The sequence below is a fragment of the Mycobacterium sp. 94-17 genome, from assembly GCF_035617725.1.
GTDB lineage: Bacteria > Actinomycetota > Actinomycetes > Mycobacteriales > Mycobacteriaceae > Mycobacterium.
Genome location: NZ_JAPIYN010000002.1, coordinates 57,672 through 284,337, shown reverse-complemented (window position 1 = coordinate 284,337; position 226,666 = coordinate 57,672). Strand labels below are relative to the sequence as shown.

Genomic DNA, 226,666 nt, shown 5'->3' with positions numbered 1-226,666 from the left:
ACCCCGGCGATGTTGGCCGCCGTCCAGTCCGCGCTCAGCCCGGCGAAGTCGTGCAGGAACCGGCTGAGCACCTGCTGCCCGTGCGGGGTGTGCATCACCTCCGGGTGGTACTGCACGCCGGCCAGGCGTCGCTGCCGATTCTCGAAGCCGGCCACCGAAGCCCCGGAGCTGCTGGCCACCACCTCGAACCCGTCCGGTGCGGCCGTGACGGCGTCGCCATGGCTCATCCAGACCGGCTGCGTACTCGGCAATCCCGAATGCAGTTCGCCGCCAAGGACTTTCAGCTCGGTGCGGCCGTATTCGCTGGTGCCGGTGTGCGCGACTGTGCCGCCCAGGGCCTGCGCCATGGCCTGAAACCCGTAACAGATGCCGAACACCGGGACGCCGAGATCGAACAGCGCCGGATCGAGCTGGGGGGCGCCGTCGGCGTACACACTGGACGGCCCGCCGGAGAGCACCAGCGCCAGCGGGTCGCGGGCCTTGATCTCCTCGATCGTGGCCGTGTGCGGGACGACCTCGGAGAACACCCGCGCCTCCCGGACCCGGCGGGCGATCAGCTGCGCGTACTGCGCGCCGAAGTCCACGACGAGCACCGGCCGGGCCGGCGCTCCGGACGCCTCGGATATCTCGATGTCAGGGCTATCGGTGGGTTCGGCCACGCCCGAAAGTCTAGTGGTCGCCGGTGTCACCGCCGCCTCGGAGGCCTACAGCGAAAACGCGGTGCGCAGCGCGTCGACGGCAGCCGCGCCGCCGCTGAACTCGATTCGCTCCAGCGCCGCGTTGCGCTCGCCGTCGTCCGTCCCGAGCCGGGCGGTGACAAGATCCGCCGCACTGGCGGTGACAGTCACCGACGGTTCGCCGCGGGGGCCGGCCAGGTGTCCCTGTGTCACCGCGAATTCGAAACGGCGACCGTCGATCTCGATACGGCACGTCGCCTCCAACCCGGCCGCCCTCCCCGACTTGAAACCCAGCAGGATGCCGGCCAGGAAGCCGTTGAGCGGTGATACCTGCGCGTCGCCGATCGGGTCCAGATGGTCCACCCCGAACCACGCGATGCTCTGCAGGATCGGCAGCACGCGCCGCCAACCGAGGTCACTGAGCGTGTAGACGGTTCGGCCGATCGGGGCCGGCAGGTCGGTGCGGTCGACGATCCCGGCGTCCTGCAGCTCCTTGAGCCGCTCGGCCAGCAGATTCGTTGCGATACCGGGTAGCGCGGCACGCAGGTCGCTGTAGCGGCGCACGCCGCCAACCAGCTCCCGCACGATCAGCAGGGTCCACCGCTCGCCCAGGACATCGAGCCCGCGGGCAATCGGGCAGTTCTGGTTGTAGTTCCTGCGGGGCGCCACCACCCCACCCTACCTCGCGATAGACATTTTTTTCAACCTAATACTTGATTTGTTTGTCTGATGGATTTACTGTTTTGTCCATGCGTACCGACCCGGCATTCCGGAATCACCCCATCGCTGCGCTCGCCGTCATCTGCCTCGGTGTCTTCGTCATCAGCGTCGACGCCACCATCGTCAACGTGGCGCTGCCCACCCTGTCCCGCGAACTCGGCGCCGACACCCCACAGCTGCAATGGATCGTCGACGCCTACACCCTGGTCATGTCGGGCCTGCTGCTGTCGGCGGGCAGCCTGTCCGACCACTACGGCAGGCGGGGCTGGCTGAATTCCGGTCTCGCGCTGTTCGCGCTGACTTCAGGAATTGCGGCACAAGCGAATTCCGCCGACCAGCTCATCGGTGCGCGCGCCGCCATGGGCGTGGGCGCAGCGGTGATATTCCCGACCACCCTGGGACTGATCACTAACATCTTCACCGACCCGGTGCCGCGCGCCAAGGCAATAGGGTTGTGGGCGGCCATGGTTGGCGTCGGGGTGGCCGTGGGACCGATCAGCGGTGGCTGGCTTCTCGAGCACTTCTGGTGGGGGTCGATCTTCATGGTGAACATTCCGATCGCGGCCCTGGCCATCATCGGGGGCACCGCATTCGTTCCCACTTCGCGTGACCCGGCCGCGCCCCGCGTCGACGTCGGCGGCCTGCTGCTGTCCGCGGCCGGAATCACCACGCTGGTCTACACGGTCATCGAAGCGCCCGATTGGGGATGGACCGACATCCGCACCACAGCCGGGTTTGTCTCGGCCGCAACCACTCTCGCGGTGTTCGCCTGGTGGGAGCGGCGCAGCAGTCATCCGATGCTGGACGTCTCGGTGTTCATCAACCGCCGATTCTCCGGTGGCAGCCTGGCGGTGACGGCGGGGTTCCTGGCGCTCTTCGGCTTCATCTTCGTCATCACCCAATACTTCCAATTCATCAAGAACTACACCGCCTTTGAGAGCGGCGTGCGGTTGCTGCCGGTCGCCGCCTCGATCGCATTGGCCAGCATCGCCGGCCCGTGGCTGGTGCAAAGGGCCGGCACCACCGTCGTCGTCGCGGCCGGCCTCGCCGTGTTCGCCGCCGGCCTGGCCTGGGCGTCCACGGCGGACGCCGCCACGCCGTACAGCCAGATCGCCATGCAGATGTTGCTGCTGGGCGGCGGGCTCGGCCTGACGGTTTCGCCGGCCACCGAGGCCATCATGGGATCGCTGTCCGCCGACAAGGCCGGCGTGGGCTCGGCCGTCAACGACACGACACGCGAACTGGGCGGCACCCTCGGCGTCGCCATCGCCGGCAGCATCTTCGCATCGGTGTACTCCGGGCGCCTCGGCGCCACGTCCGCGCTGGCGGGATTGCCCGCCGATGCGATGCGTCACTCAATGGCCTTGGCGCACGGCGTGATAGCGAAACTCCCCACGCAACGAGCCGGCTACGTCCGGGGCATCGTCGACCGCGCCTTCCTGGACGGCATGCAGGTGAGCTCGCTGGTGTGCGCGGGCATCGCGCTGGGCGCCGCGATCGTCGTCGGCTGGTTTCTGCCGGCCAGGGAACCCGCGCGTCAACAGGAAAGGACACTCCGATGAGCACCACACCACAAGGCAGCACCTATGTGCTGGGTCATGCAGACGCGGAAGTGCAGCGGCTGCTCCTGCAGGGACGGCTGTACGACCACTACACCGAGCACGCGCTGCGGCTGGCCGGGCTGCGACCGGGCATGCGGGTGCTCGATATCGGGTCAGGGCCGGGGGATGTGTCGTTTGTCGCCGCGCGGCTGGTCGGTCCAACGGGAACCGTTCTCGGTGTCGACGCCGCACCCGCGATGGTCAAGCTCGCCCGCCGCCGAGCCGCCGAAAAGGGCTTGTCCACAGTGCGTTTCACACAGGCCGTGATTGACACGATCGCGCTCGACGAACCGGTGGACGCGGTGGTCGGCCGGCTGATCCTGATGCATTTGCCGGACCCGGCGGCAACGCTGCGGCACCTCAGCTCGTTCGTGCGCCACGGCGGCGTTGTCGCGTTCTCCGAGAACGACATCACGGCGACGCGCAGCATCCCGAACCTACCGTTGTTCAGCCAGGTCACCGCGAGGATCGTGCGAGCGTTCGAGACGTTGGGGCTCAGCGCCGCGTTCGGAAACACCCTGCATGCCGTCTTCGCCGAAGCGGGACTAGGCGCCCCGCGCCTCACCCAGGGCACGCCGATCGGCACCGCCGATAACACAGACCTGTTGGCCTATGCCGCCGAAGTCTGGCGACTGGTGTCCCCCGTCGCCGAACAACACGGCTTCGCCATCGAGGAGTTGGCCGACATCGACGGCTTCGTGGAACGATTCCGTCAGGAGGCGCGCGAGGCCGATGCCCTCATCGCGATGCCGCCGATGATCACCGCATGGGCGAAGGTGTGGAAATGCCAACAAAACGCGTCTGTATAGCGACGCACGCCGCGTATTGACCGATGGCGGGCGGCTTGCACTGTGGGACATCACCTTTTGGTGATTCAGCGCGCGCCGGGCTTTCCACTGCCACAAGCCGACACACTCGACGGTGGCGATCCGGTGGTCCCCGATGATTTGTGGGCTCTCGTCACCGCCGGAACGGCCTCACCGACCAGGAGCGCGCTCATGCAGGCGGTGCAGGCCCGGCCGCTCTGCCTGCACGCGTTCGTCACCGACTCTGGCCGCAAGGCCGAAAACCTCACCCGGGCGTCGGCGGACGGGAGGCTTCGCGCGATCCAGGGCGTCGCGGTGGCAATCGGCGGGTGGGCACTTGGCCACAGACATAGCCGCGTGGTGGAGTGGGTATCGGTTAAACCAGCCCCCACACCAGGAAGCGAGGACCGCCGGTGAGTTCAGCGCTGGGTCTGCCCGAGAAAGTGCGTGCCTGCCTGTTCGACCTCGACGGTGTGCTGACCGATACCGCCAGTGTGCACACCAAAGCCTGGAAAACCATGTTCGACGCCTACCTGTCGGACCGGGCCAAGCGCACCGGCGACGAGTTCGTGCCTTTCGACGCGGCCACCGACTACCGCGAATACGTGGACGGCAAGAAGCGCGAGGACGGCGTCCGGTCGTTCCTGGAAAGCCGCGACATCCACCTGCCCGACGGCAGCCCCGACGACCCCGACGACGCCGAGACGATCTACGGCCTGGGGAACCGCAAGAACGAGATGTTCCAGAAGGTCTTGAAGCAGGACGGCGTCAAGGTGTTCGACGGATCGCGGCGTTACCTCGAGGCGGTGACGGACGCCGGGCTGGCGATCGCGGTGGTGTCCTCGAGCGCCAACACCCGCGACGTCCTCGAGATCACCGGCCTGGACCGGTTCGTGCAGCAGCGGGTGGACGGCATCACCCTGCGCGACGAACACATCGCAGGCAAGCCGGCCCCCGACTCGTATCTGCGCGGGGCGCAGCTACTCGACGTCCCCGCCGACGCGGCCGCCGTGTTCGAGGACGCCCTGTCCGGGGTGGCGGCCGGGCGGGCCGGTAACTTCGGGTTCGTGGTGGGTGTCGACCGGGTGGGCCAGGCCGAGGACTTACGCAGCAACGGCGCCGACGTGGTGGTCACCGACCTCGCCGAGTTGCTGCAGTCATGATCACCGACGAATCGTTCCCCGTAGAGCCCTGGCACGTGCGCGAGACCGAGCTCGACCTCAATCTGCTGGCGCAGTCCGAATCGCTGTTCACCCTGTCCAACGGGCACATCGGGCTGCGCGGCAACCTCGACGAGGGTGAGCCGTATGGCCTGCCGGGCACCTACCTGAACTCCTTCTACGAGATCCGCCCGCTGCCCTACGCCGAGGCCGGTTACGGCTACCCCGAAGCCGGCCAGACGCTCGTCGACGTCACCAACGGCAAGATCATCCGATTGCTGGTCGAGGACGAGCCGTTCGACGTCCGCTACGGCGAATTGCTTTCTCACGAGCGGGATTTGGATCTGCGCGCCGGAACGCTGACCCGGGCGGCGCACTGGCGCTCGCCCGCGGGCAAAGAGGTCAAGGTGGTCTCCACCCGGCTGGTGTCGTTGGCTCAGCGTGGCCTCGCCGCCATCGAATACTGCGTGGAAGCGGTCGAGGAGTTCGTCCGGGTGACGGTGCAGTCCGAGCTGGTCACCAACGAGGACCAGCCGCAGACTTCCGGTGACCCGCGGGTGGCGGCCATCCTGGAGAACCCCCTCGAAGAGATCGATCACGAAAACACCGATACCGGTGCGGTTCTCATGCACCGGACGCGCAGCAGCGCGCTGATGATGGCCGCGGGCATGGATCACGAGGTCGACGTTCCGGGGCGCGTCGAGGTCAGCACCGACGCGCGCGCCGATCTGGCGCGGACCACGATCATCTGCGGTCTGCGCCAGGGACAGAAGCTGCGCATCGTCAAATACATCGCGTACGGCTGGTCGAGCATGCGTTCGCGTCCCGCGCTGCGCGATCAAGTGGCCGCAGCGCTGCACAGCGGCCGCTACACCGGCTGGGAGGGACTGCTGGATTCGCAGCGGGCCTATCTCGACGAATTCTGGGACTGCGCCGACGTCGAGGTCGAGGGCGACTCCGAGTCCCAGCAGGCCGTGCGGTTCGGGCTCTTCCACCTGCTGCAGGCCAGCGCCCGCGCCGAACGCCGCGCGATCGCCGCCAAGGGGCTGACCGGGACCGGCTATGACGGCCACGCCTTCTGGGATACCGAGGGGTACGTGCTGCCGGTGCTCACCTACACCGCGCCGCACACCGTCGCCGACGCGCTGCGCTGGCGCGCCTCCACCCTGGATCTGGCCAAGGAGCGCGCGGCCGAGCTGGGCCTGGAGGGCGCCTCGTTCCCGTGGCGGACCATCCGAGGGCAGGAGTGTTCGGCGTACTGGCCGGCCGGCACGGCGGCCTGGCACATCAACGCCGACATCGCGATGGCCTTCGAGCGGTACCGCATCGTCACCGGCGACAGCGATCTGGAGGCCGAGTGCGGCCTGCAGGTGCAGGTCGAGACCGCCCGGCTCTGGATGTCGCTCGGCCATCACGACCGGCACGGCGTCTGGCACCTCGACGGCGTCACCGGGCCCGACGAGTACACGGCGATCGTGCGCGACAACGTCTTCACCAACCTGATGGCCGCGAATAATCTGCGCGTCGCCGTCGACGCCTGCAACCGCCACCCCGGGGTGGCCAAGATGCTGGGAGTCACCACCGAGGAGACTGCGTCCTGGCGCGACGCGGCCCAGGCCGCCAACATTCCGTACGACTCCGGTCTGGGGGTCCATCAGCAATGCGAGGGGTTCACCACCTTCGCCGAATGGGACTTCGAACGCAACACCACCTACCCGCTGCTGCTGCACGAGGCCTACGTGCGGCTGTACCCTGCGCAGGTGATCAAGCAGGCCGACCTGGTGCTGGCGATGCACTGGCAGAGCCACGCGTTCACGCCCGAGCAGAAGGCCCGCAACGTCGACTATTACGAGCCGCGGATGGTGCGCGACTCGTCGCTGTCGGCCTGCACCCAGGCAGTGATGTGCGCCGAGGTGCGGCATTTGGACCTCGCGCACGACTACGCCTACGAGGCGGCCCTCATCGACCTGCGGGACCTGCACCACAACACCCGCGACGGTCTGCACATGGCCTCGCTCGCGGGAGCCTGGACCGCCCTGGTGTCCGGGTTCGGCGGCCTTCGCGACGACGAGGGCGTCCTGTCTCTGGATCCCCAACTGCCCGACGGCATTTCGCGGCTTCGGTTCCGGCTGCGGTGGCGAGATTTCCGGGTCACCGTCGACGTCAACCACTCCGACGTCACCTATACGCTGCGCGACGGTCCCGGCGGGGAGCTGACGATCCGGCACTCCGGCGAAGAGCTGGAGCTGAGCACCGAATCCGCGACGACGGTCCCGGTATGTGCCCGCGAGGCGTTGCTGCCGCCGCCGCACCAGCCGCCCGGCCGCGAGCCGATGCACCGTCGGGCGCTGTCCCGGGATCAGTGAGTGTCGCCCGGCGGCAGAATCCGCCGCACCTCGGCGCCGACGGCCTGGCGTATGTCGGCCTCCGTCAGGTCTTCGATCCCGGTGGCCGAGCGCAGGATTGGCGCGAACAGCCGCCAACCGAATTGCAGCGCAAGGGCATTGGCGACCGCAAGCCGGGCCTTGGCCTCGTCCTCGGAGCGCGGTAGTACGTCGTCGAGCAGCGCCGCGATGTTGGGGAAACGTTTCTGTAGCTGGCCCGCCGGATAGCCGTCCAGGACGGTGCGGGCCATCACCCGCATCTGCCGGTCCATGAAACTCTCCAGCACGGCCTCGGGCGCGTCGTCGTTCAGCAGGGCGCTCAGGGTGGCGCCCAGGTGATCGAGCACGGCGCCGACAAGTTGCTCCTTGGTGCCGAAGTGGCGGAACACCAACCCGTGGTTGACGTTGCAGCGCGCGGCGATGTCGCGGATGGACGTCGCGGCCGGCCCGCGCTCGGCGAACAGGTCGGTGGCGGCCTCCAGGATGGCCGCGGCCACTTCCGCGCGCCCGGTGGGCATTTTCCCGCGGCGGCCGGTTGCGGGACTTGTAGTCACATGACTACACTACCAAATGTAGTCAGCTGACTACACCGGTTTTTGAGCCAAAGGAAACGACAATGACAGGTCAGATAACCGTCACCAAGCTGGGCAGCCGCATCGGCGCCCGGGTGGACGGCGTTCGCCTCGGCGGCGACCTCGACCCGGACGCGGTCGAGGAGATCCACCGGGCGCTGTTGGCCCACAAGGTGATCTTCTTCCGCCACCAGCACCACCTCGACGACGAGCAGCAGCTCGCGTTCGCCGGGCTGCTGGGCACACCCATCGGCCATCCGGCAGCCGGCGCCCTGGCCGACAGGCACGTCCCGGTGATCACCCCGATCGACTCGGAGTACGGCAAGGCGAACCGCTGGCACACCGACGTGACGTTCGCCGCCAACTATCCGGCGGCCTCGATCCTGCGCGCGGTCACGCTGCCGCCCTACGGCGGCTCGACCCTGTGGGCGTCGACAGTGGCCGCCTACCAGCACCTGCCCGAGCCACTCAAATGCCTGGTGGAAAACCTCTGGGCGCTACACACCAACCGCCACGACTACGTGGGCACCGAAGCGGCGATGAACGACGCCCAGCGGTCGTTCCGGCAGGCGTTCGAGAAGCCGGACTTCCGCACCGAGCATCCCGTGGTGCGGGTGCACCCGGAGACCGGTGAACGCGCCTTGCTGGCCGGCGATTTCGTGCGCGGCTTCGTCGGGCTGGACAGCCACGAGTCCGGCGCCCTGCTGGAACTGCTGCAGCAGCGAATCACCGTGCCGGAAAACACGATTAGCTGGAACTGGACGCACGGCGACGTCGCCATGTGGGACAACCGCGCGACCCAGCACCGCGCCATCGACGACTACGACGACCAGCCCCGGCTGATGCACCGCGTCACGCTGATGGGCGATGTGCCGGTCAACGTGCACGGCGAACGCAGCCGGGTGGTCAGCGGCGCACCGCTACAAGCCGTCGCCTCCTAGCCGGCATCGGCGGTCGAACGGACCGGAGTGGCCGGCGACCAGCGCAGCGCGCCCGGCGCCGCGGCCGGGACGACGGGCGCGTTGGGCGCGATCGGCTCCAGGCGGCGATACGGCTCGCCCTGCGGCGGGCGCTGGTCGGTTTCGCCGTTGTTCGGCCACAGCGACGCGGCCCGCTCGGCCTGGGCGGTGATCGACAGCGACGGGTTGACGCCCAGGTTGGCCGAGATGGCCGCGCCGTCCACCACGAGCAGCGTCGGGTAGCCGTAGACCCGGTGATACGGGTCGATCACCCCGTGGCCGGCGTTGTCGCCGATCACCGCGCCGCCGAGGAAGTGCGCGGTCAGCGGGATGTTCAACAGCTCTCCCCAGGTGCCCCCGGCCACCCCGTCGATCTTGGCGGCGATGCGGCGGGTGACCTCGTTGCCCACCGGAATCCAGCTCGGGTTGGGCTCGCCGTGGCCCTGCTTGCTGGTGTACCAGCGGATGCCCAGCTTGCCGCGCTTGGTATAGGTGGTGATCGAGTTGTCCAGATGCTGCATCACCAGCGCGATCATGGTCCGCTCGCTCCACTGCCGCGGATTGAGCAGCCTCATCATGCTGCGGGGATCCTCGCGGGCGGTCTCGAGCAACTGCTTCCAGCGGGGCACGTCGGTGCCCTCGGGGCCGGGACCGTCGGTCATCAGCGTCTGCAGCAGCCCCATCGCGTTGGAGCCCTTGCCGTAGCGGACCGGCTCGATGTGGGTGTCGGGCGTCGGGTGGATCGACGACGTGATCGCCACGCCGTGGGTGAGGTCCAGATCCGGCGACACGTCGAGTCGCCCGGCGCCGACGATGGACTCGGAGTTGGTGCGGGTCAGCATGCCGAGGCGGTTGGACAGCCGGGGCAGCCGGCCCTCGTCGCGCATCTTGAACAGCAGATGCTGGGTTCCCCAGGTTCCCGCGGCCAGCACCACATGCTTGGCGGTGTAGGTGCGTCGGTCGCGGCGCAGCCAACTGCCGGTCCGCACGGTGCGCACCTCCCACAACCCGTCGGGGCGCTGCTCGAAGCGCTTCACCGTCGTCATCGGAATCACTTGTGCGCCAGATGATTCCGCGAGCGCAAGATAGTTCTTCAGCAAGGTGTTCTTGGCGCCGTAGCGGCAGCCGGTCATGCAGGCGCCGCACTCCAGGCAGCCGGTGCGTTCCGGCCCGACGCCGCCGAAGAACGGGTCCGGCACGGTCTTGCCCGGGGCCTTGGCGCCGTCGGGACCGAAGAAAACCCCGACCGGCGTCGGCACGAACGTGTCGCCGCAGCCCATCTCGTCGGCGACCTGTTTGACGATCCGGTCGGCGTCGGTGAACGTCGGGTTCTCCACCACGCCCAGCATCCGCCGCGCCTGGTCGTAGTGCGGCATCAGCTCATCGCGCCAGTCGGTGATGTGCGACCACTGCTGGTCTTTGAAGAACGGTTCCGGCGGCACGTACAGGGTGTTGGCGTAGTTCAGCGAGCCGCCGCCCACCCCGGCGCCGGCCAGGATCAACACGTTCTTCAGCGGGTGGATGCGCTGGATCCCGTAGCAGCCCAGCCTCGGTGCCCACAGAAACTTCCGCAGATCCCAGGACGTCTCGGCGAATTCCTCGTCCGAGTACCGGCGTCCGGCCTCCAGGACGCCGACGCGGTAACCCTTTTCCGTCAGCCGCAACGCGCTGACGCTGCCCCCGAAACCCGAACCGATGATCAGCACGTCGTAATCCGGCTTCATCGCACCAGTATGGCCTTACCGGCGGGTAACAAGCCAGCAGCGACCTTCGGATACGCCGTCGCCCGGCTGGCCGGGCGGTCGGCGTCCAACGCCCGCCTGCCGGGCACTCGCCGATGACGGACTCAGCTGCCGACGGTCAGGCCGACCTTCTGGAATTCCTTGAGATCGCAGTAGCCGGCCTTTGCCATCGACCGGCGCAGCCCACCGACCAGGTTGAGGCTGCCGAACGGGTCGTCGGACGGACCGCCCAGCACCTGGTGCAGCGGCGGGCGCTCGCCGACGGCGATCTGCAGCAGCGCCCCGCGCGGCAGCGACGGGTGCGCCGCGGCGGCCGGCCAGAACCATCCCTCCCCCAGCGCCTCGGCGGCCTCGGCCAGCGGCGTGCCCAGCACCACCGCGTCCGCGCCGCACGCGATCGCCTTGGCCAGTTCGCCGGAGGTGTGGATGTCGCCGTCGGCCAGCACGTGCACGTAGCGGCCGCCGGTCTCGTCGAGGTATTCGCGGCGGGCGGCGGCGGCGTCGGCGATCGCGGTGGCCATCGGCACGCTGATGCCCAGCACCTCGTCGCTGGTGGTCACGCCCCTGGTGGCGCCGTAGCCGACGATGACGCCGGCGGCGCCCGTGCGCATCAGGTGCAGCGCGGTGCGGTGGTCTTGCACCCCGCCGGCGACCACCGGGACGTCCAGCTCGGAGATGAAGGTCTTGAGGTTGAGGGGTTCGCCGTCGCTGGCGACCCGCTCGGCCGACACGATGGTGCCCTGGATGACCAGCAGGTCGATGCCCGCCTGCACCAGCACCGGCGTCAGCGCCTGGGCGTTCTGCGGACTGACCCGCACCGCGGTGGTGACCCCGGCATCGCGGATCCGGGCGATCGCCGAGCCCAGCAGGTCCGGGTTGAGCGGCGCGGCGTGGAACTCCTGCAGCAACCGGATCGCCGCCGAGGGCTCCGGCTCCTTGCTGGCGGCCTCGACCAGCTGCGCGATCTTGGCCTCGACGTCGGCGTGCCGCCCGATCAGCCCCTCGCCGTTGAGCACGCCCAGACCGCCGAGCCTGCCCAGCTCGATCGCGAACTCCGGCGACACCAGCGCGTCCGTCGGGTGCGCCAGCACCGGGATCTCGAACCGGTACGCGTCCAACTGCCAGGCGGTCGACACGTCCTGCGAGGAGCGGGTGCGGCGCGAGGCCACGATGCTGACTTCGCTCAGTTCATAGCTGCGACGGGCGACGCGGCCCATCCCGATCTCGACCATCTGGGCCTCAGCGTGCGTAGTAGTTGGGGGCTTCGACCGTCATGGCGACGTCGTGCGGGTGGCTTTCCCGCAGGCCCGCCGCGGTGATCCGGACGAACTGCGCCTGTTGCAGCGCCTCGATGCTCGGCGAGCCGGTGTAGCCCATCGCCGCGCGCAGGCCGCCAGTCAGCTGGTGAATGACCGAGGACAGCGGGCCGCGGAACGGCACCCGGCCCTCGATGCCCTCCGGCACCAGCTTGTCTTCGGACAGCGCGTCGTCGGCGAAGTAGCGGTCCTTGGAGTACGACTTACCGCCGCCCGAACCCCGGCCGGCCATGGCGCCCAGCGACCCCATGCCCCGGTAGCTCTTGAACTGCTTGCCGTTGACGAAGATCAGCTCGCCGGGGGCCTCGGCGGTGCCGGCCAGCAGCGAGCCCAGCATGGCCGTCGACGCGCCGGCGGCCAGCGCCTTGGCGATGTCACCGGAGTACTGCAGCCCGCCGTCGGCGATCACCGGCACGCCGGCGGGCCCGCAGGCCGCGACCGCCTCCAGGATCGCCGTGATCTGCGGTGCGCCCACCCCGGCCACCACCCGGGTGGTGCAGATGGAGCCCGGGCCCACGCCGACCTTCACCGCGTCGGCGCCGGCGGCGACCAGGGCCGAGGCCGCCGTGCGGGTGGCGACGTTGCCGCCGATCACCTCGACCTTCTCGCCCACCTCGGCCTTGAGCTTGCCGACCATGTCGAGCACCAGCCGGTTGTGCGCGTGCGCGGTGTCCACGATCAGCACGTCGACCCCGGCGTCGACCAGCATCATCGCGCGCACCCATGCGTCGCCGCCGACGCCGACGGCGGCGCCGACCAGCAGCCTGCCGTCACTGTCCTTGGTGGCCAGCGGGTGTTGTTCGGTCTTGACGAAGTCCTTGACGGTGATCAGCCCGGTCAGCCGGCCGTGGCCGTCGACGATCGGCAGCTTCTCGATCTTGTGGCGGCGCAACAGGCCCAGCGCCGCGTCGGCGGACACGCCCTCCTGCGCGGTGATCAGCGGGGCCTTGGTCATCACCTCGGCGACCGTCTTGGTCTGGTCCACCTCGAACCGCATATCGCGGTTGGTGATGATGCCGACCAGTGCGCCCGACTCGTCGACCACCGGCAGCCCGGAGATGCGGAACCGCCCGCACATCGCGTCGACCTGGGCCAGGGTGTTGTCCGGCCGACAGGTGACCGGGTCGGTGACCATGCCGGCTTCGGAGCGTTTCACCATCTCGACCTGGCCGGCCTGTTCGGCGACGGGCAGGTTGCGGTGCAGCACACCCATGCCGCCGGCCCGGGCCATCGCGATGGCCATCCGCGACTCGGTGACGGTGTCCATCGCCGAACTCACCAGCGGCACCTTGAGCCTGATCTTCTTGGTGAGCTGGCTGGAGGTGTCGGCGGTGGCCGGAACCACGTCGGAGGCCGCGGGCAGCAGCAGCACATCGTCGAACGTCAGCCCGAGCATGGCGATCTTGTGCGGGTTGTCGCCTCCGGTGGGCACCGGGTCATCGACCAGGCCACCGACCCGCACGTAGGCACTGCCGACGAGGTCAGAGCTGTCTTCCAGGTGGGACGTGCCACGGGTCATCAGTGGGGCCCTCCATACGATGCGGCGTGAGAGACCCATCCTATCGGCTCGCTTTCGCCCGACGGCGATGCGCGCCGTGCCGGCGCGGGGAGAAACCGGGTGATGACGCCCGTGCGCCCCGCGCGGCACGGAAACGGCGGGTGGTTGCCTGCTGGCGTTATCCCGGGCGGGCTGCGTAGGCTAGGGGCGTGCGCGACCACCTCCCACCGGGTTTGCCGCCCGACCCCTTCGCCGACGACCCCTGTGATCCGTCGGCGGCACTGGAAGCCGTCGAGCCGGGCCAGCCGCTGGACCAGCAAGAGCGGATGGCCGTCGAGGCCGACCTCGCCGATCTGGCCGTGTACGAAGCGCTCTTGGCACACAAGGGTATTCGCGGACTCGTGGTGTGTTGCGACGAATGCCAGCAGGACCACTACCACGACTGGGACATGCTGCGCGCCAACCTGCTACAGCTGTTGATCGACGGCAGCGTCCGTCCGCACGAGCCGGCCTACGATCCCGAGCCGGACGCCTACGTCACGTGGGATTATTGCCGCGGCTACGCCGACGCGTCGCTCAACGAGGCGACGTCAGACGCCGACGGTTTTCACCGCAGGCACTGACCTGTCACTGATCCGGAGCTAACGGCGCCACCGGGGGTGGCGTCTTGCCGTGGTGGTGATGCTTGCCCACCGATGGACTCGGCGGGCTGAGCGGCGCGGGCGGTACGGGGGGCGCCGCCGGGGCCGGGGCGATCGAGGCGGCGGGCGGTGCGACAGGGGCGGGCGGTGCCGCCGGAATCGGGGTCGCCGGTGCGGGCGGAGCCGCCGGGGGCGTTGCGACCGGCAGCGTGGCGTTCGGGTCGCGCGCATCGACCTTGGCGTTCAACAGTTTCAGCTGGTTCATCAGGTCTTGTTTGCTGGCCGGATCGTCGACCGATTGCACCAGGCTGCTCACCTCGGTCAGCTGACTCTTGGCCTGGTCCCACTGACCCCGGTCGATCGACTCCTGGACCTTGGCCAGGTCGGCTTTGGCGGCCAGCATCTCCTGACTGCCGTGCACCTGGGGCTCGTCGAAGAACATCGCGTGCAGCCCGTACAGGCTGGCGCCGGGCTGGGCCTCGACCACCATGGCGCCGAAGCCGCTGAGCACGATCAGCGTGGCGGCGACCGACCCGACGACGGCCAGGCCGCGATGGCCCCGGCGGCGCTCGGCCAAACCGGTGCGCAGCGCGTGGACCGCCTCTTCGGGCGTCACCAGCGCGCTGGCCGGCGGCCACCTCAGGTTGTCGCGCCAATCCTCGAGCAGGGTGGTCAGTACCCCGAAGTCGGGGTCGTCGGGGTCGTCGACGTCCACCGGCCTGCGCCGGGCGAGCGCATCGAGCAGCAGGTCGGTGCGGGCGAATTCGTCCAGGGGTTCAGGCACAGTCACCTGCCGCGATCATCTCGGACTTGAGCCGCGACAGTGCGCGGTGCTGGGCGACTCGGACGGCCCCGGTGGTACTGCCGACGGCGGCGGCGGTCTCCTCGGCGGACAGCCCGACGACAACGCGCAGGATCAGGATCTCGCGCTGCTTGGCGGGCAGGATCTCGAGCAGTTCGCTCATCCGGCTCACCGACTCGGCTTCGATCGCACGCTGTTCGGGCCCGGCGTCGTTCGACCACCGCTCGGGAAGCGTGTCGGTGGGATAGGCGAGATCGCGTCCGGCAGCCCGGTGCGCATCGGCGACCTTGTGGGCAGCGATGCCGTACAGGAAGGCCAGGAATGGGCGCCCGCGGTCGCGATAACGCGGCAGCGCCGTGATAGTCGCCAAGCACACCTCCTGTGCCACGTCATCCGCTGACAGGCCACCCCGATCGACGGTGCCGACACGCGCCCGGCAATATCGCACGACGATCGGACGAATGGTCTCCAGCACCTCCCGCAGTGCGTTGTGGTCTCCGGTCACGGCCTTGGCGACCACGGCGTCGAGACGTTCCCCTGCTGGAATTGTCATCGACGGTGATATCTCCAACGTTACGAAGCGGACACATCGCGGGCCAGCCGGGCTAACTGACGAATTGACGATAACGGGCGGAGGGCCGTTTCAGGCGGAACGCCACGTCCCACCGGCGCGCCGCACCTGGCCTGCGCAGACATCTCGGATTTCGTGCAGCTGATGTGGCCGCAACGTGACACTTCCGATATCGATCAGCAAGCAAGCCAGCGCCCAACGAAGTGGCAGCAGCCCCAACCGGCCGGTGGTCTGCAGCGCGGCGTCGGCGACCGTGCGGGCGCGCCCGAGATCGCCCGCACAACACAGCGCCGCGGCCAGCACCACATCGCTTTTGATCCGGTGCCGCGGCGACCCGACGGCCATCGCCGCCGCTAACTCGACCCCTTCGCCGGCATGGCGGACGGCGGCGGCGCCGTCGCCGCGGGCCATCGCGAGCTCGGCGGCGACCCACCGGCGGCGCACCGGCAGCCGGTCGGGCACCGCGTCCGGATCGCGCGTCGCCAGCAGCGGGTCGGCGCGCGCCAGCAGCGTCGCCGCGGCCGCGAAGCGCCCGACGCCCAGCGCGTCGGCCGCCAGCCCGATGAGGGCGTCGGCGCCTGCCTCGGGATCGCCCGCGGCCAGCGCGACGGCCCGCCCGTCCCATCCCCGCGCCACCGTGTGCCAACCGAGTTGGCGGAGGAACGACGCCCGCGTGCTCATGCCCAGCGACGCCAGCCGGCCGGACGGCGCGCCGCCCCGCAGCACCGCGAGATCGCGGAATGCCGCACCGTAGCGCCCCTGTCCCCCGGCCGCGACGGCGCGCAGCCAGAGGTGTTCCGGCGTGCTCGCCGAGGGCAACGGCCAGCTGCCGGGCCGGTCGCCGAAGGCGGCGTCGGCCAACTGCCGACCAATCAAGGAAGTGTGACGAGTTTCAATCACAATGATGTAGTAAACACTTTGTGGTCTTCATGTTACCGAACCGTTAAACACTATAGCCCATGGATAATTTCGCCTCCCCCCTTCCCTGCCCGCTGAGCTGGGAATTTCGGTTTCGGACAACTGCCTGGTAGCACGGCATCGGTTTCTCATTATCAATCGAGATGAACGCGAAGTTAATTCTGCTCCAATGGGTACATACTTTGCCGGGCTAACTGGCTATTGACGGAAATTCAGCGCCACCCCTAACGTCTACGCATGACGGGTAGTCATCGGTGACCCCACCCCGCTTAATTTAAGTTGCACCCAATCGCTTTCACGAACCCGAACCCGAACTCGAGCGGGCGGTGCGGAGAGGGAAGGAACCAATGCCACAGCCGGAGCAGCTACCTGGACCCAACGCCGACATCTGGAACTGGCAACTGCAGGGCCTGTGCCGCGGCGTCGATTCCTCGATGTTCTTTCACCCGGACGGCGAGCGCGGCCGCGCCCGCATGCAACGCGAGCAACGCGCCAAGGAAATGTGCCGGCAGTGCCCGGTGATCCAGGAGTGCCGCTCGCACGCCCTGGAAGTCGGTGAGCCCTACGGAGTTTGGGGCGGCCTGTCGGAGTCGGAGCGCGAGCTGTTGCTCAAGGGCGACATCGGCCGCGGGCGTACCATCCGCCGCTCGGCTTAGGTCTCGCGCCGCTCAGTCGTCGTCCGCGAGGACCGCGGTGGCCTGAATCTCGACGCGCATCTGCGGTCCCGCCAACGCGGCGGCGCCGATGCACGTCCACAACGGTGCGTGCTCGCCCATGCGCCGGCGGAACTGTTCGACCATGGTGTCCAGGTGTTCGCGCCCGATGTGGCCGTCCGGGTCCGGCAGGTGGTACGAGTGCACGTGCACGACGTCGCGCCAGGAGGCCCCGGCAGTCGCCAACGTCCGTTCGACGTTGTCGAAGGCCTGAATGATCTCGTCGCGAATCGACTCCGGATAGCGCCAGTGTTCGTCCCAGCCCCCTTGACCGGCGGTCTCCACCCGGTCCCCGTACCGGACCACCTGTGAATAGTGGAACTCCCGCAACTGGCGATCCCCATAACCGGGAGTGACGGCGAATTTCGGCGTGCCCATGGGTGCGATCTTCGTCGCCGACCTCGTCGCGGGCACCCCGAAAAGGGGAATATCAACTTGTTGGTGTCCCTCTCGCTGTCCATCGTGGCGGGCGTCGGCATCGTCATCGCCGGGCTCTGACGACGACCGACGTTTCAGACGGTGTGCACGTCCGGGGTGCGGACATGCTCGGGGCGGAAGCCGCGCCCGACGAAAATCGGCGGAATCGCTTGCAGTGGGCCGAAACCCACGATCCTCGGCATGTGGATCGGCGACAGGTCACCGCTCAAATACGGCGCGATCGCCTTGTCCTGCAGCAGCACCTGGAATGCCTGGATGATCCGTGTGGGCAGCTCCCGCCGACGCTGCACCTTGGCCAGGTCGGCGTCGCTCGGCCGGCCCTCGCGCAGCGGGCCGCACAGGATGTTGGCCGCGGCCACCGCGTCGGCAACGGCAAGGTTGATGCCGACCCCGCCGGCCGGCGACATGGCATGTGCGGCATCGCCGATGCATAGCAGGCCGGGCCGCCACCACGTTTGCAGTCGATCAACCCGGACATCGAGCTCGCTGGTGTCGTCCCACGAGTTCAGGTCATCGACGTGCTCACGCAGCCGCGGTTGCGCCGCGACGATCCGGTCTTTGAACTCCCGCAGTGACCCGCCCCGGGGATTTGATCCCTTCGGCATCAGGTAGGCGACCTGCCAATAGTCGCCGCGGTAGATCATGGCCATCATCAAGCCTTTACGCAGCACCCCGAACAGTTCCCGCGGGTCGCCGGGGCGCCATTTCAGCCGGAACCACAGCACGTCCATCGGGGAGTGCGACGCGGCGGTCTGCAGCCCCGCCGCAGCGCGCACCGCAGACTTGCGCCCGTCCGCGGCTATCACCAGCTCGGCCCGCACCTCCAGGTCTGGCGTGCGCACCCCGGCCACCCGATCGCCGTCGAAGACCAGGTCGGTGACCTCCGCGTTGCGGACCAAGGTGAATTCCGGGTAGGCAGAAGCCTTTTCGGCGAGGAAGTCGAGGAAGTCCCACTGCGGCATCATCGCGATGTACGGCTGCCGGAAGCCGAGCAGCTTGAGCACACTGAAGTTGCCGAGGGTGCGAATCGAGCCGTCGGTGTCGAAGGCCACGTGGTCGATCTTGGTGTGCGGCAGTCGCAGGAACTCGTCGATGAGCCCCAGTTCGTCCATGATCCGCAGGGTGGTCGGGTGCACGGTGTCGCCCCGGAAATCGCGCAGGAAGTCGTTGTGCTTTTCCAGGACAACGACCCGAATCCCGGCACGGGCGAGCAGGAGGGCGTGCACCATTCCGGCAGGACCGCCGCCGGCAACGCACACCTGGGTCTCCATCACCTGCGGCATCGTCGGAACTCCTCACGCATTGTGGAATACAATTGCAGCATACATAAGGTAACGTATCACGAATCGGAAGGAGGCGGAATGGCCCGCCAGCTGTCGACGCCTCAGGTGGTCGAGGCCGCACTACGTGCCGCGAAGAAGTTGGGCAGGGACGTCGCCGACGTTCCGGTCGCAATGATCGCCACCGAGGCCGGCATCTCGCGCAGCACCCTGCTGCGGCGGTTCGGCGGTTCGCGCAGCGCCCTGAACGACGCCGTGCGCGCCGCCGGAGTCGACCCCGGCGGCCTGCCCCCCGTCCACACCCGGGCCATCGCCGCGGCCGCGACATTGATCAGCGAATCCGGTCTTGCCGCAGCAACATTGGAAGCCGTGGCGATCCGCGCGGGCTGCTCGGTCTATAGCCTCCACGCGGCGTTCGGCGGGCGCGACGAGCTGATGCGGGCCGTCTTCGAGCAGCACAGCCCCATCATCGACATCGAGGAATACCTTGCGCGTGCCGGCGGCGACCTGACGGAAATGGTGCGGGGTTTCTACCGAACCGTGGCGGACGCACTGGGCCGCGAACCACGTGTTGCCCCAGCGATTTTCGCCGAGGGCTTCGCACGGCCAACCAGCCCGGCGGTGCAATCCCTGGCAGCCTACGGCCCCCCGCGCCTGCTCGCGGTGCTCGGCCGCTGGTTCGACGCCGAAATCGGTGCCGGGCACATCCGCGACCTGCCCCTGCCACTGCTGGCCCAGCAACTGTTGGGCCCCATCATGATCCACGCCCTCACCCGGCCGGTACTGCCGGGTGTCCGCGGGTGGTCGATGCCCGATATCGACACCGCCTGCGACGTGTTCGCCGAGGCGTTCGTGCGCGCGGTGGCGCCATGAGTCAGGCGAAGCGATGCGCACGCCGATGCACAGATGCGATCCATGCCGCCATAGGAGCACCCCCGGCCGACGGACCGGGGGTGCTTTGTGTACCGCTCGCTCAGTGGTGGTGATGACCGTGGCCGTGGCCGTGGTCCTCCTCGTCGGCGGGCTTGTCCACCACCGCAGTCTCGGTAGTGCTAGATGTACCACGCAACGTGGATGGGGCCGACTTCCCTGTGGCCGGATCGTTGGACGCCGGGCTATGTCCGCCGTCGGTGTGCGTTGGGTCGTTGACCAGTCCTAACCGCCGGCGGACGACCTGTCGGGCCAGGCCAAGGACTGCAGGGTCGTCGTGCAGTACGAACCTGGCGTCGGCGGCCAGGAGCGACGCGTGCAGTTCGAATGCGAGCCGTTCGGGGTCCTCGGAGATTGGAAGTTCGTGCTGCTCAACCGCGGTGACCGCAATATCTCGCAGCATCGCCACGAATTCGTCCTGGAAGGCGGCGATCCGTTCCTTGACGGGACCTGGGCGGGTGCCCATCTCCAGCGCCGTGGCAGCGAAGAAGCAGCCGCCAGGAAAGACGCGGCGCTGCAGGTAGTCGAAGAACGCTTCGCACAACGCTGCCAGCTGGGCTAGGCCTGGGTAGGCACCCATCGCGGGCTGTATGACTTCCGCGTCGAGGATGCGCTCCGCTTCCTCCACGGTGGCCAACTGGAGCTCCTGTTTGCTACCGAAGTGGGCGTACAGGCCGCTCTTGCTAATGCCGGTCGCGGCGGCCAGGTTCCCTATAGAAAGGCCCTCCAGGCCGTCGACGGTGGCCAGCGAGGCGGCGGTGCGCAGGATCGCGCTGCGGGTTCGTTCGCCGTCGGCACGCGGCTGTCGTCGTACACGGTTGTGCTGAATCATTTCGGCCGCCATGTTTGACAAGATAGCACGATCGGTCGTACTCTTCCAGATAGCACGACCGATCGTGCTAATTTATTTAAAGGAGTTCATCATGCACGCAGCCACCACCCTCAATGGCCTCGACGTCGACCAGCTCTCCGGAACTATGGACGCCGTCACCGCCAACCCCGCGTTAGCACGGTTTCAATTCCGTGCTCGTCACGAGTGGATCGACGGAAGCTACAGCCGGACGACGATCAAGGACTTTTACGGCGTCGGCCAAGAAGACGCCTCCCGCACAACGTCGTTCACTGTGGATTCCGACGAGCCGCCGGTCCTGCTCGGTGAAAACAGGGCGCCCAACGCCAGCGAGTATGTCCTCCACGCCCTTGCGGCCTGTCTTACCGGCACGATCGTTTTCCACGCCGCCGCTCGCGGTATAGCACTGAAGGGTCTAGAAGCCACCATCCAAGGGGACCTGGACGCACAGGGCGTCCTCGGGCTCAACGACAGTGTGCGCCCTGGGTACGAGCAGATCAGAGTCACGATCAAGGTCACCGGCGACTTCGATGACAATCAGCTCGCCGAGCTCGCCAGCCTCACCCGCTACTCGCCCGTTCGCGACTTGGTCAGCAACCCGGTCCCTGTCGCCATCGATCTAGCCCGGGCCTGAGTGACCCGCACGATGTCCGCTCCGAGGACTGGAGATCCCACTCGACCAGAAGGCATCCCAGACGCGATCTACTTGTGCGTCAACTCGCCGGCGATCGGGCGCGGACTCGGTCGACGCGGCCAGCGCGTCGGCCGGCTTCAGCGATACTGGAACAACAAACGAAGCACCCCCGGCCCAACAGGACCCGGGGTGCTTCGTGACAACAAGCTAGTGCGCGTGGCCGTGGTGGTGCCCGGCGTGCTCGTCGGCCTCAGCCGGTTTGTCCACCACAGCTGTCTCGGTGGTCAGCACCATCCGGGCCACCGACGCGGCGTTGAGCACCGCCGAGCGGGTGACCTTGACCGGGTCGATGACGCCGTCGGCGATCAAGTCGCCGTAGGTCAGCTTGTCCGCGTTCAGCCCGTGCCCCTTGGGCAGCTCGGTCACCTTGTGCACCGCGACCGCGCCGTCGAGACCGGCGTTGGTGGCGATCCAGTACAGCGGCGCGGCCAACGCCTCGGAGAAGACGCCGACGCCCAGTGCCTGATCGCCGGCCAGGGACTTGCGGAGCTTTTCCAGCGCCTTGCGGGTCTGCAGCAGCGCCGAGCCGCCGCCCGCGACGATGCCCTCCTCCACAGCCGCCTTGGCGGCCGCGACCGCATCCTCGACGCTCTCCTTGCGTTCCTTGAGCGCGGTCTCGGTGGCCGCCCCCACCTGGATCACGGCCACGCCGCCGGCCAGCTTGGCCAGCCGCTCCTGCAGCTTCTCCCGGTCCCACTCGGAGTCGCTCGCCTCGATCTCGGCGCGCAGCTGCTTGATGCGGTTGGCCACCGCATCCTTGGCGCCGCCGCCGTCGACGATCACGGTGTCGTCCTTGCTGACCACCACGCGGCGCGCCGAGCCCAGCACCTCCGTGCCGACCTCACGCAGCAGCAGGCCCGCGTCGGGGTTGATCACCTGGCCACCGGTCACCACAGCCAGATCCTCCAGGAACGCCTTGCGGCGGTCGCCGAAGAACGGCGCCTTGACCGCGACGGCCTTGAGCGTCTTGCGGATGGAGTTGACGACCAGGGTCGCCAGCGCCTCGCCCTCGATGTCCTCGGCGATGATCAGCAGCGGCTTACCCGATTCGGCGACCTTTTCCAGCATGGGCAGCAGGTCGGGCAGCGAGCTGATCTTGTCCTGGTGCAACAGGATCACCGGCTCGTCGAGCACGGCCTGCTGGGAGTCGAAGTCGGTCACGAAATACGCCGACAGGAAGCCCTTGTCGAAACCGACGCCCTCGGTGAATTCGAGCTCGGTGCTCAGCGTCGAGGATTCTTCGACACTCACGACGCCGTCGGTGCCGACCTTGGTCATCGCCTCGCCGACCAGCTCGCCGAGCAGCTGGTCGCGTGACGACACCGTCGCCACCTGCGCGATGGCGTCCTTGCCGGAGACCGGGGTGGCCGCCTTCAGCAGCGCCTCGGACACCGCGTCGGCGGCCTTGCTGATTCCCACGCCCAGTTCGATGGGGTTGGCGCCGGCCGCGACCAGCCGCAGGCCGCCCTTGACCAGCGCCTGCGCCAGCACGGTCGCGGTGGTGGTGCCGTCGCCCGCGACGTCGTTGGTCTTGGTCGCCACCGACTTCACCAGCTGGGCGCCCAGGTTCTCGAACGGGTCTTCCAGGTCGATCTCACGCGCGACGGTCACGCCGTCGTTGGTGACGGCCGGGCCGCCGAATGCCTTGGCCAGCACCACGTGCCGGCCGCGCGGCCCGAGCGTCACCCGCACCGCGTCGGCGAGCGTGTTCACGCCCGCCTCGATGGCGCGGCGCGCGGTCTCGTCGTACTCAATGATCTTGCTCATCAGGCTCCTTGTGTGAATGGCGGCGACCCGCTTCGCCCGGCTTACGCCGCGCTTGCGATCGCCACTGGCCCCAAACGCATGCCGCCCCGGAAATCACCCGCGCAGCACGCGGGGATCGCCGGGGCGGAACACGGTACTTACTTGGAGACGACAGCCAGCACGTCGCGTGCCGACAGGATCAGGTACTCCTCGCCGCCGTACTTGATCTCGGTGCCGCCGTACTTGCTGTAGATGACGGTGTCGCCTTCCGAGACGTCCAGCGGGATGCGCTTCGCGCCGTCTTCGTCCCACCGGCCGGGGCCGACTGCGACGACGGTGCCTTCCTGCGGCTTCTCCTTGGCGGTGTCAGGAATGACCAGACCAGACGCGGTCGTGGTCTCGGCCTCGTTGGCCTGCACGAGAATCTTGTCCTCGAGTGGCTTGATCTTCACCTTCGCCACGATTGGAGCCCTCCACTAGTTTGATCGGGCCGGGGCGTTTGCCCCGGGCTGTGTTGGTAGCGGATCCGGGTGTCCCGGACCGGAGTTGACGGCAGGCACGGGTCGATCCCGAACCTTCCGAGTTATCAGGTTTCGGCATCCGTCCGTGCCTTTGCGCCGTCGTCGCGGGTGCCGACACAGGGCTTGGCCGATTGCCACCTAGCACTCTATACACGAGAGTGCTAGCACTCAAGGGCACCCCGCTGCTTCCTTCCGGCGGATACGCCGTGCGGCGCGCCGCGCGGCCGATTTCGCCGGTTTATGGATAATGCACACTATGTACGTCGGCATCTTTCGGGTGAACGGCGCGCGGCGATGGACCGCTGTCGTGGCGGCCGCATCCGCGGCGTTGATCGGATTGAGCGGAATCGCGCACGCCGACCCCGGCGGCCAGATGTTCGGAGACCCGCAAACCGCCGCGACCTACTGGCGCTACCAGCACCAGGAGGACTGCGGGCTGATGGCCGTCGCCGACGTCGTCGGCCAGCTCACCGGTCGAGAGCCCAGCCAACTCGGCATCGAGTTGCGCGGCATCTTCACTCCGAGCGAGTCGCACGGCGGAGACGTCTACTTCTTCGACGGCACGTCGCCGCAGGACATGGTCATGCTGCTGCAGCATTACGGCGTCCAGTCCGACATCACCACCGGCAACGCCATGCAGGGGATCGAGGGCTATTTGAGCGGCGGCCACAAGGTCATCGCCGCGCTGAACGCCGAGACCATCTGGAACTATCCCGCCGGTCAGGGTCAGCGCACGAATGCCGACCACGCCGTCGTCGTCACCGGGGTCGACACCGCGGCCGACATCGTGCATCTCAACGACAGCGGGACCCCGAACGGCCGTGACGAGCAGATCCCGATGAACACCTTCACCCAGGCCTGGTCGACCAGTAACAACCTGTTGATCGTCACCCGGCAGACCGGCTACGGCACCGTCCAGTGGGTGCCCCACCTCTGAGCCGTCACGGCAGCCGCCCCTTCACCACCGGCAGCCCCGGATCGCTCGGCACATCCAGCGGCGACGGCGCAGCACCGGCGGCGACCAGGTGCGCGGCGAAGCACGCGATCATCGCCCCGTTGTCGGTGCAGAGCCGGGGCCTGGGGACCCGCAGCGTCAGCCCCGCCTGCGCGGTGCGTTGCTCGGCCAGCTCGCGCAGCCGCGAATTCGCGGCGACCCCGCCCGCGATCAGCAATGCCGAGACTCCGAGGTCGGTGGCCGCGCGCACCGCCTTGCGGGTCAGCACGTCGGCGACGGCCTCCTGGAATCCGGCGGCGACATCGGCGTTCACCGCGTCCGGGTTGCTTTCCAGATAGCGCGCGACGGCCGTCTTGAGCCCGGAGAAGCTGAACGCATACGGGTCGTCGCGCGGCCCGGTCATGCCTCGCGGGAAGGCGATCGCGTCGCGATCACCGGTGCGGGCCAGCTCGTCGAGGACCCTGCCGCCCGGGTAACCCAGCCCCAGCAGGCGCGCCACCTTGTCGTAGGCCTCGCCGGCGGCGTCGTCGACGGTGCTGCCCAGCTCGACGATCGGGTCGCCGAGCGAACGCACACGCAACAGGTGGGTATGGCCGCCGGAGACCAGCAGTGCCACACACTCGGGCAGCGGCCCGTGCTCGTAGACGTCGGCGGCCAGATGCCCGCCCAGGTGGTTCACCGCGTAGAAGGGCACGCCCCAGGCAGCCGAATACGCTTTGGCGGCAGCGACTCCCACCAGCAGGGCGCCGGCCAGCCCGGGCCCGATGGTGGCCGCGACGATGTCGGGCCTGGCCAGGCCCGCGGTCGACAGCGCGCGGCGCATGGCGGGACCCAGCGCCTCCAGGTGCGCGCGGGAGGCGATCTCGGGCACCACACCGCCGAACCGCACGTGCTCGTCGACGCTCGACGCCACCTCGTCGGCCAGCAGCTGTACGGTGCCGTCGGCATCCAGCCGCGCGATGCCGACTCCCGTTTCGTCGCAAGAGGTTTCGATCGCGAGGATGTTAGTCATCTGCGCCACTCCTGCGCATCGTGTAGGCGTCGGCGCCGCTGACGCGGTAGTAGCGGCGGCGCAGGCCGATCTGCTCGAACCCCACGCTGGTGTACAGCCCGATGGCCGCCTCGTTGTCGGTGCGGACCTCGAGGTAGACGGCCCCGTCGTCGGCGAAGGCGAGCAGCTCGTCGAGCAGGCGACGGCCGATCCCCCGGCCCTGATACGCGGGATCCACGCCGATGGTGTGCACCTCGTACTCGTAGGGCGGGGTGCGGCCCAGTCGCGAGATGCCGGCGTAACCGACGAGCGTCTCACCGACCCGCGCGCCCACGTAATGATTGTGGGCACTGGCCAATTCGCGGTGGAAGGCGTCCGCAGGCCACGGGTCGTCGCCGTCGAAGAGCTGCGCCTCCAGCTCCGCGCAGCGTCGCGCGTCGGCGCGGGTCAGTCCACCGACGGTGACGGCCCCGCTGTGGGCGGTCATTGGCGTGCCGCCAGCGGTTTGGCGTCGGGCCGGCGCAGATACACGGCCACCAGCGGCTCGGGATCGACGGACCAATCCTGAACCGCCGCAACCAATCCCGCCGGCGTCGGGCAGGTCGGCCCGCACACCGGCAGCCCGAACAGGTTCGCGTGTTCGGGTGAGCCGGCGACCGCCGCGGCGGCGCCCGGGTCGACGTCGGCCGCGGTGTTGACGGCGGGTCCGTGGGTGCGTACGCCGTCGCGGTAGCGGGCCCAGTACACCTCGCGCCTGCGGGCGTCGGTGACCACCAGCGTCTCCCCCGCGGTTCGCACGCCGATGGCGTCCAGGCTGCACACGCCGCGCACCGGGATGCCCAGCGCGTGCCCGTAGGCGGCGGCGGTGGCCATACCGGCCCGCAGACCGGTGAAAGGGCCCGGGCCACAGCCCACCACGACGGTGGCCAAGTCGGCCATCGTCAGTCCCGCATCATCTAGGGCCGCAACGATATTCGGGGTGAGACGTTCGGCGTGGGCCCGGGCGTCGACGGTGACCCGCTCGGCGAGCACACACAGGTCTTCGCGACGCACGATGCCCGCCGTCACCGCGGGCGTCGCCGTATCCAGCGCGAGGACGATCACGAGCGCACCCACTCCCAGGTCGCGATCCGGACGTCGGAGTGGCTGACGCGTTCCAGCCGGATGTCCAGGTGCCGCTCGGCGAGGCGTTCCACCAAGCCCTCGCCCCACTCCACCACCACCACCGCGTCCTGCAGATCGGTGTCCAGGTCGAGCGAATCGATCTCGCCCGCGAGGTCAACTCCGCCGGCGTCCAACAGTCGGTAGACGTCGACGTGGATCATCGCCGGGCTGCCGGACCGGCACGCCGGATGCACCCGCGCCAACACGTACGACGGCGAGGTGACCGGCCCGTCGACGTCCATCGCTGCGGCAATACCCTTGGCCAGCACGGTCTTTCCCGCGCCCAGCGGGCCGGAGAGCACCACCACGTCGCCCGCCCGCAGGTGTTGGCCGAGCCGCGACCCCAGCGCCATGGTGTCCTCGGGGCGCTCCAGCGTCGCGGTGCCGCTGTACATCTCAGCCATGGCGCCGCAACCGTTCTCGCATCCGTCGCATCCACAGCGCCGACCTGCCCGGGGTGGCCCGCCTGACCAGCCGGACCAGCCCGCCGTTGATGGCGTCGGGCTTGTCCAGCAGCGCCAGGTGGCTGGCCCCGGCGACGATGACCAGCTCGGACTGCGGCAGGCTGGCGGCCATCTTGCGCGAATACTCGTCCGGGGTGAGCAGGTCGTGGTCGCCGCATGCGATCAGGACCGGGATGCGCAGCAACGTCCACAGCCCGGCGGTCTCGTCATGTGTTTCCAGCGCATCCAGGAAGCCCACCATGGTGGGGATCGGGGTGCTGTTCATCATTCGCTGGGAGAACGCGTCCAGGGTCCGGCTGACCTGCAGGTCGCTGTAGGACGCCGCCCGCAGCACCGGACCGATCAGCGATCGGGACACGTTGCGGCCGCGATGCATCAGCTTGGGCGCCGACCGCGCGGCCACCCGAACCGCTTCCAGCGCAGGGTTTTTCAATATCTCGCCCAGTGGTGATCTCGAAACACCCTCGGCCGCCGAGGAAATCAGAGCGGCGCCCACGATGCGGCGCCCGTACTGCTCCGGGAACTGGCGGGCATGCGAGAGCACCGTCATGCCGCCCATCGAGTGGCCCACCAGCACGATCATTCCCCGCGGCGCCGCCACGTTCAGTATGGTTTGCAGGTCCCGGCCGAGCTGGGTCAGCGTGTAGGTCTCGGGGTCCGCCTCGCCGGATCTGCCGTGGCCGCGCTGGTCGTAGAAGACCATCCGCACGCCAGGACCCAACTGGTCGGGCAACCGCGTGCGCTGAAAATGAAAGGCGCCCATTTGCAGACAGAATCCGTGGACGAACACCAGCGTCAGCCGCGCGTCGGCCGGACCGGCCTCGCGGAGCGCCAGCGGTATCCCGTCGGGTGTCGTCACCACCTTGCTGGCGTCGTCCTCGAGCCTGTTGAAATCCTCATCGGCGTAGGGGTCTTCGACCGTGGCGCGCTGGGTCATCGACCGGCGGGCCGAGGCTCCGATGATGGTGGCGACGGCGGTCACTCCCGCCCCTCCCGCAAGCCACGCCCTGCTCTTGCGGCGCCTGCGGAGTTTATCGGGACTCAACGGCTCGCGCCTCGCGGTAGGTCCTGGTGATTCGCCCGCGCGGGCTGGTCACCACTTCGTAATGGATGGTGCCGAGCAGATCGGCCCAATCCTGCGCCGTGGGTTCACCATTGGCGCCGGGGCCGAACAGGATCGCCTCGTCGCCTTCGGTCACGTCGGTGCGTCCCGGGCCGAGGTCGACGACGAACTGGTCCATGCAGATCCGCCCGACGCTCGGTCGGCGCCTGCCGTTGATCATGACCTCTAGCCGGCCGCCCAACGACCGGAAGACGCCGTCGGCGTAGCCGACCGGAATGAGCGCGAGGTTGGTGTCGCGCTGCGCGGTCCAGGTGTGGCCATAGGACACGCTCTCCCCCGCGCGGATCGACTTCACTAGGGCCACAGTGCATTTCACCGTCATCGCCGGCACCAGACCCATGTCGCCGCGCTCGGGCATCGGGCTCAACCCGTATATCGCGATACCGGGACGCACCATGTCGAAGGCCAGGTCGGGACGGGACATCGTGGCCGATGAGTTGGACAGGTGCGCGACCTCGAAACGCACACCCTGCTCGCGCGCCTGGGCGAGCAGCTCGCCGAACCGTTGCGCCTGAAGGTTGTTCACCGGATTGGCGGGCTGGTCGGCGTACACCATGTGGGACATCAGGCCGCGCAACACGATGGCCTGCTCGGCGCCGGCCCGGCGCAGCGCGGTCAGCATCGAGGGGTACTGCGCCGGCGGTACCCCGTTGCGGTTCAGCCCGGTGTCGGCTTTGACGGTGACGGTCGCGGTCCGGCCGGTGCGGCGCGCCGCGTCCAGCAGCTCGTCGAGCTGACGCTGCGAGGACACGGCGATCTGAATGTCGGCCAGCAGCGCGGGCCCGAAGTCGATGCCCGGCGGGTGCAACCAGGCCAGCACCGGCGCGGTGATTCCGGCCGCGCGCAGCGCGAGACCCTCGTCGACGGTGGCGACGCCCAACTCGGTGGCCCCCGCGGCCAGCGCGGCGCGGGCCGCCTGCGGCGCTCCGTGTCCGTAGCCGTCGGCCTTGACCACGGCCATCACCTGCGCACCGCCGGCCCGCTCGCACAGCAGCCGCACGTTGTGCTCGATCGCGCCCAGGTCGACCAGGGCCTCGGCGAGGACGCCCGGTGTCAGGGATATCGGCGTAACGGCCACGGAAGTCGCGCTCCAGTCGTGTATGTGTCGTTTGCAGCCGCCATTGTCCCAGAACGCGTCGCGCACTCCGTTCGCTGACGGCGGCGGGGTGTGCTCGGGCGGTGGATGTCGTCGCGCGACACCGTCGCAGTGGTCACAGCGGCCACATGCGCCCCGGCTCCGGGCGCACATGCTCGTGCCCGCCTCTTCGCGACAAACAGCCGGGCGCGGGCTCGGGTGAGCGCGGGCTTGGGTGAGCAGTCGCGCGGCCAGTCGGGCGAACCCGTGCGACGAACAGCCGCAGAGTTGCCTTTGTCGCTCAGAGGCGGGCAATTAACCCACCCCTGCGCGCCGGGAACACCGTGGCCAGTGTGACGCCCGAGGCGCAATGCCACCGGTGTGGCGACAAGGCTCAGTGCGCGAAGTGCTCGGCCCTGTAGTGCCCGCCAGGCTTGACTTTGTCGAGCGACGCCAACGCGCTGCGGGCGTCGTCGTGCAGCGCCCGGGCCAGGTCGGCGGACAAGCCCTCGCGCACCACGACGCGCAGCACCGAAATGTCGGTCGCGTTGTCGGGCATGGTGTAGGCGGGCACCTGCCAGCCGTAGCCGCGCAGCTCGTGCGAGACGTCGAACTCGGTGTAACCCAGGCCGCGGGCGAGCCGGAAGCTGACCACCGGGATCGCGGTGCCGTCGGAGATCAACTCGCAATGCTCCCCGGTGCGCAGCTGCTCGCCGAGCCAGCGGGCGGTCGACGAAAGCGTCCGCATCACCTGCGTGTAGCCCTCGCGGCCCAGCCGCAGGAAGTTGTAGTACTGGCCGACGACCTGGTTGCCCGGGCGGGAGAAGTTCAGCGTGAACGTCGGCATGTCGCCGCCGAGATAGTTGACGTGGAACACCAGGTCCTCGGGCAGGTACTCCTTGCTGCGCCACACCACGAAACCGACGCCCGGGTAGGTCAGGCCGTACTTGTGCCCGCTGACGTTGATCGAGACCACGCGGGGCAGCCGGAAGTCCCACATCAGTTCGGGATGCAGAAACGGCACCACGAACCCGCCGCTGGCGGCGTCGACGTGCACCGGGACGTCCACGCCTCCGCCGGCGGCCAGCTCGTCCAGCGCCGCGCAGATTCCGGCAATGGGTTCCAGCTCACCGGTGTAGGTGGTGCCGAGTATCGCGACCACACCGATGGTGTCCTCGTCGACAGCGTCGACCACCTGCTCGGGCGTGATGACGTAGCGCCCCTCCTCCATCGGCAGGTAGCGCGGCTCTACGTCGAAATAGCGGCAGAACTTCTCCCACACCACCTGGACGTTGGAGCCCATCACCAGATTCGGGGTGCGGCCCTTCCAGTCCTTGCCGACCTTCGCACGCCACCGCCATTTCATGGCCAGCCCGCCGAGCATCACCGCCTCGCTGGACCCGATGGTGGACACGCCGCACGCGCTGGACGGGTCGTCGTCGCGCAGGCCGTCCGCGTGGAAGAGGTCGGCCACCATGCACACGCAGCGCTGCTCGATCGCCGCGGTCGCCGGGTACTCGTCCTTGTCGATCATGTTCTTGTCGAATGTCTCGGCCATCAATTGCCCGGCCTGCGGGTCCATCCAGGTGGTGACGAAGGTGGCCAGGTTCAGCCGCGAACTCCCGTCCAGCATCAGCTCGTCGTGGATGAAGCGGTAGGCGGCGTCGGGATCCATTGACTCGTCGGGCATTCGCAGGGCCGGCACCGGAGCGGTGAACAGGCGCCCGGTGTAGGCCGGGGCGATGGAATGCGCGGGCATCGAAGGGTGTTGGGGCACAACGAAATCCTTTCTGGGGTCTGCTACAGGGCGGCCAGGGCGGCCCGGATGTGCGGCACCAGGCGCGACGCCGAGGTGGGCGCCTCGCCGGGGCCCGGGTCGGCGGCCGACAACGCCGCCGCGCGCGCATGCACGAACGCCGCGGCGGCCGCCGCCTCGGCCGGCGGCAAGCCCGCCGCCAGCAACGCGCCGATCATCCCGGACAGCACGTCGCCGGAGCCGGCGGTGGCCGCCCACGACTGCCCGGCCGGATTGAGGTAGGCCGGTCCGCCCGGATCGGCGATGACCGTGACGTTGCCCTTGAGCAACACCGTGGCGCCGAACGCATCGGCCAGCCTGCGGCACGCACCCACCCGGTCATCACCGGGCGGACTACCCGCCAGCCGGGCGAATTCGCCGGCGTGCGGAGTCAAGACCGTCGGCGCGGCGCGGTTTTCCAGCAGCTCGGGGTGGGCTGCCAGGATGGTCAGCCCGTCGGCGTCCACGATCACCGGCAGGTCGGTCCCCAGCGCGAACCACAGCGCCGCGGCGCCGACATCGTCGGTGCCCAATCCGGGCCCGACGACCCAGGACTGCACCCGGCCGGCGGAGGCGGGACCGGTCGAGGCGATCACTTCGGGCCAGTGCGCGAGCACCTCGCGGTGCGCGCTGCCGGCGTAGCGCACCATGCCGGAGGTCGCCGCGACGGCGGCGCCGGTGCACAGCACGGCCGCGCCCGGATACGTCGACGACCCGGCCATCACGCCGGTGACACCCTGCGTGTACTTGTCGTCGCGGGGACCGGGTACCGGCCAGCGGGCGGCCACGTCGGCGGCGTCGAAGCCCAACACGTCGGTATCGGGCAGGTGGAGCCCGATGTCAACCAGCTTGACCCGACCGCAATCGGCCAGGGCGTGCACGGGCTTTAGCCCGCCGAAGGTGACGGTCAGCGCGGCGTGCACCGCGGGGCCGGTGATCGCCCCGGTCGTCGCGTCGATGCCGCTGGGGATGTCGACGGCGACCACCGGGATCCCGGCGTCGTCGACCGCGGCGAACACCTCGGCCGCGGCCGGTCGCAGCGCTCCGGACCCGGAGATGCCCACCACGCCGTCGATCACGAGATCCGTTGTCGGCGATACATTTTCGACAACACGACCCCCCGTCCGCCGAAAAGCCGCGAGGCCTCTGCGGTGGGCGCGCCCCGGGTTGAGCAGGATGGCGTCGACGGCCGCGCCGCGGCGACGCAGGAAGGTGGCCGCCCACAGCGCGTCACCACCGTTGTCTCCGGACCCGACGACCGCGCACACCCGGCGCCCGGCAACCCCGCCGGCGCGGGCGGTCAACTCGCCGATGACCTCGGTGGCCAGCCCGAAGGCCGCGCGCCGCATCAGCGCGCCGTCCGGCAGGCCGGCCAGCAGTGGCGCCTCGGCCTGGCGGATCGCGTCCACGGAGTAGTAGTGCCGCATCAGAGCCAGATTACGTGTCACCGTCGCGGTGTACAGCCGCGCTCGCCCGCTCGGGCATCCGGGGCGGCCGCACTATCACGAAGTGCCTTGGCGCGCAGAACTTTTCGCGACGGGCCGATGCCGGCATCAGGTCGGGGTCTCCGGAGGCACGCGATGGCGCGCCATGTCCCGCAGGCGCGCCGGACTCAGCTCGCTGCGCTTGGAGCGCGTGCGGGTCATCGGGTAGAAGCACAGGCCGATGAGGATCGAGGTGAAGTGCCCGATCGCGGTGAAGTTCAATTCGGCCCCCATCGTGATCAGGGGAAAACCGAAGATGACCAACAACACCCCGAGATAGCCCCAGCGCCAGGGACGGGCGATGTGGTAGGTCAGCACGGCCATCACGCCGACGAGGAAATAGCTGACCCCGATGTCGCGGGCGTGCACCAGTCGTTGCGGCGCGTCATGGTCCTCGATCGCGAAGTAGAGGATGCCTTCGCTGATGTAGGTGGCAAGGATGTGCGAGCTCAATCCCACAGTGAGCCAGCGCAGCTGGCCGAGCCAGTGTTCGGCCGGCGCGAGAAACAGGGTGAACAGCAGCAGGTAGGGCTCGAAGTTCTTGCCGTCGATCCACAGCAGGCTGGAGAACAGGACGTCGAGTGGGTCCCTGCCCAACTCGTGAATGTTGGTGGAACGGTGCAGCAGCACCGAGTGCAGTTCCCGGCCGGTGAGGTGGTTCTGGATGAACGTGGTGATCATCAGCACCAGCAACCAGCCGTAGGTCAGCGGCGCGCTGATGACGAAATGCCAGACCGCCAGCGTCATGCTGCGCACTCGTTGACGAACTGATGGACGCGCCACGACACCAACCTTCGCACGCGGAGCGGAATGCCGGACAACTTCGGCGGCAAACACGCCGCCGGCGATCGCCTACTTCGGCGGCGCCGGAGCCGGATCCGGCGGCGCGGGCACGGGTTTCAAATGCCGCCACCAGCAGCCGATGTAGAGAATCATCGAGACCGCCAGCGCGACGAGCACCCAGATGACGACGGTGATATCGACCCAGCTGCCAAATGGAGGCGAGCCGGGCAGCGCGTTCCGCAGCGGCACCACGGCGAACAGCATCGCCGCGTACCACGTCGTCATCGGGGGCTGAAAGGGCCGGCGGTTGCGCGCCGTTTGAATCGCCACGACCAGAGCCAGACTCGCGATGGTGATCAGCACCCCGAGGATGACGACGGCGAATGCCGCGGTGCTGAGCGAGCGCCGCACGTTCAGCCGGTAGGGACCGTCCGGCTGGGATCTGGTGGCGGACAGCCGCCACCCCGAGAGGTGATCGACGAAGGTGATCGGCACCCGGTCGGGTATCCGGTCGGTATCGGGGCCGTAGAAGATTTCGACCTCGATCGGCCCCGAGCGGTACTGATCGAAGGGCCAGCGCTCGATCTGGCCCGCGATGGTCAGCGGGACGGCCATCAGGCCGGGAAGCATGCCCTTGGTCCAGGTGTGCCGGGCGGGCATCGCGGCGGACCGCACTCGCAGGCTGAGATCGTCCTTGAGGTGGTGGGTCTTGGGGTCCACCAGGGCCGATCCGGGATTGAAGGCGAGGTTGACGGCGAGCACGCTGTTGTTGGACTGAATGTCCTCGACGTTGATGGTCGCCGACGGCTTATCGCCGTCGACGGTCGGCCTGGCCGCCTCCAGGCGCCGGCCGGTGCCGCTTTGCGCGTAGAGCGCGACCGCCGCCACGTACGCCGCGAGGATGAGGACGATCAGACCTACGACGCCGTACTTCGTGCCGGCCGATCGCATGCTGCCTCCCCTGCGGACGTCGGCCCAACCCAGCTGCCGCCAGTGCCGCCCCAGGGCAATGTAATGGATCGGCCGGGCGCCCGGCGGTGATACCGGTGAAGCGGCGCGAGCACAGCCCGCTTATTCGACCGTGACGGACTTGGCCAGGTTTCGCGGCTTGTCGACGTCGTAGCCGCGGGCCTGCGCCACCGACGCGGCGAACACCTGCAGCGGCACCGTAGACAGCAGCGGCTGCAAAAGCGTTGACACGGAAGGAATTTCGATCAAGTAGTCCGCGTACGGGCGCACGGTGTCATCGCCTTCCTCGGCGATCACGATGGTCACCGCACCGCGGGCCTGGATCTCGCGGATGTTGGACAGCAGCTTGGCGTGCAGCACCGCGGAGCCCTTGGGGGACGGCATGATGACGATCACCGGCAGGTCGTCTTCGATCAGCGCGATGGGGCCGTGCTTGAGCTCGCCGGCGGCGAACCCCTCGGCGTGCATGTACGCCAATTCCTTGAGCTTCAGCGCGCCTTCCAGCGCCACCGGATAGCCGACGTGGCGGCCCAGGAACAGCACCGTCGACGACTGGGCGAACTGATAAGCCAAGGCGGCCACGGGCTTGATCGTCGCGATGACCCGCGCGACGAGGTCCGGCATCGCTTCCAGCTCCTGGTATTCGCGCTGCACCTCGTCGGGGTACTTGGTGCCGCGGGCCTGCGCCAGCGCCAGCCCCACCAGATAGTTGGCGGTGATCTGCGCCAGGAACGTCTTGGTCGACGCCACCCCGATCTCCGGGCCGGCGCGGGTGTAGAGCACGGCGTCGCACTCGCGGGGAATCTGCGAGCCGTTGGTGTTGCAGATCGCCAAGACCTTCGCCTTCTGCTCCTTGGCGTGCCGGACCGCTTCGAGCGTGTCCGCGGTCTCGCCGGACTGCGAGATGGCCACCACCAGGGTGCTGCGGTCCAAAACCGGGTCGCGGTACCGGAATTCGCTGGCCAGTTCGACCTCGACCGGCAGCCGCGTCCAGTGCTCGATCGCGTACTTCGCCAGCAGGCCGGAGTGATACGCGGTGCCGCAGGCCACTACGAACACCTTGTCGATCTCGCGGAGCTCCTGATCGCTCAACCGCTGTTCGTCGAGGACGATGCGGCCGTCGACGAAGTGCCCCAGCAGGGTGTCGGCCACTGCGGCGGGCTGCTCGGCGATCTCCTTGAGCATGAAGTACTCGTAGCCGCCCTTTTCGGCGGCGGCCAGATCCCAGTCGATGTGAAACTCGCGGTACGCCCCGGGCCCCAGGTCGTCGTTGCCGTCGAAGTCGGTGATCCGGTAGCCGTCAGCGGTGATCACCACGGCCTGGTCCTGGCCGAGTTCGATGGCGTGGCGGGTGTGCGGGATGAAGGCGGCCACGTCGGAGCCGACGAACATCTCGCCGTCGCCGATGCCGATCACCAGCGGGGTGGAGCGGCGGGCGGCGACGATGGTCCCGGGGTCGTCGGCGCTCGCAAACACCAACGTGAAGTGGCCGTCCAGGCGGCGCAGCACCGCGAGCACCGACGCCACGAAATCGCCCGCCGTGGGACCGTGCCGGTATGCCTGCCCAACCAGATGCACCGCCACCTCCGTGTCGGTGTCGCTGGCAAACTCCACGCCCTGGCTCTCGAGCTCGTGGCGCAGGCCGGCGTAGTTCTCGATGATGCCGTTGTGGACCACGGCGATCTTGCCTGCCGCGTCACGGTGCGGGTGGGCGTTGCGGTCGGTGGGGCGTCCGTGGGTGGCCCACCGGGTGTGGCCCAGGCCGGTGGTCCCGGTCAGCGACGCGGCCGGCATCTCGGCGACCGCCGCTTCCAGGTTGGCCAGCCGGCCGGCACGACGGCTGACCGTCAGCGTGCCGGCCGGCTGGCCACTGCCGTCGACCAAAGCGATGCCCGACGAGTCGTAACCCCGGTACTCCATCCGGCGCAGCGCGGCCATGACGACCTCACAGGCGGGCTGCTGCCCGACGTAGCCGACGATTCCGCACATTCTGAACAGGGTAGTGCAGGTGAACCCCACCCCGCCCGTGCCGCACCCCCTCGCTGACGATGTCATTCACTCACTCGCCATAAACGTCGTGAATATTCTTCACCCGATGTATTCACGACGTTTTTTCCGGTGTCATGAACTGCGGTATATGTCGCCCTAGTATGCGAAACATCAGCAAATACCTCTGGGAGCCCGTCCGGTCACGGTTGTGCCACCCGACAGCGACGAAGCCGTGGTCATCGATGTACGTCACGCCTTTTGTCGGACAAACACCAGCTAAGCGGGCTACCTGGGAACGCCGCTATAGCCGAGCCGTGAATTCAATCTCCAGTCGTCGAATTACGCAACGAGTCCCTATCGAGTTGCGCAATTCCCGCCGGACCGCCCGCCGGGCGCCATGAGGAGGCAATCATGACCGTGATTCGCGACGACGATGTGATGTCCGTCTCTGTGGCGCCGGCGCCCCGGGAGACACCCCGGCAGACGCCCCGGCCGCGCCCGCAGCCGCCGGCCGGCGCGGGTAACCCCCTGACGGAGATGACCGCCCGGCTGTTATCCATCCCGTTGCACGAGATCTACGCGGCGCTGTGGCGGATGGGTGTGATGGAGGTCAGGGGCTGAAGGAACGCGCAGGGGCGGCCGCTTTCCTTGGCTTTCCTTGGCCCCCGGCGTCCGACTGGGATGCGCTAACGTCAACGCGTGGCCCGCACCCGCAAGCTCGTCGCAGCTCTCAGCCGCCGTGGTCCGCATCGAGTCTTGCGTGGTGACCTGGCCTTTGCCGGCCTACCGGGCGTGGTGTACACCCCCGAGGCGGGGCTGAATCTGCCCGGCGTGGCGTTCGGCCACGACTGGCTCGCCGGCGCGGCCCGGTATTCGAACCTGCTCGAGCATCTGGCGTCCTGGGGGATCGTGGCCGGGGCTCCCGACACCCAACGCGGGCTTGCTCCATCGGTGCTGAATTTCGCCTTCGATCTCGGCACCGCGCTGGACATCGTCTCGGGCGTGCGCCTGGGCCCCGGCAAGATCAGCGTGCATCCGGCCAAGCTGGGCGTGGCCGGTCACGGCTTCGGCGGCTCGGCGGCCGTGTTCGCCGCGGCGGGCATGCCGGCCAAACCCGCCGCGGTGGCCGCGATCTTCCCCAGCGTCACCACCCCGCCGGCCCAGCAGCCGGCCGCGACGCTGAAGGTTCCCGGGGTGATCTTCACCGCGCCTGGCGATCCGAAAACCCTGAACTCCAACGCGCTGGCGCTGGCCGACGCGTGGGACACGGCCACGCTGCGCATCGTCAGCAAGGCGCAACCCGGTGGGCTGGTGGAAGGCCGGCGGATGACCAAGGTGGTGGGGCTGGCCGGACCGCACCGGCGCACCCAACGGTCGGTTCGGGCGCTGCTGACCGGCTACCTGCTCTACACCCTGGGCGGCGATAAGGCGTATCGCGTCTTCGCAGACCCGCAAGCGCACCTGCAGGGCACGGATGCGATCGACCCCGAGGCCGAAGCGATCCCGTTGGAAGACAAGATCGTCGCGCTGCTGAAGTGAGACGGCGTGGCGGTGGGCTCCGGCCGGCGCGCCCGCGTGGTAAGTGTCTTGGATGCGAATCGGGATCGCTCTGAATTATTCGGGCGGCTTTCACGAGGCCGTCGACCGCGTGGTCGAACTCGAGAAGTCCGGCATCGAGGTGGTCGTGGTAGCCGAGGCGTATGCGTTCGACGCCATCAGCCAGCTGGGGTACCTGGCCGCCAAGACGAACACCGTCGAGTTGGCATCGGGGGTGCTGCCCATCTACATTCGCACTCCATCGCTGCTGGCGATGACGGCCGCGGGGCTGGATTACGTGTCCGACGGGCGATTCCGGCTCGGCATCGGCACGTCCGGCCCGCAGGTGATCGAAGGTTTTCACGGGGTGCCGTTCGACGCCCCGATCGGCCGCACCCGCGAGATCGTCGAGATCTGCCGCAAAGTGTGGCGCCGCGAACGCGTGCGGTACGACGGCAAGCATTACCAGCTCCCGCTGCCCGCAGACCGCGGAACGGGTTTGGGCAAGCCGCTCCAGCTGATCAATCACCCTGTGCGCGAACGTATTCCGGTCAGCATCGCCGCGCTGGGCCCCAAGAATGTGGAGCTCACCGCCGAAATCGCGGAGGGCTGGCAGCCCGTCTTCTACCTGCCGGACAAGGCCGACTCGATCTGGGGCGAGCCGCTGGCGGCCGGCGCCGCCAAGCGTGATCCCGCGCTGGGACCGCTCGATGTGATGGTGCACGCGTCGTTGGCCATCGGCGACAACGTCGACGAGCGGCTGGCCTGGGTCAAGCCGCAACTGGGCCTCTACATCGGCGGGATGGGCGCCAAAGGCCGCAATTTCTATCACAATCTGGCGACGCGGTATGGGTACGGCGAAGTCGCCGACCGGATTCAGGAGCTGTACCTGTCCGGCCGCAAACGGGAGGCCATCGACGCGGTGCCCGACGAACTGGTGCGCGGCATGTCGCTGATCGGCCCGCGCGGATATGTCGCCGAGCGGATGGCTGCCTTCGCCGAGGCCGGTGTGACCACGCTGCTGTTGAACCCGCTGGCCGGCGACGGCACCGAAGCCATCCGCCTTGTCGAGGAAGCGCTGAAGCTGCAGCCCTGACGTCACTGCCCCACCTGCGGAACCTGGTCGGCGGCGATTTCACACGGTGTTTTTCCCTCGTCGGCCGCGGGCGCCGGCGCGCTGACGGGGTCGGCGGGAGGTGCGGGCGGGCCCGGTGCCGGTGTGTCGGCCGGCGGTGGCGGCCCGGCCGGTTGGCCCTCGACGGGCTGGGCCCGGTCGGCCTGGGCGGGATCGCCGGCGGTCTGGTCGACGGCTTGGTCGTCGACGGCCGTGCCGACGGGATCTTCTGGCCGGAAAGGCTTTTCGCCGGCATCGTCGGTGTCGTCGCTGTCACTGGCGTCGTTGCCGTCACCGGCGTCGTCGAAGGCGTTCGCGGCGTCGTTTAGCGGGTCGGTACCGTCCAGCCCGTCACCCGCGGATCCGATCAGCCCGCCCACCGCTTCGACGATTCGGCCGGCCAGCCCGAGCAGGCCACCGCCGCCGCCGAGACCACCGGTCGGCGCATCCAGGGCATCGCCAAGTCCACCTCCCCAGTCCGCGGGCGGCGGGGCGCCGACCGGCTGCGGGGGCAACGGCGACGGCGGAGGCGGAGGCGGAGGCACCGAATCCGGTGCGGCACTGGCCGGATCGGGCACGGCGGCGGTCAGCGTCGGCGCGGGATCCGCCAACGGTATGGCCGCGGCGGCCACCGGCGCGGCGAGTTGCACCGGCGCGACGCCGGCCCCGAGATCACCGGGAAGTTCGAAGCACGCCGTCGGGACGGCGGTCATCTTGTCGACGACCATGGCGTAGGACGTCTCGACGCCCTCCGAGGTGGACCGCATCGCCGTCAACCAATCGGTACGAATGTCGTTGTCCACGTAAGGGATTACCTGCTGGCGCACGATGTCGGCCGCACCGTCCCGGTCCCCCGCCAGCACCGCGGCGGCGGCGGCCAGCCACGGCGGCCGCTGCGCGCAGACGCGGTCGTCGACGGCGACGGCGGTCACCGCCTTCGAATCGACCAGATACCACAGGTTGTCGCGCAGCGACTCACACCGCTGGGCCGCCGCGCGCAGCTCGGTGGCAACGGCCTCCGCAGTGTCGCAGTGCCGCTGCAGCAGCTGCACCGCGGCGTCCCCGCCCGGACCCGTCCACGCCGCGGCCAGCTCGGCTACCTGGGCGCGCTGCATCCGCAGCGCTTCACCCGCCAGCACTCCCGCCGCACGCAGCTCCGCACAGTCGCGGTCCAGCGCGCGCAGGTCCAGGCCGTCCTCGCCCGCATACCATTCGCGGACCTGCGCGGGATGCGTTGTCAGATCTGGGTTTTGGTAACCCAATGCGTGGCAGGCCCGCACATAGGTCTGGGTGCTTTCGACGGCCGCGCGGCCCTCGGCGAGGCGCGCGGCCACATCCAATCGGTCGGCCACCGGTCAGGCGATCCGCGCCGCGGCATAGAGTTCGGCGTCGGCGTAGCGCTCGGCGCTCGACCGCAGTGCGGCGCCGATCTCGGCCGACGCGCGCGACCACTGCGACACCTGGATCACCAGGCGTTCCAACTCGACACGCAGCGCGTCGCCGCGCGCGGCATGCGTCCGCCCGGCGCCGGACCCGCCGAAGGACAGCCTGGACAAGTGGTCGCTGACCGCGCGGTCGACCAAGTCGGCCGCCAGCGCGAATTGATTAGCGACCCGCTGCGTCGCCGCGACGTCGACCTGCGTGGCAGCGATGGCTACGGGGCGGGCGCCCCCAATGAATTTCATGCTTTGTCCGACGCCCCCGGGGGCCACGGGGTTCCGAGCGGACCGGGATCAGCGCGCGTCGCTGACGGCGTCGGCGACCCGGGCGGCGATCCGCGCGGCGATGTCCTTCTCGGGCGCTTCCACCATGACGCGGATCATCGGCTCGGTTCCGGAGGGGCGCAACAAGATTCGACCGGTGTCGCCCAGCTCCTCCTCGGCCTGCCCGACGGCGCTGCGCACCGCGGGCGCGCTGGCGGCGGTGTCCTTGTCGGTGACGGTGACGTTGATCAGCACCTGCGGCAGCGTCTGCATCGCCGAGGCCAGGTCGGCCAGCGACGCGCCGGTCTGCACCATGCGGGTCATCAGCCGCAGGCCGGTGACGATGCCGTCTCCGGTCGAGCCCAGCGCGGGCATCACGATGTGCCCGGACTGCTCGCCGCCCAGGCTGTAGTCGCCGGCCCGCAATTCCTCCACGACGTAGCGGTCGCCAACGCCGGTGGTGCGCACCGTGATTCCGGCCGAGCGCATGGCCAGATGCAGCCCCAGGTTGCTCATCACGGTGGTCACCAGCGTCTTGGATGCGAGCTCGTCGGCCTCGTGCATCGCGAGCGCGAGCACCACCATGATGTGGTCGCCGTCCACCAGTTTGCCGTCGGCGTCGACGGCCAGGCAGCGGTCGGCGTCGCCGTCGTGGGCCACACCCAGATCGGCGCGGTGGGCGACCACGGCCGCGCGCAGCGAATCCAGGTGCGTCGAGCCGCAGTTGTCGTTGATGTTCAGGCCGTTGGGGTCGGCGTTGATCGCGATCACGCGGGCACCGGCCGCGCGGTAGGCGCGCGGGGCCACCGTGGCGGCGGCGCCGTGGGCGCAGTCCACCACCACGGTCAGCCCGTCCAGGCGCAGCGTGCTGGCCTTGCTCAGGTGGCGCAGGTAGCGGGCGGCCGCGTCCTCGGCGTCGATGACCCGCCCGATTCCGGCGCCGACTTCACGGAGTCCGGGATCGACGGGGGCTCCGGCGACCATCGCCTCGATGTCGTTCTCGGTGCCGTCGTCGAGCTTGCGGCCGCCGGCGCCGAAGATCTTGATGCCGTTGTCGGGCATCGGGTTGTGCGAGGCGGAGATCATCACCCCGAAGTCCGCGTCGTAAGCACCGGTCAGGTAGGCCACCGCGGGGGTGGGCAGCACCCCGACACGCAGCGCGTCGACGCCCTGGCTGGTCAGCCCGGCGATCACCGCGGCCTCCAGCATCTCGCCGCTGGCCCGCGGGTCGCGGCCGATCACCGCGACCCGGCGGCCCGGTGCCGGCGCGCTCGCCAGGCGCCGCGCCGCCGCCGAACCCAGCGCGAGCGCCAGCTCGGCGGTCAACTCGCGATTGGCGACCCCACGGACACCGTCGGTGCCGAATAGTCGACCCATGCGACCAAACCTCTCACAGTTGTCGGGCTAGCACCTAACTTGCCCGTTCCTTTGTGAACGAAACCGGCCGCGTCGGGGCGCAGACACGCCGCGACCGGCCACAACTTGTGCTCCACGATGCCAAGTTGTGGCCGGATAGCGACTGGCGATCAGCGCTTGCTGTACTGAGGCGCCTTGCGGGCCTTCTTCAGGCCGTACTTCTTGCGCTCGGTGGCACGCGGGTCACGGGTGAGGAAGCCGGCCTTCTTCAGCGGCGGCCGATCCTCGGGCTGGGCCAGGATGAGCGCCCGGGCGATGCCCAGCCTCAGCGCGCCGGCCTGCCCCGAGGGGCCGCCGCCGTGCAGCAGCGCGTAGATGTCGAAGCTCTCCACCCGGTCGACGGTGACCAGCGGGGCCTTGATGAGCTGCTGGTGCACCTTGTTGGGGAAGTAGCCCTCCAGCGTGCGGCCGTTCAGGTTGAACTTGCCGGTGCCGGGCACCAGGCGCACCCGCACCACGGCCTCCTTGCGGCGCCCGACCGTCTGGATGGGCCGGTCGAACACGAAGGGCTCGGCGGGTGCGGCGGCCTCGGCGGCCTCCACCGGGGCCTCGGTCACTTCCGCGATGACCTCGATGGTCTCGGCGACTTCTGGGATTTCCGGGTTCTCCGGGGCCTCGGTCGTTTCGGTCACTGGGCCACCTGCTTGATCTCGTACGGAACGGGCTGTTGTGCGACGTGCGGGTGCGTCGGACCGGCGTAGACGTGCAGCTTGCGCGAGATCTGCCGGGCCAGCTTGTTCTTGGGCAGCATGCCGACGATCGCGTCTTCCACGACGCGGTCGGGGTGCTTGTCCATCAGCTCGCGGATGGTTCGGCTGCTCAGACCGCCGGGATACCCCGAGTGGCGGTAAGCCAGCTTCTTGTCCAGCTTCTGGCCGCTGAAGGCGACCTTGTCGGCGTTGATGACGATGACGAAGTCACCGCCGTCGACATTGGGGGTGAACGTCGGCTTGTGCTTGCCGCGCAGCAGGGTGGCCGCCGCGACGGCAAGGCGGCCAAGCACCACGTCCGTGGCGTCGATGACGTGCCACGACCTCGTGGTGTCACCCGCCTTTGGCGTGTACGTAGGCACAGCGCTTACCTTCTCTTCTCGAGGTGGATCCCGGTGTGAAACCGGGGGCCGGTCAGGCGATCGCGGCGGGGCTTGGTCTCGGCGACCGACATTGACCCGAGGCCCCGGCGTTCCGCACGCCAACGGAGCAGCTTACCGACCACCATCCCCGCAGGTCAAAATGACGGTGTGGCCCCGGCGGCTCTCCTCCGCCAGGGCCACACGGTCTCACGGCGCGGCTACCTCCGCGCGGTGGTCTCTTCGGCCGCTACCGCGCCCAGGCGCCGGCGGCCCGGCGGTCGGCGTCGGCGACCTCGTCGGCACCGGCGCGCACGGCGTTTCCGAGGGCGGCCAGCATCTCGTTGAGCGCGGTCGCCGATTGGTGCCAGGTGAGCTGCTCGGCCTGGTAGGCCGCGGCCGCTTCGCTGGTCCAGAGCTGGCGCAGCGGCGCGATGTGCGATCTCAGCTCGTCCAGCGCGGCATTGAGGCGGCCCGACGTGGCGTGGATCTCCTGACGAACGGTGTGTTCGATCTCGCCGAAGTTGTAGGAAAGCACGTGGTCCACGGGATCCTCCCTCGTCACAGGTCCCCGCCGGCGGCGGCGATCTGCTGTGCATGGTTTTCGCCGGCCTCCTGGAGGATGGCCGCGTTGTGCCGGATGGTCTCGGCGATGGTGTGCAGCGCGTGATAGAGCCGCACCGACTCCGCGTTCCAGCGATCCATCACGTCTTTGAAGCGCGCGGCGGCCGGCCCGCCCCACGCCGACGGCGGCACACCGTTCATGCGCCCGGCGAATGCCTGCAGCATCGCCCTGATCTCTTCGTTGCGGGCGTCGGTGGTGTTCGCCACCGACCGCATCATTTCGAGGTCGGTGCTCAGTGCGTTCGATGCAGCCATACCCATTACGACCCTCGCGGCGGTGCTGCGGTTCCACGAACCCTCATCCGATCGCGTGAGCGGATCGCACGGCCTGGTCGCAGGCGTCGCGGACGGCGTCTTCGTCGCCGGCCCGGCTTTGGCAGCCGATGCTGATCCGCACCGGGCCGTCCAGGAGCACCGTCCAGCGCACATGATGACCGGGGCGCACCTCGCGGTACGTCACCGCCGCCCGGCCGGCGCTGGTACCGGACGGGTTGAAGTCGACGAACACCCCGGGGGCCTCGGCGTCGATCGCGTGCTTCAGCCGCCCGGCGGCGGCGCTCAGCGTCTCGCCGGCGACCGGTGACTGGGTGATGTGCAAGGCCAGCTCGGGATCCGCCCGCGACGTCACCTGTACCCGGGCCGAGCCCGGTCCGCTGATCACCCGCTGCGCCGCCCAGGCCGACGGCACCGTCAGCGCCACCCGGCCTTCGACCAACGACGTGGTGGCCGCGGTTTCCACCGGATGCGGCGCCACCGCACCGGGCCGCCCGGTCGTCAGCGCGGCCGGCGCGGCCGCCGCGACCACGATCGCGCCCGCGACGAGCCCGCTCAGCGTCCGGCCGCTCGTCCGTCCGGTGCAGGTAGCCGCCGCGACCCGCGGTGGCTCGCCGGCCGCGGGGTGGGCCGACCGCGCGAGGCCGGCCAACCGAATGTCGTTGATTTCCAAGATGTCTGGGACGTTCTGTCCATCCGCGCGTACCGCCCCGGCAATCAGCCCGGCCAGCGCGGGCGCACCGGCGACGGCGGTGGGGCCGTCGATCAGCACAGCGTCGGGCGTCATCGCCGCGACGGCGCCTGCGACGTGGCGGGCGACGGACCGCGGTTCGGCCGTGCGCGGCACCGCCGTCACGCAGCGCCCGGTGATCGCCACCAGCCGCTCGGCGATCTCGACCACCGCCGTCGCCTCGGGCGCGGCGCTACAGGCCCGCCTCAGCAGCGACGACCGCGTCCGCGACCGGCCTGCGACGGCCGCAGCGGCCGCGCTCACCACGGCCACGCGCGGCGCCGGCCACCACGACGGATGCACGACGACCGTGCCGTCGCGGTGACCGCGGGACGCCGCTCGCAACGCGGCCTCCCACAGTGCGCCGACGGCCACCGGCCGCTCCCCCACCAACGCCACCCGGTCGTCGATCGCCTCCAGCGCCCCGCGCGCGACGTCGGCCATCTCGCCGTCGGCGACGGTGCCTGTGGCGCAACATAACCGGCGGATCGCGCCGGGGCCGGCCGCGATGACGGCGGGGTGCTCGCTCACGGTGGGCTCCACGCCACCTGGACCACTTCCCCGTCACCGGCGCGAGTGGTCAGGACACCGCGGCCCGGCGGAAACCGCACCGGCGCAACAGAACCGAACGACGCACCCGGCGCGGGACAACCGCTCATCGCCAGTGAGGCGCAACCGAGGTCGCACAGGCTTGCCAACATCGGCTCGAACATCGCGCGCTCGAAGCCGCCGCTGCGGCGGGCGACGATCAGATGCAACCCGAGATCGGCCGCGTAGGGCAAGAATTCACCGATCGGCGCCAGCGGATTGCCCGTGGGAGCGCTGACCAGGTCGTAGTCGTCGACGACGACATACAGGTCCGGTCCCGACCACCAGGAGCGACTGCGCAACTCGGCCTGGCTGGCGTCGGGCGGCGGCATCCGCACCCGCAGGGCCTCGAGCAGGTCCGGCAGCAACACGGCCAGCGCGGCCGGCGACATGGCGTAGCCGGTGAGATGTTCCGACTCGACGACACCGAGCAGCGCGCGCCGAAAATCGACGATCAACAGCCGGGCCTGCGCGGGCGTCTCGGTGCGGACGATCTCGCGGCACAACGTGCGTAGCGTCGCCGTCTTCCCGCACTCGTTGTCGCCGACAACGAGCAGATGATCACGATGTGCGAAATCAAGTGTGACGGGCTGCAATTCGCGCTCGCCCAGACCGAGCAGCACCGCTGTGCCGACCCGGCGCACCACGGCCTCGCGATCCACGCGCACGGGCAGCAGCGGAATCGGCGGAGCAACCGATTCGCCCGCGGGCACCTCGGCGTCGGGCCGGGCGATCACCATGTGCAGACCCTCGGGGGAAAGACCACGGCCCGGGCTGTCGCGTGGAACGTGCTGCGCGGCCCTGCGGTCGATCTCGGAGTCGGCCGGGTCGCCCAGCCGCAACTCGATCCGCATACCGATCTGGTCCCGCAGCGAGGGGCGCACCTGCGCCCACCGCGATGCGCACAACACCACATGCACGCCGTACGAAAGCCCTTGGGCCGCCAGCGCGGTGACGGACTCCTCCAGCTCTTCGAATTCCTGGCGCAGGCTTGCCCACCCGTCAATCACGAGAAACACGTCACCGAACGGATCGTTCGAGGTGCCGACGTCCCCGCGCCGCTGTCGGTATTGGGCGATCGACGCGATGCGCTCCTCGCGGAACATGACTTCACGGCGACGCACGACCGACTGGCATTCCGCGACTATCCGACCCGCCAGCCGCGGTTCCGCGCGCCCCGCCACCGCACCCACATGCGGCAGCGACTGCACCGCCGCCAGCGCGCCACCACCCAAGTCGAGGCAGTAGAACTGGACCTGCCGGGGACCATGCGTGGCAGCCAGGGCCGTGATCAGCGTGCGCAGCGCCGTCGACTTCCCCGATCGAGGCGCGCCGACGACCGCCAGATTCCCCGCGCCGCCAGATAAATCGACCATCAGCGGCTCCCGGCACTGGTCGAGCGGTCGGTCAACAATGCCGATGGGCACCGTCAGGCCGCCCGGCGCGCACGCGACGTCGGCCAGCACGGTGTGCAGCGCCGGCGCAGGTCCGAGCGGAGGCAGCCACACCCGGTGCGCGGGCGGTCCCTGGCCGGACAACCGGGCCAGCACGGCGCTCGCGACGGTTCGTTCGGGCGTCGCGCTCACCTCGACGGCGCGGCCGACCGCGCCCGATACCCGGGTGCCGAACGGCCGCACCGCAGGCGCCGCCACGTCGTGCGTGGCGGCGCGGGTGATGATCGGCAGCGGCGCCGAGACCGACGCGGCCTGGAAGCGAATCGGTTCGCCGCCGCCGCTGCGCAGGAAGCCGGCGCCGGGGGCACTCGGCAACAGGTACGCGTCCAGACTTCCCAGCACGGTGTGAGATTCGGCGGCGGACAGCGTTTTCAGGCACACCCGATACGACAGGTGAGCCTCCAGTCCGCGCAGCCTGCCCTCGTCGAGGCGCTGGCTGGCCAGCAGGAGGTGCATGCCCAGCGAGCGGCCGACGCGGCCGATCGCGGCGAACATGTCGGCGAAGTCGGGATGCCGGCCGATCAGTTCGGAGAATTCGTCGACGACGATGAACAGCGTGGGTAGCGGGGGCAACGCCGCGACGCCGCGCGCCCGCCCGTACGCCGCGACGCCGGCGCAACCCGCGGTCCGCAGCAGGTGTTGGCGGCGGCTCATCTCACCGGTGAGCGCGTCGCGCATCCGCGCCACCAGCGGCGCGTCGTCGGCCAGGTTGGTGATCACCGCGGCCACGTGTGGGGCATGTGCGTAGTCGAGAAAGGCTGCGCCGCCTTTGAAGTCGATGAGCAGCAGGTTGAGCGTCTCCGGCGAGTTGTGCGTCATCATACCCAGCGCGATGGTGCGCAACAGCTCTGATTTGCCCGACCCGGTCGCGCCGATGCACAGGCCATGCGGACCGATGCCACCTTCGGCCGGCTCTTTGATGTCCAGCTCGAGGGGGGCGCCCCCGGCCGTGGTTCCGATGGGCACGCGGAATCGGTCGCGGCCCGGTCGACGGCGCCACACGGCGACCGGGTCGAAGCGGTCCGGATCGGAAATCCCGCTCAGCTCCGACCAATTCGGGGCGGCGCCGCCGGCGCGGGCGGTGCGCGGATAGTGCCCGGCCAGCCGGCGCGCACATGTCAGCGCGTCGATGGGCGCCAGCCGGTCGGGGCGCCAGTCCGAGGGCGGCTGCGCGGGCGCCCGGATTGTCAGCGGTGCGCCGGGTGGGCCGGCGCCGACCCCGATCGTGGTCGCGCCGCTGATCGGATCGGCCCCCGAGGCCAGGTCGGTGATTACCACCAGTTCGGGGCCGTGCACGGCGGCAAGGGCATGGGCGGCCTGCGCCGCGCTCGGGTAGACCATCCGCACCGGGCCGGCCTCATCGATGTGCAACGGATGCTGGTTGTGCGGAAGCCATTTCAGCCAGTCCCAGTCGGCGCGATTCCGGTCGTCGACGACGGCCGCGATCAGCACCCGATCGGGTGCATGCAGTACGGCGAGTTGGCAGACGATCGCACGCAGCAGCCCGCGGGCCGCGCCCGGATCGCCGTCGATCGTCGCGAGCGTGCCCGCCCGCAGGCCGATCGTGACTGGGGCGTGGATCGTCGAATGCCGTTGCAGGAACTGCCGTAGCGCCATGTCGGTGACCGGGTCGCGCAGCTCCTCCGGCGGAAGCTGCGGCGCGACCAGGCGCCGGGTCAGGGGTCGGCTTCCCGTCCCCACCCGGGCGAGCCCGAAATCGGGGTCGGCCCGCTGCCGCTCCCACATCCGCGGACCGCCGATCAACGTCCATAGGGTGTCCGGGTCGGGATCGCGAGCGATCGCCGAACGATGCTGCGCCACAGCTATTTCAGATACGGCCACCGCCAGCCCGCGCAGATATTCGAGATAGCCGTCACGGTCGGCGTCGACCCCGCCGCGCCCGCGGGCACGACCGGTCAGCCCCGTCACCGCGGCCGACACGAGCATCGTCAGCGGGAACGCCAGGAACATCGGGCTGTGGGCCACGCCGGTCCCGGTGGTGAAGACCGCGGCCATGACGCCCATGCACAGCAGGGAAAGCCCCAGCGGCAGCAGCCGTGGCAGCATGCCCGCCGTCGATGGCGCCGGAAGGTCCGGCGGCGCCTCGACAACGATGTCCGCAGCCGGAAGCTGCGGTACCGCCGGCGCGACAGCCTGGGTCACCTCGTCCCCTTCCCGTGCGACGACGTTAAGCAGCGCCCGCAACGGCGACAAGTCACCTGTGGACAACCGGATCCCGCACCCGGCGGACCTGGCTATGTTTGCTTCCCATCCGACCGAAGGGATCACTGTTGGCCGCTTCCGATACGGCGCTGCGACGCGTCTCGGTGCACTGGGGAACCGCCGCCGTCGACCTCGCCCTGCCCGCCGGAATCCCTGTCGCCGTGCTTATTCCGTCGGTAGTCGACATCCTCGGGGTCCGGCACCCCGACAACGAGGCCTCGCTCTACCGGTTATCGCTGCCCGGCGCAGCCGGGTTGGATCCGTCGATGACACTCGCGCAGCACGGCATCGACGACGGCTCGGTCCTGCTCCTGACCCGGTGCCGAGCGCGCTTGCCCGCTCCCCGCCCTTTCGAGGTGGCGCAGGCCGTGTCGGCCACTCTCGATGCGGCGACCGGGCCGCGCAGCGGTCTGCATACGCGCGCGGTCAGACTCCTCGGGGTGGCGGCGGCGATCGTCACGGCCGTCACCGGGGCGCTCGGCATCGTGCGTAATGCGGTCAGCCTCGGCCATACCCGGGATGCCGCCGCGACCGTCGCCGCGTTGGCGGCGGCCGGCGCCGTGGCCCTCGGGCTTGCGGCCCTCGCGCACCGCACCCATCACGACCAGACCGCCGCGCTGGCGCTGAGCCTGATCGCCACGGTGTTCGCGGGGGTGGCCGGCTTCGCCGCGGTGCCCGGCGCGCCGGGCATGCCCAACGTGTTGCTGGCCGCGGTCGTGGCCGGCGTCACCGCGGTGATCGCGATGCGCGTATCAATCTGTGCTGTAACCACATTGACGGCGGTGGTGGTCTGCTTGACCATCGTCGCGGTCGCCTCGCTGGTGGATCTGGTCACCGCGGCGCCGCTGCGCGCCATCGCCTCGGCGGCGGCGCTGCTATCCGTCGGGCTGCTCGCGGTGGCGGCGCGCGCAGCGATCGCGCTGGCCGGGCTATCGCCCCGACCGGGAACGCCAGAGGTTGAGCCCGCCGAGGCGAGCACCCGAGCGGTCCGCGCCGACCGGTGGTTGACCAGCCTGCTCGCCGGGCTGTCGGCATCGGCCACGTTGGGCGCTGTCGTCGCCGTGCTCGCCGGCGCGCCACACCCGTCGTGTGTCGCGTTCGGCACGCTCACCGGCGCGCTGCTGCTGCTGCGCTCCCGCTCGACCGACACGAGACGAAAGCTGGTGTTTGCGGCGAGCGGAATCGTCGTTGCGGCAACGACCTTCGGCGTCGCGGTCACGCGCGCACCGCTGCCCGGCCCCTGGGTCGCGATGGCAACGATACTGGCGGTCGCCGTGGCGATGTGCCTGGCCTTCGCCGGCCTGCCACGTCCCGCCTCGCCGGTCCTGCGCCGGGGTGCCGGGCTGCTGGAGTTTTCGGCGCTGGCCGGGATGGTTCCGTTGACCTGCTGGATATGCGGACTCTACGCCGCGGCGCGGGGATGGCACCTTTCGTGACGAGACCCCGCGTTGCCCGCCCGGTGGCTGTGTCGGCTCTGGCACTGGTGGTCACGCTGGGAATGCCGGCGGCGCAAGCCGTCTCGCCGCCGGGCGTCGACGAGAAATGGTTGCCCAAACCCGCCCCGCCCGCGTCGCCGTGGCCGACCGCCCAACGCGAGATTTGTGCGACGATGCCGCTCGACGCGGGACCGGGCCGTAACCGGACCACCGCGCTGGGCGATTTGTCGGCCGTCTGGCAACTCAGCCGCGGCGCCGGGCAACGGGTGGCGATCATCGATACCGGGATCGCCCGACACCTTCGGCTGCCCGACGTGGTGCCCGGCGGCGACTACGTGTCCACCGGCGACGGCCTGCAGGACTGCGACGCGCACGGCACGCTGGTGGCCGGAATCATCGCGGCCACACCCGATCCCAAGGTCGACGGCTTCAGCGGGATGGCGCCCGAAGCCACGTTGATCAGCATTCGTCAGTCCAGCGCGAAGTTCGCCCCCGCCGGCGACCGCTCGCGGACCGGGGTCGGCGACGTCGACACCCTGGCGAAAGCCGTTCGGACGGCGGCCGATTCGGGAGTATCGGTGATCAACATCTCCTCGGTTGCCTGCGCACCCGCGGCGTCGGCGCTCGACGACCGCGCGCTGGGCGCGGCACTGGCCTACGCCGTCGACGTCAAGAACGCCGTCGTCGTCGCCGCAGCAGGCAATACCGGCGGCCCGGGACAGTGCCCGCCGCAGAAGACGGACGCCACCTGGCAGAACGTCACGGTCGCCGTCAGCCCGGCGTGGTACGACGACTACGTGCTGACCGTCGGATCGGTGAATGCCGCCGGCGCGCCCTCGGCATTCACCCTGGCGGGACCGTGGGTGGACGTGGCGGCGCCGGGTGAGGCGGTGCCGTCACTCGCGCCGGAGCCGGTGTCCGGCACCAGCTATGCCGCCCCGGTGGTCAGCGGGCTGGCCGCGCTGATCCGGTCCCGCTTTCCGGCGTTGACCGCCCGTCAGGTGATGCAGCGCATCGAGACGACGGCGCATCATCCGCCCGCCGGGTGGGATCCCCTCGTCGGCAACGGCACCATCGACCCGCTCGCCGCGGTCAGCAGCGGCGCCGACCCTGCGGGCAACGGCCCCGACGGTCCCGGCCCGTCGCAGGCGGCCGTGGCGATCGCCTTGTCGCCGCCTATCCCACCGCGCGACTCCCGGGCACGGGACACCGCGCTGCGCGGTGCCGCGATCTGCGTCGGCGCGCTGGCCGTCGCTCTGGCGGCCGGCGCCATCAGAGGCCGGCTACGGCGAGACCGCGTCGCGCGCGACTGATGCGTGCTGTCGACTCAGCTCGGGTCCGGCCGGCAGCAGGGTGAGAAGCGGCCACGGCGCCGGAGCCGCGTCGGCGAGACCGAGGTCGCGCGCGGCGTCGTCGTCGTGGATGGCGAACCGCACTCCGGTGTCGGTGATCAGGTACCGCGTACCTGCGCCCGCGTCGGCCCGCACATAGGCGCTCGCCCCGGGCGGCACGTAGACGGCGTCCAACGCGGGCCCGGGGCCGTCGGCCTGCGCCAGTGCCACCGGCGCCCGTCCCGGCGGAACCGGGAGCTGGCTTTCGGCCAGCAACGCGACGCCGCCCTGGCCGGATCGCGCCTCCGGCCAGCTCACACACCAGGCGCCGGCCGGCTCCGCGAGCGTGGGCGGGCGGTCGGGAAAATGCGTGACGGGCAGCTCGGCGACGACGGGAGCGGCCCGGATCGCGTCGGGCGCGACGCTGACGGGGTTGACCGTGCCCTGCGGGTTGTGCAGGCGCAGCAGGTCGGCCGCCACCTGGCCGATGCGCTGCACGCCCGTGGCCAGGACCGCGTAGTACTCGTCGCCATCGGCGCGTGTGATGCGAAGCACACTGCCGACCGGGAACCCCGGCAGTCGGGGCGCCGCGGCGCCGCGACCGTGGATGCGAGGCGGCGCGATCGGCGGCGCCTCCGGCACCGCATTCAGCAATGCCTGCGGGACGTGCAACGGCGTACGCTCCTCGAGGCGCAGCGCGCGGACGGCGGCGGCGTCGTCGAGGTCCACCATCGCCCGGTGTCCGTCGTAGAGCAGGTAGGCCGGCGACCCGGACGCCAGGGCCACCAGCATCGCCTGCCCGGCGGGCACGCGGTGCACCGCCGGCGCCTCGGAGCGGCGGCCGATGATGACCGTCGTGGTGCTGGCGCCGGAGCTAGCGCATATCGACCAACCCATATCCCCCGCAGACAGCGGCCGGCCGAGAAACTGCGGCGCGCCCGGAATGCCCAGCAGCGGGCCGCGTTTGGTGGTGCCGAGGTCGGATTCGGTGACCGGCTGCGGGTCGGCGGCCGTCGCCACGATGAGCCGGGCCGAGGCCAGGTTGAGCACCGGGTGCCAGACGTCGCCCACCCGAACGAACAGGGCCCCGGACTCGCGGCTCACCACGATCTGCTCACGATCCAGCGCCACATGGGGCCGCAGCACGGCGATCAGCGCGCAGCCGGCCACGGCGACAGCGGTGATCACGCAGCCGAACATCAGCGATGCCGAATGCGTACGCGGCCGGGCCTCCCCGCCCAGCAGGGCCCCTTCGACGCGACGCAGCAAATACCGGTACGCGCTGACGTGCAGCCACACGGGCGGCTGACGCGGCACCTGATCTCCTGACTCTGCGATGGGCTCACCGGCCACCGTAAGCCGCCATTTCGCGCCGTCTGAGCGGTTATCCACAGGTCGAGGGAGTTTCAACACATCACAATCTGGGTAAAATTGCCCGGTGAAAACTCACCGTGTACGTACCCGTCGGGCGGGCACCGCGCGGTCAGCAGGCCGGCTGATCGGCCTCAGTGCTTCTGCCCTGGTCATGGCTGCCGTCCCGCTCGCCACCCCCGTCGCGATGCCGAAGGCCTCGGCCGACGACTGCCCGGACGTCGAGGTCATCTTCGCTCGCGGAACCAACGAGCCCCCGGGCCTGGGCCGCGTCGGCGACGCCTTCGTCGACTCGCTGCGCCAGCAGACCGGGCTCAACATCCTGCCCTACGGGGTGAACTACGCCGCCAGCAAGCTGCAGCTGCACGGCGGCGACGGCGCCAACGACACCATCGATCGCGTCAAGAAGAGCGTGGAGAAGTGCCCGAATACCAAGATCGTGCTGGGCGGCTACTCACAGGGCGCGTCGGTGATGGACATCGTGGCCGGCGTCCCGATCGGCGGCGTCAGCTGGGGTAGCAAGCTGCCGCAGCAGTACGCCAACAACATCGCCGCCGTCGTGACCTTCGGTGATGTGGCGGACCGCGCCGGCGGCACACTACCCAGCCAGAGTGCGATGCTGGGCTCCAAGGCCGCCGACTACTGCAACCCCAACGACCCGATCTGCCACGCCGGACCCGGCAACGAGTGGAGCGGGCACACCGAGGGCTACGTCCCCGTCTACACCACCCAGGCGGCGCAGTTCGTCGCGCAGAAGCTGGCCGGCTACGGCCCGTCGACCACACCCGGCTACGGCCCGTCGACGCCCGGTTATGGGCCCTCGACGCCGGGATATGGGCCGCAGTCACCGGTGTACGGGCAGAATCCACCGGGGTCGGGCCCGTCGATCAATGGCGGTACCGGAACAGCGCCCGGGCCGTCGCTGCCCGGTCCCGCTACGGACTCACCGCAAGCACCTCTCGTCTAAATCGTTACCGTCGGGTTATCAACGCCCCCGTAACATCGCTGTGTGAGGCTTATCCCCCTGGGGCTGGGAATCGGAATAGGTGCGACGGCCGCGTTACTGGTTGCCCCCCAATTGGTTCCGCACGCATCGGCAGCGTGCCCCGGCGTTGAAGTGGTCTTTGCCCGGGGCACCGACGAGCCGCCCGGTGTCGGCAAGGTGGGCGGTGCCTTCGTCAGCTCGCTGCGCCAGCAGACCCGCAAAAGCGTTGGCGCGTATGGGGTCAACTACCCCGCCAACAAAGACTTCCTGGCCGCCACGAACGGCGCCAACGACGCCAGCACCCACCTTCAGCAGATGGCCGCCAACTGCCCCGCCACCAAGCTGGTATTGGGCGGGTACTCGCAGGGCGCCGCCGTCGTCGATATCGTCACGGCCGCACCGGTTTCCGGCCTGGGCTATCGCCAGCCGCTGCCGCCCGCGGTCGCGGATCACGTCGCCGCGGTCGCCCTGTTCGGCAATCCGTCCGGCCGGGCGGGCCAACTGATGAGCGCCCTGTCCCCGAACTTCGAGAGCAAGACCATCGACCTGTGTAACCCGGGCGACCCGATCTGCTCGGGCGGCATGCAGTGGAGCTCACACCTGGGCTACGTGCCCGGATTGACCAACCAGGCCGCACGATTCGCCGCGGCAAGGGTCTAGCGCGAGCGCACGTCCCGGGTGATCAGGTTTCGCGCGGCCAGCTGGCCGTCGGGCGGGTAGTCGACACCGACCAGCGTCAAGCCATGGGCGGGCGCTGCGGCAAAATCACTGGATCGTGCTGTGACGCTGAGCAATTCGCGGCAATAGTAGACGGACCGGCGATGTTCGCCGACGGCCAGCAGCGCACCGACCAGCGAGCGCACCATCGACCAACAGAACGCATCGGCGCTGACCTGCGCGGTGATCAGGTCGCCGTCGCGCGTCCACTCCAGGCGCTGCAGGTCGCGGATGGTGGTGGCGTTCTCACGATGACGGCAGAACGCGGCAAAATCGTGCAATCCCAGCAGGTCTCGCGACGCGGTGGCCATCGCATCGACGTCCAGCGGGCGCGGCCACGCGGTGACGTAGCGCGCCTGCAGCGGCTGCACACCCCAGGGTGCGGTGGAGAGCCGGTACACGTAGTGACGGCGCAGCGCCGAGAACCGGGCGTCGAAACCCGCGGGGGCGCGGGTGATATCGACGACGCGGACATCGGTGGGCAAAAACCGGCCGAGCCGGCGCAGCAGCGGCAGGAATTCGGGCTCGCCGACGTGGGGCGCCCGCGGATAGGCATTCGGCAGGGCGTCCAGTGGGACGTCGACGTGGGCAACCTGCCCGGTGGCGTGGACGCCGGCGTCGGTGCGGCCCGCCGCGCGCAGCCGCACCGGCGTGCGGAAGACCGTCGTCAGTGCCTCGTCGAGAATTCCGGCCACGGTTCGCTGGCCGGCCTGAGCGGCCCAGCCCGCAAAACCCGTTCCGTCGTAGGCGATGTCGAGCCGCAGACGGACCTGCTCACTAACTCTCGTCCGCCTCGTCTTTCGCCTCGGCGGCTTCGGCTTCGGCCCTCGCTGCCACGGCCTTGTCGGCCTTTTCCTCGGCCTCGGCCTGAGCCTGGGTCGGCTCGGCGTCGGACCCGACCTCGGCCTCGGTCCCAGTCTCGATCTCCTCGACCGTCGGGCCGACGGCCTCCTGCGGCTCGACGGCCGCCTGCGGCGCCGCCGCCGCCGCAACCGGCGCTTGGCCGGCCTCGGCACCCTTCTTGGACGCCTTCACCCGGCGGGCCCGGTCGGCCTCCGACGTCACCGTCTTCTCCCGCACCAGCTCGATCACGGCCATGGGCGCGTTGTCGCCCTTGCGCGGCTCGACCTTGATGATGCGGGTGTAGCCGCCGTTGCGGTCGGCGAAGAACGGGCCGATCTCCTCGAACAGGGCGTGCACCACGTCCTTGTCGCGGATCTTCTTCAGCACCTCCCGGCGGTTGTGCAGCGTGCCCTTCTTCGCGTGCGTGATCAGCTTTTCTGCGTACGGCCGCAACGCACGCGCCTTGGGCTCGGTCGTCTTGATCCGGCCGTGCTCGAACAGCGACGTGGCCAGGTTGGCCAGCAGGGCCTTCTGGTGCGAAGACGACCCGCCGAGGCGGGGGCCCTTGGTGGGCTTGGGCATTGCGCTATCTCCTCATCGGGGGCCGGCCCCCGTATCAGGTAGGGCCGGGACGGACCTTCGTCAGTTGTGTCCGGTTCCTCTGCGGCCGCTGCACGGCCGCATCGTCACCGGACGGCCGTTAGAGCTGTTCGGTTTCCGCGTAGTCCTGGTCGTCGTAGGACGCCTCGCTGGACCAGGTTCCGGTGGCGACGTCGTAACCCGCGACCTGCGACGGGTCGAAGCTCGGCGGGCTGTCCTTGAGCGACAGGCCCAGCTGGTGCAGCTTGACCTTCACCTCGTCGATGGACTTCTGACCGAAGTTGCGGATGTCGAGCAGGTCGGACTCGGTGCGGCTGACCAGCTCGCCGACGGTGTGCACACCCTCGCGCTTGAGGCAGTTGTAGGAGCGCACCGTCAGGTCCAGGTCGTCGATCGGCAGGGCGAACGACGCGATGTGGTCGGCCTCGGCCGGCGACGGCCCGATCTCGATGCCCTCGGCCTCGACGTTGAGTTCACGTGCCAGGCCGAACAATTCGACCAGGGTCTTGCCCGCCGACGCCAGCGCGTCACGGGGATTGATGGAGCTCTTGGTCTCGACGTCCAGGATCAGCTTGTCGAAGTCGGTGCGCTGCTCGACACGAGTGGCGTCCACCTTGTAGGTGACCTTGAGCACCGGCGAGTAGATGGAATCGACTGGGATACGGCCGATTTCGGCACCCGAGGCGCGGTTCTGCACGGCAGGCACGTAGCCACGGCCGCGCTCGACGACCAGCTCGACCTCGAGCTTGCCCTTGTCGTTCAGCGTCGCGATGTGCAGGTCGGGGTTGTGCACGGTGACACCGGCGGGCGGCACGATGTCACCGGCGGTGACCTCGCCCGGGCCCTGCTTGCGCAGGTACATGGTGACCGGCTCGTCCTCCTCGGAGGACACCACCAGGCTCTTGAGGTTCAAGATGATCGCGGTGACGTCTTCCTTGACGCCCGGCACGGTGGTGAACTCGTGCAGCACGCCGTCGATGCGGATGCTGGTGACGGCCGCGCCCGGGATCGAGGACAGCAGCGTCCGGCGCAACGAATTGCCCAGGGTGTAACCGAATCCCGGCTCCAGCGGCTCGATGACGAACTGCGAGCGGCTGTCGTTGAGGACTTCCTCCGACAACGTGGGTCGCTGAGAGATCAGCATGGTGTTTCTCTATCTCCTTCTCGGCACCCGCTATTTGATGCCGTTAAGACCTGCGCCGGGTTCAGCGCAGGGGGTCTTTACTTCGAGTAGAACTCGACGATGAGCTGCTCGGTGAGCGGCACGTCGATCTGCGCCCGGTCGGGCAGCTGGTGGACGAGGATGCGCTGACGCTCCCCCACCACCTGCAGCCAGCCCGGGATGGGGCGGTCGCCCGCCGTCTCCCGCGCGATCTGGAACGGCACGGTGTTCAGCGAGCCGTCCCGCACGTCGATGATGTCGTACTGCGACACCCGGTAGCTGGGGACGTTGACGTGCACGCCGTTGACGCTGAAGTGGCCGTGGCTGACCAGCTGACGCGCCATCCGCCGGGTGCGCGCCAGGCCGGCGCGGTACACGACGTTGTCCAGCCGGCTTTCCAGGATGCGCAACAGCTCCTCACCCGTCTTGCCGGGCTGGCGCACGGCCTCTTCGTAGTAACGACGGAACTGCTTTTCCATCACGCCGTAGGTGAAGCGGGCCTTCTGCTTCTCCTGCAGCTGCAGCAGGTATTCGCTTTCCTTGATCCGTGCCCGGCCGTGCTGGCCGGGCGGGTAGGGGCGCTTCTCGAACGCCTGGTCGCCGCCGACGAGGTCGGTGCGCAGCCGGCGCGACTTGCGGGTGACGGGTCCGGTGTAACGAGCCATGAGTATCTCCTAGACCCTTCTGCGCTTCGGGGGGCGGACGCCGTTGTGCGGCTGGGGGGTGACGTCGGAGATCGCGCCGACCTCCAGGCCGGCGGCCTGCAGCGACCGGATCGCCGTCTCGCGGCCCGAACCGGGGCCCTTCACGAACACGTCGACCTTCTTCACACCGTGCTCCTGCGCCTTGCGGGCCGCGTTCTCGGCGGCCAGCTGCGCGGCGAACGGCGTCGACTTCCGCGAGCCCTTGAACCCGACGTGTCCCGACGACGCCCAGGCGATGACGTTGCCCTGCGGGTCGGTGATCGTCACGATCGTGTTGTTGAAGGTGCTCTTGATATGGGCCGCGCCGTGCGGGACGTTCTTCTTTTCCCGGCGACGGGTCTTCTGCCCCTTCTTGGCGGCAGGGCTTGCCTTCTTGGCTGGTGGCATGACGTGGTTACCTGGCCTTCTTCTTGCCGGCGATGGTGCGCTTGGGGCCCTTGCGGGTGCGCGCGTTGGTCTTGGTCCGCTGGCCGCGTACCGGCAGGCCGCGACGGTGCCGCAGGCCCTGGTAGCAGCCGATCTCGATCTTGCGCCGGATGTCGGCCTGGATTTCGCGACGCAGGTCACCCTCGACCTTGAGGTTGCCTTCGATGTAGTCGCGCAGGTGGGTCAGCTGGTCGTCGGTCAGGTCCCGGGTGCGCAGGTCCTTGTCGATCCCCGTCGCCGCCAGGATCTCGTTGGAACGGGTCCGGCCGACGCCGAAGATGTACGTCAGCGCGATCTCCATCCGCTTGTCGCGCGGGAGATCGACGCCTACTAGTCGTGCCATAGGTGGCGTTTCCTCTTTTTTCTAGGCGGAGGTCTGATCCCAGCCCGTTCCCGATGCGAGATCGGGGCCCGGCCTCCGTCCGGGCGTGGATGAGCGGTCCATCTCTGAAGATGCCAGCCGCTCAGTGGTGCTGGAAGGTCTGCATTCAGTTGTGTACGCGGGCGGGCTGGCCGGTCGGGTCAGCCCTGCCGCTGCTTGTGGCGCGGATCGGAGCAGATCACCATGACCCGCCCATGCCGACGGATCACCCTGCACTTGTCACAGATTGGCTTGACGCTCGGGTTCACCTTCACGGCTGTTCGATCCTGTTCTATCTTCGTCGGGTTGTTGGCGATCAGGCGCGTTACTTGTACCGGTACACGATGCGACCGCGGGACAGGTCGTAGGGAGACAACTCCACCACCACCCGGTCCTCGGGCAGGATGCGGATGTAGTGCTGCCGCATCTTGCCGCTGATGTGGGCAAGCACCTTGTGACCGTTCTCCAGCTCAATGCGGAACATCGCATTGGGCAGCGGCTCGACCACCCGGCCTTCCACCTCGATGGCGCCGTCCTTCTTGGCCATAACTCGTTGCAAATCCTCGTCGTATAGTTTCGTTCTCGTCTGCGCCTCATGGACGCGACATGGCACCGACCTGGAACGTGAGCCGGTGACAGGAAATTCCTAGGGACTTGGCACACAAAAAGCCGGCGCGAGTGCCGCACCGTTGTTCCACGATACCTGGTTGTTGCGCTCCACCAAAATCGCTGTCGGCGGAATGCGGGCGGGTGCGCTCGCCCTGCCGGATGGCCACTGACGAGCGCATACTTGACGCCGATGACCCTCCCCTCTGGCCCCGCCGGCACGGCGGGGCAACAGCGCAAGCCCGTGATGTTGACCGTCGACGACGACCCCTCGGTTTCCCGGGCGGTGGCCCGCGACCTGCGTCGCCAGTACGGCGAGGAACATCGGATCGTGCGCGCGGAGTCCGGGCCCGACGCGCTGGGCACGCTCAAAGAGCTCAAGCTGCGCGGCGAGACCGTCGCGCTGCTCATCGCCGACTATCGGATGCCGCAGATGAGCGGCATCGAGTTCCTCGAGCAGGCCATGGACCTGTATCCGGCGGCGCGCCGGGTGCTGCTGACCGCCTACGCGGACACGCACGCCGCCATCGACGCGATCAACGTCGTCGACCTGGACCACTACCTGCTCAAGCCGTGGGATCCACCGCAGGAGAAGTTCTATCCCGTCATCGACGGGCTGCTGGACGCCTGGCGTGCCGCGCCCGACCACCCCATCCCGCACACCAAGGTGATCGGCCACCGCTGGTCGGCGCGGTCCTGGCAGGTCCGCGACTTCCTGGCCCGCAACGGCCTCTACTACACCTGGTTCATGGCCGACGAGCCCGCGGGCGAGCGGCTGCTCACCGCGGCGGGCGAGAACGGCCTTCGGCTGCCGGTGGTCATCACCCAGCGCGGCGACACCCTGGTCGAGCCCACCGATGCGCAGCTGGCCGGGACGCTGGGGCTGACCACCACGCCGTCGCAGGAGTTCTACGACCTGATCGTGGTCGGCGGCGGGCCCGCGGGCCTGGCCGCGGCCGTGTACGGCGCCTCCGAGGGCCTGCGCACGGTGCTCATCGAGCACATCGCCACCGGCGGGCAGGCCGGGCAGAGCTCCCGCATCGAGAACTACCTGGGCTTCCCGGACGGGGTCTCGGGTGGGCAGCTGGCCGACCGCGCCCGCCGGCAGGCGGAGAAGTTCGGTGCCGAGCTGATCACCGCCCGCAAGGCCACCGCCCTGGAGGTGAACGGATCCAAACGCACCGTGCGGTTCGCCGACGGCGGCTCGGTCGACGCGCATGCAGTCATCCTCGCCACCGGAGTCTCCTATCGCCAGCTGCAGGCCGACGGCTGCGCCGAGCTGACCGGCTGCGGCATCTACTACGGCGCGGCCATTTCGGTCGCCTCGGAGTGCGAGGACGACGAGGTCTACGTGATCGGCGGGGCGAACTCGGCCGGCCAGGCCGCCATGTACCTCTCGCGGACGGCCAAGTCGGTCACCATCGTGGTGCGCGCCGCGTCGCTCGAGGCCTCGATGTCCTACTACCTCATCCAGCAGATCGAGGCGAACCCCAAGATCACCGTGCTGACCCGCACCGAGGTGCAGCGCGCGAACGGCGACGGCCACCTGGAGCGACTGACGCTGGTCAACAACCGCACCGGCGAAACCGAGGACGTCCGCTGCGGCCGGATGTTCATCTTCATCGGCGCCGCCCCGCGCACCGACTGGCTCGACGGCGTGGTGGCCCGCGACGACCACGGCTTCATCCTGACCGGCCCGGACCTGCGCAACGTGTGCGGCTGGACGCTGGATCGGCCGCCGCACCATTTGGAGACCAGCGTGCCCGGGGTCTTCGCCACCGGCGACGTCCGGTCCACGTCGGCCAAGCGGGTCGCGGCCGCGGTCGGCGAGGGGTCGATGGCGGTCATGCTGGTCCACCGATACCTGGCCGAATCATGACCGCCGGGACACCCTGCGACCCCGACGAGCTGCGCAGCCTGTTCCTGTTCGAGGCGCTGACCGACGAGCAGCTCGCGGTGCTGTGCGGCAACGGGCACATCCAGCACTACGAACCGGGACCGATCTGCGTCGAGGGCGAGCCGGCGACCTGCTTCTACGTGCTGATCGAGGGCGAGCTGATGATGTCCAAGCTCTCCGGCGGCCAGGACATCGAAACCAACCGCACCTCGCAGCGCGGCGTGTACTGCGGGGCGTGGCGGGCGTTCACCGGTGGCAACCAGAAGAGCTACGACGCCTCGGTGCATGTGACCAGGCCGTCGCGGTTCTTCGTGATGGACGCGCCGGTGTTCGCCGAGTTCATGAAGGACCAGTTCCCCATGGCGGTGCACCTGCTCGACGGCATCGCCGTCGGCACCGACCGCACCCGGCGGATCATCGGCAACCGGGAGAAGCTGCTGGCGCTGGGCCGGTTGGCGGCCGGGCTGACGCATCAGCTGAACAATCCCGCCGCGGCGATCTCGCGCGCGTCGTCGGATCTGCGGGAGCGGGTGGCCAACATGCGGCACAAGCTGGGGATGCTCGCGGACGGGACCATCTCGCCCGAGGCGCTCAGTGCCCTGGTGCGCTTACAGGAGCGGGTCGCCGAGCAGGTCGCCAAGTCCGCGACGCAGCATCTGACCGCGCTGGAGACCTCCGACCGCGAGGACGCCGTGGGCGACTGGCTGGACGACCACGGCATCGACGGCGGCTGGGACATCGCCCCGACGCTGGTCGAGGGCGGCATCGACACCGACTGGCTGGAGCGGATCTCCGCGGTCAGCGAGGAGGTCGCGTCGGCGTCGCTGGAGCAGGCGATCCGATGGATCAGCTACACCATCGAGAGCGAGCTGCTGATGAACCAGATCGCCGAAGCGAGCAAACGGATTTCGGCTCTGGTGGCCGACGCCAAGCAGTATTCCCAACTGGATCGGGCTCCGTTCCAGGTGACCAACGTGCACGATCTGCTGCGTAGCACGCTGGTGATGTTCGCCGATCGGCTGTCCAAGGACGCGGCCAAGGGCGGCGATACACGCCCCGCCATCACCGTGATCAAGGACTTCGACCAGACATTGCCCGAAATCCCTTGCTACCCAGGCGATCTCAATCAGGTGTGGACGAACATCATCGACAACGCGATCGCCGCGATGCGCACCACCGGTGGCTCGCTGACCATCCGCACCCGCCGGGAAGGCGAGGAGCTGGCCCGCATCGAAATCTGCGACACCGGGCCGGGCATCCCCGAGGACGTGCGCGGTCACATCTTCGAGCCGTTCTTCACCACCAAACCCTTCGGCGAAGGCACCGGGCTGGGCCTGGACCTGGCCTTCAACATCGTCGTCAAGAAACATCGGGGCGACCTGCGGGTGGAGTCGGCGCCCGGCGACACCCGGTTCGTCGTGCTGTTGCCGCTGGAGCCGCCCGCCACCGACCCGGCCACCGCGGACCTCGACGACGATGAGGATTCGGCCGCCGCGGAATAGCGTTCGCGGGGCGCAGGTTGGGAACACCATGACCGATGCAGCGAGCAAGCCCGATCTCGGCCGGTTCGGATCTTTCGGACGCGGCGTCACACCCGAGCAGGCCCGCGACATCGAGGCGCTGGGCTACGGCGCCGTCTGGGTCGGTGGCTCACCACCCGCCGAGCTGGCCTGGGTCGAGCCCCTCTTGGAGGCGACGACGACGTTGCAGGTGGCCACCGGCATCGTCAACATCTGGACCGCGGCCGCCGGGCCGGTCGCCGAATCGTTTCACCGCATCGACAAGGCCTACCCGGGCCGGTTCCTGCTGGGCATCGGCGTCGGCCACCCCGAGGCGCACACCGAGTACCGCAAGCCCTACGACGCGCTGGCCGACTACCTGCGGCAGCTCGACGACTACGGCGTGCCCGCCCACCGCCGGGTGGTGGCGGCGCTGGGCCCCCGCGTCCTCAAGCTGTCCGCGGAACGCTCGGCCGGGGCGCACCCCTACCTGACCACCCCCGGGCACACAGCGCGGGCCCGCGAGCTCATCGGGCCGTCGGCCTTTCTGGCTCCCGAACACAAGGTGGTGCTGACCACCGACGCCGAGAAGGCCCGGGCGATCGGCCGCAAGGCGCTCGACATCTATTTCAACCTCGCCAACTATCGAAACAACTGGAAGCGGCTGGGTTTCACCGAGGAGGACGTCACCCGCCCGGGCAGCGACCGCCTGGTGGACGCGGTGGTGGCCTATGGCACCGTGGACCAGATCGCGGCGCGACTCACCGAGCACCTCGACGCCGGCGCCGATCACGTCCCCGTGCAGGTGTTGACCAAAAATGAAAACCTGGTCTCGGCACTGGCCGAACTGGCGGGGCCACTGGGATTGACGCAGTCCTGACACCAACTCGCCAGGGGGAACGCAGATGACCGAGGGAGTTTCACTCAAGCCCGAGCTGGGCCGGTTCGGCGTGTGGCTGCCCACGCGTTCCATCTCCCCCGAGCTTGCGGCGGGCATCGAATCGCTGGGCTACGGCGCCGCGTGGATCGGTGGATCGCCGAGCGCCGACCTGTCCTGGGCCGACGAGGCCCTGGCGCGGACCTCGTCGCTGCAGCTGGCCACCGGCATCGTCAACATCTGGACCGCACCCGCCCCGGCCGTCGCCGAGTCCTTCCAACGGATCGAATCCGGCCATCCGGGAAGGTTTTTGCTGGGCCTCGGGGTGGGCCATCCCGAGCACACCGCGCAGTACGTGAAGCCGCACGACGCCCTGGTCTCCTACCTCGACGAACTCGACGCGGCCCTGGTGCCGACGAGCCGTCGGGTGCTCGCGGCGCTGGGGCCGCGGGTGCTGACACTCGCAGCGCAGCGCAGCGCCGGGGCGCACCCGTACCTGACCACACCGGAGCACACCGCGAAGGCACGCGAATTGCTGGGCGGGGCAGTATTTTTAGCGCCCGAACACAAGGTGGTACTCACCACGCCGGACAACAAGGGGGCCGAGCAGGCCCGCGCGATCGGTCGTCAGACGGTCGACTTCTACCTCGGCCTGAGCAATTACGTGAACAACTGGTTGCGGCTGGGATTCACCGAAGCCGACGTGCGCAGGCCCGGCAGCGACAGGCTGATCGACGCGGTGGTGGCCCACGGCACCCCGGACGACGTCGCGAGCCGGCTGGCGCAGCACCTGCAGGCCGGCGCCGACCACGTGGCGATCCAGGTGCTGGGCTGCGGCGACGACAAAGCGCTGCTGGCCGCGCTCGCCGAGTTGGCCGGACCGTTGGGGCTCACCCGCGCGGGCTGACCGATCGGCTCGGTTAGGGTTTTGGGCATGCGGTTACTGGTCACCGGCGGCGCTGGATTCATCGGCGCCAACTTCGTGCACAGCACCGTCCGCGAACACCCCGAGGATTCCGTGACCGTGCTCGACGCCATGACCTATGCGGGCCGGCGCGAGTCACTGGCCGGCGTCGAGGACGCCGTCGAGCTGGTGGTCGGTGACATCACCGACGCCGGGCTGGTGTCGCGGCTGGTCGCCGAGTCCGACGCCGTGGTGCACTTCGCCGCGGAGAGTCACGTGGACAACGCCCTGGAGGGCCCCACGCCGTTCGTGCACACCAACGTCGTCGGCACCTTCACCATCCTCGAGGCGGTGCGACGTTACGGTGTACGGCTGCATCACATCTCGACCGACGAGGTCTACGGCGACCTGGAGCTCGATGACCCGCAGCGGTTCACCGAGGCGACGCCCTACAACCCGTCCAGCCCGTACTCGGCGACCAAAGCCGCCGCCGACATGCTGGTGCGCGCCTGGGTGCGCTCGTATGGGGTGCGCGCGACGATCTCGAACTGCTCCAACAATTATGGGCCGTACCAGCACGTCGAGAAGTTCATCCCGCGCCAGATCACCAATGTGCTCACCGGCCGGCGGCCCAAGCTGTACGGCGCTGGCGCCAACGTCCGCGACTGGATACACGTCGACGACCACAACAGCGCGGTCCGACGGATCCTCGACAAGGGCGAGCTCGGGCGCACCTACCTGATCGGCTCCGACGGAGAGCGTGACAACCTGACCGTGCTGCGCACGCTGCTACAGATGATGGGCCGCGATCCCGACGACTTCGACCACGTCACCGACCGTGCCGGCCACGATTTACGCTACGCCATCGACCCCTCGGCGTTGTGTGACGAACTGTGTTGGGCGCCAAAGCATACCGACTTTCAGGAGGGCCTGCGTGGGACTATCGACTGGTACCGTGCGAACGAATCGTGGTGGCGTCCGTTGAAAGACGCCGCGGAGGCCCGCTATGAAGGGCGCGGGCAGTAGCGTGCGGGTCCGCGAATTGCGCATTCCCGGCGCCTGGGAGATCACCCCCGACATTCATGGTGACTCGCGTGGCCTGTTCTTCGAGTGGATCAGCGACAGGGGATTCCGCTCCTTCGCCGGCCACACGCCGGACATCCGGCAGGCCAATTGCTCGGTGTCATCGGCCGGTGTGCTGCGCGGACTGCACTTCGCCCAGGTGCCGCCGAGTCAGGCCAAGTATGTGACCTGCGTTCGCGGTGCGGTGTTCGACGTCGTGGTCGACATCCGGGAGGGCTCGCCAACCTTCGGGCAGTGGGATTCGGTGCTGCTCGACGATTCCGATCGCCGCACGATCTACATCTCCGAAGGCCTCGGGCACGGCTTCCTTGCGCTGCAGGATAATTCGACGGTGATGTATCTGTGCTCGGCGGAATACAACCCACAGCGCGAGCACGCCATTCTCGCGACCGATCCGTCGCTGGCCATCGACTGGCCGCCGGTGAATGGCGCGGCGCCCACCTTGTCCGACCGCGACGCTGCGGCACCCAGCTTCGCAGAGGTGCGCGCCGCCGGCCTGCTGCCCACCTGGGAAGAGACGAAGGCGTTCATCGAAAAGCGCGGTCAGCCCGCGTAACCGTCAGGGCGCCTGCCCACAAAGCCACCGTGAGCACCTCGGCTCCCACGCTGACGGCCGCGTACGGTGCCGGATCCCAGCCTCTTTCGGCGAAGCCGGAAAGACCGACGGTGCGCGACAGCACGAACGCGACCAGAGAACCGGCCGCCACCGTGGCACCGGCCCAGCGCAGCCACGCGGGACCACCGACCAGGATCAGTCCTGCGATCGCGAACGAAAGGCTGGCCTGGACCATGAATGCCGCGCCGATAGTCGGAATGTGCCGATAACCATGCACATAGAGGTAGGCGTGGCCGGCGGCGGCGATGGTCAGCGACGCGGCGAAGCCGACGCGAACCAGGATGCTCGTCACACTCATTGCAGCGCAGTCTCCTTCAGGGCCAGAGCGCCCTCTCCTGGGGTGTAGCTGACCTCACGGATGCTCAGCGCGTCGCGCAGCCTGCCGGGCGACAGTGTGACGGGCTTGGGTGCGGGCCCATCACCCGGTCGCGGCAGCGGGTAAGCGGTGGTGGTACCGCTGTAGAACGTGACCTTGTCCTCCGTTTTGGAGAACAGCTGGTGGACATGGCCGTTCAGGCACGTGACTGAGGAGAAGCGGCGTAGGTAGCTCAGTGCCCGGGTGGCGTCGTCGGTGCCCCAGCCCCATTGCGGGTACATCGCGAACAACGGTATGTGACTGAATACGACGATGGGGGTATCGCTGGACAGGCGCGCGACGTCCTTCTTGACGAACTCCAACTGATCGGTACCGAGGTGGCCGAGTTTGCGCAGATTCAGCGTGTTGACCAACGCGATCAGGTGCACCCCGGCGATGTCGAGGCTGTACCAACCGTCGCCAACGGAGCCGGCGCCGAATGTGTTTCGGTACTTCTGACCCGCGTCATCGATCGAGTCGTGCTCCCCCGGCACAGTGAACACGTGTGGCGTGCTGAGGCCACTCATCATCTGCCGCACCTGGTCGAACTGCTCCGGACTGGACAAGTGGGTCAGGTCGCCGGTGTGGATGACGAAATCCGGCGTGTAACCGAGGCTGTTGACTCGATCGATTGCGCGACTGAACGTCGTGGTGACGTCCGGGTTGGCCGTCCCGGTGAAACCGAGGTGACTGTCGCTGATTTGGGCGAATCGCAGGGTCGGCGCGGCGTGTGTACGCGCGGCCGTCGCGTCGCCGGCGACATGCGAGATGACCTCGCCGCCGGCCACGGCGAACCCGACCGCCGCTCCGAACCATGCCGAGTGCCGGATGAGCTGGCGGCGGTTCATGGGCTGGCCGGCGCCCGTCATCCGGTCACCACCACGGTGCCGCGCATCATCGGGTGAATCGAGCAGACATAGTCGAAAGTCCCTACGGTGGAGAACGTGTGGCTGAACGTCGCCCCTGTCCCCATACCGGGTGAGCGGAACGAGCCGTCACCTGCGGCCACCGTATGAGGTTCTTCGTCGCGATTGGTCCACGTCACGGTGGTACCGGCGGGCACGGTCAAGGTCACCGGCGCGAACGCGAAGCCGTCGATGCTGACCTGGTCGCCGCGCACCGGAGCCGCCGGTGCGGTGACCGACATCGTGGTGGTGGGCGCGGGGGTGGTCGCCACCGGCCGCGGCTGGGAGCAACCGGTCAACAGCAACATACCCACAGCCGCCGCGAACGCCAAAAGTCTTCGTAGCATGGGGATATCCATGCCCAGAGATAGGACAGTGGGTTACATCGCTCAGGCCGGCCGCTCGGGGCGCGGTGGGGCGAATACCTCGATGACCCCGTTGACCTCGCGAACCATCAATGCGGGCAATGGCTTTGGCGATATCGGCAACTGATGGGTGAGCACCTGCCCGCTGGGTGAGAACGACGTGGTGTGGCAGGGACAGCGCAGCGTGTCATCGGGGGCGTCGAACCACAGCTTGCAGCCCTGATGCGTGCACACCCCTGACACCGCCTGGATTTGGCCGTCAACCCGGCGGACGAATCCGGTCACCGAGCCGAGGTCGAAGGCATGCATGACGCCGTCGGGCACGTCTGAGCCGGCGGCGATGCGCTGCCAGCTGCCCTCATTGGGCGTGAGTTGGCCGGCGGCAACCTCCGGAGCGCGGCCGTCGCCGGATTGACGCGCGATCAGCGCGCGATCGACGGACACCGCGGCGATTCCCGCCGTGGCGGCCGCCGACGTGCCGACGATGACCTGGCGGCGCGTGCTGCCCCGCCTCGACGCCGGTTCCGACGGCGCGCCGGACATTTGCCCGGCGATACGCCGGCGCAAATCGGTGACGAATTCCTGGCGCGGCGCATCACCACCGTCGCGAGCCGCGCGCAACTCGATGGCCGTGCGGAGCTGCGCGGCCTCGAAGTCGTCGGGTGCGAACGGCCTGGGGCGGCGCCCCCGCTGCAGATCGTCGACGTAACGTCGCAGCCCTCGCGCATTCATGGCTGCCCCCCATCGTTGACCTGTGCCGCCAGCCGCAGGGCGCGGTGCTGGAGCACTTTGGCGTTGGCCACACTGATCCCGAGTTCCGCGGCCGACTCCCTGATCGAATTGCCCCGCAGGAAGCGCGATTCCAAAATCCGGCGGTAGTGGTCCGGCAGGTGGCCAAGAACCCGGGTTACACGCTTACACCGGTCAGCGCGCCGCGAGTGCGGCCTCGGCGGCCATCAGCTGCTCGAGCTTGGTGGCGGTGGCGGAGAATGCGGATTTGGCGATGCTCAGAACTCGATCGCGCACCCGGGGGTTCGCCGAGCCCGACGGCAGCAGGTGCCCGATCAAGTGCCCGAACAGATCCAGCCGGGCCCCGGCCAACCACGACATCAGTTCCGGGTCGTCGAACCAGCGCAGCTGGTTGCTGTAGTCGGCCCGCGCCAGCCGCAACCAGTCGAGGTCGCTGTCCGGATGCGGCAGGGGCACACAGAGTTCGTTTTTGCCGGCGTCATCACAGTACGCGGCTTCGACGTGGGCGATCAGCGCAGCGCTGAAGATCTGTTGGCATCCGCGCACGCTTTGCAGCGTGATCCTCCCGGTATCGAAAATGGGTGTAGCGGGCCGCTTTTCGGCGCCGTCGGCGGTGCAGTCGATGAACAGCTCGTCGCCGCCGACGGCCACGGTGCCGCCGTCGAGGACCATCTTGTCCGCCTCGATGGCCAACAGGTGACCCAGGCGCACCACGTCGGTGATGCGGCGCAGCTGCTCGAGTTCGAGCCGGGTGATGGTCGCGCAGCGGTACATGGTGGGCCGGACCGCCGGATCCATGCGCAACAACACGCCGGCATCCTCGAGACGCGCGAACAGATCGTGCACCGAAGCCGCGTTGTCGATCGCGCGCAGTTGTGCGGTGAAGCTGGCCTTGAGCTTGTCGGCGAACAACGTGCCGGGCTGCATCGTCTCGCGGTCCAGCAGCCAGGAGTCGCGGGGCATGATCCAGGTCAGCCGATCCGGCCCGACGCCGTGGCTCAGCAGCCACAGGCAGGTGTCGATACCGGTTTTACCGGCGCCGACGACGACGTAGCGCTGATGTGCGGCGAGCCGGGGTAGGTCGTTCGGCGGCACGCACCCGATGCCGTCGGCGACCCCGTACGGTGGGCGGCGCATGGCCGGAACGGTGACCCGCATGTAGGTGGCGTCGACGACGCGGCGCGTCACGCGGACGGTGTGGTCGGCGCCGGCCAGCGTGCGAAACCGGCCTTCACCACGGTATCGGCCGCGGTATTCGCTCATCGGGAAGAAGCTGACCCGGCCTGTCGGCAGCCACTCCCGGCGCATGATGCGCTCGTAGTACGCGCAGATCTCGCCGGCGGTCGCCAATTCGTAAAGGCCCTGGTTCCAACCGACTTGGTCGATGGTGTCGCTGCCCAGCCGTGCCGAATTGACGCCGTAGAACGCTGAGGGCTGATGCAGCCGCACGAACGGGTAGGCCATGGTCCAGTGCCCACCGGGGGCGTCGTGGCGGTCCACCATCACCACGCGGGCCTCCGTTTCGGAGACCAGCGTGTCGACGAACGCCATACCCATGGCGCCCGCGCCGACTACCAGATAGTCGGCCTCGATGGTGTGCATACAGCTGTCAGGCTAGCCGCCGCCCGCCTTGCCAATGTTCGAACCGGGTTACTAGGATATGCAAGTATCCACTCAAGCCCGTCCACACACCCGAGGGCCCCATGACCACAGAGATCCCGCACTTCATCGATGGGCAGCGCACCGCCGGCCAGTCCGGCCGCAGCGCTGACGTCTTCGACCCCAGCACCGGCCGGGTTCAGGCCACGGTGCCGATGGCCGGCCAGGCCGACATCGACGCCGCGGTGGCGTCGGCAATCGAGGCCCAAAAGGGTTGGGCCGCAACCAATCCACAGCGGCGCGCTCGAGTGATGATGCGCTTCGTCGAGCTGGTCAACAAGCACAATGACGAGCTGGCCGAGCTGCTGTCGCGCGAGCACGGCAAGACGGTGGCCGACGCGAAGGGGGACATCCAGCGCGGGATCGAGGTCATCGAGTTCTGCATCGGCATCCCCCACCTGCTCAAGGGCGAATACAGCGAAGGCGCCGGACCCGGCATCGACGTCTACTCGCTGCGCCAGCCGCTGGGCGTGGTCGCCGGGATCACCCCGTTCAACTTCCCGGCGATGATCCCGCTGTGGAAGGCCGGTCCGGCGCTGGCCTGCGGCAACGCCTTTGTGCTCAAGCCCAGCGAGCGTGACCCGTCGGTGCCGGTGCGGCTGGCCGAGCTCTTTCTGGAGGCGGGTCTGCCGCCCGGGGTGTTCCAGGTGGTGCACGGCGACAAGGAAGCCGTCGACGCCATTTTGAACCACCCCGACATCGCGGCGGTCGGGTTCGTCGGCAGCTCGGATATCGCCCAGTACATCTACGCCGGGGCCGCGGCCACCGGAAAGCGCTCACAGTGCTTCGGCGGGGCCAAGAACCACATGATCGTGATGCCCGACGCCGATCTGGATCAGGCCGTCGACGCCCTGATCGGCGCCGGGTACGGCAGCGCCGGTGAGCGCTGCATGGCGATCAGCGTCGCGGTCCCCGTCGGCGACAAGACCGCCGACCGGTTGCGCGCCCGGCTCATCGAGCGGATCAACAACCTGCGCGTGGGCCACAGCCTGGACCCCAAGGCCGACTACGGCCCGCTGGTGACCGAGGCCGCCGTGGCACGGGTGCGCGACTACATCGCCCAGGGCGTGGACGCGGGAGCCGAACTGGTCATCGACGGTCGCGAACGGGCCAGCGACGACCTGACTTTCGGTGACGCCAACCTCGAAGGCGGATTCTTCATTGGGCCGACCCTGTTCGACCATGTCACCCCGGACATGTCGATCTACACCGACGAGATCTTCGGTCCCGTGCTGTGCATCGTAAGAGCCACAAACTACGAAGAAGCGCTGGCGCTTCCTTCTCAGCACGAGTACGGCAACGGCGTGGCGGTGTTCACCCGCGACGGGGATGCGGCCCGCGACTTCGTCGCCCGCGTGCAGGTCGGCATGGTCGGCGTCAACGTGCCGATTCCGGTGCCGGTGGCCTACCACACGTTCGGCGGCTGGAAGCGTTCCGGTTTCGGCGACCTCAACCAGCACGGCCCCTCGTCGATCATCTTCTACACCAAGACCAAGACGGTGACATCGCGGTGGCCGTCCGGCATCAAGGATGGCGCCGAATTCGTCATCCCCACCATGGATTAGGGTCGAGGACCCCGATGGCTTCCTTTACCCTCAACGACGACGAGCGGGTGATCACCGAGACGGCCGCCGCGTTCGCCGCCAAGCGCCTCGCCCCGCACGCCCTGGAATGGGATGCGGCCAAACATTTCCCGGTCGACGTGCTGCGCGAGTCCGCCGAACTCGGCATGGCCGCGATCTACTGCCGCGAGGATGTCGGCGGCAGCGGACTGCGCCGCCTGGACGGGGTCCGCATCTTCGAGCAGTTGGCCATCGCCGACCCCACCACAGCCGCGTTTTTGTCGATTCACAACATGTGCGCGTGGATGATCGACACCTTCGGCACCGCCGAGCAGCGCAAGGACTGGGTCCCGCGGCTGGCGTCGATGGATGTCGTCGCCAGCTACTGCCTCACCGAACCCGGTGCCGGCTCGGACGCCGGTGCACTGAGCACCCGTGCCGTCAGGCAGGGCGACGACTACGTGCTCGACGGCGTCAAGCAGTTCATCTCCGGCGCCGGCGCCTCGGACGTCTACGTGGTGATGGCAAGGACAGGCAGCGAGGGGCCGCGTGGCATATCGGCCTTCGTCATCGAAAAGGGCACTGCGGGACTGAGTTTCGGCTCGCCTGAGGAGAAGATGGGCTGGCACGCGCAACCCACCGCGCAGGTGATCCTGGAGAGCGTCCGGGTGCCGGCCGACGCGATGCTGGGCGGCGCCGATGGCGCGGGCGCCGGATTCGGCATCGCGATGAACGGGCTCAACGGCGGTCGGCTCAATATCGCCGCGTGCTCACTCGGCGGCGCCCAGGCCGCCGCGGACAAGGCCGGGGTGTACGTTCGCGATCGGCAGGCGTTCGGGTCGTCCCTGCTCGACGAGCCGACCATCCGGTTCACCCTGGCCGACATGGCCACCGGGCTCGAGACTTCGCGAATGATGTTGTGGCGGGCCGCCAATGCGTTGGACGCCGGCGACCCCGACAAGGTCGAGTTGTGCGCGATGGCCAAGCGCTACGTCACCGATACCTGCTTCGAGGTCGCCGACAAAGCCCTGCAGCTGCACGGCGGTTACGGCTACCTGCGCGAGTATGGTCTGGAGAAGATCGTGCGCGACCTGCGGGTGCATCGAATCCTGGAAGGGACCAACGAAATCATGCGGGTGGTCATCGGTCGGGCCGAAGCAGCACGGGTCCGGGCAACCGCATAGAAAGGTCTTGGAGATGACCGAGCACCTGACGGTGGCCTTCCTGGGTCTGGGCCACATGGGCGGGCCCATGGCGACGAATCTCGTTGCGGCCAAACACGCGGTGCGCGGATTCGATCCCGTGCCGGCGGCGCTGTCCGCGGCGGCCGGGGCAGGCGTCACCGGATTCGACAGCGCCACCGACGCGGTGGCCGGGTCGGACGTGGTCATCACCATGCTGCCCAACGGGGAGCTGGTCAAACGCTGCTATGCCGAGACCCTGCCCGCAGCGCGGCCCGGCACGCTGTTCATCGACAGCTCCACGATCTCGGTCAACGATGCCCGCGAGGTACATGCGCTGGCCGAATCGCACGGCGTCGCGCAGCTGGACGCGCCCGTGTCGGGTGGGGTGAAGGGTGCCGTCGCCGGGACGCTGGCGTTCATGGTGGGCGGTGACGCGGATGCCCTGCAGCGGGCGCGGCCGGTGCTGGAACCCATGGCGGGCAAGATCATTCACTGCGGTGCGGCCGGAGCCGGGCAGGCCGCGAAGGTGTGCAACAACATGGTGCTGGCGGTGCAGCAGATCGCGATCGGCGAGGCATTCATCCTCGCCGAGCGGCTCGGGTTGTCCGCCCAGTCGCTCTTCGACGTCATCACCGGGGCGACCGGAAACTGCTGGGCCGTACATACCAATTGCCCTGTACCGGGCCCGGTCCCGACATCGCCGGCCAACAACGACTTCAAGCCTGGCTTTGCCACCGCGCTGATGAACAAGGACCTGGGCCTGGCGATGGATGCGGTGTCCGCCAGCGGATCGGCGGCGCCGCTGGGTACACATGCCGCCCAGATCTACGCGGAATTCGCTGCCGGCCACGCCGACAAGGACTTCAGCGCAGTCATCGAGATGCTGCGCAGCAGCTGACCCGCGCCCGGGTCAGAAGTCACCGGCGTTGCGCCGCAACGTCTCGATGGATGATGCCAGGCTGCGCGATTCGGTGTCGGTCATCCCGATGTCGGCGAACACCTGCTTGTTGAGAGTGGCGGTGGCGTCCTCGACAGTGGAGCGGCCCAGGTCGGTGATCCGCACCAGCGTGGTGCGCCCGTCGGTGGGGTGCGGCACCCGGTGCACCAGGCCGTCGGCCTCCAGCCGTCGGATCGCGTGGGTCACGCTGGTGACGTGGACCTGCAGCCGGTCGGAGGCCTTGGTGATGGGCAGCGCCCCGGTCCGGCTGAACGCCAGCAGCCGCAGCAATTCGTACCGCGAGAAACTCAGATCGTAGGGACGCAGCGCCGTCTCGACGCGGGCCAGCAGGATCTGGTGCGCACGCATCACCGAGGTCACCGCCACCATGCCCGGCGCCACATCGCCCCACCCGGCACGTTCCCAATTGACGCGCGCCGCTGCGATCGGATCACGCTTCTCCGGTCGTGAGTCAGCCACGCCCCTTCTTACCGCACTTGGCGCCCGGGCGTGGCCTTTCCCAACGCCGACAGCACCGCCGTCGTCGATGCGCGACTGCCCACGGTGACGCGCGCGCCACCGTCCGCGTAATACCGCACGCGCGGTCCGCTGTCACCGAAAACCTCACGCCACGGCCGATACTGCCTTCCGTCGGCGGGCAGATAGATGAAATTGGCATGCGCGTCGGTCGTGTATATCCCCATCGCACTTAGGCGCATCCGCAGATAGCGCCGTTCCGCGGTGATCAACCGGATCCGTCGCAGCAGTTCGTCTTCCGCGTCATAGGACGCCGTGACGGCGACCAAGCTGGTGATCGCGATGCCGAACGGCAGCTGCTGGGACCACAGCGTCCGGGCCAGCTCGCCAGAGGCCACCGCGTAACCGATTCGCAGCCCCGCCAGACCGTAGGCCTTGGAGAAGGTCCGCACCACTACCACATTCGGAAAGCGCGCGACCAATGACGCTGCGTCCAAACGGTGCTCAGGTGTGGTGAACTCGATATAGGCCTCGTCGAGCAACACGACGGTGTCGCGCGGCACCCGGCGCAGAAACCGGAGGACAGCGCCCGTGGGCTCCAGCGTGCCGGTCGGGTTGTGTGGCCGGCATATCACCACCACGCGCGCCTGGGCGGCAGCATCGGCCAGTGCGTCGAGATCGTTGCGGCCGCAGTCGTCCAACGGGACGAGCGAGGGATTCAGGCGTGCCATTTGCGTGATGATCGGATAACCGTCGAACGTCGGCGAGGCCATCGCCACCGTGTCACCTGGCCCGGTCAGCGCCTGCAGGGCTTGCAACACAACTCCCGTCGCCCCGGCACCCAGCACCACCTGGTCGGCGGCCACACCGATATGCCCGGCGATCACGCGGCGCAACCGCTCCGGCAAGAACTCCGGGTACCGGTTCGCCGCGCAGACAGAACGAATCAGCGCCGAACGTACCGTCGGCAGCGGCGGAAATGGATTCTCGTTGAGCGACAACGCAAACGGGTCAACCGCGTTGGGCACCGCATCGCAGGTCTCGCCGGCCATCGGGCCCGGAACGGGTTGCATCACCCTCTCCCGCCCCAGCGCACCGCGGCGGCGCCGGCGAAGTCTCCGGCGTGCGCGAACGCCGCCATCATGACGACTTGCCCGGCCTTGAGCTGGCCGTCGGATACTGCGCGGTCCAGATTGATCGGAATCCCGGCACCGAAGAGGTTGCCGCACTCGTCGAAGGTGTCACGATGGCGTTCCGGTGGCAGCTCGAGCGCGTCACGCCAATTGCGTAGGAAAGCCCGGTTCGGCTGGTTGGTCACCAGCAAGTCGATATCCTTGGCGGGCAATCTGATTCGGTCGCAGACCGCCAGCGCCACCTCGGGGACCTGCCGGTTGCCGCGGGCCAGCACCTTGGTGATCTTGCTTTCGGTGAAACCGATGCTGCCCTCGCCGCGGCCCGCCTGCCACCACTTACGCGGCGGGTCGTAGGAAAGTGTCATTTCACCTGCATATTCGCCGTAGGTCCGGCACTCGACATCCAGGATGGGTGATTGTTCGCTCACCGTGACCAGGGCCACCGCGGCGCCGTCACCGGGGACCGCCGACTGCGCCTTGCGGCGAATCGTTGGCTGGTCGAAGAATTGGCCGGCCGCGTTTTGCGCGATGGCGATGAGCGCGGTGTGTCCGTCACCCGCTGCCAGCAGTTTACGGGCCACGTTGAGCGCCAACACAAATGCGGCGCAGCCGCCGTTATTCAGGTCCAGCACCCAGGACGGCCGCATGCCCAGCCGATGCGCAATGCCACCGCCTTGGCCGTAGAACGCCATGTCTGGTATCTGGGTGTGGGTGATGAGCACGTCGGCACCCTCGATGACGTCATGGCCATGTCGCTCGATCAGGCCTTGGGCCGCGCGTTCGATCATGTCGATGGAACTTTCGTCCGCGGCGACGTGATGGCGGAACTTCGGGGCCCGGAACATCACGTTGTCGCGCAGATCGTCTGATTCGGCGAATTGCGCATAGTAGTCCGCGGGGACCGGTTCGCCCGGCAGGTACGTCGCGACGTCGATCAGGCTGACGGTTGGGTTTCCCATGGTGTGCTCACCTCATCCATACCGGCGTCACCGGCAAACCGTTGCGGTGGCGGTACTCGGCGATCGCCTTGAGGTTGTTCATCTCGAGCTGATGACCCGCGCCGAACATGTCCCAGAAGTCACCGACCCATACCGGGCGCTGCGCCGGCGCCGTCTCCGGATACGGGTTGTGGTCATAGAACGGGTGGTGGCAGTTGGTCCACAACACAACCGATCCCGGCTTGTCGAGAACGCTCTGGGCGTCGACGACGCGCATCAGGTAGATCATCCACAGGTGCCTGCCCTGATCCCAGGCGCAGTGGTAATCGACGGTCCGCGCCTGCGCGTTCGCGACGGTGCGGGTGTAGATCTCGGTTTCCGACCCGAGCCGGTCGTAGGCCAGCCATAACCCGGGTTCATCCGTGGGGGTGAACCCGCGGAGACTGTACGTCCACTCCTCCAGGCTGCGGGTGTCGGCCATGTACTCGTACAACTCGTCGGGTGGGCAGTCGACGTAATCGTTGACGGTGCAGTACTGCCCGAAGACCTGATCGTGCGGGTACACCGACCGCATCATGTCCATGATGATCGGTGTGGCCTTCTCCCTGGGGCTGGTTTCGATGCGGGTGACCCCGTCGATGAGGTCGGGGATATCCTCAAGCGCTGGCAGCGACATTGCCGTTGTTCTCCTTATCAAATGAATTCTGTTCCACAGCAGTATTTTTCGAAGTAGATGTGGTGAGAAACGGCGCGAAGGGCGGGATCTCGTCAGCGGCGCACTCGACACTGACCACCGACGGGCCGTCGAGGCCGAGAGCGGTGCCCATCGCCGCGGCGAAGCCATCGACGTCGTCGACGTCGACCGATGTCAGGCTCGGGAACATCGCGGCCAGACCGGCACCAAGCCGGCTGGGGCGAAATCGGTTGTAGCTGTATAAGTCGTTGTAGAACAACTGCTCTCGGGTCACGCACATGGCGTGCGCGTTGTTGTTGAACAGCACGAACGTCACCGGTAGCCGGTACTGCAGGGCGGTGTGCACCTCCATGCCGTGCATGAAGAACGCTCCGTCGCCGGCAATCACCACGGTGCGGCCGCCGGGCCGGCCACTGTTGGCCCTCCCGAACGACATTCCGATCCCGGCGCCGAAGCTGTAGCCCATACCGCCCATCCCGAGCGCGACGACGAACCTGCCGCCGCGGCGCGCCGGAAGATAATGGATCGCCGCGGCCCCGGTGTTCCCGGCGTCCACCACGATGTCGGTCCCGTCGGGCAGCACACCGTCCAGCACCGTCATCGCGTCGCGGTACCGCAGACCCGGTCCGGAACAGGGCGGCGGCGTCATCTCGGTGGGCCGATCCGTGCCGGCGACGTGCGGACCGGTCGGGTGCGCACGGCCACGAAGCGCGTGGCTCAGCAGCCGCAGCGAACGGCGCAGGTCGTCGGAATGCACGTGCGTGCAGTCCAGATACGGCGGCGCCGCCCCAATGGAAAGCGTCCGTACCGCGGCCAGCGCGTCGTCCAGACCGCCGCGTGCGGTCACCGCGAGCCGGGTGCCGACGATCAGGCACACCGCGCCGGCGGCCAGTTCCTCGGCGACATTGCGGTGGCCCATCACACCGGTCACCCCCAGCAATGACGTCGAGCCGAGCCCCGGCGCGCCGGCGACATCCTTCGCGTCCGGCACGGTGGCGACCCCGGCGTGCAGCAGCGCCCGGAGCTCTTCGAGCTCGGCGCGGGCGTCGTCACGGGCCACCTGCTCACCGGCGATGATCGTGACCGGGCCCCGTGCATGGCGCAGTTCGTGGACGATCGGATGCGGGTTGTCGATCCGCGCCCTCACTCCATCTGCGTCGTAACCGTCATCCCCGACATCAATGTGTTTCTGCTGAATGTCCTTGGGCAGCAACAGCACCGCCGGCCCACCGCGCTGCGCCGCCGCGATGGCCCGAGGCAGTACCGAAACGATGTCGGCCGGCCGGCGCAGACGCTCGCAGAACACCGATACCGTCGAGAAGAGTGCCTTTGCGTTCAGCGATCCGTTTGCGCCACTGGTGTCCTGGAAGCTGCCCTGTCCGTCCATCGTGCTGGCGGGCTGGCCGACCAACGCCAGCACCGGAACCCGGCTCGCGAGCGACTCGCCCAAGCCTGCGACCAGGTTCAGCGCGCCCCCGCCCGAGGTCGCGGCGACCACACCCAGGCCGGCCCCGCTTCTGCTGTACCCGTCGGCCATGGTTGCCGCGGAGAACTCGTGCTTGGCCAGCACCGCGTTGATATGCGGGTGAAAATGCGCCGCGTCGTAGACGTCCTCGATGTTGGCGCCGTCCACCCCGAAGACGTGATCGACTCCGATTTCCGCTAGGCGCCCGACGATATGGTCGACCACCCGGTGACTGCCTGGCATCCGCTGACGTTCTCCTGACGCCGCAAAGGGCCCCGATTTGCTCTTGTCGCGAAGAACGAGGTGGGGGTCCGGTCGGTTCATTGCCCTCTACGAAGCCTCGATGAAGGCCTCTATGAGCCGTCGGTGAACCGTTTAGCCGTCACCATCGTGGTGCCTAGATGACCATCGAACTACGCAACGTGGTCCGCGAGTACACGGTCGGCGGTCAATCGGTGCGGGCACTCGACGAGGTCAGCCTGCAGCTGGCGCACGGGCAGTTCGTGTCGGTCGTCGGCCCCTCCGGCGCGGGTAAAAGCACGCTGCTGCACCTACTCGGCGCTCTGGATTCCCCTGATTCCGGGTCGATCACCTTCGACGGCGAAGATATCGCCCGCCTCAGCGATGAACAACAGTCGCGGTTCCGCCATCACCGGGTCGGTTTCATTTTTCAGTTCTTCAACCTGCTGCCGACGCTGTCGGCGTGGGAGAACGTGGCGATCCCCAAACTGCTTGACGGTGTCCGGCTGGGCAGGGCCAAACCGGATGCTATCCGCCTGCTGAACCGGGTCGGGCTCGGTGACCGGACTCAGCACCGGCCGGCCGAGCTGTCCGGCGGACAGATGCAGCGGGTGGCCGTGGCGCGGGCGTTGATGATGAACCCGCCGCTGATTCTCGCCGACGAGCCGACCGGAAACCTCGACTCCACGACGGGCGCGTCCGTTTTGGCGCTGCTTGCCGAGGTCGCGCACGAGGACGGTCAGGGCCGGATGGTGGTGATGGTGACCCACAACGCCGATGCCGCCGCGGCCACCGATCGGGTGATCACCCTGCAGGACGGTCGGGTCGGTTCGGACGTAGCGGCGGTTCTGAGGTGAAACCGGCCGCCGCGGCGAGCCGGTTACGGGTGTTCAGCCTGCGGGAGCTCGCCACGCATCGCCGGCGTACATTCGCGTCGATCGCCGTAATGGCGGTCTCGGCAACGTATTTGGTTGCGATATTCGCAATCTTCGGGTCGATCACCGGATCGGTCAGCCGGCTGGCCGACGGAATCGCCGGCGTCGCCGCGCTCGAGGTGTCCGGCATTACCGATGCCGGATTCCCCGACTCGATACTGGCCGAGGTGGCTGCGGTCCCAGGCGTCGCCACCGCGGCGCCGATGATCCGGACGTCGGCGTCCACACCGTCGGGACCGGTGCTGCTGCTGGGGGCCGACAAGCGCACCGCCGAATTGGGCGGCGCCCTCAAGGATGCGGTCTCGCGACCACTGGACGCGATGTCCGCGACGCCCGACGGCGTCCAGGTCGGCCCGAACGTCGGCTACACGCGAGGCCAGACGTTCCAGCTGGGCTCGGGATCGGTCACGGTCACCGAGGTGCTTGCGGGCAAACAGTATGCGAGCCTGAACGGCGGCCACTACGTTCTTGCCCCACTTGCGTTGGCGCAGAACGTTGCCGGGCGCCCCGGCCAACTCGACTCGATCCTGATCACCATGAAACCGGGCGCCAACCCGTCCGCCGTGCGCGCCGCGGTCAGCGCCACCGTCACCGGCCGCGCCGTGGTCGCGGACCCGAGTTTCCGGGCGGCCCGGGCCGGCGACGGCGTCAAGCTGATGAACTACATGGCGCTGCTGGGTGCGGCAGTCGCGCTGGTGGTCGGCGCGTTTTTGGTCTACACGACGATGACGATGGCGATCGCCGCGCGCCGGCCCGTCATCTCGATGCTGCGGGCGATAGGCGGCCGGCGCACCACGATCGTGGGCGACATGCTCGCGGAGGCGGCGGTCCTTGGTTTGATCGGTGGGACGATCGGCTCCGGCGTAGGAATTCTGGCCGGGCACATCGCAATTGGACGATTGCCTCCGGCAATGACCCAGGGGCTGGAGGCCCGCATCGAGTACTGGCTGCCCGGCTACGCGATACCACTGGCGCTGGTGGCGACGGCGCTCACCAGCGTGCTGGCGTCGGCGATGGCCGCGCGGCAGGTGTACAAGGTGTCACCGATCGAGGCGCTCGCGCCGGTCGGGGCTTCGGCGGCGGATGCCGTGCCACGCTGGCTCCGAGTTGCCGGCGGGGCGGGCGCGCTCGCGGTGTTCGCGGCGGCGATCCCGGTCTTCGTCGCCCAGCGCGGCACCGTCGCCTTTGTCGCGATGGCCGCCCTGCTGGCCGCCGAGATCGCCGTCGGATTCGCGCTCGGCGTCGCGATCGTGAAAGCCACGGCCGCGACGGCTCGCGTGTTCGGATCGTTCGGGGCGCTCGCGGCCGCGACGATCGAGCGCGCGCCGCGGCGAGTGTGGGCAACCGTGATGACCGTGCTCATCGGCGTCGTCACCACCGTCGTGATCACCGGCACGAACGCCGACATGATCCGCTCGGCCCGTGACATCTTTTCGCCGGTCGCCGACACCGATGTGTGGGTGAGCGCGGATCCGCCCGACAGCTACCCCACCGACGTTCTGCCGCAAGGCCTCAGCGACAAGGTGGCAGCGGTGCCCGGGGTGGCCCACATCGTCGAGGGCGCGTTCGCATTCGCCGTCATCGGCGGCACGCGCGTCCTGCTGGACGGGTTCTCCGCGAGCAGCCACGACGCGCTCTTCCGCGCGCTCGATGACCGGCTACGCGGCGAGGTGCTCGCCGGCCGGGGGGTGGTGCTCACGCAGAACCTGGGCACCACTCTGCACGTCCGGTCGGGTGACCGGCTGCGGCTGCAGACGCCCCGCGGCCCGCGGGAGACGAAAGTGCTCGCCTTGGTGCCGTTCTTCTCGACGGTCATCGGCACCGTCGGTATCGGCCTCGATGACATGCGGACCTGGTTCGATCGCCCGGCCGCGACAACACTTCAGATCAACGCGGCCCCGGGCGTGGATCGGCATCGCCTGTTGGCGGCGGTCCGCGGGCTGGTGTCAGCGCCGAACCATGTCTACGACGGCCGCGAGGCGCTGGCCGGGCTCGAAGCCCCGCTGCATCAGAGCATGTTCATCGCCAACGCCGTGTGGATCATCGTGGTGGCCGTCGCGGCCGTCGCGCTCCTCAACACGCTGACCCTCTCGGTGACCGAACGCCGCCGCGAACTCGGTGTGCTGCGGGCGATGGGAGCCAGCCGCCGGTTCACACTGCAGATGGTCCTGGCCGAAGCGGCCGGAATCGGCGTCGTCGGAGGTATTTTGGGGCTCGCGGTCGGTTTGACCGACCAGTGGCTGTTCAGCCTGGTCAGCGGGGACCTGATGAACTTCCGGGTCGGCTTTCACCTGAGCTCGATGGCGCTGGCCTTCACCCTCGGCGCGCTGGCGATCAGCCTGCTCGGTTCGCTGCCACCCGCACGGCGCGCTGCCCGCCTGAACATCATCGAGGCCGTCAGCGTCGAGTGAGGGTGGCGAATCCCTGCAGATGCGGCTTGCACGGGAAGGGCACCGGCGTGCGTGGGATCCGGTGCAGCGCAGTGGTATCGAATCCGGCCGCCTCGATGGCGTCCAGGGTTCGCCGGTTCGGCTCGCAACCGCCGCTCAACCACGACCACGGCTTTGCGACCAGGTCCTGAAATCGGCCCGTCGCGCCCTCGCCGCGCACATGCTCAAGGACGACCAGCCTGCCTCCGGGTACGAGCACCCGTCGGATCTCGCCGAGAGTGGCGGCCACGTCGTCGACAGAGCACAACACCAGGCCGATGTGCACCGAATCGAAACTGTTGTCCGGAAACGGAATCGACTCACCGGCCCCGTCCACGATCTCGACCGCAACGCCGCGGCGGCGAGCTGACGTCGAGGCCATGCGCCGAAACTTCGCCTCCGGCTCCACGGCCGCGACCGACGTGACCGCGGCGGGCAAGAACATCAGGTCGGTCCCCGGGCCGAGGCCGAGCATCAGCAGCCGGCCCGTCGCGTTGCCGATCGCCGCTCGACGATACCGGTGATAGAAAAGACGGTCGAAAATCGGCTGCCCGAATCGATAGACATACGGAAACAATGGATTACGACGCGTCATCTGGCCTCAGGTCCATTCGGAACGGCGGGTATCGGTCGTCCATCAAGGACACGTACACGGCCACCCGGTAACGCCAGCGTACGATGCCCATCAGCAGATCGCGCATGCCCGGTGGAATCGTTCCGGTGCACAGCAACGACACCGCGGCGATCACGCAGAGAACCTGCAACGGTGCCTCCAGCGACCAGCACAGCAGCACTTGAGGGATCGCCAGCAGCCACTTGACCAGCACGGCCTGATTCCGCAGCCGCTCCGGATAGTCGACCTCGAGATCGCCCGGGTAGTCGGGGCGGGATGCGAACGTGAAGGGCGGGTACCTGTCGGTGCTGTTCATCGGGAACCGGAAGTTCATGACCCGCCACGACCAGCGCAGCGTCCCGACATTGAAATCGAACAACGGTCGCGGATACCTTCCAGTGCACAGGATTACGACGCCTGCGGCGATCGTCGACAGTGGGTACACCAGGTAGAGTCCGATCAATATCGGGTAGTGCGGGACCGCCAGCACGCACCACTTGACCATCCAGAGCCAGCGCGAGGGCGCGTCGTAGTCGCCCCGAACTCTTACGGGGCTGTCTGTGTTGGTCACGGTCCGGCCGGGATCACCGTCGCCCCCGCAAGCTCCCGGCTGATCGCCGCGGACATCCGCCGGTGGCTCGTCCAGCGCAAAAACGTTGTCAGCGCCAAGGACTGCAACCTGTCCGGGATCAGCGCGGCCGGCCGCAACACGAACTCGCCGTGCGAGATCGGCAACGACGCCACTCTCGACACGGCCATCACCTTGCGCCGCCGGGTCTTCTCATACCAGCGCAGTGCGCTCGCGAGCTCGGAACTGCCGCAATCGCTTCCGACGTCCAGCAACGCTTTGCACAACACCATCGTGTCGAGCAGGGCCTGGTTGGTGCCCTGCGCCAGCGTGGGTGGCATGGCGTGGGCCGCATCGCCGAGCAGGGTGACCGGGCCGCGACCCGCACGCGGAATCGGGTGGCGGAAATGCGGAAACGGCGACCGGGTCAGATCGTCGTCGGTCAGCGCGGCGAGCACGCGATCGGCCAACTCGGACCAGCCGGCGAAGTTGGACCGGATCACCTCGATCGGGCATTGCGGCCGGACGAATTCCGGTGACCATGGCAGGTCGAACCACCACTGCACCTCGGAGTCGCCGGCCGGCCATACGCCGAGATTGCCGTGCCCACCGACGATCACGAATGCGACGTCCTTGTCCGGGACATCCGGAAGGCTGACCAGCCCCTGCCAGCTGGACCAACCGGTGTGCTTCGCCTCGGGAGCGCCGACGGTGTCCCGGACCATCGACCGCAGCCCGTCGGCGCCGATCAGCACATCGCCCTCGGCCGAGCTGCCATCGTCGAACTCGACCCGCACCCCGCTGGGTGTGTGGAGCACGGCGATCGCCCGGGAATCGCATCGAATGCGTTCCGTCGGAAAGCCTTCCATCAACCGTTCGAGCAGAACCCGACGCGGAACCATCCGCACGGGTGCGCCCAGCCGGTCCACCATGCCGGTCACGTCGAGGGTTCCGAGCGGGCGACCCGAAGATGTCATCGCCCGCACGGTGGACAGCAGCTGACCGGCCCCGTCCATGTCGACACCCAGCTGCCGCAGCACCGTCTCGCCGTTGGACCAGATCGTCACCGCGCCGCCGGCCGCCCTCACATCAGGCCGCCGCTCGAACACGGTGACGTGATGACCGTCCCGCAACAGCCCCCGGGCGACCGAGATGCCACCCACGCCGGCGCCCACCACCAGCACCCGAAGAGAGCGCCGGTAGCTACTCATGTTGCGCCGGATCCTTAAAGCGAGCGCTGCAGCAGCACCTGGCCGCTGTCGGCGGCGACCACCTGTACGGCGGCAATCTGGTCGACCCGGGTCGAGATGGCACCGGCGGGCGTCGCCGTGTGGCCGGGCACGGCCACCCAGGTCGCCAGCCGGGTCTGGCTGCCGTCGCGCCCCACCACGACCATCGCGAGCGTGTCGTGGTGCGCGTTCAGCGGAGCCAGGCACACACAGCGCAGGTTGATGGCTGTCCCCCAGTGCTGACTGCTGACGGCGACCGACGACGTGAGCAGGCTCGTGCTTACTTGCGCCATCGGCTCCGAGGAGGCAGTCACCTGCTGGGCCGGACCCGAGGACCATCCCTCGAGACCGACGAACACCCCGATGGCGAGCACCGCGGCGGCAGCCGTCGACGCCACCCAGGTCATCACCCGGGTGCGGCGCCGCCGCCAACGAACCTTCGCCAGCAAGGACGGCAACAATTCCGGAGACATCTCCGGGGCCGGACCGCATTCGTCGATCGCGGCCACGTCGTCACGGTCGAGCTGTGACAGCAGGGCCGGCACACCGCTGAGATCGGCGACGGCGGCCCGGCAGGCCGGACAGTGCGCCATGTGCGTCTCGAATTCGCGGCGTTCCGCGGCCGACAAAGAGCCCAACACGTATGCGGCATCCCACATTGTGTAGCGGTCTTCGGGAGGGCCGACATCGTGCACCGGCGTCCTCATTTCATCCATTTCTCTTCACCCCTCAAGCATCCGGAGTCCCTCATCGGGTAACCCCAAGTTCCTGCAGAGTGAGTCGCAACGCCCGCACGGCGTAGTGTAGTCGCGACTTCACTGTTCCCTCGGCGATACCGAGGTCTGCAGCGATTTGTGTGGTCGTCCAGCCGCGGTAGTACGACCGTTCGATCACTGCTCGGTGCTCGGCGGACAACCGGACCATCGCGTCCGCTATCAGCATCCGGTCCAGCGTCGCATTGACCTCATCCGGCGTGGACTGTTCGGGCGCACCCGACACGTCGGTTGAGCCGACGACATTGCGAAACCGCGCGCTGCGGCGGTCGTCGATGATCATGTTGCGGGCCACGGTGAACAACCACGCCCGCGCCGAGCGCTCGGTGTCGCCGACGACCTCGGGGTGCTGCCATGCCCGCAGCAACGTCTCCTGGACCACATCCTCGGCCTGGCTCGCATCGCCCGTCAGGCGCAACGCGTAGCGCCACAGCACCGCGGCGTGTTCGTCGTAGAGCGCCTTCATCAGGGCGGCTTCGGCAGCCCCTGACGCCCTCCCAGTGCCTGCCACACGAGCCACTCGATCACCTCCGACTACTGAAACGAGGCGAGTGGGCGTTTAGTTCAAGGCCCCGACGCGCGGCGCCCGGCTTAGCCGCGCTTGCGATCGGGGCGTGTTCAAGGCTAGCCCGACCGTCAGGCCAGGGTCAGAATCCGCGGCCCGGCATCGGTGACCGCGACGGTGTGCTCCCAGTGTGCCGCGCGCGACCCGTCGGTGGTGGTGACCGTCCACTGGTCGTCGAGCACCACGGTCTTGCCCGTTCCCAGCGTCAGCATGGGTTCGATGGCCAGCACCGAACCGGCGGCCAGCAGGGGGCCGCGTCCCGGCGAGCCCTCGTTGGGCAGGAACGGGTCCATGTGCATCTGGCGGCCGATGCCGTGGCCGCCGTAGCCCTGGACGATCCCGAAGGACCGCGAATGGCGGGCCTCGGCGTCGCGCGTGCCCATCTCGATGGCGTGTGACACGTCGGTCAGCCGGTTGCCGGGAACCATGGCCGCGATCCCGGCCTCCAGCGACTCCCTGGTCGCCTGCGACAGGGCCTCGTCGGCCGCGTCCAGCGTCCCGACGCCGAAGGTGACCGCGGCGTCGCCGTGCCAACCGTCGAGCACCGCGCCGCAGTCGATCGACACCAGGTCGCCGGGCGCCAGAATTTCGGCGGCCGAGGGAATCCCGTGTACCACGCGCTCGTTGACCGACGCACAGATCGACGCGGGGTATCCGTGATAGCCGAGGAACGACGGCACCGCGCCCGCGTCCCGGATCATCGATTCGGCGATCTCGTCCAGGCTCAGCGTCGACACCCCCGAAACCGCGGCCGCGCGGACCGCCTGAAGCGCGGCGGCGACCACCGCGCCCGCCGCGGCCATCGCGTCGAGTTCGCCGGCACTGCGCTGCGGCACCACCTTGCGACTCCGCAGCCGCGCCAGCGGGTTCATTGCTACTTGCCCACCGCCCGCAGCGCCCGGGCGAACACTTCGTCCATGGAGCCGACGGCGTCGACCGTCTTGAGTTGGTCGCTGTAGTAGTCCAGCAGCGGCGCGGTCTCGTCGCGGTAGATCTTCATCCGGTTCAAAATGACCTCGTCGGTGTCGTCGGCGCGGCCGCGGCCCTTCAGCCGCTGCAGCAGCTCGTCTTCGGAGACCCGGAATTCCAGCACCGCGTCGATGTCGGTGCCCCGCCGTCCCAGCATCTCGTGCAGCGCCTTGGCCTGCTCGATCGAGCGCGGGTATCCGTCCAGGATGAAGCCGTTCGCCGCGTCCGCCTCGTTCAGCCGGTCGTCGACGAGCTGGTTGGTCAGCTCGGACGGCACCAGGTCGCCGGCGTCGAGGTAGCGCTTGGCCTCCAGGCCGAGCTTGGTGCCGTTCCCGATGTTGCTCCGGAACAGCTCACCGGTGGAGATTTGCGGGATCCCGAGCTTTTCCGCGAGCTTCTGGGCCTGCGTTCCCTTGCCCGCCCCCGGCGGTCCCAGCAAAACGACTCTCACTTCAGGAACCCTTCATAGTTGCGCTGCATGAGCTGACTCTCGATCTGCTTGACCGTATCCAAGCCCACGCCGATCATGATCAACACCGCGGTACCGCCGAATGGCAGATTCTGCACCGCTCCGCTGTTGCCGATCTGCAAGAACAAGTTGGGCAGCACCGAGATCGCGCCGAGGTAGATCGAACCCGGCAGGGTGATCCGGCTCAGCACGAAACGCAGGTAGTCGGCGGTCGGCTTGCCCGGCCGGATCCCGGGAATGAAGCCGCCGAACTTCTTCATCTCGTCGGCGCGCTCGTCGGGATTGAACGTGATCGAGACGTAGAAGTATGTGAAGAAGATGATCAGGCCGAAGTAGATGCCGATATACACCGGATCGCTCGGGTCGGACAGGTAGGTGCCGACGAACTTGTCCCACCAGCTGTTGCCCACGCCGCCGGCACCGCTGCGGATCAGCTGGGTGATCAGGTGCGGGATGTAGATCAGCGAGGACGCGAAGATGACCGGGATAACGCCGGCCTGGTTGACCTTGAGCGGCAGATACGTCGAGGTTCCGCCGTACATGCGCCGGCCGACCATGCGCTTGGCGTACTGGACCGGGATGCGGCGCTGGCCCTGCTCGACGAACACCACGCCGACGATGATGACCAGCGCGGCGACCAGGACGGCCGCGAAGATCATGCCGCCGCGGCTGTCCAGGATCGTCTTGCCCTCGGCGGGAATGCGCGCCGCGATGCCCACGAAGATCAGCAGGGACATGCCGTTGCCGATGCCGCGCTCGGTGATCAGCTCACCCATCCACATCACCAGCGCCGCGCCGCTGGTCATCACCAACACGATGACGACCAGCGTGAAGATGCTCTGGTCGGCGATGATGTCCAGCGAGCAGCCCTGCAGCAGGCCGCCGTTGGCCGCCAGGGCCACGATGCTGGTGGCCTGCAGGACGGCCAGCGCGATGGCCAGATAACGGGTGTACTGCGTCATCTTGGCCTGGCCGGATTGGCCCTCCTTGCGCAGCTCCTCGAACCGCGGGATCACGACGGTGAGCAGCTGCACGATGATGCTGGCGGTGATGTAGGGCATCACGCCGACGGCGAACACCGTGAGTTTGAGCAGCGCGCCGCCCGAGAACAGGTTGATCAGCGAATAGATCTGCCCGGCCGCGCCACCGCTGGCCTCTTTGATGCACTGCTGAACGTTCGGGTAGTTGACGCCGGGCGACGGCAACGCGGCGCCGACCCGATACAAGACGACGATGCCGAGGGTGAAGAGGATCTTCCGTCTCAGGTCGACTGTCCGCAACGATGAGATGAAAGCGGAAAGCAACTCTTCCTCCTGCGCAGCCGGGTTTTCCTGCATCACGCGCCCAACACCCGCAGGCCAGGACGTACGGCCGACTTATCTATAGCGCGTCAAACCGTGTACGAGACTAACAGCTGGTCCGCCCAGGTCCGGTCAGGGCCTTTGGGTAGGCCCCGTCGCAGGCCCTCGGCGGGCCCCTGCCGGGCCCCTTCGCTCACCCTTGGAGCCGCCGCCCGGGCCCCGCCCGGATAAATACAGCAAGCCGTCGGCCGCGAGCGTAGAGTTCTGCTGAATCGTTGCATTTGCTAAGTAACTTGGGGGCAGCATGACACGCACTGACCAAGACAGCTGGGATCTGGCCTCGAGCGTCGGCGCCACGGCCACCATGGTCGCCGCCGCCCGCGCACTGGCCAGCGAAGCCGCGCACCCGATCATCGACGACCCGTTCGCCGCGCCCCTGGTGCGCGCCGTAGGTCTGGACTTCTTCCGGCGCCTGGTCGACGGCGAGGTCACCGAGTCCGAGAGCTACGAAGGCAGCGGCAAGGACCTGGGACTGGAGACCGACTCCATCGCTGTGCGCACCCGCTTCTTCGACGACTTCTTCACCGACGCCGCCCGGGACGGGGTTCGCCAGGCGGTCATCCTGGCGGCCGGCCTCGACGCCCGCGCCTACCGGCTGGACTGGCCGCCCGGGAGCGTGGTCTACGAGGTGGATCAGCCCGCCGTCATCGAGTTCAAGAGCGCCACCATGGCCCGGCTGGGCGCCGCCCCGACCGCCGAGCGGCGCACGGTCAGCGTCGACCTGCGCGACGACTGGCCGGCCGCGTTGCGCGACAACGGCTTTGACGTGACGCAGCCGACCTCGTGGAGCGCCGAGGGCCTGCTGATGTACCTGCCGCCCGACGCCCAGGACCGGCTCTTCGACAACATCACCGAGCTCAGCGCTCCCGGCAGCCGGCTGGCCACCGAGTATCACCCCAACACCGCCGGCACCGCGATGTCGCAACGCGCGCAGGAGTTCAACGACAGGTGGGCCAAGGTCGGCTGCGACATCGACCTGTCGGGACTGTTCATTGACGGTGAGCGCAGCAATGTCGCCGACTACCTCACCGGCAAGGGCTGGGAACTGAGCACCCGGCCACGCCGCGAACTGTTCGGTGATTACGGCCTGCAGTTCCACGACGACGAGGCGATGGCGCAGTTCCGCAACATCGTCACCGTCACCGCCACCCTGCGCCGGGAGGCCGCGTGACGCGCACCAACCAGGACAGCTGGGATCTCGCGTCCAGCGTGGGCGCCACCGCGACGTGGGTCGCCGCCTGTCGGGCGCTGGCCGGCCGCCAGGCCGGCGCGCTGATCGACGATCCGTTCGCCGACCCGCTGGTGCGCGCGGTGGGCGCCGAGTTCTTCATCCGGGTGCTCGACGGCGAGATCACCGACGAGACGGGCGGGCTGGACGCCGATGCGGATCCCGACGCGGAGTTCAATCTGCAACGCATGGTCAACATAATGGCCGTGCGTACCCGCTACTTCGACGACTTCTTCACCGACGCAACCGATTCCGGCATTCGCCAGGCCGTCATCCTGGCCTCCGGCCTGGACTCGCGCCCGTACCGGCTGGCCTGGCCGGCGGGCACTGTGGTGTACGAGGTCGATCAGCCCGCCGTCATCGAGTTCAAGTCGACGACGCTGGCCAAGCTGGGGGCCCGGCCCGCGGCGGAGCGGCGCACGGTGGCGGTCGACCTGCGCGATGACTGGCGTAGCGCGTTGCAGGACAAGGGTTTTGACGGGTCGCAACCCAGCGCATGGAGCGCCGAGGGCCTGTTGATGTATTTGCCGCCGGAGGCGCAGGACAGGCTCTTCGATGCCATCACCACGCTCAGCGTCCCGGGCAGCCGGCTGGCCACCGAATACCACGCCGACGGCACACCGCACCTGCTGGAGAGGCGCGCGAAGGCGATGGCCAGGCGGTGGGGGCAATTCGGCTTCGGCGTCGATGTGTCGACGCTGGTCTACCGCGGCGAGCGCACCCCGGCGGCGGAGTATCTGGCCGCCCGCGGCTGGCACGTATCGACCCGCACCCGCGCCGACATGTTCGCCGAGGCCGGTCTACCCGTCCCACCGGGGGACAGTCTGGAGTCGCTGCGGAACAGCATCGCGGTCGACGCCGTTCTGCGCTGACGCTCAGTGCGGGTTGGCCGCCGGTGCGCGCACCACCATGGGCACCGCGGGGAAGCACCACGCCATCTCCGAGCGCGACTTGCGCAGCACGGCGGTGCCGTAGCCGCGCTTGCGGTGATCGGGGTGGATCCAGATCCGGACGTCGACCTCGCCGTGGACCAGCTCGCCGAACACCATACCGACCTTCTGGCCGGAGTCGATGGCCACGAACCAGGCGGCCTCCTCGTCGTCGACCCGGGCCAGCGCGGCCTTGATCTCGTCGTCGAGGTCGCCGGCCTGCCCGCCGGAGCCGTCGCCAGACACGCCCCCCATGTCCTCGGTGCGGACGCCGAAGATGTCGCGGTCCTCGCGGGCGGAGAACGGCCGTAGTTCGAGGGTCTCTCCCGAGCTGGCCGGCCGCTCGCCGAGTGTGAAGCTGAGTTGTTTGTTCAGGTCCTCGAGTTCGTCCTGGATGATCTTGCGCGAATCCTTGGTGAGCCGGTCGAAGGACAGGCCGAACACCGCTTCGGCACCCGCGTGCGACGTGCCGAGCAAACCGACGATGGCCTCGACCGCCTCCGACTTGTTGTCGGCCTCCACGATCAGGTCGAGCACTTCGTGCCGTTGTTCAAGGGCTTTCAAGAGTGCGTCCGCGATGTCGCGGCGGGCGGCTTTGCGATCCTGGTCGGTCATTGCACCAGCCTAGAACGCCGGTGGTGGCACCGCGCTACATCTATGGTTTCCCAGCTCCAGGAAGCGCTGATAGCGATCCTCGACCGCGCCCGCCCAGGCGGGGTCGGGCTCGACGATGCACTCGGTGCGCGCCCATCGGGCGGCGTCGGCGATGGTCGTCTCCAGCCCGACCGCCATGCGCGCCAGGAAGGCCGCCCCCAGCGCGGCCCCCTCCGCCACGCCGGACACCTCGACCGGGCGGCCGGTGGCGTCGGCGATGGCCTGCAGCCACGGCCCCACCCGCGTGCCGCCGCCGGTGGCCACGATGCGCGACACCGGCGCCCCGCCGAGTTCGATGAGCCGGCGGACCACGAAACCGGACGCCTCGTAGGCCGCCCGCCGCAGCGCGGCGGCGTCGTGGGTCAGATCCAGGGCCTCGAGCACGCCCCGGCGGTCGCGATCGTGAAACGGCGTGCGCTCGCCGCGCAGATACGGCGCCCACACCGGAACACGCCCCGGCTCGGCGGCGGTCGGGTCTGCCGGTGCCACAACGCGATCCACCCAGCCCAAGAACAGCCCGCCGGCGTTGCTGGCCCCGCCGATCTGGCTCTTGCCGGCCACGGTGTGCGGGATGGTCCACAGGCCGGGCATCTGCCGCGGCTCGGAAATGGTGGTCCACACGATCAGCGTGGTGCCGCACATCACCAGCACGTCCCCGTCGCGGTCGGCGCCGGCGACCATCTGTTCGCACAGTGCGTCGATGGCGCCGGTGGCCAGCGCGGCATCGGTGCCGCGCACCTGCCCGACGACGGCGCCCATGCTCTGAACCCGCGGCATCTGGTGGACGTCCGCCCCACGCTCGGCGCAGGCGCCCGGATCCCACCCGGTCCCGTCGAACAACGGGAACGCGGTGGCGGCGGTGGCGATGTCGATCACCGCCTGACCCGACAGCGCGTGGTTGGCCACGGCAGGCGCCGACCAGTAGCCCGCGGCGCCCGGCGCCTGCCCGGCCGTCCAGCGCAAGAACTCCGCGGCCTCCCCCAGCGCGGGCAGCGGCTGCGCTTGCTGGTCGGGCGTGCGGCCCCGGCCGTCCCCGTAGAGCAGGCCCGGGGTGACGGGGGTGCCGCCCGCGTCGACGGCGGTCATCGACGGAACCATGGCCGCGACGGCCACCGCCGCGACGCCGGGCTGGTGGACCAGTTCGTCGCACGCCGCCGACGGCCCCCGCAGCCACGCCGCCGCGGCGTCGTGCTCGAGCAGATCGGGCGCGGGGACTCGCAGCTCGTGGGGGATGCGCACGCGGCCCGTCACGTTGCCGTCGGCGTCGGCGGCTATCGCCTTGACCGCGGTGCTGCCGACGTCGATGCCGATTGTGACGTCTTTGCGTGACACGGGCGTCACCGTACGCCAGCATTGGCATTCGTGACGTCCAAACCACGCGCCTTGGTCACCGCCCCGATGCGGGGGCCGGGATTCGACAAACTGCGCGAGCTGGCCGAGGTCGTGTACGACCCCTGGATCGAGCAGACCCCGCTGCGCATCTACAACCCCGGGCAGCTGGCCGAACGGATCTCCGACGAGGCCGCCGAAATCGTGGTGGTGGAAGGCGATTCGGTGGGCGGCCCTGTGTTCGAGCGAGGCGTGCGGGTGATCGCGTCCACCCGCGGCGACCCCAATAATGTCGACATCGCGGGCGCCACCGCGGCCGGCATCCCGGTGCTGAACACCCCGGCCCGCAACGCCGATGCCGTCGCCGAGATGACGGTGGCCCTGCTGCTGGCCGCCACCCGCCACGTGCTGGCCGCGGATGCGGATGTGCGCAGCGGCAACATCTTTCGCGACGGCGGCATCCCGTATCAGCGGTTCCGGGCCGCGGAGATCGCGGGGCTGACCGCCGGGCTGGTGGGCCTCGGCGCCGTCGGCCGCGCGACGCAGTGGCGGCTGTCCGGGCTGGGCATGCGGGTCATCGCGCACGACCCGTACAACCCCGGCGCCCGGCACAGCCTCGACGAGCTGCTGAGCGAGGCCGACGTGGTCTCGCTGCACGCCCCCGTCACCGCCGACACCACCGGCATGATCGGCGCGCCGGAGTTCGCGGCGATGCGCGACGGCGTGGTCTTCCTCAACACCGCACGCGCCCAGCTGCACGACACCGACGCCCTGGTCGAGGCCCTGCGCGCGGGCAAGGTCGGCGCCGCGGGGCTCGACCACTTCGTCGGCGAGTGGCTGGCGCCCGATCACCCGCTGGTGGGAATGGCAAACGTGGTGCTGACGCCGCACATCGGCGGGGCCACCTTCGACACCGAGGCCCGGCAGGCGCAGATGGTGGCCGACGACCTGGAGGCGCTGCTGGCCGGCAGGGCACCCGTTCACATCGTCAACCCGGAGGTGCTGGGACCATGAAGTTCGTCGAGAACCCGGAGATCGCGGTGCTGGACGCCGCCAAGGACATGCTGCGCCGCGGCCTGGTGGAGGGCACGGCGGGCAACATCTCGGCGCGGCGCGCCGACGGCAGCGTCGTCATCACCCCGTCGTCGGTGGACTATCGCGACATGCAGCTCGACGACCTGGTGCTCATCGACCCGGACGGCGCGGTGCTGCACGCGGCCGAGGGCCGGTCACCGTCGTCGGAGATGCAGCTGCACCTGGCCTGCTACCGCGCCTTCGACGACGTCGGCAGCGTCATCCACAGCCATCCGGTGTGGGCCACCATGTTCGCCATCGCCCACGAGTCGATCCCGGCGTGTATCGACGAGTTCGCCGTGTACTGCGGCGGCGACGTCCGGTGCACCGACTACGCGGCGTCCGGCACGCCCGACGTCGGCGCCAACGCCGTCAAGGCGCTCGAAGGCCGCGGCGCCGCGCTGATCGCCAACCACGGTCTGGTGGCGGTGGGACCGCGGCCCGACAAGGTCCTGCACATCACCGCCCTGGTCGAGCGGACCGCCCAAATTGTTTGGGGCGCAAGGGCACTCGGCGGGCCGGTGCCGATCCCCGAAGAGGTCAACCGCAACTTCGCGTCGGTCTACGGCTATCTGCGCGCCAACTCCTGACGCTGGTCGATCCCCACCTTCACCGCGCCGCTCTCGCCCTGGTTTGCGATCGCGAAGAAGGCGTCGCGCCACCGCGCCAACCCGAACGTGTGGGTGAGCATGGGGCGCAGGTCGACCCGTCCGGCGGCGGCCAGGTCGAGGTAGTGGGCGATGGCGTGCTTGCGCCGGCCGTCGACCTCCTCAACCCCGAAGGCGTTCGAGCCGACGAACGAGATCTCCTTGAAGTAGAGCGGGCTGTCCTCCCACCGCCCGGGGGCGTGAACGCCGGCCTTCACCAACGTGCCCCGCGACTTCAGGACGCGGACGCCCACTTCGAAAGTCTCGGATTTTCCGACGGTGTCGTAGACGACGTCGACGGCGCCGGGATGTGCCATGGGCAGCCCCTGCAACGGCTGGCGCAGCCGGCCACCGCCCCACCCGACGATGTCCTCGATGATGGCCGTACGCGGTTCGTGCGCGACGACTTTCGCGGCACCGAACCGGTGCGCCAGTTCGGCCTGCGCGGCGAAGCGCGCCACCACCGCGACGGCCACACCGGGGTAGAGCGCCCGCAGGATCGCGACCGCACACAGCCCCAGCGAGCCGGCTCCGTACACCAGCGCGGCGCCGGAGCGCGGTGGCGGGTGGCGGGTGATCGAATGCAACGACACCGAGAACGGGTCGGCGAACACGGCCATCTCGTCGGGAATCGAGTCCGGCACCGCGAACAGCATGCTGTCGTGCGCGGGCATCAATTCGGCGTAGCCGCCCGTCACATCGGCCGAGACCCCGGTGTGGATGCCGGGCCTGATGTCGCCGTCGGTGAAACTCCAGCACATGCTGTAATCGCCGGCTTCGCATGCGGGACAGATCGGTTCGATGCCACGCGGCCCGCAAGACAGCCACGGGTTAAGCACCACCCGCTCGCCGACCTGCAGCCCGCGCGCCCTGGGGCCCAGCGCCACCACGTCGGCAACCACCTCATGGCCCATGACTTGGGGGAACGAGCAGAACGCGGCCATGGCGTTGTCGGCGTCGCCCTCGCCGAAATCCATCAGGATCTGCTTGGAGTCCGACCCGCAGATGCCGGTCAGCCGGGGCCGGGTGATCACCCAGTCCTCGCGCGGCAGTTGCGGATCCGGCACGTCGCGCAGGGCCGTCGGGGTGCGCGCCAGGTTCTGGGTCAACGGGTTGGCGCCGTCGGCAACTTCGACGGGCTCCGGCGGCACGCCGTAGACGAGCGCCTTCATCGGGACGCCATCCCGGCCGACCCGGCGATGAACGCGTCCAGGTCGGCGTTCTTGGCGTCGATGACGGCTTTCATGTCGGGCAGGTAGTGCTCGAAGCGCGCGCTGCCCAGCGCCTCGATGATGCCGTCGGCCACCGTGTCGGCGGCGACCTTGGGCCCCCGGTAGAGCGGTTCCTCGCTGCCCGGATGGTCCCAGATCTCGGTATCGACCGGGCCCGGCTCGATCAGCTTGACCGCGATCGGCGTGTGGTGCAGATCCACGGCCATCGCCTCGCTCCATCCGCACATCGCGAATTTGCTTGCACAGTAGGCTGTTTCGTGGATGATCCCGAGCCGGCCGCCGACGCTTGACACATTGACGATCATGCCGGATCCTCGCTCCTGCATCCGCGGCAACAGCGCCAGCGTGAGGCGCATCGGGGCGAAGAAGTTGACCCGCATGACGTCCTCGGCCTCGCCCGGGTCCAGCGCGAGGACGCCGCGCCGCTTGGGCATCGCGGCGTTGTTGACCAGCACGTCGATGCCGCCCAGCGCATCCCAGGCGCGCAGCGCGAGCTCGCCCAGCGCCTGCGTGTCGGCCAGGTCGGCCACGAACATGGCCGAACCGGGCGAGGCGCGCCGACAGTCGCCCAACACGTCGGCCAGCCGATCCCGGCGGCGCGCGATCAGCCCCACCGTCGCGCCCCGGGTGGCCAGGCGCCGCGCCAGGGCCGCACCCAGTCCCGACGAGGCACCCGTGATGAGCACCCTCTTTCCCGCCGCCGCGTACGCCATCCGTCAAGGTTGCCGCGAATCGCGGGAAGCGTACAGTGGGGGAAGCTTGTTATATCGGCTAAATATTAGATCGGCTACCTCCGATTGGGGCATCACCATGACTTCCACCAGGTACGACGGCGACACCTGGGACCTGGCGTCCAGCGTCGGCGTGACCGCGACCATGGTCGCGGCCGCCCGCGCCATGGCCACCCGCGCCGAGCGCCCACTGATCAACGACCCCTTCGCCGAACCGCTGGTCAAGCTCGTCGGCGTGGACCTGCTCTCCCGGCTGGCCGGCGGCGAGCTGGACCCCGCCGAGTTGAACGACGTGCACGACGGGGCCGTGGGCCCGGGGGGATCCGCCGGGGCCATGTCGCGGATGGCCGACAACATGGCGGTCCGCACCAAATACTTCGACGAATTCTTCCTGGACGCCGCGACCGCGGGCATCACCCAGGCGGTGATCCTGGCGTCCGGGCTCGACGCCCGCCCCTACCGCTTGGCGTGGCCGGCCGGCACGGTGGTCTACGAGGTGGACCAGCCACAAGTCATCGAGTTCAAGACGCGCGCGCTGGCCGATCTGGGGGCCGCCCCCACCGCCGAGCGGCGGGTGGTGGCCGTCGATCTGCGCGACGACTGGCCCGCCGCGCTGCGCAACGCCGGCTTCGACCCGGCGCGGCCCACCGCGTGGAGCGCCGAGGGACTGCTCGGCTACCTGCCGCCGGAGGCCCAGGATCGCCTGCTGGACACCGTCACCGGGCTCAGCGCGCCGGGCAGCCGGCTGGCCACCGAGAGCGCGCCCAGCCCCCAGCCCGGCGACGAGGAGAAGATGAAGGAGCGCATGCGAACGATCTCCGAGCGCTGGCGCGCACACGGTTTCGAGCTGGACATGGCCGGGCTGGTCTACTTCGGCGAGCGCAACGAGGCGGCCGCGTACCTGGCCGACCGCGGTTGGCGACTGAACAGCGCCAGCATCGGAGAACTGTTCGCGGCCAATGGACTCGAGCCACTCGGCGACGACGACGCGCGCATGGGCGAGATGCTGTACACCAGCGGAACCCTCGAGAAAGAGGAGCTGCCATGACCGCTGACACGGGAAGGACCGAGGCCGACAGCTGGGACCTGGCGTCCAGCGTGGGAGCAACGGCCACGATGGTCGCCGCATCCCGCGCCGTGGCTTCGCAGGGGCCCAACCCGCTGCTTGACGACCAACTGGCCGATCCTCTGGTCCGCGCCGTCGGGTTGGACCCCTTCATCCGAATCCTGGACGGTGAAGTCGATTTCGCCGACGATCCGCTGCTGAACCGCAAGGCCAGGGCCGAGCAGATGACGGTGCGGACGAGGTTCTTCGACGATTTCTTCGTCACGGCCGCCAACGACGGTGTGCGCCAAGCCGTGATCCTCGCGTCCGGCCTGGACACCAGGGCCTACCGCCTGCCGTGGCCCGCGGGCACGCTGGTGTACGAGATCGACCAGCCACAGGTCATCGCATTCAAGACCAATGCGCTGGCCGATCTCGGCGCCGCTCCCACCGCCGAACGTCGAACCGTCGGCATCGACCTGCGCGATGACTGGCCGGCCGCGTTGCGCGAGAGCGGTTTCGACGCCACGCAGCCCACCGCGTGGAGCGCCGAGGGGCTGCTGCCCTACCTACCGCCCGAGGCCCAGGACCGCTTGTTCGACAACATCGCCTCGCTCAGTGCGCCGGGCAGCCGGCTGGCCACCGAACACATGCCGGACCCCAATTCCTTCACCGACGAGCGCGTACAGCGCATCACCGAGCGGTGGCGCAGGGCGGGGTTCAACCTCGATGCGGGTGAGCTGTTCTACCGGGGTGAGCGCAGCGTCGTCGTCGACTATCTGACCGGGCATGGCTGGGATGTGACGGCCCACGCCGTCAGGGAACTGTACGCACGCAACGGCTTCGAATTCCCCGAAGAAGTGGTCGAAGCGTTCGGCGACGTTAGTTATGTCGCCGCGACCCTCAAGTAAGGTTGCGACTGTGTCACGCACTCACGACGACGAGTGGGATCTGGCGTCCAGCGTCGGCGCGACCGCGACCATGGTCGCGGCCGGTCGCGCGATGGCGACCAAGGATCCCCGCGGTTTGATCGACGACCCGTACGCCGAGCCGCTGGTGCGCGCGGTCGGGGTGGAGTTCTTCACCAAGATGATGGACGGGGATCTCAATGTGGATGCGATCGAGAACGCCTCGGCGGTGCGCGTCCAGTCGATGGTCGACGGAATGGCCGTGCGCACCAACTACTTCGACGACTACTTCATCGCCGCCACAACCGGCGGGATCCGTCAGGTGGTGATTTTGGCCTCCGGGCTGGACGCGCGCGCCTACCGGCTGCCCTGGCCGGCGGGCACGATGGTCTACGAGATCGACCAGCCGCGGGTGATCGAGTTCAAGAGCTCCACCCTCGCCGATGTGGGTGCCGAGCCGACCGCGGTGCGGCGCACCATTCCGATCGACCTGCGCGCGGACTGGCCCGCGGCGCTGCGGGCGGCGGGATTCGACGCGGCGGCGCCGACGGCCTGGCTGGCCGAGGGCCTGCTGATCTATCTGCCGCCGGAGGCCCAGGACCGGCTGTTCGACAACATCACCGCGCTCAGTGCGCCGGGCAGCACCATCGCCACCGAATTCGTGCCCGGCATAGTGGATTTCGACGCGGATCGGGTACGCGAGATGTCGGGTTCATTCCGAGAGCACGGCGTCGACATCGACATGGCATCGCTGGTCTTCGCCGGCGAACGCAACCACGTGATGGACTACCTGTCCGGCATCGGATGGCACGCCGAGGGCGTGACCCGCACGGAGCTGTTCGAGCGCAACGGCATCGAGCCGCCCGCGCCGGAGCATGACGACCCGCTGGGCGAGATCGTCTTCATCAGCGCCAAGCTGACCGGCTAGAACTTGCAGGATCCCGGCCACAGCGCGCTGGTCCCGGTGTAGGACCGTTGCACGTTGTCCAGGATGCTTCCGATGGTGCTGCCCAGCAGCGCGCCCAGCGCGTCGGGCACCGACGCGGCGGCCGGTTGCGAGGAGGTCCGTGGCCGCAGCAGGTCCAGCAGCGAGCCGCCCGGGTAGTTCACGACGCGCACGTCGGCGTCTTCGTCAAGTCCGGCAAGGGATTTCGCTCGGCGCAGCGCGGTCCGGAAGCCGCCCAGCTCGTCGACCAAACCCCGCTCGCGCGCGTCGGCGCCGGTCCAGACCCGGCCCCGGGCGACGCGGTCGACGGCCTCGGTGGTCAGATTGCGGCCGTCGGCGACCCGCTTCACGAAGTCGGTGTACACCAGGTCGGCCTCGGCCTCCCGGTGGGCACGCTGCTCCGGGGTGAACGGCGTCTCCATCGACCAGGCGTCGGCATTGGCGTTGGTGCGCACGGTATCCAGGCCGACCCCCAGCCGCTCGAGCAGGTCGCGGATCACCAGCTTGCCGGTGATCACGCCGATGGAACCGGTGATGGTCGCGGGGCTGGCCACGATCAGGTCGGCGGCCGCCGCGACGTAGTAGCCGCCGGATGCGGCGACCCCACCCATCGACGCGACCAGCGGCTTACCGCGTTCGCGAGCCCTTTTCACCTCCCGCCACATCGTTTCCGATGCGGGCACCGAACCCCCGGGACTGTTGATCCGCAGCACGATCGCGGACACCGAGTCGTCCGCGGCGGCCGCCTGCAGCGCCGCGACGATGGTGTCGCTTCCCACGGTCGCGTCGCCGAACGGCAGGAACTGGGGTCCCCCACGCCCGTCGACGATCGTGCCGTCGATGTTGATGACGGCCACGGTAGGCTTGCGACGCCCCGGAACCGGGGGCACCGGCGCGCTCAGCCGGGGCCGGGCCGCACCCGCGTAGCGCGACAAGTACAGGCGCGGCGGCGCGTTCTCCTCGGAAACATCTCGCACGCCAACCAGTTCCGCCATGTGGTCATAGGCTTCGTCGCGGAACCCGACGCGGTCTATCAGGCCCGACGACAACGCGTCCTCACGCAACAGCGGGGCGCGGTCGGCCAGCGCGTCGAGCACGCCGGCGTCGAGGTTGCGCGATTGCGCCACCGCTTCCCACACCTGCTCCTGCACGCTCTCGAGCAACCGGGTGACGGCCTCGCGGTGGGCCTCGGTGAAGCCGTGCTCGGTGAAACGGTTTGCGGCCGACTTGTATTCGCCGCGCGCGACGATTTGGGCCTCGATCCCCACCTTGTCGAACGCCTCGCGCAGGAAGGTGGCGTTGCTGGCGAAGCCGATCAGTCCGACGCTTCCGGCTGGCTGCATCCACACCTCACCGAACGCCGAAGCCAGGTAGTAGGACTGCGTGCCCGGGTAGGTCTCGGCCCAGGCCAGTGACGGCTTGGCGGCGGTGAACGCGACGATGGCCTCGCGCAGTTCCTGCACCGCGGCCGCCGGCGCCGCGGGGAGTTGCACACGGGCGATCAGCCCGGCGACCCGCGGGTCCTCGGCCGCCCGGTAGATGGCTGCCACCGTGTCGCGCAGCGTCACCGGCCGGCTCGCCCCGCTGAGAATGGCCAGCGGGTCGAACCCTGACGTCTCCGGCGGCATGGAGCGCAGGTCCAGTTCCAGCAGGCAGGCGTTGGGCACGCCGTGGTGGCGGGCGGTGTCGACCCGTCCGGCCAGGGACCGGAGCTCGTCCGCCCCTTTTGACAAGCCGGGGATCGAAGGCAGGAAAGCGAACATTACTGCAGGCTACCGATCGGCGGCCGTACGGTGGTCGGGTGAGGTTCTCCATCGCGATCCCTCAGTTCGACTACGACACGTTCGACGCGGCCGGGCTGCGCGCTTTCCTGGCGCGGGCCGAGGAGCTCGGGTTCGAGGGCGGCTGGCTGCTCGAGCAGATCATCGGGCCCGCGCCTCTGCTGGCACCGTTGGAGCTGCTGGCGTATTGCGCGGCCTGCACCGAGCGGCTGCGCCTGGGCGTCGCGGTCCTGGTGACGTCGTTGCACGACCCGCTGCAGTTGGCCTCGGCCGCCACCGCCGTCGACCGGCTCAGCCACGGGCGTCTCGACCTGGGCGTCGCACCCGGGGGCGGTAGGCGCAAGTTCGCCGCCTTCGGCGTGGACAAGGACACCTTCATCGCGTATTTCACCGAGGGTCTGGAGCTGATGAAGGCGGCCTGGTCCGACGAGCCGAGGGTGACGTTTCACGGCCGATTCCGCGATGTCGACGACCTGCCCATCCAGCCCAAGCCGGTGCAGCGGCCGCATCCGCCGATCTGGTTCGGGGGCCTGGCGCCCAAGGCGCTGGCCCGCGCGGTGCGGCACGGCGACTCTTTTCTGGGCGCCGGTTCGTCGACCACCGAGGCGTTCGCCGGGGCCGTGGGCGTCGTGCGCCGCGAGCTCGACCAACAGCGGAAGGACCCCGCGACGTTCACCCTCGGCAAGCGGGTCTACCTGATGGTCGACGACGACGCCGCGCGGGCCCGGGACCGGGTGCTCGCCGGGCTCGAACGCATCTACGGGCACATGCCCGGCGTGCAGGACGTGCCGGTGGCCGGCACGCCCGGCGATGTGGTCCGCGGGCTGCGCGCGGTCATCGACGCCGGGGCGCAGATGGTGCTGCTGAATCCCGTCGGCGTCGACGCCGACGAGAACCGCGAACAGATGGAACGCCTGGCCGCAGAAGTGATTCCGCAGCTGAGTTGACTAGGACAGCTCGGTCGCCGAACCGCCCGCGGCGGTGATCTTCTCGCGGGCGCTGCCGCTGAACTTGTGCGCGGTCACCTCGACCTTGACCGTCAGCTTGCCGTCGCCGAGGACCTTGACCAGCGAGTTGCGGCGCACCGCACCTTTGGCCACCAGTTCCTCCACGCCGATCGAACCGCCCTGCGGGAAAAGCCGATTGAGGTCGCCGACGTTGACGATCTCGTATTCGGTGCGGAACCGGTTACGGAAACCCTTGAGCTTGGGCAGCCGCATGTGGATCGGCATCTGGCCACCCTCGAAGGTCGCCGGCACGTTCTTGCGTGCCTTGGTGCCCTTGGTACCGCGACCGGCGGTCTTGCCCTTGGAGCCCTCACCACGACCGACCCGGGTGCGGGCGGTCTTCGCCCCGCGGGCCGGCTTGAGGTCGTGCAGCTTGATCGTCATTTCTTGCCACCTCCGGTGCCCGTGGCCGTCGCCTCGGCCTGCTCCACCTCGACGAGGTGGCTGACCACCGCGATCAGGCCGCGGGTCTGTGGGTTGTCCTCACGGACCACCGACTGACGAATCTTTCGCAGCCCCAGGGTGCGCAGGGACTCGCGCTGCTTCCAGCGGGCCCCGATGGTGCTGCGTACCTGGGTGATCTTCAGTTGACTACTCATGGCTGCGCCCCGGAAGCCTGGGCCTCGCGGGCCGCCGCCGCGCTGGCCAGCGCGTCACTTTCGCGGCGCGCCTTGAGCATTCCGGCCGGCGCGACGTCCTCGATGGGCAGGCCGCGGCGCGCGGCCACCTCCTCGGGACGCTGCAGCAGCTTGAGCGCCGCGACGGTCGCGTGCACCACGTTGATCGCGTTGTCGCTACCCAGCGACTTGGCCAGGATGTCGTGCACGCCTGCGCATTCCAGCACCGCGCGTGCGGCGCCACCGGCGATCACACCGGTACCGGGGCTGGCCGGACGCAACAGCACCACGCCGGCGGCCGCCTCACCCTGCACCGGGTGGGTGATGGTTCCCCGGATCAGCGGTACCCGGAAGAAGCCCTTGCGGGCCTCCTCGACGCCCTTGGCGATGGCCGCGGGAACTTCCTTGGCCTTGCCGTAGCCGACACCGACCATGCCGTTGCCGTCGCCGACGATCACCAACGCGGTGAAGCTGAATCGCCGACCGCCCTTGACCACCTTGGAGACACGGTTGATCACGACAACGCGTTCCAGGTAATTGCTCTTGTCGCCGTCGCGGTCGCGGCCACCGCGACCGCCACCGTCGCGCCGACCGCGGCTGTCGCGGTCGCCGCGCGAGTCACGGCTGTCGCCGGCGCCTTGCCCGCCGACCGGCTGCTGCGCCATCATGCGGTCCTTCCAATCGTGTTCAGGCTCTTCGTCATCAGAAATGCAATCCGTTCTCGCGTGCGGCATCGGCGAGCGCCGCGATCCGTCCGCCGTAGGTGTATCCGCCGCGGTCGAAGACCACGCTGTCGATGCCGGCGGCCTTGGCACGCTCGGCGATCAGCTGGCCCACCCGCACGCTGCGGGTCTTCTTGTCGCCCTGCAGGCCGCGCACGTCGTCCTCGATCGATGACGCGGCGGCCAGCGTGGTCCCGTTCTCGTCGTTGACCAGCTGCACGTGAATGTGCCGCGCGGAGCGGTTGATCACCAGTCGCGGACGCTGGGGGGTGCCGGCGATCTTCTTGCGCAGCCGCGCGTGCCTGCGCACCCGAGAGACGCGCCGAGTCGCGGAAACGCTCTGCCCCAACGGCTTTCGCGCGGCAGTACCAGCTTGTGTTTGCGCCATGATCACTTACCTGTCTTTCCGACCTTGCGGCGGATCTGTTCACCCTCGTAGCGCACGCCCTTGCCCTTGTACGGGTCGGGGCGGCGCAGACGGCGGATGTTCGCCGAGATCTGGCCGACCTTCTGCTTGTCGATCCCGGTGATGGAGAACTTCGTCGGCGACTGGACGGCGAACGTGATGCCGTCCGGCGCCTCGATCACCACGGGGTGGCTGTAGCCCAGCGCGAACTCGAGGTTGGCACCCTTGAGCTGCACCCGATAACCGACGCCGAAGATCTCCATCTTGGTGGTGTACCCCTGCGTCACGCCGGTGACCAGGTTGGACACCAGGGTGCGCGACAGTCCGTGCAGCGAGCGGTTGCGCCGCTCGTCGTTCGGGCGGGCGACCACGATCGCGCCGTCGTCGTTGCGCGACACGGTGATCGGCTCTGCCACCGTCAGATCCAGGACGCCCTTGGGCCCCTTCACCGACACGTTCTGGCCGTCGATCGTCACGTCGACCCCGGACGGAATCGGAACCGGCTGCTTACCAATGCGAGACATAGTCTTTCGTTACCTCCCCGCCCTTACCAGACGTACGCGAGGACTTCGCCGCCCACGCCCTGTCGGGCCGCCTGGCGATCGGTCAGCAGGCCCGAGGAGGTGGAGATGATCGCCACACCCAGGCCACCGAGCACGCGCGGCAGATTGGTGGATTTCGCGTACACCCGCAGACCGGGCTTGGACACGCGGCGCAGGCCGGCGATGCTGCGCTCCCGGCTGGGCCCGTACTTGAGCTGGACGATCAGCGACTTGCCGACCCGAGCATCCTCGGTCCGGTAATCGGTGATGTAGCCCTCGCTCTTGAGGATCTGGGCGATGTTTGCCTTCAGCTTCGAGTGCGGCAACATCACCTCGTCGTGATACGCCGAATTGGCGTTGCGCAGACGTGTCAAGAAGTCCGCGATCGGGTCAGTCATCGTCATAGTTCAGTCCTACGTCCCGTCACCAGCTGCTCTTCTGCACGCCGGGCAGTTCGCCCGCGTGCGCCATCTCGCGCAGGCAGATCCGGCACAGGCCGAATTTGCGGAAGACCGCGCGGGGGCGGCCGCACTTGTTGCAACGGGTGTAGCCGCGCACCGCGAACTTCGGCTTGCGTGCGGCCTTGTTGACCAGTGCCTTCTTTGCCATGTACTCAGTTCTCCTTGAAGGGAAAGCCGAGGGCCCGCAACAGCGCTCGTCCTTCGTCGTCATTCGTCGCCGAGGTGACGACGTTGATGTCCATGCCGCGGACCCGGTCGATCTTGTCCACGTCGATCTCGTGGAACACCGACTGCTCGGCGAGCCCGAAGGTGTAGTTGCCGACACCGTCGAACTGCTTGGGCGACAGCCCGCGGAAGTCGCGGATACGGGGCAGCGCGATCGAGGTGAGGCGGTCCAGGAACTCCCACATCCGGTCCCCGCGCAGGGTGACCCGAGCACCGATCGGCATGCCCTCACGCAGTTTGAACTGCGCGATGGATTTGCGTGCGCGACGGATCTCGGGGCGTTGTCCGGTGATCAGGCCCAAGTCGTTGACCGCGCCGTTGATCAGCTTCGCGTCCCGCGCCGCATCGCCGACGCCCATGTTGACGACGACCTTGGTCACCGTCGGGATCTGCATGACGTTGCCGTAGCCGAACTGCTGCTGCAGCGAATCACGAATCTCGCTGCGGTAGCGCTCTTTCAGGCGCGGCTGAACTTTTTCTGCAGTACTCATCAGATGTCCTTGCCGTTGCGCTTGGAGATACGAACCCGCTTGCCGGTCTCCTCGTCGAGCCGGTAACCGACGCGCGCGGGCTTACCGTCCGAGTCGACGACCATCACGTTGGAGACGTGGATGGGGGCTTCCTGGGTGACGATCCCACCCGACTGCGCACCGCGCTGGTTGGTCGAAACCGCGGTGTGCTTCTTGATCCGGTTGACGCCCTCGACCAGCACCCGGTCGCGTTCCGGGTAGGCCTGCAGCACCTTGCCTTTGGCGCCCTTGTCCTTGCCGGCGATGACCAGGACGGTGTCACCCTTGCGGACCTTCATTTACAAAACCTCCGGGGCGAGCGAGATGATCTTCATGAACCGCTTCTCGCGCAGTTCGCGGCCCACCGGCCCGAAGATGCGCGTCCCGCGCGGGTCGTTGTCGGGCTTGATGATCACCGCGGCGTTCTCGTCGAACTTGATGTAGCTGCCGTCGGGACGCCGGCGCTCCTTGACCGTGCGCACCACGACGGCCTTGACGACATCCCCGCGCTTGACGTTGCCGCCGGGGATGGCGTCCTTGACGGTGGCAACGATGACATCACCGATGCCGGCGTAGCGTCGCGACGAACCGCCGAGCACGCGGATGCACAAGATCTCCTTGGCGCCGGTGTTGTCGGCGACCTTCAGCCGCGATTCCTGCTGAATCACTCGATCTCCTGACCTGGTTGCGTGTGCACGGCAGGAAAATCCACCTGGGTGAGCATTCGGTGGGCATGGCCCACCAAAAAACCTGACGTGCGCGGTCTTTGTCACCGAAGGGCACGCAGGGCCGATTCGCACCGGCCGAGGTCTGCCCAAGGCAACCCCTAGAGTCTAGGGGACGACCAGCTCAGAGCCAAATTCTGAGCGAAGGCGATCGAGACGAGGAAACGTCTTCCTCAAATGACGGCATCAAATCGCCGAAGCACTCTCCATTGCACGCCCTTGAACTGCGAAAACGTCTGCTGACCCGCCCGCCTAGAACTAGACTTCCGCAATGTTCTCGGAGACGCGCTACGCGATGAACGGGGACTTGCGCGTCGCGTACCGTGCGTCGCCCCTGGCGCTCGCGACATCGTGTTCGTCCCCAACTGGTTCTTCTGCTGCGAGGCTCTTCCCGAGCTAGCGTCCCTTCAGGGCTGGGTCGACGCAATGACATCGCTCGGTCGGCTCATCTTTCTCGACCAACCTGGCACGGGAGTATCCGATCCCGTCACCCCGGGAGCAATGCCAACCTTGGAGCAATGGTCGGACAGCATCACCGCAGTCTTGGACGATCTAGGAAGTCGCGAAGCGGTGCTCCTGGCGACCAACGCCGCGTCTGCGACAGCGGCGCTATTCGCAGCAACACATCCGTCCCGCACCGCCGCACTCGTCGTGCTCGACGGCTATGCACATCTTGTGCGCACCGATGATTTCGACCAGGAAAAATTCATCGCCTGGGTGGTCGCCACTTGGGGCACGGGGGAGTTTGAACATGCGACAAATCCGGACATGCCATGGAACGAGGAGGTCCGAGCGATGTGGGCGCGACATGATCGCCTGGCTGCCAGCCCAGGGACCGTTGATGCCATGATGCCGCTGGCGCAAATGGACGTGCGGGCACTCCTTCCGACAGTCCGCGTACCAACCCTCGTCGTCCAGCACACTGACGACCCGTTCATCACGCCCTCGATGGGAGGGTACGTCGCTGATCGCATACCGGATGCGAAATACGTTGAGCTACCAGGACGCAACATGTACCACTTCGTCGAGCCGTGGCGCGAGTCCTTCCAAGAGATAGCCTAGTTTCTGACCGGCGAGCAGGCCGAAGTTGCCGACGACCGTGTCCTGGCCACGGTGCTGTTCACCGACATTGTGGACTCGACGCGCCGGGCCGCCGCGATGGGCGACCGCGACTGGCACGCGCTGCTCGATGCGCACGACGCCATCGTGCGCGTGCAACTCAACCGCTTTCGAGGCCGCGAGGTGAACACCTCAGGCGATGGCTTCCTTGCGATGTTCGACGGCCCGCAGCGAGCGATCCGCTGCGCCATGGCGATCCGCGACGCCGTGCAGGCGCTCGGCATCGAAGTGCGCGCCGGGTTGCACACCGGCGAGTGCGAAATCCGCGGCGACGACATCGGTGGGATCGGCGTGCACATCGGCGCGCGCGTGAGCGCGCTGGCCGGGCCGAACGATGTACTGGTGTCCAGCACGCTCCGCGACTTGGTGATTGGGTCAGGACTCGAGTTCGATGAGCGCGGCGCGCACGAGCTCAAGGGCGTGCCCGGCGAGTGGCGCGTGTTCGCCATCGCCTCTGCATAAACCGTTGTCCGCCAATCAGAATGGCGGTGGATCATCGTCGCCGTCGGCCGGTGGGGCGGGACCGAAATAGGCGGCCTCACGTTCCCGACCTTTCGCTTGCCGCGCTTGGTGGTTTTGCCTGCGTTCGGTGGCGACGCGCGCGGCCCGGTTTTGGGCGCGGGTGCGCGTGCGTCGGGGCATCATGGCGGTGCGATCGCCGCAGTAGTCCTGGGGGAGGCCGGTTTCAGGGGCGGGCGGGGCACCGGTGCCGCGGCACAGGCTAGGGAACAGTAGCGCGCTCCCCGGGGTGGTGACGTAGGTGTGCTGGTCGGGCAGTGTCCAGATGACCGTGCCGTCGACTCGTTGGCGATCAGCCAAGCGGCCTGACTCCGGTAACCTTCGCGTTCCTCGGCTTACACTTCGGCAATGTTCTCCGAGACGCGCTACGCGCTGAACGGTGACTTGCGCGTCGCCTACCGCGCCTCGCCCCCTGGCCCTCGCGATATTGTGTTCGTCCCGAACTGGTTCACGTGCTGCGAGCTCCTTCCGGAGCTACCGTCCCTACAAGGGTGGGTCGAAGCGATGTCATCGCTCGGTCGATTGATCTTCTTCGATCAGCCGGGCACCGGAGCGTCCGATCCCGTCACGTTGGGTGCGCTGCCGACACTGGAGCAGTGGGCCGACAGCATCACGGCGGTGCTCGATGATCTCGGAACTCGTGAAGCTGTTCTCATCGCTATCGACGGCGCGTTGGCGACAGGGGCGTTGTTCGCGGCGACACATCCGTCCCGGACGACCGCACTAATTGTGCTGGAGGGCTACGCGAGCTTCGAGACGCGACCCGAAGGGCGCGACGAGGAAGTGGTCAATGCAATGGCTGCCATGTGGGGGACCGGGGAGTTGCAACATCTGATCAATCCAGACATGCCTTGGAACGAAGAGATTCGGGCAACCTGGGCGCGAATGGAACGGCTTGCGGCGAGTCCACGGACCCTTGCGCTCATGATGCCTCTAACGGCGGAAATGGATGTGCGGGCAGTACTTCCGACGGTCCGCGTGCCCACCCTGGTCGTTCAGCACGCCGACGACCCGACCATCCCGCCTGCGATGGGCAAGTACAACGCAGATCACATAGCGGGTGCGAAGTACGTTGAGTTGCCGGGTCGCAACATGTTTCACTTCGTTGAGCCGTGGCGCGACTCGTTTCAGGAGATTGCCGAGTTTCTCACTGGCGAGCAGGCCGACGTGGCCGATGATCGGGTTCTTGCCACGGTGCTGTTCACCGACATTGTGGACTCGACGCGCCGCGCCGCCGAGATGGGCGACCGTGACTGGCGTGCGCTGCTCGACGCGCACGACGCGGTCGTGCGCGTGCAACTCAATCGCTTTAGAGGCCGCGAGGTGAATACGTCGGGCGACGGCTTCCTCGCGATGTTCGACGGCCCGCAGCGAGCGATCCGCTGCGCCATGGCGATCCGCGATGCGGTGCAGGTCCTCGGCATTGAGGTGCGCGCCGGGTTGCACACCGGTGAGTGCGAGGTTCGCGGCGACGACATCGGTGGGATCGGCGTGCACATCGGTGCGCGGGTGAGCGCACTGGCGGGGCCTAATGATGTGCTCGTGTCAAGCACGCTGCGCGACCTGGTGATCGGGTCAGGAATCGAGTTCGAGGATCGCGGCACGCATGACCTCAAGGGTGTGCCGGGTGAGTGGCGTTTGTTCGCCGTCGCTTCCTCTTAGCGATGGCCCCTGCTGGGGTGCGTCTTCCACAAATGCCCGTGCCATCGGGAAGCTGCCGGTCGCGCCAGCCCCAGAACGCCTTCATCAGATGATGAAGACGGCACAGCGCCTTCAGGTTCGACGCGTGCGTAGCGCCGCCCTCGGCATACGGGATCGTATGGTCGAGGTCGCATTCGGTGGCCTCCCGCGAGGCATACCACTACTCGAACATGTGTTCGATTATGCCAGCGGCCTACATCAATTCAGTCGCCCTGCCGCATCCACGCGACGATGTACAAACTCATCGCCGTCACCAGTGCGATAAGTACCCACTGCACGATCGCCTGATCGATCCACGAGCCGGGCGGCGGTGCCCCCGGCAGGATGTTGCGCAGCGGAACGATCGCGAACAGGTTCGCGGCGTACCAGGTGGCGAAGGGCGGCAGGAACTTGCGTCTGCCCAGCGCCATCGGAATGGCGACCAGCAGCGCCAGGGTGGGCAGGCTGATCAGCACCAGGCAGATCCCGAGGTCGAAGATCAGCGGACCCTTGGCCCGCTTCAGCGTGATCACCACGTTGCCGTTGTCGGTCGCGCGCGAGGTGGGCAGCGCACTCGGGTCGTGCACGCGGTTGACGCTGACCTGCCACCCGTCCAGTGCGCCGGTCACTTCGACGCGGGCTGGCACCTTCCTTCGGTTGTCGCCGGCGCCCACGAAAGCGTCGGCCGCGATCGGCTCGGTCTGGTAGGAGTCGAACGGCCAGTTGCCGGGATCGCCGTGCGCCTCGATGGTGGTGCTGAGTTGGGCCGGCGCCTTGCCCTTCGGGTATTGCAGATCGCCCAGATCGCTTGTGGGGTATAGGCGCACCGCGACATCGTTCGCCAGCACGTCAAAACGGTTGTCGTACTGGTTAACTCCGGGATACGCGAGCACCTCGACGGAGAGACGATTCGCGACCGGCTTCAGCTCTTCGAGCCGCAGCTGCACGATCGTGGCGTCGCCGCCGCCTTGACTCAGGTCGAGTGGGGGCAGCGGGCCCTCTGACCGTTGCAGAAAGTGCACGCCGAAAAGCGACAGGACGTAGACGATGATGACGGCCGCGAGAATGCACACGCCGATCGCGATCCGCGGCGCCTCACGCTTCTTCTTCGTGGGCGGCACCGGAGCCGATCGGTCCGCCGGCGCGACCGGGCTCGGGGCCTCGGTGGTCATCGGCTGCCGTCGCGAGCAATCGTGTGGCGACCGTGTCGCGACGCTTGCTGGCACCGGGTCGGCACTGCTGGCGAAGTCGGGCCGGAGCAGGGTGGCACGTCGTCAGATGTTAGCGAATGACGGGGCCGGATGCGCGGCGAAATCCCCTGTCCAGAAACATAACAGGCGCCAGACGCCCACCGGACATGCCCCGTTAGACTTCACCGGTCGGCACGCCCCGCGATCGGCCGGCCTACGCGCTGCGACAGCTTTTGCTAGCCCGGTCGTGGGTCCGCCACGCAGCGAAACCCGATGTGCGTCGTCGCGGAGTCCTGTGATTGCGGCGATCGGGCCGCCGGACGGTAGCGGTGGCAGTACTCCGGCGCGCACAGGTGGCTGCCGCCCTTCAACGTCTGGTTGACGGACGGATCGGCGGGACCCGACGGGGTACAGCAGGACTTGGGCGGCTGGTCGAGCCGGTGATGCGCGGCGAACTCGGTGGCCGTCCACTCCCACACATTGCCGATCATGTCGACGAGCCCAAATGCGTTGGGAGCGAACGTGCCAACCGGCGACGTTCCCACCCAGCCGGACGCCCCGTCGTTGCGGTACGGGAAGCTGCCCTGCCACGTGTTGGCCATCAGCCGGCCATCGCTGGTGGCCTCGTCGCCCCACGAGTACGTCGTTGTCGACCCGCCCCGGGCCGCGTACTCCCACTCCGCCTCGGTGGGCAGCCGCCGCCCGGCCCAGCGCGCATAGGCAATCGCGTCCGGATACGCCACCTGCACCACTGGATGATCGCCGCGGTCCGCCACATCGCTGTCAGGCCCGAACGGGTGGCGCCAGCTCGCCCCCGGCACCCACTGCCACCACTGTCGCCAGTCGCGCAGATCGACCGGCCCTGGCGTGGGCCGGAAAACCATTGCGCCCGGGCTCAATTCGCTGGGGTTCGCCCCCGGGTACAGCGCCGGGTCGATCGGCTGCTCGGCCACCGTCACGTAACCGGTGGTGTCGACGAATTCGGCGAATTGCGCGTTGGTCACCGGATGCCGCTCCACCGCAATCCGAGCCACCGTCACAGTGTGAATCGGCGCCTCTTCGGGGTAGAAGCTAGTCGAGCCCATGCGGAAGGACCCGCCCGGGAGGTCGACCAGTTCGCTGCGCACCCCATCAGGGTATGACGGGCCCCTAGTCGGATTGTCTGTACCACGTGAGCATGTACAGAGCCATCGCCGCGACGAGCGCGATCAACACCCAGAGCACCAGGACCTGGTCGATCCACGCCCCTGGCGGTGGCGCACCCGGAAGGAAGTTACGGATAGGGATGACGGCGAACAGCATCGCGGCGAACCACGTCACGAATGGCGGCACAAATTTTCTGCGCCCCAAGGCAATTTGGATGGCCACGGCAAGAGCCAGGGCAGGCGCTTGGTGGGTCATCGGTCAACACCTCCGTGGGCATGTCGAACACTCGAGAACGGATGCTAGCGAACTCCTGGTCGTCACGGAGGTTCTTAAAGAATTGATCATGTTTAGGTGATTCTCACCCGTGGGCCCAGCGCCGCCCGGCGGCCCAGCGAAACCATTTCGGAGGCTCGGTGAAAGCACGCCCAGCCAACCGCGCAAACGTCCGAGCGTGCGCCGCTTGGCGCACCCGTTCATCCGCAGTTTGTTTGCCTGTTAAGCCAGTGGCGGTAGATGTCGGGTGTGAAGCGCAATCGTTCGGCACGGGCCACCGCCGCTTTGGCGGCCGCCGCCATGTTGGTCTCGGCATGCAGCGACGCGTCCGCGAGCCTGCCGTATACGGCCGGGGCCAAGGTCGACTGCGGCGGCAAGCAAAACCTGACGGCCAGCGGCTCGACCGCGCAAGCCAACGCGATGACCCGGTTCATCGACGCCTATGTCACGGCCTGCACCGGGCAAACCTTGAAGTACACCGCCAACGGGTCGGGCAACGGTATCGCCGACTTCCTCGCCGGCAGAACGGATTTCGCCGGATCGGACATACCGCTGTCGGGTGACCAATACGCCACCGCCAGAAATCGGTGCGGCGGTGCCGACGCCTGGAACCTGCCGGTGGTGTTCGGCCCACTGGCCATCACCTACAACCTGTCCGCCGTCGACTCCTTGGTGCTCGACGCGCCCACGCTGGCCAAGATCTTCAACGGCACCATCACGCGATGGGACGACCCGGCCCTGGCCTTGCTCAACGCCTCCATGCCGCCCGAGGACATCCACGTCATCTACCGCAGCGACGGCTCGGGCACCACCGATAACTTCCAGGCCTATCTGCAGTCCGCCTCCGGCGGAGCGTGGGGCAAGGGTGCGGGCAAGACCTTCAACGGCGGTGTGGGTAGCGGCGCCGTCGGCAACACCGGCATCGCGGCCGCCGTGAAGAGCACCGAGGGAGCGATCGGTTACAACGAGTTGTCGTTCGCGCTCCAGCAAGGGCTGTTCGCCGCCGAGATCAAGACGCCGGCCAGTCCCAGGTCGTTGCGCCCCGTCCGGATCGGCACCGACACGGTCGGCAAGACCATCAAGGGCGCCAGGATCATCGGTGCCGGCAACGATCTGGTGCTCGACCTGTCGTCGTTCTACAACCCCGCCCAGCCCGACGTCTACCCGATCGTGTTGGCGACTTACGAGATCGTCTGCTCCAAGTACCCCACATTTGACATGGCGAACGCGGTCAAGGCTTTTCTTCAGGCGGCCATCGGACCCGGTCAGGTCGAACTGGCCAGGAACGGCGACATTCCGTTGTCGCCCGACTTTCAGGCCAGGGTTTCCAGCGCCGTCGACGCGATCAGCTCGGTGGACGCCCCGAAATCCGAATGAGCGAATTCAGGTGCGGGTAGGCGTTTTTCGATCGCGTTGTCGCCACCAGCCGACCAGGAACAGCGTCAGCGCGGTGACCAGCCCGATCAACACCCACAGCACGATGGCCTGGTCGACCCACGAGCCGTACGGCGGGCTGCCCGGCAGGATGTTGCGCAGCGGGACAATCGCGAAAAGCATTGCGGCGTACCACGTGGTCAGCGGCGGCAGGAACGACGTCCTGCCCAGCGCCACGGGAATGGCGACCCACAACGCCAGGACCGGCAGCGAGATCAGGACCAGGCAGATACCGACGTCGAAGATCAGCTGCCCCTTGGCCCGGTGCAGCGTAATCACCAAGTCATCCTTGAGATCTGGGTTGTTCTCGTCGGCGTCGTGGACGCGGGTTACGGTGGCGTCCCACCCGTCCAGGCTCCCGGTTGCCTCGACCCGGGCCGCCGTCTTCTCCTTGTTGGCGCCGGACCCGGTGAACACGTCGGCGGAGATGACCCCGGTTCGGTACGTATCGAACGGCCAGTTCGCGGGATCGCCGTGCGCCTCGATGGTGGTGCTGACCTGTGCGGGCGCTTTTCCAACCGGGTATTGCAGATCACCCAGGTCGTTGTCGGGATACAGCCGCACCGCCGCGTCGCTCGTCAACACGCCGAAGTTCTTGTCGTACAACGTGTCTTTGGGGTAGACGAGCACATTCACCGTCAACCGGTTTGCGACGGTGTCCAGCTTCTCGAGTCGGACCTGCACGACGCTGTCCTCGGCCTCGACCTTGCTCAGGTCCACCGCGGGCAACGGGGGCGCCGACTTGGCCAACAGGTGCACGGCGATCAGCGACAGCACGTAGATGACGATGAGGGAGGCGACGATCCCGAACGCGATCGCGAGCTGGCGTCCTCGCGCACCGGTCTGCGCCGGAGGTGCCGGCGGCCCGGCGGTCATTGAGGCATCACGCAGCGTGATGCTAGCAGCGCGGTTCACACATTTCAGCGAATAACGATCACGATTTCATCCGCCCGCCGGTTGGCCGAGCCGATGGCGGAATCGGCACCTTTCGTCGGGCGGCGGGTCAATCCCGCGAAAAGGCAAGCGCGATCTCGGTTTCCACTTCCACGTAGGGACGACCGGACAGGTCGATGGTGACGTGGGTGATGGTGCCGCCGGTGAACACGAACGGCGCCTTGTAGCGGCTGGAGACGCCCGACCCGCCGTTGCGACCGACCGTGATACCGGCACCCGCCAGGCCGAACGTACCGGGGTGGGTGATCACCCCGGTCAGCGTGCCGACCACCTTGTCGTCGATGAACAGCGTGACGTCGCCCAGCGGCGTGTGGCTGTTCTCGACCGTCCCAGTGCGGGAATAGCTGGCGCCGAACAGATGTCTGCCCAGCGGTACGGCGTCGGACGAGGCCACCTCCTGCTGGCGCTCGCCGAGGAAGTTGTACACGTAATGCAGGCGGCCGTCCTGGATGAACAGAACATGTCCACCATGCGCGCCGCCCTGTTTGAACAGCACACCCTCGGCGCCGGTGGTGTCGACGGTCACCTCGGCCAGCACCGAGAACGACCTGCCCCGGATTTCGGCGGCCGCACCGATGCCCACGTCGGCGCAGTCGGGATAGTAGATGTAGCTGTTGCGGTCGCTAACCAGATAGGGACGCGTCCGCGTCAGGGTCTCCAGCAGGTTGAGATCCGACAGCGGCAGGCCGTTGTACTTGGCCGCCTCCGAAAACCACAGCGCCTTGAGTTCTTCGAGTTTGTCCGGGTTTTCGGCGGCCAGGTCGTGGCACTGGCTGCGGTCGGCTTCGATGTGGAACAGTTCCCAGCGGTCGGCGTCGAAATGCGACCAGCCGGCCGGCGTGGCCGCGTGCACGGTGTTGGCGAACCAGCCCCGATGCCAGATGCCGCGGGTCCCCAGCATGGTGTAGAACTGGGTGCTCTTCTGGGTCTCGGCGCCCGGATCATCAAGGGCCGCCTTGAAGCTCACACCGTCCAGCGGCTTCTGGGCGATACCCTTCACGGTTTCCGGCGGCGTCATGCCCAGCAGGTCGTAGACGGTCGGGGTGATGTCGCAGACGTTGACGTAGTTGTCGCGGACTTCCCCGTGTGCGGCAATTCCGTTGGGCCACGAGATGATTGCGGTGTCGGCGATGCCGCCCTCATGGGAGGCGTAGCGCTTGTACAGCTTGTAGGGCGTGTTGAACGCCATCGCCCACCCGATCGGGTAATGGTTGTAGGTCTCGGGGCCGCCGAGGTGTTCGAACAGCTTCATGCTCTCCTCGACGGTGTCGATGTAGCCGTTGAAGAACTTGCCCTCGTTGACCGATCCGTTCGGGCCGCCCTCGCCGCTGGCGCCGTTGTCGGAGATCACCACGACGATGGTGTCGTCCAGCTGGCCCGATTCCTCGAGATAGTCCAGAATTCGGCCGATCTGGGCGTCGGTGTAGCTCAGGAACCCGGCGAACACTTCGGCCATCCGGGAGAACAGCCTCTTCTCTTCGTCGCTCAGCGAATCCCAGGGCCGCACCGTGTCCTGCAGCGGCCACGGCTCACCGCCCGGCCCCTTCACGTCGAGATACGGGTTGACCGGTGATAATTCGGTGTCGGACGGCACGATACCCAGCGACTTCTGCCGCTCCAGCACCACCTCGCGGTAGCGCTCGTAGCCCATGTCGAACTTGCCGGCGTAGCGGTCCGCCCATTCTTTGAACACGTGGTGCGGCGCGTGCCCGGCGCCCGGACAGACGTAGGAGAACCAAGGCTTCTCGGGCGCAATCACTTTCGCGTCGCGGATGAATTCGATCGCTTTGTCCGCGAGGTCTTTGGAGAGGTGGTAGCCGTCCTCCGGGGTGGCCGGCGGAGCCACCGGGTGGTTGTCGTAGACGAGGTCCGGATACCACTGATCGGTCTCGCCGCCCATGAACCCGTAGAACCGTTCGAAGCCGCGCGAGGTCGGCCAGTGCCGCCTCGTCGCGGCGAGGTTCGATTCCTCGAGGGGCGTCAGGTGCCACTTGCCCACGCAGTAGGTGTTGTATCCCCGTTCGGCGAGAACCTCGGAGAGCAACCCGGTTTCGAACGGGATGCGGCCGTTGGAGTTGGGGAAACCCTCGGTGAACTCCTCGATGGTGGCCATGCCGACGGTCGTGGCGTTGCGGCCGGTGAGCAGCGACGCCCGGGTCGGCGAGCACAGCGCCGTGGTGTGGAATTGCGAGAGCCGGATGCCGCGCTGCGCGATGCGCGACATGGCGGGCATCTCGACCAGGCCGCCGAAGCAGTCCCAGGTCGCGATGCCGGTGTCGTCCCACACCAGGTACAGGACGTTGGGCGCGTTCTCGGGCGCGGTCGGCGCGGCGTAGGGCCCCCAGTCCGGTTCGGAATCCCGGATGTCGAGCTCGATCTTGCCGCTGAACCGCGGCTCCCCGCTCTGCCCCGACCCAGCGACCATCGTCAGCCTCACTCTCGTAGCGGACTTGCCGAACGTGCGTGAAGACTACACCCGGGGCCCGGGCGTGGTGGTGCTGCTACCGCGAGGGGTTTACTTCGCCTTTTCCAGGATTTCGACGAGCCGCCAACGCTTGGTCGCCGACGTCGGGCGGGTCTCCATCAGCGAGACGCGGTCGCCGATGCCGGCGGTGCTGTTCTCGTCGTGCGCCTTGACCTTGGTGGTGGTCCGGATGATCTTGCCGTACAGCGGGTGACGCACGCGGTCTTCGAGCTCGACCACGATGGTCTTCTGCATCTTGTCGCTCACCACGTAGCCGATGCGCACCTTGCGGCGGCCCCGCACCTTCGGGTTGGCCGGAGTGTGCTTGGGGCCTTTGGCATTACCGTCTTTCGACACGGCTTCTTTTGCGGCGGCCTTCTTCGGGGCGGCCTTCTTGGCTTCTGCCATCACGATTCCTTACCGTCGGGCCCGCTGGCCAAGCCCAGTTCTCGTTCGCGCAGCACGGTGTAGACGCGCGCGATCTCCTGACGCACCGTGCGGAGCCGGCGGTTGTTGGTGAGCTGTCCGGTCGCCATCTGGAAACGCAGATTGAAAAGCTCTTCCTTGGATTCGCGCAAGCGCTCCGTCAGCTCATCCTCGGTGAGCTCACGCAGTTCGCCAGGCGAGGTTCCGACTGCCATCAGAACTGATCCTCTCGAGTCACGATGCGTGCCTTGATCGGCAGCTTGTGGATTGCGCGGGTCAGCGCCGCCCGAGCGATCTGCTCGTTGGGGTAGCTGAGTTCGAACAGCACCCGGCCCGGCTTTACGTTGACGACCCACCACTCCGGCGAACCCTTACCCGAACCCATCCGGGTTTCGGCGGGCTTCTTGGTCAGCGGCCGGTCGGGGAAGACGTTGATCCACACCTTGCCGCCACGCTTGATGTGCCGGTTGATGGCGATACGAGCGGACTCGATCTGCCGGTTGGTGACGTAGGCGTGCTCCAGAGCCTGGATGCCGTAGTCACCGAAGTTCACCGCCGTGCCGCCACTGGCGATGCCGCGCTGGCGGGGGTGGTGCTGCTTGCGGTGTTTAACCCTGCGGGGGATCAACATGATTCAGCTCTCCGTGCTTGGTGGTTCTGCAGCGGGTGCGGACTGCGCCGCGGCTCCGGCGCCCTCGTCGGCGCTCGCGGCCGCGCGGCCGGCCTCGGTGCCGGTGGCCGTGGTGCCCGACGCGCCACTGCGACGCGGACGGGTGCCCGACGGACGTTCACGGCGCGAGCGCTCGGCGCCCGCCGGGGCGGCGGCCAATTCGCGCTTGCCACCGACGATGTCGCCCTTGTAGATCCACACCTTCACGCCGATCCGGCCGAAGGTGGTCTTGGCCTCGTACAGCCCGTAGTCGATGTCGGCGCGCAGCGTGTGCAGCGGCACCCGGCCCTCGCGGTAGAACTCCGAACGGCTCATCTCGGCGCCGCCGAGACGTCCCGAGCACTGCACCCGGATGCCCTTGACGTTGGGCTGGCGCATCGCCGACTGGATGGCCTTGCGCATCGCCCGGCGGAAAGCCACGCGGTTGCTCAGCTGCTCGGCGACGCCCTGGGCCACCAATTGTGCCTGCGATTCCGGGTTTCGGACCTCGAGAATGTTGAGCTGCACCTGCTTGCCGGTCAGCTTCTCCAGGTCGGCGCGGATCCGGTCGGCCTCGGTGCCGCGACGGCCGATCACGATGCCCGGGCGCGCGGTGTGGATGTCCACGCGGACCCGGTCACGGGTCCGCTCGATCTCCACGTCGGCGATGCCGGCCCGCTCCAGGCCGGTCGAGAGCAGCCGCCGGATCGCGACGTCTTCCTTGACGTAGTCCGCGTACTGCTTGTCGGCGTACCAGCGTGACTTCCAGTCGGTGGTGATGCCCAGCCGGAAGCCGTGCGGATTGATCTTCTGGCCCACTAGTCTGAGCCTCCCTTCGCGTCAGAGGTCTCAGACGTCTTGGCAGGTGCTTTCTTGGCCGCAGAAGGAGAAGCCTTCTGGGCGGGCGCCTTCTTGGCGGCGGTCTTCTTCGCGGGCGCCTTGTTGGCGGGTGCTTTCGCGGCGGCCTTGCTGCCCTCGGCACGACGCGCGCGCGACGACTTCGCCTGCTGGTCCTTGCCCGGACGGCTCTCCACCACGACCGTGATGTGGCTGGTGCGCTTGCGAATCCGGAACGCGCGGCCCTGGGCGCGCGGGCGGATGCGCTTGGCGGTGGGGCCCTCGTCGGCGTAGACGGTGGCCACCACCAGGGTCGTCGGGTCGAGCCCGTTGTTGTTCTGCGCGTTGGCCGCGGCGCTGGCGATCACCTTGGCCACCGGCTCGCTGGCGGCCTGCGGCGCCCAGCGCAAGATGTCGAGCGCGTCGGCCACCGATCGCCCGCGCACCAGGTCGATCACCCGGCGCGCCTTTCTCGGCGACACCCGCACGAAACGTGCTTTGGCCACCGCCGATGGGAATTCCGTTGTGGTCATCGCCGTTTGGCCTTCCGGTCGTCCTTGATGTGTCCCTTGAAGGTGCGGGTGGGCGCGAATTCACCAAGTTTGTGGCCGACCATCGACTCGGTGACGAACACCGGGACGTGCTTGCGTCCGTCGTGGACGGCGAAGGTGTGGCCGATGAAGTCAGGAATGATCGTCGAACGCCGCGACCATGTCTTGATCACCTGTTTGGTGTTCTTCTCGTTCTGCACGTCGACCTTCTTCAGCAGATGGTCGTCGACGAACGGGCCCTTCTTCAGGCTGCGTGGCATGTGCTACTCCTACCGGCCGTGCTTCTTGCCGGTGCGCCGGCGTCGGACAATGAGCTTGTTACTGGCCTTGTTCGGGTGGCGGGTGCGGCCCTCGGGCTTGCCCCACGGGCTCACCGGGTGACGACCGCCGGAGGTCTTACCCTCACCACCACCGTGCGGGTGGTCCACCGGGTTCATGACCACACCCCGCACCGAGGGACGCTTGCCCTTCCAGCGCATCCGGCCGGCCTTGCCCCAGTTGATGTTGGCCTGCTCGGCGTTACCGACCTCGCCGACCGTGGCGCGGCAGCGCACGTCGACGCGGCGGATCTCACCGCTGGGCATGCGCAGCGACGCGTAGGTGCCCTCTTTACCGAGCAGCTGGATGCTCGATCCGGCCGACCGCGCCAGCTTGGCGCCACCGCCCGGTCGCAGCTCCACGGCGTGGATCACGGTACCGGCCGGGATGTTGCGCAACGGCAGGTTGTTGCCCGGCTTGATGTCGGCGTTCGGACCGCACTCCACCACGTCGCCCTGCGAGAGTCCCTGCGGCGCAATGATGTAACGCTTCTCGCCGTCCAGGAAGTGCAGCAACGCGATGTTGGCGGTCCGGTTGGGGTCGTATTCGATGTGGGCGACCTTGGCGTTCACGCCGTCTTTGTCGTTGCGGCGGAAGTCGATCACCCGGTACGCGCGCTTGTGGCCACCACCCTTGTGGCGGGTGGTGATGCGGCCGTGTGCGTTTCGCCCGCCGTGGCCGTGCAGCGGACGCACCAGCGACTTCTCCGGGGTGGAACGAGTGACCTCGGAGAAGTCGGACACGCTCGAACCGCGACGGCCGGGGCTCGTCGGCTTGTACTTACGAATTGCCATGTCTAATCAGGTTTCCTCTCGCGGCGGCTAGGCCGGTGCCCCGAACAGATCGATCGGCTTACTACCCGGCGCCAGCGTGACGATGGCCCGCTTGGTGCTCTTGCGCTGGCCGAATCCGGTCCTGGTGCGCTTGCGCTTACCTTGCCGGTTCGCGGTGTTCACCGACGCGACCTTGACGGAGAAGATCTTCTCGACAGCGATCTTGATCTGCGTCTTGTTCGAATCGGGGTGCACCACAAACGTGTACACGTTGTCGTCGAGCAGCGAATAGGACTTCTCCGAGATGACCGGGCCCAGGATGATGTCGCGGGGGTCAGTGATGGTTGCCATCTACGCCGAAACCTCCTCGGACTTGGCCGTGTTGGCCGCGATGTAGGCGTTCAGCGCCTCAACGCTGAACACCACGTCGTCGGAGCGCAGCACGTCGTAGGTGTTGAGCTGGTCGGGCGCCAGGACGTGCACGCCCGGCAGGTTGCGCACGCTCTTGGCACCGGCCTCGTCGCTGCGGCCGATCACGACCAGAACCTGCTTGCGGTCGGTCAGCGTGCCCAAAAACGCCCTGGCGTTCTTGGTCGACGGCGTCTGGCCCGAGACCACTTCGGTGATCGCGTGGATGCGGCCGTTGCGCGCCCGGTCGGACAGTGCGCCGCGCAACGCCGCGGCGATCATCTTCTTGGGCGTGCGCTGGCTGTAGTCGCGGGGCTTCGGGCCGTGCACGACACCACCGCCGGTGAACTGCGGGGCCCGCGTCGAACCCTGTCGGGCCCGGCCGGTTCCCTTCTGCCGGTACGGCTTACGGCCGCCACCGCTGACGTCGCCGCGGGTCTTGGTCGAGTGCGTGCCCTGCCGCGCCGCCGCCCGCTGCGCCGTGACCACCTGGTGCATCAGCGCGATATTGGCCGGGGCGTCGAACAATTCGGCCGGCAGCTCGACCGAGCCATCGACCTTACCGGCCGGCGTCTTGACGTCGATCTTGAGCGTCTTGGAGCTTTCTGCCATCACTTCTCACCTCGTTTGACAGCGCTGCGGACCACGACGAGCCCGCCGGTGCGGCCGGGGACCGCACCCTTGATCAGCAGCACGCCGTTCTCGGCATCGACCTTGTGCACCACCAGGTTTTGCACGGTCACCCGATCGCTACCCATCCGGCCCGACATGCGGGTGCCCTTGAACACGCGGGACGGGGTGGCGCAGCCGCCGATGGAACCCGGACGGCGGTGCACCGCCTGCGCGCCGTGGCTGGCGCCCTGGCCGCGGAAGCCGTGGCGCTTCATGGTGCCCGCGAAACCCTTGCCCTTGGAGGTGCCGGTGACGTCGACGTAGGCGCCGTCGGCGAAGATCTCCGCCGTCAGCTCCTGGCCGACTTCGTAGTCCGCCGCGGCGGCCTCGTCGTCCAACCGGAGCTCGGCCAGGTGCCGGCGCGGGTTCACGCCCGCGGCGGCGTACTGACCGGTCACCGGCTTGTTGACCTTGCGGGGACTGATCTCGCCGTAGGCCAGCTGCACGGCGCTGTAGCCGTCGCGCTCGGGGGTACGGATCCGGGTCACCACGTTCGGGCCGGCCTTGACGACCGTCACCGGCACGACCCTGTTGTTCTCGTCGAACACCTGCGTCATGCCCAGCTTGGTGCCCAGAATGCCTTGTCTCGCCATTTGTTCTGGATCTCCTACTGGATGTTGACGTCGACACTGGCCGGAAGGTCGATGCGCATCAGCGCGTCGACGGTCTTCGGCGTCGGGTCGAGGATGTCGATCAACCGCTTGTGGGTGCGCATCTCGAAGTGCTCGCGCGAGTCCTTGTACTTGTGCGGCGAGCGGATGACGCAATACACGTTCTTCTCAGTCGGCAGCGGCACCGGACCTACCACGCTGGCACCCGTACGGACGACGGTCTCGACGATCTTGCGCGCCGACGCGTCAATAGCCTCATGGTCGTAGGCCTTAAGCCTGATGCGGATCTTCTGTCCCGCCACGCTTCTCCTACCTTCACTCCTGTATGAAGCCCGCAATCGGGCTTGTCTCCGTGTCCCAGTGCTCCCGGCGTGCGGGTCGGCCCGCCCAACTCTGGGCCGGTCGCGCGTTGCGCCGGATATCGCGCCGCTGTTTACCTGTCGTGGTCCACCGACCCCCGCGGTCGGGCGTGTCACCCTCACGCAGCCTCATCCGCGATCGAAATTCGTCGCTCTCAAAGGATGGGACCGGACGCGCCCGTTTGGACGCTGGTCGTATGCCCGACCAGGCGCAAACCCGGCTCAAGGCAACCTGAACAGTATGCCTCAGATCGTCGCCCGCGCAAAATTCGGCCGCGATCTGCGGCCGTCTCCGCGGCGCCCGACGCCAGGGAACTGGCCGCGGGCGGTAAACGCGCTGGTCAGCGGGCCGATGACGGTCATCGTCGGCTCCCTAGGCCCCCGCCGATTCGATGTCCGCGATGCCGGTCCTGCCGCATTGCACATGTAAGAAGCCGTCGACGGCCGCCAGCGCGCATTGGTAGTAGTCGAAATCGGGCAGCGTGGACAGGCGGCCCAGCACCAGCGGGCCGATGAGCAGGGCGATCGCCCGCGACCGGTCCACCTCCCCCAGTTCAGCGGCCTCCGGGCTGTCGAAGATGGCGTCGAAGGGCTCGGCGTACTGCTGGGCGATGCGCTCACGCAGGGTGGTGATGGCCACGCTGTCGGCGTTGAGGCTGTTCCGGGGCGCGGGCAGGCCCTCGAGATCGCGGCCCAGCGCGAGCCAGGACATGGCGGTCATCAGGGTGGGCGCCTGGGCGACGGATTCGGCCTGGGCCAGCACCACCGCGACCAGACGATCGCGCAGTGAACCCTCGGCCGGCGGTGTGGGCGATGCCGGAATCAGGCTGTTGAAAGCCGCTGCCAGTAGGTCGTTTCCGCTCGGGAAGTGGCGATACAGGGTGGCCCTGGCGACGTTGGCGGTGCGGGTCACGGCGTCGACGGTCACCGCGCTGGGACCCCCGGCGCGCAACAGGGTGACGGCGGCTTCCAGCAGCCTGGCCCGCGACCTCGCGGGTCGCGGATCGGACGTCCCGTCGCTGATTGCGACCCACCTCCTGTTTGAAAACGAGACCATCGGTCTATCTACAAGACTGTTGGTCTCGAAACTCCACCCCGCCAAGGAGGTGCATCGCATGGTCGAAACCCTCGTCCGGTCCGACCAGCGTACTGACGGGATCGGCATCGGCAATAGCTCCCGGGCGCGAAACTGGACGCTGGCCGTCGCCTGCACGGGCGTAGCCCTGGTGGTGGCGTCGATGACGGCCCTGAACACCGCGCTCGGCGACCTGGCGGTGGCCACCTCGGCCACCGCATCGCAGCTGAACTGGGTCGTCGACGGCTACACGGTGGCGCTGGCGTGCCTGCTGCTGCCGGCCGGCGCGCTCGGCGACCGCTACGGCCGGCGCGGTGCGCTGCTGACCGGACTGCTGGTGTTCTCGATCGGCTCGATCGCACCGGCCCTGCTGCACAACCCGAGCCAGGTGATCGCGGGCCGGGCCGTGGCCGGGATCGGCGCCGCATTCGTCATGCCCGCCACGCTCTCGCTGCTGACGGTGGCGTATCCAAAAGACGACCGCATCAAAGCCGTTGGGATCTGGGCCGGGACGGCCGGTTCCGGCGGTGTCCTGGGAATGCTCGGTTCCGGCCTGCTGCTTCGCTTTTGGGACTGGCACGCCATCTTCTGGTCGCTGGGTATCGCCGGGCTAGTCATCTTCACGTTGGCCTGCACGGTCGCATCGTCCCGCGAAACCGATGCTCCCCGCATCGATTGGCGCGGGGCGGCGCTGATCGGCGCGGCGGTCGCGATTGCGGTGGCCGCCATCCTGGAAGCGCCCGGCCGCGGCTGGAGCGACCCGGTGGTGTGGGGCGGGCTCGTCGCGGGCGCGGTCCTGGCCGCGGCGTTCGGCGCCCTCGAGTTACGCCTGGCGTTACGCGGGCGGCAACCACTGCTGGATGTCCGGCTGTTCGCCGACCCCAATTTCGCCACCGGCGTCGGCGCGATCGTCATCCTGTTCGGCGCGACGTTCGGATTCTTCTACCTCGGAATGCAATACGTGCAACAGATCATGGGCTACTCGGCGCTGGCGACCGCGAGCGCCTTCGGGCCGTTCATGGTGCCGCTGGGCGTCTGCTCGGCGCTGTCGTTCTGGTACGTGCCCAAGCTGGGTCTGCGGTTGGTGCTGTTCGTAGGCACGCTGCTGATGGCAGTCGGTTTCGGGTGCATGTACGGACTGGACCTGTACTCGACGTATTTCGAATTCGCTTGGCCCACATTGGTACTGGCTACCGGAATCGGGATCTGCACGGCTCCCACGACGTCGGCGATCATGGGCGCCGTTCCCGACGAGAAGCAGGGCGTCGCCTCCGCGGTGAACGACACGTCGCGCGAGATGGGCGGTGCATTGGGCATCGCGGTGGCCGGTTCCGTTCTGGCCGGCCGCTACTCGCACGAGCTCGCCCCCCGGCTGGCGGCCTTTCCCGCGCCGGTGCGTACCGAAGCCACCGACTCGCTCGCGAAAGCCGTCGAGGTGGCCGGCAGGCTCGGTCCCCAGGGCCGGGAGCTGGCCGACATCAGCAAGTCGGCCTTCCTGGCGGCCCTGCACGCCTCCACGATCACGATGGCCGCGATCGTCGCCGTGGCCGCCGTCCTGATCGGATTGTGGGCGCCCGGTCGCGACGGTCGCCAGCTACGCCCGGTGCGCAGGTTGCTGTCCGGCCGGCGTCAGTGAACGAACTCCGCGGCCCGGTGCCCGATCATCACGATCGTGGCGTGCGGGCCGCGGCCGGTGATCGCGGGCAGGATCGAGCCGTCGATCACCCACAGGTTGTCGATGCCGAGCACCCGGCACCGCGAGTCGACGACGACATGCGGGTCGCCGTCGGCGCCCATCGGTGCGGTGCCGCACAGATGTTGCGAGGTTGACCATACCGCCGCCGCGGCATCGATTGTGCCGCCGGACAATTCGCGGGCCAGCTCGGTGCCTCGGCGCAGCGCCGCCACGTCGTCGGGCTCGCTGTCGTAGCGGTGCTCGATGCGCGGCGGCACGTCCGGGTCGGGGGCTACCAGCGTGATGCGCCCCCGCGCCCGCGGCCGCATCAGCGCCACCCCGATGTGCGGCCAGTCGGCATGCCCGGCGGTGCCGTCGCCGGTCATCGCCACGAATCCGCCCGTGTACGGCCTGATCTCGAGCCCGTCGTCGGTGCTGAGCACCACTTCGAGCACCGGACGTCCGGGCGCCACGGTCCAATCGGTGGGCAGCACCCACTCGGCGTGATCGCTGAAGGACGCGCCCACCGGCAACGGCGCCAGCACCGGCACCCCGGCGGTGGTCAGCATCGGCTCATCGCCGATGCCCGAGGCCATGAGCAGGCGCGCCGTCTCAATAGCGCCGGCACACAACACGATTCGGTCGGCATCAAACGTCATCGGGCCGTGCTCCCCGATCGCCTCGACGCCCACCGCAACGGTGCCCGCGAAACGCAACCGGGCAACCCGGGTCCGCGCCCGCAGGTCGAGGTTCGGCCGGCCCAGCGCCGGAATCAGGTAGCCCGCTCCGGGGCCCCGGCGCACACCGTCGACGATGTTGAGCGGGACGGGGCCGATTCCCGAAGCCTGCTCCGGTCCGCCGTCGTTGAGGTCGGCGACCCATCTGAATCCGGCGCGCTCGGCGGCGACGATGAATCGCTCTGTGGTCCCGGTCATTTCGCGCGTGCGGCGCACCCGGATGGGACCGCTGTCGCCGTGCGCCGGGCCGGCGAAGTCCAGGTCGGTCTCGATGGCGCGGAAGCTGTCCAGAACGTCGGGCCATGCCCAGCCCGGGATGGCCATCCGATCGAAGTCACGCGGCAATCCGCGGCAGAAGTAGCCACCGTTGACCGCGCCCGATCCGCCTACCGTCGCGCCGCGCACCAGGGGATGCTGACGGACGGGGTCGTCTGTGAGGCGGGTTTGGTAGCGCGCGACCAACGGACTGCCCGCGCCGATCGGCAACTGCGAACCGTTGGCGGTCAGCGCGAGCAGTGCCGGGTCATCGAGCGCGGGACCGGCCTCCAGGACGGTCACCGTACGGTGCGGGTCGGCGGAAAGACGTTCGGCAACAACCGATCCTGCACTGCCGGCGCCGACGATCAGCACATCGCTGTGCGAGGCGGCCGTGCTCAAGGCGGTGCTTAACTCCGGATCTGGGGTTTGAGGGCGCGCACGTTGCGCTCCCGTAGCACACCCCACCACAACCCGAGCCCGTACGCCAGGTCGTCGACACGCTTGAGCACCAGATAGGTCGGCAGCCCGATCGGTTCGACATCGTCACCGATGGCGTCGCGGCGGTGAACCCAGTCGACCACCCCGTCCATGACGGCCGCGATCAACACCACGCGCCTGAAGTGACGGGACATCGTCGCGGCCAGCAACGCCAACGGCCAGTAGTGCCGGCACAGCGCGGACGCCAGCTGCAGCGCCGCAGACCACAGGCCGCGGCCCGCGATCATCGCGACGTCGGTCATCGACGTCTCCGCGCTGCGCATCGCCCGCGCGATCCGGCGGCCGGTCAGCACGGCGAGGACGACGGACACCAGCCGCGACAGGGTGGAGCCGAACGCCATCAGGATCCACGTCATGAGCGCCCAACCGGAGATCACCACCGGCGCCGTCTTGTCCGGGTGGCGGACGGACAGCGGAGCCGCCGAGCCACCGTAAAACGCTTTGCGCGCAAGCCAATCCCGCAACTCGGTGCGGTGGTCGTGGGCGACCAGCGCGATCGGCTCGTAGCGCAGCCGGGCACCCGCCTCGATGAGGCGCCAGCACAGGTCGACGTCTTCACCGGATTGCAGGGTCTCGTCGAAGCCGCCGACACCCCGGATCGCCGAGCACCGGCAGATGATCGCGGCGCTGGGCACATAGGACACCGTGCTGTGCGGCAGGACCGGCGCCTCGCGCTCACCGAGGTCCAGCGAGGAGTGCACCGCCTCGTAGCGCGCCACCACGTTCTCGCTGTGCGACAGGCCGACGATGCGGGGCGCGACCAGGCCGACGGTGGGGTCGCAGAAGTGACCCAGCAGGGCCTCCAGCCAGCCCCGCCGTGGGGCGACGTCGGAGTCCAGGAAGGCGACGAAGTCCGTCCGGCAGGCCGTCAGCCCGGTGTTGCGGGCCGCGGCCGGGCCCTTACTGCGGTGGTGGCGCAGCACCTCGATGTCGCAGTGCGCGCCGACGAAGTCCTCGGGATTGATGGGAGGGGACGAGCCGTCGTCAACCACGATCACCCGCAGGCCGCGCAGTGAACTCACCAAGCGGCGTACGCCAGAAACGTTGTCCCGCACCGGGATCACCACTGTCACGTCATGGTGCGACGGGCCACCCGCTGGCCGCGGATGCGCCACCGTGGCGTCCAGGAGGGTGCGGGCGAGCTGGGCGCTGAGGTCGTCGCGCACCTTCAGCCGGCCGTCCGCGAGCATGTCCTGCGCGGCCGGGGCCAGCTTGAGCAGCCGGGTCGGCGAACCGCCGAGCAGCGCCGAGCCGTCACCGAGCACCCGCACGCGGCGGTCGACCTGAACGGCGAACCCGTTCGGTAACCGGGCGGCGGTCATATGCGCCGCTTCGCCGGCGCGGTCATATCAGCATCCCGTCGGGCCCCGGCCGCCACCGCGCGATCCGGCGGACACACTCGTCGACCATCTCGGTGAAGATCCGCTCGCCCTCGGCGGCGGTGGCCGTGGTCGGGTCGCCCAGCACGCCGACCGGGCTGACCGCCGCGACTCCCCCGCGGCGCATCGACCCGATCAGCTCGGGCAGTGGCGACCGGTTGCCGGGCACCCATTGGTCGGTTCTCACCTCGGCCGGCGAGATGTGCAGCAACACCGATGTTTCGGTATGGCCGGCGTGGGCGTCGCCGCCGGCACTCAGACAGGGGCACCACCCGACGTCGCGGCCCTCGGCGCGCAACAGGGCCACCGCGCGGCCGCACGCCGCAACGTTGCCGCCGTGGCCGTTGACGAAGGCGAGGCGCCGGGCCCAGCCGGCCGCTGACCTGCCGTATTCGACCAGCAGCAGCGTCAGCGCCTCGGTGCCGAGCGAGACGGTCCCCGGGAAGCTCTGGTGCTCGCCGCTGGCGCCATAGGCGATGGCCGGCGCCACCAGCCAGTCACGGCCGACGCGCGGTGCGGCGCCGCCGGCGACCGCGGTCGCGATCCGGGTGTCGGTGTCCAGGGGCAGGTGCGGGCCGTGTTGCTCGGTCGATCCCAGGGGAACCAATACCGACGCCGACATCTTTGATAGCTGGCTCGACGTCGCGGTTCCCAATTCGCCGAGTACGGACACTCGGTGATGGTAGGACGAATTCACCTGCCGTGCACCAATTGTTGGAGCTTGAAAAAAACTTTTTTTCTGGCTCGTTCATCGGGCGTTCGAATTGTGGACTCGTCCGTCACGGTTACCCCGCCCGTACCAGGAATCGTGCACACATCGTTAAATCCGGATATTTCCGGCCCGGATACCCAGGCTTTTGCTACGCGCTACCCGGGGGCAAGCCCAGCGCCCGGGTGAAACCGGGCGGCACCAGAATGTGGTCGGGTCCGAGGTCGTGCACCGAGGAGAGGCCCAGACCCATCAGGGCCGAGTCGATGCCGCCGCGCAGGATGTCGAGCACGTTCTCCACGCCCGGTTGGCCGGCCGCCGCCAGCCCCCACAGGTAGGCCCGGCCGATCATCACCGCGCGCGCTCCCAGCGCCACGGCCTTGACGACGTCGCTGCCGCGCCGGATGCCACCGTCGAGCACCACCTCGATCTGATCCCCGACGGCCGCGGCCACCGCAGGCAGGGCCCGGATCGAGGCCGGCGTGCCGTCCAGGTTGTTGCCACCGTGGTTCGACACCGAGATGGCCGAAACACCGGCGTCCACCGCCCTTTTGGCGTCATCGACGCGCATCACGCCCTTGAGCATGAACGGGCCTCCCCATAGTTCGCGGAGCCAGGCGATGTCCTCCCAGGTCGGCGGCGGGGTGCCCATCCACTCTCCGTAGGCCTGAAAGAACGGGGGGCCGGGCTCGCCGCGACGGCCCTGGTTGGGCACGCGCAGCTCAGGCGGCCGCATGGTCTTCGCCCACTGCAGGAACCACCGCGGCTTGGTGATGACCTCCGGACTCATCTTGACGATCGTTTGCAGATCCATCTTCTCCGGGATCGACGGGCTGCCCCAGTCGCGGCCGTGCGAGAAGCTCCAGTCGGTGGTGACGATCAGGCCCACGGCCCCGGCCGCGCGGGCGCGCTCGACCCGCGCGGCGATCGCGTCGCGGTCGCCGAGCCAATACACCTGGAAGAACACCTTGGGGTTCGCCGCGATGACGTCTTCGATCGGCTTACTGGCGAACGAAGACAGCCCCATGGCGGTGCCGCGGGCAGCGGCGGCCCGCGCCACGGCCACCTCACCCTCGGGGTGCACCGCCTGCACCCCCGTTGGCGAGATCAGTACCGGCAGTGAAATCTCTTGTCCCATAACGCTGGTCGACAAATCGCGCTTTTCCTGCGCACCGATGACGTGCGGCGCGAATCCGAGTTCGCTGAAAGCCGCCACATTGTCGGCGACCGTGACGCCTCTTTCGCTGGCCGAAATCAGCGACGAATATGCCGATTTCGGCAGCCGGCGCTTGGCGCGTTGCTGCGCGATGGCGACGGTCTCGAACCATGCGTCGGCCACGGTCACACCGGGCTTTCGTTGCACATGCGGGCCGGCGGCACCTCGGGCGGCGTGACCGCAGGCGGCCGCAACGACAGGGTGAGCGGCACCGGTTGGCGGATGCGGGTGCCGCGGGAGTGGTCGGCGCGGGGGCGCGGTGTCTCGCGGTCGTGGGCGAGCGCCGCCGCGCTGTGACCCTGGACGCACTCGGGGTCCGGTCCGTCCAGCGGCAGGCCGGTGAAGAATTTGGCGGCCATGCATCCGCCGCGACAGCTGTCGTAATGCCCGCAGCTGCCGCAGGCGCCGGCGGACTGCGGTTCCCGCAGTTCCCGAAACAGCGGGGCGTTCTTCCACACATTGTCAAAACCACCGTCCGCCAGCACGTTTCCGGCCAGGAAGCGGTCGTGGATGGCGAACGGGCAGGCATAGACGTCGCCGACCGGGTCGATCAGGCACACGACGCGGCCGGCGCCGCACATGTTCAGCCCGGCCAGCGCGCCCGACGAGCCGAGCGGGGCCAGATGGAAGAAGGAGTCGCCGGTGAGCACCCGCTCCCCCTTGGCCACCAGCCAGTCATACAGCTGGACCTGCTGGTCGGCGGTGGGGTGCAGCTCTTCCCAGACGTCGGCCCCACGCCCGGACGGGCGGAGCCGGGTGATCCGCAGTGTAGCACCGTAACGGCTTGCCAGCGCGGCGAATTCGTCGAGCTGGTCGACGTTGTGCCGGGTGACCACCACGGAGATCTTGGCGTCCATGAATCCGGCGGCGGCCAGGTTTTCCAGCGCCCGAACCGCCATGGCGAACGAGCCGGGCCCGCGGACCGCGTCGTTGACCTCGGCGGTGGCCCCGTCCAACGAGATCTGGACGTCGACGTAGTCGCTGGCCGCCAGCCGTGCCGCCACCTCCGGGGTGATCCGCACGCCGTTGGTGGAGAACTTCACGCCGACGTGGTGCTGGGTGGCGTAGTCCACGAGTTCCCAAAAGTCCGGGCGCACAGTCGGTTCCCCACCACCGATGTTGACGTAGAACACCTGCATGCGTTCCAGCTCATCGATGATGTCCATGCATTGGCGGGTGGACAGCTCGCGCGGATCGCGCTTGCCCGACGACGACAGGCAGTGCACGCACGCCAGGTTGCAGGCGTAGGTGAGCTCCCACGTCAGGCAGATGGGCGCGTCCAGCCCGTGCTCGAACTGCTCGATGAGCCGGGGTACGGGGGCCGCTGTTGTCATTGATGGTCCTCCAGGGGCACCAGCATGTGGGACTCGACGAGCACGCCGAGCGCGTGCAGATAGGGCGCCTGCGCGGCGTCGTCGACTCCGGCCGCGCGGCACGCGGACCGGACGTCGGGATGGTCGGCCAGCGACTTCACCACGTCGAGGATGACGCGGTTCTTCAGGAACGACAGCTTGCGGGTACCGAAGTGATACAGCAGCGCACCGAACGGCTCCGGCCGAACCGCCACCTGCGGGTGCAGTCGCCAGCCGCTGTCAGGATCGAACGAGGTCGCCGCCTGCGCGGGCGCGGGCACGGTCAGTAGACCCCGCACATGCCGTCGATGGACACCTCTTCGACCAGGGTCTCGGTGACGAGCTGGGTGTCGGTTTCGGTCTCGTGTTCCACGGGGCTTGCCTTTCGTCCGGTCTTGACAACGATGGGGTCTGGGTCACACTGGTCGTCAGAATATGGCATCGAGTGCCGAAATGGAAGGGCGAGGTCCGATGATGCCGCAACCACGGGTGGGCAGGCGCCGCTCGACCACTCCGCACCACATCACCGGCGTCGCCATCGACATGTTCACGGCCCGCGGTTTCGCCGACGTGAGCGTGGACGATGTGGCCCAGGCCGCCGGCATCTCCCGCCGGAGCCTGTTCCGGTATTACGCGTCCAAGAACGCCATCCCCTGGGGTGACTTCGACAACCACCTCGCCCACCTGCGCGATCTGTTCGACGACATCGACGCCGGCGTGCGCCTGAGCGACGCGCTGCGCTTTGCGCTGTTGGCGTTCAACACCTTTGACGAGTCCGAGACGGCCCGGCACCGGCAGCGGATGCGGGTCATTCTGCAAACCGCTGAGCTGCAAGCGTATTCGATGACGATGTATGCCGGCTGGCGTGAGGTGATCGCCGGGTTCGTGGCGCGCCGCCTGGATGCGAAGCCCACGGATCTGCTGCCCCAGACTGCCGCCTGGACGATGCTGGGGGTGGCCCTGGCGGCCTACGAACACTGGCTCAGCGACGAGTCCGTTCCCCTGCCGGTCGCCCTGGGCAAGGCCTTCGACGTGGTCGGCGCCGGGCTGGACGGGCTGGACAGGTGACGACAGAACACCTGGTGCACACCCTGCGGTCACAGGGCAGGTTCTGCGCCGCGTCGGGCTCGCGGATGTACGGCGAGCTGTTCGAGTTGGTGGCGAGCGACGTCGAGGCCGGGGGCGCCTTCGCGACCATCCTGTCCGGGCGTGAGGACGCCCCGTCGCGCGACGCGGTACCGCTGCGGTTGCTCGGCGGGTTGCACCGGCTGGTGCTCGACGGCCGGGCGTCGCGGTTGCGCCGCTTCTACCCCAGCAGCGGGGGAAGCTGGGATGCCGAACGCGCCTGGCCGGAAATTCTGGACACCGCGGCCGCTCACGCCGACGAGCTGCGCGCCGCGCTGCGGCGGCCTCCGCAGACGAACGAGGTGGGCCGATCGGCCGCACTGATCGGCGGTCTGCTGCACGTCAATCACGAATTCGAATATCCGGTAAGGCTTTTCGAGATCGGAACGAGTGCGGGGCTGAACCTGCGGGCGGACCACTACGGCTATCGCTTCGCCGGTGGCCGGTGGGGGCCGGCCGACTCGCCGGTGACCATCGACGACGCGTGGCGCGGCGCGCTGCCGGTGCGGCGCGAGGTGCGGATCGTCGCGCGTCACGGTTACGACATCGCGCCCATCGACGTCGGCGACGCCGACGGCGAGATGGCCCTGCTGAGCTACGTCTGGCCCGACCAGGACGCCCGGCTGGCGCGGTTGCGCGGCGCCATCGAGGTCGCCCGCCGGGTCCCGGCCACACTCGAACGCCGCAGCGCTGCGGACGCGGTCGCCGGCCTGACCCTGGCCGACGGTGCGCTGACCGTCTTATGGCATTCGATCACCTGGCAGTACCTGTCCGCCGACGAACGTGCCACCGTCGAGGCTCACGTGGACGCGCTGGCCGGTCGGGCCGACGTGCGCTCGCCGTTCGCCCACCTGACGATGGAGCCCGAGCGCGACGGGCCGGGCGCACCGGTAACCTTCGTGGTGCGGGCCCGCATCTGGCCGCGGGGCGATTCGCAGGTGCTGGCCGAATGTCATCCGCACGGGCCGCCGGTGGACTGGCGGTAGCACCGCACGGCCGCCGCGCACCGCGGACACGAAAAGGCTTTGTCAGCCCAGCATTTCGGCGATAGGCACGGCCGCGGCGATCTTGGCCCGAACCTTCATGACCTTGCCGGGCAGCCCGCCGCCGACCACCCCGACCAGGACGCCGTCCCGCTCGTAGTAGGCGAGGAACTTGCGGCCGTCGTCCTCGACGATATGGACGGTATCGCCGGCCTCCGGCTCGCCCAGGCACTGGATCTTGACGTCATACTGGTCGCTCCAGAAGTACGGCACTACCACCACCGACGGCACTTCTTGGCCGAGCAGCGCCGGCACGACGGCGCGTGCCTGGTCGGCGACGTTGCTCCAATGTTCCACGCGCCCTTGGTGTCCCGTCGCATCGCGCCACGATGCGACGTCACCGAGCGCCCACACCTTCGGCGCGCTGGTGCGTCCGGCTTCGTCGCATATGACGCCGTTGTCCACCTCGACTCCGCTGCCTTCGAGCCATTCGGTCGCCGGACGCGACCCGATGCCGACGACCACGATGTCGGCCGGCAGTTCGGTGCCGTCGCTCAGCACCACCGCCTCGACGTGCGAGTCGCCGCGCACCTCGGCCACCCCGACCCCGAGGCGAACGTCGACGCCTTCGGCACGGTGCAGCCGCGCCACCAGCTCACCGATCTGCTCACCGAGCACCGCCGCCAGCGGTGTCGGCTGCGGCTCCACCAGCACCACGTGTACGCCCAGGCTGCGCAGGCTGGCCGCCACCTCGCAGCCGATGAAGCCGGCCCCGATGACGACGGCGCGCTGCGCCGCGGTCGCGTGCCGGCGCAGCGCCATGCTCTCGTCGAACGACCGCAGCACGCGGATGCCCTCGAGATCCGGGATCGTCGGAATGCGCCGCGGCACCAGGCCGGTGGCGATGACCAGTTCGTCGTAACCCAGCGTGGTCCCGTCGTCCAGCGTCACCGTCTGCGCCGCGGTGTCCAGGCTGCGGGCGGCCGACCCCAGCCGCAGCGTGACGTTGTTGTCGTCATACCACTCGCGCGGTTTGAGCGCCGTGTCGTCGACCTCTTTGCGCAACACCTCTTTGGACAGCGGCGGGCGATCGTAGGGCAGGTGCACCTCGTCGCTGACGATCGTGATGGGCCCGGAATACTCCGACTTGCGCAGCTGCTCGGCGGTGCGGGCGGCGGCCAGTCCGCCGCCGACGACCACGATTCCGTTGTTGGCGCTTTCGTCACTACTCACGTGGAGTTCTTAGCACGATGGCCGCTCAGTACTTTAGGGCACCCTTATCTACGGGGATCTGGGTCCCGGTGAGCGTGCCCGAGCCGTCACCGGCAAGCCACGCCACCACGTCGGCCACTTCGTCGGCAGACATGAATCCGTTGGGCTGCACCGGCATTGGCGGAAAGCTGTGGACGAAGGCGGGATGCCTGGCGAAAATCTCCATCATCGCCTCGGGTTCGATCATCGGGGTGTCCACCGAGTACGGGTGGATGGAGTTGACCCGGATGCCGAATTCGCCGAGTTCGATGGCGAGCGTGTTGGTGAGCGCGGTGAGTCCGTGCTTGCTGGCCGAATAGTGGCCGTTGCCCGGCGTGGCCTTGATGCCAGCCGAGGAGCTGACCACCACGATGGAGCCGCCGTTTCCGGCCTCGATCATCGCGGGCACGGCGGCGCGCAGCGTGCGCCACGTGCCGGTGAGGTTGACATCGATGACCGTGTTCCACTGCTCGTCGGAGAGCTCCCAGATGCGGCCCCAGCTCAGCACTCCGGCGTTGGCCACCACGATGTCGAGCCGGCCGAACTGCTCGATCGCATCGGCGACCAGATCCCGCAGGGCGGCGTCGTCGCGGACGTCGACCTCGCGGCTCAGGATCTTGCGGCCCTCGTTTTCCACCAGGCGGGCGGTCTCATCGAGGTCCTCGCGGGTGGCCGGCGGATACGTCACGCTGGCGGACGCCGCCGCGCAGATGTCCAGCGCGACGATGTCGGCGCCCTCGCGGGCCAGCCGCACCGCGTGCGAGCGCCCCTGCCCGCGGGCGGCCCCGGTGATGAATGCGACCCGCCCCTGCAGTGATCCGGCCAGTCCAGCCACGTACAACCCCTTCGAACGCCGATAGACCAAGCCAGGCTAGCAGCGCAACTGAAACGTGTTCTAATTCACCCGGCGACGCCGACCCACGCAAACCGCGTCCGGTCGGCTACAGCGGTTCGGGTGACACGGTCGGCATCCGCTTGACCGGCGTGCCCGCCGAGTGCGTGGGCTGCGCGGTGGCCGGGGCGTGCGGCACCGTGCGCGCCGACACCGGCATCGCCGAGGCACCGGAGCCCTGCGGCGGCACCTCGGTTTGCATCGCCGCGGCGGGGGCACCGGCCGGTGTCGTCGCCGACGACGCCGGGACGACGCCGGCCGGAGAACTGGGCGCCGATCCGGCCGGCGCGTAGGACGGCGTCACCACCCGGGCCGCGCCGGCAGGGGTGGTCGCCGAGGCCAGCGTCGCCGATCCCGCCGGAGCCGCCACAGCCGGAGTGCCGGCCGGAGCGGGCGCCGCCGCTGCCGCGGCAGGTGCCATCGCCGCCGCCAGCGATCCCGCGGGCGCGGCCGGAGCGGACGTCCCCACGGCGCCGACGCTCACGGCAGGCACCTGCGCGGCCACGGAGGCGGGGGCCGCCACGGCCCGCAGGGGTGAGACGTTCGCGGCCTCGGCGAACGCGTACTGTGCCGCACCGCCGTTCATCAACTGGACGAATTGACTGTGAAACTCGGCTGCCTGGGCGCTGAGCGCCTGATAGACGCGGGAGTGCGCATCGAAGAGCGCGGCGATACCCACCGACACCTCGTCGGCGCCGGGAGCCAGCACATTCGATGTCGGACCCAATGCCACGGTGTTGGCCGAGCTGATCGTCGACCCGATCGTGGCCAAGTCCCCCGCGGCGGCCTCGACCAACTCGGGCGTCGCTTGAACGAACGACATCGCCACCTCCCGCAATGCGACGGTCAGGAGAATTATGCGCACATCGTAGCCAGGCGGCGCCGTCGGCGCAGGATCTCCGCCACTTTGGTCTGCGACATCGCCGACCCACAACACAAAGCCCGGACTGCCTGGTGGGCAATCCGGGCTCTGCGGTGCTCGGGAACTACTTGATGATCTTGACGACCCGGCCGGCGCCGACGGTGCGGCCACCCTCGCGGATCGCGAACCGCAGACCGTCGTCCATGGCGACGGGCTGGATCAGCTTCACCGAGATGTTGGTGTTGTCACCGGGCATCACCATTTCGGTGCCCTCCGGCAGCGTCACCACACCGGTCACGTCGGTGGTGCGGAAGTAAAACTGCGGACGGTAGTTATTGAAGAACGGCGTGTGCCGGCCGCCCTCGTCCTTGGACAGGATGTAGACCTGGCCCTCGAACTCGGTGTGCGGGGTGGTGGTGCCGGGCTTGGTCACGACCTGACCGCGCTCGACGTCCTCACGCTTGATGCCACGTAGCAACAGCCCGACGTTGTCGCCAGCCTGGCCCTGGTCGAGCAGCTTGCGGAACATCTCCACGCCGGTGACGGTGGTCTTGGTGCTGGTCGGCTTGATGCCAACGATCTCGACCTCTTCGTTGACGTTGATGATGCCGCGCTCGACGCGGCCGGTGACCACCGTGCCACGGCCGGTGATGGTGAAGACGTCCTCGACGGGCATCAGGAACGGCTTCTCCGTCTCGCGGACCGGGTCCGGGATCGACTCGTCGACGGCTTCCATGAGCTGCTCGACGGACTCGACCCACTTGGCGTCGCCCTCGAGCGCCTTGAGCGCCGAGACCCGCACCACGGGGGCGTCCTCGTCGAACTCCTGGGCGGCCAGCAGTTCGCGGACCTCCATCTCGACGAGTTCGAGCAGTTCCTCGTCGTCGACCATGTCGGCCTTGTTCAGCGCGACCAGGATGTAGGGCACGCCGACCTGGCGGGCCAGCAGCACGTGCTCACGGGTCTGCGGCATCGGGCCGTCGGTGGCGGCGACCACCAGGATCGCACCGTCCATCTGGGCCGCACCGGTGATCATGTTCTTGATGTAGTCGGCGTGGCCCGGGGCGTCGACGTGGGCGTAGTGACGCTTCTCGGTCTGGTACTCCACGTGGGAGATGTTGATGGTGATACCGCGCTGACGCTCCTCGGGCGCGTTGTCGATCTGGTCGAACGCGCGGGACTCGTTCAGGTTGGGGTACTTGTCGTGCAGAACCTTGGTGATAGCCGCGGTCAACGTGGTCTTGCCGTGGTCAACGTGACCAATGGTCCCGATGTTGACGTGCGGCTTCGTCCGCTCGAACTTCGCCTTCGCCACTTCTGTGTCCTCCTGGACTAGTTGGTGCTCGTTAAAGCAGTGTTGGTGTTTTCAGTTGTGCCGCGCCCAAGGCTTCCAATGACCCGGCAAGATTACTCCGCTGGCCGCGCAGGCCCTCGACTCCCTGCTCGTAAGCCTCGCTTACTCGCCGTCGCCGTCGGTCACTGGCCCGTCGCCTTGGCGATGATCTCCTTCGACACGTTTGCCGGCACTTCGGCGTACGAATCGAAGACCATGGAGTAGTTCGCCCGGCCTTGGGTCTTGGACCGCAGGTCGCCGACGTAGCCGAACATCTCCGACAGCGGCACATGCGCCCTGACCACGCGCGCACCGCTCCGCTCCTCCATGGCCTGGATCTGGCCACGGCGGGAGTTCAAATCGCCGATCACATCGCCCATGTAGTCCTCGGGCGTGGTGACCTCGACGGCCATGATCGGTTCCAGGATCACCGGCTGTGCTTGCTGCGCAGCCTTTTTCAGCACCTGAGAACCGGCGATCTTGAATGCCATTTCCGACGAGTCGACCTCGTGGAACGCCCCGTCGAGCAAAGTGACCTTCAGATTCACCAGTGGGTAGCCGGCCAGCACGCCGTACTGCATGGCGTCCTGCGCGCCGGCGTCCACCGACGGGATGTACTCGCGCGGGATGCGCCCACCGGTGACCTTGTTCTCGAACTCGTAGGTGGCGCCGTCTTCGCCGTGGAACGGCTCGAGGCTGATGAGCACCTTGGCGAACTGGCCGGAACCGCCGGTCTGCTTCTTGTGGGTGAACTCGACCTTTTCCACCGTCCGCTTGATGGTCTCCTTGTAGGCAACCTGCGGCTTACCGACGTTGGCCTCGACTTTGAACTCGCGGCGCATCCGGTCCACCAGGATGTCCAGGTGCAGCTCGCCCATCCCGCCGATCACGGTCTGGCCCGTCTCCGCGTCCTGGTGAACCTTGAAGGTCGGGTCCTCTTCGGCGAGCTTCTGGATCGAGAGGCTCAGCTTCTCCTGGTCGCTCTTGGTCTTGGGCTCGATGGCCACCTCGATGACCGGGTCGGGGAAGGTCATCGACTCCAGCACGATCTGCTGGTTCGGGTCGCTCAGGGTGTCACCGGTGGTGGTGTCCTTGAGCCCGATCACCGCGTAGATGTGACCGGCCGACGCGGTCTCCACCGGGTTCTCCTTGTTGGAGTGCATCTGGAACAGCTTGCCCAGCCGCTCCTTCTTGCCCTTGGTGGCGTTGATGACCTGGCTGCCGGAGTCGACCTTGCCCGAGTACACCCGGACATAGGTCAGCTTGCCGAAGAAGGGGTGCGTCGCGACCTTGAACGCGAGCGCGGAGAACGGCTCGTCGGTCGACGGCTTGCGGGTGACCTCTTCGTCCTCCTTGCCCGGAACGTGACCCACGGCGGGCGGCACGTCCAGCGGCGAAGGCAGGTAGTCGATGACGGCATCCAGCATCGGCTGCACACCCTTGTTCTTGAATGCGCTGCCGCACAGCACCGGGTAGGCCTCTGAGCTGATCGTCAGCTTGCGGATGGCACCCTTGATCTCCTCGACCGTCAGCTCTTCGCCGCCGAGGTACTTCTCCAGCAGCGCCTCGTCGGTCTCGGCGACCGCCTCGAGCAGCTTGGTGCGGTACTCGTCGGCCCTCTCGGCCAGCTCGGCGGGAATCTCGATGGTGTCGTAGGTCTCGCCCAGCTTCGTCTCGCCGCGCCACACCTTGGCGTTCATCTCGACCAGGTCGATGACGCCCTCGAAGTCACCCTCGGACCCGACGGGCAGCTGAATCGGAATCGCGTTGGCGCCCAGGCGCTCCTCCATGGTCCGCACGGAGAAGTAGAAGTCGGCCCCGATCTTGTCCATCTTGTTGACGAAACAGATCCGCGGGACGTCGTACTTGTCGGCCTGCCGCCAGACCTGCTCGGACTGCGGCTCGACACCTTCCTTGCCGTCGAAGACGGCCACCGCGCCGTCGAGCACGCGCAGGCTGCGCTCCACCTCGACGGTGAAGTCGACGTGCCCGGGGGTGTCGATGATGTTGATCTGGTTGTCTTTCCAGAAACAGGTGGTGGCCGCGGAGGTGATGGTGATCCCCCGCTCCTGCTCCTGCTCCATCCAGTCCATGGTGGCGGCGCCGTCGTGCACCTCACCGATCTTGTAGCTGATCCCGGTGTAGTAGAGGATGCGCTCGGTCGTCGTCGTCTTGCCGGCGTCGATGTGCGCCATGATGCCGATGTTGCGCACCTTGGTCAGGTCGGTCAGCACGTCCTTCTGTGCCACAGAAGTCTTCCCACTCTTTCGATTGCTTGGTTACTTCGCTGTCGGTTGCGCCCGGCCACGCTGCCCTGGGCGCCGTGAGGGCCCTTACCAGCGATAGTGCGCGAAGGCGCGGTTGGCCTCGGCCATCTTGTGAGTGTCCTCGCGTCGCTTCACGGCGGCTCCGAGGCCATTGCTGGCATCGAGGATCTCGTTGGCCAGCCGCTCGACCATGGTCTTCTCGCGGCGTTGCTTGGAGAAGCTGACCAACCAACGCAGAGCCAGCGTCACGGAGCGATCCGGACGCACCTCGACGGGAACCTGGTACGTGGCGCCACCGACGCGGCGGCTGCGCACCTCGAGCGAGGGCTTGACGTTGTCCATTGCGCGCTTGAGGGTGATGACCGGGTCGGTACCCGTCTTCTCCCGGGCGTTCTCCAGCGCTCCATACACAATGCGTTCGGCCAGCGATTTCTTCCCATCCAGCAGAACTTTGTTCACCAGCTGCGTCACCAGCTGCGACCCGTAGACAGGGTCATTGACCAACGGACGCTTCGGCGCGGGCCCCTTGCGCGGCATCAGCTCTTCTCCTTCTTGGCGCCGTAACGGCTGCGAGCCTGCTTGCGGTTCTTGACACCCTGGGTGTCGAGCGAACCGCGGATGATCTTGTACCGGACACCGGGCAGGTCCTTCACACGACCGCCACGCACCAGCACCATCGAGTGCTCCTGCAGGTTGTGGCCCTCGCCGGGGATGTAGGCGGTGACCTCAACCTGGCTCGTCAGCTTCACGCGGGCAACCTTGCGAAGCGCCGAGTTCGGCTTCTTCGGGGTGGTGGTGTACACGCGGGTGCATACGCCACGGCGCTGTGGGCTGCCCTTCAGGGCCGCGGTCTTGACCTTGGCGACCTTGTCGCGGCGACCCTTGCGGACCAGCTGCTGAATGGTTGGCATCTACCGGCTTTCTGTCTTCGTGTTCGGCACAATTCGGGTGTCTTCAAGTTTGTGTACTGCAGTTATGCCCGGCCGCATCACCCCGCGTCCGGGTGTGTCGCATGCGCTGCGCACCGGACCTGGTCCGATGCTCCGTGGACACGCGAATTTGCCCGGCATCCGTTCCCTTACGGTTAGGCGCCGTAAGCCGCCAGGCACGAGGGACCACATTACCCGCCGCCGGTATTGCAGGTCAAAGCGGCGGTACCAGCGCCGTCGCCGCCTAGCGGGTGCCGTCGACGGCGGTGCGTCTTTCCAGTCCCGCCGCCAGTCGCAGCACCATGTCGGAGAACAACGCGTCCGTGTCGATCTCGTCCATCACCCCGGTCATCTCCAGCAAAACGAAGCCGTGCAGGGCGGACCAGAACTCCAGCGACGCGTGAAAGGCCTCCTCGCCGTCCAGCCCGTAGGAGGACAGCACTGCGATCACCGGCGCAGCCGCCCCCCGGGTCGCGGCGGTGTACTCAGGATCGTCACCACCCAGCGGCATCCGGGTGAAGGCCGAGTAGCGGCCGGGGTGGTGGTGGGCATAGCTGCGGTAGGCGCCGGCCATCACCAGCACCGCGTCGTCGCGGGCGCGGCCCTCGCCGACCCGGTTGAGCATCGTGATGATGTCGTCGATCACGCGAATCCGCACCGCGCGCCGCAGGTCTTCCAGGCTGTCGACGTGGTTGTACAGCGACGGCCCCTTGGTGCCCAACTGCATCGCCAGCGCGTTGATGGTCAGGGCGTCCCAGCCCTCGCGATCCAGAAACGTCAGGGCGCCGTCGATGATCCCGTGGCGGCTCAGCTTGGCCGGACGGGATGCGGGCCGTCCCGCGCGCCGGCGCCCGGCCACCGACGGCTGGTCCGGTGGAGGTGCCATGGGGCCGCCCTTCGATTCCAATGCACGGGTTGCGGTTAACTAATGACTCTAGTTGACGCCCGGTCATCCCCTTAATCTCCCCGGAGGGCATATTGAGCGCCCGGCAAAGCAAAACAAAGTCTGCCATCGGGCGGTCGGATGGACGTAGTGTCATGCTTGCCTCGTTTCGAGCAGCCAACCCGTACCAAAGGGGGCCCGCAGTGAAGTGGACGATTGCCGCCGGGTCGCTGGCCACCTGCGTCGTCGCCGTCGTTGCCACCGCCGCCGCCCCGCCGCGCGTGGCGCAGGCCAAGAACGGTGACACCCACGTCGTCGGTGAGGGCATCGAGCAGACGATCGACTGCAACGACGCCACGCTGTTCGTCAACGGCAGCGGCAACAACGTGACCGCGCTGGGCAATTGTTACGCCGTGACAGTGATGGGTTCGTCGAACACCGTCATCGCCGACTCGGTCTCGCACGACATCACGGTGTACGGCTACAACCAGACGGTGTTCTACAAGGGCGGTCAGCCGGCCCTGTGGGACCGCGGCCGTGAACTGGGCATGACCAACCGGCTCCAGCAGGTGCCGGGCTAAAACGACGGCAGCACAACATCATCCGATCGAGGGGAATCGAGGAACCATGCCCGCCTACGTACGTGACCGCTCGCTGCGCCTGACCGTGCTCGCCGTGACGCCCGCCGCCGTCGCCCTGGTGCTGGTCGGTTGCAGCTCGACGGCCAACCCGCCGGCGGGCTCCTCGACGACCACCACGAAGAGCAGCGCGACGACCAGTGCCGGTGCCGCGCCGACGACCGGATCGAGCGGGGCGAGCACCACCGCGTCCATCGAGATCGGCAATACGCTCAACTACGGATCGATGAGCACCACCGCCACCCTGGACTGCGCCGAGGGCAAGTCGCTGAACGTCGGCGGCTCGGACAACACCCTGACCGTCACGGGCGCGTGCGAGAAGGTCACCGTCAGCGGAACCAACAACAAGATCACCTTCGACAAGGTGAACAGCCGCATCACCGTGCTGGGGATGAACAACACCATCACCTACAAGGACGGTGACCCCAAGGTCGACCAGATCGGCTCGAGCAACACGGTCAACAAGGGCGGATAGTTCAGCACGGCAATGCCTTTCGACGTCCTCATCAACGGCGGCGGTATTGCCGGTCCGTGCCTGGCCTACTGGCTCACCAGGCATGGTCACACCGTGACGATCGTTGAACAGGCTCGCCAACTGCGCACCGGCGGGCAGGCCGTCGACTTTCGAGGCCCGGCGCTCACCGTGCTCGAGAAAATGGGTCTGCTCGACCAGGTGCGAGCGGGTGCCACCCGAATGGGGCCGCTGGTGCTCGTGGACGACCGCGGCAAGGAGGTCGGCCGTTTGCCCGCCGAAGTCGTCAGCGGCGAGGTCGAGATGCACTGGGGCGATTTTGCCCGCATTCTCTACGAAGCTGTGCGCAACGACGTCAACTATCGCTTCGGCGTTCGGGTTACGGCCATCGACGACAACGCTCAAGGAGTCGGTGTGACTTTCAGCGACGCGTCGACAGGGACGTACGACCTCGTCATAGGCGCGGACGGGTTGCACTCCGGCACCCGCAGATTGGTATTCGGCCCAGAGGGGGAATACGTCACACAGTTGGGTCAGTGCTTCGGCTTCTTCGACATCGAAAACAGTTTGCGACTCGACCATTGCGGCATGGCCCACATCGATGCCGGCCGAACAGCGGCGCTGCAGGGCATTGATCCTGACAAGCCGGCACGAGCGAGCTTCTTCCTCGCCGACCCTCACCTCAGGTTCGACTATCGCAACGCCGAGGGCAACAAGCGGTTGTTCGCCGAGCGGTATGCCGGGATGGGTTGGCAAGTCCCAAATCTGCTCCACGGCCTCGCCGAGGCCCCGGAGGTCTACTTCGATTCGATCGCCCAAGTTCACTTGAGCTCGTACGCGCGTGGCCGGGTATGCCTGACCGGCGACGCGGCCTGGTGCGCATCGCCACGCTCGGGCATGGGCACCACTCTCGCGATTGTCGGCTCCTACGTGCTGGCTCACGAAATGCGTGCGGCAGGCGAAGATCACGCTGCGGCGTTCGCCCGCTACCAACGACTGCTCGAGCCGTACGTCGCGCGGTGTCAGAAGCTCGCGATCAACGCCCTGAAAACCGAACGTGTCACCTCGGGTCGGCTCGCCCCGTTACGCAATGCCACGCTTCGGCTGCTGCGCATTCCAGCGATCAGCAAACTGGTGGCCCGACAGGCGTTATCTGTCGCACGTTCCTTCAGCCTGCCGGATTACTGAGCGCCCGCGCCATGGCGGCCGGCACCGGCCGCGAAGCGGCGGGCTCCTTCGTTCGCCTCCGCGGCCACCCGGGAGATGCTCGCGAATTCGAAATCGATCGCGTCGGATTCGGATGTACCCCACTGGTGTAACGCCGAGAGCCGGTCCGAGCGCAGGCACTGCTGCGGCAGCGCAGCCAGTTGCGCCGCCATTTCCTCGGCGGCTTGGCGCGACCGGCCCTTGGGGACAACCCGATTCGCCAATCCGATGGCCAGCGCCTCGTCGGCGGCCACCTCGCGGCCGGTGAGGATCATGTCCATCGCGCGGCCGTGCCCGATCAGCCGGGGCAGCCGGACGGTTCCGCCGTCGATCAGAGGGACGCCCCAACGCCGGCAGAACACGCCGAACACGGCGTCCTCCTCGGCGACCCGCAGGTCGCACCAGATGGCCAGTTCCAGCCCGCCGGCGACGGCGTAACCGCTGACGGCGGCGATGACGGGCTTCGACAGCGCCATTCGCGTCGGGCCCATCGGGCCCGGGCCCGTGCGGTGCACGGCGTTGGCGTCGGGCGTGCCGAAGGCCTTCAAATCTGCTCCGGCGCAGAATGTTCCGTTGTCGCCCCACAGCACGGCCACCGACGCGGTGTCGTCGCGGTCGAACTCCCCGAACGCCGCGTACAGCGCGGCGGCCGTCGGCCCGTTGACCGCGTTGCGCGCGGCCGGCCGGTTGATGATCACCGTCGTCACCGCGCCATTGCGCTCGATACGCACCGGTTCAGTCATGTCGCCTCCGCAAATAGTGGTTCGCGCCGCCGGAGCAGCTCCGCGGCGAAGTCGTGGTAGGCCGCCCGCAACCGGGCGCCGGGCCAGTCGGCCGGCAGCAACTCGTCGGGCAGTACCGGGTCGGTGAGCAGGTGGCGAACCATCGACGCGGCCACCACAAAACGGCCGGGAACGTCCGGCGCAGCGGTCATCTCGTCGAGCAGCCGATGCCCGGCCCGGGCCCAGGCGGGCAGGTCCCACAGCTGTGCGGCCAGCCCTGCCGGGTCGTCGTCGCGCGCCCGCAGCACCCGGGCCTGGGCGGTGATGTCGGAGGCAAGCTGCGCGTCGATGTTGTCGGGGCGCAGCCACGCCCCTTCACGCAGTTCAGCAAACCGCTTGTCGTGCAGGGTGTTTCGCAGCGCCGCGCGGGTGCGCGCGTCGTTTCCCACGCTGGTCACGATCAGCGTGACCCACTCGCCGTGCCACGGGCGCACCCGCGGGTCGATGGCGTCGTCCTGGCGCCGTTGCCGAGCCAACAGGCGATCGGAGAGGCGGTAGCCGTCGGCGGAGCGGATCAGGTCGCCGGCACCGACCATGCGGGTCAGCGCGACCCGCAGCGTTGACTCCTTGATGCCGAAATCGGAAGTGAGCCTGACTAATTCGCTGGCCCGGGCATGGGCGGGGTGCGCACCGAGCAGCACGCTGAGCACCACCGAGCGCGCTGTCATGTTGGGCATGGTTTACACCTGTGAGGCTTGGCGACCTTGGTCGCCGAAGGGCTCGTCACGGTGGCGCACCGCGTCGCGGAAGCCGTGCTCAACCGCGTCGGCGACGAACGCGTGCCCTTCCGGCGTGTGCCGGGCGACACCGTCGAACACCGTGCTGACCATCCGGCTGGTCGCCACACCCTGTTGCAGCAGAGGCGCATTGAGCGCCAACTTGATCATGATCAACTGATTGACCGGCAGCGCGGCGATGCGGGCCACCAGTCGCTCGGTGCGCTCGTCGAGGTCTTCGGCATCCGGCGCCTCTACCGCCAGGCCCCACTCGGCGGCCTGCGCGCCGGTGATGCAATCGCCGGTGAGCAGCAGGCGTTTGGCGCGCTGATCACCGAGCCGGTGCGCCCACAAGCCCGCCGCCGGAACCCCCCAGACCCGGGTCGGCGGGTAGCCGATCTTGGCGTCGGCGGCCGCGATCACCTGATCGGCGTGCAGCGCGATGTCGGTGCCGCCGGCCACGCAGTAGCCGTGAATCTTGACGACAGTCGGCTTGTCGGCGTGCATCAGGCTGGAGAACCCGCGCACGAAGCGACTCATCATCTGATAGTCGATCATCGGATCCCACGGCTGATCCGGCAGGTGGTTGACCGCCTGGGTTTTGCCGTCCAGCACCGTGCCCTGGTACGCGCCCGTGCCGCCGGCCGAGCCGGTGCGATCCGCGTAGGCGCTCAGGTCGAAGCCCGCGCAGAAGCCCTCGCCGCGGCCGGACACCAGGATGACGTGCACGTTGGGATCCAGGTCCGCGCGCTCCACCAGAGCCGACAACTCCAGCGGGGTATCGGCAATGATCGCGTTGCCCTTCTCCGGACGGTTGAAGGTGATGCGCGCTACCCGGTCGGTGACCTCGTATGTCATCGTTTTCAGGTTGCCGAAGTCGACCGGCCTGATCGCGTGGGTCATTGGCGCCGCTCCTCATTGGGGCCGCTCACGTGGCACCGGTTCAGGTCGCCGGCGCGGGTCATCCCTTGACCAAAGCACGCTCGAGGATCGGCGCCAGGTCCAGCCCGGTCGGCATCGTGCCGAACGCCCCGCCCCACTGCCCGCCCAGCCGGGTGGTCAGGAACGCCTCGGCGACGGCGGGATGGCCGTGCCGCACCAGCAGCGACCCCTGCAGCGCCAGGCAGATGTCCTCGGCGACCTTGCGGGCGCGGTACTGAATGGTCTCCAGGTCGGCCAGCTGTTGCCTTAACGCTTCGACGTGGTGGTCCAGTCGGGCGTCCTGGCCCGCGCTGTGCGCGAGTTCGCCGAACAGCACCTCGACGCATTCAGGCCGAGTCGCCATGGCCCGCAACGTGTCCAGCGCGCTGACATTGCCCGAGCCCTCCCAGATGCCCATCAGCGGCGCCTCACGGTACAGCCGGGGCATTCCGGATTCCTCGACATACCCGTTGCCGCCCAGGCACTCCAGGGCTTCGGCGGCGTGCGGGGTGGAGCGCTTGCAGACCCAGTACTTGCTGGCGGCCAGGCCGATGCGGCGGAACAGCGCCTCGGTCGCATCGCCGCGGACCGCCCGGTCGGTGGCGCCGGCCATCCGCATGGCGACCGTGGTGGCGGCCTCGGCCTCCACGGCCAGGTCGGCCAGCACGTTGCGCATCAGCGGCTGGTCGATCAGATAGGCGCCGAACGCCTTTCGGTGCTGGGCGTGGTGGATCGCGCGGGTCAGACCGGTGCGCATGCTAGTGGCACTGCCCAGGGTGCAGTCCAGCCGGGTGAGGTTGACCATCTCGATGATGGTCGGTACGCCGCGACCCTCCTCGCCGACCAACCACGCTGTGGCGCCGTCGTATTCGACTTCACTGGAGGCGTTGGCGTGGTTGCCGAGCTTGTCCTTGAGCCGTTGCAGGAACATCCGGTTTCGGCTGCCGTCGGGGAGAATGCGCGGCAACATGAAGCAGGACAGGCCTTTTGGTGCCTGCGCCAGGACCAGGAAGATGTCGCACATGGGCGCCGAGGTGAACCACTTGTGGCCGGTCAGGCTGTAGGTGCCGTCGGTGTTGGGGGTGGCCTGGGTGGTGCCGGCGCGCACGTCGGAGCCGCCCTGCTTCTCGGTCATTGACATGCCTGCGGTGATGCCGGGCTTGGTGGTGGCCGGCCGAAGCTCGGGGTCGTACTCGCGGCTGGTCAGCAGTGGCTCGTAGACGGCCGCAAGCTCGGGGTTGAAGCGCAGCGCGGGCACGACGGCGTACGTCATCGAGATCGGACAGACGTGACCCGGCTCGACGGTCCACACAGAGGTCAGCGCCGCGCGCACCACGTGCGCACCCGGCCGCTCGTCGGCCCACGGCGCGGCGTGCAGGCCGTGGCGGATCGCGGTGCGCATCAGCTCGTGGTAGGCCGGGTCGTATTCCACCTCGTCGACGCGATGGCCGTACTGGTCATGGGTGTGCAGGACGGGCCTGTTGCGGTCGGCGAGCTCACCCCAGCGCTGGGCTTCGCGGCTGCCGTTGATCGCTCCGAGCTCGGTCACCTGGTCCAGGCCCCACTGCCCGCCCTCGCGGATCAGGGCCTCGGCCAGCATCGGCGAGGTAGCGGGGTTGTAGCTGTCCAGCGGCGGAACCTGGTTGGTGACGACATGGGTGTCTGGCATGCCACTCATATTACATTTTTCCGACAGTTGTACAAGAGGTGTAATACTACCGCGGATGGGCGGCGAAGAACGACCACAACGTCTGCGCCGCGAACGACGGCCAATTGTGGCCGCCCTGGTCGATCGTGATGAGCACGACGCCGCGATCGTCGGCGCATGCGGCCGTCGACGTCGCGAGCGGGCCGTCGGTTGTGTCGGTCGGGGCGCCGCAGCGGTCGACGTCGCGCCAGAAGGCATTCACCCGCGCCACCGGCGGACCGTTGATGACGCTGAAGCCCTGACCGCCGCCATAGGGTACGAGCCGGTCCGCGGTGCCGTGGATGTGCAGCACCGAGGTGGCACGCGGGGCCTGACAGGCGGTCAGCTGCGTGCCCGCCACCGGGCCGATCGCGGCGAAGAGATCGGTGGCGCACGCCAGCGTGTAGGCCATGATGGCGCCATTGCTCATGCCGGTGGCGTAGACACGGGCGGGATCGATGCCGACGTTGCGTCCCACGTCGGCGACAACCGCACGGATGAAGCCCACATCGTCGACGCCCTCGCGGGCCGGTCGCCCGCAACACGTTTCCCCGTCGACATTCCAGGCCTGGCCGAAACCATCCGGGTAGGCGACGACGAACTTGCCCGAATCGGCCAAACCGTCCCAGCCGTAATCCCTTTCGACCTGCCTACCGCTGCCCGAATAGCCGTGCAGCACGACCACCAACGGGGCCGGGGCGGGCGCCCCAGCAGGCTGTACAGGCGGTAACTGCGATCACGCCCGCCGGCATCGATGTGGTGCAGGCTCGTGCCGTTCACGAAGCCCGTTAGCAGCGTCAGGTCCTGCCATGCCGAGCACCCCGCAATCACCAGGACCGAGCCGACGATCGCGGCGAGTCGACGCCCCACGGCCGGTCAGCCGTTGAGGTGCTCTCGCAGGAACGCGATGTCGTCCTTGCGGCCATCGTCGGCGGTCTCGCAGATCACCGGCGCGCCGGCGGCGTTGACCACGGCGGCGAGCAAGTCCGGGTCGATCTGGCCGGTGCCGAAGTTGGCGTGCCGGTCGGCGCCCGAGCCCGCCGCGTCGCGTGAGTCGTTGCAGTGCACCAGGTCGATGCGACCGGTGAGGGCCTTGATCCGGTCGACCGCGCCGATCAGTTCTTCGCCCGCGGCCCAGGCATGGCACGTGTCGAGGCAGAAGCCAATCCCCTTGTCGCCGATGTGATCCCACAGCCTGCCGATGGTGTCGAAGTGGCGGGCCATCGCATGGTCGCCGCCGGCGGTGTTCTCCAGGTACACCGGCACGTCGGTTTCGAGATGGTCCAGCGCCTTGACCCACCGCCCGAAGCCGGCCTGCATGTCGTTGTCGTCGGCGTGGCCGCCGTGCACGATCACCGCGGTCGCGTTGATCTCCGCCGCCGCGTCGCAGGTGTCCTGCAGGATCTTGCGCGACGGGATGCGGATGCGGTTATTCGCCGACGCCACATTGATCAGGTACGGCGCGTGGACGTAGAGCGGGATGGTGGAAGCCTTCAGCGTCTCGGCGTCGTCGCGCGGCTTCGGCTTCTTCCAGCTCTGCGGGTTGCCGAGGAAAAACTGCACCACCTCGGCACCGTCGGCCTGCGCGGCGGCCAGGGGATCGTCGTTGCGGACGTGGGAACCGATGAGCACGTGGCCAGTGTAGTGAGGTGTTGTGACGATGCGAGCGTCACGCCAGCGCAACGTTGGACGGCCAGGGCCGCGCTGGCGTGACGCTCGGCCGGCGCAAGACGCGAAAAGCCCCGGGCCCAAGCCCGGGGCTTTTCGCGCTGACTAGCGGTAGTCGCTGTACCCGTAATCGTCCAGCGGGACCGCGGCACCGGTGGCCTGGCCGAAGTCCGGGCTGTAGTACTGATCCTCGTAGGACGGGATGGTGTACGCGGCGGCCCGGGCCTCCTCGGTCGGCTGCACCTGGATGTTGCGGTACCGGTTGATACCGGTACCCGCCGGGATCAGCTTTCCGATGATCACGTTCTCCTTCAGACCGTTGAGCTTGTCGCTGCGGCAGTTGATCGCCGCGTCGGTCAGCACTCGCGTGGTCTCCTGGAACGACGCCGCGCTCAGCCACGAGTCGGTGGCCAGCGACGCCTTCGTGATACCCATCAGGACCGGACGGCCGGCGGCGGGCTCGCCGCTCTCGGCCACCACCCGGCGGTTCTCCGCCTCGAACTCGGCACGGTCGATCAGCGAGCCGGGCAGGAACTCCGTCGAGCCCGAGTCGATGATGGTGACGCGGCGCAGCATCTGGCGGACGATCACCTCGATGTGCTTGTCGTGGATCGACACACCCTGAGCGCGGTAGACCTCCTGGACCTCGCGGACCAAGTGAATCTGCACCTCGCGGGGGCCCTGCACGCGCAGCACCTCGTGCGGGTCGGCCGAGCCTTCCATCAGCTGCTGGCCCACCTCGACGTGGTCGCCGTCGGACAGCACCCGCTCGGATCCGTCCTCGTGCTTGAACACCCGCAGCCGCTGCCGCTTGGAGAGCTTGTCGTACACGACCTCTTCGCTGCCGTCGTCGGGAACGATGGTGATCTTGTAGAACCGCTCACCGTCCTCGAGACGCACCCGCCCGGTGACATCGGCGATCGGCGCCTTGCCGCGTGGGATGCGCGCCTCGAACAGCTCCTGCACCCGGGGCAGACCGCCGGTGATGTCCTCACCGACACCACCCTGGTGGAAGGTACGCATGGTCAGCTGGGTGCCGGGCTCACCGATGGACTGCGCCGCGACGATACCGACGGCCTCGCCGATGTCGACCAGCTTCCCGGTGGCCATGGACCGCCCGTAACAGGTCGCACACACGCCGGTACCGGTGGTGCACGTCAGCACCGAGCGCACCTTGACCGACGTGATGCCCGCCGCCAGCAGCGCCTCGATCTCCGGGTCACCGAGGTCCTCGCCACGCGGAACCACGACCTTGCCGGCCTCGTCGACCGCGTCGGCGCCCAGAGTCCGCGCGTACGCCGAGGTTTCGATGTACGGGTCGCGGATCAGCGTGCCGTCCGGCTGACGCTCGGCCAGCTCGACGATGATGCCCCGCTCGGTCTCGCAGTCGTGCTCGCGCACGATGACGTCCTGGCTGACGTCCACCAGACGACGGGTCAGGTAACCCGAGTCGGCGGTACGCAACGCGGTGTCCGCCAAGCCCTTCCGAGCGCCGTGCGTGTTGATGAAGTACTCCAGCACGGTCAGGCCCTCACGGAACGACGACTTGACCGGACGCGGGATGAACTCACCCTTCGGGTTGGTCACCAGACCCTTCATGCCCGCCAGCGTGCGCGTCTGGGTGAAGTTACCCGTGGCACCGGAGTCCACGATCGTGATGATCGGGTTGTCGGCCGGGTAGTGCTCCCGCAGCGCCTGGCCGACCTCGTCGGTGGCTTCCTTCCAGATCTCCACCAGCGCCTCGTTGCGCTCGTCGTGGTTCAAAGCACCACGCTGGAACTGCTTTTCGACCTTCTCGGCCCGCTCCTCGTACTGGTCGAGGATCTCCTTCTTGCGCGGCGGAACCAGCACGTCGGCCATCGAGACCGTGACGCCGCTGCGGGTCGCCCAGTAGAAACCGGCGTCCTTGAGCTTGTCCACCGTCTGCGCGACCACGATCATCGGGTAGCGCTCGGCGAGGTCGTTGATGATCGACGCCTGCACCTTCTTGTGCATCTGCTTGTTCACGAACGGATAGCCCACCGGCAACAGCTCGTTGAAAAGCACACGGCCCAAAGTCGTCTCGGCCATCCAGGCGTCGCCGGGCTGCCAGCCGTTGGCGCCGAACAGCTCGGCCTCCACCTCGGCGGACGGACGCAACTGAGTCAGCCGGACCTTGATCTTGGCCCGCACCGACAACACGCCACGGTCGCACGCCATGATCGCCTCGGCCGGCGAGGAGTACACCCCGACCTCGGGCTCATCCTTGGCGGCCGGCTTGAATTCGCCCTTGTCACCGTCGACCTCGGTGGTCAGGTAGTACAGCCCGGTCACCATGTCCAGACGCGGCATGGCCAGCGGGCGGCCCGACGCGGGCGACAGGATGTTGTTCGAAGACAGCATCAGGATGCGGGCCTCGGCCTGGGCCTCCGCCGACAGCGGCAGGTGCACGGCCATCTGGTCGCCGTCGAAGTCGGCGTTGAACGCCTCACACACCAGCGGGTGCAGCTGGATTGCCTTGCCTTCCACCAGCATTGGCTCGAAGGCCTGGATACCCAGGCGGTGCAGGGTGGGTGCGCGGTTCAGCAGCACCGGGTGCTCGGCGATGACCTCTTCGAGGACATCCCACACCTGGGGACGCTGCCGCTCCACCATCCGCTTGGCGCTCTTGATGTTCTGCGCGTGGTTGAGGTCGACGAGCCGCTTCATCACGAAAGGCTTGAACAGCTCCAGCGCCATCAGCTTGGGCAGGCCGCACTGGTGCAGCTTGAGCTGCGGGCCGACCACGATGACCGAACGGCCCGAGTAGTCGACGCGCTTGCCGAGCAGGTTCTGACGGAACCGGCCCTGCTTACCCTTGAGCAGATCCGACAGCGACTTAAGCGGGCGGTTACCCGGCCCGGTGACCGGACGGCCGCGACGGCCGTTGTCGAACAACGCGTCCACCGACTCCTGCAGCATCCGCTTCTCGTTGTTGACGATGATCTCGGGGGCGCCGAGATCGATCAGCCTCTTGAGGCGGTTGTTGCGGTTGATCACGCGGCGATACAGGTCGTTCAGGTCGGACGTGGCGAACCGGCCACCGTCGAGCTGCACCATCGGGCGCAGCTCCGGCGGGATCACCGGCACCGCGTCGAGCACCATGCCCATCGGGGAGTTGCCCGACTGCTGGAACGCGGCGACCACCTTGAGCCGCTTGAGCGCACGAAGCTTCTTCTGCCCCTTGCCGTTCCGAATGACGTCACGCAGGATCTCGGCCTCGGCGTCGATGTCGAAGTTCTCGATCAGCTTCTGGATCGACTCCGCGCCCATCGCCCCGGTGAAGTACTCGCCGTAGCGGTCGATGAGCTCGCGGTAGAGGTTCTCGTCGACGATCAGCTGCTTGGGAGCCAGCTTGGTGAACGTCGTCCAGATCTCCTCCAGCCGGTCCAGCTCGCGCTGGGCGCGGTCGCGCAGCTGGCGCATCTCGCGCTCGCCGCCGTCGCGAACCTTGCGGCGCGCATCGGCTTTGGCGCCCTCGGCCTCCAGTTCGGCCAGGTCGGCCTCGAGCTTCTGGGCGCGGGCCTCCAGGTCGGCGTCGCGCTGGTCCTCAATACCCTTGCGCTCCACCACCATTTCGGCCTCGAGCGTCGAGAGCTCGTTGTGGCGCATCTCGTCGTCGACCGCGGTGATGACGTACGCGGCGAAGTAGATGATCTTTTCGAGATCCTTCGGCGCCAGGTCGAGCAGGTAGCCCAAGCGCGAGGGCACACCCTTGAAGTACCAGATGTGCGTGACGGGCGCGGCCAGCTCGATGTGGCCCATCCGCTCGCGGCGCACCTTGGCGCGGGTCACCTCGACGCCACAGCGCTCGCAGATGATGCCCTTGAACCGGACACGCTTGTACTTGCCGCAGTAGCACTCCCAGTCGCGAGTCGGTCCGAAGATCTTCTCGCAGAACAGGCCGTCCTTCTCCGGCTTCAGCGTGCGGTAGTTGATCGTCTCCGGCTTCTTGACCTCGCCGTAAGACCATTGCCTGATGTCCTCCGCGGTGGCCAGGCCGATACGGAGTTCATCGAAGAAGTTGACGTCGAGCACGTAACTCCCTTTCCCCTTGCGGGTTTAGTAACTAGCTAGCTATTAAGCGAGATCTTCTACAGAGGCGGATTCGTTGCGGGACAAGTTGATTCCCAGGTTCGCCGCTGCGCGTTCGAGGTCTTCGTCCTCGCCTTCGCGCAGCTCGATCGCCGCTCCGTCACTCGAGAGCACCTCGACGTTCAGACACAGCGACTGCAGCTCCTTGAGCAACACCTTGAAGGATTCCGGGATGCCGGGCTCCGGGATGTTCTCGCCCTTGACGATCGCCTCGTATACCTTGACCCGCCCGACGGTGTCGTCGGACTTGATGGTCAACAGCTCCTGCAGCGTGTACGCCGCGCCGTAGGCCTGCATGGCCCAGCACTCCATCTCACCGAAGCGCTGGCCACCGAACTGCGCCTTACCACCCAGCGGCTGCTGCGTGATCATCGAGTACGGGCCGGTGGAGCGGGCGTGGATCTTGTCATCCACCAGGTGGTGCAGCTTCATGATGTACATGTAGCCGACGGTCACCGGGTACGGGAACGGCTCGCCGCTGCGGCCGTCGAACAGCACCGCCTTGCCGTCGCCGTTGACCATGACCTCGCCGTCACGGTTGGGCAGCGTGCAGGACAGCATGCCCTGCAGCTCCTCTTCCTTGGCGCCGTCGAACACCGGCGTCGACACGATCTGGTTCGGCTGCGCGTGCAGCAGCTGCTCGGGCAGGTTGACCGCCCAGTCGGGAGAACCCTCGATGTTCCAGCCGGACTTGGCCACCCACCCGAGGTGGGTCTCCAGGATCTGGCCGATGTTCATCCGTCGCGGCACACCGTGGGTGTTCAGGATGATGTCCACCGGGGTGCCGTCCGGCAGGAACGGCATGTCCTCCTGCGGCAGGATCTTGCCGATGACGCCCTTGTTGCCGTGGCGCCCGGCGAGCTTGTCGCCGTCGGAGATCTTGCGCTTCTGGGCCACGTAGACGCGCACCAGCTCGTTGACACCGGCCGGCAGCTCGTCGTCGTCCTCGCGGGAGAACACCCGGATGCCGATGACCTTGCCGGACTCGCCGTGCGGCACCTTCAGTGAGGTGTCGCGGACCTCGCGGGCCTTCTCACCGAAGATCGCGCGCAGCAGGCGCTCCTCCGGGGTCAGCTCGGTCTCACCCTTCGGGGTGACCTTGCCGACCAGGATGTCGCCGTCGCGGACCTCGGCACCGATGCGCACGATGCCGCGCTCGTCCAGGTCGGCCAGCACCTCGTCGGAGACGTTCGGGATGTCCCGGGTGATCTCCTCGGCGCCCAGCTTGGTATCGCGGGCGTCGATCTCGTGCTCCTCGATGTGGATCGAGGTGAGCACGTCCTCCTCAACCAGCCGGTTGGACAGGATGATCGCGTCCTCGTAGTTGTGGCCCTCCCACGGCATCACCGCCACGAGCAGGTTCTTGCCCAGCGCCATCTCACCGTTCTCGGTGCAGGGTCCGTCGGCGATGACCTGGCCGGCCTCGACCCGCGCCCCCGCGTCGACGATCGGCGACTGGTTGGCGCAGGTGCCGTGGTTGGACCGCTCGAACTTGCGCATCCGGTAGGTGTGCCGGGTGCCGTCGTCGGCCATCACGGTGATGTAGTCGGCGGAGACCTCCTCGATCACCCCGGCCTTCTCCGCGACGACGACGTCGCCGGCGTCGATCGCGGCGCGCAACTCCATCCCGGTGCCCACCAGCGGCGCCTCGCTGCGCACCAGCGGAACCGCCTGGCGCTGCATGTTGGCGCCCATCAGGGCACGGTTGGCGTCGTCGTGCTCGAGGAACGGGATCATCGCCGTGGCCACCGACACCATCTGGCGCGGCGACACGTCCATGTAGTCCACCTCGGACGACGGCACGTACTCGACCTCGCCCGCCTTCCGGCGGACCAGGACGCGTGACTCCTCGAACCGGCCGTTGCCGTCGATCGGCGAGTTGGCCTGCGCCACCACGTGGCGGTCCTCCTCGTCGGCGGTCAGGTAGTGGATCTCGTCGGTGACAACTCCGCTGACGACACGCCTATACGGCGTCTCGATGAACCCGAACGGGTTCACCCGCGCGTACACCGACAGCGAGCCGATCAGACCGATGTTCGGACCTTCCGGCGTCTCGATCGGGCACATGCGGCCGTAGTGCGACGGGTGGACGTCACGGACCTCCAGCCCGGCGCGCTCACGGGACAGACCACCGGGGCCCAGCGCCGACAGGCGGCGCTTGTGGGTCAGACCCGACAGCGGGTTGTTCTGGTCCATGAACTGCGAGAGCTGGCTGGTGCCGAAGAACTCCTTGATCGCGGCGACGACCGGCCGGATGTTGATCAGGGTCTGCGGCGTGATGGCCTCGACGTCCTGGGTCGTCATCCGCTCGCGGACCACGCGCTCCATGCGCGACATGCCGACCCGGATCTGGTTCTGGATCAGCTCGCCCACGGTGCGCAGCCGGCGGTTGCCGAAGTGGTCGATGTCGTCGGTCTCCACCGGCACCTCGGTGCCGCCGGGGACAGTCATAACCGCGGCCTGGCCATCCGTACGGGCGTGGTGCAGGCGGACCAGGTACTCGATGGTGGCGACGACGTCTTCCTCGGTCAGCGTCGAGCTCGTGATCGGCTCGCCGACGTTCAGGCCGAGCTTCTTGTTGACCTTGTAGCGGCCGACACGGGCCAGGTCGTAGCGCTTCTCCTTGAAGAACAGGTTCTCCAGCAGGGTCTGCGCGGACTCCTTGGTCGGCGGCTCGCCCGGACGCAGCTTGCGGTAGATGTCCAGCAGCGCCTCGTCGGTGCCGGCGGTGTTGTCCTTCTCCAGCGTCGACATCATGATCTCGGAGAAGCCGAACCGCTCGGTGATCTTCTCGTTGGTCCAGCCCAGCGCCTTGAGCAGCACGGTGACGGGCTGACGGCGCTTGCGGTCGATGCGGACGCCGACGGTGTCGCGCTTGTCGACGTCGAACTCCAGCCAGGCGCCGCGGCTCGGGATCACCTTGACGCTGTGCAGCAGCTTCTCGGTCGACTTGTCGATGGACTCGTCGAAGTACACCCCGGGCGAGCGGACCAGCTGGCTGACCACCACACGCTCGGTGCCGTTGATGATGAAGGTGCCCTTTTCGGTCATCATCGGGAAATCACCCATGAACACCGTCTGGCTCTTGATCTCGCCGGTGTTGTTGTTGATGAACTCGGCCGTGACGAACAGCGGGGCCGCGTACGTCATGTCCTTGTCTTTGCACTCCTCGACCGGGGCCTTGACCTCGTCGAACCGCGGGTCGGAGAACGACAGCGACATCGAGCCGGAGAAGTCCTCGATCGGCGAGAGCTCGTCAAGCACCTCTTCCAGGCCACCGACCGGCTTGACGTCCCCGCGGGCGGCGGCGGCCTCACGCCACCGCGGCGCGCCGATCAACCACTCGAAGGAGTCGATCTGCACGTCAAGCAGACCGGGAACCTCGAGCGGTTCGCGAAGCTTGGCGAAGGAAACTCGGTCGGGGGCTCCGGGCACGGAGCCGTTTGAAGAACTTCCGTTAGAGGAACTTTGTGGGCGATCCGTCTTGCTCTGGCGGAAATCTGCCAAGATGCATCCTTCCAGCACCTCGTGCGACTCACGAAGACCGGAACCACCGGCCAGCTCGCCGCGAATTGTGTCGGTTCGGCCGGCGAACGAACTGTCCGGGTCTCACGCACGCAACTAAAGAACTAAGCCACGTCAGGGGCTCAGGCTTAGACCACGGTGTCAGGTGGCGGGTGAGGTGGGCAGGAGGTAGCCAGCGCAACGTCCAACAATAGCGCAGGACTGCGCATTCCTCAACTTCCCAGCACTCGCGGTCCCGGGATATCGGCGCTGGCTGGCGATCTCGACTTCCCTCGGACAGTTCAGGTACATGCTGCCCAACAGACTGGCCCGTTTACGCCCCGTCGTCAAGAGGGCGGGCCGCCGTGTTACGCGGAGTTATCGCGAAACCCGGCGGGCCGGCGGTCCTAGTCGCCGAACTCGTGGGTGCGGAACTTGTGGGTGCCTTCGAGGTCGTCGAGAATGGCGGCCTGCGCGTCCTTGGGCAGGGTGTGCAGAATCTCGCGCACCCGGGCCTGGCGGCGGCCGACGGCCTTGCGCTCGGGCATCCCCGGCGAGGCGACGATCTGTGGCGGCACACCCTCGACCTCTTCCACACCACCCGCGTGCTGTCCGGCATCCAGCGCGGCCTGCTCTTCGGCCATGGTCGCCTCGTCCTTTTCCTCGGACATGCCGATCGGCCCGATGCGGCGGCCGTTGAGGAACTGACGCACCACGGGCTCATCGCTGGTCAGCAAGACCTCACGGGGCCCGAACATGACCAGCTTGCGGCGGAACAGCATGCCCATGTTGTCCGGCACGGTGCGGGCGATGTTGATGTTGTGGGTAACGATCAGCACCGTGGCGTCGATCTGGGCGTTGATGTCGAGGATCAACTGGCTCAGGTAGGCGGTACGGACCGGGTCCAGACCGGAGTCGGGCTCGTCGCAGAGAATGATCTGCGGGTCCATCACCAGGGCGCGGGCCAGGCTGGCGCGCTTGCGCATACCGCCGGAGATCTCCCCGGGGAACTTCTTCTCGTCGCCGCCGAGACCGACCAGGGTCAGCTTCTCCATGACGATGTCACGGATCTCGCCTTCCTTCTTCTTGGTGTGCTCGCGCAGCGGGAACGCCGCGTTGTCGAACAGGTTCATCGAACCGAACAGGGCGCCGTCCTGGAACATCACGCCGAACAGCGTGCGGATCTCGTAGAGCTCCTTGGCCGAACACTGCAGGATGTCGGTGCCGTCGATGACGACCGAGCCGCGCTCCGGGCGCAACAGGCCGATCAGGGACTTCAAGAACACCGATTTGCCGGTACCCGACGGCCCCAGCAATACGCTGACCTCCCCGGCGGGGATTTCCAGCGTCACGTCTTCCCAAATCCTCGAGGATCCGAAGGACTTCGTTAGCCCATTCACCTCGATAGCGACGCCCATGGGGAATCCTTCCGTCGACAGCCGTGCCCGCCACCTGCCCTTTTGTGTGGCTTGAGTCACTGTAGCGCACGCCTGCCGCACGGCATCAGGGATGCGCACGACAGCCGGCAAAATTTGGCCGTGCCGAGATCAGCGGGAAGTCCGCACGGCACAACTTATTTGACGCATGTGTTAGCCCGTGGGTGCCCAGTTGCCGTGAAATCCCATCGGCACCCGCTGCGGCAGGTGGACGGTCGCCACCGGCCCGAGCGTCTGCGCGTCCAGCAAAACAAGCTGGCCTTCGTCGCGGTCGCGGTGATAGCCGAAGCCCATCAGGATGCCGTCGTCTTCGGCGCGGGCCGCCGGGTTGGGCACGAAAGACATCTCGCCGAGCACAAGGCCGGGCTCCAGGGGGGCCACCGCACAAGACCCCGTCTCGTAGTCGTGCTTGTACAGCGCGGTGGACATCTCGGACGCCCCGTCGTCGGGCACATAGCCGCCTTCGGTGCCGACCGTGTAGCCGAACCGGTGCAGCCCGCCCAGCAAGGTCTCGTTGACGCGGGGAAACTCCTGGGGCCGATCGTCGCGGCGTTCGGCCGCCACCGCACCGGTGGCCAGGTTGATGGTCCAGCGGTCCAGCGTGGGACGGCTGTCGCCCGGGCCACGCAGGTCGCGATCGAACATCCGCGCGTAACGGACCACGTCGAGCACCAAAACCTCGGCGCCGCCGCGCGTCTCGGAGTAGGCATTGAGCGGGTGGTAGACGTAGCAGGGTTCGATGTCGAACCAGCGCACGTCCCGGTTGTCTCCCTCGCGCGGCATCACTCCGATGCGCGCCCGGTAGTCCTGATTCCAGCGGTAGGGCATCCGACTGATCGGTTCGCGATTGCGGTTGATCATCGTCGTCACCGGACCGGGCACCCGCACGCGTCCGATCAGCGACTGCATCACGAGGCGGGCCGGCAGACTCAGCCACCGCGGCACGTTCGCCGGCATGACCTGCACGGGGTCGAACGTCACCGGCAGGTCGTAGATCACCACGTATTTGTCGGTCAGGGAGAAGTCGTGCATCATCGGCGACCCGCCGACCTCGATGTCGACTGTGCGGCGGGCGCGGCCGCTGGTGTCGAGGACCGAGTACTGCACGGTCCGGCCCCGGGTGAACGCGTAGGACAGGGCGTGCAGTTCGCCGGTGCGGGGATCGCGGTGCGGGTGGGCGGTGTAGCCACCGAACAGCGTGCCGTCGAAGTCGCACGGCCCCTCGGTGTCCAGCTCGTCGGTCAGGCGGTAATTCGCCCCACCCCCCTCGACGAGGGCCAGCGTTTGCCCGGCGTGGCTGAGCACGTTGGTGTTGGGGCCCACGGAGAGCATCCCGGCGCGCGGGTCGAGCCCCGTGGGCCCGGGCTCGCCGAGGGTGCGGCACACGTGCGCGGTGCGCACCCAGCGATTGCGGTACCAGTGGGCCTGGCCGTCGCGCAGCCGCACCCCGTGCACCATGGCGTCGCCGCTGAACCAGTGGTAGACGGCTGGGTCGACCTCGGCGGCCGGGTTCGGCCCGTTGCGCAGGTAGCGCCCGTCGAGGTGTTCGGGGATGTGCCCGGTGACGCGCAGATCGTGGGCGGTGACTTCCGCGCCGACCGGCGCCAGTACGTCCTCCAGATACGGATTGCCGGGCTTGGCGGTGGCCGTGGTCGCCATTGGCTGAGCTCCTATAACATTGTTATTTCGATGTTATCCGCACGCTACGCTCCCGATGAGAAGATGGCAACGATGACTTCAGACGTTCAGCGCAGCGTTCGCGACGAGCTGCTGCACGCCGCGGTCGGCCTGCTCGACGAGCACGGGCCCGACGCGCTGCAGACCCGCAAGGTGGCCAGTGCCGCCGGGACGTCGACGATGGCTGTGTACACCCATTTCGGTGGGATGCAGGGGCTGATCGCCGCGGTGGCCGAGGAGGGACTGCGGCAATTCGACGTCGCACTGACGGTGCCGCAGACCGACGACCCGGTCGCCGACCTGTTCGTGACCGGCGCCGCGTACCGGCGCTACGCCATCGAGCACTCGCATAGGTATCGGCTGATGTTCGGCAGCACCAGCGCGCATGGCATCAACGCACCGGCGGGCAACCTTTTGACGTTGACGATCGCCGAGATCGAGCAGCGCATTCCCAGCTTCGCGCATGTGGTGCATGCGGTACAGCGCTGCGTGCAGGCGGGGCGAATCGCCGTGGGCCCGGAAGCTGACGACACGATCATTGTCGCCACCGCCGCCCAGTTCTGGGCGTTGGTACACGGATTCGTGATGCTCGAATTGGGCGGCTTCTACGGCGACGACGGGGTGGCCGTCGTGTCGGTCATGGACTCGATGACATCGAAATTCTTTGTTGCTCTGGGAGATTCACCCGAGCGGGTCGCGCAGTCGCGGCGCGCCGCGACGCGCTGAGAAGACACAAACGCTCCCGACACGCCGAGCGTGCGGGAGCGTTTGTGTCTGTTCGCCGGGTTACTTGACGGTGACCGTGGCGCCGGCGGCCTCGAGCTTGGTCTTGGCCTCGTCGGCGGCCTCCTTGGCCACCTTCTCCAGCAGCGGCTTGGGCGCGCCGTCGACCAGGTCCTTGGCCTCCTTGAGGCCCAGGCCGGAGACGATCTCGCGGACCACCTTGATGACGCCGATCTTCTTGTCACCGGCGGCCTCGAGGATCACGTCGAACTCCGACTGCTCCTCGGCGGCCTCGGCGGGCGCGCCACCGCCGGCGGGGCCGGCCGCGGCAACGGCGACCGGGGCGGCCGCGGTGACCTCGAAGGTCTCCTCGAACTTCTTCACGAAGTCGGAGAGCTCCAGCAGGGTCATTTCCTTGAAGGCTTCGAGCAGGTCGTCGGTAGACATCTTTGCCATGGGTGTGGGTCCTTCCTTGTTTTCCAGGTTCCGGGTTGGGTGTTATTCGGCTTCGGCCGGGGTTTCCGGTGCCTCAGTGGGTGTTTCCGAAGCTGGTTCAGGGGTGGGCTCCGCGGCGGGAGCTTCTGCGGCCGCGGCGGGAGCCGCCGGAGCTTCAGAGGCCTTCTTCTCCTGCAGTGCGGCCGCAAGCCGGGCGACCTGCGAGGCCGGGGCGTTGAACAGCCCGGCCGCCTTGGCGAGGTTGCCCTTCATCGCGCCGGCCAGCTTGGCCAGCAGCACCTCGCGCGACTCGAGGTCGGCGATGCGCTCGACTTCGGCGACCGTCAGCGCACGGCCGTCCATGTAGCCGCCCTTGATGACGAGCGCCTTGTGATCCTTGGCGAAGGTCTTGATGGCCTTGGCGGCGTCGACCGGCTCCCCGGTGACGAACGCGATGGCCGTCGGCCCGGCGAACAGCTCGTCGAGCCCCTGCACCCCGGCCTCCGAAGCGGCCCGCTTGATCAGCGTGTTCTTGGCCACCGAATAGGTGGCCGAACCGCCCAGCGAACGCCGCAGCTCGGCCAGGTTGGCGACGGTCAGACCGCGGTACTCCGTGATCAGGGTCGCGGTCGATTCCTTGAACTGCTCGGCGATGTCTGCAACGGCGGTGGCCTTGTCAGCCCTGGCCATGCCTACCTCCTGAAGTGAAAGCCAATGCGACGTATCGTCTCGATCCCCCCCGCAGAACGACGAACGCCCCGGCGCAGAAGCGGCCGGGGCGTGAAAAGCCGCCGGCGCGAGCCGGCGCTGATGCCTCGTCCTCCTGCGTGGGCCGCCGGGATGCTTCCCGGACCTTCAACCGATTGCTCGGTGACCGACGGTCTTCGGTGGATCGGCTAACAGGATAGCGTGGCCCGCGCGATCAGCCAAAACGGCGCCCTCAGGTGACGGCGAGGGCCAGCAGGACGAACACCGCCAGCAGCAGGATCACCCGGGCCCGGTGCCGTCGATCCCAGCGGGCGGCCAGCTCGCGCGAGAGCTCGCCCGTGCTCGGCCATTTCGCGATGCGGTTGTTGATCGGCACCAGCAGGGTCACCGTCATCAGTATCACCGCGGCCATCAGGCCCGCGGCGATGCCGCACAGCCAGTCGCGCTGCTCGCCGCGGTCCTCGATAGCCAGCGCCGCGATCAGCAGCAGGACCACGGCGTACCAGAACGGCATCGTCGTGCCCAGCGCGCGGGCGGCGCCGGCGCGTGCCGCCCGGAAGCCGTCGTCGGGCAGCCGGGCGATGAGCGGGTGGAAGAAGACCGCGACCGCCAGCTCCACGCCGACCATCAGTCCGGTGACCACGACCGTGAGCGCGTCAATGCCGTTGTTCATGACAACGACATTGGCGGTTATGCTGACAAATATCAAGGTACTGACAAATTAGTCAGCTTTGGGAGGTGCTCGTGTCCGTATCCAAGAAGGAAGTCGGCGACTGCCCGATCGACGCCGCGCTGTCGGTCATCGACGGCCGCTGGAAGGGCACCATTTTGTGGCGATTGTGCGACGGCCCCATGCGCACCGCCGAGTTGCGGCGCAGCATTCCCGGCATCACCGAGCGCATGCTCATCCGGCACCTGCACGAACTGGTCGACGCCGGGATCATCGATCGCCACGACGCCGGCACGGTGCCGCCGTGCGTGCACTATTCGATTTCCGAATACGGCATGACGCTGGGCCCGGTGCTGGCTAGCCTGTGCGACTGGGGCCGAAAGCACCTGCAGCGGGTCAGCTGAGGCCCGCCAGCCGCGCCGCGCCGATCAGGCCCGCCTCACCGCCGAGTTCGCCGGGCACCACCCGCAGCCCGGACAGGAAATCCAGGCCGGCGTACTCGGCGAGCTTGGCCCGCAGCGGGTCGAAAAGCAGCGGCCCGGATTTGGCGACACCTCCCCCGAGCACCACCAGATCCAGATCGCACACCGCGCCGACCGAGGCGATCATCGCGGCGAGCGCGTTGGCTCCCCGGTGAAAGGCTCGCTGGGCCAACGGGTCTCCCGCCACCGCCGCGGCGGCCAGGTCGCGGGCGCCGGCGCCGGGCGGCGCGGACCAGCCGTCCTCCAGCGCCCGGCGCACCATCCACGGCCCGGAAGCCACGGTCTCCACGCAACCGTGACCGCCGCAGGTGCAGGGCCTGCCGTCCAGTTCGACCACCACATGCCCGACATGACCGGCGTTGCCGGTGCGCCCCGAGTAGGGGACGCCGTCGAGCACCAACCCGCCGCCCACCCCGGTGGAGACCACCATGCCCAGCAGGAACCGGGCGTCCGGGCCCGCGTTCTTGCCCGCCCCGATCCAGTGCTCCCCCACGGCCATACAGACGCCGTCACCGGCCAGCACCACCGGCAGGCCGGGCACCGCCGCGGCGACCTTGTCGCGCAACGGGAAACGGTCCCAGCTACCGATGTTGATCGGGCTCACGGCTCCGCTGCGCAGATCGACGGGCCCGGCCGACGCGATCCCGACGGCCCGCACCGGAGCGTCCGCGGCGCGCAGCGCCTCGCCGATCATCGCTTCCACCACGGCCCAGACCTCGCCGGCGGCGGTCGTGACCGGAGTGGGGCGGATGGCGGTGAAGACCAGCTTTCCGCCCGGATCCGCAAGCGCGACCGCAATTTTGGTGCCGCCCACGTCCAGACAGAGGGTAAGCATGCGTTCAGTGCCGATGGGTGTTGTCGGGCTGGCGGGGGTCGCCGGGATGCTCGTAGCCGGGCGACAGCTCCACCAGCGCGGCGCGCCGCGCGTCCAGCCACAGCCGGAAGGCACGCCGCCGCGCGGCGCCGCGCAGATGGGCTTCGATCGCCGGTCGCACCTCGTCCAACGGCGGGGCCTCCAAAGCCGTTGTGCACCAGCCGCCTTGGCCCTGTCGCGACGCAGCGAAGCGCATCGGGTTGCGGGCGTGATAGGCGACCACCTCGGCGTCGGCCACCCGCACCGCGGCGGTGACATCGGCGAACAGCGCCCGGGCAAGCGGGTCGGCCAGCGCGGCCGCGGCGACGCTGCCGATCTCCAGCCGGGCGGTGACGTCGGGCAGCAACGCGGCCTCGGACGGCGCGGTGCGCCCACTCAACCCGCGCGCGGCCGCCTCCGCGGCGACCACCCGCTCGGTGACGATCAATTGGGTCAGCCAGCGGCGCAGTTGGCGGCCCTCGCTGGTGCCGCCGGCCGGCAGCGCCGCAGCCGCGCGAGAGCTGCGCAGCCGCGCCTCGGCGGCGTCCACGATGCCCGGCCAGACCGGCACGCCGGCAACGGTCGCTATCGGGTGGATGCTCACGTCACCGTCACCTTCACCGCCGGCGAGTAGATCAGTCGGCCGGCGCCGCCGATCCGCACCAGCGCCCACCACTGGCCGGGTTCCAGCCAGGCCGGCGGCGTCAGCTGGAAGCCTAGGTCGACGGTGCCGCGGGCGGGTAGCACCGCGCCGAGCGAGGCGGGACCCGTCCACTCCCAGGTGCCCCAGGGGCTGATCAGATGCGCCTGCAGCGTCAGGTCGGCGCGGGCGTGGCTGCCGACCCTGACCGTCAGGGTGCCCGCTTCCCCTGGTTCGAGCGTCACCTCGGCGGGACCGTCGGCGAGGTAGAACAGCTCGCCGGGTGGTTCGCCCACGGTCACGACGCAGACGTCCTCGACGGGCTGGCGCCAGGAGGCCGGGACCTCGTCGCTTGTGATGCGGAGTTCGGCGCGGACCGGGTAGAGGCCGGGTTCGGCCCGCGACGGGACCGACACCACCACGTCGGCGTGCAGGTGGTCGCCGCTGGGCAGGGTGAAGGGCAGCTCGGCGGGCTCGGCCGTCCAGCCGTCCGGACACCGCAGCGCGACCGCGCCGTGCAGCGCGGCGTCGGTGCAGTCGCTGGCCGCGGTGAGGCGCAACGTCACCTCGCCGCCGGGCTCCCCGGTCACCCGCAGCGGGTGCAGGTGGGCGACCGCCGGCAGCCCCCCGAGCGGTGCCGGGCCGCAATTGTGCAGCCAATAACGCGCGTAGAGGGGCTGGGCGGCCTCGGCGTGCGGGGCCAACCCGGCGCCGGCCGCGGCCCGGGGAGTGTCGAGGCGGGCCAGCACGGTCGCCACCTCATAGCCGTGCAGCTCCACCGCGGACACCGGTTCGGCACGGGTCTCCAGCAGATCGGCGCGCTGCAGGTCGCACACCGCGGCGACGTCCGAGTCGATGACGACCGGGGTGCCGGTGCCCGTCGTCTCCACCAGCCGCAGGGCCACCGCGTTGGGGTCCAGCGGCGCGGCGCTGCCCGCGGTCAACGGATTGCCCGCGGCCTTGAGGGCAGCCAGCTGTACCGATGCGGCGGGCTCGACGCGCAGCAGCGACCCGGCCTGCGGCAGGGCGCTGCCTCGCCGGCCCGGTGCGACCGCGAGCAGCGGCTGGGCGAACTGCGCGCTGCGGGTGGGGATCCCGGCCCGCCGCCAATCGCCTGCCCCGCTGACCACCGCGTAGTCGAAGGCGTGCGTCCAGTGCTGCAGCTGGAAGTTGGAGCCGTCGGGCGCGGTGCGGCGCGGGTCGTCGATCCAGATGCCCGAGGGCCAGCCGGTGCAGGAACGCATGAGCGCGGTGTGCAGGGTGCCCTCGGTGTCGACGGCGAAGCTGGGCACGCCGCGGTTGAGCAGGGCGACGGTGCGGTCCTCGAACACGCCCGTCCCCGACGGGGCGTCCTGCGCCACGGCGATGTCGGCGTCGTCGAGGTCGCCGGCCAGCGCGGCGACCGCGGCGCGCAGCTCGCCCTCGTCGGTGCCGTCGACGACCAGCACCGGCAGCGCCCGCGGTGCGCGCAGGTCGGCGTCGGGCACCCACACCGCGTCCAGCGGCGCCTCGGCCGGCACCCACACCCGGCCGCGGCCGGTCGCCGCCAGCTGGCGCTGTAGTTCTTCGGCGTATACCGGAGCGCCGGCCAGCACGGCCGCGGCGAAGGCGTTGCGAGCGGGCCCGCCCAGCGCGATGCGCACGTCGGGCAGGTTGGAATCGACCTCGAGGTTCCCGTAGCGCGGCTTGTCCGCGGCGCTGCAGGTGGCCGTCACGCCGGCGCGGACCAGCGCGACCATCAGTTCCCGGGCCAGCGGCGCGGACGTCGCCTCCGTCGGCGCCACCACCTCGGCGACCGACATCGCCCGCACGCCGGTGCCCGACACCCGGATTCGGGCCGCCGAAGACAGGCCGAACCAGCCGTACGCCGGGTTGTCCAGGGTCCACAGGTGCCGGGCGGTGTCCACCGAGCGGGAGCCCTCGTGCAGCAGCGCAAAACCGCGGCCGACGACGGCGTCGCCCACCTCGCTGACCGGCATGGCACCCGGCACCGGGCACGGCCAGCGCAGTCGCACCAGCTGGTCGGCGCCGCTGAACTCGTCGATCGTGGTGCGACAGTCCAGCCTCGCGACGCCGTGCCACAGGGTCAGGGTCTGGGTGTAGCGCAGCAGCGTGCCGATCCGGCCGTGCACCACCACCCGCTGACCGAGCGGGCCGTGGAAGGCCTGCACCCGTGCGGACTCTTCCGACGAGCACACCACCGGCCCCTTGGGCAGCAGATGCCACGGGCCCTCCCCCTGGCCCGGATGCGCCGGGTATTCCTCGTAGACCGCGAGCTGGTTGCCCACCCCACCGTCGGCGATCAACTCGACGCCGTCCTGGACCAGCGAAACGACGCCCCCGCCCCGGGCCGCGTCGACCCGCACGCGGTAGTGCTCGTTTGCGATCGCCGTTCCCGCTGCCGGCGCCCAGCCGCCCGGCTCGCCGGGTTCGCGCGCGGGCGCCAACCGGTAGGCCCGCCAGCCCAGCGACGGCACCTCGCGCGCCAGCCAGCTGACCGTTCGGCCGCCATGTTCGACGTGCGCCGCCAGCTCGGTGCCGTCGGTATCGAGCACCCGCACCCGCGCGCCCGGCGGCACGTCGAGGTGGGCGGTGACGATGTCGGTGCGCCCGCCGGTGAGCGGATTCCACACGACCACGTCGCCTTCGATGTCATCGGACAGCCGGGCCAGCGAGTTGTCGCGGGCCGCGCGGCCCAGCTCCCACGCGTCGCGCCAACCGGTCAGCAGGTCGAGGTACACCTGGTCGGACTCCGAGCCGGTGATGGCGTCGTGGTGCGCGCCGTAGACCAGCTGCACCCAGGCCTTGGCCAGGGCGGCCTGCGGGTACGGGGCGCCGCCGCGCAGCCCGGCGAACACGGCGAAGCGCTCGGCCTGCAGCACGGCGTTCTCGGCAGCCCGGTTGGCCTGTTTGGTGTCGATGTACGACACGTCCTTGCCGGTGTAGATCGGGTTCATGTCCCGGGTCTGGGGCGACGGCGCGCGGCCGCCCTGGGCGAGTTCAGCGCGCACCGCCGCGAAGAACTCGCTGGGCAGCGCGCAGACGAAGCGCGGCCAGGTGTAGCGGGCGGCCCAGTCGCGATGGATCTCGGTGACCCACTTGTTGGGCGGGGTGTAGTCGGTGCCGACGGGCAGCAGCACGTTGCGGGTGAGCGCGACCTTTTTGAGCTGATCGAAGAGCTCATACGTGGCGTTCTCGGCCTCGGCGAGCGACGCCGCGGAATCCATCCACCAGCCCGCCGAATAGTGCGCGGGCATGTAGTGGGTGAGCAGGCCGCCGCCCGACGGCGAGATCCACTCGAACTCGCTGCAGAACTGCATCCGCTCGACGCCTCGCGGTTCGTCGCCGGTCTCGGGACCGCCCTGGCCCGGTCCCCACTGGTGGTGCGGTCCCCTGGCCCATGAACTCGACGTCAGGCCGGCGCCGGCGGCCATCCCCGGGAATTGCGGATCGTGGCCGAACACGTCCAGCTGCCAGGCGGTGGCCGGATTCGCGCCCACGACGTGACGCTGAAAACCCATGCCGTGCACCAGGTTTCGGATGGTCGTCTCGGGGCTGGTGAGGTTGGTGTTGGGCTCGTTGTACGTGCCGCCCATCACCTCGACGCGGCCCTGCTCGATGAACCGGCGTAGATCGGCCCGGTCCTCGGGGCGGGTGTCCCAGTACGGCTTGAGGTAGTCGACCTCGGCCAGCACGAACTTGTACTCGGGGTCGCGGCGCGCCATCTCCAGATGCGCGTGCACCAGGTCGAAGCCATTCGTCTGGCGGGCCCGCCCGGGCGGGTCCTCGGTCCACTCGCTGGTATAGGCGCCCTGGGTGTTCCACCACACCGGGTCGTAATGGAAGTGGCTGACCATGAACATGGTCCAGCCCGGCTCGGCCACGGTGAACTCGAAGGCCAGCCGCTGGCCGCCGGCGTGCACCCGCGCGGGCCGACGCTGCCCGACGACGGTGCCGTCGACAGTCACCGCGACCTCGACGACCTCGGATCCGGGTCGAGCCACCGCCTGGCCGCGCAGGCCGCGGCCCTCGACACGCACGGGCGTGGGCCCGGCGCACCCGGACACGGTGACGCGAACCAGCTGCACCGGCGCGTCCGGTGGCCCGACGAAGAGCTCGGTCGACTCGGCCTTGGTCAGTTGCATGCCGAAACCACCTGCATCCCCGCACCTTACGGCGCCCCCGGCGCGCGAGACCTAGGATCGATCAATGCCCGCCCTCGCCCCGCCGGTGGCCGACGAACGCGGCGCCCTGCGCGAATACCTGGCCTATCACCAGAGCGCGTACTCCGCGGTCAGCCACGGGCTCACCGACGACCAGGCCCGATCCGCGCCCTCGGTCAGCGCACTGTCGATCGGCGGGCTCATCAAGCACGCCACCGGGATGCAACGCAGCTGGATGGCGCGCGTGGCCGCCGCACCCGACGCGCCGCCGAAAGATCCCCGCCCGTTCGAGCAGATCGCCGCGGAGTTCGCCGATCAGCACGTGATGCGGCCCGACGAGACGCTGGCCGGGCTGCTGGGGGCGTTCGAGGCGCAGAACGCGACATCGCTGCACCTCGTGGAGACCGCCGACCTGGACGCCGCGGTGCCCGTTCCAAGGGACATCCCGTGGTTTCCCAAGGATCAGCAGGCCTGGTCGGTGCGCTGGGTGGTGCTGCATGTGATCAACGAGCTGGCCCGGCATGCCGGTCACGCCGACATCATCCGGGAGACGATCGACGGCGCCAGCATGTACGAGCTGGTCGCCGCCCGGGAGGGCTGGGCGATCGAGGGCTGGGTGCAGCCGTGGAAAAGCGGAGGCAGCGGTACGGGTCCGGGTTGAAGGATTGGGACTCATCGGCGCGCATTTGGCACACTGCTCTGATGAGCTCTACCAAACATCGAGAGGGGGCCAAGCTCGACCGGGTGCCGTTGCCGGTCGAGGCGGCCCGGGTAGCAGTGACAGGTTGGCAGGTCACGCGCACCGCCGCTCGCATCCTCACCAAGCTGCCGGGCAGGGGCCCGTGGCAGCAGAAGGTGATCAAACAGCTCCCGCAGACCTTCGCCGACCTGGGGCCGACGTACGTCAAGTTCGGACAGATCATCGCGTCGAGCCCGGGGGCGTTCGGCGAATCGCTGTCCAGGGAGTTCCGCGGCCTGCTCGACCGGGTGCCGCCGGCGGACTCCGACGAGGTGCACAAGCTGATCGTCGAGGACCTCGGCGGTGACCCGTCGGACTTGTTCGCCGAATGGGACGAGACGCCGTTCGCGTCGGCGTCCATCGCGCAGGTGCACTACGCCACCCTGCACAGCGGCGAGGAGGTGGTGGTCAAGATCCAGCGACCTGGCATCCGCCGCCGGGTCGCCGCCGACCTGCAGATCCTCAAGCGTTTCGCCCAGGCCGTCGAACTCGCCAAGCTTGGCCGCCGGCTCTCGGCGCAGGACGTGGTCGCAGACTTCTCCGACAACCTGGCCGAGGAGCTGAACTTCCGGTTGGAGGCCCAGTCGATGGAGGCGTGGGTGTCGCACCTGCACGCCTCCCCGCTGGGCCGCAACATCCGGGTGCCGCAGGTGTTCTGGGACTTCACCAGCGACCGGGTGCTGACCATGGAGCGCGTCCACGGCATCCGCATCGACGACGTCGCGGCCATCCGCAAGGCCGGGTTCGACGGGGTCGAGCTGGTCAAGGCGCTGCTGTTCTCGCTGTTCGAGGGTGGGCTGCGGCACGGGCTGTTCCACGGCGACCTGCACGCCGGCAACCTCTACGTCGACGACCAGGGCCGCATCGTGTTCTTCGACTTCGGGATCATGGGCCGCATCGATCCCCGCACCCGCTGGCTGCTGCGCGAGCTGGTTTATGCGCTGCTGGTCAAGAAGGACCATGCCGCGGCGGGCAAGATCGTGGTGCTGATGGGTGCCGTCGGCACCATGAAGCCGGAGGCCCAGGCCGCCAAGGACCTGGAGAAATTCGCCACCCCGCTGACCATGCAGACGTTGGGCGACATGTCCTACGCCGACATCGGCAGGCAGCTCTCGACGCTGGCCGACGCCTACGACGTCAAGCTGCCCCGCGAGCTGGTGCTGATCGGCAAGCAGTTCCTCTATGTCGAGCGGTACATGAAGCTGCTGGCGCCCAAGTGGCAGATGATGTCGGATCCGCAGCTGACGGGCTACTTCGCGAACTTCATGGTCGAGGTCAGCCGCGAGCACTCCTCCGATATCGAGGTATAGGAGCTGCTGTGGTGCAGGTGCGCACGGGACACGCCACTTCCGGCGACCTCAAGCTGTACTACGAGGACATGGGCGACATCGACGACCCGCCCGTCCTGCTGATCATGGGGCTGGGCGCCCAGCTGCTGCTGTGGCGGGTCGCGTTCTGCGAGAAGCTGGTCGGCCGCGGACTGCGCGTCATCCGGTACGACAACCGCGACGTGGGCCTGTCCAGCAAGACCCAGCGCCGCAGCTCGGGGCAGCCGCTGGCGGCCAGGCTGCTGCGGGCCTGGTTGGGTCTGCCCAGCCGGGCCGCCTACAAGCTCGAAGACATGGCCGACGACGCCGCGGCCGTGCTGGATCACCTGGGCCTCGACCGCGCCCACATCGTGGGCGCGTCGATGGGCGGCATGATCGCGCAGATCTTCGCCGCCCGATTCCGCGAGCGGACCGCGTCGCTGGCGATCATCTTCTCCAGCAACAACTCGCCGTTGCTGCCGCCGCCGGCCCCGCGCGCATTGCTGGCGCTGCTCAAGGGGCCGCCGCCGAACTCGCCGCGCGAGGCGATCATCGACAACGCGGTGCGCGTCGGCAATATCATCGGCAGCCCCCGCTACCGCGTGCCCGAGGAGCAGGCCCGCGCCGACGCCGCCGAGGGTTACGACCGCAACTACTACCCGCAGGGCGTCGCAAGACATTTCGGCGCGGTGCTGGGCAGCGGCAGCCTGCGTCGCTACAACCGGCAGACCACCGCGCCCACCGTGGTGATCCACGGCCGGGCCGACAAGCTGATGCGGCCGTTCGGAGGGCGCGCCGTGGCGCGGGCCATCGACGGGGCCCGACTGGTGACATTCGAAGGCATGGGCCATGATTTGCCACGGGAGTTGTGGGATCAGGTGATCGGCGTGCTGACGGGAAACTTCGCCGAAGCGAGCTAGCGAAAACACGCGGGGAGAAGCGCTTCCCAGCGATTTTCAGTCCCTGTGTCGGGCCTGTACGGTGAGCAGAGAAGGGTGGGTGCTCTCACATGGCCAAGCTGGAGCCGTATTACGAAGAGTCGCAGGCGACTTACGACATTTCGGACGACTTCTTCGCGTTGTTTCTCGATCCGAACATGGTCTACACCTGCGCCTACTACAAAACCGACGACATGACCCTGGAGGAGGCCCAGCTCGCCAAGCTGGATCTGGGGCTGGACAAGCTGCGGCTCGAGCCGGGAATGACGTTGCTGGATGTCGGGTGCGGCTGGGGCGGCGCGGTGGTACGGGCGCTGGAAAAGTACGACGTGAACGTCATTGGCATCACGCTCAGCCGCAACCACTATGAGCGCACCAAGGCCAGGCTGGCTGCAATCCCGACGACGCGGCGGGCCGAGGCCAGGCTGCAGGGTTGGGAAGAGTTCGACGAGCGAGTCGATCGGATCATCAGCTTCGAGGCCTTCGACGCGTTCAAAAAGGAGCGCTGGCCACTGTTTTGGGATTGGGCCTTTAAGACCCTTCCCGAGGGCAGCCGATTGATGATGCACAGCATTTTCACGCACCCGCAGTCCTACTGGCACGAGCACGGCATCACGATAACGATGTCGGATCTGCGTTTCCTGCGCTTCCTCGGAAAGGAAATCTTTCCCGGCGGGCACATGTGCGGCGAACCCGATATCGTCGACTATTCCCGGGCCAGCGGATTCACCCTCGAGGACGTGCAATATCTGCAGCCGCATTACGCGCGCACGCTGGACACGTGGGCGGCCAATCTTGCGGCCAATCGTGACCGCGCAATCGCCATACAGTCCGAAGAGGTCTACGACCGCTTCATGCGCTATCTGACCGGTTGCGCGGACCTTTTTCGCAAGGGCATCTCCAACGTCGCGCAGTACACGCTCACCAAGTAACGACGGGCCGGTGAGCCGGCGCGGACGGGGCCGGGTGGACGTCAGCGGGGTCGCCCTGGAAAGGTGGACTCGGCATCCGCGGTCGGGTCCGCGACGCGCACTCGCACCCTTTTCGAATCATGCCTCGGCGTTGGGTATCGTTGCAGGTCACACACGACCCGTCGATGCGTGCGCGGGTTGTAGCAAGTGAACCTCATCCGGGAAGAACAGGACGAACATGGCTGAGCAACCGATTAGCCCGACGAAGACGCGGACGCGTTCGGAGGACATCCAGGCGCATTACGACGTGTCCGACGACTTCTTCGGCCTGTTCCAGGACCCGACCCGGATCTACAGTTGCGCCTACTTCGAGCGCGACGACATGAGCCTGGAAGAGGCGCAGTACGCCAAGATCGACCTCAACCTGGACAAGCTGGACCTCAAGCCGGGCATGACCCTGCTGGACATCGGCTGCGGGTGGGGCACCACCATGAAGCGCGCCGTCGAGAAGTACGACGTCAACGTCATCGGCCTGACGCTGTCCAAGAACCAGCACGCCCGCGCCGAGCAGCTGCTGGCCGGCGTCGACACCAGCCGCACTCGCGAGGTGCGGCTGCAGAACTGGGAAGACTTCACCGAGCCCGTCGACCGCATCGTGTCGATCGAGGCCTTCGAGCACTTCGGCCACGAGAACTACGACGACTTCTTCAAGCGGACGTTCGACATCATGCCCGACGACGGCCGGATGACCGTGCAGAGCAGCGTCAGCTACCACCCCTACGACCTGGCCGCGCGGGGCAAGAAGCTGAGCTTCGAGACGGCGCGGTTCATCAAGTTCATCGTCACCGAGATCTTCCCAGGCGGCCGGCTGCCGTCCACCAAGATGATGGTCGAACACGGCGAAAAGGCGGGCTTTGTTGTGCCCGAACCAGTTTCGCTGCGGCCGCACTACATCAAGACGCTCCGCATCTGGGGCGACACGCTCGAGTCCAACCGGGAAAAGGCCATCGAGGTCACCTCGGAAGAGGTCTACAACCGCTACATGAAGTACCTGCGCGGCTGCGAGCACTACTTCACCGACGAGATGCTCGACGTGAGCCTGGTGACCTACCTCAAGCCCGGCGCGGCCGCCTGATTTTTGCCGCCGCCTGTCGGATTGGCGGTGCGCGGTTCGTCGAGTAGGTAGAGAGTGGAGCACACGGCTTCGCTCACTACCGGAGGTGACGAACATGCAGTACCTGGCGCTGTTGATCAGCAGGGAAATGGAGCGCACGCCCGACCAGGGGGCCGCCATGATGGCCGCCTACCAGGCCTTCCACGCCAAAGCGGCCTCGGCGATCCGCGCGGGTGATGCGCTGCTGCCGGTGGCGGCGGGCGCGCGCATCACCGGCGGTCCGGACTCGCCGGTCGTCACCGACGGTCCCTTCCCCGAAGGCGCCGAAGTGGCCGGCGGCTATTACGTATTCGAGGCCGAGAACCTCGACGAGGCGCTCGCGTTGGTCCGCGACATTCCGGCCGCCCAGTACGGCGCGATCGAGGTTCGGCCCGCCTACCACGTGTTCGAATCCGAGTGGACCGACGCCGGCGCCGGCCAGTGGCTGGCGCTGCTGCTGGAACCCCCGGCGTCCGCGAACACGCCGGGCACGCCGGAGTGGCAGGCGGAGGCGGCACGACACGGCGAGTTCGCTGCTACCGCAGGCGATCACATCAAGGGCGGAGCCGCATTGCACGAACCGGCAACGGCGACCACGGTACGCGTGCGCGACGGCCAGGTGCTGTTGACCGACGGCCCGTTCGCCGAAGCGGCCGAGGTCGCCACCGGTTTCTATCTGCTGGCGGCCACCGATCGTGACGAGGCGGTCAAGGTCGCGTCGATGATCCCCGCCTCGGCCGTGCAGGTGCGCCAACTGGCGGGCGTCTCCGGCCTGTAGCGAATGGCCGACCTGGACGGCGTCTTCCGCCGGGAATGGGGCCCGGCCGTGGCCGCGCTCGCGCGGTGGTCGGGTGACCTCACCGTCGCCGAGGACGCCGTCCAGGAGGCCTGCGCCGACGCGCTGCGCACCTGGCCGCGCGATGGACTGCCGGCCAACCCGGGCGGGTGGCTGGTGACCGTCGGCCGTAACCGTGCCCGGGACCGGCTACGTCGCGAATCCGTCCGCCCGGGAAAGGAATTAGCGGCTGTGCTGGACGACATCAGGGCGCGCACCGAGCACACCGATCCGCATCCGGTCCGCGACGACGAGCTGCGGATGATGTTCACCTGCGCCCACCCGGCGCTGGACCGGCAGTCACAGTTGGCGCTCACGCTACGGTTGGTGTCCGGCTTGACCGTCGGCGAGATCGCCCGTGCGCTGCTTCAGACCGAGGCGGCCGTCGGGCAGCGCATCACGCGCGCCAAGAACAAGGTTCGGCACGCCAACATCCCGCTGCGGGTGCCGCCCGCCGAGTTGCTGCCCGAGCGCACGCCGCACGTGTTCGGTTGCGTGTATTCGGTGTTCACCGAGGGCTACTGGTCGACCGCGGGCCCGTCGGCCATCCGGGACGACCTGTGTGACGAAGGGATCCGGCTGGGCGCCGAGCTGTGCGCGCTGCTGCCCGGGGAGCCGGAGGCGCACGCCCTGTCCGCGCTGATGCTGTTGCACGATTCGCGGCGCGCGACCCGGGTGGACGAGGCGGGAATGCTGGTGCCGCTGGAGGACCAGGACCGGCGGCGGTGGGACCGCGGGCGCATCGTGCGCGGGCTCGACCGGTTGCGACTCGCCGCGGGCTCGACGGGCGCCTACCTGCCCCAGGCCGTGATCGCGGCGCTGCATGCCACGGCGCCGTCCTGGGAGCAGACCGACTGGGCCGCCATCTGCGCCGCTTACGATCAACTGCTCGGACTGACCCACTCGCCGGTGGTGGCCGCCAACCGGGCATTGGCGATCGGATTGCGCGACGGGCCCGACGCCGGCCTGGCCACCCTGGACAAGGTGGCCCACGATCCGCGGCTGACCCGCTCCAATCTGGTCGCGACCGTGCGCGCCGACCTACTGCGGCGTGCCGGCAGACCCGCCGACGCGCTCACCTGGTATCGAGTGGCGTTGGAGTCCAACGGGTCTGACCCGGGCCGCGCCTTCCTGCGGCGGCGCATCGCCGAGTGTGGCGGCCACTAGGCCCACCGTGCATCCTGCGACGCGACACGCCGGTGACCGTCGCAGAGCGCACATCCGGCAGGCGGTTAGGACTCCCCGAAGTTGCGGGTGACGGCCGGGTCCACGGGGATGCCCGGTCCGGTCGTCGTCGAGACCACGATCTTCTTCAGGTAGCGGCCCTTGGAGGCGGACGGCTTGAGCCGCAGCACCTCGTCGAGCGCGGCGCCGTAGTTCTCCGCCAGTGCCTTCTCGTCGAACGAGGCCTTGCCGATGACGAAGTGCAGGTTGGCCTGCTTGTCCACCCGGAAGTTGATCTTGCCGCCCTTGATGTCGGCCACGGCCTTGGCGACGTCGGGGGTCACGGTGCCGGTCTTGGGGTTCGGCATCAGGCCGCGGGGGCCGAGCACGCGAGCGATGCGACCGACCTTGGCCATCTGGTCCGGGGTTGCGATCGCGGCGTCGAATTCCAGCCAGCCGCCCTGGATCTTCTCGATCAGGTCATCGCTACCCACGATGTCGGCGCCGGCGGCCTGAGCCTGCTCGGCCTTGTCGCCCACCGCGAACACCGCGACGCGGGCCGTCTTGCCGGTGCCGTGCGGAAGGTTGACCGTGCCGCGGACCATCTGGTCGGCCTTGCGCGGGTCGACGCCGAGCCGGATCGCCACCTCGACGGTCGAGTCCTGCTTGCTCGACGACGTTTCCTTGGCGAGCTTGGCCGCTTCCAGCGGGGTGTAGAGATTGTCGCGGTCCACCTTCTCGGCGGCGGCGCGGTATGCCTTGCTGTTCTTGCTCATTGATTGTCCAATCTGGTGTTGGGTCGTGGTCCGATTAGCGGGCCGAAGCTGGCCCTCCCACGGCTAGGGGCGTCGAGCTACTCGACGGTGATGCCCATCGACCGGGCGGTGCCGGCGATGATCTTGGCGGCCGCGTCGATGTCGTTGGCGTTCAAGTCGGCCTTCTTGGTCTCGGCGATCTCCTTGACCTGGTCCCAGCTGACCTTGGCGACCTTGGTCTTGTGGGGTTCGGCCGATCCCTTGCCCACGCCGGCGGCCTTCAGCAGCAGCTTGGCGGCGGGCGGGGTCTTGAGCGCGAAGGTGAAGCTGCGGTCCTCGTAGACCGTGATCTCCACCGGGATGACCTGGCCGCGCTGGTTCTCCGTGGCGGCGTTGTACGCCTTGCAGAACTCCATGATGTTGACGCCGTGCTGACCGAGCGCGGGCCCGACCGGCGGCGCCGGGTTGGCCTGCCCCGCCTGGATCTGAAGCTTGATCAGCCCGACGACTTTCTTCTTCGGGGCCATGAGATTGTGCTGTTCCTTCCTGGTTTACGCCCGGCGCATGCTGCCGGTGTCAGAGCTTGGAGACTTGGCTGAAGGTCAACTCGACCGGGGTTTCGCGGCCGAAGATCGACACCAGCACCTTGAGCTTCTGCTGTTCGCCATTTACCTCGCTGATGGTGGCCGGCAGCGTCGCGAACGGCCCGTCCATGACGGTCACCGACTCACCGACCTCGTAATCGACCTCGATGACCGGACGTTCCAGACCGCCCACCTCGGCGGCGGCGGCCGTCGCGGCCGCGCCCTTGGCGGCCTTCTTCGCCGCGCCGCGCGGCAGCAGGAACTTCACCACGTCGTCGAGCGACAGCGCCGACGGACGGGAGGTCGCCCCGACGAACCCGGTGACGCCGGGGGTGTTGCGCACCGCGGCCCACGAGTCGTCGGTCAGGTCCATCCGCACCAGGATGTAACCGGGCAGCACCTTGCGGTTGACCTGCTTACGCTGGCCGTTCTTGATCTCGGTGACCTCTTCGGTGGGCACCTCCACCTGGAAGATGTAGTCGCCGACGTCCAGGTTCTGTACCCGGGTTTCGAGGTTGGCTTTGACCTTGTTCTCGTATCCCGCGTAGGAGTGGATGACGTACCAGTCGCCGGGCTTGCTGCGCAGCTCCTTCTTGAGCGCGGCGGCCGGGTCGGCCTCTTCGGGCGCCTCGGCAGCCTCGTCCGCGGTCGCCTCGGTGGCCGCGGGGGTGTCGGCGGCCTGCGCCTCGGCGGTGTCGACGGCCTCTTCCTGGTCGACCGCTTCACCCGCGGACGGGTCACCGTCGAAGGTAGTCACGGTTTGAGTCCTCTCTGTCACTTTCAAAGGCGGCGTCACTCGCTCAGCCGAACACCAACAGCACCAGCTTGGTCAGGCCGAAGTCCGCCAGGCCGACCAGCGCCACCATGAAGGCCAGGAAAGCCAGCACGACGGAGGTGTACGTGAGCATCTGCTTGCGGTTGGGCCAGATGACCTTCCGCATCTCTGCAACGACCTGCTTGAGGTAGTTGTAAACGAATACGAACGGGTTGACCCGATGGTCCCCGGCTTTCTTGGGCTTGGCGGCCTTTTTATCCTTGGCGCCCTTTTTGGCCTTGGCCGCGGTGGCGGCCTCGTCGGACGATTCCGCGTCCTCGTCGCCCTCGACCGCCCGCTGCCTGGACCGCTTGCCCGTGGGGCGCTGCGGTCGGGTCACCACCGCTGTCCGACCGGCGCTCGCGCCGTCCTCTTTGTCAGTGCCGTCGCTTGCGGCGTCGTTGGCAACGTCGCCTTCGTCGCTCACCGCACGCTCCTTTGTTTGCTGGTACCCCGAGAGCCGTCCCATCGGTGGCGGCACGTAGTTCCAGTGTCCACCATGGCACATCCCTTTTGTGGTCCGGTTCCTCCTCAGGCCGTCCCGGCCCGCATCGTCACCCGGACGCCTTTTGTGGTCCGGTTCCTCCTCAGGCCGTCCCGGCCCGCATCGTCACCGGACGCTCAGTCATCAGCAGGGGCGACAGGACTTGAACCTGCAACCTGCGGTTTTGGAGACCGCTGCTCTGCCAGTTGAGCTACGCCCCTTCGCGGTTGGCAGGCCAACCTGCGCTTACCTACCGGGGCTTACATGACACGCGCGCCTTCCGATTGCTCGACTCACGGAAAGCGCGCTGGTGCTGGGAAAACCCCGAGGACCGAGTGTACATCGCAGCGGGAGTCAGATACTAATTACGCCGTTCTGACGACCTGTCCGGACTCGGGGTCCCACCGCAGGTTCGCCGACCCGTCGCTGTACTGGCTCATCAAGGTGGTGTACGCCTCCAAGACCAACTCGTCCTTCTCGTTGGTGCAGATGTTCTTGGTGACGACGATGTCGGCGCCGAAGCGCTCGTCCACCGACTGGACTTCCATCCGGGCCCACAGCCTGTCGCCGGCCTTGATCGGCTTGGCGAATACGAACCGCTGGTCGACCTGGACGATCACCAGGGTTTCCATGCCGATATCGACATGCCGGAAGAAATCCAGCTGGACCAGCTTGGCGAAGATAGTCGCGAAGGTCAGCGGCGCGAGGATCGCGCTGTGGCCGAGTTCGGCGGCCGCGTCTTCGTGGTAGTAGGAGGGGTGGTCGTTTTTGACGGCTTGCGCATACTGGCGCAATTGTTCGCGCCCCACCACGAAGGAATCCGCGTAACGCCAGATCATCCCCCTGATGTCGGTTTTGAGCGCCATGAGCTACGCCAGAGTTGCGGACGCGATCGCCCTGCCGAAGATCTTCTTCCCGCCGGTGGTGGCGGTGAGCGCGATGGTCACGGACTTGGTCTCGGGATCGGCGGACTTCACCCGGCCGCTGAAGACGAGTTCGGCGCCCTTGCCGTCGTTGGGCACCGGCACCACGGCGGTGAACCGCACGTTGTACTCGGTCACCGCGCCGGGGTCACCGATCCAGGAGGTGACGTACCCGCCGCCGATACCCATGGTCAGCATGCCGTGCGCGATCGCGGTGTCCAGGCCGACGACCTTGGCGATCTCGTCGTCCCAGTGGATCGGGTTCAAGTCGCCGGAGACGCCCGCGTAATTCACCAGATCCTGTCGGGTCAGCGGGTAGGTCTTCTCCGGAAGCTGGTCACCCACCTTCACGGAGCTGAACTCACGCAGTGGCATCAGTAAACCCCTCTTCTCCATCCTCACCGGCACGGCCCGCCAGGGTCGTGTAGGTCTCTTGCACGACGTCACCGGCTTCGTTGGTGATGACGTTCTTGGTGACAATGATCTGGGTGCCGTGCGACACGCGCATCGAGTCCACAGAGACGTCGCAGTAGAGCTTGTCGCCGGCCACCAGCGGCGCGAAGTATTTCAGCACCTGGTCGACCTGGACGATCTGTGCGTCGTGCACGGCGATGTTCGCGTAGTCGAAGAACGCCGACTGCGCCTTGTAGCCGAACACGCAGACGAACGCCAGCGGAGCGATCAGCCCCTGGTAGCCGAGTTCGGCCGCCGCCTTCTCCTCGAAGAACGCGGGGTCGTCGTTCTGCACGGCGACCGCGTACTCACGAATCTTCTCGCGCTCCACCTCGTAATGATCGGGATAGCGGTAGTGCATTCCGACGATGCTGGAACTTAATGGCACGGCTCTTAAAATACCTGGTCAATCGGAGTAAACGCCCGCGGGTGGCCGCTAGCGCGTCTCCCGGTGCGCCTGGTGCTTACCGCAGTTGGGGCAGAACTTCTTCAGCTCCAGTCGGTCCGGGTCGTTCCGGCGGTTTTTCTTGGTGATGTAGTTACGGTGCTTGCACACCTCGCATGCCAAGGTGATCTTCGGCCGTACGTCGGTACTGGAAGCCATGACGGTTCACTCTCAATTCCTGGAAAAACTGTGCTGTTGTGTGTAGCGATGGCCGGACTCGAACCGGCGACCTAACGATTATGAGTCGTTCGCTCTAACCGACTGAGCTACATCGCCTCTGGCCACCCCCTCAGGGGTAACGGCCGCCACGCCTGCCCGGCGCCCGCCGAGCCCCCTAACGGAATCGAACCGTTGACCTTTTCCTTACCATGGAAACGCTCTACCGACTGAGCTAAGGGGGCCGTCTTTCAACCCGAAGCGATCTCCTCCGCGCGGGCCTAAAAGAGGGTACAGCCTGGCTTGCAGCGGAACCAAACCACGAGAGCGAAAGCGCCGGCCCGGTCAGGTCGTTCGCTGTCGCGGCTCACGCGAAGGTTGGCGGGGCCGCGGCGGACATCAGTCGTTCCCGTTGCGACGCGGTTGCCAGGCGCTGAGGTCGCTGGACTTGTCGTAGGCATCCGGCTGCTCGACGGGATCATCGCCGCGCACCAGGGTCCGCAGCGCGAGATTGATGGCCTCGCGCGCGTCGAGGAGATGGAAGCGTCGGATCGCCTCATCGACCAGGTCGACGTCGACCTCGATTTCGACCTTCTTCTTCATCTGCCCAAAAGACCCACAAGATTCCGGCCTAACCGGGCCGCGAAACGGTGGTGTCGGGCAGCATTTGCCGCGCCGAATCCGGGGCGGTGGCGGACTACCTGTGGCACGGTCCGGCCGGGGCTTTAGTCTGGGCATCGTGCCCGAGGACCGGCTGTATTTTCGTCAACTGCTCTCCGGTCGCGACTTCGCCGCCGGCGACATGTTCGCGACACAGATGCGCAACTTCGCCTACCTGATCGGCGACCGGCAGACCGGTGACTGCGTGGTCGTCGACCCGGCCTACGCCGCCGGCGACCTGCTCGACACCCTCGAGGCCGACGGCTTGCACCTGTCCGGCGTGCTGGTGACCCACCACCACCCCGACCATGTGGGTGGATCCATGATGGGATTCGCGCTGCCGGGCCTGGCCGAACTGCTGGAGCGGGCACCGGTGCCGGTGCATGTCAACAGCCAGGAGGCACCGTGGGTTTCGCGGGTCACCGGGATAAGCCTGAGCGACCTGACCGCCCACGAGAACCATGACAAGGTCAGCATCGGCGATATCGAGATCGAGTTGCTGCACACCCCGGGCCACACGCCGGGCAGCCAGTGCTTTCTGCTCGACGGCCGCCTCGTCGCGGGCGACACGCTGTTTCTGGAGGGCTGCGGGCGCACCGACTTCCCCGGCGGGGACTCCGACGAGATGTACCGCAGCCTGCAGCGGCTCGCGAAGCTTCCCGGTGACCCGACCGTCTTTCCGGGCCACTGGTATTCGGCGGAGCCCAGTGCCTCGCTCGCGGAGGTCAAGCGTTCCAACTACGTGTACCGGGCCGCGGATCTCGGTCAATGGCGGATGCTGATGGGTGGCTGAGCCGCCTCGGCGGTCGCTCGGTCACAACCATCCGGCTATCGCCGCTGTGATATAAGCGGAGGGTGGATTCCATGGGTTGGATCCAGGACAGCTGGCATGAAGTCACGCACGTCGGGTCCGACACCTGGACAGCGTGGGCGGCATGGACGGCGATCATCCTGGCTGTCGTCACGTTGGTGTTCACTAACATCCAGATCAACCGGAACCGCCGGGCGGCGGCCGAGCAGACGCGTCCGCAGGTCGCGATGTTCATGGAACCGCATTCGGCCGACTGGCACGTGATCGAACTCGTGGTCCGCAACTTCGGGCAGACCGCGGCCTACGACATCGGGTTCTCCTTCACCAATCCCCCCACGGTGGCCGAATACGAGACCGCCAGCGACGGCTACGCCGACGTCGTCGAACTGCGGCTCCCCCGCAGGCTGCCCGTGCTGGCGCCCGGCCAGGACTGGCGTCTGGTGTGGGATTCCGCGCTCGACCGCGCCGAGATCGGTGGTGGCATCGAATCGCGCTTCGTCGGCACCCTGACCTACTACGACCGGCCCAGGCAGGCGGGCGGCCGGCGGTTCTGGCAGCGCGCGCGTTCGCCGCTGCACACCGACGTCGTGCTGGACTGGGATGCCTTACCGCCGGTCCAGCGCATCGAGTTGATGACCACCCATGACTTGGCGAAGCGGGAGAAGGAGAAGCTGGAGCTGCTGCGCGGCCTGCTGACCTATTTCCACTACGCCAGCAAGGAGACCCGTCCCGAGGTATTCCGCGCGGAGATCGAACGGATCAACGCCGCGGTCCGGGAGACCCAAGACAGATGGCGCGTACGCCAACTCGACGAACCCACCGATGTCCGTTTGCGCTGGAGCGACGCCGACGGCGACCCGGGCAGACACCACAGCCAGCCCGCCTGACGGCAAGGAGCAACCGATGAGCGACCCGGTCCACTACAGCACCAAGGAGTCCGTCGCCGTCATCAAGATGGACGACGGCAAGGTCAATGCGCTGGGCCCGGTCATGCAGCAGGCCCTGAACGACGCGATCGACCGGGCCGAGGCCGACAACGCCGGAGCGCTGGTGATCGCCGGGAACGACCGGGTATTCAGCGGCGGCTTCGACCTGAAGATCCTGACCTCCGGTGAAGTGCAGCCCGCGATCGACATGCTCCGCGGCGGATTCGAGTTGGCGTATCGGCTGTTGTCCTATCCCAAGCCGGTGGTGATGGCGTGCACCGGCCATGCCATCGCGATGGGGGCGTTCCTGTTGTCGGCCGGCGATCACCGGGTGGCCGCCCACGCCTACAACATCCAGGCGAACGAGGTCGCGATCGGCATGGTCATCCCGTACGCCGCCCTGGAGCTCATGAAGTTACGGTTGACGCCGTCGGCCTACCAGCAGGCCGCCGGGCTGGCCAGGACGTTCTTCGGTGAAACCGCCCTCGCCGCAGGCTTTGTCGACGAAATCGTGTTGCCCGAGGTGGTGCTCGACCGCGCCGAGGAGGCCGCGCGGGAATTCGCCGGCCTGCATCAGCACGCACACGCCGCCACCAAGTTGCGCACCCGCGCCGACGCCCTGGCGGCCATCCGCGCCGGCATCGACGGGATCGAAGCCGAATTCGGGCTGTAGCCGGGCGATTACGACACGCTGCGCCGCTTCCGGCAACGGGGCGTCTTACCGGAACCGGCCCAGATACGCCGACCAATCCCAGGTCGACAGAAAAGTCTGCGCCGCCGCGTAGCCGCTGTCATAGAGCTTTTCGAGACGTCCTGTGGAGATATCGAAGTCGAGCACACCGACATTGGTCGATTCGACCGCGATGGCACGGGCGGCGACCCACGGCTGGCTGAGGTGTGTCTGGTCGTGACCCGCCAGCATGGTGGTCACCAGGCTTTCCAGCAACGCCGTCTGTTCGAAGAACCGCAACGGTTTCAGTGCCGGCATCACCGCACCGATGCCTTCGGAGAGCCTCGGGAGGACCGTGATCCCGAATGTCGGCCAGCGCGGCGCTTTGCCGTCCGGCCGGTCGAAGGTGTCGATGGGAAAATTCGACAGCACGCCACCGTCGACGAGGGTGGAGGTGGTCCCGTCGGTGCCGGTCAGCTTGACCGGGCGATAGAAGAACGGGATCGCCATCGAAGCGCGGACCGCGTCGGCGACCGGCTGCTCATCGGGGTCCAGGCCGTAGAGCCGACGGTAGTCCCACGGCAGCCGCACCAGCTGTGCCGCGGTCACGTCGGCAACGGTGACCACCAGCCTGTTGCGCCGCTCCTCCAGCAGCTCGTCCTCGTCGAGAATCAGATCGCCAAAGACGTTGACACCCAAGTTTTTCAACTCGCTGCGGATCCAGTCGTGGGCCACGTCGCCGCGATACATACTCGTGTCGCGCACCAGCCCCCACGCGGCACCGAGGTAGGGAAGGGGTCCCGCGTCGCGCCACTTGCGCAGCGGGACGGAGAACGCGAGTTCCTTGACCTCCTCGGCGGTCAGCCGGCCGTCGTCGGATCCGGCGGCCAGGATGGCCGCGACCACAGAACCGGCCGAGACCCCGGACACCCTCTTGATCGAATATCCGGCATCCATCAGCGCGACGATGGCGCCGACCAGACCGATGAACTTGACGCCCCCGCCGGAAAGCACGAGATCGACTGACTTCGGCTGTTGAGCCTTGGATACCATTCTATTATTCCGACGAAATCCATTGGTAGGGAAGGAATTTCCCGTCGAAGGTGACGACAACGCGGTCGCCGGACGGGTGTGGCTTCTTTTGCACGTCGACACTGAAGTTGATCGCGCTCATGATGCCGTCGCCGAACTCTTCGGCGATCACCTCCTTGAGTGCGCCGCCGTAGACCTGCAGGGCCTCGTAGAAGCGGTAGATGGTGGGGTCCGTCGGCACCGCGGTGGGCAGCCCGCCACGCATCGGGGCCGCAGCCAGCACCGGCACCACCGACTCGTCGAGCTTCAACATCTCTGCGAGGATCTTGGCCTGCTGCACCGGAATCGGGTGCTGGCCGAGCAACGCCGCCGTCGTCCACAGCAGCGGCCTGCCGATCGCGTCGGCCAATTGTTGCCACGTCAGCCCGTTGGCCAGCCGCGCGACGATGACCCGTTCGGTGATCTCGGTTCTGTTCATGGGTCCCAGCATGCACGCCGTGGCGGATTCACGTCAGCGGCCCTCCGGGCCATTGGGCACTTCCCCGATTTGATAGCACATGCGCTTTCGAGTTTGTGACGACCTACACGAGCCCTCGACGCCCGGGCCTCACCCCGGTTTCGTCGCGGTGACCAGGCGGGTGGAGAACCACGGGCCGCCGTACCACATGCGCCACCCGAGGTTGCGCCGCCGCACATCGCGCCAGCCGAGGTCGCGCAGCCGGGCGGCGTGCCGCCGCGTCTCCCACAGGTCCGCGATGGCCAGCCGGCCACCCGGCCGCAGCACCCGCACGGCTTCGTCCAGCGCCTGGCGCCGGCCCTCGTGGCTCGGAATGTTGTGGATGGCCAGGTTGCTGACGATCACGTCGACGCTCTCGTCGGCCAGCGGCAGCGCGGTCATGTCGGCGGTGTGTACCTCGACGCGATCGGCGACGCCTTCGGCCACCGCGTTGGCCAGCGTGGCCTTCTCAGAGTTGCCTGTCTGGTCGGCCTGCCACAGGTCGACCCCGATCGCACGGCCCCGTGGCAACCGCTTGGCGGCGGCCAACAGCACCGCACCGCGCCCGCAGCCGAGATCGAGCAAAGTTTCGTCGCCCGCAAGCCGCAGATCGCGCAGAACCCGGTCCCAGGCAACGAATTTGCCGGCCCGCGTCGCGTAGACGTACAGGGCGGTGTTGGTCGCGATCCCGACGGCCGAGACCGCGGCCAGGGACGCCCTGAGCCGCTTGCCGCGTGCCCAGCTGATACCCGCCCACACTCCCAGGCCGACGGTTTGCGCGGCGATGCCCGTCGCCTGTGCGCGCGCCGAGACGTTGTGAAAAGACCCGTCGATTCCGTAATCACCCTGGTGGCCATGCACACCCGCCAGCTTACGACTCACCAAGGCGCGGACCGCTTTACACCCGTGCCGCTCACCAACGCCCGTGGCGCACGACCTCGGCGAGCGGCCGTCGGTTCGGTTTGCGGATCGGGGTCAGCGGGCGATCGGCGGGATAGCCGACGCCGAGCAGGAAGGCCACCAGGTGATCGTCGGGCACGCCGAGAATCGCGCGAGCCTTGTCCTGGTCTCCCACCGACGAATGACCGGTCCCGATTCCCAGGTCCGTGGCGGCGATCATCATCGCCATGGTGGCCTGGCCGACGTCGTAGTTGTCGGTGACCACGCGGCGCTCGTCGGGCGGCACCGGGACCACGATGGCGATCGCGGCGGCGGCCCCGGCGATGTGGCCCGCACCCCGCCAGACCGTGGACAGCTCAGCCAGCTGGTCGCCGCCGGTGACGATGACGAAGACCCATGGCTGGCGGTTCTTAGCCGACGGCGCCCGCCAGCCGGCCTCGGCGATGCGGTCCAGGTCTTCGGCCGGTATCGGCTTCGCCTGGTACTCCCGCACGTTGCGACGTGCGCAGATCGCGTCCCATGCTTCCATCTGGTTCCCTCCGGCAACTGTTTTCTCGGATCAACCGGCCCGACACGGCGCCGATTCCCGCCCGATGGTGCGGCCCCGCCCGCCCAACGCCGACAAAACGGGGATAGACGGGCGCGATGTCAGCCAAACATCTTGGGCCACAGTTGAACACGATCACGCCTGACGCTACCGGGCCCGCCGGGCGACACAGCGCGCAACCGTGAAGCAGCCGGAACCGCCCACGCGACGTCGGTCCGACGTTCTAGGGTGGCGCTCGATGGCGCTTCATCTTCACCGTGCCGAGCGGACCGACGTGCTTGCCGATGGCCTCGGCGCGCTGCTCGCCGACCCGCTGCCCGACCCGTTCGCACAGGAGCTGGTCCTGGTGCCGGCCCGGGGCGTAGAACGCTGGCTGAGCCAGCGGCTTTCGCACGTGCTCGGTGCGCGCGGCGGTGACGGGGTGTGCGCCGGGGTGGCGTTCCGCAGTCCGGGCTCGTTGATCGCCGAAATCACCGGCACGTCCGACAATGATCCGTGGTCGCCCGACGCCATGGCATGGCCGCTGCTGGAGGCCATCGACTGCTCGCTGGACGAAGCCTGGTGCCGCACGCTGGCCATGCACATGGGCCACTTCCACACCGGCACGGAGGCCGAGCTGCGCCGGGGCCGCCGGTACGAGGTGGCGCGACGGCTGGCCGGGCTGTTCGATTCCTACGCGCGCCAGCGCCCCCAGCTGCTGGTCGACTGGGGCAACGGCGACCCCGGTGATCTCGACGAGGATCTGCGCTGGCAGCCGCTTCTGTGGCGGGCGCTGGTTGCGCGAGTCGCCGCGGACCCGCCTCATGTGCGCCACGCCAAGACCGTCGCACGGCTGCGCGAGGCGCCCGGCGAGCTACCGACCCGGCTGTCGCTGTTCGGGCATACCCGGTTGACGCGCACCGACGTCGAGCTGCTGGAGGCGCTGGCCACCCACCACGACCTGCACCTGTGGCTTCCGCACCCGAGCGAGGGGCTGTGGCGCGCGCTGGCCGGCACCCGCGGCGCGATTCCCCGGCGCGACGACGTCAGCCATCGCGCGGTGTCCCACCCGCTGCTCGCGACGCTGGGGCGGGACCTGCGGGAGCTGCAACGCGGCCTGCCGGCGGATGTGGTGACCGACGACTATCTGGCCGGCGACCCGCGGCCCGACACGCTGCTCGGCTGGCTGCAGTCCGACATCGCCGCCAATACCGTTCGGCCGCAAGGCCGCACGGCCCGGGCCGACGACCGAACCGTGCAGATCCACAATTGCCACGGCCCGGCGCGCCAAGTCGACGTGCTGCGCGAGGTGCTGCTCGGCCTGTTGCAGGACGACCCGACGCTGCAGCCGCGCGACATCCTGGTGATGTGCCCGGACATCGAGACATACGCACCGCTGATCGTCGCCGACTTCGGGCTCGGTGACGTGGTGCACGGCGCGCATCCCGCGCACCGCTTACGAGTCCGGCTGGCGGACCGCTCGCTGACCCAGACCAACCCTCTGCTCGGGGTGGCCGGGCAGCTGCTGGCGCTGGCCGGCAGCAGGGTGACGGCCAGTGAGGTGCTCAACTTCGCCCAGGCGGCGCCGGTGCGCGCCCGTTTCGGTTTCACCGATGACGATGTGGACGACATCACCCGCTGGGTGCGGCAGGCAAACATCAGGTGGGGCTTCGACCGGGAGCATCGACGGCCGTTCCACGTCGACTTCGTGCACAACACTTGGCGTTTCGGCATCGACAGGGCGCTCGCCGGCGTCGCGATGTCGGAGGACTCGCATGCCTGGATCGACGCGACGCTGCCGCTGGACGATGTCAGCAGCAACCGCGTCCAATTGGCAGGCCAGTTGGCCGAATTCATCGCCCGGCTGCAGCATGTGGTCGATTCGCTGACCGGCACCCGCCCGCTGCGGCAGTGGCTGGCAGCGCTCACCGAAGGCATCACCCTGCTGGCCCACATCGACGACGCGGACCTGTGGCAGGCCGGCCAGATGCAGCGCGAATTCGCTTCGGTAATCGCCGATGCCGGAACGCGCGCCGACACTTTGCTGCGGCTGCCCGACGTTCGGTCATTGCTGGATCGACACCTCGCCGGCCGCCCGACGCGCGCCAACTTCCGTACCGGCACGCTCACCGTGTGCACCATGGTGCCGATGCGCTCGGTGCCGCACCGGGTGGTCTGTCTGGTCGGCCTGGACGACGGGGTGTTCCCGCGCCTGCAGGTCGTCGACGGCGACGACGCGCTCGCCCGTAACCCGATGACCGGCGAACGCGACATCCGTTCGGAGGACCGGCAATTGCTGCTCGACGCGATCTGTGCGGCCACCGAGACACTCGTCATCACCTACACCGGCGCCAACGAGTATTCGGGACAGCCGCGCCCCCCGGCGGTGCCGCTGGCCGAACTCCTGGACACCCTCGACGTGACCACCCCGGACAAGATTCGCGACGACATCGTCGTGGAGCATCCGTTGCAGCCGTTCGACATTCGCAACGTCGAACCCGGAAAGTTGGTGCCGAAGGTTCCGTTCAGCTTCGACCCGACCGTGCTGCGGGCCGCGCGCGCGGCCACCGGCCAACGCGGCGAACCGCCCAAGTTCATCTGCGGGCCGCTGCCGGCGCCACCCGCCGACGACATCATCCTCGCCGACCTCGTCGGGTTCTTCAACGACCCGGTGAAGGGCTTCTTTCGCGCGCTGGATTTCACGCTGCCGCGCGACGTCGACGGGGTGCAGGACACCATGCCGGTCGACATCAACGCCTTAGAGGAATGGGCGGTCGGCGACCGGATGCTGCACGACATGCTCCAGGGAATGACCCCGGACGCGGCCCGCCAGGCCGAGTGGCGCCGGGGCACGCTGCCGCCCGGCATGCTGGGTTGGCGCAGGGCCAACGAGATTCGCGAGCAGGCCACCTTGCTGGCCACTGCGGCACAGCAGTACCGGCGGGCCGGGGCTCAGGCCTACGATGTCGACATCGATCTGGGTTGCGAGCGCCGGCTCACCGGCACGGTTTCGCCCGTCTACGGTGATCGACTGGTGTCGGTGACCTATTCGAAGCTGGACGGCAAGCACCAGCTCCAATCGTGGATTCCGTTGCTGGCGTTGACCGCTCATGACCGCAACCGCGACTGGTCGGCCGTCTGCATCGGGCGGCCCAAGCGTGGCACCGCACCACGGGTGGAGGGGCTGGGCCGTCCCGACGATGACGCGACCGTGCTGCTGCGCGAGCTGGTGGCGATCTACGACGCGGGCCGCCGCGAGCCGATTCCGTTGCCCATCAAGACGTCCTATGCGTGGGCGGCCGCGCGGCACTGCGGTGACGACCCGGTCCGCGAGGCGCAGTTCCGCTGGAAAACCAAACAATATCCCGGCGAGGACCAGGCGCCCGCCCACGTGCGGGCATGGGGCAAAAGCGCCCGGCTGGAGGACCTGATGCAGCCCGTGCGACCCGGCGAGGAGTACGACGGCGAAGACAACCGGCTCGGCGCGTACTCGGCTCGGCTGTGGCTGCCGATGCTGCGCGCAGAGAGGCGGCCGTCCTGATGGAGCGGTTCAACCTGCTCGGGCCGCTGCCCGCGGCTCGGTCGACCACGGTGCTGCAGGCCAGCGCGGGCACCGGCAAGACCTTCGCGCTGGCCGGGCTTGTCACCCGGTACGTCGCCGAGGGCGCGGCGACGCTCGAGCAGATGTTGCTGATCACGTTCTCCCGCGCGGCCAGCCAGGAGCTCAGAGAGCGAGTCCGAGCCCAAATCGTGCAGGCGGTACGGGCATTCGACGACCCTGCGGCCGCCGGCGACAACGAATTGGTGGCATACCTGCTGGCGGGCGGCGCCGAGCAGCGCGAGGAGCGCAAACGCCGGCTACGCGATGCGCTGGCCGGCTTCGACGCCGCGACCATCGCCACCACACACCAGTTCTGCCAGCTGGTGTTGAAGTCACTCGGTGTCGCCGGCGACACCGCCGCGAACGCGACGCTGATGGAGAGCCTTGACGAGCTGGTCGCCGAAATCGTCGACGACCTGTACCTGGCGCACTTCGGGCAGGAGCGCGACGATCCGGTGCTGTCCTATCGGGACGCGCTGCGGGTGGCGCGCCAGGTGGTCAACAACCCGTCGACGGATCTCCGGCCCCGCGACGCACCACCCGGTTCGGCGGCGGCGGCAAGCGTCGATTTCGCGAAAGCCGTTCTCGCCGAGCTAGATACCCGCAAGCAGCGGCTGGACGTCCTCAGCTACGACGACTTGCTGATCCGGCTGGCCGACGCGCTGGCCGCCGACGATTCACCCGCGCGGATGCGCATGCATCGGCGCTGGCCGATCGTCATGGTCGACGAGTTTCAAGACACCGACCCGGTGCAATGGCAGGTGATCGACCGCGCATTCAGCGGACGCTGCACGGTGATTCTCATCGGCGATCCCAAACAGGCCATCTATGCATTCCGGGGCGGCGACATCGTGACCTACCTGCACGCGGCCGATAGCGCGGGTGAGAAGCGGACGTTGGCCACCAACTGGCGCAGCGACGCCGCGCTTGTCGAGCGACTCCAGGTCGTGCTGGGCGGCGCGCAGCTGGGTAACGCCGCGATCATCGTCGATGACGTCGAGGCGCACCACCGGGGCCACCGCCTCGCGGGTGCGCCCCGCAACGAGCCCTTTCGGTTGCGGGTGGTGCGCCGAACGACGTTGGGGCGCAGCGGCCTTGCCAACCTTCCCATCGACGAACTGCGGGAACACATCGGCGCCGACCTTGCCACCGATATTGGCGCGTTGCTCGCCAGTGACGCGACGTTCGATGGCGAGCCCCTGAAGGCCCGCGACATCGCGGTGATCGTGGAGAAGCACAAGGACGCCGCGGCATGCTTCAGGGCGCTGTGCGACGCCGGCATTCCGGCGGTCTACACCGGCGATTCCGACGTGTTCACCTCCGATGCCGCCGAGGATTGGCTGTGTCTGCTGGAGGCGTTCGATCAACCGCACCGTCCCGGGTTGGTGCGTGCCGCCGCGGCGACCATGTTCTTCGGCGAGACGGCGGAATCGCTTGCGGCCGGCGGTGATGACCTGACCGATCGGCTCGCGGAGACATTGCGGGAATGGGCCGGCCATGCGCGCGAACGCGGCGTCGCGGCGATCTTCGAGGCCGCCCAGCTGCGCGGCATGGGGGATCGCCTCTTGTCCCGGCAGGGCGGCGAGCGGCACATGACCGACCTGGCGCACATCACGCAGTTGCTGCAGGAGGTCGCGCACCGCGAGCAGTACAGCCCGCCCGCGCTGCGCGATTGGCTGCGCCGGCAGCGCGAGGAGCGCAACGGCGCACCGGAACGCAACCGGCGGCTGGACAGCGATGCCGCCGCGGTGCAGATCATGACGGTGTATGTCAGCAAGGGTCTGCAATACCCGATCGTGTATCTGCCGTTCGCATTCAACCGCAACACCCAGGAGCGCGACGTCGTGCTGTTCCACGACGAGAACGACGTGCGCTGCCTCTATATCGGTGGCAAGGACGGCCCGAACTTCCACGCCGTCCGGGCCCGGGGCCGCGCAGAGGACGCCAGCGACGACAGCCGGCTCACCTACGTCGCGATGACCAGGGCGCAGTCGCAGGTGGTGGCGTGGTGGTCACCGGCAAGAGACGAGCCGAACGGCGGGCTCTCGCGGCTCCTGCGCGGCCGCAGGCCCGGCGAATCGGTGGTGCCCGATGTCGTTGCGCCCGAAAAGATCTCCGACGACGACGCGATGGTCCGGCTGCGCGAGTGGGAGGCCGCGGGTGGGCCGGTGATCGAGGATTCGGTGATCACCCGGGCCCGGCGGGTGCCGCCCCAGCAGATACCGGTGAACCTCGACAGCCGCCACTTTCACCGCGTCATCGACACCACCTGGCGGCGCACCTCCTACTCCGGCCTGATCCGGGTGGCGGAAACCTCCGCAACCGTCGGCGTCGGCAGCGAGCCCGAGGTCGTCGAATTGGACGACGAGGTAAGCGATATCGCGTTGACCCAGGCCGCGTCCGGGCCGGATCTGCCGTCGCCGATGGCGGATCTTCCGATGGGCGCGAAGTTCGGCACGCTCGTGCACGCCGTGCTGGAGACGGCCGATCCGTTCGCCGCCGATCTGGCGGCCGAGCTGGAGTCGCAGATCCGGGTGCACTCGGTGTGGTGGCCGGTCGACGTGGCGCCGGAGGTCATGGCCGTGGCGATGGTCCCGATGCACGACACTGCGCTGGGTCCGCTGGCCGACGGCTTGACGCTGCGACAGATCGGGCTAGGGGATCGGCTGCGGGAACTCGACTTTGAGTTGCCACTGGCCGGCGGCGATCTCGGCACGGTGAGCGCCGAGGGTCATCTGGCGGACGTGGGGCGGTTGTTGCGCGAGCACCTGCCGGCCGACGACGTGATGGCGTCCTACGCGGACCGGTTGGCCGGCCAGGTGCTCGGCAACCAATCGCTGCGCGGATACCTCACCGGCTCGATCGATTCCGTGTTGCGGATACCCGACGGGTCGGGGCATCGATACGTGGTCGTCGACTACAAGACGAACTGGCTCGGGGACCCGGAGCGACCGCTGACGGCCGCCGACTACGACCGGCCACGGATGGCCGAGGCGATGTTGCATTCCGACTACCCGCTACAGGCGCTGCTGTATTGCGCCGTGCTGCATCGTTTTTTGCGCTGGCGGTTACGCGATTACGACCCAGGCCGTCATCTCGGTGGTGTCCTCTACCTGTTCCTGCGGGGCATGTGCGGGGAGCAGACGCCCGTGCTCGACGGCCACCCGGCGGGCGTCTTCGACTGGCGGCCGCCCTGGCCGTTGATCGCGGCCCTGTCGGACCTGCTCGATGCCGGGGCGGTGGCCCCGTGACGGTGGAAGCGGTCTTCGCGACCGGGCTGCTGCGCACGTTCAGCGACGCCGGCGTATTCGAGCCGGCCGATATCCACGTGGCGCAACGGCTTACCGCACTCACCGGTGAATCCGACGAGCGGGTGGCGCTGGCGGTCGCCCTGGTGGTGCGCGCGCTGCGCGGCGGTTCGGTCTGCGTCGATCTGCGTGCCGCGCCCGGCCAGGTCGGGGTGGCCGATTTGCTCTGGCCCGGGGCCGACGACTGGATGGCGGCGGTGCGGGCCAGCGCCTTGGTGCAGACGCCGCCCGTGCTGCGGCTGCTGGGCGACCTGCTGTATTTCGACCGGTACTGGCTCGAGGAGGAGCAGGTCTGTACCGACCTGCTGGCCCTGTCAGTGATCCCGGCTGAGGTCGAATCATCGAGCTACGAACGGCTTTTCCCGTCCGGTTACCAGGAGCAGCGGGCGGCCGCGGAGATCGCGGTGGCGCAGGCGCTGACCGTGCTGACCGGCGGACCGGGCACCGGCAAGACCACCACGGTCGCGCGCCTGCTCGCCCTGCTGATCGAACAGGCCGAGCGGTCCGGTCGGCCGCACCCACGGATCGCGTTGGCCGCACCGACCGGGAAGGCGGCGGCCCGGCTGGCCGAGGCGGTGGCCACGGAAAGCGAGCACCTCACCGAGGCGGACCGGACGCGACTGACCGGCCTACCCGGAACCACCCTGCATCGCCTGCTGGGCCCCCGGCCGGATACCTCGGTGCGGTTCAGGCACAATCGCGGCAATCGGCTGCCGCACGACGTCGTCGTGGTCGACGAGACGTCGATGGTGTCGTTGACGATGATGGCGAGGCTGGCCGAAGCGGTCCGGCCGGACACCAGGCTGATTCTGGTCGGCGACCCCGACCAGTTGGCCTCGGTGGAAGCCGGTGCCGTGCTGGCCGACCTGGTGGACGGGCTGGCCGCCCGCGACGACGTGCGGGTGGCGGCCCTGCGCACCCCGCACCGGTTCGGCACCTCGATCGGAGCGCTGGCCGAGGCGATCCGGGTCGGCGACGCCGACCGTGTCGTGCAGTTGCTGGCGGCCGGCGGTGAGCACATCGAGTGGGTGAACGCCGAGCGGCCAGCCGAGCGGCTGCGTGAGGCGCTGGTCGCGCACGCGCTGCGGTTGCGCTCGGCCGCACTGCTGGGCGCGGCGCCGCAGGCGCTGGCCACTCTGGACGAGCACCGGCTGCTGTGTGCGCACCGGCAAGGACCTTACGGGGCGAAGCACTGGAATATGTTGGTGCAGAAGTGGATTGCCGAGGCGACGGGGTCGCCGGCCTGGTCACAGTGGTACCCCGGGCGTCCCCTGCTGGTGACGGCGAACGACTACGGGCTGCGCCTTTACAACGGCGACACCGGCGTGACCGTGGCCGCCGCGGACGGCCTGCGTGCCGTGATCGCCGGCGCGACCGGACCGCTGGACTTCGCGACCGGCCGCCTCGGCGCGGTGGAGACGATGCACGCCATGACCATTCACAAGAGTCAGGGCAGCCAGGCCGACGAGGTGACGGTGCTGATACCGCCGGAAGATTCGCGGCTGCTGACGCGGGAACTGTTCTATACGGCGGTGACCCGGGCGAAGACCCGGGTCCGGGTGGCGGGCCCCGAGGCGTCGATCCGTGCGGCGATCGAGCGCCGGGCGGTGCGGGCCACCGGATTGCGGCAGCGGCTCCGGTCGTTCAGCCGGGACTCGGTGCGCTACCGGACTGAGCCTTCGCCGCCATCTGCTTGAGCATGGCGTCGTGGATGATGTCGATCCGGGAGCGGGCCTCCGCGCATACGTACGGGTCGCGGATCACGGTGAGTTGGTTGTCCTGCTTGGATTCTCCGCCGGTGGACCAGTTGGTCGAACCGGTGATGACATCGACGCCGTCGATGATCACCATCTTCAGGTGCATGATCGCCGACTTCTCACTGTGCCCGATCGCGATGCTATTGCCGACCTTGTCGTTGAGCCACGGGGCCAGCAGTGGCCGCTCGGCTGCTCCCGCGGCTTGGCTGGAGTCCAGACTCATTTGCACGTAGATCTTTTCGTCATTCAGCGCCGACTGCAGCACCGCATTCAATTCCGCGTCGTCGTAGCCGTACATCGCCACCACGATCGTCTTGTTGGCCGACGCCAACAGGGCCTTGAGCGCGTCGTGCACCTTGTCGACCGGGCTGTAGAACGTGCGCGTGCTGTCGGGATAACCGGGCGGAAACGGTGCCGCTTTGAACTTGTCCAGCTCGGCCAGCGAACTCAGCGCCATGGCGGTTGCTCCTTTACTACAAGGCGGGGGATGCCCAGTCGGCCGGGTCTGCACTGAGCAGCTGCTGCTCGGTGCTGAGATCCGGCAGGTAACTCGGGTTGTCGCGGCGGCGCACCAGCACGCTCGGATGCACCAGCGCGTCGGGACCCATCGGGCGGCGCCGGCGCCCAACCAGGTACCACAATTTGCCGTTGGCGTGGATCGGTGCGTCCGCGAAGTCTTCGGCCACCGCGCACTGCCGTTCGTACGCCTCCGCATCGAGCGCGAGATCGCCGACGATGCCGTCGGTGACCCACTTCAACGCGATCGTGGCAAGACGGTGATCGGGCATGAACGTCCCGCCGACGTCGGCGTGCACCCCGGCGAACCAGCGCTCCTCGAGGCCCCGCGGGTGCCGCTCGACGAGGTATTCGCGATAGGGCCTGCGACGTTCGTCGATCGACACGGCGTGGCGGATGCGCGCCACATTGGGCAGCGCGCGGGTGTAGGGCCAGCGCAGGTTTCCGAACCGCAGGAAGCCGGCGGCCTTGACGGTGTCCCACAATCCCAGGTACGCCACGGGAACCGCGTAGTGCCACACCTGGTTCGGACTGTTCTGATGCACGGTGGAAAACAGCGGCTCGTGCTCGGTGCGCCAGCAGAACGCCCTGGCGAACTCGGCCCAGTGCTCGTACTCCGCCGGCGTGAAATACCGGTTGACGGCGTACTTCTCGACCGCGTACGGCAGCAGATTCTCCGAACCCGGCCGCATCAACCCCGGCCGCAGCAGCATGCCGGCCAACGCGCGCGCGGTATAGGCGCCCCGGCTGAACCCGAGAATGTAAATCGCGTCCCCCGGCCGCCAGTGCTGCATCACGTAGCGGTAGGCCTGCGCCACATTGTCTTTCAGGCCCAGGCCGAAGGCCTGCTCGAACAGCAGCCCCAGAGTGCGGGTCAGCGATGTGTGGGCCGACGCGGGCGCCAGGGTGCCGACGCCGGGGTCGTAGTAGGCGAGCTGGCCGGCCGGATCGTTTTTCTCCACCATCTCGAAGAACTTGGCGACATTGGTGAGGTTGCCGGCTCCGATCTGGTTGGCAGTGCCGTCAAGGCAGACGACAATCCGCTTGCCTTGCGCCGGCTCGGGCTGCTCGGTCATCGGGGAAGGCCTCTCGCCAACTAGTCAACTCCCTGATACGCGGCACTCTACGGTGATGGAAGGGGCGCCGCGGCGTGTTGGGAATAGCCGAGTGCGCCGACCGCGCGGCGGTGCGCAAGAATCATGGCCGACATGGACGACAGTGACGGTCCTCCACCAACATCGCGCCGGGCCCACCTGGTGCGGCTCGCGGTGTTCGGCGCGTTCCTGGCCGTCGTCTTCTATCTGGCGGCCGTCGCCCGGGTGATCAACATCGACGAGATCCGGCGCATCGTGTCGGCGACCGGGCCTGCGGCCCCGGTGACCTACGTGGCGGTCTCGGCGGTGGTGGGCGCGCTGTTCGTCCCCGGTTCGATCCTGGCCGCAGGCAGCGGATTGCTGTTCGGTCCGGTGCTCGGCGTCTTCGTGACGCTGGGCGCGACGGTGGGCACCGCGGTCGTCGCGAGTTTCGTCGGCCGCAGAGCCGGCCGCAGCAGCGCCCGGGCACTGCTGGGCGACCAACGCGCCGACCGCTTCGACGCGCTGATCGAGCGGCACGGATTGTGGGCGGTCGTCGGGCAGCGCTTCGTTCCCGGCATCTCCGACGCGCTGGCCTCATACACCTTCGGCGCCTTCGGCGTTCCGGTGTGGCAGATGGCCGTCGGGTCGTTCATCGGTTCGGCGCCACGGGCTTTCGTCTACACCGCGCTGGGTGCCTCGATCGGCGAACGGTCGTCGCCGTTGGCCCTCGCGGCGATCGCGGTGTGGTGCGTGACCGCCGTCATCGGCGCGTTCGCCGCGCACCGCGGGTATCGCAGATGGCATCACAGCGGCCACCAGGACGAACCGGAGTCCTGAGAACAGAATCCGCTGCGCCACAGTCTTTTTCAGCCCGCCGGCCCCAGCATCTTCTTCCACCCCTCGTCGCCGATGCTGGTCGAATTCTCGACGGAATAGACCATCCCGTCGGGGCCCACGACCTTGCCGCTGCGCACGTCGTACAGCGCGGTGGGCGGCGTGTTCGGGGTGTATGCGCACGGGTTCGGCTGCTGCCCGTTGCACAAGACGGTGCCCGATCCCGGCCGCTGCAGCGGATCGCTGACCGGTGGCGGGGTCCCCGGCACCTGATCGGCGGGCGCCGGGTTGCGGCCGTTGTTGACCGACGGCGCCGGGATGACCAGCCCCGGTTTCACGGGCTGGTCACAACGTGCACCCGGCGCCGGGCAGGTCAGTATCTGCTCGGGGTCGCCGTACCAGGGGTTGGTGCCAAGCGGCACATAGGGTTTGGTGCTGCGACATTCGCGCGGAGTCGCCGCCCGCTTTCCCGGCACATCCACGCAAGGGTAATTGCGGGCTCCCCGAACCACATTCGTCGCATCCATCGGGATCTTGCAGTAGGTGCCCGCCGGCAGCGGCGCGGTGCCGGTATCCGCGGGAGCCCGCCACTCCGACGCAGGCAGGAAGCCGGTCAGGCACGGCGGCGGCTGGTTGAGCGAGATGGCGCCGACGCCGAGCGCCGCCTGGCCGGGCGACTGCGCCGTCACCGACTGGGCGATCGCGCCCGACTGCGGCAGGAACACCAACGCCTGCTCGACGCCGTTGTGGTAGCGCTTGAGCATGTCGATCACGATGTCGAGGTTGGCCAGCGTCTGCGGCAACGACTCTCGCACGTCGCCGAACGTGCTGTTCACCTGCGCGACCGTGGGCGGCGCGTTGGCCAGGATGTTGCGCACCTCGCCGTCTGACCGCGCGGTCTGCGCCGCCAATGTGTTCAGGTTGGCGGACCAGCGCTTGATCGTGTCGGCGGCCTCGGCCTGGCTGTCGATGATGGGCGCCGAGCGTTCGATGATGTCGTCGACGTCGTCGACGCTGCCCCGGAAGTCGCGGGCGATCGCCTGGGTGGCATCCACCAGGCGCTGCAGCGACGGGCCCAGCCCGCCGACGGCCTGCGACGCCTCGGAGAGCAGCGATGCGACCTTGTCTTTGGGCAGCACCACCAGTCCGCGGTTTGCGGCGTCCAGCGCGGGACCGATCTGGCTGGGAACCGTGCTCTTGGTGATCGTCTGGCCGCCCGCCAGGTACGGTCCCCGGTCGGCGGTGGACACCAGGTCGACGTATTGCTCGCCCACCGCCGACACCGAATGCACGTTGGCCGATGCGTCGACCGGTATCCGATAGCCGTCCTCGATGCTCATCGTCGCGCGCGCGCCGCGTTCCGTCGGTTCCACGCCGGTGACCTTGCCGATGGTGATCCCCCGGTAGGTGACGTTGGCCGTGCGATACAGGCCGCCGGACTGTGGCAGTTCGGCATACAGGGTGTAACGACCGACGCCGACCAGGCTCGGTATCCGAAGGTAGTACCAGCCGAGGACCACCACCGCGGCGATCGCCACGGCCGCCAGCAGCACGAGCTGCGTCTTGATCAAGCGGGGCAACATCTTTCATTCACCCCTTTCCACCAACGGGCCGCCAGGGGCGTCGTTGGGGTTCGGCGTATAGCGGACGTCGGGGATCATGGTGTTCGGATCCCGTCCCCACGCCTGCTCGAGGGCGCGCAACGCCCCGGAAAGACCGGTACCGGTCAGCGTCGTGTTGTCGATGGAGGACAGCGTCAGGTCGAGCGCGGCGGAAACATTGACGTAGTCGCCGCGGATCACCTGGTGGACGTCGTCGATGTTGAACGGCGCCGTGAGGCCCAGTTTCAGCGCGCCGGCCACGAACGGGGAGGCCGAGGCGAGTTGGCGCAGCGGTCGCTGCAGCGCCAATAGGCTCCGGTAGAGGTTGGGCCGGGTGTCGGCCAGCGCCCGGTCGGCGGCGCTGCTGAATCGGCCCAGGGATTCGGTGGCGTCGGCGAACAGTTGGCGGGTGTCGGCGAAATGCTGGATCAGCGGCGGAATTTCGGTCAGGACCCGGTCCAGGGTGTCCGTGCGGTTCGCGAAGATGGTGAGCAGTTCGTTGCTCGAGTCGATCGCGCGGGTGAGGTCGTCGCGCTGGCGGTTCAATTCGGTGACGAAAGTGTCCAGGCGCCCGAGGAATTCGCGAATCTGCCCGGCGTGGCCGTCGAGGATGTTGACCACCTCGGTCTGGACCGCGTCGAGGTTCGCGATGCCGCCGCCGTTGAGGATTATCGCGACGGTCGCCAGCGTGCGTTCGACTGTCGGGTAGGCCGCGGAGTTCTTCAGCGGAATGGTGTCGCCGTTCTTCAACTGCCGCGGGGACGGGCTTTTCGGCGCGGCCAGCTCGATGTGCTGGGTGCCCAGCAGACTGGTCTGGCCGATCTTCGCGGTCGCATTCGCCGGTAGCTTCACGCCGGGATCGAGATCCAGCCTCAACGTGGCGACCCAGTTCTTCAGGGCGATGGCCCGCACCGTACCGACCCACACATCGGCGACCCGCACCCGGCTGTTGGTGTTCAGCGCCAACGTGTCTGGCATCTGCACGTAGATCGTCATGTGGTCATTGCCGGTGCCGTGGCCGACGGGCAGCGGCATGTCGGCGATGCCCCGCCAGGTGCACGACGTCAACATCACCGGAGCCAACAACAGGGCGACCAGGAACACCAGTCCGCGGCGGGCGGCCCCGACGGTGCGCCGCCACCGCGCCGGCCGGCCCGGCGCGCCGTGCGTGCTCACCGGCCCGGCCCCGGCTGTGCGGGCGGCGGAAACCACGGCGGCGGTGCCGGATTCGACTCGTCATAGGCGTTCGGCGGACCGGGCGGGTTGTTCCCCGCCAGCGGAGGCGCGATGTCTTGGCCGCCCATCAGCTCGTCCAGCGATTCGGGGGTGAGCATGCTTGCGGTGGCGGGCTGGACCTGCGTGCCCTGCATGCCGGGCGCGACCACCCAGCCCGGCTCGTGATTGCCGAACGAAAACGGGGTGTCACGCGAGAAGATCCCCGGCACGGCGGTGTCTTTGTATCCGGCCGGCGGGTGCAGCCGGTCCTCGGAGTACGCGACCTCCTTGGGCAGCGTGGCCGCGGAGCTGAACAGGTTCAGGCTGGCCGGGGCGTAGTTGAATTTGATGGTGTCCAGAACGGGTGCCAGATACTGTGCGCACAGCTCGGCGGAGTCCTGATAACCCAGCCGGCTGCCGGCCTGGATTGCGCTGCAGATGAAGTGAATCGGGTTGGCGAAGTTGGGGAGCACGAACAGCCCCACCAGCGAGCTGTGTGCCGGCTGGTACAGGTTGTTGAAGTTGCCCGCGAAGGTGGGCAACACGTGCAACGCGGTCTCCAGGCCGTCTCGCGGCTCGGGCTGCAGGATCGTGGTGGTCACGTCGCTGAGGTTGCCGACATCATGGGCCAGCGTGGCCCCGTTGTCGCTCAAGAACTTTCGGGCGTCGCCGAGTACCTCGTCGAGGTGGGTGATGGTGTCGGTCACGTCGTGGTCGGATCGGGTGTACCAGTCGGTGAACTCGGCCAGGTTGTCGTTGAGCGCGACGAACTGCTGCTTGTGCTGATAAAGCGCGGTGACGAACTGGGCCAGGCTCTTGGTGATGGCGACGAAGTCCCCTCGACCCTCGTTGAGGGCGGTCAGCGCCTGCGACAAATTGTTCAGGGTGTCGTTGACCTGTTTGCCCTTGCCCGCCAGGTTGTCCGCAGCCGATTCGATGATGTCGCCGAACGGCCCCGCCGGCTGCTGTGGTGTCGGGCCGAGCTGGCGCAGGATCCCGTTGATGGAGTCCCGCAGCTGATCCCACTCGACGGGCACCTGGGTGCGCTCGATCGGGATCACCGCGCCGTCCTTGAGCACCGGGCCGCCCGTGTAGGGCGGTGACAACTGGATGGTGCGCGATGCCACCAGGCTGGGGTTGAGAATCGATGCGGTGGCCGTGGCGGGCACCTTGTATTTGTTGTTGTAGTGCAACGTGACTCGCATCTTGTCGCCCGCCGGCTCGATCTTGTCGATCGAACCGACCCGCACACCCATGATCTGAACTCTGTCGCCGGGATACAGCGCCAGGGTTTCCGAAAAATACGCCACCACGGTGTTGGTGGTCAGCAGCCTGTAGAGCCGCGTGCCGGCGAACGCCGCGGCGGCGGCCAAAGCCACCAGCAACACCCCGGCAACCACCACCCTGGCGGACAGTTTGGGCAGTCGCAGGTTGTGGATGTCGAAGATGGTGCTCATCGGTCGCTACCGCCTGTTCCGTCGGGGGTGACGAAGGGGGCCGGCAGCCGCGGCCCGGGTCCCGGTGGTGCGGGTGGCCCCGGCGGCAGGCCCGGCGCCAGGGTCGACGGCGGCGGGGTCGGACCGGCCGGGCGCAGGTCCTCGGTGCGCGCCCCCGGCGGGGCGTGCGGCGGCAGCGGCACCGCGGTGCCGGGCGCGTCGGGCGGCGCCTCCCCCGGGCGGCCCGCGCTCGGGATGCCGGGCGCCGGCGGCGGCGCGTCGGGATTCGGTTGCGACGTCTGCACGTCCAGCGGCGCGGGGAAGCCGCCGCCGACCGAGCCGAACGGTCCCTGGTCGGAAAGCGCGCACGGCAACGGATTTCCGGGCCGCGGCGGGCTGTCGGCGGCGGGCGTGTACGAGCACGGCGATCCCGGCGGGACGGCCGGCCCCGGATGGTCCGGCGTGCCCTCGGCCACCCGCGGCCCCGGCGGCGGCGCGCCGTTGGGGAACCGGGTGCCGTTGGGGTCGGGCCAGCGGAACGCCGGCAGCCCGGCGCTGCGCCAGAAGTTCTCCGGGTCGATGCCCCGCTTCTTGAACGCCGCGTCCACCCACGGCTGAAGCACCTGCGCGGGCATCAGATTTGCCACGATCGCCTTGAAGAACGGTCCGGACGCGACCGCTTCGGCCAGGGACGCGGTGTACCTGCTGACCAGTACGAGCACATCGGACGTTTCCTTCTTGCGCTTGACCAGCTCGTCGCTGACCGTGCCCAGCAGCTCCAGCACGTGGTGCGCGTTCGGGTTCTCCTTGATGAATGCCGACACCTGCGTCGACACCGATGACACGTTGCTCAGCAGAACGCTCAGCGCCTGGCTGCGCTGCCGGAACGCGGCCAGCAGCGTGTTGGCGTCGACCAGAAGGCTGTCGACCTGTTGGCTACGGTCGCCCAGTACGCGAGTGATCTTCTCGGCGTTGGCCAGCAGCCGCTTGACCTGATCGTCACGATGACCGATGGTGCCGGAGAATTTGGCCACCCCGTCGAGGGCGGCCTTCAAATGTGGTGCGGTCTGGTCGAACGTCTCCGACAAGACGTTCAGCGACCGCTTGACGACGTCGATGTTCCAGTCCGTGGCCGCCTTGGTGACATCGACGAACGCGTCGTAGATCTGGTACGGCGTCGTGGTCTGTCCCGAGGGGATGATCCCGTTGGGCCGCAGCGGATCCGAGCCGCGGGGCTGGATCGCCATGTTCTTGCGTCCCAGGAAGGTGTCGGTGCGGATCGCCGCGCGGCTTTTCGTCCCGATCGTCTTGCCGGGCATCGAAAAGCCGATCAGCACCCGGTCGCCGCGGATCGCCAGCGAGCGCACCAAACCCACGTTCACACCGGCGATTTCGACCTTGTCGCCGACGCTGATGCCGCCGGTGTCGGCGAACTGCGCGTAGTAGGTGGGGGTGGCGAACAGCACCGGTACGCTGGTGAAACTCTGCCCCACACCGACGACGAGCAGCGTGATCAGCGCGCCCATCAGACCGACGCGGGTGCGGTTGAACTCCGTCAGCGATCTCATTGCGGCGTACACCTCCCGGTCGGCTGTCCGAAAAGCTTGATCGTGCGTACCGGACCGCCGGGCTGCAAACCGTTCACCTTGATCGAGAGGTCACACAGGTAGAAGTTGTAGAAGTCGCCGTAAATACCTCCGGCACGGCCGATTACGCGGAACGCGTTCGGCAGTTTGCCCAGCACGTCGTCCACCGTCGGCTGGTCCTTGACGAGCGACTCCTCGACGCCCTCGAGGTGTTCGAGCGTGCCATGCAGCAGTGGCCTGTCCTCGCTCAGGAGATCGGCCACGGTCCCCGCGGCATCGCTGATGTGCGCCACCGCGGCGGCCAGCGGATCGGCCCTGTTCTTCAACCCGGTGATGAGCAGTTCCAGCTTGTCGACGGTGCGGTCGAACTCCTTCTCGTGCTTGACGGTGGTGGCCAGCACGGTATTCAGGTTGTTGATCACCTCGCCGATCGCCTTGTCGCGGTCGGCCAGTGCCCCGGTCAGCGCAGCGGTCTGGTCGAGGATGTCGTTGATGGTGGCGCCCTGTCCCTGGAACACGGTGATGATCGACCGGGCGATGCTGTTGACCTTGTTCGGGTCCAGCGCCTTGAACAGCGGCCGGAACCCGCCGATCAGTGCGTCGAGATCCAGCGCAGGCTGGGTGTGCTCGAGCGGGATCGTGCCCCCGGGCGGCAGCGGTTGGCCGCTGTCGCCGTGTTTGAGCTCCAGGTAGCGGTCACCGATCAGGTTGAGGTAGCGGATCGACGCGGTCGTCGCCCGGTCCAGCGGCAGTGAGCGATCCACGTTGAAGTCCACCCACACCCGGGTGTCGCCGTCGGTCAACGTCACCTTGGCGACCTTGCCGACTTCCACCCCTGATGCCCGCACGAATTGCCCGGCCCGCAGCCCGCTCGCGTCGGTGAACACCGCGGAATAGCCGGTAGTGCGGTCGAATCGCACCTGACCGAACACGATGATGATCATCACGGTGAACAGCGCCAGCACGGACCAGAAGACGGCGAGTTTGACTGCTGTACCGGTGATTCTCATGGGTTGATCGTGTTCTCCCCGAATTGGCGTCCCCAGACGTATTCGGTGGCCAGCGGCTGGCCAAGCCCGAAGTGGTTGTAGGGCGCGAGGCTGGCGCCGGTGTCCATGACCAGATACGGTGCGGGCCAGAGCTCCCGGGTGATCTTCTGCCAGCAGCCCGGCCGGCCGCCGGGGCCACCGTGGGCGTTCACCCGCGGCAGGTTGTCCGGATAGACGTAGGGATTGGGCGCTCCGATGATCGAGCCGGCCGCCGCCAACGAATAGCCGTTGCCGCCAGCCGCTTTCGCGACCTCCGGGGCGGCGTCGTGGAAGTTGCGGATCATGCAGAACAACTCGGGGCTGTAGGTGTCGAGCAGGTCGGCCGTCGGCACCAGATCCTGGGCGCCGCGCGCCAGGTAGGGCCCGCCCCGGGCGAAGATGTCCTCGCCGGTGTGACCCACGCCCACCGCCGCCAGCAGCGAGGCGTCCAGGTCGCTCTGCTGCCTGGTCAGGGTGCGGGCGGTGGTCACCGCGTTCCGCAGGAAGTCCCACAGGTCGGGAGAGGCCTTGGCGTATACGTCTGCCAGGTCCGCCAGCCGGCGCACGTCGTGGCGGATCTGCGGCATCCGCGGATTCAGTTGCGCCAGAATCTCATTGCCGTTGACGATGGATTCACCGAACTTGCTGCCCAGCCCGTTCAGCGCCTGCGCCAGCGCGGACAACGTCGCGTTCAGCTCGACCGGGCTCACCTTCTCGGCTATGGAGGTGACCGTCTCGAACAGCGTGTTGAATTCGGTGGTCACCGATCGCGCGTCGATCACGTCGTGCGGCGAGATGCGTTGTCGCGATGCATTTTCCGGTGCGACCAACGACACGTACTTGTTGCCGAACAGCGTTGCGGCCTCGATGTTGGCCACCACGTTCGCCGGAATCAGTTTGACGTAGCGCGGATTGACGTCCAACATCAGCTTGGCCGCGGGGGCGCCGTCGCGCTCGATCTCCGAGATGCCGGCCACCCGGCCGATCTCGACCCCGTTGTAGGTGACTTTGGAACCCGGCTCCATCACCAGGCCCGCCCGGGTGGCGACCATGGTCAGCTCGGTCTTGGGGGTGAAGTCCCCGCGAAACTGCAGATACACCAACGCCAAAACCAGTGCGCAGACCACCAGCAGGAGAATGCCCTCGACGTACACCCAGATGCGTCGACTGGTGCGCGGCACCGCTGTGGTCACGACGGTCACACCGTCAGGTTGAAGTTCGGGTCGACACCGTAGAGCGCCAACTGGGCGAGCAGGACCACCACCACCACCGAGACCAGTGAGAATCGCATCGACCGGCCGACCGCCTGGCCCACGCCGACCGGGCCGCCACTGGCGGTGTAGCCGTAGTAGCAGTGGGTGATCATCACCACCACGGCGATGATCACCACCTCCAGCACCGACCAGCCCACGTCCTCGGGGCGCAGGAAGGTGCGGAAGTAGTGCTCGTAAGTGCCGTTCGACTGGCCGTAGAACACAGTCGTGACGACCTGGCCCGACGTGAAAGCCATGTCGAGGGCCAGCGCGTAGAGCGGCACGATCACCGCCAGACCGCCGAGGATTCGGGTGGAGACCAGAAATGAAATCGATTTGATGCCCATGACTTCGAGCGCGTCGATCTCCTCGCTGATGCGCATGGCGCCCAGCTGGGCGGTGGCGCCGGCGCCGACCGTGGCGGCCAGGGTCACCCCGGCGACGATGGGCGCGGCGATGCGGGTGTTGGCCAGTGCGGCAAAGAATCCGGTGAACGCCTCGACGCCGATGTTGCCCAGCGACGCGAAGCCCTGGATGGCGATCAGCGATCCGCCGGACAGCGTCACGAAGCCGATGATCGCGACGGTGCCGCCGACGACGGCCATCGCGCCGGTGCCCATGCCGATCTCGGCGATCAGCCGCAACGTCTCCCGCCGGTAGTGCCGCAACGCCCAGCCGATCTGGCCGATGCTGATCCGGGCGAACCGCGCGAAAACCCCTATCTGCCACAGCTTTCGGGCCGTCCCACCGCCATAGCGGTCGAGGTTGGCGGCCGTTCGCGGGTAGCGGGCGCGCAGCGCGCCGGGCGCCGTGATCGCGGCCATGTCAGCGTCCCGTCCCGAACCGCACGCCGATCGTGGTCAGCACCACGTTGACGGCGAACAGCGCGATCACGCACAACACCAGCGTCTCGTTGACGGCGATGCCGACGCCCTTGGGACCGCCCTTGGTGGTGAGCCCGCGATAGCAGCCGACCAGGCCGGCGATCGTCCCGAAGGTGGCCGACTTCACCACCGAGATGACCACCTCGGGCAGGCCGGTGATCAAGGTGAGGGTGCTGACGTAGGCGCCCGCCGAAATGTGTTGGATGAACACGCCGAACACGAATCCACCGACCAGTCCGATGGTGATCACCGCGCCGTTGAGCAGGGTGGCGACGATGGTCGCGGCGACGACGCGGGGCACCACCAGCCGGTGGATCGGGTCGATGCCGAGCACCTCCAGCGCATCGATTTCCTCACGGATGGTGCGGGCGCCCAGGTCCGCACAGATCGCCGTGGACCCGGCGCCGGCGATCACCAGCACGGTGGTCAACGGCCCCAACTGCGTGACCGCGCCCAAAGCCGCACCGGCGCCGGAGATGTCGGCGGCTCCGAACTCGGCCAGCAGGATGTTGAGCGTGAAGATGATCAGCACGGTGAGCGGAATCGCGACCGCCAGGGTGGGCAGCAGCGAGACGCTGGTGATGAACCAGCCCTGCTCGATCGTCTCCCGCCACTGAAACGGCCGCCGGAACAGCGCCTTGCCGGTCAGCACGCAGGTCCGGAAGAAGCCGCCGACCGCGGCGATCCCGGGTTGGATCTGGCCGCGCACATACGTGGCGATCATGGTGGGGGTGCTCACCGCCGTTGCTCCCGCCGTTCGAGTGCGGCGATCATCGTGGCGTTGGCCAGTTCGAGGATGCCCTGGGCGAGTTTCCCCGCTTCGGCCGCATCGCCGGAGCAGACCGCCCCGGCCAGTTGCCGGTACATGGCCGTCCGGTTGCCCTCGGCGTTCAGCGCGGCGGCCAGGACGGTCAGGGCCCGCTCGTAGGCGGCGCGAAAAGGGTTGTACATCAGCCGGAAGACGATCGAACCGGAGCCGTCGACCAGGTGATCCCAGAACGCGAGGGTGTCGCGCTGCCACTGCAGCGGGCCCGCCGCGGCCTCGAGGGTCCGCAGCGAATCGTCCAGCGCGGCAGCCAGTTCGGGATCGCGCCGTTCGGCCGCCAGGTCTGCGACCTTCGGGCCGATGCGCAGCCGCGCCTCAAGGACGCTACGCAAGACCGTCGTGTCGAGTTCGTCGTTGCGGAACAGCAACTGCGGCAGCAGATCAAGCCCGGCGTGGCGCCGGTAGTCGCGCACGGTGGTGACGCCGCCGTGGCGCACCTCGACCAGGCTGGCCGCCGAGAGCCGCGTGAGGGCCTCGCGGACGGCGGGCCGCGACACCCCGAGCACCTCTGCCAGCTTGCGCTCGCTGGGCAACGCAGCGCCCGGCCGCATCTCGCCGCTGAGCACATCGGTCGCGATGTGGTCGAAGACCGCTTCGGGCACCGATCGGCGAATCACCGGCTGCAGCGCCATGCCGCCAGTGTGGCTGGCCGAAAGCCGGTCAGGTGGTCAGACCACCGGCGTGTCGCGCAACTTTCCGCGCGGCTACCGTTGCGTCCGCTGCGCCGCCACGAACAGATTCCCGGGCACGTAGTCCCGCACTTCCCCGGGCGCCGCGCGCCCATAGCCGGCCATCAGCTCGTCGGCCGGCGTCACCGTCACGTCCCAGCCGTGGCGGGCGAACCACTCGCCGACGTCCTCGCGCTCCTCCATGTACCAGAGCTCTTCGGTCCGGGGCACCGCGCGGTCGGGGTCGACCCGGGCTATCAGCTCGCGGATGCGGTCCATCCGCTCACGGCGCTTGGCGCGGACCTGCGGGTCGAGGAATTTCGGTCCCAACGCCTCCACGGCGACCCGGCTACCGCGCACGGTCGACGCCGCGATGCGCTCGAACAGTAGCTCCTGGGCCGCCGCTGGCAGATACGGCATCAGGCCCTCGGCCGACCAGACGCTGGGCGCGGAATCGTCAAAACCGGCGCGCCGCAACGCAGCCGGCCAATCCTGGCGCAGGTCCACCGGCACCGCGACACGGCTACAAACGGGCTGCGCCCCGTGCTCGGCCAAGGTGGAGGCCTTGAAGTCCAGCACCCGGGTCTGGTCGAGCTCGTAGACGGTGGTGCCGGCCGGCCACGGCAGCCGCCAGGATCGCGCGTCCAGGCCGGCCGCCAGGATCACCGCCTGACGGATGCCCGCTCCAGTGGCGTCGAGGAAGAAATTGTCGAAAAACGCGGTGCGCGAAGCCATGTAGCCGACCATGGATTGCATCTGCAACGGCAACGTCGGCTCGGCTTCGACGACCTCGTCGGGCAACTGCGCGGCGGAATGCCAGTTCCACACGCCGTCACCCGCGGCGTCGAGGAACACTTGCGCGAATGGGTCTGTGACCAAGGGGTTTTCGCTGCGGGTCTCCGCCGCGCGGGCCGAGGCCACACCCAGCGCGGTCGCCCCCACGCTTTCGGTGATCTCCCAGCTGTCGTTGTCGGATCTGGCTCGGCTCATTTATGGGTCACTCGTCCTTTCTGCACCAGCACGCGTTCGCGGCTGGGTGGCCGGTCCCGTCGCCATCCGGCCCGGCCATGCCGGTGCCCTGCCCCGATTCGCCGGCATGTCTACCCAGCCGACCCTACGCGCGCCAGATGAGTGCAAGCTGTCAACGAACCAGGTATTCGGGTTAACGTGTCCGCGGGCCATTCAGCAGGCCGGTAGCACGGCGCCTGCGCGAACCCGAAGGATCGTGGATACATGCGAGTTGACGGGCGCGACATCCCCGTTTCCGGCAGCCTGCTGCAGCCACTGACCCGGCGGACCAACGACATCCTGCGGCTGGTGCTGGCCTCGCTTTTCCTGGCGCTGGTGATCACGGGTTCGGTGATCACCCGCCCGCAGTGGATCGCGCTGGAGAAATCCGTCTCGCAGATCGTCGGCGTCTTGTCGCCCACGCAATCCGACGTGGTCTACCTGATCTATGGATTGGCCATCGTGGCGTTGCCCTTCGTGATCCTCATCGGCCTGATCGTCGCCGGGCAGTGGAAACTGCTGGGCGCGTACGCGACCGCCGGGTTGAGCGCGATCGCCTTGTTGTCGATCAGCGGCACCGGCCTCGCCGCCCCGCGGTGGCACTTCGACGTCCTCGACCGGTTGACCACGCTGCCGGCCCAGTTTCTCGACGACCCCCGCTGGATCGGCATGCTGGCGGCGGTGCTGACGGTGTCGGGTCCCTGGCTGCCGGCGCGCTGGCGGCGCTGGTGGTGGGCCCTGCTGCTGGCCTTCGTCCCGATCCATCTGGTGGTGAGCGCCATCGTCCCGGCGCGCTCGCTGGTGGGCCTGGCGGTCGGGTGGGTCGTCGGCGCGCTGGTGGTGCTGGTCGTCGGCACTCCCGCGCTGGAGGTGCCGCTGGACGCCGTGGTGCGCGCCCTGGCCAAGGGCGGCTTCGCCGTCTCGCGGCTCACCGTGGTCCGGCCTGCCGGCCGCGGCCCACTGATCATTTCCGCCGAGGGCGAACACCTCGGAGAGACAGCGCTGATCGAACTGTACGGCCCGCATCAACGCAGCGGCGGGGCGCTGCGGCAGCTTTGGGGAAAGCTGAAGCTGCGCGATGCCGAGACCGCGCCCCTGGTGACCTCCATGCGCCGGGCCGTGGAGCACCGCGCATTGATGGGTATCGCTATCGGCGACGCGGGCCTGTCCAACACGGCGACGGTCGCCGTCGCCCCACTGGACCGGGGGTGGATGCTGTACTCGCACCGGCCGCCGCGCGGCACGCCCATCGACGAGTGCGCGAAGTCGACTCCCGTTGGCCGCCTGTGGGAATCGCTGCGCGCCCTCAACGACCGCCAGATCGCCCACGGCGACCTGCGCAGCCACCACATCACGGTGGAGGACGACACCGTCATGTTCGGCGGGTTCGGCAACGCCGAATACGGGGCGACCGACGCCCAGCTCGAGTCCGACATCGCGCAGCTACTGGTGACCGCCTCCGCCCTCTACCAGCCGACATCCGCGGTGCGCGCGGCCATCGACGTGTTCGGCAAAGACACTATCCTGAGCGCGTCCCGCCGGCTCACCAAAGTCGCTGTGCCACGGTCTATTCGGCGGTCGGTACCGGATGCCGGCGCCGTCATCTCCGGGGCGCGGGCCGAGGTCAAGCGCCAAACCGGCGCCGATCAGATCAAGCCCCAGACCATCACCCGGTTCACCCGCAGCCAGCTGGTGCAGCTGGTGCTCTTCGGCGCGCTGGTCTATGTCGCGTACCCCTTCATCAGCACCGCGCCGACGTTCGTCTCCCAGCTGAGGACCGCGAACTGGTGGTGGGCGCTGCTGGGCCTGGTGGTGTCGGCGCTGACCTACGTCGGCGCAGCGGCCGCACTGTGGGCCTGCACCGACGGCACGGTGAACTTCTGGAAGCTGTCAATCGCCCAGGTGGCCAACACCTTTGCCGCGACCACCACACCGGCCGGCGTCGGCGGGCTGGCGCTGAGCACGCGGTTCCTGCAGAAGAGCGGGCTGTCGGCGATGCGGGCGACCGCGGCGGTGGCCCTGCAGCAGTCGGTACAGGTGATCGCGCACCTGGCGCTGCTCGTCTTGTTCAGCGCCGCCGCCGGCGCCTCGATGAACCTGCGGCACTTCGTGCCGAGCGCGACGCTGCTGTACCTGATCGCGGGCATCGCGCTGGGCATCGTCGGCACGTTCCTGTTCGTGCCCACGCTGCGCAAGTGGCTGGCGAACGAGGTGCGTCCGAAACTGAACGAGGTGGTGACCGACCTGGTCAAGCTCGCCCGCGAACCGCGGCGGCTGGCGCTCATCCTGCTGGGTTGCGCGGGCACCACGCTCGGCGCCGCCCTCGCGCTCTGGGCCAGCATCGAAGCCTTCGGCGGCGGAACGACTTTCGTCGCCGTCACCGTGGTCACCATGGTCGGCGGGACGTTGGCCTCGGCCGCCCCCACGCCCGGCGGTGTCGGCGCGGTCGAGGCGGCACTGATCGGCGGCCTGGCCGCGTTCGGCGTGCCCGCGGCAGTCGGCGTGCCGTCGGTCCTGCTGTACCGGGTGCTGACCTGCTGGCTGCCGGTGTTCGTCGGCTGGCCGGTGATGCGATGGCTGACCAACAACGACATGGTCTGACGGCCTACCTGTCCGAATCGGCCTCTACCACCACGAAAATCTTTGACGTGCGCACACTTTCGCCGACCCTGGTGGTCAGGGACACCAGATAGTAGTCCTCGGGCACCGTCTGCGCGATCGTGATGGGTACGGTGACGCCGGCCGACCCGTCCGCCGCGAATTGACCCGAGGCCGGCTTGACGCCGATCCCGGCATCAGAGGAGGTGCCCGTGACGGCGTAACCGTCGGTGCCGCCGGTCATGCGTTGCGCGTCGAGGGTGACGCTGCCCGTGTGTCCGGGCGCGATCGTGACGACGGGCTGGTCGACGTTGACCGCCACCGCCGAGCCGCCCGCCCCGAATGACGGCGGTGCGTCCGCTTCGGCCGTGCCCCACTGCTTGTCCGGGTAGGCGGCCAGCGAAAAGGCAAGCGTGCCACCGGTGCGGATGATCGACTCGGGCAGCGACGTGCGGTCGGTGGCCTGGCCGTCGACCTTCAGGCCGCTGATGTAGTTCAGGTGGTGGGGGCCGGATGCACCCGGGGCGGCGATCCGGATGGATTTGGCTGCGGGCAGCGCGATTTCGATCCGGTCGAAAAGCGGTGCGCCCACGGTGAGGATCGGCGTTCCCGGGGTGGCCGGGTACAGGCCGAGCGCCGCCCATACGTACCAGCTGGCCAGCGCGCCCAGGTCGTCGTTGCCGGGCTCACCGTCGGCGGTCGGAGCGAACAGGCCCCTCACCCGGTCGACGGTGCGCTGAGTCTTCCACGGCTGACCGATGTAGTTGTACAGCCACGGCACACCGAAACTCGGCTCGTTGCCGGCCCACAAGTACGGCTGGTTGGGCCCGACGTTGAGCTTCGCGGTGAAGCGGTCGAGCCGGTCGGCCATGGCGGCGCGGCCGCCGAGGGCGGTCGCCAAATCCGCGACGTTGTGCGGCACCGACCAGACGTACTGCTCGGCATTACCCTCGTCGTACCCGACCTGGCCGAAGTTTTCCGGCGCCACCACAACCCCGGGACCGCGGGAGAAGAATCCGGTCCAGCTGCGCGGCGAGATATACCGCGTGGTCGGGTTGAACAGGTTCTGCCAGTACTGCGCCCGCTTCTGGAATTCGGCGGCCGTCGCGGTATCGCCCAGCGAGGCCGCGAATCGGGAAATGGCGAAGTCGTCGACCGACCATTCGAGGGTGATCGACGCGTCGGCGATCCAGCCGTTGCGGCCGAACTCCACCGTGAACGGCGCATACCCGAGCCGCTGGTAGGTGGCGATGCCGGGGCGCTCCACATAGCCGCCCAGGCCCGTACCGCCTTTGGTCGCCCCGTCCACCATGTAGCGCAGCGCCGTCTTGACATCGAAGTCCTTGGCCCCGAACGTGTTCAGGTTGACGATCAGCGGCACCACGCTGTCCCCGGTCATCTCGCCCGTTGCGGCGTTGGCGAACGCCCAGCGCGGCAACGCGCCACTCTGCTCGGCGTCGTTGACCAGCGACTGCGCCATGTCGCCGGTCCGGTCGGGAAACAGCAACGCCTGCAACGCCGCCAGGCACCGGTAGGTGTCCCAGTCGGAGAAGTTGGCGTACTGCGTGTGGCCGGCCGCGACCGTGTGGATGGAGCCGTCGAACCCCACATAACGCCCGTCGGCATCGTTGAACGCGTTGGGGTGCAACAGCGATCGATACAGGGCGGTGTAGAAGGTGGTCAGGTCGTCGACGTTGCGACCGGCAACCGAGACGCGCGATAGCGCGGCGTTCCATTCCCTCGACGCGGCGGCGCGAACGTCGTCGAAACCCGCCGCGCCTTCGGCCGCCAAGTTCGCCCGCGCCCCCTCGATGCCGACGTAGGAGATCGCGGTGCGCACCTCGATCGTCGCGCCGGCCGGAAACGCCACGTAGCCGCCGCTGTACGGCGCGTTCGCGCTGCGGGCCCCGGCGCGGACGGCGCTGCCATCCCACGATCCGTACGAGGTGAACGGCTCGCTGAACTTCATCGCGAAATACACCGTGTAGGCGTTCGGCTTGTCGCAGAAACCGCCGCTGGTCGCCCAACCGGTGATGGTGGTGTTGTCGTCGCCGATCTGGATGGTCGCGCGGGAGTTGCCCGCCAGGGATGAGCCGGAGCGCACCTGCAGCAGTGCGGACCGCCCGTTGCGCGGGTAGCTGAAACGACCGACCCCAGTGTGCGTGGTGGCGGTCAGTTCCGCCTTCACCCCGGTGCCGGGGAAGCGCACCGTGTAGTAGCCGGGCACACCCTGCTCGGTGTCGTCGTGGGCGATTCGTTCGGCGGCGTTCCACGGCTGTGGACCGACTGCGCCGGTGACCGGGAGCATCGAGATGTCGCCGAAGGCCGGGCATCCCACCGACGCGTGGGTCATGCTGAACCCGGTGGAGCGCGGGTTGTCGTAGTTGTAACCGGCGTAGTTGCCGACCGTGTCCGGCGAATACTGCACCATCCCGAACGGCACGGTAGCGCCCGGGAAATTGTTGATCTCCCCCACCGTCTCGCCGCCCGTGCCGGTGCCGATCAGCGTCGCCACGTGGTCGACCGGATTCGCCACGAACAGCGGCGGACCGTCGTATCCCCTCGGTGGCGCCGGCGCGATGAAGACCATCACGACGGCCGCCACCGCGATGACCGCAATGAGCGCCCGGCGCGACCGCATACCTGTCTAATACTCCGGAAACGAGCCGACGACGCTCTATTCGCGGGCGTTTTGGCCCAGTAAACGGATAAAGATCGTGGGTGCGGCGCGGCGCAGTCGTGTCCGCCCTGGTACCGGCCCGAGTTCGGGGAGACTCACAAGGGCCCCGCGGGCCCCGCGGGCCCCGCGCCCGCGGGGCCCGCGCCCGCGCCCGCGCGGGTTCGGGTGACCGACGGTCGCTCGAACCCGGCGTCGGCCGTGGCGCCGCGCACCTGCGCGCCGACCGCATCCACCCGGTCCAGCGGCACCAGGGCGATCACGCAGCCGCCGAAGCCGCCGCCGGTCATCCGCGCGCCCAGCGCGCCGGCGCGCACCGCCGCATCGGCGATCAGGTCGATGCGCGCGGTGGTGATCTCGAAGTCGTCACGCATGGAGGCGTGCGAGGCGGTGAAGATCCGGCCGGCTTCGGCATAATCCGAGTCACCCAGTGCCGCTACGCAATCCACGACCCGCTGGTTTTCGGTGAGCACGTGGCGGGCGCGGCGGGCGTCGACGGGGTCACGCACGCCGGCCAGGACGCCGGCGCCGTCCCGGCCCGCGCGGTCCTGCACCTCACGCAGCGACACCGCCGACAGATCGGCAGCCGCCCGCTCGCACGACGCGCGCCGCGCCGCGTAGTCGCCGCCAACGTGGCTGTGGCGCTCCCCGGAGTCGATCAGCAACAAGGCGACGCCCGCGGATTGCGGGTCGAAAGCCACCGGCGTGACGGTGAGGTCGGCGAAGTCGATCAGCACCGCCGCGTTATCCCGGCCGAAGATCGCGGCCAGCTGGTCAAGCAAACCCGTTGGCGCGCCCACATATTCGTTCTCCGCACGCTGGGCCAGCCGGGCCTGCTCCCTGGGTTCGATGCGGACACCGGCGGCCGATGTGATCGCGCCCAGCGCGGCGCATTCCAGTGCCGCCGAGGACGACAGGCCCGATCCCATCTCCACGTCGCTGGTGATCGACATCGTGCCGCCGGGCACCGGGTGGCCGCCCTGGCGCAGCGCCCACACCACGCCGGCCACATAGGCGGCCCAGCCGGCCACCTCGCCGGGCGCGGTCCCGATCGCGATGCGCACCGGGGCGTCGGCGCGGTCACTGAGCACGGTGATCGCATCGTCGTCGGCGGGCGTGAATGTCGCGACGGTGCGCTGCGGCAGGGCGATGGGCAGCGCGAGACCCAGGTTGTAGTCGGTGTGTTCGCCGATCAGATTGATCCGCCCCGGCGCGGCGTAACGGATCGTCATCGCAGTTCGGCCAGCCGCCGGGCCACGCTCTCCGGAGTGACGTCGCCGATAAAGGCGTCCATCGCCGACTCAGAGGCCGCCAGGTACTTGAGCTTGGTCGCGCTGCGCCTGATGGACATCAGTTCGACGTGGAAGTAACCCTCGGCCTGGGCCGCGGTGTCGGCGTATTGGTGCAGCGCCGAAATGTAGGGCAGCGGTGTGGAATACATTCGGTCGAAGCGCCCCAGCACGTCGAGGTAGACCCGCACGAACCCATCCAGTTCGTCCTCGTCGAGCTCGGTCAGGTTGCGCACGAACCGATTCGGGTAGATGTGCACCTCCACCGGCCAGCGCGCCGCGAACGGCACGAACGCGGTGAACAGTTCGTCGCGCGCGATGATGCGGCTGCCCTCGGCGACCTCACGGGCCAGCAGATCACCGAAGAGGTTGCCGCCATGCCGTTTTCGATGCCGCCGCGCCTGCTCCAGCATGGTGGCGGTGCGCGGCGTCAGGAAGGGGTAGCCGTAGATCTGACCGTGCGGATGGGTCAGCGTCACCCCGATTTCCTCGCCACGGTTCTCGAAGCAGAACACCTGCTCGATGCCCGGCCGTGCCATCAGGTCGGCGGTGCGGTGCCGCCACGCCTCCACCACCAGCCGCGCGTGCGCCGGCCGCAGCCGGGCGACGGACCCGGTGTGGTCGGCGGAGAAACAGATCACCTCGCAGCGACCGACCGCGGGCGCGCTGGTGAAGCCGTCCTCGACGGGCACCGGCGCCGCGGCGGCCGACGACGGCAGCGCGCCGGACAGGCTGGGAAATCGGTTCTCGAAGACGACAACGTCGTAGTGCGCGGCGGGCACTTCGCTGGTAAGCCCGGAGGGGCCCGGGCACAGCGGGCAGGCCTCCGGCGGTGGCTTGTAGGTGCGGTCCTGGCGCAGCGCCGCGATGATCACCCACTGCCCGGTGGACCGGTCGAACCGCAGCTGCGACTGCGCGGCGGGTTCGCGCGCCGGCAGCGGCCTGCGGTCTGCGACCGGCGCGGGCCGATGCCCGGGCAGCGCGAAGAACAGCAGGTCACGACCGTCAGCCAGCTTCGCGTGGGTCGGCGGAGTCACGATGTCGAAGACTAGCTTGGTCGCCGCGGCGGGGTTCGGGTAACCATGGTGGATACGCGCAAGAGAGGCGGTCATCGGAATCACTGTTCTTTACGAACGCGCCCGCATCTGGGTGATCGGCTCCGATCCCGGCTTGCTTCGGCTGCGCATGGCGACCCGGACGACGGCGGCGCTTGGCCTGTCACTGTTTTCGCTTTTCCTGCTGACCAGGGCGACGGGACAACCGCTCACCGTGGCCCTGCTCGGTGTCGTGATCACCATGGTCGCGTCGCGCTCGGTCAACGAGCCCGACCCGCGCCGGCAGCGCATCACCATGGCGCTGCTGCCCCTGCCCGCAGCGGTGTGCATCACCGCCGCCGCGGTGCTGGCCCCGCACCAGGTGGCCAGCGACGTGGTCTTCCTCGTCGTCGTGTTCGCCGCGGCGTACATCCGGCGCTTCGGGGCGCGGGGCCGGGCGCTGGGCATGGTCGCGTTCATGTCCTACTTCTTCACGCTGTATCTGCGGGCCCGCCTCGCGGAGCTGCCCTGGATGATCGGGGCGGTCGCGGTGGGCGCCGTGTGCACGTACGTGATGAGCGCGTACCTGATGCCCGATCGCCGCGAGCGGGTGCTGAATGCCACCATTCGGGCGCTGCGGGCCCGGATGGCGATCGTCCTCGACACCACCGCCGAGGCGGTGCGCACGGGCCGTCTCGATGATCGGCGGCGCCGCCGCATGCGGGCCCGCACCATCCGGCTCAACGAGACCGCCCTGATGGTGCAGAGCCAGATCGAAGACAAGGCCGACCCCGGCACCCTATGGCCCGGCGTCACCGCCGAACAGCTCGCCCCCTGGCTGCTGGACGCGGAGCTGGCCATCGAATGGGTCGCCACCGCCGGCCGGCGGGCGGCCGTCATCGCGTGCGAGCACCCCGGTTCCATGCCCGCGCCCACCCGGGCCGCACTGGTCGACGCGCTCACGCAACTGTCGCGAGCCATCCGGCTTCCCGAACCCGACGGGCTGCGCCGGGCCGCCGACCGCGCGCAGCGGCTGATCGACGAGCAGCGCGAGCCCGCTGCGGACCCGGCGGGTGACGACGAGGGCGGCGCGGCCGTGCGCCGCCTCGCGCTGGCGATCATCAACGCGGCGTCGGCGACTTCCGACGTGCGGGCGATCGTCGACCGGGTGGCCGCCGGGCGCTCCCTCGGCGACGGTGACGGTGAGCGTCCCCAGGCGCCCATGGACGCCGTGCCCGACGAGGCCGTCGAAGAAGAGCCGGTTACCGGGCTGCGGCCCACCACCCGGCAGGCGATCCAGGTGTCCGTCGCCGCGTCCCTGGCCATCGTCGTGGGCGAGCTGGCATCGCCGGCGCGCTGGTATTGGGCGGTGATCGCGGCGTTCGTCATCTTCGCCGGCACCAACTCCTGGGGCGAAACGCTGACCAAGGGTTGGCAACGCCTGCTCGGGACGCTGCTCGGCGTGCCCTGTGGCGTGCTGGTGGCCACGCTGCTGACCGGCCACAAGACCGCCGCGCTGGCCGGCATTTTCGTATGCCTGTTCTGCGCCTTCTACTTCATGACGGTCACGTACAGCCTGATGACCTTCTGGATCACCACGATGCTGGCTCTGCTGTATGGCCTGCTCGGCCAGTTCTCGTTCGGCGTGCTGATGCTGCGGATCGAAGAGACCGCGATCGGTGCCGTCATCGGGGCGACCGTCGCGGTCGTGGTGCTGCCGACCAACACCAGGACGGCGATCCGCAGCGATACCCGCGCGTTCTTGACGAGCCTGTCCGGCCTCGTCGAGATCTCCGCCGCGACCATGTTCGGTGTCCAGGACAGCGCCGGCCCGTCCGAGCAGGCCCGTCAGCTCGGACGGGACCTGCAGCAGTTTCGGGTCACCGCCAAGCCGTTGCTGGCCGGCGTCGCCGGCCTTGCCGGCCGGCGCAGCATCCGGCGCGCGCTGCGGATCTTCACGGCCTGCGAGCGTTACGGCCGGAGCCTGGCACGCAGCGCCGAGCAGTATCGGGATCCCATCGGGTCGCCGGCTTCGGAACTAGCGCAAGCGTTTTCGGCGGCCGCGGCCCAGACGCGACGCAACATCGACGCGTTGCAGGAAGCCATCGAGGGCGGCCACCCGCCGACCCTGGTCTCGGCGGCCGACGAACTCGACACCGCGGAGACGCTGGCCCGGCAGCAGGACGGCAACGGTCCAGGCGACACCGGTCCCGATACGCGGCGCCTGCTCACCGCGGTGCACTCGCTGCGCCAGATCGAGCGCGCCGTCATCACCGCGGCCACCAATCTCGGTGGGCGCGAAAGCGTCACGACGGCCAGCCCCGCATCGGGCTGATGATTTGCTAGGCGATCCGCACGCCCGCGGCTACCATCTTGCTAACCGCCGCAGGAGTCGAGGAGAGATCCCATGCCGACACCGAACCTCCCGCCGGGATTCGATTTCACCGACCCCGACATCTACGCGCAGCGGCTCCCCGTGCGGGAGTTCGCCGAACTGCGCGCCACGGAACCGATCTGGTGGAACGAGCAGCCCCTCGATCAAGGGGGCTTCGGCGACGGCGGTTACTGGGTGGTGACCAAGCACCGCGACATCCGGGAGGTGTCGCTGCGCAGCGACGTCTTCTCCTCGGCCACCAAGTCGATCGTGCCGCGCTATCGAGAAGACCTGGCGCAGGGGCAAATCGAGGCGGCACGGGCGTCGATGATCATGATGGACGACCCCGGGCACAGCCGGCTGCGCAAGATCGTCTCGCGCGGTTTCACGCCTCGCGCGGTGGAGCGGTTGCGCGCCGAACTCACCGAACGCGCGCGACGCATCACCGTCGACGCCGCCGCGCACGGCTCGGGCGACTTCGTCCGCCAGGTGGCGTGCGAGCTTCCGCTGCAAGGCATTTCGGGCCTGCTCGGCGTGCCGGCGGAGGACTACGACAAGCTGTTCGACTGGACCAACAACATGATCGGCAGCGACGACCCGGAGTTCGCCGGCCATGACGCGCTGACGTCGGCGGGCGAATTGATGTGGTATGCGATGCAATTGGCGGCCCGCAAGGCCGAAGAACCCGGTCCCAAAGATCGCGACATCGTCACCACGCTGATCGAGGCCGATTCCGAGGAGCAGCGACTCTCCGACGCCGAGTTCGGCATGTTCGTGGTCACGCTGGCCGTGGCCGGCAACGAGACGACCCGGAACTCGATCACGCAGGGGATGATGGCCTTCACCGACCACCCCGACCAGTGGGAGTTGTTCAAGGCGCAGCGACCGAAAAGCGCCGCCGACGAGATCATCCGCTGGGCCACCCCGATCACGGCATTTCAGCGCACCGCGCTGGTGGACACCGAGCTCGGCGGCGTGCCCATCAAGAAGGGCCAGCGGGTGGTGCTGTTCTACCGGTCGGCTAATTTCGACGACGAGGTCTTTGCCGACCCGTTCACGTTCGACATCCTGCGCAGCCCCAACCCGCATGTCGGATTCGGCGGTACCGGAGCGCATTACTGCATCGGCGCCAATTTGGCCCGCATGACGATCGACCTGATGTTCAACGCGATCGCCGACCACATGCCCGGCCTGCGCTCCGCCGGTGACCCCCAGCGGCTGCGGTCATCCTTCATCAACGGCATCAAGCATTGGCAGGTGGACTACCGGGGGGCGTGTCCGGCGACGCGCTGATCAGGCGCACGAGGCCCGGCTTCGCGCACGCCGACCTGCTAAATATTCACGTATGCGCATGTATGCACTAACGTGGTCGGCGGAGATCCCCAAGCAACGAGAGGAAGTGGTTCCAGGTGTTTGAGTTCACCGAATCGGTCGTGATAGCCGCGCCACACGCACGGGTGTGGAGCGTGCTCAGTGACATCGATCGCTGGTGGCTGGCGTCCAACAGTGAGCATGGAAGCCTCGAGCACCTGGACTCACTACCGGCGACACAGGTCGGCGCGCGACTGCGGATCGCGGAGAAGATCGGTGGGATACCCGGGGTTGCCGAGGGGACGATCACCGCGGTGGATCCGGGCAGGGCGGTCACCTGGGAGGCCGACGCACGGTATCGCTGGTGGGGCGTTGCACTGCGGGTGGATGAGGGCGTGACCTGGCGCGTGGAGCGCAAGGACGAGGCGACCACTCGCGTCAGCGCGCGGGTGTGGGCCACCTTCCCGCGCCATCCGGTGGGGCGCATCGCCGCCTTCGCGTTCGTGCACCCGCTCAACGGCATCGAAAAGGACCGCGAGCACACCCGAAGCGAGTTGCGCTATCTCAAACGGCTCATCGAAGATCCGCGGACATAGCCACAGCCTTATCACCGGGCTGGGACAAACCTTCCAGCACAACGCATTGCGTGGCGGCCCGGCCACCGCAGTCGGCCTTCGAGGTCGCGATCAATTCGGCGATGCGGCTTTCCAACGTTTGCAAGTCCGTGAGCTTTGCCCGGACCGCGGTGAGGTGGAGCTCGGCCACGTCACGGGCCTCGAGGCAGGACCGGTCGGCATCGTGCGTGAGTTCGACGAGATCGCGGACCTGCTCGACCGAGAAATCAAGGCCGCGGCAGCGTCGAATGAAAGTCACCCGCCGCACATCGTCGTCCTCATAGCGGCGCTGACAGCCGACCCGCCGCGGATTGGGCAGCAGACCGACCTGTTCGTAGTAGCGAATGGTCGATGCCGTCGTCCCGGTTGCCTCGGCAAGCTCGCCGATTTTCAGAGCCATACCCCCATGGTCTCGTGTGCGGTATTGACCCTCAACCCACTTGAAGTCCGATCCTGGAGGAATGCCCGAGAATGACCTTGCCTGCACGCTGACGGCCACTGACCACGCGGCGCGAATTGCGTGGATCGGACACCTCAACGCGACGGCCCTGCAGACTTATCAGCGCGATGGCCGGCGCATCCGGCTGCGGTACCGGCCGGTCGCCGCCGCGCAGGCGCGAGAACTGGTCCGCCGCGAGCGACAGTGCTGCCCGTTTCTCCGGTTCAGCACCGAGCAAGCCGACGACGCGTTCGTCGTGACGATCGACGCGCCCGCCGATCTGGGTAGTGCGGCCGATGAGCTTTTCGCGCCCTACACCCAACCGGGAGGCCGGTCGTGATCGAGGTCATGCGCGAGAGCGCTGCCGATGTGCTGGGGCTGCGCGCGACGAACAAACTGACCACCAGCGATTACCGCGACGTCCTGGAGCCCGCGGTGCGCAGCCTGCTCGACCGCTTCGGCAGGTGCAACGCGCTGCTTTTCATCGACGAGCCCTTCGACGGATGGACCCTGCGCGCGGCGTGGGCCAACACCGTGTTTGACGCCAAGCACCGCAACGACTTTGACAAGGTTGCGGTGGTCGGTGCACCACGATGGGAGCAATGGTGCGTCAATGTCGCGGCCGCGTTACTGATGAGCGGCGAGTTGCGAACGTTCGACCGTGACCGACTGGACGCCGCATGGCGATGGGTGCAAACGTAGAGCCATCATGAGAATCGCCATCAGCGGGGCCGGCGTGGCGGGGGCGGCGCTCGCCCACTGGCTGCATCGCACCGGCCACACGCCGACGCTGATCGAGCAGGCCAACCACTTCCGCACCGGCGGCTACATGATCGACTTCTGGGGCGTCGGCTTCCAGGTGGCCAAGCGCATGGGCATCGAAGCGCAGATCCGCGCCGCGGGCTACCAGATGGAACGGCTGCGCTCGGTCGGCTCACGCGGCGAGGTCAAGGCGGACGTGGACGTAAACGTCTTTCGCCAAATGCTTGGCGCCGACCTCACCAGCCTGCCGCGTGGCGATCTGGCCGAGGCGATCTTCACCACCATCGAGGACAAGGTCGAAACGATCTTCGGCGACAGCATCGCCACCGTCGACGAGCACAGCGACGGTGTGCGACTCACCCTGGACAGCGGCAGCACGCGCGAATTCGACCTGGTGATCGGGGCCGACGGACTGCATTCAAACGTCCGCAATCTGGTCTTCGGGCCCGATCGACAATACGAGCTCTACCTGGGCTGCAAGGTCGCGGCCTGTGTGGTCGACGGCTACCGGCCGCGCGACGAGCTGGCCTATGTCACCTACGCCGAACCGGGGCGACAGCTGGCACGTTTCGCGCTGCGCGGCGACCGCACCACGTTCTTGTTCATCTTCCGCGCCGACCACGGTGATGCCGGGGAACCACCAAAGATGCAGCTGCGCAGGGTGTTTGGTGGCTGCGGCTGGGAGGCCAATGAGATGCTGGCCGCCCTCGACGAGGTCGACGACCTGTACTTCGACGTCGTCAGCCAGATCCGGATGAACAGCTGGTCGCGCGGCCGGGTGCTGCTGCTCGGTGACGCGGCCGGGTGTATCTCGCTGCTCGGCGGCGAGGGCACCGGCCTGGCGATCACCGAGGCTTACGTGCTGGCAGGCGAACTCATGCGCGCCGGGGGCGACCACCGCCGCGCCTTCGAGGCCTACGAAAAGCGCCTGCGCCCCTTCATCGAAAGCAAGCAGGCCGGGGCGGCCCGCTACATCGGGTTCTTCGCCACCCGGACCCGATTCGGGCTGTGGTTCCGGAACCTGGCGCTGCACACCATGAATTTCCGGCCCCTGGCAACGCTGTTCGCGGGGAGCGTGCGCGACGACTTCGAGCTACCGGACTACGGCTACGACGGGTAGCCATGTATCACACGCTCGGCTGCGGGCTTTCGTTATCGCGGCGTTCGCCCGTGGTGATGAAGTCCTCGATCAACTCCACCACCTGCTCGGGCGCCTCGACCTGCGCGAAGTGGCCGACGTCGGGCAGCACCTCGAGTCTCGCGTCCGTGCGCGCTTCGTGCGCGGCGTAGGCGTGGTCGACGGGGATGATGCCGTCGCGCTCGCCCCAGATCGCCATGACCGGTAGATCCTCGCGCAGCCGCAGCCTGTTGAGCGCGCTGACCGCCTGCCCGCGGTAATCCACCACCGATCGCAGTGTCCGCAGGAACGACTGCCGGGTTTGGCCGTCCGCCAGCGACGAGTAGGCGCTCCACAGCTCGGCGCCGCGCGGTGAGCGGATGCCGGCGCTTTTCATCCAGGACCGCAGCTTGTTGCCGACGGACAACACGGGCGGCGGGGCGATGGTCGGCAGCACGAACTCCGCCCCGGGCGCCGAGAGCAGCCGCAACACCCATCCGACGTCGGGACCCAGGCCGCCGCTGCTGATCAGGATCAGCCGTTGGGCGTAGTCGGGGTGCTGGTAGACGAACTGCATCGCGACCCCACCACCGAGCGAGTGACCGACGACGGTTGCGTGGCTGACGCCGAGCTCGTCCAGGAAATCACGAAGCCACACCGCGAAAGCGCCCAGCGAGTAGTCCGTGCGGGGTTTCGCCGAGTCGCCGTGGCCGAGCAGGTCCGGGGCGATCACCCGGAACTGCTTCGACAGCGGCGGGATCACCGACCGCCAGGTCTCCGAACTGCCCGCCATGCCGTGGATGAGCAGCAGCACGTCGCCATCGCCCTCGTCGCGATAGGCGATGCGATCGCCGTGCAGCTGGAGAAACTTCACCTCATTCATGAGGGCTGGGTACCCGCTTTGATCCTGCTCAGCAATGATCGAGTGCATGACCGAACCGGTTGCGACCCGAGTGGCTGTCTACCTCGACTTCGACAACATCGTGATCTCCCGGTACGACCAGATCCACGGGCGGAATTCCTTTCAGCGGGATAAGGCCAAGGGGCTCGAGCAGCACGCGGAGCGGCTGGACCGGGCGACGGTCGACGTCGCCGCCATCCTCGACTTCGCGTCGTCCTTCGGGACCCTGGTGCTCACCCGCGCCTACGCGGACTGGTCGGCGGATATCAACGCCGGATATCGCGGGCAGCTGGTGGCCCGCGCGGTCGATCTGGTGCAGCTGTTCCCGGCGGCCGCCTACGGCAAGAACGGTGCCGACATCCGGCTGGCCGTCGACGCGGTCGAGGACATGTTCCGGCTGCCCGACCTGACCCATGTGGTGATCGTGGCCGGCGACTCCGACTACATTCCGTTGGCCCAGCGCTGCAAGAGGCTCGGCCGCTACGTGGTCGGCATCGGGGTGGCCGGCGCCTCGAGCCGGGCGCTCGCGGCCGCCTGCGACGACTTCGTCATCTACGACGCGCTGCCGGGGGTTCCGGCGCCCGCACCGGCGCCGGCCGACGCGGAGACGGACAAGCCGAAGAAGCGGGCCCCCGCCCGCGGCAAGACGACCGGCCGGGACGAGCCGGACGAGCAGCCCGACCCGCAGCCCGCCGCCACCGCCCTGCTGACGCGCGCCCTGCAGATCGGCCTGGACAAAGACGACGTCGACTGGCTGCACAACTCCGCCGTGAAGGCACAGATGAAGCGGATGGACCCGTCGTTCAGCGAAAGATCCTTGGGATTCCGCTCATTCAGCGACTTCCTGCGCTCGCGCTCCGATGTGGTCGAGCTGGACGAGACGTCGACAACGCGGATGGTGCGGCTGCGCGCCCACGATTGAGCGGCCAAGAGCCCGCTCGGTACACGTTCCCGCTTTTATGTATGGCGAGAGAGACCGGCGCCCTGGAAGCCGATGATGAGCCTGAGCGGACCCAAGAGCTTCGACCGACAGGTGGCGCCGGCGACCCTGTGATGGCGGGCCGTGCGCGTCCGAGTCGCGGTCGCATCGGGGCGGCTCTACGCTCCTTGGTTACACGAACTTAACGGGAGTTTTCAATGCGTGCAGCCTGGGCCCCCGCGGCACGGCGCCTCTTGCGCGGCTACCGGCGTGCCGTAG

The 226,666-nt window shown here is 68.3% G+C and carries 220 protein-coding genes, 3 tRNA genes and 6 pseudogenes (2 of these 229 only partly in view); 70 read left to right on the top strand and 159 right to left on the bottom strand.

Features of this window, described 5'->3' with window-relative positions:
* Window positions 1-632 carry the beginning of a glutamine-hydrolyzing GMP synthase gene (gene guaA, locus OQ789_RS04280; protein ID WP_420716039.1) on the bottom strand. Its footprint begins 958 nt before the window's first position, so 632 of the gene's 1,590 nt are visible here — the first part of the coding sequence; the start codon lies at window positions 630-632; its stop codon lies off the left edge, out of view.
* A gap of 72 nt (window positions 633-704) precedes the next feature.
* Window positions 705-1,346, bottom strand: coding sequence for a helix-turn-helix domain-containing protein (locus OQ789_RS04275; protein WP_324683731.1), 642 nt, complete (start codon window positions 1,344-1,346; stop codon window positions 705-707).
* 80 nt (window positions 1,347-1,426) lie between these two features.
* Between OQ789_RS04275 and OQ789_RS04270 the strand changes: the two genes are divergently transcribed.
* The 4 genes from OQ789_RS04270 (at window position 1,427) to OQ789_RS04255 (ending at window position 7,330) form a co-directional block, all read left to right on the top strand.
* Window positions 1,427-2,959, top strand: a complete 1,533-nt coding sequence (locus OQ789_RS04270; protein WP_324683730.1) for an MFS transporter — start codon at window positions 1,427-1,429, stop codon at window positions 2,957-2,959.
* A complete protein-coding gene (locus tag OQ789_RS04265; protein ID WP_324683729.1) occupies window positions 2,956-3,807 on the top strand; it encodes a class I SAM-dependent methyltransferase in 852 nt (283 codons plus the stop codon). Before OQ789_RS04270 ends, OQ789_RS04265 begins: the two co-directional genes overlap by 4 nt.
* Window positions 3,808-4,217: 410 nt before the next feature.
* Entirely contained in the window at window positions 4,218-4,967 is a 750-nt protein-coding gene (locus OQ789_RS04260; protein WP_324683728.1) for a beta-phosphoglucomutase family hydrolase, read from the top strand.
* Window positions 4,964-7,330, top strand: a complete 2,367-nt coding sequence (locus OQ789_RS04255) for a glycoside hydrolase family 65 protein (protein ID WP_324683727.1) — start codon at window positions 4,964-4,966, stop codon at window positions 7,328-7,330. Before OQ789_RS04260 ends, OQ789_RS04255 begins: the two co-directional genes overlap by 4 nt.
* On the opposite strand, the gene OQ789_RS04250 is transcribed toward OQ789_RS04255, so the two are convergent.
* On the bottom strand, window positions 7,324-7,902 hold the full coding sequence (locus OQ789_RS04250) for a helix-turn-helix domain-containing protein (protein WP_324683726.1): 579 nt from the start codon (window positions 7,900-7,902) through the stop codon (window positions 7,324-7,326). The genes OQ789_RS04255 and OQ789_RS04250 overlap by 7 nt on opposite strands.
* 62 nt (window positions 7,903-7,964) lie before the next feature.
* Here OQ789_RS04250 and OQ789_RS04245 point away from each other — a divergent pair, with 62 nt between their 5' ends.
* Complete coding sequence (locus OQ789_RS04245; RefSeq protein ID WP_324683725.1) at window positions 7,965-8,861, top strand: TauD/TfdA family dioxygenase; 897 nt, start codon at window positions 7,965-7,967, stop codon at window positions 8,859-8,861.
* Here OQ789_RS04245 and OQ789_RS04240 read toward each other — a convergent pair.
* The 3 genes from OQ789_RS04240 to guaB form a co-directional block, all read right to left on the bottom strand.
* Window positions 8,858-10,603, bottom strand: a complete 1,746-nt coding sequence (locus tag OQ789_RS04240; RefSeq protein ID WP_324683724.1) for a GMC family oxidoreductase — start codon at window positions 10,601-10,603, stop codon at window positions 8,858-8,860. The two genes, OQ789_RS04245 and OQ789_RS04240, sit on opposite strands and share 4 nt — an antisense overlap.
* A gap of 122 nt (window positions 10,604-10,725) precedes the next feature.
* A complete protein-coding gene (locus OQ789_RS04235) occupies window positions 10,726-11,853 on the bottom strand; it encodes a GuaB3 family IMP dehydrogenase-related protein (RefSeq protein WP_324683723.1) in 1,128 nt (375 codons plus the stop codon).
* Window positions 11,854-11,860: 7 nt separating this feature from the next.
* On the bottom strand, window positions 11,861-13,456 hold the full coding sequence (gene guaB / locus OQ789_RS04230) for an IMP dehydrogenase (RefSeq protein WP_324683722.1): 1,596 nt from the start codon (window positions 13,454-13,456) through the stop codon (window positions 11,861-11,863).
* 188 nt (window positions 13,457-13,644) lie between these two features.
* Between guaB and OQ789_RS04225 the strand changes: the two genes are divergently transcribed.
* Window positions 13,645-14,058, top strand: coding sequence for a DUF5319 domain-containing protein (locus tag OQ789_RS04225; RefSeq protein ID WP_324683721.1), 414 nt, complete (start codon window positions 13,645-13,647; stop codon window positions 14,056-14,058).
* A gap of 4 nt (window positions 14,059-14,062) precedes the next feature.
* Here OQ789_RS04225 and OQ789_RS04220 read toward each other — a convergent pair whose 3' ends face one another.
* The 3 genes from OQ789_RS04220 to OQ789_RS04210 form a co-directional block, all read right to left on the bottom strand.
* Window positions 14,063-14,866 (bottom strand): anti-sigma-D factor RsdA, encoded by an 804-nt coding sequence (locus tag OQ789_RS04220; RefSeq protein ID WP_324683720.1) that lies wholly within the window; start codon window positions 14,864-14,866, stop codon window positions 14,063-14,065.
* A complete protein-coding gene (locus OQ789_RS04215; protein ID WP_324683719.1) occupies window positions 14,853-15,431 on the bottom strand; it encodes a sigma-70 family RNA polymerase sigma factor in 579 nt (192 codons plus the stop codon). The genes OQ789_RS04220 and OQ789_RS04215 overlap by 14 nt, the downstream gene beginning before the upstream one ends.
* A 90-nt stretch (window positions 15,432-15,521) precedes the next feature.
* Entirely contained in the window at window positions 15,522-16,349 is an 828-nt protein-coding gene (locus OQ789_RS04210) for a hypothetical protein (protein ID WP_324683718.1), read from the bottom strand.
* Window positions 16,350-16,714: 365 nt separating this feature from the next.
* Here OQ789_RS04210 and OQ789_RS04205 point away from each other — a divergent pair, with 365 nt between their 5' ends.
* Window positions 16,715-17,023, top strand: a complete 309-nt coding sequence (locus tag OQ789_RS04205; RefSeq protein ID WP_324683717.1) for a WhiB family transcriptional regulator — start codon at window positions 16,715-16,717, stop codon at window positions 17,021-17,023.
* A gap of 12 nt (window positions 17,024-17,035) precedes the next feature.
* Here OQ789_RS04205 and OQ789_RS04200 read toward each other — a convergent pair whose 3' ends face one another.
* Together OQ789_RS04200 and OQ789_RS04195 are read right to left on the bottom strand one after the other, a co-directional pair.
* Window positions 17,036-17,458, bottom strand: coding sequence for a Rid family hydrolase (locus OQ789_RS04200; protein WP_324683715.1), 423 nt, complete (start codon window positions 17,456-17,458; stop codon window positions 17,036-17,038).
* 134 nt (window positions 17,459-17,592) lie between these two features.
* Complete coding sequence (locus OQ789_RS04195) at window positions 17,593-18,801, bottom strand: FAD-dependent oxidoreductase (RefSeq protein ID WP_324683713.1); 1,209 nt, start codon at window positions 18,799-18,801, stop codon at window positions 17,593-17,595.
* A 78-nt stretch (window positions 18,802-18,879) separates the two neighbouring features.
* On the opposite strand from OQ789_RS04195, the gene OQ789_RS04190 reads away from it, so the two are divergent.
* Window positions 18,880-19,671, top strand: coding sequence for a helix-turn-helix domain-containing protein (locus tag OQ789_RS04190; protein ID WP_324683711.1), 792 nt, complete (start codon window positions 18,880-18,882; stop codon window positions 19,669-19,671).
* A 100-nt stretch (window positions 19,672-19,771) separates the two neighbouring features.
* Here OQ789_RS04190 and OQ789_RS04185 read toward each other — a convergent pair whose 3' ends face one another.
* Window positions 19,772-20,572, bottom strand: coding sequence for a TetR/AcrR family transcriptional regulator (locus OQ789_RS04185; protein ID WP_324683709.1), 801 nt, complete (start codon window positions 20,570-20,572; stop codon window positions 19,772-19,774).
* Window positions 20,573-20,651: 79 nt separating this feature from the next.
* On the opposite strand from OQ789_RS04185, the gene OQ789_RS04180 reads away from it, so the two are divergent.
* Window positions 20,652-21,212, top strand: a complete 561-nt coding sequence (locus tag OQ789_RS04180; RefSeq protein WP_324683707.1) for an OsmC family protein — start codon at window positions 20,652-20,654, stop codon at window positions 21,210-21,212.
* A gap of 207 nt (window positions 21,213-21,419) precedes the next feature.
* On the opposite strand, the gene groL is transcribed toward OQ789_RS04180, so the two are convergent.
* Both groL and groES read right to left on the bottom strand, forming a co-directional pair.
* A complete protein-coding gene (gene groL, locus OQ789_RS04175; RefSeq protein WP_324683705.1) occupies window positions 21,420-23,039 on the bottom strand; it encodes a chaperonin GroEL in 1,620 nt (539 codons plus the stop codon).
* A 137-nt stretch (window positions 23,040-23,176) separates the two neighbouring features.
* Window positions 23,177-23,479 carry a co-chaperone GroES gene (gene groES, locus OQ789_RS04170; protein ID WP_007773431.1) on the bottom strand — a complete coding sequence of 101 codons (303 nt, stop codon included), beginning with the start codon at window positions 23,477-23,479 and terminating at the stop codon, window positions 23,177-23,179.
* A gap of 316 nt (window positions 23,480-23,795) precedes the next feature.
* Between groES and OQ789_RS04165 the strand changes: the two genes are divergently transcribed.
* The gene (locus tag OQ789_RS04165) at window positions 23,796-24,476 is read left to right on the top strand and encodes a C39 family peptidase (RefSeq protein WP_324683702.1); all 681 of its coding nucleotides are present in this window, start codon (window positions 23,796-23,798) and stop codon (window positions 24,474-24,476) included.
* A gap of 4 nt (window positions 24,477-24,480) precedes the next feature.
* Here the strand turns inward: OQ789_RS04165 and tsaD are convergent, their stop codons facing one another.
* The 11 genes from tsaD to glmS all read right to left on the bottom strand — a co-directional run bounded on the left by tsaD (window position 24,481) and on the right by glmS (window position 36,331).
* A complete protein-coding gene (tsaD, locus tag OQ789_RS04160; RefSeq protein WP_324683700.1) occupies window positions 24,481-25,506 on the bottom strand; it encodes a tRNA (adenosine(37)-N6)-threonylcarbamoyltransferase complex transferase subunit TsaD in 1,026 nt (341 codons plus the stop codon).
* Window positions 25,499-25,972 carry a ribosomal protein S18-alanine N-acetyltransferase gene (gene rimI, locus OQ789_RS04155; protein WP_324683699.1) on the bottom strand — a complete coding sequence of 158 codons (474 nt, stop codon included), beginning with the start codon at window positions 25,970-25,972 and terminating at the stop codon, window positions 25,499-25,501. Before rimI ends, tsaD begins: the two co-directional genes overlap by 8 nt.
* A complete protein-coding gene (gene tsaB, locus OQ789_RS04150) occupies window positions 25,969-26,607 on the bottom strand; it encodes a tRNA (adenosine(37)-N6)-threonylcarbamoyltransferase complex dimerization subunit type 1 TsaB (protein ID WP_324683856.1) in 639 nt (212 codons plus the stop codon). The genes rimI and tsaB overlap by 4 nt, the downstream gene beginning before the upstream one ends.
* Window positions 26,586-27,053 (bottom strand): tRNA (adenosine(37)-N6)-threonylcarbamoyltransferase complex ATPase subunit type 1 TsaE, encoded by a 468-nt coding sequence (gene tsaE, locus OQ789_RS04145; protein WP_324683698.1) that lies wholly within the window; start codon window positions 27,051-27,053, stop codon window positions 26,586-26,588. The genes tsaB and tsaE overlap by 22 nt, the downstream gene beginning before the upstream one ends.
* The gene (locus OQ789_RS04140; RefSeq protein WP_324683697.1) at window positions 27,046-28,095 is read right to left on the bottom strand and encodes an alpha/beta hydrolase; all 1,050 of its coding nucleotides are present in this window, start codon (window positions 28,093-28,095) and stop codon (window positions 27,046-27,048) included. Before OQ789_RS04140 ends, tsaE begins: the two co-directional genes overlap by 8 nt.
* 49 nt (window positions 28,096-28,144) lie before the next feature.
* Entirely contained in the window at window positions 28,145-29,314 is a 1,170-nt protein-coding gene (gene alr, locus OQ789_RS04135) for an alanine racemase (RefSeq protein ID WP_324683695.1), read from the bottom strand.
* A gap of 391 nt (window positions 29,315-29,705) precedes the next feature.
* Window positions 29,706-31,070 (bottom strand): glutamate decarboxylase, encoded by a 1,365-nt coding sequence (locus OQ789_RS04130; protein ID WP_324683855.1) that lies wholly within the window; start codon window positions 31,068-31,070, stop codon window positions 29,706-29,708.
* 41 nt (window positions 31,071-31,111) lie between these two features.
* A complete protein-coding gene (locus tag OQ789_RS04125) occupies window positions 31,112-32,533 on the bottom strand; it encodes an NAD(P)H-hydrate dehydratase (RefSeq protein WP_324683854.1) in 1,422 nt (473 codons plus the stop codon).
* Between the two features lie 126 nt (window positions 32,534-32,659).
* On the bottom strand, window positions 32,660-33,373 hold the full coding sequence (locus tag OQ789_RS04120; RefSeq protein WP_324683694.1) for a rhomboid-like protein: 714 nt from the start codon (window positions 33,371-33,373) through the stop codon (window positions 32,660-32,662).
* A 69-nt stretch (window positions 33,374-33,442) separates the two neighbouring features.
* Window positions 33,443-34,324, bottom strand: a complete 882-nt coding sequence (locus tag OQ789_RS04115) for a DUF4436 domain-containing protein (RefSeq protein ID WP_324683693.1) — start codon at window positions 34,322-34,324, stop codon at window positions 33,443-33,445.
* Window positions 34,325-34,444: 120 nt separating this feature from the next.
* Window positions 34,445-36,331: a glutamine--fructose-6-phosphate transaminase (isomerizing) gene (gene glmS, locus OQ789_RS04110; protein ID WP_324683692.1), complete on the bottom strand. Its 1,887-nt coding sequence runs from the start codon at window positions 36,329-36,331 to the stop codon at window positions 34,445-34,447.
* A 411-nt stretch (window positions 36,332-36,742) separates the two neighbouring features.
* Between glmS and OQ789_RS04105 the strand changes: the two genes are divergently transcribed.
* The 3 genes from OQ789_RS04105 (at window position 36,743) to OQ789_RS04095 (ending at window position 38,963) form a co-directional block, all read left to right on the top strand.
* Complete coding sequence (locus tag OQ789_RS04105; RefSeq protein ID WP_324683691.1) at window positions 36,743-36,952, top strand: Rv1535 family protein; 210 nt, start codon at window positions 36,743-36,745, stop codon at window positions 36,950-36,952.
* A gap of 78 nt (window positions 36,953-37,030) precedes the next feature.
* Window positions 37,031-37,870, top strand: coding sequence for a hypothetical protein (locus OQ789_RS04100; RefSeq protein WP_324683690.1), 840 nt, complete (start codon window positions 37,031-37,033; stop codon window positions 37,868-37,870).
* A 52-nt stretch (window positions 37,871-37,922) separates the two neighbouring features.
* Window positions 37,923-38,963: an LLM class F420-dependent oxidoreductase gene (locus OQ789_RS04095; RefSeq protein ID WP_324683688.1), complete on the top strand. Its 1,041-nt coding sequence runs from the start codon at window positions 37,923-37,925 to the stop codon at window positions 38,961-38,963.
* Between the two features lie 2 nt (window positions 38,964-38,965).
* Here the strand turns inward: OQ789_RS04095 and OQ789_RS04090 are convergent, their stop codons facing one another.
* The 9 genes from OQ789_RS04090 to eccCa form a co-directional block, all read right to left on the bottom strand.
* Window positions 38,966-40,333, bottom strand: coding sequence for a hypothetical protein (locus OQ789_RS04090; protein ID WP_324683687.1), 1,368 nt, complete (start codon window positions 40,331-40,333; stop codon window positions 38,966-38,968).
* 3 nt (window positions 40,334-40,336) lie between these two features.
* Window positions 40,337-40,666, bottom strand: coding sequence for a hypothetical protein (locus OQ789_RS04085; RefSeq protein ID WP_324683686.1), 330 nt, complete (start codon window positions 40,664-40,666; stop codon window positions 40,337-40,339).
* A 48-nt stretch (window positions 40,667-40,714) separates the two neighbouring features.
* On the bottom strand, window positions 40,715-42,061 hold the full coding sequence (gene glmM / locus OQ789_RS04080; protein WP_324683685.1) for a phosphoglucosamine mutase: 1,347 nt from the start codon (window positions 42,059-42,061) through the stop codon (window positions 40,715-40,717).
* 149 nt (window positions 42,062-42,210) lie between these two features.
* Window positions 42,211-42,666, bottom strand: coding sequence for a 30S ribosomal protein S9 (rpsI, locus tag OQ789_RS04075; RefSeq protein ID WP_420716038.1), 456 nt, complete (start codon window positions 42,664-42,666; stop codon window positions 42,211-42,213).
* A 62-nt stretch (window positions 42,667-42,728) separates the two neighbouring features.
* On the bottom strand, window positions 42,729-43,172 hold the full coding sequence (gene rplM, locus OQ789_RS04070; protein WP_324683684.1) for a 50S ribosomal protein L13: 444 nt from the start codon (window positions 43,170-43,172) through the stop codon (window positions 42,729-42,731).
* A 247-nt stretch (window positions 43,173-43,419) separates the two neighbouring features.
* Entirely contained in the window at window positions 43,420-43,716 is a 297-nt protein-coding gene (locus OQ789_RS04065) for a WXG100 family type VII secretion target (protein ID WP_324683682.1), read from the bottom strand.
* A 14-nt stretch (window positions 43,717-43,730) separates the two neighbouring features.
* Entirely contained in the window at window positions 43,731-44,048 is a 318-nt protein-coding gene (locus OQ789_RS04060) for a WXG100 family type VII secretion target (RefSeq protein WP_324683681.1), read from the bottom strand.
* A 43-nt stretch (window positions 44,049-44,091) separates the two neighbouring features.
* Window positions 44,092-45,327, bottom strand: coding sequence for a type VII secretion-associated protein (locus OQ789_RS04055; protein WP_324683680.1), 1,236 nt, complete (start codon window positions 45,325-45,327; stop codon window positions 44,092-44,094).
* On the bottom strand, window positions 45,324-49,001 hold the full coding sequence (eccCa, locus tag OQ789_RS04050; RefSeq protein ID WP_324683679.1) for a type VII secretion protein EccCa: 3,678 nt from the start codon (window positions 48,999-49,001) through the stop codon (window positions 45,324-45,326). The genes OQ789_RS04055 and eccCa overlap by 4 nt, the downstream gene beginning before the upstream one ends.
* Before the next feature lie 128 nt (window positions 49,002-49,129).
* Here eccCa and eccD point away from each other — a divergent pair, with 128 nt between their 5' ends.
* Both eccD and mycP read left to right on the top strand, forming a co-directional pair.
* Window positions 49,130-50,497, top strand: a complete 1,368-nt coding sequence (gene eccD / locus OQ789_RS04045; RefSeq protein WP_324683677.1) for a type VII secretion integral membrane protein EccD — start codon at window positions 49,130-49,132, stop codon at window positions 50,495-50,497.
* A complete protein-coding gene (mycP, locus tag OQ789_RS04040; RefSeq protein WP_420716031.1) occupies window positions 50,494-51,810 on the top strand; it encodes a type VII secretion-associated serine protease mycosin in 1,317 nt (438 codons plus the stop codon). The genes eccD and mycP overlap by 4 nt, the downstream gene beginning before the upstream one ends.
* On the opposite strand, the gene eccB is transcribed toward mycP, so the two are convergent.
* On the bottom strand, window positions 51,781-53,145 hold the full coding sequence (eccB, locus tag OQ789_RS04035) for a type VII secretion protein EccB (protein ID WP_324683676.1): 1,365 nt from the start codon (window positions 53,143-53,145) through the stop codon (window positions 51,781-51,783). The two genes, mycP and eccB, sit on opposite strands and share 30 nt — an antisense overlap.
* A gap of 121 nt (window positions 53,146-53,266) precedes the next feature.
* Here eccB and OQ789_RS04030 point away from each other — a divergent pair, with 121 nt between their 5' ends.
* Together OQ789_RS04030 and OQ789_RS04025 are read left to right on the top strand one after the other, a co-directional pair.
* The gene (locus tag OQ789_RS04030; RefSeq protein ID WP_420716030.1) at window positions 53,267-54,166 is read left to right on the top strand and encodes a cutinase family protein; all 900 of its coding nucleotides are present in this window, start codon (window positions 53,267-53,269) and stop codon (window positions 54,164-54,166) included.
* A gap of 57 nt (window positions 54,167-54,223) precedes the next feature.
* On the top strand, window positions 54,224-54,844 hold the full coding sequence (locus OQ789_RS04025; protein ID WP_324683848.1) for a cutinase family protein: 621 nt from the start codon (window positions 54,224-54,226) through the stop codon (window positions 54,842-54,844).
* Here OQ789_RS04025 and truA read toward each other — a convergent pair.
* The 8 genes from truA to infA form a co-directional block, all read right to left on the bottom strand.
* Window positions 54,841-55,665 (bottom strand): tRNA pseudouridine(38-40) synthase TruA, encoded by an 825-nt coding sequence (truA, locus tag OQ789_RS04020; protein ID WP_324683846.1) that lies wholly within the window; start codon window positions 55,663-55,665, stop codon window positions 54,841-54,843. The two genes, OQ789_RS04025 and truA, sit on opposite strands and share 4 nt — an antisense overlap.
* Before the next feature lie 13 nt (window positions 55,666-55,678).
* The gene (gene rplQ / locus OQ789_RS04015; RefSeq protein ID WP_324683675.1) at window positions 55,679-56,326 is read right to left on the bottom strand and encodes a 50S ribosomal protein L17; all 648 of its coding nucleotides are present in this window, start codon (window positions 56,324-56,326) and stop codon (window positions 55,679-55,681) included.
* Between the two features lie 118 nt (window positions 56,327-56,444).
* Window positions 56,445-57,488 carry a DNA-directed RNA polymerase subunit alpha gene (locus tag OQ789_RS04010; protein WP_324683674.1) on the bottom strand — a complete coding sequence of 348 codons (1,044 nt, stop codon included), beginning with the start codon at window positions 57,486-57,488 and terminating at the stop codon, window positions 56,445-56,447.
* A gap of 77 nt (window positions 57,489-57,565) precedes the next feature.
* Window positions 57,566-58,171, bottom strand: coding sequence for a 30S ribosomal protein S4 (gene rpsD / locus OQ789_RS04005; protein WP_324683673.1), 606 nt, complete (start codon window positions 58,169-58,171; stop codon window positions 57,566-57,568).
* Window positions 58,172-58,180: 9 nt separating this feature from the next.
* Window positions 58,181-58,597, bottom strand: a complete 417-nt coding sequence (gene rpsK, locus OQ789_RS04000; RefSeq protein WP_324683671.1) for a 30S ribosomal protein S11 — start codon at window positions 58,595-58,597, stop codon at window positions 58,181-58,183.
* Window positions 58,598-58,604: 7 nt separating this feature from the next.
* Window positions 58,605-58,979, bottom strand: a complete 375-nt coding sequence (rpsM, locus tag OQ789_RS03995; protein ID WP_324683670.1) for a 30S ribosomal protein S13 — start codon at window positions 58,977-58,979, stop codon at window positions 58,605-58,607.
* A gap of 179 nt (window positions 58,980-59,158) precedes the next feature.
* The gene (rpmJ, locus tag OQ789_RS03990; RefSeq protein WP_003879483.1) at window positions 59,159-59,272 is read right to left on the bottom strand and encodes a 50S ribosomal protein L36; all 114 of its coding nucleotides are present in this window, start codon (window positions 59,270-59,272) and stop codon (window positions 59,159-59,161) included.
* Window positions 59,273-59,322: 50 nt separating this feature from the next.
* The gene (gene infA / locus OQ789_RS03985) at window positions 59,323-59,544 is read right to left on the bottom strand and encodes a translation initiation factor IF-1 (RefSeq protein ID WP_003418601.1); all 222 of its coding nucleotides are present in this window, start codon (window positions 59,542-59,544) and stop codon (window positions 59,323-59,325) included.
* 252 nt (window positions 59,545-59,796) lie between these two features.
* Between infA and OQ789_RS03980 the strand changes: the two genes are divergently transcribed.
* From OQ789_RS03980 to rfbC, 6 genes are read left to right on the top strand one after another with little or no spacing between them, the layout of a single operon-like run.
* A complete protein-coding gene (locus OQ789_RS03980; protein ID WP_324683669.1) occupies window positions 59,797-61,482 on the top strand; it encodes an FAD-dependent oxidoreductase in 1,686 nt (561 codons plus the stop codon).
* The gene (locus tag OQ789_RS03975; RefSeq protein WP_324683667.1) at window positions 61,479-63,002 is read left to right on the top strand and encodes an ATP-binding protein; all 1,524 of its coding nucleotides are present in this window, start codon (window positions 61,479-61,481) and stop codon (window positions 63,000-63,002) included. The genes OQ789_RS03980 and OQ789_RS03975 overlap by 4 nt, the downstream gene beginning before the upstream one ends.
* 28 nt (window positions 63,003-63,030) lie before the next feature.
* Window positions 63,031-63,879 (top strand): LLM class F420-dependent oxidoreductase, encoded by an 849-nt coding sequence (locus OQ789_RS03970; RefSeq protein WP_324683665.1) that lies wholly within the window; start codon window positions 63,031-63,033, stop codon window positions 63,877-63,879.
* A gap of 25 nt (window positions 63,880-63,904) precedes the next feature.
* Window positions 63,905-64,783 (top strand): LLM class F420-dependent oxidoreductase, encoded by an 879-nt coding sequence (locus tag OQ789_RS03965; RefSeq protein WP_324683663.1) that lies wholly within the window; start codon window positions 63,905-63,907, stop codon window positions 64,781-64,783.
* A gap of 27 nt (window positions 64,784-64,810) precedes the next feature.
* Window positions 64,811-65,806 (top strand): dTDP-glucose 4,6-dehydratase, encoded by a 996-nt coding sequence (gene rfbB, locus OQ789_RS03960; RefSeq protein ID WP_324683662.1) that lies wholly within the window; start codon window positions 64,811-64,813, stop codon window positions 65,804-65,806.
* 1 nt (window position 65,807) lies between these two features.
* Complete coding sequence (gene rfbC, locus OQ789_RS03955; protein WP_324683845.1) at window positions 65,808-66,419, top strand: dTDP-4-dehydrorhamnose 3,5-epimerase; 612 nt, start codon at window positions 65,808-65,810, stop codon at window positions 66,417-66,419.
* Here the strand turns inward: rfbC and OQ789_RS03950 are convergent.
* The 6 genes and pseudogenes from OQ789_RS03950 to OQ789_RS03925 form a co-directional block, all read right to left on the bottom strand.
* Window positions 66,391-66,777: a hypothetical protein gene (locus tag OQ789_RS03950; RefSeq protein WP_324683660.1), complete on the bottom strand. Its 387-nt coding sequence runs from the start codon at window positions 66,775-66,777 to the stop codon at window positions 66,391-66,393. The two genes, rfbC and OQ789_RS03950, sit on opposite strands and share 29 nt — an antisense overlap.
* On the bottom strand, window positions 66,774-67,703 hold the full coding sequence (locus tag OQ789_RS03945; RefSeq protein WP_324683658.1) for a metallophosphoesterase family protein: 930 nt from the start codon (window positions 67,701-67,703) through the stop codon (window positions 66,774-66,776). Before OQ789_RS03945 ends, OQ789_RS03950 begins: the two co-directional genes overlap by 4 nt.
* Entirely contained in the window at window positions 67,700-68,104 is a 405-nt protein-coding gene (locus OQ789_RS03940) for a cupredoxin domain-containing protein (RefSeq protein ID WP_420716037.1), read from the bottom strand. Before OQ789_RS03940 ends, OQ789_RS03945 begins: the two co-directional genes overlap by 4 nt.
* Before the next feature lie 24 nt (window positions 68,105-68,128).
* Complete coding sequence (locus tag OQ789_RS03935; RefSeq protein ID WP_324683653.1) at window positions 68,129-68,836, bottom strand: Rieske (2Fe-2S) protein; 708 nt, start codon at window positions 68,834-68,836, stop codon at window positions 68,129-68,131.
* Window positions 68,833-69,006: pseudogene (locus tag OQ789_RS03930) on the bottom strand (sigma factor-like helix-turn-helix DNA-binding protein); the annotation flags it as partial. The pseudogene OQ789_RS03930 and the gene OQ789_RS03935, both read right to left, overlap by 4 nt.
* Window positions 69,007-69,028: 22 nt before the next feature.
* A complete protein-coding gene (locus OQ789_RS03925; RefSeq protein WP_324683652.1) occupies window positions 69,029-70,456 on the bottom strand; it encodes an NAD(P)-binding protein in 1,428 nt (475 codons plus the stop codon).
* A gap of 101 nt (window positions 70,457-70,557) precedes the next feature.
* On the opposite strand from OQ789_RS03925, the gene OQ789_RS03920 reads away from it, so the two are divergent.
* From OQ789_RS03920 to mmsB, 3 genes are read left to right on the top strand one after another with little or no spacing between them, the layout of a single operon-like run.
* Window positions 70,558-72,078 carry a CoA-acylating methylmalonate-semialdehyde dehydrogenase gene (locus OQ789_RS03920; RefSeq protein WP_324683650.1) on the top strand — a complete coding sequence of 507 codons (1,521 nt, stop codon included), beginning with the start codon at window positions 70,558-70,560 and terminating at the stop codon, window positions 72,076-72,078.
* 14 nt (window positions 72,079-72,092) lie between these two features.
* On the top strand, window positions 72,093-73,259 hold the full coding sequence (locus tag OQ789_RS03915; protein WP_324683649.1) for an acyl-CoA dehydrogenase family protein: 1,167 nt from the start codon (window positions 72,093-72,095) through the stop codon (window positions 73,257-73,259).
* 13 nt (window positions 73,260-73,272) lie between these two features.
* Window positions 73,273-74,157, top strand: a complete 885-nt coding sequence (mmsB, locus tag OQ789_RS03910; RefSeq protein WP_324683647.1) for a 3-hydroxyisobutyrate dehydrogenase — start codon at window positions 73,273-73,275, stop codon at window positions 74,155-74,157.
* 12 nt (window positions 74,158-74,169) lie between these two features.
* Here the strand turns inward: mmsB and OQ789_RS03905 are convergent, their stop codons facing one another.
* The 5 genes from OQ789_RS03905 to OQ789_RS03885 are packed head-to-tail and all read right to left on the bottom strand — an operon-like array spanning window position 74,170 to window position 79,146.
* The gene (locus tag OQ789_RS03905; RefSeq protein WP_324683646.1) at window positions 74,170-74,676 is read right to left on the bottom strand and encodes a MarR family transcriptional regulator; all 507 of its coding nucleotides are present in this window, start codon (window positions 74,674-74,676) and stop codon (window positions 74,170-74,172) included.
* Window positions 74,677-74,684: 8 nt separating this feature from the next.
* Window positions 74,685-75,746 carry a pyridoxal phosphate-dependent aminotransferase gene (locus OQ789_RS03900; RefSeq protein WP_324683644.1) on the bottom strand — a complete coding sequence of 354 codons (1,062 nt, stop codon included), beginning with the start codon at window positions 75,744-75,746 and terminating at the stop codon, window positions 74,685-74,687.
* Entirely contained in the window at window positions 75,746-76,765 is a 1,020-nt protein-coding gene (locus OQ789_RS03895) for a 3-oxoacyl-ACP synthase III family protein (RefSeq protein ID WP_324683643.1), read from the bottom strand. The genes OQ789_RS03900 and OQ789_RS03895 overlap by 1 nt, the downstream gene beginning before the upstream one ends.
* 7 nt (window positions 76,766-76,772) lie before the next feature.
* Window positions 76,773-77,420: an SRPBCC family protein gene (locus OQ789_RS03890; protein ID WP_324683642.1), complete on the bottom strand. Its 648-nt coding sequence runs from the start codon at window positions 77,418-77,420 to the stop codon at window positions 76,773-76,775.
* Complete coding sequence (locus OQ789_RS03885) at window positions 77,401-79,146, bottom strand: thiamine pyrophosphate-binding protein (RefSeq protein WP_324683640.1); 1,746 nt, start codon at window positions 79,144-79,146, stop codon at window positions 77,401-77,403. Before OQ789_RS03885 ends, OQ789_RS03890 begins: the two co-directional genes overlap by 20 nt.
* 158 nt (window positions 79,147-79,304) lie before the next feature.
* On the opposite strand from OQ789_RS03885, the gene OQ789_RS03880 reads away from it, so the two are divergent.
* Window positions 79,305-80,000 carry an ABC transporter ATP-binding protein gene (locus OQ789_RS03880; protein ID WP_324683638.1) on the top strand — a complete coding sequence of 232 codons (696 nt, stop codon included), beginning with the start codon at window positions 79,305-79,307 and terminating at the stop codon, window positions 79,998-80,000.
* Between the two features lie 89 nt (window positions 80,001-80,089).
* Entirely contained in the window at window positions 80,090-82,489 is a 2,400-nt protein-coding gene (locus OQ789_RS03875; RefSeq protein ID WP_324683844.1) for an ABC transporter permease, read from the top strand.
* On the opposite strand, the gene OQ789_RS03870 is transcribed toward OQ789_RS03875, so the two are convergent.
* From OQ789_RS03870 to secY, 8 genes are all read right to left on the bottom strand, one after another.
* The gene (locus OQ789_RS03870; protein WP_324683637.1) at window positions 82,476-83,102 is read right to left on the bottom strand and encodes a class I SAM-dependent methyltransferase; all 627 of its coding nucleotides are present in this window, start codon (window positions 83,100-83,102) and stop codon (window positions 82,476-82,478) included. The two genes, OQ789_RS03875 and OQ789_RS03870, sit on opposite strands and share 14 nt — an antisense overlap.
* Entirely contained in the window at window positions 83,089-83,625 is a 537-nt protein-coding gene (locus tag OQ789_RS03865) for a DUF4389 domain-containing protein (protein ID WP_324683843.1), read from the bottom strand. Before OQ789_RS03865 ends, OQ789_RS03870 begins: the two co-directional genes overlap by 14 nt.
* A 62-nt stretch (window positions 83,626-83,687) precedes the next feature.
* Entirely contained in the window at window positions 83,688-84,899 is a 1,212-nt protein-coding gene (locus tag OQ789_RS03860) for an NAD(P)/FAD-dependent oxidoreductase (RefSeq protein WP_324683635.1), read from the bottom strand.
* A 14-nt stretch (window positions 84,900-84,913) separates the two neighbouring features.
* A complete protein-coding gene (locus OQ789_RS03855) occupies window positions 84,914-85,633 on the bottom strand; it encodes an anti-sigma factor family protein (protein ID WP_324683633.1) in 720 nt (239 codons plus the stop codon).
* Window positions 85,634-85,664: 31 nt separating this feature from the next.
* Entirely contained in the window at window positions 85,665-86,210 is a 546-nt protein-coding gene (locus OQ789_RS03850; protein ID WP_324683632.1) for a sigma-70 family RNA polymerase sigma factor, read from the bottom strand.
* A gap of 116 nt (window positions 86,211-86,326) precedes the next feature.
* Window positions 86,327-87,127 (bottom strand): type I methionyl aminopeptidase, encoded by an 801-nt coding sequence (gene map / locus OQ789_RS03845; protein WP_324683631.1) that lies wholly within the window; start codon window positions 87,125-87,127, stop codon window positions 86,327-86,329.
* 2 nt (window positions 87,128-87,129) lie between these two features.
* A complete protein-coding gene (locus OQ789_RS03840) occupies window positions 87,130-87,675 on the bottom strand; it encodes an adenylate kinase (RefSeq protein ID WP_324683629.1) in 546 nt (181 codons plus the stop codon).
* Window positions 87,672-88,997, bottom strand: coding sequence for a preprotein translocase subunit SecY (secY, locus tag OQ789_RS03835; RefSeq protein ID WP_324683842.1), 1,326 nt, complete (start codon window positions 88,995-88,997; stop codon window positions 87,672-87,674). Before secY ends, OQ789_RS03840 begins: the two co-directional genes overlap by 4 nt.
* Window positions 88,998-89,298: 301 nt before the next feature.
* Here secY and OQ789_RS03830 point away from each other — a divergent pair, with 301 nt between their 5' ends.
* Together OQ789_RS03830 and OQ789_RS03825 are read left to right on the top strand one after the other, a co-directional pair.
* Window positions 89,299-90,225: a class I SAM-dependent methyltransferase gene (locus OQ789_RS03830; RefSeq protein WP_324683628.1), complete on the top strand. Its 927-nt coding sequence runs from the start codon at window positions 89,299-89,301 to the stop codon at window positions 90,223-90,225.
* Window positions 90,222-91,154, top strand: coding sequence for a class I SAM-dependent methyltransferase (locus tag OQ789_RS03825; RefSeq protein WP_324683626.1), 933 nt, complete (start codon window positions 90,222-90,224; stop codon window positions 91,152-91,154). The genes OQ789_RS03830 and OQ789_RS03825 overlap by 4 nt, the downstream gene beginning before the upstream one ends.
* Window positions 91,155-91,157: 3 nt before the next feature.
* On the opposite strand, the gene OQ789_RS03820 is transcribed toward OQ789_RS03825, so the two are convergent.
* Both OQ789_RS03820 and OQ789_RS03815 read right to left on the bottom strand, forming a co-directional pair.
* On the bottom strand, window positions 91,158-91,826 hold the full coding sequence (locus tag OQ789_RS03820; protein WP_324683625.1) for a GNAT family N-acetyltransferase: 669 nt from the start codon (window positions 91,824-91,826) through the stop codon (window positions 91,158-91,160).
* Between the two features lie 9 nt (window positions 91,827-91,835).
* Entirely contained in the window at window positions 91,836-93,197 is a 1,362-nt protein-coding gene (locus tag OQ789_RS03815; RefSeq protein WP_324683624.1) for a xylulokinase, read from the bottom strand.
* 30 nt (window positions 93,198-93,227) lie between these two features.
* Between OQ789_RS03815 and OQ789_RS03810 the strand changes: the two genes are divergently transcribed.
* Complete coding sequence (locus tag OQ789_RS03810) at window positions 93,228-94,208, top strand: NAD(P)-dependent oxidoreductase (RefSeq protein ID WP_324683623.1); 981 nt, start codon at window positions 93,228-93,230, stop codon at window positions 94,206-94,208.
* Entirely contained in the window at window positions 94,205-94,858 is a 654-nt protein-coding gene (locus OQ789_RS03805; protein WP_324683621.1) for an L-fuculose-phosphate aldolase, read from the top strand. The genes OQ789_RS03810 and OQ789_RS03805 overlap by 4 nt, the downstream gene beginning before the upstream one ends.
* Here OQ789_RS03805 and OQ789_RS03800 read toward each other — a convergent pair.
* Complete coding sequence (locus OQ789_RS03800) at window positions 94,837-96,087, bottom strand: zinc-binding dehydrogenase (protein ID WP_324683620.1); 1,251 nt, start codon at window positions 96,085-96,087, stop codon at window positions 94,837-94,839. The genes OQ789_RS03805 and OQ789_RS03800 overlap by 22 nt on opposite strands.
* Window positions 96,084-96,860 (bottom strand): SDR family NAD(P)-dependent oxidoreductase, encoded by a 777-nt coding sequence (locus OQ789_RS03795; protein WP_324683618.1) that lies wholly within the window; start codon window positions 96,858-96,860, stop codon window positions 96,084-96,086. Before OQ789_RS03795 ends, OQ789_RS03800 begins: the two co-directional genes overlap by 4 nt.
* A 97-nt stretch (window positions 96,861-96,957) precedes the next feature.
* On the opposite strand from OQ789_RS03795, the gene OQ789_RS03790 reads away from it, so the two are divergent.
* From OQ789_RS03790 to OQ789_RS03780, 3 genes are read left to right on the top strand one after another with little or no spacing between them, the layout of a single operon-like run.
* Window positions 96,958-97,926, top strand: coding sequence for a class I SAM-dependent methyltransferase (locus tag OQ789_RS03790; protein WP_324683616.1), 969 nt, complete (start codon window positions 96,958-96,960; stop codon window positions 97,924-97,926).
* Window positions 97,923-98,834 carry a class I SAM-dependent methyltransferase gene (locus OQ789_RS03785; protein ID WP_324683614.1) on the top strand — a complete coding sequence of 304 codons (912 nt, stop codon included), beginning with the start codon at window positions 97,923-97,925 and terminating at the stop codon, window positions 98,832-98,834. The genes OQ789_RS03790 and OQ789_RS03785 overlap by 4 nt, the downstream gene beginning before the upstream one ends.
* A gap of 10 nt (window positions 98,835-98,844) precedes the next feature.
* Entirely contained in the window at window positions 98,845-99,759 is a 915-nt protein-coding gene (locus OQ789_RS03780) for a class I SAM-dependent methyltransferase (RefSeq protein ID WP_324683613.1), read from the top strand.
* Here OQ789_RS03780 and sppA read toward each other — a convergent pair.
* Complete coding sequence (gene sppA, locus OQ789_RS03775) at window positions 99,756-101,540, bottom strand: signal peptide peptidase SppA (RefSeq protein ID WP_324683611.1); 1,785 nt, start codon at window positions 101,538-101,540, stop codon at window positions 99,756-99,758. The two genes, OQ789_RS03780 and sppA, sit on opposite strands and share 4 nt — an antisense overlap.
* A gap of 38 nt (window positions 101,541-101,578) precedes the next feature.
* Here sppA and OQ789_RS03770 point away from each other — a divergent pair, with 38 nt between their 5' ends.
* A complete protein-coding gene (locus OQ789_RS03770) occupies window positions 101,579-102,505 on the top strand; it encodes an LLM class flavin-dependent oxidoreductase (protein WP_324683609.1) in 927 nt (308 codons plus the stop codon).
* Here OQ789_RS03770 and rplO read toward each other — a convergent pair whose 3' ends face one another.
* From rplO to rplN, 10 genes are read right to left on the bottom strand one after another with little or no spacing between them, the layout of a single operon-like run.
* Window positions 102,506-102,949: a 50S ribosomal protein L15 gene (gene rplO, locus OQ789_RS03765; RefSeq protein ID WP_324683607.1), complete on the bottom strand. Its 444-nt coding sequence runs from the start codon at window positions 102,947-102,949 to the stop codon at window positions 102,506-102,508. It abuts the gene before it with no gap.
* On the bottom strand, window positions 102,946-103,164 hold the full coding sequence (gene rpmD / locus OQ789_RS03760; protein WP_324683605.1) for a 50S ribosomal protein L30: 219 nt from the start codon (window positions 103,162-103,164) through the stop codon (window positions 102,946-102,948). Before rpmD ends, rplO begins: the two co-directional genes overlap by 4 nt.
* A complete protein-coding gene (gene rpsE, locus OQ789_RS03755) occupies window positions 103,161-103,847 on the bottom strand; it encodes a 30S ribosomal protein S5 (RefSeq protein WP_324683603.1) in 687 nt (228 codons plus the stop codon). The genes rpmD and rpsE overlap by 4 nt, the downstream gene beginning before the upstream one ends.
* A 37-nt stretch (window positions 103,848-103,884) precedes the next feature.
* Window positions 103,885-104,253, bottom strand: coding sequence for a 50S ribosomal protein L18 (gene rplR, locus OQ789_RS03750; protein WP_324683840.1), 369 nt, complete (start codon window positions 104,251-104,253; stop codon window positions 103,885-103,887).
* Window positions 104,254-104,294: 41 nt separating this feature from the next.
* Window positions 104,295-104,834, bottom strand: coding sequence for a 50S ribosomal protein L6 (rplF, locus tag OQ789_RS03745; RefSeq protein WP_324683601.1), 540 nt, complete (start codon window positions 104,832-104,834; stop codon window positions 104,295-104,297).
* 23 nt (window positions 104,835-104,857) lie between these two features.
* Window positions 104,858-105,256 carry a 30S ribosomal protein S8 gene (gene rpsH / locus OQ789_RS03740; protein WP_221044424.1) on the bottom strand — a complete coding sequence of 133 codons (399 nt, stop codon included), beginning with the start codon at window positions 105,254-105,256 and terminating at the stop codon, window positions 104,858-104,860.
* A 19-nt stretch (window positions 105,257-105,275) separates the two neighbouring features.
* Window positions 105,276-105,461 (bottom strand): type Z 30S ribosomal protein S14, encoded by a 186-nt coding sequence (locus OQ789_RS03735; protein ID WP_003873499.1) that lies wholly within the window; start codon window positions 105,459-105,461, stop codon window positions 105,276-105,278.
* 4 nt (window positions 105,462-105,465) lie between these two features.
* The gene (gene rplE / locus OQ789_RS03730) at window positions 105,466-106,029 is read right to left on the bottom strand and encodes a 50S ribosomal protein L5 (protein ID WP_324683597.1); all 564 of its coding nucleotides are present in this window, start codon (window positions 106,027-106,029) and stop codon (window positions 105,466-105,468) included.
* A complete protein-coding gene (rplX, locus tag OQ789_RS03725) occupies window positions 106,029-106,346 on the bottom strand; it encodes a 50S ribosomal protein L24 (RefSeq protein WP_324683595.1) in 318 nt (105 codons plus the stop codon). The genes rplE and rplX overlap by 1 nt, the downstream gene beginning before the upstream one ends.
* A complete protein-coding gene (rplN, locus tag OQ789_RS03720; protein WP_003403649.1) occupies window positions 106,347-106,715 on the bottom strand; it encodes a 50S ribosomal protein L14 in 369 nt (122 codons plus the stop codon). It lies immediately after the preceding gene.
* A 328-nt stretch (window positions 106,716-107,043) separates the two neighbouring features.
* Between rplN and OQ789_RS03715 the strand changes: the two are divergent.
* Together OQ789_RS03715 and OQ789_RS03705 are read left to right on the top strand one after the other, a co-directional pair.
* A pseudogene (locus OQ789_RS03715) lies at window positions 107,044-108,353 on the top strand (adenylate/guanylate cyclase domain-containing protein).
* 405 nt (window positions 108,354-108,758) lie between these two features.
* Window positions 108,759-110,072, top strand: coding sequence for an adenylate/guanylate cyclase domain-containing protein (locus OQ789_RS03705; protein ID WP_324683593.1), 1,314 nt, complete (start codon window positions 108,759-108,761; stop codon window positions 110,070-110,072).
* Between the two features lie 7 nt (window positions 110,073-110,079).
* Here OQ789_RS03705 and OQ789_RS03700 read toward each other — a convergent pair.
* The 4 genes and pseudogenes from OQ789_RS03700 to OQ789_RS03685 form a co-directional block, all read right to left on the bottom strand.
* A pseudogene (locus OQ789_RS03700) lies at window positions 110,080-110,259 on the bottom strand (HNH endonuclease); the annotation flags it as partial.
* Between the two features lie 55 nt (window positions 110,260-110,314).
* Window positions 110,315-111,262 carry a DUF4436 domain-containing protein gene (locus tag OQ789_RS03695; protein WP_324683591.1) on the bottom strand — a complete coding sequence of 316 codons (948 nt, stop codon included), beginning with the start codon at window positions 111,260-111,262 and terminating at the stop codon, window positions 110,315-110,317.
* 254 nt (window positions 111,263-111,516) lie between these two features.
* Complete coding sequence (locus OQ789_RS03690) at window positions 111,517-112,407, bottom strand: formylglycine-generating enzyme family protein (protein ID WP_324683590.1); 891 nt, start codon at window positions 112,405-112,407, stop codon at window positions 111,517-111,519.
* A 22-nt stretch (window positions 112,408-112,429) separates the two neighbouring features.
* Window positions 112,430-112,666 (bottom strand): annotated as a pseudogene (locus OQ789_RS03685) (DUF4436 family protein); the annotation flags it as partial.
* A 282-nt stretch (window positions 112,667-112,948) separates the two neighbouring features.
* Here OQ789_RS03685 and pstS point away from each other — a divergent pair.
* Entirely contained in the window at window positions 112,949-114,076 is a 1,128-nt protein-coding gene (pstS, locus tag OQ789_RS03680) for a phosphate ABC transporter substrate-binding protein PstS (RefSeq protein WP_420716029.1), read from the top strand.
* A 6-nt stretch (window positions 114,077-114,082) separates the two neighbouring features.
* Here the strand turns inward: pstS and OQ789_RS03675 are convergent, their stop codons facing one another.
* The 14 genes from OQ789_RS03675 to OQ789_RS03610 all read right to left on the bottom strand — a co-directional run bounded on the left by OQ789_RS03675 (window position 114,083) and on the right by OQ789_RS03610 (window position 124,212).
* Window positions 114,083-115,009, bottom strand: coding sequence for a DUF4436 domain-containing protein (locus OQ789_RS03675; protein WP_324683838.1), 927 nt, complete (start codon window positions 115,007-115,009; stop codon window positions 114,083-114,085).
* Between the two features lie 127 nt (window positions 115,010-115,136).
* Window positions 115,137-117,512, bottom strand: coding sequence for an arylsulfatase (locus OQ789_RS03670; RefSeq protein WP_324683588.1), 2,376 nt, complete (start codon window positions 117,510-117,512; stop codon window positions 115,137-115,139).
* Window positions 117,513-117,602: 90 nt separating this feature from the next.
* The gene (gene rpsQ, locus OQ789_RS03665) at window positions 117,603-117,959 is read right to left on the bottom strand and encodes a 30S ribosomal protein S17 (RefSeq protein WP_324683586.1); all 357 of its coding nucleotides are present in this window, start codon (window positions 117,957-117,959) and stop codon (window positions 117,603-117,605) included.
* Window positions 117,959-118,192 carry a 50S ribosomal protein L29 gene (gene rpmC / locus OQ789_RS03660; RefSeq protein ID WP_324683584.1) on the bottom strand — a complete coding sequence of 78 codons (234 nt, stop codon included), beginning with the start codon at window positions 118,190-118,192 and terminating at the stop codon, window positions 117,959-117,961. Before rpmC ends, rpsQ begins: the two co-directional genes overlap by 1 nt.
* Window positions 118,192-118,608: a 50S ribosomal protein L16 gene (rplP, locus tag OQ789_RS03655; RefSeq protein ID WP_008260803.1), complete on the bottom strand. Its 417-nt coding sequence runs from the start codon at window positions 118,606-118,608 to the stop codon at window positions 118,192-118,194. The genes rpmC and rplP overlap by 1 nt, the downstream gene beginning before the upstream one ends.
* Window positions 118,609-118,611: 3 nt before the next feature.
* Complete coding sequence (gene rpsC / locus OQ789_RS03650) at window positions 118,612-119,445, bottom strand: 30S ribosomal protein S3 (protein WP_324683582.1); 834 nt, start codon at window positions 119,443-119,445, stop codon at window positions 118,612-118,614.
* Window positions 119,445-119,996, bottom strand: a complete 552-nt coding sequence (gene rplV, locus OQ789_RS03645; RefSeq protein WP_324683581.1) for a 50S ribosomal protein L22 — start codon at window positions 119,994-119,996, stop codon at window positions 119,445-119,447. The genes rpsC and rplV overlap by 1 nt, the downstream gene beginning before the upstream one ends.
* A complete protein-coding gene (rpsS, locus tag OQ789_RS03640; RefSeq protein WP_006245110.1) occupies window positions 119,993-120,274 on the bottom strand; it encodes a 30S ribosomal protein S19 in 282 nt (93 codons plus the stop codon). Before rpsS ends, rplV begins: the two co-directional genes overlap by 4 nt.
* A 9-nt stretch (window positions 120,275-120,283) precedes the next feature.
* Entirely contained in the window at window positions 120,284-121,126 is an 843-nt protein-coding gene (gene rplB / locus OQ789_RS03635) for a 50S ribosomal protein L2 (protein WP_007773586.1), read from the bottom strand.
* A 27-nt stretch (window positions 121,127-121,153) separates the two neighbouring features.
* Window positions 121,154-121,456 carry a 50S ribosomal protein L23 gene (rplW, locus tag OQ789_RS03630; protein ID WP_324683578.1) on the bottom strand — a complete coding sequence of 101 codons (303 nt, stop codon included), beginning with the start codon at window positions 121,454-121,456 and terminating at the stop codon, window positions 121,154-121,156.
* Window positions 121,457-122,125 carry a 50S ribosomal protein L4 gene (rplD, locus tag OQ789_RS03625; protein WP_420716028.1) on the bottom strand — a complete coding sequence of 223 codons (669 nt, stop codon included), beginning with the start codon at window positions 122,123-122,125 and terminating at the stop codon, window positions 121,457-121,459.
* A complete protein-coding gene (rplC, locus tag OQ789_RS03620; protein WP_324683575.1) occupies window positions 122,125-122,778 on the bottom strand; it encodes a 50S ribosomal protein L3 in 654 nt (217 codons plus the stop codon). Before rplC ends, rplD begins: the two co-directional genes overlap by 1 nt.
* Before the next feature lie 14 nt (window positions 122,779-122,792).
* Entirely contained in the window at window positions 122,793-123,098 is a 306-nt protein-coding gene (rpsJ, locus tag OQ789_RS03615; RefSeq protein ID WP_003873519.1) for a 30S ribosomal protein S10, read from the bottom strand.
* 430 nt (window positions 123,099-123,528) lie between these two features.
* Window positions 123,529-124,212 carry a helix-turn-helix domain-containing protein gene (locus OQ789_RS03610; RefSeq protein ID WP_324683573.1) on the bottom strand — a complete coding sequence of 228 codons (684 nt, stop codon included), beginning with the start codon at window positions 124,210-124,212 and terminating at the stop codon, window positions 123,529-123,531.
* Window positions 124,213-124,270: 58 nt separating this feature from the next.
* Between OQ789_RS03610 and OQ789_RS03605 the strand changes: the two genes are divergently transcribed.
* Complete coding sequence (locus tag OQ789_RS03605) at window positions 124,271-125,866, top strand: MFS transporter (RefSeq protein WP_324683572.1); 1,596 nt, start codon at window positions 124,271-124,273, stop codon at window positions 125,864-125,866.
* Here the strand turns inward: OQ789_RS03605 and mftG are convergent.
* The 7 genes from mftG to mftA all read right to left on the bottom strand — a co-directional run bounded on the left by mftG (window position 125,860) and on the right by mftA (window position 132,427).
* The gene (mftG, locus tag OQ789_RS03600) at window positions 125,860-127,299 is read right to left on the bottom strand and encodes a mycofactocin system GMC family oxidoreductase MftG (protein WP_324683571.1); all 1,440 of its coding nucleotides are present in this window, start codon (window positions 127,297-127,299) and stop codon (window positions 125,860-125,862) included. The genes OQ789_RS03605 and mftG overlap by 7 nt on opposite strands.
* 8 nt (window positions 127,300-127,307) lie before the next feature.
* Window positions 127,308-128,720, bottom strand: a complete 1,413-nt coding sequence (mftF, locus tag OQ789_RS03595; RefSeq protein WP_324683570.1) for a mycofactocin biosynthesis glycosyltransferase MftF — start codon at window positions 128,718-128,720, stop codon at window positions 127,308-127,310.
* 22 nt (window positions 128,721-128,742) lie between these two features.
* Window positions 128,743-129,474 (bottom strand): mycofactocin biosynthesis peptidyl-dipeptidase MftE, encoded by a 732-nt coding sequence (gene mftE, locus OQ789_RS03590; protein WP_324683568.1) that lies wholly within the window; start codon window positions 129,472-129,474, stop codon window positions 128,743-128,745.
* 163 nt (window positions 129,475-129,637) lie between these two features.
* Entirely contained in the window at window positions 129,638-130,825 is a 1,188-nt protein-coding gene (gene mftD, locus OQ789_RS03585; RefSeq protein ID WP_324683836.1) for a pre-mycofactocin synthase MftD, read from the bottom strand.
* A gap of 2 nt (window positions 130,826-130,827) precedes the next feature.
* Window positions 130,828-132,036, bottom strand: coding sequence for a mycofactocin radical SAM maturase (gene mftC / locus OQ789_RS03580; protein WP_324683566.1), 1,209 nt, complete (start codon window positions 132,034-132,036; stop codon window positions 130,828-130,830).
* On the bottom strand, window positions 132,033-132,353 hold the full coding sequence (gene mftB / locus OQ789_RS03575) for a mycofactocin biosynthesis chaperone MftB (protein ID WP_324683564.1): 321 nt from the start codon (window positions 132,351-132,353) through the stop codon (window positions 132,033-132,035). The genes mftC and mftB overlap by 4 nt, the downstream gene beginning before the upstream one ends.
* Window positions 132,338-132,427, bottom strand: a complete 90-nt coding sequence (gene mftA, locus OQ789_RS03570; protein WP_324683563.1) for a mycofactocin precursor MftA — start codon at window positions 132,425-132,427, stop codon at window positions 132,338-132,340. The genes mftB and mftA overlap by 16 nt, the downstream gene beginning before the upstream one ends.
* Window positions 132,428-132,525: 98 nt before the next feature.
* Between mftA and mftR the strand changes: the two genes are divergently transcribed.
* Window positions 132,526-133,122, top strand: coding sequence for a mycofactocin system transcriptional regulator (mftR, locus tag OQ789_RS03565; RefSeq protein WP_324683561.1), 597 nt, complete (start codon window positions 132,526-132,528; stop codon window positions 133,120-133,122).
* Window positions 133,119-134,165 (top strand): DUF2332 domain-containing protein, encoded by a 1,047-nt coding sequence (locus OQ789_RS03560; protein ID WP_324683560.1) that lies wholly within the window; start codon window positions 133,119-133,121, stop codon window positions 134,163-134,165. Before mftR ends, OQ789_RS03560 begins: the two co-directional genes overlap by 4 nt.
* 42 nt (window positions 134,166-134,207) lie before the next feature.
* Here OQ789_RS03560 and OQ789_RS03555 read toward each other — a convergent pair whose 3' ends face one another.
* From OQ789_RS03555 to OQ789_RS03520, 8 genes are all read right to left on the bottom strand, one after another.
* Entirely contained in the window at window positions 134,208-135,395 is a 1,188-nt protein-coding gene (locus tag OQ789_RS03555; protein ID WP_324683558.1) for an NAD(P)/FAD-dependent oxidoreductase, read from the bottom strand.
* A 25-nt stretch (window positions 135,396-135,420) separates the two neighbouring features.
* On the bottom strand, window positions 135,421-136,248 hold the full coding sequence (locus OQ789_RS03550; RefSeq protein ID WP_324683556.1) for a mycofactocin-coupled SDR family oxidoreductase: 828 nt from the start codon (window positions 136,246-136,248) through the stop codon (window positions 135,421-135,423).
* 106 nt (window positions 136,249-136,354) lie between these two features.
* A complete protein-coding gene (locus OQ789_RS03545; RefSeq protein ID WP_324683555.1) occupies window positions 136,355-137,128 on the bottom strand; it encodes a PE family protein in 774 nt (257 codons plus the stop codon).
* Between the two features lie 163 nt (window positions 137,129-137,291).
* Window positions 137,292-138,482, bottom strand: coding sequence for an elongation factor Tu (tuf, locus tag OQ789_RS03540; RefSeq protein ID WP_044483827.1), 1,191 nt, complete (start codon window positions 138,480-138,482; stop codon window positions 137,292-137,294).
* A gap of 161 nt (window positions 138,483-138,643) precedes the next feature.
* Window positions 138,644-140,749 (bottom strand): elongation factor G, encoded by a 2,106-nt coding sequence (fusA, locus tag OQ789_RS03535; RefSeq protein WP_324683553.1) that lies wholly within the window; start codon window positions 140,747-140,749, stop codon window positions 138,644-138,646.
* 84 nt (window positions 140,750-140,833) lie between these two features.
* Window positions 140,834-141,304 (bottom strand): 30S ribosomal protein S7, encoded by a 471-nt coding sequence (rpsG, locus tag OQ789_RS03530; protein ID WP_007767793.1) that lies wholly within the window; start codon window positions 141,302-141,304, stop codon window positions 140,834-140,836.
* Window positions 141,304-141,678 carry a 30S ribosomal protein S12 gene (gene rpsL, locus OQ789_RS03525; RefSeq protein WP_007767794.1) on the bottom strand — a complete coding sequence of 125 codons (375 nt, stop codon included), beginning with the start codon at window positions 141,676-141,678 and terminating at the stop codon, window positions 141,304-141,306. The genes rpsG and rpsL overlap by 1 nt, the downstream gene beginning before the upstream one ends.
* A gap of 262 nt (window positions 141,679-141,940) precedes the next feature.
* On the bottom strand, window positions 141,941-142,582 hold the full coding sequence (locus tag OQ789_RS03520; protein ID WP_324683550.1) for a TetR/AcrR family transcriptional regulator: 642 nt from the start codon (window positions 142,580-142,582) through the stop codon (window positions 141,941-141,943).
* Window positions 142,583-142,782: 200 nt separating this feature from the next.
* On the opposite strand from OQ789_RS03520, the gene OQ789_RS03515 reads away from it, so the two are divergent.
* The 3 genes from OQ789_RS03515 to OQ789_RS03505 are packed head-to-tail and all read left to right on the top strand — an operon-like array spanning window position 142,783 to window position 144,877.
* On the top strand, window positions 142,783-143,160 hold the full coding sequence (locus OQ789_RS03515) for a DUF3060 domain-containing protein (protein WP_324683549.1): 378 nt from the start codon (window positions 142,783-142,785) through the stop codon (window positions 143,158-143,160).
* Window positions 143,161-143,206: 46 nt separating this feature from the next.
* Entirely contained in the window at window positions 143,207-143,692 is a 486-nt protein-coding gene (locus OQ789_RS03510; protein WP_324683547.1) for a DUF3060 domain-containing protein, read from the top strand.
* A gap of 12 nt (window positions 143,693-143,704) precedes the next feature.
* Window positions 143,705-144,877 carry an FAD-dependent monooxygenase gene (locus OQ789_RS03505; RefSeq protein WP_324683546.1) on the top strand — a complete coding sequence of 391 codons (1,173 nt, stop codon included), beginning with the start codon at window positions 143,705-143,707 and terminating at the stop codon, window positions 144,875-144,877.
* On the opposite strand, the gene OQ789_RS03500 is transcribed toward OQ789_RS03505, so the two are convergent.
* The 10 genes and pseudogenes from OQ789_RS03500 to OQ789_RS03455 form a co-directional block, all read right to left on the bottom strand.
* Window positions 144,871-145,638, bottom strand: coding sequence for a crotonase/enoyl-CoA hydratase family protein (locus OQ789_RS03500; protein WP_324683544.1), 768 nt, complete (start codon window positions 145,636-145,638; stop codon window positions 144,871-144,873). The genes OQ789_RS03505 and OQ789_RS03500 overlap by 7 nt on opposite strands.
* Window positions 145,635-146,354, bottom strand: coding sequence for a PaaX family transcriptional regulator C-terminal domain-containing protein (locus tag OQ789_RS03495; RefSeq protein WP_324683543.1), 720 nt, complete (start codon window positions 146,352-146,354; stop codon window positions 145,635-145,637). The genes OQ789_RS03500 and OQ789_RS03495 overlap by 4 nt, the downstream gene beginning before the upstream one ends.
* A gap of 3 nt (window positions 146,355-146,357) precedes the next feature.
* Window positions 146,358-147,296, bottom strand: coding sequence for a crotonase/enoyl-CoA hydratase family protein (locus OQ789_RS03490; protein WP_324683541.1), 939 nt, complete (start codon window positions 147,294-147,296; stop codon window positions 146,358-146,360).
* A 58-nt stretch (window positions 147,297-147,354) separates the two neighbouring features.
* A complete protein-coding gene (locus tag OQ789_RS03485) occupies window positions 147,355-148,983 on the bottom strand; it encodes an acyl-CoA dehydrogenase family protein (protein WP_324683539.1) in 1,629 nt (542 codons plus the stop codon).
* A gap of 46 nt (window positions 148,984-149,029) precedes the next feature.
* Window positions 149,030-149,871: pseudogene (locus tag OQ789_RS03480) on the bottom strand (alpha/beta hydrolase family esterase).
* Between the two features lie 6 nt (window positions 149,872-149,877).
* Window positions 149,878-150,633: a deoxyribonuclease IV gene (locus OQ789_RS03475; RefSeq protein WP_324683538.1), complete on the bottom strand. Its 756-nt coding sequence runs from the start codon at window positions 150,631-150,633 to the stop codon at window positions 149,878-149,880.
* 141 nt (window positions 150,634-150,774) lie between these two features.
* A complete protein-coding gene (locus OQ789_RS03470) occupies window positions 150,775-154,725 on the bottom strand; it encodes a DNA-directed RNA polymerase subunit beta' (RefSeq protein WP_324683537.1) in 3,951 nt (1,316 codons plus the stop codon).
* Between the two features lie 42 nt (window positions 154,726-154,767).
* Window positions 154,768-158,289 carry a DNA-directed RNA polymerase subunit beta gene (locus tag OQ789_RS03465; RefSeq protein WP_324683535.1) on the bottom strand — a complete coding sequence of 1,174 codons (3,522 nt, stop codon included), beginning with the start codon at window positions 158,287-158,289 and terminating at the stop codon, window positions 154,768-154,770.
* Between the two features lie 404 nt (window positions 158,290-158,693).
* Window positions 158,694-159,704 (bottom strand): ABC transporter ATP-binding protein, encoded by a 1,011-nt coding sequence (locus OQ789_RS03460; RefSeq protein ID WP_324683534.1) that lies wholly within the window; start codon window positions 159,702-159,704, stop codon window positions 158,694-158,696.
* 171 nt (window positions 159,705-159,875) lie between these two features.
* Window positions 159,876-161,381: a carotenoid oxygenase family protein gene (locus tag OQ789_RS03455; RefSeq protein ID WP_324683532.1), complete on the bottom strand. Its 1,506-nt coding sequence runs from the start codon at window positions 161,379-161,381 to the stop codon at window positions 159,876-159,878.
* 72 nt (window positions 161,382-161,453) lie between these two features.
* Here OQ789_RS03455 and OQ789_RS03450 point away from each other — a divergent pair, with 72 nt between their 5' ends.
* Window positions 161,454-162,125 (top strand): TetR/AcrR family transcriptional regulator, encoded by a 672-nt coding sequence (locus tag OQ789_RS03450; protein WP_324683530.1) that lies wholly within the window; start codon window positions 161,454-161,456, stop codon window positions 162,123-162,125.
* A gap of 60 nt (window positions 162,126-162,185) precedes the next feature.
* Here the strand turns inward: OQ789_RS03450 and rplL are convergent, their stop codons facing one another.
* The 3 genes from rplL to OQ789_RS03435 all read right to left on the bottom strand — a co-directional run bounded on the left by rplL (window position 162,186) and on the right by OQ789_RS03435 (window position 163,938).
* On the bottom strand, window positions 162,186-162,578 hold the full coding sequence (rplL, locus tag OQ789_RS03445) for a 50S ribosomal protein L7/L12 (protein ID WP_324683529.1): 393 nt from the start codon (window positions 162,576-162,578) through the stop codon (window positions 162,186-162,188).
* Window positions 162,579-162,620: 42 nt separating this feature from the next.
* Window positions 162,621-163,247, bottom strand: a complete 627-nt coding sequence (rplJ, locus tag OQ789_RS03440; protein WP_324683527.1) for a 50S ribosomal protein L10 — start codon at window positions 163,245-163,247, stop codon at window positions 162,621-162,623.
* A gap of 250 nt (window positions 163,248-163,497) precedes the next feature.
* The gene (locus tag OQ789_RS03435; RefSeq protein ID WP_324683525.1) at window positions 163,498-163,938 is read right to left on the bottom strand and encodes a DUF1772 domain-containing protein; all 441 of its coding nucleotides are present in this window, start codon (window positions 163,936-163,938) and stop codon (window positions 163,498-163,500) included.
* Window positions 163,939-164,009: 71 nt separating this feature from the next.
* Here OQ789_RS03435 and OQ789_RS03430 point away from each other — a divergent pair, with 71 nt between their 5' ends.
* The gene (locus OQ789_RS03430) at window positions 164,010-164,339 is read left to right on the top strand and encodes a helix-turn-helix domain-containing protein (RefSeq protein WP_324683523.1); all 330 of its coding nucleotides are present in this window, start codon (window positions 164,010-164,012) and stop codon (window positions 164,337-164,339) included.
* Here the strand turns inward: OQ789_RS03430 and OQ789_RS03425 are convergent.
* The 3 genes from OQ789_RS03425 to OQ789_RS03415 are packed head-to-tail and all read right to left on the bottom strand — an operon-like array spanning window position 164,332 to window position 170,055.
* On the bottom strand, window positions 164,332-165,252 hold the full coding sequence (locus OQ789_RS03425) for an ROK family protein (protein WP_324683522.1): 921 nt from the start codon (window positions 165,250-165,252) through the stop codon (window positions 164,332-164,334). The two genes, OQ789_RS03430 and OQ789_RS03425, sit on opposite strands and share 8 nt — an antisense overlap.
* Before the next feature lie 4 nt (window positions 165,253-165,256).
* Window positions 165,257-165,874 (bottom strand): DUF7158 domain-containing protein, encoded by a 618-nt coding sequence (locus tag OQ789_RS03420; protein WP_324683521.1) that lies wholly within the window; start codon window positions 165,872-165,874, stop codon window positions 165,257-165,259.
* Window positions 165,871-170,055, bottom strand: a complete 4,185-nt coding sequence (locus OQ789_RS03415; protein ID WP_324683520.1) for an NEW3 domain-containing protein — start codon at window positions 170,053-170,055, stop codon at window positions 165,871-165,873. Before OQ789_RS03415 ends, OQ789_RS03420 begins: the two co-directional genes overlap by 4 nt.
* An 85-nt stretch (window positions 170,056-170,140) precedes the next feature.
* On the opposite strand from OQ789_RS03415, the gene OQ789_RS03410 reads away from it, so the two are divergent.
* The 7 genes from OQ789_RS03410 to OQ789_RS03380 all read left to right on the top strand — a co-directional run bounded on the left by OQ789_RS03410 (window position 170,141) and on the right by OQ789_RS03380 (window position 177,123).
* On the top strand, window positions 170,141-170,734 hold the full coding sequence (locus OQ789_RS03410; RefSeq protein WP_324683834.1) for a DinB family protein: 594 nt from the start codon (window positions 170,141-170,143) through the stop codon (window positions 170,732-170,734).
* A gap of 41 nt (window positions 170,735-170,775) precedes the next feature.
* Window positions 170,776-172,122, top strand: coding sequence for an AarF/ABC1/UbiB kinase family protein (locus OQ789_RS03405; protein ID WP_324683519.1), 1,347 nt, complete (start codon window positions 170,776-170,778; stop codon window positions 172,120-172,122).
* Window positions 172,123-172,190: 68 nt separating this feature from the next.
* Window positions 172,191-173,039 carry an alpha/beta fold hydrolase gene (locus tag OQ789_RS03400; protein WP_420716036.1) on the top strand — a complete coding sequence of 283 codons (849 nt, stop codon included), beginning with the start codon at window positions 172,191-172,193 and terminating at the stop codon, window positions 173,037-173,039.
* Between the two features lie 89 nt (window positions 173,040-173,128).
* Window positions 173,129-173,989 (top strand): cyclopropane mycolic acid synthase family methyltransferase, encoded by an 861-nt coding sequence (locus tag OQ789_RS03395; protein WP_324683515.1) that lies wholly within the window; start codon window positions 173,129-173,131, stop codon window positions 173,987-173,989.
* A gap of 217 nt (window positions 173,990-174,206) precedes the next feature.
* Window positions 174,207-175,103: a hydroxymycolate synthase MmaA4 gene (gene mmaA4 / locus OQ789_RS03390; protein ID WP_324683514.1), complete on the top strand. Its 897-nt coding sequence runs from the start codon at window positions 174,207-174,209 to the stop codon at window positions 175,101-175,103.
* Between the two features lie 94 nt (window positions 175,104-175,197).
* Window positions 175,198-175,899, top strand: a complete 702-nt coding sequence (locus OQ789_RS03385; protein ID WP_324683833.1) for a YciI family protein — start codon at window positions 175,198-175,200, stop codon at window positions 175,897-175,899.
* Between the two features lie 3 nt (window positions 175,900-175,902).
* Entirely contained in the window at window positions 175,903-177,123 is a 1,221-nt protein-coding gene (locus OQ789_RS03380) for an RNA polymerase sigma factor (protein ID WP_324683512.1), read from the top strand.
* 65 nt (window positions 177,124-177,188) lie between these two features.
* Here the strand turns inward: OQ789_RS03380 and rplA are convergent, their stop codons facing one another.
* The 12 genes from rplA to OQ789_RS03320 all read right to left on the bottom strand — a co-directional run bounded on the left by rplA (window position 177,189) and on the right by OQ789_RS03320 (window position 182,337).
* Entirely contained in the window at window positions 177,189-177,896 is a 708-nt protein-coding gene (gene rplA, locus OQ789_RS03375; protein ID WP_324683510.1) for a 50S ribosomal protein L1, read from the bottom strand.
* 77 nt (window positions 177,897-177,973) lie between these two features.
* Window positions 177,974-178,402: a 50S ribosomal protein L11 gene (gene rplK / locus OQ789_RS03370; protein ID WP_007767860.1), complete on the bottom strand. Its 429-nt coding sequence runs from the start codon at window positions 178,400-178,402 to the stop codon at window positions 177,974-177,976.
* Between the two features lie 49 nt (window positions 178,403-178,451).
* On the bottom strand, window positions 178,452-179,216 hold the full coding sequence (nusG, locus tag OQ789_RS03365; RefSeq protein ID WP_324683509.1) for a transcription termination/antitermination protein NusG: 765 nt from the start codon (window positions 179,214-179,216) through the stop codon (window positions 178,452-178,454).
* A gap of 43 nt (window positions 179,217-179,259) precedes the next feature.
* Window positions 179,260-179,700, bottom strand: a complete 441-nt coding sequence (gene secE / locus OQ789_RS03360) for a preprotein translocase subunit SecE (protein WP_324683507.1) — start codon at window positions 179,698-179,700, stop codon at window positions 179,260-179,262.
* A 205-nt stretch (window positions 179,701-179,905) separates the two neighbouring features.
* A tRNA-Trp gene (locus OQ789_RS03355) sits at window positions 179,906-179,978 on the bottom strand.
* 144 nt (window positions 179,979-180,122) lie between these two features.
* Window positions 180,123-180,623, bottom strand: a complete 501-nt coding sequence (hadC, locus tag OQ789_RS03350) for a (3R)-hydroxyacyl-ACP dehydratase subunit HadC (protein ID WP_324683505.1) — start codon at window positions 180,621-180,623, stop codon at window positions 180,123-180,125.
* A gap of 3 nt (window positions 180,624-180,626) precedes the next feature.
* A complete protein-coding gene (gene hadB / locus OQ789_RS03345; RefSeq protein WP_324683503.1) occupies window positions 180,627-181,055 on the bottom strand; it encodes a (3R)-hydroxyacyl-ACP dehydratase subunit HadB in 429 nt (142 codons plus the stop codon).
* Window positions 181,042-181,521 (bottom strand): (3R)-hydroxyacyl-ACP dehydratase subunit HadA, encoded by a 480-nt coding sequence (gene hadA / locus OQ789_RS03340; protein ID WP_324683502.1) that lies wholly within the window; start codon window positions 181,519-181,521, stop codon window positions 181,042-181,044. The genes hadB and hadA overlap by 14 nt, the downstream gene beginning before the upstream one ends.
* Before the next feature lie 48 nt (window positions 181,522-181,569).
* Window positions 181,570-181,737, bottom strand: coding sequence for a 50S ribosomal protein L33 (gene rpmG, locus OQ789_RS03335; RefSeq protein WP_003898538.1), 168 nt, complete (start codon window positions 181,735-181,737; stop codon window positions 181,570-181,572).
* Between the two features lie 43 nt (window positions 181,738-181,780).
* Window positions 181,781-181,854, bottom strand: a tRNA-Met gene (locus tag OQ789_RS03330).
* A gap of 52 nt (window positions 181,855-181,906) precedes the next feature.
* Window positions 181,907-181,979: transfer RNA gene (locus OQ789_RS03325), tRNA-Thr, on the bottom strand.
* Window positions 181,980-182,133: 154 nt separating this feature from the next.
* Complete coding sequence (locus tag OQ789_RS03320; RefSeq protein WP_324683500.1) at window positions 182,134-182,337, bottom strand: type II toxin-antitoxin system VapB family antitoxin; 204 nt, start codon at window positions 182,335-182,337, stop codon at window positions 182,134-182,136.
* 136 nt (window positions 182,338-182,473) lie between these two features.
* Between OQ789_RS03320 and OQ789_RS03315 the strand changes: the two genes are divergently transcribed.
* The 3 genes and pseudogenes from OQ789_RS03315 (at window position 182,474) to OQ789_RS03305 (ending at window position 184,804) form a co-directional block, all read left to right on the top strand.
* Window positions 182,474-183,187, top strand: a complete 714-nt coding sequence (locus tag OQ789_RS03315) for an MBL fold metallo-hydrolase (RefSeq protein ID WP_324683498.1) — start codon at window positions 182,474-182,476, stop codon at window positions 183,185-183,187.
* A 71-nt stretch (window positions 183,188-183,258) separates the two neighbouring features.
* Window positions 183,259-184,112 (top strand): annotated as a pseudogene (locus OQ789_RS03310) (hypothetical protein).
* The gene (locus tag OQ789_RS03305; protein WP_324683497.1) at window positions 184,109-184,804 is read left to right on the top strand and encodes a crotonase/enoyl-CoA hydratase family protein; all 696 of its coding nucleotides are present in this window, start codon (window positions 184,109-184,111) and stop codon (window positions 184,802-184,804) included. Before OQ789_RS03310 ends, OQ789_RS03305 begins: the two are co-directional and overlap by 4 nt.
* Window positions 184,805-184,849: 45 nt before the next feature.
* Here OQ789_RS03305 and OQ789_RS03300 read toward each other — a convergent pair whose 3' ends face one another.
* The 4 genes from OQ789_RS03300 to OQ789_RS03285 form a co-directional block, all read right to left on the bottom strand.
* Window positions 184,850-185,854 carry a patatin-like phospholipase family protein gene (locus tag OQ789_RS03300; RefSeq protein WP_324683495.1) on the bottom strand — a complete coding sequence of 335 codons (1,005 nt, stop codon included), beginning with the start codon at window positions 185,852-185,854 and terminating at the stop codon, window positions 184,850-184,852.
* Between the two features lie 4 nt (window positions 185,855-185,858).
* Window positions 185,859-186,323 (bottom strand): cyanase, encoded by a 465-nt coding sequence (cynS, locus tag OQ789_RS03295; protein ID WP_324683493.1) that lies wholly within the window; start codon window positions 186,321-186,323, stop codon window positions 185,859-185,861.
* A gap of 117 nt (window positions 186,324-186,440) precedes the next feature.
* Window positions 186,441-187,190: a class I SAM-dependent methyltransferase gene (locus OQ789_RS03290; RefSeq protein WP_324683832.1), complete on the bottom strand. Its 750-nt coding sequence runs from the start codon at window positions 187,188-187,190 to the stop codon at window positions 186,441-186,443.
* 52 nt (window positions 187,191-187,242) lie between these two features.
* Complete coding sequence (locus OQ789_RS03285) at window positions 187,243-187,758, bottom strand: nitroreductase family protein (protein WP_324683492.1); 516 nt, start codon at window positions 187,756-187,758, stop codon at window positions 187,243-187,245.
* 256 nt (window positions 187,759-188,014) lie between these two features.
* Here OQ789_RS03285 and recC point away from each other — a divergent pair, with 256 nt between their 5' ends.
* From recC to recD, 3 genes are read left to right on the top strand one after another with little or no spacing between them, the layout of a single operon-like run.
* Window positions 188,015-191,296 carry an exodeoxyribonuclease V subunit gamma gene (gene recC / locus OQ789_RS03280; RefSeq protein WP_324683490.1) on the top strand — a complete coding sequence of 1,094 codons (3,282 nt, stop codon included), beginning with the start codon at window positions 188,015-188,017 and terminating at the stop codon, window positions 191,294-191,296.
* Window positions 191,296-194,607 (top strand): exodeoxyribonuclease V subunit beta, encoded by a 3,312-nt coding sequence (gene recB / locus OQ789_RS03275; RefSeq protein ID WP_324683831.1) that lies wholly within the window; start codon window positions 191,296-191,298, stop codon window positions 194,605-194,607. The genes recC and recB overlap by 1 nt, the downstream gene beginning before the upstream one ends.
* Window positions 194,604-196,361 (top strand): exodeoxyribonuclease V subunit alpha, encoded by a 1,758-nt coding sequence (gene recD / locus OQ789_RS03270; RefSeq protein ID WP_324683489.1) that lies wholly within the window; start codon window positions 194,604-194,606, stop codon window positions 196,359-196,361. The genes recB and recD overlap by 4 nt, the downstream gene beginning before the upstream one ends.
* On the opposite strand, the gene OQ789_RS03265 is transcribed toward recD, so the two are convergent.
* Window positions 196,309-196,878 (bottom strand): phospholipase D-like domain-containing protein, encoded by a 570-nt coding sequence (locus OQ789_RS03265; protein ID WP_324683487.1) that lies wholly within the window; start codon window positions 196,876-196,878, stop codon window positions 196,309-196,311. The genes recD and OQ789_RS03265 overlap by 53 nt on opposite strands.
* Before the next feature lie 16 nt (window positions 196,879-196,894).
* Complete coding sequence (locus tag OQ789_RS03260; RefSeq protein ID WP_324683485.1) at window positions 196,895-198,013, bottom strand: DUF2235 domain-containing protein; 1,119 nt, start codon at window positions 198,011-198,013, stop codon at window positions 196,895-196,897.
* 132 nt (window positions 198,014-198,145) lie between these two features.
* On the opposite strand from OQ789_RS03260, the gene OQ789_RS03255 reads away from it, so the two are divergent.
* On the top strand, window positions 198,146-198,850 hold the full coding sequence (locus OQ789_RS03255) for a TVP38/TMEM64 family protein (RefSeq protein ID WP_324683483.1): 705 nt from the start codon (window positions 198,146-198,148) through the stop codon (window positions 198,848-198,850).
* A gap of 29 nt (window positions 198,851-198,879) precedes the next feature.
* On the opposite strand, the gene OQ789_RS03250 is transcribed toward OQ789_RS03255, so the two are convergent.
* The 10 genes from OQ789_RS03250 to OQ789_RS03205 all read right to left on the bottom strand — a co-directional run bounded on the left by OQ789_RS03250 (window position 198,880) and on the right by OQ789_RS03205 (window position 210,334).
* Window positions 198,880-200,430 carry an MlaD family protein gene (locus OQ789_RS03250; RefSeq protein WP_324683481.1) on the bottom strand — a complete coding sequence of 517 codons (1,551 nt, stop codon included), beginning with the start codon at window positions 200,428-200,430 and terminating at the stop codon, window positions 198,880-198,882.
* Window positions 200,431-200,433: 3 nt separating this feature from the next.
* Window positions 200,434-201,624: a virulence factor Mce family protein gene (locus tag OQ789_RS03245; protein ID WP_420716027.1), complete on the bottom strand. Its 1,191-nt coding sequence runs from the start codon at window positions 201,622-201,624 to the stop codon at window positions 200,434-200,436.
* The gene (locus OQ789_RS03240; protein WP_324683480.1) at window positions 201,621-203,120 is read right to left on the bottom strand and encodes a virulence factor Mce family protein; all 1,500 of its coding nucleotides are present in this window, start codon (window positions 203,118-203,120) and stop codon (window positions 201,621-201,623) included. Before OQ789_RS03240 ends, OQ789_RS03245 begins: the two co-directional genes overlap by 4 nt.
* Entirely contained in the window at window positions 203,117-204,667 is a 1,551-nt protein-coding gene (locus tag OQ789_RS03235; protein ID WP_324683479.1) for an MCE family protein, read from the bottom strand. The genes OQ789_RS03240 and OQ789_RS03235 overlap by 4 nt, the downstream gene beginning before the upstream one ends.
* Window positions 204,664-205,695, bottom strand: a complete 1,032-nt coding sequence (locus tag OQ789_RS03230) for an MlaD family protein (RefSeq protein WP_324683478.1) — start codon at window positions 205,693-205,695, stop codon at window positions 204,664-204,666. The genes OQ789_RS03235 and OQ789_RS03230 overlap by 4 nt, the downstream gene beginning before the upstream one ends.
* Window positions 205,692-206,906: an MCE family protein gene (locus OQ789_RS03225; protein ID WP_324683828.1), complete on the bottom strand. Its 1,215-nt coding sequence runs from the start codon at window positions 206,904-206,906 to the stop codon at window positions 205,692-205,694. Before OQ789_RS03225 ends, OQ789_RS03230 begins: the two co-directional genes overlap by 4 nt.
* Window positions 206,907-206,911: 5 nt before the next feature.
* Window positions 206,912-207,790: an ABC transporter permease gene (locus OQ789_RS03220; protein ID WP_324683477.1), complete on the bottom strand. Its 879-nt coding sequence runs from the start codon at window positions 207,788-207,790 to the stop codon at window positions 206,912-206,914.
* A gap of 1 nt (window position 207,791) precedes the next feature.
* Window positions 207,792-208,574 (bottom strand): MlaE family ABC transporter permease, encoded by a 783-nt coding sequence (locus tag OQ789_RS03215; RefSeq protein WP_420716035.1) that lies wholly within the window; start codon window positions 208,572-208,574, stop codon window positions 207,792-207,794.
* A gap of 11 nt (window positions 208,575-208,585) precedes the next feature.
* Window positions 208,586-209,308, bottom strand: a complete 723-nt coding sequence (locus OQ789_RS03210) for a FadR/GntR family transcriptional regulator (RefSeq protein WP_324683474.1) — start codon at window positions 209,306-209,308, stop codon at window positions 208,586-208,588.
* 72 nt (window positions 209,309-209,380) lie between these two features.
* A complete protein-coding gene (locus tag OQ789_RS03205) occupies window positions 209,381-210,334 on the bottom strand; it encodes a class I SAM-dependent methyltransferase (protein ID WP_324683472.1) in 954 nt (317 codons plus the stop codon).
* Between the two features lie 243 nt (window positions 210,335-210,577).
* Here OQ789_RS03205 and OQ789_RS03200 point away from each other — a divergent pair, with 243 nt between their 5' ends.
* Complete coding sequence (locus OQ789_RS03200) at window positions 210,578-212,953, top strand: lysylphosphatidylglycerol synthase transmembrane domain-containing protein (protein ID WP_324683470.1); 2,376 nt, start codon at window positions 210,578-210,580, stop codon at window positions 212,951-212,953.
* 4 nt (window positions 212,954-212,957) lie between these two features.
* Here OQ789_RS03200 and OQ789_RS03195 read toward each other — a convergent pair whose 3' ends face one another.
* The 3 genes from OQ789_RS03195 to galT all read right to left on the bottom strand — a co-directional run bounded on the left by OQ789_RS03195 (window position 212,958) and on the right by galT (window position 218,028).
* On the bottom strand, window positions 212,958-215,591 hold the full coding sequence (locus tag OQ789_RS03195; protein WP_324683469.1) for a GH92 family glycosyl hydrolase: 2,634 nt from the start codon (window positions 215,589-215,591) through the stop codon (window positions 212,958-212,960).
* Window positions 215,592-215,725: 134 nt separating this feature from the next.
* Window positions 215,726-216,859: a galactokinase gene (locus OQ789_RS03190; RefSeq protein WP_324683467.1), complete on the bottom strand. Its 1,134-nt coding sequence runs from the start codon at window positions 216,857-216,859 to the stop codon at window positions 215,726-215,728.
* Entirely contained in the window at window positions 216,856-218,028 is a 1,173-nt protein-coding gene (gene galT, locus OQ789_RS03185) for a galactose-1-phosphate uridylyltransferase (protein ID WP_324683465.1), read from the bottom strand. Before galT ends, OQ789_RS03190 begins: the two co-directional genes overlap by 4 nt.
* A gap of 37 nt (window positions 218,029-218,065) precedes the next feature.
* Here galT and OQ789_RS03180 point away from each other — a divergent pair, with 37 nt between their 5' ends.
* The 3 genes from OQ789_RS03180 to OQ789_RS03170 all read left to right on the top strand — a co-directional run bounded on the left by OQ789_RS03180 (window position 218,066) and on the right by OQ789_RS03170 (window position 222,231).
* Window positions 218,066-220,285: an FUSC family protein gene (locus OQ789_RS03180; RefSeq protein ID WP_324683463.1), complete on the top strand. Its 2,220-nt coding sequence runs from the start codon at window positions 218,066-218,068 to the stop codon at window positions 220,283-220,285.
* Between the two features lie 72 nt (window positions 220,286-220,357).
* Window positions 220,358-221,617 (top strand): cytochrome P450, encoded by a 1,260-nt coding sequence (locus OQ789_RS03175; protein ID WP_324683461.1) that lies wholly within the window; start codon window positions 220,358-220,360, stop codon window positions 221,615-221,617.
* A 116-nt stretch (window positions 221,618-221,733) separates the two neighbouring features.
* Window positions 221,734-222,231, top strand: a complete 498-nt coding sequence (locus OQ789_RS03170; RefSeq protein ID WP_324683459.1) for an SRPBCC family protein — start codon at window positions 221,734-221,736, stop codon at window positions 222,229-222,231.
* On the opposite strand, the gene OQ789_RS03165 is transcribed toward OQ789_RS03170, so the two are convergent.
* Window positions 222,209-222,649 carry a MerR family transcriptional regulator gene (locus OQ789_RS03165; RefSeq protein ID WP_324683457.1) on the bottom strand — a complete coding sequence of 147 codons (441 nt, stop codon included), beginning with the start codon at window positions 222,647-222,649 and terminating at the stop codon, window positions 222,209-222,211. The genes OQ789_RS03170 and OQ789_RS03165 overlap by 23 nt on opposite strands.
* Window positions 222,650-222,710: 61 nt before the next feature.
* Here OQ789_RS03165 and OQ789_RS03160 point away from each other — a divergent pair, with 61 nt between their 5' ends.
* The 3 genes from OQ789_RS03160 to OQ789_RS03150 are packed head-to-tail and all read left to right on the top strand — an operon-like array spanning window position 222,711 to window position 224,570.
* Window positions 222,711-223,028 (top strand): hypothetical protein, encoded by a 318-nt coding sequence (locus OQ789_RS03160; protein ID WP_324683456.1) that lies wholly within the window; start codon window positions 222,711-222,713, stop codon window positions 223,026-223,028.
* Entirely contained in the window at window positions 223,025-223,390 is a 366-nt protein-coding gene (locus OQ789_RS03155; protein ID WP_324683454.1) for an STAS/SEC14 domain-containing protein, read from the top strand. Before OQ789_RS03160 ends, OQ789_RS03155 begins: the two co-directional genes overlap by 4 nt.
* 7 nt (window positions 223,391-223,397) lie before the next feature.
* Window positions 223,398-224,570, top strand: coding sequence for an FAD-binding domain (locus OQ789_RS03150; RefSeq protein WP_324683452.1), 1,173 nt, complete (start codon window positions 223,398-223,400; stop codon window positions 224,568-224,570).
* A gap of 7 nt (window positions 224,571-224,577) precedes the next feature.
* On the opposite strand, the gene OQ789_RS03145 is transcribed toward OQ789_RS03150, so the two are convergent.
* Complete coding sequence (locus OQ789_RS03145) at window positions 224,578-225,450, bottom strand: alpha/beta fold hydrolase (RefSeq protein ID WP_324683450.1); 873 nt, start codon at window positions 225,448-225,450, stop codon at window positions 224,578-224,580.
* Window positions 225,451-225,484: 34 nt separating this feature from the next.
* Between OQ789_RS03145 and OQ789_RS03140 the strand changes: the two genes are divergently transcribed.
* Complete coding sequence (locus tag OQ789_RS03140) at window positions 225,485-226,390, top strand: NYN domain-containing protein (RefSeq protein WP_324683449.1); 906 nt, start codon at window positions 225,485-225,487, stop codon at window positions 226,388-226,390.
* A 215-nt stretch (window positions 226,391-226,605) separates the two neighbouring features.
* On the top strand, window positions 226,606-226,666 hold the 5' portion of the coding sequence (locus tag OQ789_RS03135) for a hypothetical protein (protein ID WP_324683448.1). Its footprint extends 1,301 nt past the window's final position; the window shows 61 of its 1,362 coding nt (coding positions 1-61); its start codon is at window positions 226,606-226,608; the stop codon falls past the right edge of the window.

Bases quoted from the DNA above. Each gene is read 5' to 3' on its own strand.
- OQ789_RS04270 (WP_324683730.1), top strand. From the start codon at position 1,427: ATGCGTACCGACCCGGCATTCCGGAATCACCCCATCGCTGCGCTCGCC.
- OQ789_RS04265 (WP_324683729.1), top strand. From the start codon at position 2,956: ATGAGCACCACACCACAAGGCAGCACCTATGTGCTGGGTCATGCAGAC.
- OQ789_RS04255 (WP_324683727.1), top strand. From the start codon at position 4,964: ATGATCACCGACGAATCGTTCCCCGTAGAGCCCTGGCACGTGCGCGAG.
- OQ789_RS04245 (WP_324683725.1), top strand. From the start codon at position 7,965: ATGACAGGTCAGATAACCGTCACCAAGCTGGGCAGCCGCATCGGCGCC.
- OQ789_RS04240 (WP_324683724.1), bottom strand. From the start codon at position 10,603: ATGAAGCCGGATTACGACGTGCTGATCATCGGTTCGGGTTTCGGGGGC.
- OQ789_RS04235 (WP_324683723.1), bottom strand. From the start codon at position 11,853: ATGGTCGAGATCGGGATGGGCCGCGTCGCCCGTCGCAGCTATGAACTG.
- guaB (WP_324683722.1), bottom strand. From the start codon at position 13,456: ATGACCCGTGGCACGTCCCACCTGGAAGACAGCTCTGACCTCGTCGGC.
- OQ789_RS04215 (WP_324683719.1), bottom strand. From the start codon at position 15,431: ATGACAATTCCAGCAGGGGAACGTCTCGACGCCGTGGTCGCCAAGGCC.
- OQ789_RS04205 (WP_324683717.1), top strand. From the start codon at position 16,715: ATGCCACAGCCGGAGCAGCTACCTGGACCCAACGCCGACATCTGGAAC.
- OQ789_RS04200 (WP_324683715.1), bottom strand. From the start codon at position 17,458: ATGGGCACGCCGAAATTCGCCGTCACTCCCGGTTATGGGGATCGCCAG.
- OQ789_RS04195 (WP_324683713.1), bottom strand. From the start codon at position 18,801: ATGCCGCAGGTGATGGAGACCCAGGTGTGCGTTGCCGGCGGCGGTCCT.
- OQ789_RS04190 (WP_324683711.1), top strand. From the start codon at position 18,880: ATGGCCCGCCAGCTGTCGACGCCTCAGGTGGTCGAGGCCGCACTACGT.
- OQ789_RS04185 (WP_324683709.1), bottom strand. From the start codon at position 20,572: ATGGCGGCCGAAATGATTCAGCACAACCGTGTACGACGACAGCCGCGT.
- OQ789_RS04180 (WP_324683707.1), top strand. From the start codon at position 20,652: ATGCACGCAGCCACCACCCTCAATGGCCTCGACGTCGACCAGCTCTCC.
- groL (WP_324683705.1), bottom strand. From the start codon at position 23,039: ATGAGCAAGATCATTGAGTACGACGAGACCGCGCGCCGCGCCATCGAG.
- OQ789_RS04165 (WP_324683702.1), top strand. From the start codon at position 23,796: ATGTACGTCGGCATCTTTCGGGTGAACGGCGCGCGGCGATGGACCGCT.
- tsaD (WP_324683700.1), bottom strand. From the start codon at position 25,506: ATGACTAACATCCTCGCGATCGAAACCTCTTGCGACGAAACGGGAGTC.
- rimI (WP_324683699.1), bottom strand. From the start codon at position 25,972: ATGACCGCCCACAGCGGGGCCGTCACCGTCGGTGGACTGACCCGCGCC.
- tsaE (WP_324683698.1), bottom strand. From the start codon at position 27,053: ATGGCTGAGATGTACAGCGGCACCGCGACGCTGGAGCGCCCCGAGGAC.
- OQ789_RS04130 (WP_324683855.1), bottom strand. From the start codon at position 31,070: ATGCCCGCGCATTCCATCGCCCCGGCCTACACCGGGCGCCTGTTCACC.
- OQ789_RS04125 (WP_324683854.1), bottom strand. From the start codon at position 32,533: ATGCGGCACTACTACTCCGTGGACGCGATCCGCCAGGCCGAGGCGCCA.
- OQ789_RS04115 (WP_324683693.1), bottom strand. From the start codon at position 34,324: ATGCGATCGGCCGGCACGAAGTACGGCGTCGTAGGTCTGATCGTCCTC.
- glmS (WP_324683692.1), bottom strand. From the start codon at position 36,331: ATGTGCGGAATCGTCGGCTACGTCGGGCAGCAGCCCGCCTGTGAGGTC.
- OQ789_RS04105 (WP_324683691.1), top strand. From the start codon at position 36,743: ATGACCGTGATTCGCGACGACGATGTGATGTCCGTCTCTGTGGCGCCG.
- OQ789_RS04095 (WP_324683688.1), top strand. From the start codon at position 37,923: ATGCGAATCGGGATCGCTCTGAATTATTCGGGCGGCTTTCACGAGGCC.
- OQ789_RS04085 (WP_324683686.1), bottom strand. From the start codon at position 40,666: ATGAAATTCATTGGGGGCGCCCGCCCCGTAGCCATCGCTGCCACGCAG.
- glmM (WP_324683685.1), bottom strand. From the start codon at position 42,061: ATGGGTCGACTATTCGGCACCGACGGTGTCCGTGGGGTCGCCAATCGC.
- OQ789_RS04060 (WP_324683681.1), bottom strand. From the start codon at position 44,048: ATGGCTGCATCGAACGCACTGAGCACCGACCTCGAAATGATGCGGTCG.
- rplQ (WP_324683675.1), bottom strand. From the start codon at position 56,326: ATGCCCAAGCCCACCAAGGGCCCCCGCCTCGGCGGGTCGTCTTCGCAC.
- OQ789_RS04010 (WP_324683674.1), bottom strand. From the start codon at position 57,488: ATGCTGATCTCTCAGCGACCCACGTTGTCGGAGGAAGTCCTCAACGAC.
- rpsD (WP_324683673.1), bottom strand. From the start codon at position 58,171: ATGGCTCGTTACACCGGACCCGTCACCCGCAAGTCGCGCCGGCTGCGC.
- rpsK (WP_324683671.1), bottom strand. From the start codon at position 58,597: ATGCCACCAGCCAAGAAGGCAAGCCCTGCCGCCAAGAAGGGGCAGAAG.
- rpsM (WP_324683670.1), bottom strand. From the start codon at position 58,979: ATGGCACGACTAGTAGGCGTCGATCTCCCGCGCGACAAGCGGATGGAG.
- infA (WP_003418601.1), bottom strand. From the start codon at position 59,544: ATGGCCAAGAAGGACGGCGCCATCGAGGTGGAAGGCCGGGTGGTCGAG.
- OQ789_RS03980 (WP_324683669.1), top strand. From the start codon at position 59,797: ATGACCCTCCCCTCTGGCCCCGCCGGCACGGCGGGGCAACAGCGCAAG.
- OQ789_RS03975 (WP_324683667.1), top strand. From the start codon at position 61,479: ATGACCGCCGGGACACCCTGCGACCCCGACGAGCTGCGCAGCCTGTTC.
- OQ789_RS03970 (WP_324683665.1), top strand. From the start codon at position 63,031: ATGACCGATGCAGCGAGCAAGCCCGATCTCGGCCGGTTCGGATCTTTC.
- OQ789_RS03965 (WP_324683663.1), top strand. From the start codon at position 63,905: ATGACCGAGGGAGTTTCACTCAAGCCCGAGCTGGGCCGGTTCGGCGTG.
- rfbB (WP_324683662.1), top strand. From the start codon at position 64,811: ATGCGGTTACTGGTCACCGGCGGCGCTGGATTCATCGGCGCCAACTTC.
- OQ789_RS03950 (WP_324683660.1), bottom strand. From the start codon at position 66,777: ATGAGTGTGACGAGCATCCTGGTTCGCGTCGGCTTCGCCGCGTCGCTG.
- OQ789_RS03945 (WP_324683658.1), bottom strand. From the start codon at position 67,703: ATGACGGGCGCCGGCCAGCCCATGAACCGCCGCCAGCTCATCCGGCAC.
- OQ789_RS03935 (WP_324683653.1), bottom strand. From the start codon at position 68,836: ATGAATGCGCGAGGGCTGCGACGTTACGTCGACGATCTGCAGCGGGGG.
- OQ789_RS03925 (WP_324683652.1), bottom strand. From the start codon at position 70,456: ATGCACACCATCGAGGCCGACTATCTGGTAGTCGGCGCGGGCGCCATG.
- OQ789_RS03920 (WP_324683650.1), top strand. From the start codon at position 70,558: ATGACCACAGAGATCCCGCACTTCATCGATGGGCAGCGCACCGCCGGC.
- OQ789_RS03915 (WP_324683649.1), top strand. From the start codon at position 72,093: ATGGCTTCCTTTACCCTCAACGACGACGAGCGGGTGATCACCGAGACG.
- mmsB (WP_324683647.1), top strand. From the start codon at position 73,273: ATGACCGAGCACCTGACGGTGGCCTTCCTGGGTCTGGGCCACATGGGC.
- OQ789_RS03900 (WP_324683644.1), bottom strand. From the start codon at position 75,746: ATGCAACCCGTTCCGGGCCCGATGGCCGGCGAGACCTGCGATGCGGTG.
- OQ789_RS03895 (WP_324683643.1), bottom strand. From the start codon at position 76,765: ATGGGAAACCCAACCGTCAGCCTGATCGACGTCGCGACGTACCTGCCG.
- OQ789_RS03890 (WP_324683642.1), bottom strand. From the start codon at position 77,420: ATGTCGCTGCCAGCGCTTGAGGATATCCCCGACCTCATCGACGGGGTC.
- OQ789_RS03885 (WP_324683640.1), bottom strand. From the start codon at position 79,146: ATGCCAGGCAGTCACCGGGTGGTCGACCATATCGTCGGGCGCCTAGCG.
- OQ789_RS03880 (WP_324683638.1), top strand. From the start codon at position 79,305: ATGACCATCGAACTACGCAACGTGGTCCGCGAGTACACGGTCGGCGGT.
- OQ789_RS03875 (WP_324683844.1), top strand. From the start codon at position 80,090: ATGGCGGTCTCGGCAACGTATTTGGTTGCGATATTCGCAATCTTCGGG.
- OQ789_RS03870 (WP_324683637.1), bottom strand. From the start codon at position 83,102: ATGACGCGTCGTAATCCATTGTTTCCGTATGTCTATCGATTCGGGCAG.
- OQ789_RS03865 (WP_324683843.1), bottom strand. From the start codon at position 83,625: ATGGTCAAGTGGTGCGTGCTGGCGGTCCCGCACTACCCGATATTGATC.
- OQ789_RS03860 (WP_324683635.1), bottom strand. From the start codon at position 84,899: ATGAGTAGCTACCGGCGCTCTCTTCGGGTGCTGGTGGTGGGCGCCGGC.
- OQ789_RS03855 (WP_324683633.1), bottom strand. From the start codon at position 85,633: ATGGATGAAATGAGGACGCCGGTGCACGATGTCGGCCCTCCCGAAGAC.
- map (WP_324683631.1), bottom strand. From the start codon at position 87,127: ATGAACCCGCTGGCGCGGCTGCGGAGTCGCAAGGTGGTGCCGCAGCGC.
- OQ789_RS03830 (WP_324683628.1), top strand. From the start codon at position 89,299: ATGACACGCACTGACCAAGACAGCTGGGATCTGGCCTCGAGCGTCGGC.
- OQ789_RS03820 (WP_324683625.1), bottom strand. From the start codon at position 91,826: ATGACCGACCAGGATCGCAAAGCCGCCCGCCGCGACATCGCGGACGCA.
- OQ789_RS03805 (WP_324683621.1), top strand. From the start codon at position 94,205: ATGAAGTTCGTCGAGAACCCGGAGATCGCGGTGCTGGACGCCGCCAAG.
- OQ789_RS03800 (WP_324683620.1), bottom strand. From the start codon at position 96,087: ATGAAGGCGCTCGTCTACGGCGTGCCGCCGGAGCCCGTCGAAGTTGCC.
- OQ789_RS03795 (WP_324683618.1), bottom strand. From the start codon at position 96,860: ATGGCGTACGCGGCGGCGGGAAAGAGGGTGCTCATCACGGGTGCCTCG.
- OQ789_RS03790 (WP_324683616.1), top strand. From the start codon at position 96,958: ATGACTTCCACCAGGTACGACGGCGACACCTGGGACCTGGCGTCCAGC.
- OQ789_RS03785 (WP_324683614.1), top strand. From the start codon at position 97,923: ATGACCGCTGACACGGGAAGGACCGAGGCCGACAGCTGGGACCTGGCG.
- sppA (WP_324683611.1), bottom strand. From the start codon at position 101,540: ATGTTCGCTTTCCTGCCTTCGATCCCCGGCTTGTCAAAAGGGGCGGAC.
- rplO (WP_324683607.1), bottom strand. From the start codon at position 102,949: ATGACGATCAAGCTGCACGACCTCAAGCCGGCCCGCGGGGCGAAGACC.
- rpmD (WP_324683605.1), bottom strand. From the start codon at position 103,164: ATGAGTAGTCAACTGAAGATCACCCAGGTACGCAGCACCATCGGGGCC.
- rpsE (WP_324683603.1), bottom strand. From the start codon at position 103,847: ATGGCGCAGCAGCCGGTCGGCGGGCAAGGCGCCGGCGACAGCCGTGAC.
- rplF (WP_324683601.1), bottom strand. From the start codon at position 104,834: ATGTCTCGCATTGGTAAGCAGCCGGTTCCGATTCCGTCCGGGGTCGAC.
- rpsH (WP_221044424.1), bottom strand. From the start codon at position 105,256: ATGACGATGACTGACCCGATCGCGGACTTCTTGACACGTCTGCGCAAC.
- OQ789_RS03735 (WP_003873499.1), bottom strand. From the start codon at position 105,461: ATGGCAAAGAAGGCACTGGTCAACAAGGCCGCACGCAAGCCGAAGTTC.
- rplE (WP_324683597.1), bottom strand. From the start codon at position 106,029: ATGAGTACTGCAGAAAAAGTTCAGCCGCGCCTGAAAGAGCGCTACCGC.
- rplX (WP_324683595.1), bottom strand. From the start codon at position 106,346: ATGAAGGTCCGCAAGGGTGACACCGTCCTGGTCATCGCCGGCAAGGAC.
- OQ789_RS03705 (WP_324683593.1), top strand. From the start codon at position 108,759: ATGTTCTCCGAGACGCGCTACGCGCTGAACGGTGACTTGCGCGTCGCC.
- OQ789_RS03695 (WP_324683591.1), bottom strand. From the start codon at position 111,262: ATGACCACCGAGGCCCCGAGCCCGGTCGCGCCGGCGGACCGATCGGCT.
- OQ789_RS03675 (WP_324683838.1), bottom strand. From the start codon at position 115,009: ATGACCGCCGGGCCGCCGGCACCTCCGGCGCAGACCGGTGCGCGAGGA.
- OQ789_RS03670 (WP_324683588.1), bottom strand. From the start codon at position 117,512: ATGGTCGCTGGGTCGGGGCAGAGCGGGGAGCCGCGGTTCAGCGGCAAG.
- rpsQ (WP_324683586.1), bottom strand. From the start codon at position 117,959: ATGGCAGAAGCCAAGAAGGCCGCCCCGAAGAAGGCCGCCGCAAAAGAA.
- rpmC (WP_324683584.1), bottom strand. From the start codon at position 118,192: ATGGCAGTCGGAACCTCGCCTGGCGAACTGCGTGAGCTCACCGAGGAT.
- rplP (WP_008260803.1), bottom strand. From the start codon at position 118,608: ATGTTGATCCCCCGCAGGGTTAAACACCGCAAGCAGCACCACCCCCGC.
- rplV (WP_324683581.1), bottom strand. From the start codon at position 119,996: ATGACCACAACGGAATTCCCATCGGCGGTGGCCAAAGCACGTTTCGTG.
- rpsS (WP_006245110.1), bottom strand. From the start codon at position 120,274: ATGCCACGCAGCCTGAAGAAGGGCCCGTTCGTCGACGACCATCTGCTG.
- rplB (WP_007773586.1), bottom strand. From the start codon at position 121,126: ATGGCAATTCGTAAGTACAAGCCGACGAGCCCCGGCCGTCGCGGTTCG.
- rplW (WP_324683578.1), bottom strand. From the start codon at position 121,456: ATGGCAACCATCACTGACCCCCGCGACATCATCCTGGGCCCGGTCATC.
- rplD (WP_420716028.1), bottom strand. From the start codon at position 122,125: ATGGCAGAAAGCTCCAAGACGCTCAAGATCGACGTCAAGACGCCGGCC.
- rplC (WP_324683575.1), bottom strand. From the start codon at position 122,778: ATGGCGAGACAAGGCATTCTGGGCACCAAGCTGGGCATGACGCAGGTG.
- OQ789_RS03610 (WP_324683573.1), bottom strand. From the start codon at position 124,212: ATGGTCTCGTTTTCAAACAGGAGGTGGGTCGCAATCAGCGACGGGACG.
- OQ789_RS03605 (WP_324683572.1), top strand. From the start codon at position 124,271: ATGGTCGAAACCCTCGTCCGGTCCGACCAGCGTACTGACGGGATCGGC.
- mftF (WP_324683570.1), bottom strand. From the start codon at position 128,720: ATGACCGCCGCCCGGTTACCGAACGGGTTCGCCGTTCAGGTCGACCGC.
- mftC (WP_324683566.1), bottom strand. From the start codon at position 132,036: ATGACAACAGCGGCCCCCGTACCCCGGCTCATCGAGCAGTTCGAGCAC.
- mftR (WP_324683561.1), top strand. From the start codon at position 132,526: ATGATGCCGCAACCACGGGTGGGCAGGCGCCGCTCGACCACTCCGCAC.
- OQ789_RS03545 (WP_324683555.1), bottom strand. From the start codon at position 137,128: ATGTCGTTCGTTCAAGCGACGCCCGAGTTGGTCGAGGCCGCCGCGGGG.
- rpsG (WP_007767793.1), bottom strand. From the start codon at position 141,304: ATGCCGCGCAAGGGGCCCGCGCCGAAGCGTCCGTTGGTCAATGACCCT.
- rpsL (WP_007767794.1), bottom strand. From the start codon at position 141,678: ATGCCAACCATTCAGCAGCTGGTCCGCAAGGGTCGCCGCGACAAGGTC.
- OQ789_RS03520 (WP_324683550.1), bottom strand. From the start codon at position 142,582: ATGGCACCTCCACCGGACCAGCCGTCGGTGGCCGGGCGCCGGCGCGCG.
- OQ789_RS03510 (WP_324683547.1), top strand. From the start codon at position 143,207: ATGCCCGCCTACGTACGTGACCGCTCGCTGCGCCTGACCGTGCTCGCC.
- OQ789_RS03505 (WP_324683546.1), top strand. From the start codon at position 143,705: ATGCCTTTCGACGTCCTCATCAACGGCGGCGGTATTGCCGGTCCGTGC.
- OQ789_RS03500 (WP_324683544.1), bottom strand. From the start codon at position 145,638: ATGACTGAACCGGTGCGTATCGAGCGCAATGGCGCGGTGACGACGGTG.
- OQ789_RS03495 (WP_324683543.1), bottom strand. From the start codon at position 146,354: ATGCCCAACATGACAGCGCGCTCGGTGGTGCTCAGCGTGCTGCTCGGT.
- OQ789_RS03490 (WP_324683541.1), bottom strand. From the start codon at position 147,296: ATGACCCACGCGATCAGGCCGGTCGACTTCGGCAACCTGAAAACGATG.
- OQ789_RS03485 (WP_324683539.1), bottom strand. From the start codon at position 148,983: ATGCCAGACACCCATGTCGTCACCAACCAGGTTCCGCCGCTGGACAGC.
- OQ789_RS03460 (WP_324683534.1), bottom strand. From the start codon at position 159,704: ATGGGCGTCGCTATCGAGGTGAATGGGCTAACGAAGTCCTTCGGATCC.
- OQ789_RS03455 (WP_324683532.1), bottom strand. From the start codon at position 161,381: ATGGCGACCACGGCCACCGCCAAGCCCGGCAATCCGTATCTGGAGGAC.
- OQ789_RS03450 (WP_324683530.1), top strand. From the start codon at position 161,454: ATGACTTCAGACGTTCAGCGCAGCGTTCGCGACGAGCTGCTGCACGCC.
- rplL (WP_324683529.1), bottom strand. From the start codon at position 162,578: ATGGCAAAGATGTCTACCGACGACCTGCTCGAAGCCTTCAAGGAAATG.
- rplJ (WP_324683527.1), bottom strand. From the start codon at position 163,247: ATGGCCAGGGCTGACAAGGCCACCGCCGTTGCAGACATCGCCGAGCAG.
- OQ789_RS03435 (WP_324683525.1), bottom strand. From the start codon at position 163,938: ATGAACAACGGCATTGACGCGCTCACGGTCGTGGTCACCGGACTGATG.
- OQ789_RS03425 (WP_324683522.1), bottom strand. From the start codon at position 165,252: ATGCTTACCCTCTGTCTGGACGTGGGCGGCACCAAAATTGCGGTCGCG.
- OQ789_RS03415 (WP_324683520.1), bottom strand. From the start codon at position 170,055: ATGCAACTGACCAAGGCCGAGTCGACCGAGCTCTTCGTCGGGCCACCG.
- OQ789_RS03405 (WP_324683519.1), top strand. From the start codon at position 170,776: ATGAGCTCTACCAAACATCGAGAGGGGGCCAAGCTCGACCGGGTGCCG.
- OQ789_RS03400 (WP_420716036.1), top strand. From the start codon at position 172,191: ATGGGCGACATCGACGACCCGCCCGTCCTGCTGATCATGGGGCTGGGC.
- OQ789_RS03395 (WP_324683515.1), top strand. From the start codon at position 173,129: ATGGCCAAGCTGGAGCCGTATTACGAAGAGTCGCAGGCGACTTACGAC.
- mmaA4 (WP_324683514.1), top strand. From the start codon at position 174,207: ATGGCTGAGCAACCGATTAGCCCGACGAAGACGCGGACGCGTTCGGAG.
- OQ789_RS03385 (WP_324683833.1), top strand. From the start codon at position 175,198: ATGCAGTACCTGGCGCTGTTGATCAGCAGGGAAATGGAGCGCACGCCC.
- OQ789_RS03380 (WP_324683512.1), top strand. From the start codon at position 175,903: ATGGCCGACCTGGACGGCGTCTTCCGCCGGGAATGGGGCCCGGCCGTG.
- rplA (WP_324683510.1), bottom strand. From the start codon at position 177,896: ATGAGCAAGAACAGCAAGGCATACCGCGCCGCCGCCGAGAAGGTGGAC.
- rplK (WP_007767860.1), bottom strand. From the start codon at position 178,402: ATGGCCCCGAAGAAGAAAGTCGTCGGGCTGATCAAGCTTCAGATCCAG.
- hadC (WP_324683505.1), bottom strand. From the start codon at position 180,623: ATGGCGCTCAAAACCGACATCAGGGGGATGATCTGGCGTTACGCGGAT.
- hadB (WP_324683503.1), bottom strand. From the start codon at position 181,055: ATGCCACTGCGTGAGTTCAGCTCCGTGAAGGTGGGTGACCAGCTTCCG.
- rpmG (WP_003898538.1), bottom strand. From the start codon at position 181,737: ATGGCTTCCAGTACCGACGTACGGCCGAAGATCACCTTGGCATGCGAG.
- OQ789_RS03320 (WP_324683500.1), bottom strand. From the start codon at position 182,337: ATGAAGAAGAAGGTCGAAATCGAGGTCGACGTCGACCTGGTCGATGAG.
- OQ789_RS03305 (WP_324683497.1), top strand. From the start codon at position 184,109: ATGAGCGACCCGGTCCACTACAGCACCAAGGAGTCCGTCGCCGTCATC.
- OQ789_RS03300 (WP_324683495.1), bottom strand. From the start codon at position 185,854: ATGGTATCCAAGGCTCAACAGCCGAAGTCAGTCGATCTCGTGCTTTCC.
- cynS (WP_324683493.1), bottom strand. From the start codon at position 186,323: ATGCTGGGACCCATGAACAGAACCGAGATCACCGAACGGGTCATCGTC.
- OQ789_RS03285 (WP_324683492.1), bottom strand. From the start codon at position 187,758: ATGGAAGCATGGGACGCGATCTGCGCACGTCGCAACGTGCGGGAGTAC.
- recC (WP_324683490.1), top strand. From the start codon at position 188,015: ATGGCGCTTCATCTTCACCGTGCCGAGCGGACCGACGTGCTTGCCGAT.
- recB (WP_324683831.1), top strand. From the start codon at position 191,296: ATGGAGCGGTTCAACCTGCTCGGGCCGCTGCCCGCGGCTCGGTCGACC.
- OQ789_RS03265 (WP_324683487.1), bottom strand. From the start codon at position 196,878: ATGGCGCTGAGTTCGCTGGCCGAGCTGGACAAGTTCAAAGCGGCACCG.
- OQ789_RS03260 (WP_324683485.1), bottom strand. From the start codon at position 198,013: ATGACCGAGCAGCCCGAGCCGGCGCAAGGCAAGCGGATTGTCGTCTGC.
- OQ789_RS03255 (WP_324683483.1), top strand. From the start codon at position 198,146: ATGGACGACAGTGACGGTCCTCCACCAACATCGCGCCGGGCCCACCTG.
- OQ789_RS03250 (WP_324683481.1), bottom strand. From the start codon at position 200,430: ATGTTGCCCCGCTTGATCAAGACGCAGCTCGTGCTGCTGGCGGCCGTG.
- OQ789_RS03240 (WP_324683480.1), bottom strand. From the start codon at position 203,120: ATGAGCACCATCTTCGACATCCACAACCTGCGACTGCCCAAACTGTCC.
- OQ789_RS03235 (WP_324683479.1), bottom strand. From the start codon at position 204,667: ATGAGATCGCTGACGGAGTTCAACCGCACCCGCGTCGGTCTGATGGGC.
- OQ789_RS03230 (WP_324683478.1), bottom strand. From the start codon at position 205,695: ATGAGAATCACCGGTACAGCAGTCAAACTCGCCGTCTTCTGGTCCGTG.
- OQ789_RS03220 (WP_324683477.1), bottom strand. From the start codon at position 207,790: ATGGCCGCGATCACGGCGCCCGGCGCGCTGCGCGCCCGCTACCCGCGA.
- OQ789_RS03215 (WP_420716035.1), bottom strand. From the start codon at position 208,574: ATGATCGCCACGTATGTGCGCGGCCAGATCCAACCCGGGATCGCCGCG.
- OQ789_RS03210 (WP_324683474.1), bottom strand. From the start codon at position 209,308: ATGGCGCTGCAGCCGGTGATTCGCCGATCGGTGCCCGAAGCGGTCTTC.
- OQ789_RS03205 (WP_324683472.1), bottom strand. From the start codon at position 210,334: ATGAGCCGAGCCAGATCCGACAACGACAGCTGGGAGATCACCGAAAGC.
- OQ789_RS03200 (WP_324683470.1), top strand. From the start codon at position 210,578: ATGCGAGTTGACGGGCGCGACATCCCCGTTTCCGGCAGCCTGCTGCAG.
- OQ789_RS03195 (WP_324683469.1), bottom strand. From the start codon at position 215,591: ATGCGGTCGCGCCGGGCGCTCATTGCGGTCATCGCGGTGGCGGCCGTC.
- OQ789_RS03190 (WP_324683467.1), bottom strand. From the start codon at position 216,859: ATGACGATCCGTTACGCCGCGCCGGGGCGGATCAATCTGATCGGCGAA.
- galT (WP_324683465.1), bottom strand. From the start codon at position 218,028: ATGACCGCCTCTCTTGCGCGTATCCACCATGGTTACCCGAACCCCGCC.
- OQ789_RS03175 (WP_324683461.1), top strand. From the start codon at position 220,358: ATGCCGACACCGAACCTCCCGCCGGGATTCGATTTCACCGACCCCGAC.
- OQ789_RS03165 (WP_324683457.1), bottom strand. From the start codon at position 222,649: ATGGCTCTGAAAATCGGCGAGCTTGCCGAGGCAACCGGGACGACGGCA.
- OQ789_RS03160 (WP_324683456.1), top strand. From the start codon at position 222,711: ATGCCCGAGAATGACCTTGCCTGCACGCTGACGGCCACTGACCACGCG.
- OQ789_RS03150 (WP_324683452.1), top strand. From the start codon at position 223,398: ATGAGAATCGCCATCAGCGGGGCCGGCGTGGCGGGGGCGGCGCTCGCC.
- OQ789_RS03145 (WP_324683450.1), bottom strand. From the start codon at position 225,450: ATGAATGAGGTGAAGTTTCTCCAGCTGCACGGCGATCGCATCGCCTAT.
- OQ789_RS03140 (WP_324683449.1), top strand. From the start codon at position 225,485: ATGATCGAGTGCATGACCGAACCGGTTGCGACCCGAGTGGCTGTCTAC.